This window comes from Kitasatospora sp. NPDC094015 (genome assembly GCF_040304075.1).
Taxonomy (GTDB): Bacteria; Actinomycetota; Actinomycetes; order Streptomycetales; family Streptomycetaceae; genus Kitasatospora.
This window is the reverse complement of sequence record NZ_JBEOUL010000003.1, coordinates 227311-438802: the sequence shown is the minus strand read 5'-3', so window position 1 is coordinate 438802 and position 211492 is coordinate 227311. Positions and strand designations below refer to the sequence as shown.

The 211492-nt window shown below is 73.6% G+C and carries 195 protein-coding genes, 2 rRNA genes and 1 riboswitch (1 of these 198 cut by a window edge); of the genes, 129 read left to right on the top strand and 68 right to left on the bottom strand.

Annotated elements, in window-relative coordinates; genetic code table 11:
* The 10 genes from ABT014_RS06295 to pstB form a co-directional block, all read left to right on the top strand.
* Nucleotides 1–93 (top strand): 23S ribosomal RNA (locus ABT014_RS06295); the annotation flags it as partial.
* An 87-nt stretch (nucleotides 94–180) separates the two neighbouring features.
* Nucleotides 181–297: ribosomal RNA gene (gene rrf / locus ABT014_RS06290) — 5S ribosomal RNA — on the top strand.
* Nucleotides 298–446: 149 nt separating this feature from the next.
* Nucleotides 447–1421 (top strand): mycothiol synthase, encoded by a 975-nt coding sequence (gene mshD, locus ABT014_RS06285; protein WP_350637468.1) that lies wholly within the window; start codon nucleotides 447–449, stop codon nucleotides 1419–1421.
* 171 nt (nucleotides 1422–1592) lie between these two features.
* On the top strand, nucleotides 1593–4169 hold the full coding sequence (locus ABT014_RS06280) for an RNA degradosome polyphosphate kinase (RefSeq protein WP_350637467.1): 2577 nt from the start codon (nucleotides 1593–1595) through the stop codon (nucleotides 4167–4169).
* 94 nt (nucleotides 4170–4263) lie between these two features.
* Nucleotides 4264–5325, top strand: a complete 1062-nt coding sequence (locus tag ABT014_RS06275; RefSeq protein WP_350637466.1) for a CHAD domain-containing protein — start codon at nucleotides 4264–4266, stop codon at nucleotides 5323–5325.
* A complete protein-coding gene (locus tag ABT014_RS06270) occupies nucleotides 5326–5859 on the top strand; it encodes an NUDIX hydrolase (protein WP_350637465.1) in 534 nt (177 codons plus the stop codon).
* Between the two features lie 282 nt (nucleotides 5860–6141).
* Entirely contained in the window at nucleotides 6142–7275 is a 1134-nt protein-coding gene (gene pstS / locus ABT014_RS06265; protein WP_350637464.1) for a phosphate ABC transporter substrate-binding protein PstS, read from the top strand.
* 159 nt (nucleotides 7276–7434) lie between these two features.
* The gene (gene pstC / locus ABT014_RS06260) at nucleotides 7435–8418 is read left to right on the top strand and encodes a phosphate ABC transporter permease subunit PstC (protein ID WP_350637463.1); all 984 of its coding nucleotides are present in this window, start codon (nucleotides 7435–7437) and stop codon (nucleotides 8416–8418) included.
* Nucleotides 8415–9485, top strand: a complete 1071-nt coding sequence (pstA, locus tag ABT014_RS06255) for a phosphate ABC transporter permease PstA (RefSeq protein ID WP_350637462.1) — start codon at nucleotides 8415–8417, stop codon at nucleotides 9483–9485. The genes pstC and pstA overlap by 4 nt, the downstream gene beginning before the upstream one ends.
* A gap of 41 nt (nucleotides 9486–9526) precedes the next feature.
* Nucleotides 9527–10303: a phosphate ABC transporter ATP-binding protein PstB gene (gene pstB, locus ABT014_RS06250; protein ID WP_350637461.1), complete on the top strand. Its 777-nt coding sequence runs from the start codon at nucleotides 9527–9529 to the stop codon at nucleotides 10301–10303.
* Nucleotides 10304–10486: 183 nt separating this feature from the next.
* Here pstB and ABT014_RS06245 read toward each other — a convergent pair whose 3' ends face one another.
* Together ABT014_RS06245 and ABT014_RS06240 are read right to left on the bottom strand one after the other, a co-directional pair.
* A complete protein-coding gene (locus ABT014_RS06245; RefSeq protein WP_350637460.1) occupies nucleotides 10487–11482 on the bottom strand; it encodes an inorganic phosphate transporter in 996 nt (331 codons plus the stop codon).
* 5 nt (nucleotides 11483–11487) lie between these two features.
* Nucleotides 11488–12108: a DUF47 domain-containing protein gene (locus ABT014_RS06240; protein ID WP_350637459.1), complete on the bottom strand. Its 621-nt coding sequence runs from the start codon at nucleotides 12106–12108 to the stop codon at nucleotides 11488–11490.
* A gap of 235 nt (nucleotides 12109–12343) precedes the next feature.
* Here ABT014_RS06240 and ABT014_RS06235 point away from each other — a divergent pair, with 235 nt between their 5' ends.
* Nucleotides 12344–12769, top strand: a complete 426-nt coding sequence (locus tag ABT014_RS06235) for a metal-sensitive transcriptional regulator (RefSeq protein WP_350637458.1) — start codon at nucleotides 12344–12346, stop codon at nucleotides 12767–12769.
* Nucleotides 12770–12815: 46 nt separating this feature from the next.
* Here the strand turns inward: ABT014_RS06235 and ABT014_RS06230 are convergent, their stop codons facing one another.
* Entirely contained in the window at nucleotides 12816–13073 is a 258-nt protein-coding gene (locus ABT014_RS06230) for a hypothetical protein (protein ID WP_502894858.1), read from the bottom strand.
* 120 nt (nucleotides 13074–13193) lie between these two features.
* Nucleotides 13194–14060, bottom strand: coding sequence for an SCO4651 family lipoprotein (locus ABT014_RS06225; protein WP_350637457.1), 867 nt, complete (start codon nucleotides 14058–14060; stop codon nucleotides 13194–13196).
* Between the two features lie 158 nt (nucleotides 14061–14218).
* On the opposite strand from ABT014_RS06225, the gene ABT014_RS06220 reads away from it, so the two are divergent.
* Nucleotides 14219–14413: a hypothetical protein gene (locus ABT014_RS06220; RefSeq protein WP_350637456.1), complete on the top strand. Its 195-nt coding sequence runs from the start codon at nucleotides 14219–14221 to the stop codon at nucleotides 14411–14413.
* A 37-nt stretch (nucleotides 14414–14450) separates the two neighbouring features.
* Here ABT014_RS06220 and ABT014_RS06215 read toward each other — a convergent pair whose 3' ends face one another.
* Both ABT014_RS06215 and ABT014_RS06210 read right to left on the bottom strand, forming a co-directional pair.
* Nucleotides 14451–15179, bottom strand: coding sequence for a phosphatase PAP2 family protein (locus ABT014_RS06215; RefSeq protein ID WP_350637455.1), 729 nt, complete (start codon nucleotides 15177–15179; stop codon nucleotides 14451–14453).
* A 146-nt stretch (nucleotides 15180–15325) separates the two neighbouring features.
* The gene (locus ABT014_RS06210; protein ID WP_350637491.1) at nucleotides 15326–16513 is read right to left on the bottom strand and encodes an NlpC/P60 family protein; all 1188 of its coding nucleotides are present in this window, start codon (nucleotides 16511–16513) and stop codon (nucleotides 15326–15328) included.
* Nucleotides 16514–16762: 249 nt separating this feature from the next.
* Here ABT014_RS06210 and ABT014_RS06205 point away from each other — a divergent pair, with 249 nt between their 5' ends.
* The 6 genes from ABT014_RS06205 to ABT014_RS06180 all read left to right on the top strand — a co-directional run bounded on the left by ABT014_RS06205 (nucleotide 16763) and on the right by ABT014_RS06180 (nucleotide 24323).
* Nucleotides 16763–17113 (top strand): DUF8827 family protein, encoded by a 351-nt coding sequence (locus ABT014_RS06205; protein ID WP_350637454.1) that lies wholly within the window; start codon nucleotides 16763–16765, stop codon nucleotides 17111–17113.
* 104 nt (nucleotides 17114–17217) lie between these two features.
* The gene (locus tag ABT014_RS06200; RefSeq protein ID WP_350637453.1) at nucleotides 17218–18057 is read left to right on the top strand and encodes a hypothetical protein; all 840 of its coding nucleotides are present in this window, start codon (nucleotides 17218–17220) and stop codon (nucleotides 18055–18057) included.
* Complete coding sequence (locus tag ABT014_RS06195; RefSeq protein ID WP_350637452.1) at nucleotides 18047–19327, top strand: hypothetical protein; 1281 nt, start codon at nucleotides 18047–18049, stop codon at nucleotides 19325–19327. The genes ABT014_RS06200 and ABT014_RS06195 overlap by 11 nt, the downstream gene beginning before the upstream one ends.
* Before the next feature lie 7 nt (nucleotides 19328–19334).
* Nucleotides 19335–20909, top strand: coding sequence for an SCO6880 family protein (locus ABT014_RS06190; protein ID WP_350637451.1), 1575 nt, complete (start codon nucleotides 19335–19337; stop codon nucleotides 20907–20909).
* A 19-nt stretch (nucleotides 20910–20928) separates the two neighbouring features.
* On the top strand, nucleotides 20929–22278 hold the full coding sequence (locus ABT014_RS06185; RefSeq protein WP_350637450.1) for an ATP-binding protein: 1350 nt from the start codon (nucleotides 20929–20931) through the stop codon (nucleotides 22276–22278).
* Nucleotides 22279–22517: 239 nt separating this feature from the next.
* Nucleotides 22518–24323 carry a bifunctional metallophosphatase/5'-nucleotidase gene (locus ABT014_RS06180; protein WP_350637449.1) on the top strand — a complete coding sequence of 602 codons (1806 nt, stop codon included), beginning with the start codon at nucleotides 22518–22520 and terminating at the stop codon, nucleotides 24321–24323.
* 69 nt (nucleotides 24324–24392) lie between these two features.
* Here the strand turns inward: ABT014_RS06180 and ABT014_RS06175 are convergent, their stop codons facing one another.
* From ABT014_RS06175 to ABT014_RS06155, 5 genes are all read right to left on the bottom strand, one after another.
* Nucleotides 24393–25925, bottom strand: coding sequence for a sensor histidine kinase (locus ABT014_RS06175; RefSeq protein WP_350637448.1), 1533 nt, complete (start codon nucleotides 25923–25925; stop codon nucleotides 24393–24395).
* On the bottom strand, nucleotides 25922–26695 hold the full coding sequence (locus ABT014_RS06170) for a response regulator transcription factor (RefSeq protein ID WP_350637447.1): 774 nt from the start codon (nucleotides 26693–26695) through the stop codon (nucleotides 25922–25924). The genes ABT014_RS06175 and ABT014_RS06170 overlap by 4 nt, the downstream gene beginning before the upstream one ends.
* A gap of 59 nt (nucleotides 26696–26754) precedes the next feature.
* Nucleotides 26755–27972 carry a S1C family serine protease gene (locus ABT014_RS06165; protein ID WP_350637446.1) on the bottom strand — a complete coding sequence of 406 codons (1218 nt, stop codon included), beginning with the start codon at nucleotides 27970–27972 and terminating at the stop codon, nucleotides 26755–26757.
* A gap of 126 nt (nucleotides 27973–28098) precedes the next feature.
* Nucleotides 28099–29142, bottom strand: coding sequence for a LacI family DNA-binding transcriptional regulator (locus ABT014_RS06160; RefSeq protein WP_350637445.1), 1044 nt, complete (start codon nucleotides 29140–29142; stop codon nucleotides 28099–28101).
* A 156-nt stretch (nucleotides 29143–29298) separates the two neighbouring features.
* Nucleotides 29299–30075: a response regulator transcription factor gene (locus ABT014_RS06155; RefSeq protein ID WP_350637444.1), complete on the bottom strand. Its 777-nt coding sequence runs from the start codon at nucleotides 30073–30075 to the stop codon at nucleotides 29299–29301.
* 658 nt (nucleotides 30076–30733) lie between these two features.
* Between ABT014_RS06155 and ABT014_RS06150 the strand changes: the two genes are divergently transcribed.
* From ABT014_RS06150 to ABT014_RS06125, 6 genes are all read left to right on the top strand, one after another.
* A complete protein-coding gene (locus ABT014_RS06150; protein ID WP_350637443.1) occupies nucleotides 30734–31039 on the top strand; it encodes a MoaD/ThiS family protein in 306 nt (101 codons plus the stop codon).
* Nucleotides 31040–31229: 190 nt separating this feature from the next.
* A complete protein-coding gene (locus ABT014_RS06145; RefSeq protein WP_350637442.1) occupies nucleotides 31230–31901 on the top strand; it encodes an LmeA family phospholipid-binding protein in 672 nt (223 codons plus the stop codon).
* 220 nt (nucleotides 31902–32121) lie between these two features.
* Nucleotides 32122–32202 carry a putative leader peptide gene (locus ABT014_RS06140; RefSeq protein WP_350637490.1) on the top strand — a complete coding sequence of 27 codons (81 nt, stop codon included), beginning with the start codon at nucleotides 32122–32124 and terminating at the stop codon, nucleotides 32200–32202.
* 217 nt (nucleotides 32203–32419) lie between these two features.
* Entirely contained in the window at nucleotides 32420–33256 is an 837-nt protein-coding gene (locus ABT014_RS06135) for a sulfurtransferase (protein ID WP_350637441.1), read from the top strand.
* 35 nt (nucleotides 33257–33291) lie between these two features.
* Nucleotides 33292–33582 carry a DUF1416 domain-containing protein gene (locus ABT014_RS06130; protein WP_350637440.1) on the top strand — a complete coding sequence of 97 codons (291 nt, stop codon included), beginning with the start codon at nucleotides 33292–33294 and terminating at the stop codon, nucleotides 33580–33582.
* 62 nt (nucleotides 33583–33644) lie between these two features.
* Nucleotides 33645–33914, top strand: a complete 270-nt coding sequence (locus tag ABT014_RS06125; protein ID WP_350637439.1) for a DUF3099 domain-containing protein — start codon at nucleotides 33645–33647, stop codon at nucleotides 33912–33914.
* Nucleotides 33915–33930: 16 nt separating this feature from the next.
* Here the strand turns inward: ABT014_RS06125 and ABT014_RS06120 are convergent, their stop codons facing one another.
* Nucleotides 33931–34293 carry a DsrE family protein gene (locus tag ABT014_RS06120; RefSeq protein ID WP_350637438.1) on the bottom strand — a complete coding sequence of 121 codons (363 nt, stop codon included), beginning with the start codon at nucleotides 34291–34293 and terminating at the stop codon, nucleotides 33931–33933.
* Between the two features lie 273 nt (nucleotides 34294–34566).
* On the opposite strand from ABT014_RS06120, the gene ABT014_RS06115 reads away from it, so the two are divergent.
* From ABT014_RS06115 to ygfZ, 3 genes are all read left to right on the top strand, one after another.
* Nucleotides 34567–35151, top strand: a complete 585-nt coding sequence (locus ABT014_RS06115) for a heme-binding beta-barrel domain-containing protein (RefSeq protein WP_350637437.1) — start codon at nucleotides 34567–34569, stop codon at nucleotides 35149–35151.
* A 98-nt stretch (nucleotides 35152–35249) separates the two neighbouring features.
* Nucleotides 35250–35720: a Fur family transcriptional regulator gene (locus tag ABT014_RS06110; RefSeq protein WP_350637436.1), complete on the top strand. Its 471-nt coding sequence runs from the start codon at nucleotides 35250–35252 to the stop codon at nucleotides 35718–35720.
* 23 nt (nucleotides 35721–35743) lie between these two features.
* Nucleotides 35744–36709, top strand: a complete 966-nt coding sequence (gene ygfZ, locus ABT014_RS06105; protein WP_350637435.1) for a CAF17-like 4Fe-4S cluster assembly/insertion protein YgfZ — start codon at nucleotides 35744–35746, stop codon at nucleotides 36707–36709.
* Nucleotides 36710–36721: 12 nt separating this feature from the next.
* Here ygfZ and dtd read toward each other — a convergent pair whose 3' ends face one another.
* Nucleotides 36722–37159, bottom strand: coding sequence for a D-aminoacyl-tRNA deacylase (gene dtd, locus ABT014_RS06100; protein WP_350637434.1), 438 nt, complete (start codon nucleotides 37157–37159; stop codon nucleotides 36722–36724).
* Nucleotides 37160–37517: 358 nt separating this feature from the next.
* On the opposite strand from dtd, the gene ABT014_RS06095 reads away from it, so the two are divergent.
* From ABT014_RS06095 to ABT014_RS06085, 3 genes are all read left to right on the top strand, one after another.
* Nucleotides 37518–38063, top strand: a complete 546-nt coding sequence (locus ABT014_RS06095) for an RsiG family protein (protein WP_350637433.1) — start codon at nucleotides 37518–37520, stop codon at nucleotides 38061–38063.
* A 79-nt stretch (nucleotides 38064–38142) separates the two neighbouring features.
* The gene (locus ABT014_RS06090) at nucleotides 38143–39096 is read left to right on the top strand and encodes an asparaginase (RefSeq protein WP_350637432.1); all 954 of its coding nucleotides are present in this window, start codon (nucleotides 38143–38145) and stop codon (nucleotides 39094–39096) included.
* Between the two features lie 140 nt (nucleotides 39097–39236).
* The gene (locus ABT014_RS06085) at nucleotides 39237–39452 is read left to right on the top strand and encodes a dodecin (protein WP_350637431.1); all 216 of its coding nucleotides are present in this window, start codon (nucleotides 39237–39239) and stop codon (nucleotides 39450–39452) included.
* On the opposite strand, the gene ABT014_RS06080 is transcribed toward ABT014_RS06085, so the two are convergent.
* From ABT014_RS06080 to ABT014_RS06070, 3 genes are read right to left on the bottom strand one after another with little or no spacing between them, the layout of a single operon-like run.
* Nucleotides 39407–40282, bottom strand: a complete 876-nt coding sequence (locus ABT014_RS06080; protein ID WP_350637430.1) for a heme ABC transporter ATP-binding protein — start codon at nucleotides 40280–40282, stop codon at nucleotides 39407–39409. The genes ABT014_RS06085 and ABT014_RS06080 overlap by 46 nt on opposite strands.
* Complete coding sequence (locus ABT014_RS06075; RefSeq protein WP_350637429.1) at nucleotides 40279–41337, bottom strand: FecCD family ABC transporter permease; 1059 nt, start codon at nucleotides 41335–41337, stop codon at nucleotides 40279–40281. The genes ABT014_RS06080 and ABT014_RS06075 overlap by 4 nt, the downstream gene beginning before the upstream one ends.
* Nucleotides 41334–42341 carry a heme/hemin ABC transporter substrate-binding protein gene (locus ABT014_RS06070; protein WP_502894856.1) on the bottom strand — a complete coding sequence of 336 codons (1008 nt, stop codon included), beginning with the start codon at nucleotides 42339–42341 and terminating at the stop codon, nucleotides 41334–41336. Before ABT014_RS06070 ends, ABT014_RS06075 begins: the two co-directional genes overlap by 4 nt.
* Nucleotides 42342–42510: 169 nt before the next feature.
* On the opposite strand from ABT014_RS06070, the gene ABT014_RS06065 reads away from it, so the two are divergent.
* Both ABT014_RS06065 and ABT014_RS06060 read left to right on the top strand, forming a co-directional pair.
* Nucleotides 42511–43986 carry an HtaA domain-containing protein gene (locus ABT014_RS06065; protein WP_350637428.1) on the top strand — a complete coding sequence of 492 codons (1476 nt, stop codon included), beginning with the start codon at nucleotides 42511–42513 and terminating at the stop codon, nucleotides 43984–43986.
* A gap of 34 nt (nucleotides 43987–44020) precedes the next feature.
* Nucleotides 44021–45574, top strand: coding sequence for an HtaA domain-containing protein (locus tag ABT014_RS06060; protein WP_350637427.1), 1554 nt, complete (start codon nucleotides 44021–44023; stop codon nucleotides 45572–45574).
* 136 nt (nucleotides 45575–45710) lie between these two features.
* Here ABT014_RS06060 and ABT014_RS06055 read toward each other — a convergent pair whose 3' ends face one another.
* On the bottom strand, nucleotides 45711–46382 hold the full coding sequence (locus ABT014_RS06055; protein WP_350637426.1) for a biliverdin-producing heme oxygenase: 672 nt from the start codon (nucleotides 46380–46382) through the stop codon (nucleotides 45711–45713).
* 186 nt (nucleotides 46383–46568) lie between these two features.
* Nucleotides 46569–47060: an inorganic diphosphatase gene (locus tag ABT014_RS06050; RefSeq protein WP_350637425.1), complete on the bottom strand. Its 492-nt coding sequence runs from the start codon at nucleotides 47058–47060 to the stop codon at nucleotides 46569–46571.
* 76 nt (nucleotides 47061–47136) lie between these two features.
* Between ABT014_RS06050 and dacB the strand changes: the two genes are divergently transcribed.
* From dacB to folE, 6 genes are all read left to right on the top strand, one after another.
* Nucleotides 47137–48570 (top strand): D-alanyl-D-alanine carboxypeptidase/D-alanyl-D-alanine endopeptidase, encoded by a 1434-nt coding sequence (gene dacB / locus ABT014_RS06045; RefSeq protein ID WP_350637424.1) that lies wholly within the window; start codon nucleotides 47137–47139, stop codon nucleotides 48568–48570.
* Nucleotides 48571–48640: 70 nt separating this feature from the next.
* A complete protein-coding gene (locus ABT014_RS06040; protein WP_350637423.1) occupies nucleotides 48641–49801 on the top strand; it encodes an Rv3626c family coenzyme F420 biosynthesis-associated protein in 1161 nt (386 codons plus the stop codon).
* 276 nt (nucleotides 49802–50077) lie between these two features.
* The gene (gene tilS / locus ABT014_RS06035; RefSeq protein WP_350637422.1) at nucleotides 50078–51214 is read left to right on the top strand and encodes a tRNA lysidine(34) synthetase TilS; all 1137 of its coding nucleotides are present in this window, start codon (nucleotides 50078–50080) and stop codon (nucleotides 51212–51214) included.
* Nucleotides 51215–51280: 66 nt separating this feature from the next.
* Nucleotides 51281–51835, top strand: coding sequence for a hypoxanthine phosphoribosyltransferase (hpt, locus tag ABT014_RS06030; RefSeq protein WP_350637421.1), 555 nt, complete (start codon nucleotides 51281–51283; stop codon nucleotides 51833–51835).
* 220 nt (nucleotides 51836–52055) lie between these two features.
* Entirely contained in the window at nucleotides 52056–54095 is a 2040-nt protein-coding gene (gene ftsH / locus ABT014_RS06025) for an ATP-dependent zinc metalloprotease FtsH (RefSeq protein WP_350637420.1), read from the top strand.
* Between the two features lie 122 nt (nucleotides 54096–54217).
* Nucleotides 54218–54823 carry a GTP cyclohydrolase I FolE gene (gene folE, locus ABT014_RS06020; RefSeq protein WP_350637419.1) on the top strand — a complete coding sequence of 202 codons (606 nt, stop codon included), beginning with the start codon at nucleotides 54218–54220 and terminating at the stop codon, nucleotides 54821–54823.
* Between the two features lie 96 nt (nucleotides 54824–54919).
* On the opposite strand, the gene ABT014_RS06015 is transcribed toward folE, so the two are convergent.
* A complete protein-coding gene (locus ABT014_RS06015) occupies nucleotides 54920–56104 on the bottom strand; it encodes an alpha/beta hydrolase (protein ID WP_350637418.1) in 1185 nt (394 codons plus the stop codon).
* 657 nt (nucleotides 56105–56761) lie between these two features.
* Here ABT014_RS06015 and ABT014_RS06010 point away from each other — a divergent pair.
* The 7 genes from ABT014_RS06010 (at nucleotide 56762) to ABT014_RS05980 (ending at nucleotide 63356) form a co-directional block, all read left to right on the top strand.
* On the top strand, nucleotides 56762–58615 hold the full coding sequence (locus ABT014_RS06010) for a phosphatidylglycerol lysyltransferase domain-containing protein (protein ID WP_350637417.1): 1854 nt from the start codon (nucleotides 56762–56764) through the stop codon (nucleotides 58613–58615).
* Nucleotides 58616–58739: 124 nt separating this feature from the next.
* Nucleotides 58740–59597, top strand: coding sequence for a dihydropteroate synthase (gene folP, locus ABT014_RS06005; RefSeq protein WP_350637416.1), 858 nt, complete (start codon nucleotides 58740–58742; stop codon nucleotides 59595–59597).
* Between the two features lie 3 nt (nucleotides 59598–59600).
* Nucleotides 59601–60104, top strand: a complete 504-nt coding sequence (locus ABT014_RS06000) for a nuclear transport factor 2 family protein (RefSeq protein ID WP_350637415.1) — start codon at nucleotides 59601–59603, stop codon at nucleotides 60102–60104.
* 237 nt (nucleotides 60105–60341) lie between these two features.
* Nucleotides 60342–60701, top strand: a complete 360-nt coding sequence (gene folB, locus ABT014_RS05995; RefSeq protein ID WP_350637488.1) for a dihydroneopterin aldolase — start codon at nucleotides 60342–60344, stop codon at nucleotides 60699–60701.
* Nucleotides 60702–60762: 61 nt separating this feature from the next.
* Nucleotides 60763–61362 (top strand): 2-amino-4-hydroxy-6-hydroxymethyldihydropteridine diphosphokinase, encoded by a 600-nt coding sequence (gene folK, locus ABT014_RS05990; RefSeq protein WP_350637414.1) that lies wholly within the window; start codon nucleotides 60763–60765, stop codon nucleotides 61360–61362.
* 232 nt (nucleotides 61363–61594) lie between these two features.
* Nucleotides 61595–62086, top strand: coding sequence for a DUF3180 domain-containing protein (locus ABT014_RS05985; RefSeq protein ID WP_350637413.1), 492 nt, complete (start codon nucleotides 61595–61597; stop codon nucleotides 62084–62086).
* Between the two features lie 181 nt (nucleotides 62087–62267).
* Nucleotides 62268–63356 (top strand): hypothetical protein, encoded by a 1089-nt coding sequence (locus tag ABT014_RS05980; protein WP_350637412.1) that lies wholly within the window; start codon nucleotides 62268–62270, stop codon nucleotides 63354–63356.
* 98 nt (nucleotides 63357–63454) lie between these two features.
* Here ABT014_RS05980 and ABT014_RS05975 read toward each other — a convergent pair whose 3' ends face one another.
* Nucleotides 63455–64030 (bottom strand): TerD family protein, encoded by a 576-nt coding sequence (locus tag ABT014_RS05975; RefSeq protein ID WP_033819606.1) that lies wholly within the window; start codon nucleotides 64028–64030, stop codon nucleotides 63455–63457.
* Between the two features lie 131 nt (nucleotides 64031–64161).
* Nucleotides 64162–64650, bottom strand: a complete 489-nt coding sequence (locus tag ABT014_RS05970) for a hypothetical protein (RefSeq protein ID WP_350637411.1) — start codon at nucleotides 64648–64650, stop codon at nucleotides 64162–64164.
* Between the two features lie 220 nt (nucleotides 64651–64870).
* Between ABT014_RS05970 and arfB the strand changes: the two genes are divergently transcribed.
* Nucleotides 64871–65302: an alternative ribosome rescue aminoacyl-tRNA hydrolase ArfB gene (gene arfB / locus ABT014_RS05965; RefSeq protein ID WP_350637410.1), complete on the top strand. Its 432-nt coding sequence runs from the start codon at nucleotides 64871–64873 to the stop codon at nucleotides 65300–65302.
* A 40-nt stretch (nucleotides 65303–65342) separates the two neighbouring features.
* Here the strand turns inward: arfB and ABT014_RS05960 are convergent, their stop codons facing one another.
* Nucleotides 65343–65807, bottom strand: coding sequence for a flavin reductase family protein (locus ABT014_RS05960; RefSeq protein ID WP_350637487.1), 465 nt, complete (start codon nucleotides 65805–65807; stop codon nucleotides 65343–65345).
* Nucleotides 65808–66250: 443 nt separating this feature from the next.
* Between ABT014_RS05960 and ABT014_RS05955 the strand changes: the two genes are divergently transcribed.
* Nucleotides 66251–68161 carry a GGDEF domain-containing protein gene (locus ABT014_RS05955; protein ID WP_350637409.1) on the top strand — a complete coding sequence of 637 codons (1911 nt, stop codon included), beginning with the start codon at nucleotides 66251–66253 and terminating at the stop codon, nucleotides 68159–68161.
* 125 nt (nucleotides 68162–68286) lie between these two features.
* Complete coding sequence (locus ABT014_RS05950) at nucleotides 68287–69192, top strand: carbohydrate-binding protein (RefSeq protein WP_350637408.1); 906 nt, start codon at nucleotides 68287–68289, stop codon at nucleotides 69190–69192.
* Here ABT014_RS05950 and ABT014_RS05945 read toward each other — a convergent pair.
* The 4 genes from ABT014_RS05945 to ABT014_RS05930 all read right to left on the bottom strand — a co-directional run bounded on the left by ABT014_RS05945 (nucleotide 69155) and on the right by ABT014_RS05930 (nucleotide 73396).
* The gene (locus ABT014_RS05945; protein ID WP_350637407.1) at nucleotides 69155–70033 is read right to left on the bottom strand and encodes a class II fructose-bisphosphate aldolase; all 879 of its coding nucleotides are present in this window, start codon (nucleotides 70031–70033) and stop codon (nucleotides 69155–69157) included. The two genes, ABT014_RS05950 and ABT014_RS05945, sit on opposite strands and share 38 nt — an antisense overlap.
* 95 nt (nucleotides 70034–70128) lie before the next feature.
* On the bottom strand, nucleotides 70129–71298 hold the full coding sequence (gene nagA / locus ABT014_RS05940) for an N-acetylglucosamine-6-phosphate deacetylase (protein ID WP_350637406.1): 1170 nt from the start codon (nucleotides 71296–71298) through the stop codon (nucleotides 70129–70131).
* Nucleotides 71295–72227 carry an ROK family protein gene (locus tag ABT014_RS05935; RefSeq protein WP_350637405.1) on the bottom strand — a complete coding sequence of 311 codons (933 nt, stop codon included), beginning with the start codon at nucleotides 72225–72227 and terminating at the stop codon, nucleotides 71295–71297. Before ABT014_RS05935 ends, nagA begins: the two co-directional genes overlap by 4 nt.
* 248 nt (nucleotides 72228–72475) lie before the next feature.
* Entirely contained in the window at nucleotides 72476–73396 is a 921-nt protein-coding gene (locus tag ABT014_RS05930) for an SIS domain-containing protein (protein WP_350637404.1), read from the bottom strand.
* Between the two features lie 219 nt (nucleotides 73397–73615).
* On the opposite strand from ABT014_RS05930, the gene ABT014_RS05925 reads away from it, so the two are divergent.
* Both ABT014_RS05925 and ABT014_RS05920 read left to right on the top strand, forming a co-directional pair.
* Nucleotides 73616–74410 carry a DeoR/GlpR family DNA-binding transcription regulator gene (locus ABT014_RS05925; RefSeq protein ID WP_350637403.1) on the top strand — a complete coding sequence of 265 codons (795 nt, stop codon included), beginning with the start codon at nucleotides 73616–73618 and terminating at the stop codon, nucleotides 74408–74410.
* A gap of 178 nt (nucleotides 74411–74588) precedes the next feature.
* Entirely contained in the window at nucleotides 74589–75899 is a 1311-nt protein-coding gene (locus ABT014_RS05920) for an extracellular solute-binding protein (RefSeq protein ID WP_350637402.1), read from the top strand.
* Nucleotides 75900–75953: 54 nt separating this feature from the next.
* Here ABT014_RS05920 and ABT014_RS05915 read toward each other — a convergent pair whose 3' ends face one another.
* Complete coding sequence (locus ABT014_RS05915) at nucleotides 75954–76298, bottom strand: cupin domain-containing protein (RefSeq protein WP_350637401.1); 345 nt, start codon at nucleotides 76296–76298, stop codon at nucleotides 75954–75956.
* Nucleotides 76299–76392: 94 nt separating this feature from the next.
* Here ABT014_RS05915 and ABT014_RS05910 point away from each other — a divergent pair, with 94 nt between their 5' ends.
* Both ABT014_RS05910 and otsB read left to right on the top strand, forming a co-directional pair.
* Nucleotides 76393–76620, top strand: a complete 228-nt coding sequence (locus ABT014_RS05910; RefSeq protein ID WP_350637400.1) for a DUF3263 domain-containing protein — start codon at nucleotides 76393–76395, stop codon at nucleotides 76618–76620.
* Between the two features lie 73 nt (nucleotides 76621–76693).
* The gene (gene otsB, locus ABT014_RS05905) at nucleotides 76694–77554 is read left to right on the top strand and encodes a trehalose-phosphatase (protein ID WP_350637399.1); all 861 of its coding nucleotides are present in this window, start codon (nucleotides 76694–76696) and stop codon (nucleotides 77552–77554) included.
* A gap of 42 nt (nucleotides 77555–77596) precedes the next feature.
* Here otsB and ABT014_RS05900 read toward each other — a convergent pair whose 3' ends face one another.
* A complete protein-coding gene (locus tag ABT014_RS05900; RefSeq protein WP_350637398.1) occupies nucleotides 77597–79066 on the bottom strand; it encodes an alpha,alpha-trehalose-phosphate synthase (UDP-forming) in 1470 nt (489 codons plus the stop codon).
* Nucleotides 79067–79142: 76 nt separating this feature from the next.
* Complete coding sequence (locus tag ABT014_RS05895) at nucleotides 79143–80123, bottom strand: glucosyl-3-phosphoglycerate synthase (RefSeq protein ID WP_350637486.1); 981 nt, start codon at nucleotides 80121–80123, stop codon at nucleotides 79143–79145.
* Between the two features lie 191 nt (nucleotides 80124–80314).
* A riboswitch (SAM riboswitch) is annotated at nucleotides 80315–80458 on the top strand.
* Nucleotides 80459–80475: 17 nt separating this feature from the next.
* Between ABT014_RS05895 and thrC the strand changes: the two genes are divergently transcribed.
* The 5 genes from thrC (at nucleotide 80476) to ABT014_RS05870 (ending at nucleotide 85258) form a co-directional block, all read left to right on the top strand.
* Nucleotides 80476–81753 carry a threonine synthase gene (thrC, locus tag ABT014_RS05890; RefSeq protein ID WP_350637397.1) on the top strand — a complete coding sequence of 426 codons (1278 nt, stop codon included), beginning with the start codon at nucleotides 80476–80478 and terminating at the stop codon, nucleotides 81751–81753.
* Between the two features lie 54 nt (nucleotides 81754–81807).
* Entirely contained in the window at nucleotides 81808–82086 is a 279-nt protein-coding gene (locus tag ABT014_RS05885; RefSeq protein ID WP_350637396.1) for a ubiquitin-like small modifier protein 1, read from the top strand.
* A gap of 568 nt (nucleotides 82087–82654) precedes the next feature.
* On the top strand, nucleotides 82655–82861 hold the full coding sequence (locus ABT014_RS05880) for a cold-shock protein (RefSeq protein WP_033819590.1): 207 nt from the start codon (nucleotides 82655–82657) through the stop codon (nucleotides 82859–82861).
* Nucleotides 82862–83167: 306 nt separating this feature from the next.
* Nucleotides 83168–84790 (top strand): chaperonin GroEL, encoded by a 1623-nt coding sequence (gene groL / locus ABT014_RS05875; RefSeq protein WP_350637395.1) that lies wholly within the window; start codon nucleotides 83168–83170, stop codon nucleotides 84788–84790.
* Between the two features lie 111 nt (nucleotides 84791–84901).
* Nucleotides 84902–85258: a DUF8819 family protein gene (locus ABT014_RS05870; protein ID WP_350637394.1), complete on the top strand. Its 357-nt coding sequence runs from the start codon at nucleotides 84902–84904 to the stop codon at nucleotides 85256–85258.
* Nucleotides 85259–85300: 42 nt separating this feature from the next.
* On the opposite strand, the gene ABT014_RS05865 is transcribed toward ABT014_RS05870, so the two are convergent.
* Nucleotides 85301–85930: an HD domain-containing protein gene (locus ABT014_RS05865; RefSeq protein ID WP_350637393.1), complete on the bottom strand. Its 630-nt coding sequence runs from the start codon at nucleotides 85928–85930 to the stop codon at nucleotides 85301–85303.
* Between the two features lie 100 nt (nucleotides 85931–86030).
* Between ABT014_RS05865 and ABT014_RS05860 the strand changes: the two genes are divergently transcribed.
* Genes ABT014_RS05860 through ABT014_RS05850 form a run of 3 tightly spaced genes read left to right on the top strand, consistent with a single transcriptional unit; the run spans nucleotide 86031 to nucleotide 88063 of the window.
* Nucleotides 86031–86381 (top strand): PadR family transcriptional regulator, encoded by a 351-nt coding sequence (locus ABT014_RS05860; protein ID WP_350637392.1) that lies wholly within the window; start codon nucleotides 86031–86033, stop codon nucleotides 86379–86381.
* Nucleotides 86378–87322 (top strand): hypothetical protein, encoded by a 945-nt coding sequence (locus ABT014_RS05855; RefSeq protein ID WP_350637391.1) that lies wholly within the window; start codon nucleotides 86378–86380, stop codon nucleotides 87320–87322. Before ABT014_RS05860 ends, ABT014_RS05855 begins: the two co-directional genes overlap by 4 nt.
* A gap of 54 nt (nucleotides 87323–87376) precedes the next feature.
* Nucleotides 87377–88063 carry a copper homeostasis protein CutC gene (locus ABT014_RS05850; protein WP_350637390.1) on the top strand — a complete coding sequence of 229 codons (687 nt, stop codon included), beginning with the start codon at nucleotides 87377–87379 and terminating at the stop codon, nucleotides 88061–88063.
* A gap of 40 nt (nucleotides 88064–88103) precedes the next feature.
* On the opposite strand, the gene ABT014_RS05845 is transcribed toward ABT014_RS05850, so the two are convergent.
* Nucleotides 88104–90155, bottom strand: a complete 2052-nt coding sequence (locus ABT014_RS05845; RefSeq protein WP_350637389.1) for a HelD family protein — start codon at nucleotides 90153–90155, stop codon at nucleotides 88104–88106.
* Nucleotides 90156–90549: 394 nt separating this feature from the next.
* On the opposite strand from ABT014_RS05845, the gene ABT014_RS05840 reads away from it, so the two are divergent.
* Nucleotides 90550–90771, top strand: a complete 222-nt coding sequence (locus ABT014_RS05840) for a hypothetical protein (protein WP_350637388.1) — start codon at nucleotides 90550–90552, stop codon at nucleotides 90769–90771.
* Between the two features lie 52 nt (nucleotides 90772–90823).
* Here ABT014_RS05840 and ABT014_RS05835 read toward each other — a convergent pair whose 3' ends face one another.
* Nucleotides 90824–92458, bottom strand: a complete 1635-nt coding sequence (locus tag ABT014_RS05835; RefSeq protein WP_350637387.1) for a DNA repair helicase XPB — start codon at nucleotides 92456–92458, stop codon at nucleotides 90824–90826.
* Nucleotides 92459–92553: 95 nt separating this feature from the next.
* On the opposite strand from ABT014_RS05835, the gene ABT014_RS05830 reads away from it, so the two are divergent.
* A complete protein-coding gene (locus ABT014_RS05830; RefSeq protein ID WP_350637386.1) occupies nucleotides 92554–92832 on the top strand; it encodes a hypothetical protein in 279 nt (92 codons plus the stop codon).
* A 17-nt stretch (nucleotides 92833–92849) separates the two neighbouring features.
* Here ABT014_RS05830 and pgeF read toward each other — a convergent pair whose 3' ends face one another.
* Both pgeF and ABT014_RS05820 read right to left on the bottom strand, forming a co-directional pair.
* Nucleotides 92850–93566: a peptidoglycan editing factor PgeF gene (gene pgeF, locus ABT014_RS05825; RefSeq protein ID WP_350637385.1), complete on the bottom strand. Its 717-nt coding sequence runs from the start codon at nucleotides 93564–93566 to the stop codon at nucleotides 92850–92852.
* A gap of 41 nt (nucleotides 93567–93607) precedes the next feature.
* Nucleotides 93608–96139: a helicase-associated domain-containing protein gene (locus ABT014_RS05820; RefSeq protein ID WP_350637384.1), complete on the bottom strand. Its 2532-nt coding sequence runs from the start codon at nucleotides 96137–96139 to the stop codon at nucleotides 93608–93610.
* A gap of 192 nt (nucleotides 96140–96331) precedes the next feature.
* Between ABT014_RS05820 and ABT014_RS05815 the strand changes: the two genes are divergently transcribed.
* The gene (locus ABT014_RS05815; RefSeq protein ID WP_350637383.1) at nucleotides 96332–97129 is read left to right on the top strand and encodes a hypothetical protein; all 798 of its coding nucleotides are present in this window, start codon (nucleotides 96332–96334) and stop codon (nucleotides 97127–97129) included.
* Between the two features lie 26 nt (nucleotides 97130–97155).
* On the opposite strand, the gene ABT014_RS05810 is transcribed toward ABT014_RS05815, so the two are convergent.
* Both ABT014_RS05810 and ABT014_RS05805 read right to left on the bottom strand, forming a co-directional pair.
* Entirely contained in the window at nucleotides 97156–98013 is an 858-nt protein-coding gene (locus ABT014_RS05810) for a class I SAM-dependent methyltransferase (RefSeq protein ID WP_350637382.1), read from the bottom strand.
* Between the two features lie 24 nt (nucleotides 98014–98037).
* On the bottom strand, nucleotides 98038–99024 hold the full coding sequence (locus ABT014_RS05805; protein WP_350637381.1) for an ABC transporter substrate-binding protein: 987 nt from the start codon (nucleotides 99022–99024) through the stop codon (nucleotides 98038–98040).
* Between the two features lie 136 nt (nucleotides 99025–99160).
* On the opposite strand from ABT014_RS05805, the gene ABT014_RS05800 reads away from it, so the two are divergent.
* Nucleotides 99161–99766 carry an HAD family hydrolase gene (locus tag ABT014_RS05800; RefSeq protein WP_350637380.1) on the top strand — a complete coding sequence of 202 codons (606 nt, stop codon included), beginning with the start codon at nucleotides 99161–99163 and terminating at the stop codon, nucleotides 99764–99766.
* A 24-nt stretch (nucleotides 99767–99790) separates the two neighbouring features.
* Here ABT014_RS05800 and ABT014_RS05795 read toward each other — a convergent pair whose 3' ends face one another.
* Nucleotides 99791–100036 (bottom strand): hypothetical protein, encoded by a 246-nt coding sequence (locus ABT014_RS05795; protein WP_350637379.1) that lies wholly within the window; start codon nucleotides 100034–100036, stop codon nucleotides 99791–99793.
* Nucleotides 100037–100249: 213 nt separating this feature from the next.
* Here ABT014_RS05795 and ABT014_RS05790 point away from each other — a divergent pair, with 213 nt between their 5' ends.
* Together ABT014_RS05790 and ABT014_RS05785 are read left to right on the top strand one after the other, a co-directional pair.
* A complete protein-coding gene (locus tag ABT014_RS05790) occupies nucleotides 100250–101389 on the top strand; it encodes an alpha/beta hydrolase (RefSeq protein ID WP_350637378.1) in 1140 nt (379 codons plus the stop codon).
* A gap of 485 nt (nucleotides 101390–101874) precedes the next feature.
* Nucleotides 101875–102258, top strand: a complete 384-nt coding sequence (locus ABT014_RS05785) for a cold-shock protein (protein ID WP_350637377.1) — start codon at nucleotides 101875–101877, stop codon at nucleotides 102256–102258.
* Between the two features lie 111 nt (nucleotides 102259–102369).
* Here ABT014_RS05785 and ABT014_RS05780 read toward each other — a convergent pair whose 3' ends face one another.
* The 4 genes from ABT014_RS05780 to ABT014_RS05765 form a co-directional block, all read right to left on the bottom strand.
* The gene (locus tag ABT014_RS05780) at nucleotides 102370–103218 is read right to left on the bottom strand and encodes a 1,4-dihydroxy-6-naphtoate synthase (protein WP_350637376.1); all 849 of its coding nucleotides are present in this window, start codon (nucleotides 103216–103218) and stop codon (nucleotides 102370–102372) included.
* Complete coding sequence (locus ABT014_RS05775) at nucleotides 103211–103957, bottom strand: futalosine hydrolase (protein ID WP_350637375.1); 747 nt, start codon at nucleotides 103955–103957, stop codon at nucleotides 103211–103213. The genes ABT014_RS05780 and ABT014_RS05775 overlap by 8 nt, the downstream gene beginning before the upstream one ends.
* Nucleotides 103958–103970: 13 nt before the next feature.
* Nucleotides 103971–104489, bottom strand: coding sequence for a hypothetical protein (locus ABT014_RS05770; protein WP_350637374.1), 519 nt, complete (start codon nucleotides 104487–104489; stop codon nucleotides 103971–103973).
* 102 nt (nucleotides 104490–104591) lie between these two features.
* Nucleotides 104592–105920, bottom strand: a complete 1329-nt coding sequence (locus ABT014_RS05765; protein WP_350637373.1) for an MFS transporter — start codon at nucleotides 105918–105920, stop codon at nucleotides 104592–104594.
* Nucleotides 105921–106436: 516 nt separating this feature from the next.
* Between ABT014_RS05765 and ABT014_RS05760 the strand changes: the two genes are divergently transcribed.
* The gene (locus ABT014_RS05760; protein ID WP_350637485.1) at nucleotides 106437–107327 is read left to right on the top strand and encodes a DUF3027 domain-containing protein; all 891 of its coding nucleotides are present in this window, start codon (nucleotides 106437–106439) and stop codon (nucleotides 107325–107327) included.
* 51 nt (nucleotides 107328–107378) lie between these two features.
* On the opposite strand, the gene ABT014_RS05755 is transcribed toward ABT014_RS05760, so the two are convergent.
* Nucleotides 107379–107681, bottom strand: coding sequence for a hypothetical protein (locus ABT014_RS05755; protein WP_350637372.1), 303 nt, complete (start codon nucleotides 107679–107681; stop codon nucleotides 107379–107381).
* A gap of 170 nt (nucleotides 107682–107851) precedes the next feature.
* Between ABT014_RS05755 and ABT014_RS05750 the strand changes: the two genes are divergently transcribed.
* The gene (locus ABT014_RS05750) at nucleotides 107852–111142 is read left to right on the top strand and encodes a sacsin N-terminal ATP-binding-like domain-containing protein (RefSeq protein ID WP_350637371.1); all 3291 of its coding nucleotides are present in this window, start codon (nucleotides 107852–107854) and stop codon (nucleotides 111140–111142) included.
* Here ABT014_RS05750 and ABT014_RS05745 read toward each other — a convergent pair.
* From ABT014_RS05745 to ABT014_RS05735, 3 genes are all read right to left on the bottom strand, one after another.
* A complete protein-coding gene (locus ABT014_RS05745) occupies nucleotides 111106–111393 on the bottom strand; it encodes a hypothetical protein (RefSeq protein ID WP_350637370.1) in 288 nt (95 codons plus the stop codon). The genes ABT014_RS05750 and ABT014_RS05745 overlap by 37 nt on opposite strands.
* A gap of 13 nt (nucleotides 111394–111406) precedes the next feature.
* Nucleotides 111407–113995, bottom strand: coding sequence for an HAD-IC family P-type ATPase (locus ABT014_RS05740; RefSeq protein ID WP_350637369.1), 2589 nt, complete (start codon nucleotides 113993–113995; stop codon nucleotides 111407–111409).
* A 100-nt stretch (nucleotides 113996–114095) separates the two neighbouring features.
* Complete coding sequence (locus tag ABT014_RS05735; protein ID WP_350637368.1) at nucleotides 114096–114407, bottom strand: DUF2530 domain-containing protein; 312 nt, start codon at nucleotides 114405–114407, stop codon at nucleotides 114096–114098.
* Nucleotides 114408–114704: 297 nt separating this feature from the next.
* Here ABT014_RS05735 and ABT014_RS05730 point away from each other — a divergent pair, with 297 nt between their 5' ends.
* Nucleotides 114705–116132 carry an NCS2 family permease gene (locus ABT014_RS05730; RefSeq protein WP_350637484.1) on the top strand — a complete coding sequence of 476 codons (1428 nt, stop codon included), beginning with the start codon at nucleotides 114705–114707 and terminating at the stop codon, nucleotides 116130–116132.
* A 203-nt stretch (nucleotides 116133–116335) separates the two neighbouring features.
* Here ABT014_RS05730 and ABT014_RS05725 read toward each other — a convergent pair whose 3' ends face one another.
* Together ABT014_RS05725 and ABT014_RS05720 are read right to left on the bottom strand one after the other, a co-directional pair.
* A complete protein-coding gene (locus tag ABT014_RS05725; RefSeq protein WP_350637367.1) occupies nucleotides 116336–116809 on the bottom strand; it encodes an NUDIX domain-containing protein in 474 nt (157 codons plus the stop codon).
* Between the two features lie 27 nt (nucleotides 116810–116836).
* Nucleotides 116837–118054 (bottom strand): helix-turn-helix domain-containing protein, encoded by a 1218-nt coding sequence (locus ABT014_RS05720; protein ID WP_350637366.1) that lies wholly within the window; start codon nucleotides 118052–118054, stop codon nucleotides 116837–116839.
* A gap of 150 nt (nucleotides 118055–118204) precedes the next feature.
* Here ABT014_RS05720 and ABT014_RS05715 point away from each other — a divergent pair, with 150 nt between their 5' ends.
* The 3 genes from ABT014_RS05715 to ABT014_RS05705 all read left to right on the top strand — a co-directional run bounded on the left by ABT014_RS05715 (nucleotide 118205) and on the right by ABT014_RS05705 (nucleotide 119879).
* Nucleotides 118205–118657: an ATP-binding protein gene (locus tag ABT014_RS05715; protein ID WP_350637365.1), complete on the top strand. Its 453-nt coding sequence runs from the start codon at nucleotides 118205–118207 to the stop codon at nucleotides 118655–118657.
* A 157-nt stretch (nucleotides 118658–118814) separates the two neighbouring features.
* On the top strand, nucleotides 118815–119186 hold the full coding sequence (locus ABT014_RS05710; protein WP_350637364.1) for a hypothetical protein: 372 nt from the start codon (nucleotides 118815–118817) through the stop codon (nucleotides 119184–119186).
* A gap of 147 nt (nucleotides 119187–119333) precedes the next feature.
* A complete protein-coding gene (locus ABT014_RS05705; RefSeq protein ID WP_350637363.1) occupies nucleotides 119334–119879 on the top strand; it encodes an FHA domain-containing protein in 546 nt (181 codons plus the stop codon).
* Between the two features lie 44 nt (nucleotides 119880–119923).
* On the opposite strand, the gene ABT014_RS05700 is transcribed toward ABT014_RS05705, so the two are convergent.
* Nucleotides 119924–120295, bottom strand: a complete 372-nt coding sequence (locus tag ABT014_RS05700; protein WP_350637362.1) for a VOC family protein — start codon at nucleotides 120293–120295, stop codon at nucleotides 119924–119926.
* 184 nt (nucleotides 120296–120479) lie between these two features.
* Here ABT014_RS05700 and ABT014_RS05695 point away from each other — a divergent pair, with 184 nt between their 5' ends.
* From ABT014_RS05695 to ABT014_RS05685, 3 genes are all read left to right on the top strand, one after another.
* Nucleotides 120480–121040: an SUKH-4 family immunity protein gene (locus ABT014_RS05695; RefSeq protein ID WP_350637361.1), complete on the top strand. Its 561-nt coding sequence runs from the start codon at nucleotides 120480–120482 to the stop codon at nucleotides 121038–121040.
* A 67-nt stretch (nucleotides 121041–121107) separates the two neighbouring features.
* Nucleotides 121108–121542 (top strand): MarR family winged helix-turn-helix transcriptional regulator, encoded by a 435-nt coding sequence (locus tag ABT014_RS05690; protein ID WP_350637360.1) that lies wholly within the window; start codon nucleotides 121108–121110, stop codon nucleotides 121540–121542.
* Between the two features lie 173 nt (nucleotides 121543–121715).
* Entirely contained in the window at nucleotides 121716–123242 is a 1527-nt protein-coding gene (locus ABT014_RS05685) for an MFS transporter (protein ID WP_502894853.1), read from the top strand.
* Nucleotides 123243–123272: 30 nt separating this feature from the next.
* Here the strand turns inward: ABT014_RS05685 and ABT014_RS05680 are convergent, their stop codons facing one another.
* The gene (locus tag ABT014_RS05680; RefSeq protein WP_350637482.1) at nucleotides 123273–123782 is read right to left on the bottom strand and encodes a GNAT family N-acetyltransferase; all 510 of its coding nucleotides are present in this window, start codon (nucleotides 123780–123782) and stop codon (nucleotides 123273–123275) included.
* Between the two features lie 87 nt (nucleotides 123783–123869).
* Here ABT014_RS05680 and thpR point away from each other — a divergent pair, with 87 nt between their 5' ends.
* Nucleotides 123870–124463, top strand: coding sequence for an RNA 2',3'-cyclic phosphodiesterase (thpR, locus tag ABT014_RS05675; protein WP_350637359.1), 594 nt, complete (start codon nucleotides 123870–123872; stop codon nucleotides 124461–124463).
* Between the two features lie 31 nt (nucleotides 124464–124494).
* Here the strand turns inward: thpR and ABT014_RS05670 are convergent, their stop codons facing one another.
* Nucleotides 124495–126258, bottom strand: coding sequence for a glycoside hydrolase family 35 protein (locus ABT014_RS05670; RefSeq protein WP_350637358.1), 1764 nt, complete (start codon nucleotides 126256–126258; stop codon nucleotides 124495–124497).
* 131 nt (nucleotides 126259–126389) lie between these two features.
* Here ABT014_RS05670 and ABT014_RS05665 point away from each other — a divergent pair, with 131 nt between their 5' ends.
* Nucleotides 126390–127301 (top strand): helix-turn-helix transcriptional regulator, encoded by a 912-nt coding sequence (locus ABT014_RS05665; RefSeq protein WP_350637357.1) that lies wholly within the window; start codon nucleotides 126390–126392, stop codon nucleotides 127299–127301.
* Nucleotides 127302–127495: 194 nt separating this feature from the next.
* Here the strand turns inward: ABT014_RS05665 and serC are convergent, their stop codons facing one another.
* Nucleotides 127496–128614, bottom strand: a complete 1119-nt coding sequence (gene serC / locus ABT014_RS05660) for a phosphoserine transaminase (RefSeq protein ID WP_350637356.1) — start codon at nucleotides 128612–128614, stop codon at nucleotides 127496–127498.
* A gap of 123 nt (nucleotides 128615–128737) precedes the next feature.
* A complete protein-coding gene (locus ABT014_RS05655; RefSeq protein WP_350637355.1) occupies nucleotides 128738–129838 on the bottom strand; it encodes a citrate synthase 2 in 1101 nt (366 codons plus the stop codon).
* A gap of 397 nt (nucleotides 129839–130235) precedes the next feature.
* On the opposite strand from ABT014_RS05655, the gene pdxH reads away from it, so the two are divergent.
* The 7 genes from pdxH to ABT014_RS05620 all read left to right on the top strand — a co-directional run bounded on the left by pdxH (nucleotide 130236) and on the right by ABT014_RS05620 (nucleotide 141492).
* Nucleotides 130236–130859: a pyridoxamine 5'-phosphate oxidase gene (pdxH, locus tag ABT014_RS05650; RefSeq protein ID WP_350637481.1), complete on the top strand. Its 624-nt coding sequence runs from the start codon at nucleotides 130236–130238 to the stop codon at nucleotides 130857–130859.
* A 408-nt stretch (nucleotides 130860–131267) separates the two neighbouring features.
* Nucleotides 131268–131453 carry an FxSxx-COOH cyclophane-containing RiPP peptide gene (gene fxsA / locus ABT014_RS05645; RefSeq protein WP_350637354.1) on the top strand — a complete coding sequence of 62 codons (186 nt, stop codon included), beginning with the start codon at nucleotides 131268–131270 and terminating at the stop codon, nucleotides 131451–131453.
* Between the two features lie 59 nt (nucleotides 131454–131512).
* On the top strand, nucleotides 131513–133969 hold the full coding sequence (locus tag ABT014_RS05640; protein ID WP_350637353.1) for an FxsB family cyclophane-forming radical SAM/SPASM peptide maturase: 2457 nt from the start codon (nucleotides 131513–131515) through the stop codon (nucleotides 133967–133969).
* A 75-nt stretch (nucleotides 133970–134044) separates the two neighbouring features.
* The gene (locus ABT014_RS05635; RefSeq protein ID WP_350637352.1) at nucleotides 134045–134833 is read left to right on the top strand and encodes an AAC(3) family N-acetyltransferase; all 789 of its coding nucleotides are present in this window, start codon (nucleotides 134045–134047) and stop codon (nucleotides 134831–134833) included.
* Nucleotides 134834–135036: 203 nt separating this feature from the next.
* The gene (locus tag ABT014_RS05630) at nucleotides 135037–136374 is read left to right on the top strand and encodes a TIR-like protein FxsC (RefSeq protein ID WP_350637351.1); all 1338 of its coding nucleotides are present in this window, start codon (nucleotides 135037–135039) and stop codon (nucleotides 136372–136374) included.
* Entirely contained in the window at nucleotides 136371–140420 is a 4050-nt protein-coding gene (fxsT, locus tag ABT014_RS05625; RefSeq protein WP_350637350.1) for an FxSxx-COOH system tetratricopeptide repeat protein, read from the top strand. The genes ABT014_RS05630 and fxsT overlap by 4 nt, the downstream gene beginning before the upstream one ends.
* A gap of 106 nt (nucleotides 140421–140526) precedes the next feature.
* Nucleotides 140527–141492, top strand: a complete 966-nt coding sequence (locus ABT014_RS05620; RefSeq protein ID WP_350637349.1) for a 2-hydroxyacid dehydrogenase — start codon at nucleotides 140527–140529, stop codon at nucleotides 141490–141492.
* 18 nt (nucleotides 141493–141510) lie between these two features.
* Here ABT014_RS05620 and ABT014_RS05615 read toward each other — a convergent pair whose 3' ends face one another.
* The 3 genes from ABT014_RS05615 to ABT014_RS05605 form a co-directional block, all read right to left on the bottom strand.
* Nucleotides 141511–142374, bottom strand: a complete 864-nt coding sequence (locus ABT014_RS05615; RefSeq protein ID WP_350637348.1) for an alpha/beta fold hydrolase — start codon at nucleotides 142372–142374, stop codon at nucleotides 141511–141513.
* A gap of 50 nt (nucleotides 142375–142424) precedes the next feature.
* On the bottom strand, nucleotides 142425–143396 hold the full coding sequence (locus ABT014_RS05610; RefSeq protein WP_350637347.1) for a DUF4231 domain-containing protein: 972 nt from the start codon (nucleotides 143394–143396) through the stop codon (nucleotides 142425–142427).
* A gap of 127 nt (nucleotides 143397–143523) precedes the next feature.
* Nucleotides 143524–144273 (bottom strand): sugar isomerase domain-containing protein, encoded by a 750-nt coding sequence (locus ABT014_RS05605; RefSeq protein ID WP_350637346.1) that lies wholly within the window; start codon nucleotides 144271–144273, stop codon nucleotides 143524–143526.
* 198 nt (nucleotides 144274–144471) lie between these two features.
* Between ABT014_RS05605 and ABT014_RS05600 the strand changes: the two genes are divergently transcribed.
* Nucleotides 144472–145164, top strand: a complete 693-nt coding sequence (locus ABT014_RS05600; protein ID WP_350637345.1) for an iron-dependent transcriptional repressor DtxR — start codon at nucleotides 144472–144474, stop codon at nucleotides 145162–145164.
* Nucleotides 145165–145794: 630 nt separating this feature from the next.
* Here the strand turns inward: ABT014_RS05600 and ABT014_RS05595 are convergent.
* Nucleotides 145795–146484 carry a bifunctional DNA primase/polymerase gene (locus ABT014_RS05595; RefSeq protein WP_350637344.1) on the bottom strand — a complete coding sequence of 230 codons (690 nt, stop codon included), beginning with the start codon at nucleotides 146482–146484 and terminating at the stop codon, nucleotides 145795–145797.
* Between the two features lie 319 nt (nucleotides 146485–146803).
* Here ABT014_RS05595 and ABT014_RS05590 point away from each other — a divergent pair, with 319 nt between their 5' ends.
* Nucleotides 146804–148183 carry an NsdA family TPR-like regulatory protein gene (locus tag ABT014_RS05590; RefSeq protein ID WP_350637343.1) on the top strand — a complete coding sequence of 460 codons (1380 nt, stop codon included), beginning with the start codon at nucleotides 146804–146806 and terminating at the stop codon, nucleotides 148181–148183.
* Between the two features lie 169 nt (nucleotides 148184–148352).
* The gene (locus ABT014_RS05585) at nucleotides 148353–149543 is read left to right on the top strand and encodes a hypothetical protein (protein ID WP_350637342.1); all 1191 of its coding nucleotides are present in this window, start codon (nucleotides 148353–148355) and stop codon (nucleotides 149541–149543) included.
* A gap of 97 nt (nucleotides 149544–149640) precedes the next feature.
* Here the strand turns inward: ABT014_RS05585 and ABT014_RS05580 are convergent, their stop codons facing one another.
* The gene (locus ABT014_RS05580; RefSeq protein WP_350637341.1) at nucleotides 149641–150969 is read right to left on the bottom strand and encodes an ABC transporter substrate-binding protein; all 1329 of its coding nucleotides are present in this window, start codon (nucleotides 150967–150969) and stop codon (nucleotides 149641–149643) included.
* A gap of 195 nt (nucleotides 150970–151164) precedes the next feature.
* Between ABT014_RS05580 and ABT014_RS05575 the strand changes: the two genes are divergently transcribed.
* The 3 genes from ABT014_RS05575 to lysA all read left to right on the top strand — a co-directional run bounded on the left by ABT014_RS05575 (nucleotide 151165) and on the right by lysA (nucleotide 154394).
* A complete protein-coding gene (locus ABT014_RS05575) occupies nucleotides 151165–151671 on the top strand; it encodes an SCO4402 family protein (protein ID WP_350637480.1) in 507 nt (168 codons plus the stop codon).
* Between the two features lie 163 nt (nucleotides 151672–151834).
* Nucleotides 151835–152701: a formyltetrahydrofolate deformylase gene (purU, locus tag ABT014_RS05570; protein WP_350637340.1), complete on the top strand. Its 867-nt coding sequence runs from the start codon at nucleotides 151835–151837 to the stop codon at nucleotides 152699–152701.
* A gap of 418 nt (nucleotides 152702–153119) precedes the next feature.
* On the top strand, nucleotides 153120–154394 hold the full coding sequence (gene lysA / locus ABT014_RS05565; protein WP_350637339.1) for a diaminopimelate decarboxylase: 1275 nt from the start codon (nucleotides 153120–153122) through the stop codon (nucleotides 154392–154394).
* A 47-nt stretch (nucleotides 154395–154441) separates the two neighbouring features.
* On the opposite strand, the gene ABT014_RS05560 is transcribed toward lysA, so the two are convergent.
* A complete protein-coding gene (locus tag ABT014_RS05560) occupies nucleotides 154442–155722 on the bottom strand; it encodes a hypothetical protein (protein WP_350637338.1) in 1281 nt (426 codons plus the stop codon).
* A 578-nt stretch (nucleotides 155723–156300) separates the two neighbouring features.
* Between ABT014_RS05560 and ABT014_RS05555 the strand changes: the two genes are divergently transcribed.
* The 6 genes from ABT014_RS05555 to ABT014_RS05530 all read left to right on the top strand — a co-directional run bounded on the left by ABT014_RS05555 (nucleotide 156301) and on the right by ABT014_RS05530 (nucleotide 162199).
* Entirely contained in the window at nucleotides 156301–156789 is a 489-nt protein-coding gene (locus ABT014_RS05555; RefSeq protein WP_350637337.1) for an ATP-binding protein, read from the top strand.
* Between the two features lie 598 nt (nucleotides 156790–157387).
* A complete protein-coding gene (locus ABT014_RS05550; protein ID WP_350637336.1) occupies nucleotides 157388–158656 on the top strand; it encodes an MFS transporter in 1269 nt (422 codons plus the stop codon).
* Nucleotides 158657–158723: 67 nt separating this feature from the next.
* Entirely contained in the window at nucleotides 158724–160175 is a 1452-nt protein-coding gene (locus tag ABT014_RS05545) for an MFS transporter (RefSeq protein ID WP_502894861.1), read from the top strand.
* Nucleotides 160176–160185: 10 nt separating this feature from the next.
* A complete protein-coding gene (locus tag ABT014_RS05540) occupies nucleotides 160186–160713 on the top strand; it encodes a GNAT family N-acetyltransferase (RefSeq protein WP_350637335.1) in 528 nt (175 codons plus the stop codon).
* 136 nt (nucleotides 160714–160849) lie between these two features.
* Nucleotides 160850–161164 carry a DUF4229 domain-containing protein gene (locus tag ABT014_RS05535; protein ID WP_350637334.1) on the top strand — a complete coding sequence of 105 codons (315 nt, stop codon included), beginning with the start codon at nucleotides 160850–160852 and terminating at the stop codon, nucleotides 161162–161164.
* Between the two features lie 6 nt (nucleotides 161165–161170).
* Nucleotides 161171–162199, top strand: a complete 1029-nt coding sequence (locus tag ABT014_RS05530) for a LacI family DNA-binding transcriptional regulator (protein ID WP_350637333.1) — start codon at nucleotides 161171–161173, stop codon at nucleotides 162197–162199.
* Nucleotides 162200–162256: 57 nt separating this feature from the next.
* Here the strand turns inward: ABT014_RS05530 and ABT014_RS05525 are convergent, their stop codons facing one another.
* Nucleotides 162257–163471 (bottom strand): MFS transporter, encoded by a 1215-nt coding sequence (locus ABT014_RS05525; protein WP_350637332.1) that lies wholly within the window; start codon nucleotides 163469–163471, stop codon nucleotides 162257–162259.
* A 384-nt stretch (nucleotides 163472–163855) separates the two neighbouring features.
* Between ABT014_RS05525 and ABT014_RS05520 the strand changes: the two genes are divergently transcribed.
* Nucleotides 163856–165169, top strand: a complete 1314-nt coding sequence (locus ABT014_RS05520; RefSeq protein ID WP_350637331.1) for a dicarboxylate/amino acid:cation symporter — start codon at nucleotides 163856–163858, stop codon at nucleotides 165167–165169.
* 96 nt (nucleotides 165170–165265) lie between these two features.
* Here the strand turns inward: ABT014_RS05520 and ABT014_RS05515 are convergent, their stop codons facing one another.
* Nucleotides 165266–166909 carry an MFS transporter gene (locus ABT014_RS05515; RefSeq protein ID WP_350637330.1) on the bottom strand — a complete coding sequence of 548 codons (1644 nt, stop codon included), beginning with the start codon at nucleotides 166907–166909 and terminating at the stop codon, nucleotides 165266–165268.
* A 239-nt stretch (nucleotides 166910–167148) separates the two neighbouring features.
* Nucleotides 167149–167352: a cold-shock protein gene (locus ABT014_RS05510; protein ID WP_003998944.1), complete on the bottom strand. Its 204-nt coding sequence runs from the start codon at nucleotides 167350–167352 to the stop codon at nucleotides 167149–167151.
* Nucleotides 167353–167699: 347 nt separating this feature from the next.
* Here ABT014_RS05510 and ABT014_RS05505 point away from each other — a divergent pair, with 347 nt between their 5' ends.
* From ABT014_RS05505 to ABT014_RS05470, 8 genes are all read left to right on the top strand, one after another.
* Nucleotides 167700–168581 (top strand): menaquinone biosynthetic enzyme MqnA/MqnD family protein, encoded by an 882-nt coding sequence (locus tag ABT014_RS05505; RefSeq protein WP_350637329.1) that lies wholly within the window; start codon nucleotides 167700–167702, stop codon nucleotides 168579–168581.
* 132 nt (nucleotides 168582–168713) lie between these two features.
* The gene (locus tag ABT014_RS05500; protein ID WP_350637328.1) at nucleotides 168714–170336 is read left to right on the top strand and encodes a serine/threonine-protein kinase; all 1623 of its coding nucleotides are present in this window, start codon (nucleotides 168714–168716) and stop codon (nucleotides 170334–170336) included.
* 146 nt (nucleotides 170337–170482) lie between these two features.
* Nucleotides 170483–171715 carry a cyclic dehypoxanthinyl futalosine synthase gene (gene mqnC / locus ABT014_RS05495; protein WP_350637327.1) on the top strand — a complete coding sequence of 411 codons (1233 nt, stop codon included), beginning with the start codon at nucleotides 170483–170485 and terminating at the stop codon, nucleotides 171713–171715.
* On the top strand, nucleotides 171715–172362 hold the full coding sequence (locus tag ABT014_RS05490) for a hypothetical protein (protein ID WP_350637326.1): 648 nt from the start codon (nucleotides 171715–171717) through the stop codon (nucleotides 172360–172362). The genes mqnC and ABT014_RS05490 overlap by 1 nt, the downstream gene beginning before the upstream one ends.
* A 154-nt stretch (nucleotides 172363–172516) precedes the next feature.
* Complete coding sequence (locus ABT014_RS05485) at nucleotides 172517–173122, top strand: hypothetical protein (RefSeq protein ID WP_350637325.1); 606 nt, start codon at nucleotides 172517–172519, stop codon at nucleotides 173120–173122.
* Nucleotides 173123–173265: 143 nt separating this feature from the next.
* The gene (locus ABT014_RS05480; RefSeq protein ID WP_350637324.1) at nucleotides 173266–173958 is read left to right on the top strand and encodes a demethylmenaquinone methyltransferase; all 693 of its coding nucleotides are present in this window, start codon (nucleotides 173266–173268) and stop codon (nucleotides 173956–173958) included.
* A 76-nt stretch (nucleotides 173959–174034) separates the two neighbouring features.
* Nucleotides 174035–175345, top strand: a complete 1311-nt coding sequence (locus tag ABT014_RS05475) for a geranylgeranyl reductase family protein (RefSeq protein WP_350637323.1) — start codon at nucleotides 174035–174037, stop codon at nucleotides 175343–175345.
* Nucleotides 175346–175415: 70 nt separating this feature from the next.
* On the top strand, nucleotides 175416–175847 hold the full coding sequence (locus tag ABT014_RS05470; RefSeq protein WP_350637322.1) for a GNAT family N-acetyltransferase: 432 nt from the start codon (nucleotides 175416–175418) through the stop codon (nucleotides 175845–175847).
* Nucleotides 175848–175891: 44 nt separating this feature from the next.
* Here ABT014_RS05470 and ABT014_RS05465 read toward each other — a convergent pair whose 3' ends face one another.
* Together ABT014_RS05465 and ABT014_RS05460 are read right to left on the bottom strand one after the other, a co-directional pair.
* On the bottom strand, nucleotides 175892–176395 hold the full coding sequence (locus tag ABT014_RS05465) for a GNAT family N-acetyltransferase (protein WP_350637478.1): 504 nt from the start codon (nucleotides 176393–176395) through the stop codon (nucleotides 175892–175894).
* Nucleotides 176396–176737: 342 nt separating this feature from the next.
* Complete coding sequence (locus tag ABT014_RS05460) at nucleotides 176738–177397, bottom strand: peptidylprolyl isomerase (RefSeq protein ID WP_350637321.1); 660 nt, start codon at nucleotides 177395–177397, stop codon at nucleotides 176738–176740.
* A gap of 540 nt (nucleotides 177398–177937) precedes the next feature.
* On the opposite strand from ABT014_RS05460, the gene ABT014_RS05455 reads away from it, so the two are divergent.
* The 20 genes from ABT014_RS05455 to ABT014_RS05360 all read left to right on the top strand — a co-directional run bounded on the left by ABT014_RS05455 (nucleotide 177938) and on the right by ABT014_RS05360 (nucleotide 201629).
* Nucleotides 177938–178297: an NADH-quinone oxidoreductase subunit A gene (locus tag ABT014_RS05455; RefSeq protein WP_033822576.1), complete on the top strand. Its 360-nt coding sequence runs from the start codon at nucleotides 177938–177940 to the stop codon at nucleotides 178295–178297.
* A gap of 80 nt (nucleotides 178298–178377) precedes the next feature.
* The gene (locus tag ABT014_RS05450) at nucleotides 178378–178932 is read left to right on the top strand and encodes a NuoB/complex I 20 kDa subunit family protein (protein WP_350637320.1); all 555 of its coding nucleotides are present in this window, start codon (nucleotides 178378–178380) and stop codon (nucleotides 178930–178932) included.
* The gene (locus ABT014_RS05445; RefSeq protein WP_350637319.1) at nucleotides 178929–179648 is read left to right on the top strand and encodes an NADH-quinone oxidoreductase subunit C; all 720 of its coding nucleotides are present in this window, start codon (nucleotides 178929–178931) and stop codon (nucleotides 179646–179648) included. The genes ABT014_RS05450 and ABT014_RS05445 overlap by 4 nt, the downstream gene beginning before the upstream one ends.
* Nucleotides 179648–180973 (top strand): NADH-quinone oxidoreductase subunit D, encoded by a 1326-nt coding sequence (locus ABT014_RS05440; RefSeq protein WP_350637318.1) that lies wholly within the window; start codon nucleotides 179648–179650, stop codon nucleotides 180971–180973. Before ABT014_RS05445 ends, ABT014_RS05440 begins: the two co-directional genes overlap by 1 nt.
* Complete coding sequence (nuoE, locus tag ABT014_RS05435; protein ID WP_350637317.1) at nucleotides 180970–181710, top strand: NADH-quinone oxidoreductase subunit NuoE; 741 nt, start codon at nucleotides 180970–180972, stop codon at nucleotides 181708–181710. Before ABT014_RS05440 ends, nuoE begins: the two co-directional genes overlap by 4 nt.
* On the top strand, nucleotides 181710–183068 hold the full coding sequence (gene nuoF, locus ABT014_RS05430) for an NADH-quinone oxidoreductase subunit NuoF (protein ID WP_350637316.1): 1359 nt from the start codon (nucleotides 181710–181712) through the stop codon (nucleotides 183066–183068). The genes nuoE and nuoF overlap by 1 nt, the downstream gene beginning before the upstream one ends.
* Nucleotides 183065–185506 (top strand): NADH-quinone oxidoreductase subunit G, encoded by a 2442-nt coding sequence (locus ABT014_RS05425; RefSeq protein WP_350637315.1) that lies wholly within the window; start codon nucleotides 183065–183067, stop codon nucleotides 185504–185506. Before nuoF ends, ABT014_RS05425 begins: the two co-directional genes overlap by 4 nt.
* A complete protein-coding gene (gene nuoH, locus ABT014_RS05420) occupies nucleotides 185506–186840 on the top strand; it encodes an NADH-quinone oxidoreductase subunit NuoH (RefSeq protein ID WP_350637314.1) in 1335 nt (444 codons plus the stop codon). Before ABT014_RS05425 ends, nuoH begins: the two co-directional genes overlap by 1 nt.
* Before the next feature lie 6 nt (nucleotides 186841–186846).
* A complete protein-coding gene (gene nuoI, locus ABT014_RS05415) occupies nucleotides 186847–187440 on the top strand; it encodes an NADH-quinone oxidoreductase subunit NuoI (RefSeq protein ID WP_350637313.1) in 594 nt (197 codons plus the stop codon).
* A complete protein-coding gene (locus ABT014_RS05410; RefSeq protein ID WP_350637312.1) occupies nucleotides 187437–188303 on the top strand; it encodes an NADH-quinone oxidoreductase subunit J in 867 nt (288 codons plus the stop codon). The genes nuoI and ABT014_RS05410 overlap by 4 nt, the downstream gene beginning before the upstream one ends.
* Nucleotides 188300–188599 (top strand): NADH-quinone oxidoreductase subunit NuoK, encoded by a 300-nt coding sequence (gene nuoK / locus ABT014_RS05405; protein ID WP_035798594.1) that lies wholly within the window; start codon nucleotides 188300–188302, stop codon nucleotides 188597–188599. The genes ABT014_RS05410 and nuoK overlap by 4 nt, the downstream gene beginning before the upstream one ends.
* A gap of 14 nt (nucleotides 188600–188613) precedes the next feature.
* On the top strand, nucleotides 188614–190509 hold the full coding sequence (nuoL, locus tag ABT014_RS05400) for an NADH-quinone oxidoreductase subunit L (RefSeq protein WP_350637311.1): 1896 nt from the start codon (nucleotides 188614–188616) through the stop codon (nucleotides 190507–190509).
* Nucleotides 190510–190595: 86 nt separating this feature from the next.
* On the top strand, nucleotides 190596–192260 hold the full coding sequence (locus ABT014_RS05395; RefSeq protein ID WP_350637310.1) for an NADH-quinone oxidoreductase subunit M: 1665 nt from the start codon (nucleotides 190596–190598) through the stop codon (nucleotides 192258–192260).
* Nucleotides 192257–193894, top strand: a complete 1638-nt coding sequence (gene nuoN / locus ABT014_RS05390; RefSeq protein WP_350637309.1) for an NADH-quinone oxidoreductase subunit NuoN — start codon at nucleotides 192257–192259, stop codon at nucleotides 193892–193894. Before ABT014_RS05395 ends, nuoN begins: the two co-directional genes overlap by 4 nt.
* A gap of 155 nt (nucleotides 193895–194049) precedes the next feature.
* Nucleotides 194050–195063 (top strand): polyprenyl synthetase family protein, encoded by a 1014-nt coding sequence (locus tag ABT014_RS05385; protein ID WP_350637308.1) that lies wholly within the window; start codon nucleotides 194050–194052, stop codon nucleotides 195061–195063.
* A gap of 105 nt (nucleotides 195064–195168) precedes the next feature.
* Complete coding sequence (locus ABT014_RS05380; RefSeq protein ID WP_502894860.1) at nucleotides 195169–195828, top strand: LuxR C-terminal-related transcriptional regulator; 660 nt, start codon at nucleotides 195169–195171, stop codon at nucleotides 195826–195828.
* Between the two features lie 201 nt (nucleotides 195829–196029).
* Nucleotides 196030–197994: a 2-oxoacid:acceptor oxidoreductase subunit alpha gene (locus ABT014_RS05375; protein WP_350637306.1), complete on the top strand. Its 1965-nt coding sequence runs from the start codon at nucleotides 196030–196032 to the stop codon at nucleotides 197992–197994.
* The gene (locus ABT014_RS05370) at nucleotides 197991–199034 is read left to right on the top strand and encodes a 2-oxoacid:ferredoxin oxidoreductase subunit beta (RefSeq protein ID WP_350637305.1); all 1044 of its coding nucleotides are present in this window, start codon (nucleotides 197991–197993) and stop codon (nucleotides 199032–199034) included. Before ABT014_RS05375 ends, ABT014_RS05370 begins: the two co-directional genes overlap by 4 nt.
* A gap of 206 nt (nucleotides 199035–199240) precedes the next feature.
* Nucleotides 199241–200791, top strand: coding sequence for an MFS transporter (locus tag ABT014_RS05365; RefSeq protein WP_350637304.1), 1551 nt, complete (start codon nucleotides 199241–199243; stop codon nucleotides 200789–200791).
* A 133-nt stretch (nucleotides 200792–200924) separates the two neighbouring features.
* Entirely contained in the window at nucleotides 200925–201629 is a 705-nt protein-coding gene (locus ABT014_RS05360; RefSeq protein WP_350637303.1) for a hypothetical protein, read from the top strand.
* Between the two features lie 13 nt (nucleotides 201630–201642).
* Here the strand turns inward: ABT014_RS05360 and ABT014_RS05355 are convergent, their stop codons facing one another.
* Nucleotides 201643–202044 (bottom strand): winged helix-turn-helix transcriptional regulator, encoded by a 402-nt coding sequence (locus ABT014_RS05355; protein WP_350637302.1) that lies wholly within the window; start codon nucleotides 202042–202044, stop codon nucleotides 201643–201645.
* 95 nt (nucleotides 202045–202139) lie between these two features.
* Here ABT014_RS05355 and ABT014_RS05350 point away from each other — a divergent pair, with 95 nt between their 5' ends.
* Together ABT014_RS05350 and rarD are read left to right on the top strand one after the other, a co-directional pair.
* Complete coding sequence (locus tag ABT014_RS05350; RefSeq protein WP_350637301.1) at nucleotides 202140–202994, top strand: SDR family oxidoreductase; 855 nt, start codon at nucleotides 202140–202142, stop codon at nucleotides 202992–202994.
* A gap of 181 nt (nucleotides 202995–203175) precedes the next feature.
* Nucleotides 203176–204144, top strand: coding sequence for an EamA family transporter RarD (gene rarD / locus ABT014_RS05345; RefSeq protein WP_350637300.1), 969 nt, complete (start codon nucleotides 203176–203178; stop codon nucleotides 204142–204144).
* Between the two features lie 42 nt (nucleotides 204145–204186).
* Here the strand turns inward: rarD and ABT014_RS05340 are convergent, their stop codons facing one another.
* Nucleotides 204187–205479: an ABC transporter substrate-binding protein gene (locus ABT014_RS05340; RefSeq protein WP_350637299.1), complete on the bottom strand. Its 1293-nt coding sequence runs from the start codon at nucleotides 205477–205479 to the stop codon at nucleotides 204187–204189.
* A 285-nt stretch (nucleotides 205480–205764) separates the two neighbouring features.
* Here ABT014_RS05340 and ABT014_RS05335 point away from each other — a divergent pair, with 285 nt between their 5' ends.
* The gene (locus ABT014_RS05335) at nucleotides 205765–206166 is read left to right on the top strand and encodes a hypothetical protein (RefSeq protein ID WP_350637298.1); all 402 of its coding nucleotides are present in this window, start codon (nucleotides 205765–205767) and stop codon (nucleotides 206164–206166) included.
* A gap of 34 nt (nucleotides 206167–206200) precedes the next feature.
* Here the strand turns inward: ABT014_RS05335 and ABT014_RS05330 are convergent, their stop codons facing one another.
* From ABT014_RS05330 to ABT014_RS05320, 3 genes are read right to left on the bottom strand one after another with little or no spacing between them, the layout of a single operon-like run.
* Nucleotides 206201–207070, bottom strand: a complete 870-nt coding sequence (locus ABT014_RS05330) for an ABC transporter permease (protein ID WP_350637297.1) — start codon at nucleotides 207068–207070, stop codon at nucleotides 206201–206203.
* Nucleotides 207057–208055 (bottom strand): ABC transporter ATP-binding protein, encoded by a 999-nt coding sequence (locus ABT014_RS05325; protein ID WP_350637296.1) that lies wholly within the window; start codon nucleotides 208053–208055, stop codon nucleotides 207057–207059. Before ABT014_RS05325 ends, ABT014_RS05330 begins: the two co-directional genes overlap by 14 nt.
* A gap of 11 nt (nucleotides 208056–208066) precedes the next feature.
* Nucleotides 208067–209233, bottom strand: a complete 1167-nt coding sequence (locus ABT014_RS05320; RefSeq protein WP_350637295.1) for a LolA family protein — start codon at nucleotides 209231–209233, stop codon at nucleotides 208067–208069.
* A gap of 170 nt (nucleotides 209234–209403) precedes the next feature.
* Between ABT014_RS05320 and ABT014_RS05315 the strand changes: the two genes are divergently transcribed.
* On the top strand, nucleotides 209404–211492 hold the 5' portion of the coding sequence (locus ABT014_RS05315) for a bifunctional FO biosynthesis protein CofGH (RefSeq protein ID WP_350637294.1). 488 nt of this gene lie beyond the right edge of the window; 2089 of the gene's 2577 nt are visible here — the first part of the coding sequence; the start codon lies at nucleotides 209404–209406; the stop codon falls past the right edge of the window.

The window sequence follows — 211492 nt, the reverse complement described above, 5'->3', positions numbered from 1 at the left end:
GGCTCCCAGTAGACGACTGGGTTGATAGGCCGGATATGGAAGCCCTGTGAGGGGTGGAGTTGACCGGTACTAATAGGCCGAGGGCTTGTCCTCAGTTGCTCGCGTCCACTGTGTTGTTCTGAAACAACGACCCCAGCCTGTCTGGTCACAGGGCTGGTGCGGTTGACAGTTTCATAGTGTTTCGGTGGTCATAGCGTGAGGGAAACGCCCGGTTACATTCCGAACCCGGAAGCTAAGCCTCATAGCGCCGATGGTACTGCAGGGGGGACCCTGTGGGAGAGTAGGACGCCGCCGAACAATCTTTCAGAGAAGCCCCTCCGGGTCACCCGGAGGGGCTTTTCGCATTCCCGGACACATTCCGAGCGGCGAAGCGCGCGTCCAGGAGCCCGACCGCAACCCGCCCGGCCGCTCGCCGGGCGCGATCTGATGCGGCGTAAGGTCACCGCATGGAGACCGCTGAGAACAGCTCACTCGCAGACGACCAGGGCCGGATCCTGGCGACGGACTCGCTCACCCCGGAACAGCTCGACGTGGCCCGGGCCGTGCTCACGGCCGCCGCCAGGGAGGACGGCCGGGAGGCCGTGTCGGAGGCCGGCCGGCTCCGGATCAGGGCCGACAGCCCCCGCCCGGGCGTGCGCCACCTGGTCCAGACGTACGCCGGCGACGCCGCGGGTTACGGCCAGCTGGAGACCACGGGCGAGGACGCGGCGGCCGCCGAGCTGGCAGTGGTGCCGGCGCTGCGCGGCCGGGGGCTCGGCCACCGGCTGGTGGACCAGGTGCTGGCGACCGCGGGCCCGGGTGCCTCGGTGGACTTCTGGGCGCACGGCGGCCACCCGGCCGCCGGCCGGCTCGCCGAGGTGTACGGGGCGGAGCTGGTGCGCGAGCTCCGCCAGCTGCGGCGGACCGGCGAGGTGCCCGAGGAGGTCCCGCTGCCGGCCGGGATCGGGCTGCGGACCTTCCGGCCGGGCGAGGACGACGAGGCCTGGCTGCGGCTGAACGCGCTGGCCTTCGCCCACCACCCCGAGCAGGGCGCCTGGACCGCCGCCGACCTGGCCGACCGGGTGGCGGAGCCGTGGTTCGACCAGGCCGGGTTCTTCCTGGCGACCCGGGACGGCGAGCCGGTGGGCTTCCACTGGACGAAGGTCCACCCGGACGGCCTCGGCGAGGTGTACGTCGTCGGGGTGGCCCCGAGCGAGCAGGGCAGCGGGCTCGGCCGTGCCCTGACGGCCGCCGGACTGCGGTACCTGCTGCAGGTGCGCAAGGTGCCCGCGGTGCTGCTGTACGTCGACGCTGACAATCCGGCCGCGCTGCGGGTATACGAGAGGTTGGGGTTCACGGTGCACGAGGTGGACCTGATGTACCGCGTGCGGGCGGCGGCGATCGGGACCGGCCAGCATCTCCGGAGGGAGGTACAGGGGTGACCGACTCAGCTTTCCTCCCGGCCATGCGGTGTTTACCGTGGATTCAATTGACACCGCGAAGATCACAGGATGACGCCCGAAGTGCCTCGTCCACGTACCGCTCCCCGATCGGCGGGTAATCCGCCGGCCGCCGCGGTCGGGTGGACGCCGGTGCGGCTGGACGGGGGCCGCGTGGACGCCATCGGCGCGCCGCACGGCCAGGACTTCGCCCTGCAGGAGGAGCTGGAAACCATGAGCATCCCTCGGCCTGTCCCCGCCTCGTTGCCGCCCTCGGCCCGTGCCCAGGGCTCCGGCACGGGTTCGGGCACCGGTGCGGTCCCGGCTTCCCCGGTGACCGACGGCGCCTCCCCCGCCGCCGCGGCGACCGCCGGACCGGACCAGGCGGGTGCCCCGGTGGCCCCGGCCCGTACGGTCAAGCGCGCCCAGGCGGCGAAGAAGGCGGCGCCGGCCAAGCGGGCCACGGGCAAGCGGACGGCGGCCGCGCCGGCCAAGCGGACGGTGACCAGCAAGCGGACCGGCACCGCCGCCAAGCCCGCCCCGGCCCCGGCCGAGCCGGTGGTCGAGCAGGCCGCCGCCCCGGCCGCCTCCTCGGTGCTGACCCGCGGGCTGGCGGCCGAGGTCGCCGAGCAGCGGGCGAACGCCGCCGCCGCGAAGGCCGCCGCGCACGGGCCCGAGGAGCTGCCGGAAGGCCGCTTCCTGGACCGCGAGCGCAGCTGGCTGGCGTTCAACGAGCGGGTGCTGGAGCTGGCGGAGGACCCGAACATCCCGCTGCTGGAGCGGGCCAAGTTCCTGGCGATCTTCGCGTCCAACCTGGACGAGTTCTTCATGGTCCGGGTGGCCGGGCTGAAGCGCCGGATCGCCACCGGTGTGGCCCAGCGGTCGGCCTCCGGTCTGCAGCCGCGCGAGGTGCTGGACCTGATCTGGCGGCGCTCGCGCGAACTCATGGCGCGGCACGCGGCCACCTTCCAGCAGGAGGTGCTGCCGGACCTGGCGGGCGAGGGCATCGAGCTGGTCCGCTGGTCGGAGCTGGCCGACAAGGACCAGTCCCGGCTGCACACGCTGTTCCGGCAGCAGGTCTTCCCGGTGCTCACCCCGCTGGCGGTGGACCCGGCGCACCCGTTCCCGTACATATCGGGCCTGAGCCTGAACCTGGCCGTGGTGGTGCGCAACCCGGTCTCCGGGCACAAGCACTTCGCCCGGGTGAAGGTGCCGCAGTCGCTGCCGCGCTTCCTGGAGGCCTCCCCGCAGCGGTACGTCCCGCTGGAGGACGTCATGGGGGCGCACCTGGAGGAGCTGTTCCCGGGGATGGAGGTGCTCGCCCACCACGCGTTCAGGGTCACCCGCAACGAGGACCTCGAGGTGGAGGAGGACGACACCGAGAACATCCTCAAGGCGCTGGAGAAGGAGCTGATGCGGCGCCGGTTCGGGCCGCCGGTGCGCCTGGAGGTCGAGGAGTCGATCGACCCGTACATCCTGGACCTGCTGATCCGGGAGCTGAACATCACCGAGGCGGAGGTCTTCCCGCTGCCCGGTCCGCTGGACCTGACGGGCCTGTTCGGCATCGCGGACCTGGACCGGCCGGAGCTGAAGTACCCGAAGTTCGTGGCGGGCACCGCCCGTGGTCTAACCGACGTGGAGTCGGCCTCGCAGCCGGACATCTTCGCGGCGATGCGCGAGCGGGACGTGCTGCTGCACCACCCGTACGACAGCTTCTCCACCTCGGTGCAGGCCTTCCTGGAGCAGGCCGCGGCCGACCCGCACGTGCTGGCGATCAAGCAGACGCTGTACCGGACCTCCGGTGACTCGCCGATCGTCGACGCGCTGACCGACGCGGCGGAGTCCGGCAAGCAGGTGCTGGTGCTGGTCGAGATCAAGGCGCGCTTCGACGAGCAGGCCAACATCAAGTGGGCCCGCAAGCTGGAGGAGGCCGGCTGCCACGTGGTCTACGGGCTGATCGGCCTCAAGACCCACTGCAAACTGTCGCTGGTGGTCCGCCAGGAGGGCGACACGCTCCGCCGGTACTCGCACGTCGGCACCGGCAACTACCACCCCAAGACCGCCCGGCTCTACGAGGACCTGGGGCTGCTGACCGCCGACCAGCAGGTCGGCGCCGACCTCTCCGACCTGTTCAACCGGCTGTCCGGGTACTCGCGCCGCGAGTCCTACCGCCGGCTGCTGACCGCGCCGCGCGGGCTGCGGGACGGGCTGGTCTCGCGGATCAACGCGGAGATCACGCACCACCGGGCCGGGCGCGCGGCGTACGTGAAGCTCAAGGTCAACTCGATCGTCGACGAGCAGCTGATCGACGCGCTGTACCGGGCCTCGCAGGCCGGTGTGCCGGTGGACGTCTGGGTGCGCGGTATCTGCGCGATCCGGCCGGGCGTGCCGGGGTTGAGCGAGAACGTCCGGGTGCGCAGCATCCTGGGACGGTTCCTGGAGCACTCGCGGGTGTTCGTCTTCGGCAACGGGGGTGACCAGGAGGTGTGGTTCGGCAGCGCCGACATGATGCACCGCAACCTGGACCGCCGGATCGAGGCGCTGGTCCGGGTGGCCGATCCGGCGCACCGCGCGGAGCTGTCCGGTCTGCTGGACCTGGGGATGTCGGACGAGACGCAGTCCTGGCACCTGGGCGCGGACGGCAGCTGGGCCAGGCACTCGCAGGACGCGGACGGACGGCCGCTGCGGCACGTCCAGGACCTGCTGATCGAATCGCGCCGCCGCCATCGCAGTTCGGCGGGTTCGCGCTGATCCGGCCTCGGCCGGGTCGGCGGATACGCCGGACACCAGCCCCGGGCCCGCCGCCACGGCGTGGGCCCGGGACCACATCGGGGAGAGCAGTGCCATGACCGAAGCGCCGACCACGGCCACCGCGTACGCCGCGGCGACCGTCGGGGAGGTCCTTGCCGGCTACCTCACCGGGCAGGCGGGCGTGTTCCTGCGCGCCCTGCCGGCCACGGTGGGGGAGGCCGGTTCGAGACCCGGCGCGCTGCCGGCCTCGGCCGCGGCGGCGGACGACCTGCTGCGGGCGGTCCGCCGGATCGGCGGGGTGCTGCACACCTTCGGTGCCGCCTTCGAGCCGGGCTGGGCGCAGGAGGCCAGGACGGAGCTGCGCTGGCTGCTGAACCTGCTCGGCCAGGAGCCCGCGTTCCAGCGCAGGTCGGTGCGGTTGCTGGCGGCGGTGGACTCGCTGGGCGGGACCTCCGGCGACGGGCCGGGGATGCTGGCCGGGCACGCGGGGGCGCCGAAGGCGCGGGCGCTGCTGGAGCGGCAGCTGACGTTGGCCAGGACCAGGGCGCACACGGCGGTGCTGCAGGAGTTGCGCTCGGCCCGGCTGCACGCGTTGGCGGACCGGATGACGCTGCTGGTGGGGGACGTCCCGCTGGCCGGTCCGGCGGCCGTCCGGCCGGCGGTGGAGCTGCCGGTGCAGGCGTCGGGGGCGCTGTCCGCGCTGGTGGCGGACGTGGAGCTGCTGCCGCTGAGCCGGGCGGCCACCCCGTACGGCGGGGACGGCCTGCACCGGCTGGCCGCGGTGCCGCAGGCGCGCGGTCCGGTGCTGGACGCGGACGCGGCGATGGCGGCCGACGACGAGCCGTGGCACCGGGTGCGGATCCTGGTGAAGCGGGCCAGGTACGCGCTGGAGGTGTGCGGACGGCCGGTGGCGACGCTGGACGAGCTGGACGGGGTGCTGGACCGTCACCAGGAGGCGGCGGACGCCGCGGTGACGGTCTCGACGGCGGCGCGCACGCCGCGGATCACCCCGGCGACGGCCTACGTGCTCGGTGTGGTGCATGCTGATCAACGACTGGAGGTGGAGGCGGCCCGGTACGCCTTCGGCCACCGGTGGCCGAACCTCTCGCCGGGCCTGACCGGCTGGGAGGGTGTTCCCGCACCACGGATGGCATGAATGGGCGATCGTCTGACCCCCGCGCGCAGCGCGGCCCCCTCGTACCGCTACGACCCGCGGGCCGGTGCCGGCACGCCCCGGCGGCGTGGTCCGGCGGGGTCGACGATCCTGGCCGCGGGCGCGGTGCTGTGGGTGCCGGGTCCGGTGGCGAAGGACGGCCGCCGGCGCAAGAAGCCGCGGATCGCGCTGGTGCACCGGCCGAAGTACGACGACTGGAGCCTGCCGAAGGGCAAGCTGGAGCCCGGTGAGGGCTGGCGGGCGGCGGTGCTGCGCGAGGTGCGCGAGGAGACCGGGTACGACTGCGCGCTGGGGGCGGAGCTGCCGGCGCAGCACTACCGGGCGAGCGGCCGGCCGAAGGAGGTCCGGTACTGGGCGGCGGTGCCGACCGGCGGGGTGTTCGCCCCCAACCGTGAGGTGGACCGGTTGGAGTGGCTGCCGCCGCGCAAGGCGCGGGAGCGGTTGACGCACGCGCGGGACCGGGCGCTGGTGGACGCGTTGCTGGAGTGTCTGGGGAAGGCCGTCCGGAGGCTGTGAGCGCGGGCCGGGGAGCGGTTCCGCGGTCCCGGCTTCCTACTTGCCGGTAACGGTGATCTCGCTGCGTTCTTCCCGTGACGCAACCGTTACTACCGGCCGCAGTTTCCTGCCATCCCTCCGAGGTTCACTTCTCGTTCACTTGCGACCGCCTGATGCGTCACCTGCCCGGCCTAACTTCGGGACTACCGGAGGGCCGAACAGGCCCCGGACCACAGCAAAGCCTGTGCGCCTTCCCCTGACGGGTCGGCCGGACGCGGGCGATGCCTCAGAAAGGGACACCCTGTGAAGCTCCAGCGGAACGGCCGCACCAAGGCCCTCGCGATCGGTGCCATGGCGCTCGTCAGCTCGCTGTCGCTCGCCGCGTGCGGTACCGACGACAACACCGCGCCCACCGGCGGCTCCTCCTCCGGCGCGGCCACCTCCGCCGCCGCGATCGCCTGCGCCAAGGGCGGCCAGCTGCTCGGCGCCGGCTCCACCGCGCAGGGCAACGCCGTCGACGTGTGGAAGGCCGCCTACGGCTCCGCGTGCTCCGGCACGACCATCACCTACGGTGGCGGCGGCTCCGGCGCCGGCATCACCCAGTTCAACCAGGGCAAGGTCGCCTTCGCGGGCTCCGACTCGGCCCTGAAGCCGGCCGAGGTCGACGCCTCCAAGGCGGTCTGCACCGGTGGCCAGGGTGTCAACCTGCCGATGGTCGGCGGCCTGATCTCGGTCGTCTTCAACGTCGAGGGTGTCGACAAGCTCGTCCTGGACGGCCCGACCCTCGCGAAGATCTTCGACTCGCAGATCACCAAGTGGAACGACCCGGCCATCGTCGCGCTGAACCCGGGCGTGACCCTGCCGGCCGCCGACATCCAGGCGATCCACCGCTCGGACGACTCGGGCACCACCGAGAACCTGACCAAGTACCTGGCCAAGGCCGGCGGCGGCAACTGGAAGTACCCGGCCGCCAAGACCTGGGCGGCCCAGGGCGGCCAGTCCGCCAGCGGCAGCGCCGGCGTCTCGGCCCAGGTCAAGCAGGTCAAGAACTCGATCAGCTACGTCGAGCTCTCCTTCGCCCAGACCAACAAGCTGAACAGCGCCGCCATCAACACCGGCGCCAGCAAGCCGGTCGAGGCCACCGCCGCCAACGGCGCCACCACCTTCGCGAAGGCCCAGATCGCGGGCACCGGCAGCGACCTGCCGCTGACCCTCGACTACGCGACCAAGGACGAGGGTGCCTACCCGATCGTCCTGGTCACCTACGAGATCGTCTGCGACAAGGGCAACAAGGCCGACACCCTCGACCTGCTGAAGTCCTTCCTGACCTACACCATCAGCGACAACGGCCAGCAGGCCATCGGCCAGGCCGGTTACGTGCCGCTGCCGAAGGAGCTGTCCGCCAAGGTCCAGGCCGTCATCCCGACCCTGGCCTGATCCGATCCCGGTACCACCGGTGGGGCGGCCCTCGTAGGAGGGGGCGGGGCCGCCCCACCGGGTACCGGGTACCTGCACCACCGACACACAAGTCCGGGGCACCGCCGCCATTGGTGCCGTCCCTCTCGGGGCAGCGCCGCCAGACCGGAGTAAAAGATCATGACTTCATCAGCCCCTGCCGACACCACGGGCAGGGCCGGCCGGAGCAGGCGAGACAGCCGCTTCGGCGACAAGGTTTTCTTCAACCTGTCCCGCGGTTCGGGCATCCTGCTGCTGGTCATCATGGCCGCCATCGCAGGGTTCCTGGCCTACCGCTCCGCTCTTGCCCTGGGCAAGAACGACGGCAACTTCTTCACCACCTTCGAGTGGGCCCCGGACGGGGTGAAGCCGGTCTTCGGCATCGCCGTCCTGACCTTCGGCACCCTGGTCAGCGCGTTCATCGCGATGCTGATCGCGGTCCCGGTCGCGGTGGGCATCGCGCTCTTCATCTCGCACTACGCGCCGCGCCGCATCGCCCAGCCGTTCGCCTACCTGGTGGACCTGCTGGCCGCCGTCCCCAGCATCGTGTACGGCCTGTGGGGCGTGCTCTTCCTGGTCCCCCACATGGAGGGCCTGACCAGCTGGCTGAACCAGTACCTGGGCTGGACGTACCTCTTCGACCAGACCAAGAACGGCGCCCCCGCGCGCAACCTGTTCACCGTCGGCATCCTGCTGGCGATCATGGTTCTGCCGATCATCACCGCGGTCACCCGCGAGGTCTTCCGCCAGGTCCCGCGGATGCACGAGGAGGCGGCCCTCGCCCTCGGTGCCACCCGCTGGGAGATGATCCGCACCGCGGTGCTGCCGTTCGGCCGCCCGGGCATCATCTCCGCGTCGATGCTCGGCCTCGGCCGCGCGCTCGGCGAGACCATCGCGGTCGCCATCGTCCTCTCCAGCAGCCCGACCCTGTCGCTGCACCTGCTGGACCCGGGCGGCGGCACCTTCGCGCAGAACATCGCCCTGAAGTTCAACGAGGCCCAGCCCTTCGGGCGTGACGCCCTGATGGCCTCCGGCCTCGTCCTGTTCGTGATCACCCTGCTGGTGAACGGCGCCGCCCGGATGATCATCGCGCGCCGCAAGGAGTACTCGGGGGCCAACGCATGAGCACCACGACCACTGCACCGACGGTCCCGCTGCTGCGCGGCGACCTGACCAGCGGCCGGCTCCCCCGGTGGGCGCCGATCGGCGTGGCGGTGCTCTCGATCGCCCTCGGCTGCGCCATCGGCGCCGGCGCCGGTCTCGCCAGCCACATCCAGTGGGGCCTTATCGCGGCCATCCTGTTCCTCGTCATCAGCTACGGCCTCGCCGTCAAGGTCGAGGGCCGCCGCCAGGCCAAGGACCGGTTCGCCACCTCGGTGATCTGGGTCGCCTTCATCCTGGCGGTCGTGCCGCTCGGCGCGCTGACCTTCTACACCGTCCAGCAGGGCATCGGCGCCGTCAACGGCGACTTCCTGTCCCACTCGATGAAGGGCGTGGTGGCCTCCACCAGCCCCGGCGGCGGTATCTACCACGCCATCATCGGCACCCTGGAGCAGGTCGCCCTGGCCACCCTGATGGCCGCCCCGATCGGTCTGCTGACCGCCGTCTACCTGGTGGAGTACGGCCGTGGCCGGCTCTCCCAGGCGGTCACCTTCTTCGTCGACGTGATGACGGGTGTCCCGTCCATCGTCGCCGGTCTGTTCGTCTTCTCGCTCTGGACCATGCTCAAGCAGGGCTACTCCGGCTTCTCCGGCAGCCTCGCCCTCGCGATCCTGATGATCCCCGTCGTCGTCCGCTCCGCCGAGGAGATGCTCAAGCTCGTCCCGAACGAGCTGCGCGAGGCCTCGTACGCACTCGGTGTGCCGAAGTGGAAGACCATCGTCCGGATCGTGATCCCGACTGCCATCGGCGGTATCACCACCGGTGTGATGCTGGCCGTCGCCCGTATCACGGGTGAGACGGCACCGGTGCTGATGCTGGTGTTCGGTAGCGACGTCATCAACAACGACCCGTTCAAGGACCCGCAGCAGTCACTGCCGCTGTACATCTGGCAGCAGTACACCGTGGTCAACAACGAGTACGGCTACGCCCGCGCCTGGGGTGCCGCGCTGGTGCTGATCGCCTTCGTGATGGGGCTCAACCTCCTCGCGCGGGGCATCGCACGCTGGCGCTCGCCCAAGGCCGGACACTGACACCGACTGACGTTCAAGAAGACGAGAGAAGACGAAAGATCATGGCGAAGCGCATCGACGTCAGCGGACTGTCCGCGTTCTACGGCGGTACCAAGGCCATCGAGGACATCTCGATGACCGTCGAGCCCCGCTCGGTGACGGCCTTCATCGGCCCGTCCGGCTGCGGCAAGTCGACCTTCCTGCGGACCCTCAACCGGATGCACGAGGTCATCCCCGGCGCCCGGGTCGAGGGCAAGGTGCTGCTCGACGACGAGAACCTGTACGGCTCCAACGTCGACCCGGTCGCCGTCCGGCGCTCGGTCGGCATGGTGTTCCAGCGGCCCAACCCGTTCCCGACCATGTCCATCTACGACAACGTGGTGGCCGGTCTGAAGCTGGCGGGCGTCAAGAAGAAGTCCGTGCTGGACGGCGTGGTGGAGAAGTCGCTCAAGGGCGCCAACCTGTGGAACGAGGTCAAGGACCGGCTGAACAAGCCCGGCGCCGGCCTCTCCGGTGGTCAGCAGCAGCGGCTGTGCATCGCCCGTGCCATCGCGGTCGAGCCCCAGGTGCTGCTGATGGACGAGCCCTGCTCGGCCCTCGACCCGATCTCCACGCTGGCGATCGAGGACCTGATCGGTGAGCTCAAGGAGCAGTTCACGATCGTGATCGTGACCCACAACATGCAGCAGGCGGCCCGCGTCAGCGACCGGACGGCCTTCTTCAACCTGGCCGGCGTCGGCCAGCCCGGGAAGCTGATCGAGCTGGACGACACCCAGCGGATCTTCTCCAACCCCTCGGTCCAGGCCACCGAGGACTACATCTCCGGCCGCTTCGGCTAGACCGACCCGCTGCCGCGAGCGCACAGGCTGCTCCGCGGTGCTGCATGGCGGTGCCACCGCGGAGTATGAAGTGAAGGGCCCGCCCCCGAGAGATGGGGGCGGGCCCTTCCGCGTGTCCCGCCGCGGTGCAGCGCAGTGCCGGGCGGTGCGGACCGGGCCTGCCGGTCCGCACCGCCGGTGCCGTCAGCCGAGGACCAGGTCGATGACCCAGTAGATCGCCGCGGCCACCAGCGCGGCGGCCGGCATGGTGATGAACCAGCCCAGCACGATGTTCTTGGCCACGCCCCAGCGCACCGCGCGGATCCGCTTGGTGGCGCCCACGCCCATGATCGCCGAGGTGATCACGTGCGTGGTGGAGATCGGCGCCTTGAAGACGAACGAGGTGATGTACATGATCGTCGAGGCGGTGGCCTCGGCCGCGAACCCCTGCGGCGGGTCCAGCTCGATGATCTTGCGGCCGAGCGTCCGCATGATCCGCCAGCCGCCCGCGTAGGTGCCCAGCGAGAGCGCCGTCGCACAGGAGATCTTGACCCAGATCGGGATGTCGCTCCCGCTCTGGTGGCCGGAGATGGTCAGCGCCATCACCACCACACCCATGGTCTTCTGGGCGTCCTGCAGACCGTGGGCCAGCGCCATGGCGGCGGCCGAGGCGGTCTGCGCGACCCGGAAGTTGCGCTTGGCCCGGTGCGGGTTGGCCCGCCGGAAGATCCACAGGATCGCCAGCATCACCAGGAAGCCGAAGATCAGGCCGACCACCGGGGAGACGAACATCGGAATGATGATCTTGTCCACCACGCCGGACCAGATCACCTCGGTGCCGCCGGCCAGGGCCGCGCCGACCATCCCGCCGAACAGCGCGTGCGAGGAGGAGGACGGCAGGCCGTAGTACCAGGTGACCAGGTTCCAGGCGATCGCGCCGAACAGCGCGGAGAACAGGATGACCATGCCCTGGCGGCCGGTCGGGGTCGCGATGATCCCCTCGGAGACCGTCTTGGCGACCCCGCTGCCGAGGAAGGCGCCGGCCAGGTTCATCAGCGCGGCCATGGCCAGCGCGACCCGGGGGGTCAGCGCCCGGGTGGAGACCGAGGTCGCGATCGCGTTGGCGGAGTCGTGGAAGCCGTTGGTGTACGTGAAGAAGAAGGCAACGCCGAGGACGGCGATGAGTGCTGCGGTGTCCACGCCGGTCAGGACTCCTTGACCGCGATGGTCTCCACCGTGTTGGCGACGTGCTCGAAGGCGTCGGCGGCCTCCTCGAGGACGTCCACCACCTGCTTCAGCTTGAGCACCTCGATCGCGTCGTACTGTCCGCTGAAGAGGTGGGCGAGCAGCTTGCGGTGGATCTGGTCCGCCTGGTTCTCCAGCCGGTTGACCTCGATCCAGTACTCGGTGAGGTTCTCCATCGAGCGCAGGTGCGGCATCGCCTCCGCGGTCAGCTCGGCCGCCCGCGCCAGCACCTCGATCTGCTGCTCGACGCCCTTGGGGAGGGTCTCGATGTCGTACAGCACGACCAGGTCGACCGCCTCCTCCATGAAGTCCATGATGTCGTCCAGCGACGACGCCAGGCTGTAGATGTCCTCACGGTCGAAGGGCGTGATGAAGGAGGAGTTCAGCTGGTGGAACACCGCGTGGGTGGTGTCGTCACCGGCGTGCTCGGCGGCGCGCATGCGCTCGACGATGTCCGCGCGGGCCGACACGTCTGCTCCCAACAGTTCCAGCAGGAGCTTCGATCCGACGACGAGGTTCTCCGCGGCAGCGGCGAACATGTCGTAGAAGCTCGTCTCCTTCGGGGTCAGGCTAAAACGCACGGATATCTCCGATGTGCGGGGGCGGGACTGAACGATGCTAGGCGCAAGCCGTCGGAACTGTGCAAACGGGGGTTGACGTGACCCCTCAGTCTGGCCCAAACTCGGCCGGTTTGCTCCGGGTCCGTACGACCGACCGCCGGGCGCCCGTCCGTCCGGTGGAACACCGCCCGGGCCCCGGGTGTTGGACACTGGAGGTCCAGGCAGGGGCCAGCAGCGAGGACGGAAGGCGAGCCGGATGACCACGATCCCGACGCGCACCGAGGACGTACCGGCGCACGGCGACGCGGCCGCCGCCGAGGCCACGGGCGGGGAACAGCCCGGTGGCGGGGAGGCCGGGGCGCGAGCGGCCGAGCAGCAGGAGACCGGGGGCGGGCACGGCCCGCACGGCTACAGCTCCCGCAAGAGCGAGCACCTCAAGCGGCTGCGCCGGATCGAGGGCCAGGTCCGGGGCCTGCAGCGGATGGTGGACGAGGACGTCTACTGCATCGACATCCTGACCCAGGTCTCGGCCGGGACGAAGGCGCTGCAGGCCTTCGCGCTGGCCCTGCTCGAGGAGCACCTGCGGCACTGCGTGGCCGCCGCGGCCGAGGAGGGCGGGGCCGAGCTGGACGCCAAGGTGGCCGAGGCCACGGCCGCGATCGCCCGGCTGCTGCGCTCCTGAGCGGCCGCCCGTAGGGCCCCGCCGGCACCGGGCGGCCGGGCGCCGGTCAGTCGCCGGGCGCCTGGGACCGCTGATCCGGCACCTGGTCGGGCGCCTGGTCCGGTCGGTCGGGCACGTGGTCAGGCACGTGGTCGGGTTGGTCGGGCCGGTCGAGCAGCACCTCGTCGATCTGCTCGGTACCCAGCCGCTCCGCCGCGCTGGTCGACGCGGCGATCATCAGTTCACCGGTGAGCTCGATCTCGTCGAGCGCCGTCTTGTCGTGACCGCCTGCCCGGCCCTCCGCGGACGACACCTGCACCACCACCCCTTCAGCGCCACCTGCCGGTCCGGACGGCAGCCCCGGCTGTCCAGCGTAGGCAGGACGGCGCCCGGCCACATGGCACGGACGGGTCATCTCTGCCGCCGAAACGGGTGGGCCCGCCCGTTACTTCGCGGACGGCGACTCGGAGGACTGCATCGCGTAGATCTCCGCCGGGCCGGGCTCGGCCGCCTCCACCGGCGTCCCGAACTCGCCGAGCGACACCGTGGAGACCACCTTGACCTGGTCCTTCGGCGCCTTGGACCCGGCCACCCCGGTGAAGTTGAAGGTCTCGACCACCTTGTGCAGCCGCCCCTGGGCGTCCAGCCAGGCCTCGTACGGGACGTCCTTGCTGGTGAAGGTCTGGGCGCCCATCCGCAGCGAGTCCGCCCCGCGGCCGCCGGTGGCCTCGGCCGCCTTCGCCAGGTCGAGGGAGCCCTTGTAGTGCTTGAGCTCGACCCCGCCGACCGTCTCGGTGCCGACCAGCTCGGCGCTCTGCGCGCCGCGCAGCGCGCCGGCGGCGCCGGCCGGGTCGGTGGCCCCGCTGCTGACCAGGTTGCCGTCCGGGAGCTGGCGCACGTCCAGCTTGACCCACTTGCCCGCGGGGATCTTGGCGCCGGTGTTCTGGAGGTAGACCGTCCCGGGCAGGACGACCTCCTTGATGGTGCCGGTGGTCGCCGCCCCCGGCGGCACGGTGATCTCCAGCCGGCCGATCCGCTTCACGTAGTCGTACCCGCCGGTGCCGGAGAAGACGGCCTTCTTGTCCGCCGACTCGGTGGAGAGCTCGGTGGTCGCGTGCACGGATCCGGTGCGGCCGGTGATGTCGGCGGCGCTGCGGACGGCGGTCAGCGGGTCGGCGGAGAGCTGGTCCGCGGAGCTGCTCGGCGGGTGGGTGGCACCGCCGCAGGCGCTCAGCGCGGCGGCCAGCGCCACCACCGCGGCGGCGGACCGGACGGGCCGCACGGTCCGGCGGCCCTTGATCGGCTTCTTCACTGTCGACACAACCCCCTCGGGCGCGGATGCCCGGCAAGCCACCACCCCGGGTGGGCAGAGCTCTTCACCGTCAAACGAGCTGACGGCCCGATGGTTACGCCATCGGGGGCGCGGACGCCTCGTCGCGCGCCGGGCGGGGCAGCGGATACCGTGGCCGGGTGCACAGCGAGCGGCCGGTCGAACCCGGTGCGGAGCCCACGTCGGACCATCAGGTGACGGTGGAGGAGCGCGGCTCGTTCGCGTTCGCGGGCTGCAGCTGCGGCTGGTTCGCCCCGGCCCGCAGATCCAGGGACCGCGCCCGGCGGGACGCCGCGGAACACCGCAGCGAGCACGAGGGGGAGAACCCGGGGTAGCCCGCCTGCGGCAGGACGTCAGGGGTTCCGGGCCCGCTCAGGCCGCGAGGTCGCGCTCCTGGGCACCGGGCTCGGCCTCGACGGCCGGACGTGCCCGGCGGCGGTCGGTGCCGCGGCGACGGCGGCGGCCCGCGGAGGCCGGACGGCTCGGCCGGGCCATGATCAGCGGCGCGGCGGCCGTCCTGGTCAGCGCGTGGCAGAGCGGGACCAGCACCGCCATCGCGATCGGCGCCAGCAGCAGCACCACGGCCGTCGCGAGCGCGTACCCGCCGAGCACGTCGGTCGGGTAGTGCACGCCCAGGTACATCCGGCAGAAGCCCTGGAGCAGCGCCAGCACACCGGCCACCAGCCCGAGCCTGCGGTTGACCAGCAGCAGGGCCACCGCGATGCCCATGGACATCGCGGAGTGGTCGCTGACGAAGGAGAGCGTGCCCTCCTTGCCCTCGACCAGCACGTTGAGCTCGGGATGGTCGACGAACGGTCGGGGCCGGTCCACGATCCGGGAGATCGGCAGGTTGGCCAGCTCGGCGAGGGCGACCGCGAGCGGGGCCCAGAGCAGGCCGGCGACGGCCACCGGCGCGTCCGGCGCCTTCCGGGCCCGCAGCCAGGCGACCAGGCAGACGGCGGCGAGGCCGAGCAGGATCCCGTACTCGCCGACCCAGGAGACCAGGCTGTCCAGCCAGCCGGGGGCGGACCAGGACAGCCCGTTGATCACGCGCAGCAGATCGAGGTCGGGGTTGCCCGTGTCGGCGAGCAGCGTCGACACGCCGCACCTCCCTCTCTCGTCACGGTGGACCTTCGGCCCACCGTGCAAGAACGCCGGAGGCGGCCGTCAGGTTTCCGGTCGGACCCGCTGTTATGGAAACTTGACTGACCGTCCACTTGACGTGCACACAAGCCGGTTCCGCCGGCTCAGGTCCCGGCGGGGCGCCCGGAGGTGGCCGGTGCGGGGCCCGCCGGGGTGGCGGGTGCCCGGCCGGCCGGGGTTGCCGGGGCTGCCGGGGCGGCGGCTGCGGCCGCCGCGGCGGGGCTCGGGGAGGCGGGGGCCTGGTTGCCGCCGCTGGGGCCGCCACCGCCGCTGATGCTGCCGTCCGCGCCGCGCACCGGCAGCGCCTCGGCCCCGTCCTGGGTGATCCGGGTGGCGCCGATGTAGTCGCGCTGGTCGATGGTGTCGTAGCGGATCACCGCGCCGGTGTGCGGCGCGTCGATCATGAATCCGCCGCCGACGTAGATGCCGACGTGGTGGATCGAGCGCGGGTCGTTCAGGTCGTTGGCGAAGAACACCAGGTCGCCGGGGCGCAGTTCGCTCCGGGAGGGGTGCTCGCCGGCGTACCACTGGTCGTTGGCCACCCGGGGGAGCTTGATGCCGACGCTCTCGAACGCGGCCTGGGTGAGGCCGGAGCAGTCGAAGCGGCCGTTCTGCGAGGGCAGGCCCTCGCCGCCCCACAGGTAGGGGGTGCCGAGCTTGGTCTGGGCGTAGTAGATCGCCCCGGCCGCCTGCCGGGAGAGGCCGACCGACCCGCCGGTCACGGGCGCGGTGAAGCTGCGGGCCAGCGACTGGATGTTGCGGACGTAGCCCTGGGTCTCCTTGTACCCGGGGACGCCGCCCGCCCTTATCACCGCGTACGGGCCGGCGTTGTAGGCGGCGAGCATGTTGGCCTGCCGGTCGCCGGGCACGGTGGAGACGTCCTTGGCCAGCGCGCAGTCGTAGGTGGCGGCCGAGGCGATGGCGTCGGAGGCGTCCCAGATGTCCCGCTTGCCGTCGTTGTTCCCGTCCGTCCCGTAGGAGGCCCAGGTGCCCTCCAGGAACTGGGCCATCCCGTACGCCTTGGCGGGGCTGCGGGCCGAGGGGTCGAAACCGCTCTCCTGGTAGAGCTGGGCGGCCAGCATCGGGGGGGAGATCTCGGGGCACAGGGTGCCCCATTTCTGGATGAGCGGCTGGTAGGCGGCGGGAACCGTGCCGGCGGAGAGCGCGAGGTTGTTTCCGGCCGGCTGGGCGGCGCCGCTCGCGGCGAACGTCCCGACACTGACCAGGCCGACGAATCCGACCGTCACAACTGCCGCAGCGGCGGCGGCAGCGCCTGCCTTGCGGAGTACCATCAGCACCATCCCGACGAAGCGTCAGTCAGTAGTGTCCCGGAAGGCGTTGCTCAGCGCAATCATCGCGAACACATAGAGTGAGCCGTATCCTTCGTACGGTGGACATCCTGTCGTACGTGACCCGTGCCGCACGACCAATCCGCGAGAAGTAGCCAAGTCGACATCAGATCTGGCCAAGAATAGGACCGGCCCCTTCGCTCGACCATGGTTCGGGGCCTTGAATTTGCCTGATCGGGCGGTGAGATGGAAATGAACCTGAGCAGCGTGGACAGCAAGGTGATCGGGTACCTGGCGGAGGATCCGCCGAAGAAAGCCAATATCGACACCATCATCGGTGGGATCGCGCCCGACTGGGGCCCGTTCGCCAGCCTGGGCTCGGAGGCCCGGGTGATGGTGGAGGTCGTCATGGCCGTCGCCATCCTGGCCTGTCTGGGCCTGGCGGTGTGGGGTGCGGCCAAGCAGCGGATCGGCGCCACCGCGATGAGGGACACCTTCAGCGCCGAACAGGGCAAGGGGCTGATCATCGCGGGTCTGACCGGCGTGTTCATCATCGGTTCGCTGGGCACCCTGTTCACCATTGTCTACGGCATGGCCATCTGACGGTCAGATAGTCGTCCCGGCGGGCCGGTCCTACCGCGTCTGCTGGGTCCGTCGTGTTTCACCACCGGAGCCCCGCCAGGGCTCCCCGCACCTGGAGGGCCGCCGTGCCGTTGTCCGACGACCAGCCGCACACCCGTACGCGGCTCCCGGTCGCCGAACAGGCCTCCTACCAGGTGAGCGGGCGTCAGCCCCGCCCGCTGCGAACCCTGCTGGCCGTCCTGGTGGTGGTCACCCTGCTGGTGCTGGCGATCTCCATCGCCAACCGCGGCAAGCCCGACCCGGGCAGCGGCTCGTCCTCCACCGACCGGGCCGCCGGCTCCGGTGGGGCCGGCGGGACCGGCGGTACGCCCGCCCCGGCGCAGACCGCGGCCACCGGGCAGCAGCCCGTCACCACCAGCGCGGGCGGCGTGGCCAACGGCTTCCCGCACACCGACCAGGGCGCCCAGTCCGCGGCCGCGAACTACGCGGTGGCCCTCGGCTCGGCCGAGATGTTCCGCGCCGAGACCCGGCACCCGCTGGTGGCCACCGTCGCCGACCCGAGCGTGACCCCGCAGCTCCAGGAGCGGCTGGACAAGGCGTTCGGCCCGGAGACGGTCACCGGCTTCGGCCTGGACGCCCAGGGCAAGGCGCCCAAGGGCCTGACGTTCGTCAGCCGCAGCGTCCCGGTCGGCACCCGGACCACCAACTCCGCGGACACCGCGACCAAGGTCGAGGTGTGGTGCACAGGCCTGGTCGGCCTCGCCGGGGCCAACTCGACCAACCCGGTCTCCGAGAACTGGTACACGCTGACCGTCACCATGCGCTGGAGCGGCAGCGACTGGAAGCTCACCGACTTCTCCCGCGTCGCCGGCCCGGCACCCGTTCCCGGGGACCAGCAGGCGGCCACCGCCGAGGACATCACCAATGCCGTCCAGCAGTTCGGAGGCTTCCGCTATGCCCGCTGACGGTCCGATCCCCGCGTTCGCCCGACGGGCCGGCGCGCTCGGCGGTGCGATGGCGACGCTCCAGCTGATGGCCCTGGCGGTCGCGCAGCGGGCCTTCGCCGACCCGACGCCGTCGCCGACGCCCTCGCCGAGCCGCTCCTGCTCGGTCGATCTGCCGGTGGCCGGCGCGGACCAGCTCTGCGCCCCGCCGGGGGCGGTGACGGTGCCGGGGACCGGAGCCGTCACCGGGGCCACCGACCCGCTCGGTTCGCTCGCCAAGGGCTGCGCCCAGGCCGCCGCGTGGGTGGTCCGCAAGCTGTCCGGCGCGATCGACGGCACCACCCAGGTCGACTTCACCAACGCCGCCTTCCTCCAGCAGTACGCGGTGGTCTTCGCCGGCTCGACCATCATCACGCTGGTGCTGTGGCTGCTCGCCGTCACCAAGCGGGCGGTCCGCGGCGCCCCGCTCGGCCAGGCCTTCGCCGAGGCGATCGGCTTCCTGTGGCTGACCGTGGTGGCCTCCGCCTTCACCCCGCTGATCCTGTTCACCCTGGTCAGCGTGACCGACGGGCTGACCGCCGCGATCGCGGCCGGCACCAAGTCGGACACCGGCACCTACCTGGGCGGCTTCGCCGACACGCTGGAGAAGGGGACGATCGGCGGCGGCCCGCTGATCCTGATCATCGTCTCGCTGGTGGCGGTGCTGGCCGCGGCCGTGCTCTGGATCGAGCTGCTGATCCGGGCCGCGATGCTCTACGTCGGCGCGCTGCTGGGCACCGCCGTGTACGCCGGCCTGGTCGACAAGCAGCTCTGGAAGCACGTCCGCCGCTGGGCCGGGCTGATGCTGGCGGTCGACCTGGCCAAGCCGATCATCGTGATCATCCTCGGCCTGGCCGGCGCGGTCGCCACCGGAGCCGGGGCCGACGACGACTTCGCCAGGGTGCTGTCCGGCCTGGCCATCCTGTTCCTGTCGATCTTCGCCAGCGCCGCCGTCTACCGCTTCGTGCCGGGTCTCGGCGACGAGATGCTCCACCTGCGCAACGCCCGCGCCGGCGCGGTCTCGGCCGGCTCCGCGATGATCAGCGGCCCGGCCAACCTGGTGAAGCAGGGGATCTCCACCCACGGCTCGCGCGGCGGCCCGCAGGCCGCCAACGCCTCGTCGGGCAGCGGCAGCGGCGGCGGCTCGGTCGCCCCCGGCATCGCCGCGCACGCCGGCCGCACCCCCGCGGCCGCACCCCCGCCGCAGGGCCCGTCCCTGAACCGTGACAGCAACTCAGCGAAGGGAGGGTGACGGGTCGGTGAGCAGCGAACCGCTCGGCCAGTACGGAGCCCAGTACGCCCAGCCGTACGTCCACCAGCGCCGCACGTACCTGATCGGCAAGTCCCGGCCCAATGCGCCGATCGGGCGCAACCGGGAGACCGGGGAGATCGTGCTGATCATCTTCGGCGCCTTCCTCGGCATGATGTGGGGCCTGCTGACGCCGATCCTGCCGTTGCGGATCGCCGGGCTGGTCGGCTTCCCGCTGCTCGCCATCATGGCGGTCTACGTGCCCTACCGGCGGCGCACCTTCTACAAGTGGGCGGAGATCAACCGGACCTACCGCCGGACGCTGCGCAGCGGCCGGGCGCTCTGGAAGTCCGAGGTGATCGACGCCGGCACCCGGCTGGACGGGCGGGAGATCGAGATCGGTCCGCCGCCCGGGGTGGGCCGGCTGCGCTGGCTGAGCGCGCCGTTCGGGCCGGACGAGGTCGCGGTGCTGATGCACCTGGAGCGCCGGACCGTCACCGCCGCGATCGAGATCGAGGGCCCGGGCGTCGGGCTGCGCGACTCGGAGGACCAGGAGACCCTGGTCGACCGGTTCGGCACGCTGCTCAAGCACGTGGCCAACGGCGACGGCTTCGTGACCCGGCTGCAGATCCTGGCCCGGACCCTGCCCGCCGACCCGGACGCGCACGCCAAGGACGTCGAGCGGCGCGGCGCCCAGGACGCCCCGCGCTGGCTGCAGGACTCCTACGACCAGCTGCAGTCGATGGTGTCGACCTCCTCCGAGCAGCACCGGGCCTACCTGGTGGCCTGCATGCACTACACCCGGGACCTGGCCGCCGAGGCGCACGCGATGGGCCGGGACGCCACCGGGCGCCGGACCAAGGACGACGACGGGCTGGCCGCGGTGATGGCCCGCGAGCTGACCGACATCTGCGCCCGGCTGGCCGAGGCCGACATCCGGGTCCGCCAGCCGCTCGGCCAGGCCCGGCTGGCCTCGCTGGTGCACTCGATGTACGACCCGGACCACCCGATCGACCACCTGCAGGCGATGAGCCGGCGCAACGCCTGGCCGGCCGAGCTGGACGCGACCCACCCGCAGCTGCTCCAGGCGAAGACCCGGGAGTCGGCGACCCGGGAGCCGTGGTGCCACGCCACCGCCTGGATCAAGGAGTGGCCGCTCACCCCGGTGGGCGTCAACTTCCTGGCCCCGCTGCTGGTGCACACCCCGGACGTGATCCGCACGGTGGCCGTCACCATGGACCTGGAGCCGACCGACGTCGCCATCGAGCGGATGCTGACCGAGAAGACCAACGACGAGGCGGAGGCCAACCGCGCGGCCAAGATGAACCGCACGGTCGACCCGCGGGACCTGGCCCACACCGGCCGGGTCGACCAGCGCGGCGACGACCTCGCCTCCGGCGCGGCCGGCGTCAACCTGGTCGGCTACCTGACCGTCTCGGCCCGCAGCCCCGAGGCGCTGGCCCGGGACAAGCGGACCATCCGGGCCTCGGCCGGCAAGAGCTACCTCAAGCTGGAGTGGTGCGACCGCGAGCACCACCGGGCGTTCGTCAACACGCTCCCGTTCGCCACCGGCATCCGCCGCTGACCCCTCCGGAGGCACCGTCATGGCGATCGGCAACCTCACCGATGCCTTCACCAGCCTGATGTTCGGCAAGGTGGAGACCACCCGGCTCCCCGTCCGCACCTCCACCGGCCAGGCCCAGGCCGTCTACCTGCCCACCGCCGCCCCTGGCCTGGGCGACTCGGGCGTGATCATCGGCCGCGAGGTGTACAGCGGGAAGGGCTACGTCTACGACCCGTTCCAGCTGTACGGCCAGCAGCTGCCCGCGCCGCACTGGCTGGTGCTCGGCGAGTCCGGCAACGGCAAGTCGGCGCTCGAGAAGACGTACGTGCTGCGCCAGCTGCGCTTCCGGGACCGCCAGGTGGTGGTGCTGGACGCGCAGGGCGAGGACGGGGTCGGCGAGTGGAACCTGATCGCCAACGCGCTCGGCATAAAGTCGATCCGGCTCGACCCGATGTCGGCCCGGGACGGCGGGGTGCGGCTCAACCCGCTGGACCCGTCGATCACCACCACCGGCCAGCTGTCGCTGCTGCGCACCATCATCGAGGTGGCGATGGGGCACGGTCTGGACGAGCGGGCGGGCTTCGCGCTGAAGGCCGCGCACGCCCACGTGGTGGCCTCCGTGACGGACCGCCAGCCGGTGCTGGACGACATCATCACCACGCTGCGCAGCCCGGAGCTGGCCTCGCTGGAGTCGCTCGGGGTCGCGGTGGACGACGTGCAGTCCTGGGGCCTGGACGTGGCGCTGGTGCTGGACCGGCTGGTCGACGGCGACCTGCGCGGCATGTTCGACGGGCCGACCACGGACGGCATCGACCTGGACGCGCCGCTGATCGTCTTCGACCTCTCGCACATCGACCGCAACTCGATCGCGATGCCGATCCTGATGGCGATCGTCGGCGTCTGGCTGGAGCACACCTGGCTGCGGCCGGACCGGGTGAAGCGGATCTTCCTGGTCGAGGAGGCCTGGCACATCATCAACAGCCCGTTCGTGGCGCAGCTGTTCCAGCGGCTGCTGAAGTTCGGGCGCCGGCTCGGCCTGTCCTTCGTCGCGGTGGTGCACCACCTGTCCGACGTGGTGGACGGGGCGGCGGCCAAGGAGGCCTCGGCGATCCTCAAGATGGCGTCCACCCGGACCATCTACATGCAGAAGGCCGAGGAGGCGCGGTCGACCGGGCGGGTGCTGGGGCTGCCGCGCTGGGCGGTGGAGATCATCCCGACCCTCTCGCCGGGCATCGCGGTCTGGGACGTCAACGGCAACGTCCAGGTGGTGAAGCACATCATCACCGAGGCCGAGCGTCCGCTGGTCTACACCGACCGGGCGATGACCGAGGACGCGGTGGAGGAACGCCAGCGTGCCGAGCGGCAGTTGGCGGCCGAGCCGCGGCGCTGACCGCGCCGCACCGGACGGCACCACCTGCGAGCGCCCCGCCGGGACGGATCCGGCGGGGCGTCAGTTCGTCCGCGCCGTCGTCGGATCCTCGGTTTCACGTCGTGTCCAGGAAACCCTCCCGTTACGCCCAGGGTCCTGACAGCTACGCGCGTTGACCCTAGGCTTCTCTGGTTCGATCGGCACACCCGCCAGCCCGGCCCCGTCCCACAGCGGGGCCCCGACTGTCCAGGGGATCCCTCATGCCCAACACCGGTCTCTCCGGTCGCTACCGCAGGGCGACGTACGCCGTCGCCGCCGCCGCGGGCCTGCTCGGCACGGTGCTCGTGCCCGGCGTCGCCCAGGCGCACGGCCACCACCAGCCCAAGGTCGTCGACCTCCAGCTGCTGGCGATCAACGACTTCCACGGCAACCTGGAGCCCCCGGCGGGCTCCTCGGGCACCATCAAGGAGATCGACCCGGTCACCAAGCAGACCGTGTCGACCCCGGCCGGCGGCATCGAGTACCTGGCCACCGCGCTGCGCCAGGCCCGCAAGGGCCACGACAACTCGCTGACGGTGGCGGCCGGTGACATCGTCGGCGCCAGCCCGCTGATGTCCGGCCTGTTCCACGACGAGCCGACCGTCGAGGCGATGAACAAGCTCGGCCTGGACGTCACCAGTGTCGGCAACCACGAGTTCGACGAGGGTGCCAAGGAGCTGCTGCGGCTCCAGAACGGCGGCTGCCACCCGACCGACGGCTGCTACACCAAGGGTCGCAAGTTCAAGGGCGCCGACTTCGAGTACCTGGCCGCCAACGTCACCGACGAGAAGACCGGCAAGCCGATCCTGGACCCGTACTGGGTGACCAAGGTCGACGGCGTCAAGGTCGGCTTCATCGGGGTGACGCTGGAGGGCACGCCCAACATCGTGACCGCCGAGGGCGTCAAGGGCCTCAAGTTCGGCAACGAGGTCACCACGATCAACAAGTACGCCGCGGAGCTCAAGCGCAAGGGCGTCGACTCGATCGTGGCCCTGATCCACGAGGGCGGCTACCCGGCCAGCCCGGTCTACGACTTCGACTGCGGCGCGGGCGGCTCCGGCGTCTCCGGCCCGATCGTGGACATCGCCAAGAAGATCGACCCGGCCGTCGGCGCGATCGTCACCGGCCACACCCACAACGCCTACGCGTGCAGCATCCCGGACCCGAACGGCGTGCCGCGCTCGGTGACCAGCGCCGCCTCCTTCGGCCGGCTCTACACCGAGATCGACCTGAAGCTGGACAAGCGCTCCGGCGAGATCATCCGCCCCTCGGTCACCGCCGCCAACCACGTGGTGCGGCAGAGCCTGCCCAAGGCCGAGGACATGACCAAGCTGATCGCGTACTACAACAAGCTGGCCGCCCCGATCGCCAACCGCCCGCTCGGCTTCATCGGCGCGGACATCAACGGCCGCGGCTCCCTCGACTTCGAGAAGCCGCTCGGTGACGTGATCGCCGACGCCCAGCTGGCCGGCCTGGCGCCCAAGGACAAGGGCGGCGCGCAGATCGCCTTCATGAACCCCGGCGGCATCCGCTCCGACCTGGTCTACAAGGCCTCCGGGGCCGAGGGCGACGGCGTGGTGACCTACGGCGAGGCGTTCACCGTCCAGCCGTTCACCAACATGATGCAGGTCAAGACGCTCACCGGGGCCCAGCTGGTGCAGCTGCTCCAGCAGCAGGTCAGCGGCCTGAACGAGGCCTCGCCGAAGATCCTGCAGAACTCGGCCGGCTTCAGCTACACGCTGGACCTGACCAAGGCCGGCGCCGCCCGGATCGTGGTCGACTCGGTCAAGCTGAACGGCGCCCCGATCGACCCGGCCGCCTCGTACCGGGTCGCGGCCAACGAGTTCCTGGCCGGTGGCGGCGACGGCTTCCCGGCCTTCGCGGCCGGCACCGACAAGCTGGTCGGCGTCTCCGACCTCGACCTGTTCGCCGCCTACCTGGGCGCCAACAGCAAGGCCGGCGCCCCGCTGCCGGTCCCGGCGCAGGACCGGATCAAGATCATCGGTAACGGTCAGGACCAGGACTGACCGGTCGCGGCACAGCGGGGCGGGGCACCTCCGGGTGCCCCGCCCTCGGCGTTCCCGGCCCGGGGCCGGTCAGTCCTGCCCCTGGGCACCGTCGGTGTCCGGGCGGTCCGGCTGGCCGGGCAGGCGCAGGGTGGCCAGCGCGCCCGGGGCGCCGTCCGCCGCCGGGCCGAGCGCGACCTCGCCGCCGCTGTCCCGGACGGCCTGCGCCACGATCGACAGCCCCAGCCCGGAGCCCGGCAGCTGCCGGGAGGACGGCGAGCGCCAGAACCGGTCGAAGACGTACGGCAGTTCCTCCGCCGGGATGCCCGGACCGTGGTCGCGGACGGTCAGCCGGCCGGCCCGCAGCGCCACCTCGACCGTGCCGCCGCTCGGGCTGTACTTGACCGCGTTGTCCAGCAGGTTGATCACCGCCCGCTCCAGCGCCGGCCCGTCGCCGTGCACGTACCAGGGCTCGACGGCGAGCTCGAAGGTCAGCCCCGGGCCGCGCAGCCGGGCCCGGTCGACCGCCCGGTGGGTGATCTCGTGCAGGGCGAGCACGCTCAGGTTCTGGCCCGGCTTGGGCGAGTCCGGGCGGGAGAGCTGCAGCAGGTCGCCGATCAGCAGGGTGAGTTCCTGCATCTGCGCCTTCATGTTGGCCAGCATCTTCGCCCGGGTCGCGGGTGGCAGCGCGCGGCCGGTGTCGTCGCTGCGGATCAGCAGGTCGACGTTGGTGCGCAGCGAGGTGAGCGGGGTGCGCAGTTCGTGGCCGGCGTCGGCGATCAGCCGGGTCTGGCGCTCGCGGGAGTTGGCGAGCGCGGTGGACATGGAGTTGAACGAGGTGGCCAGCCGGGCGATCTCGTCGCTGCCGTGCACCGGGATGGTGGTGCCGACCTCCTCGGTGCGGGCGATGTGCTCGACCACCCCGGTCAGGTCGTCCACCGGCTTCAACGCCGACCGGGCCACCAGCCGGCCGATGAACCCGGCGCCGACGGTGCCGACACCGACCACGCCGAGCAGGATCAGCGCGAGGTTGTTGAGCGAGTTCTGGACGTTCTCGATCGGAAGGGCGACCAGGGCGACGTACTGCTTGATGGTCTGGTTGGGCAGTCGGACGTCGATCGGAACGACCCGGACCACGGCGGCCGTCCCGTCGGCGTACTCGCCGTCCCGGAAGCCGGCGGTGTGGCCGCCGATGGCGGCGAGGTCGCCCGGTTCGGTGCGGATGGCGTGCGCGTCCCCGTCCTGGAAGCAGGCGGAGCCGTCAGGGGCGATCAGTTCGATGTCCCACTTGAGCGGGCGCAGCGGGATGCCGTCCGGGGAGCGCCGGGCCGCGGCCAGGGCGGCGGCCGGGGTGGAGTCGCAGGTGAAGGAGTTCTCGCGCCGAGAGGGGCCGACGAACAGCGAGTCCGCCTCCGTCAGGTTGCTGTGGACCTGCTCGTACAGCCGGTCGCGGACCAGGAACCAGCAGGCCAGGGCGGACAGGGCGATGGCGATCGCCACCGCGGCGGCGGTCAGCATGGAGAGCCGGCTGCGCAGCGAGCGGCCCCGGTACCACCCGACCGGGCGCAGGCGCCGGGGTCGCTTCGGCGGGTGGGTGGGCCTCGGCGGGACGGCGTCGCTCACGCCGCTGCGCCGTTGGCGCTGCGCAGGGCGTAGCCGACGCCGCGGACGGTCTGGATGACCCGGGACATGCCGCCCTGCTCGGTCTTGCGCCGCAGGTACATCACGTACACGTCCAGGGAGTTGGAGGAGGGCTCGAAGTCGAAGCCCCAGACCGCCTTGAGGATCTGTTCGCGGGTCAGCACCTGCCGCGGGTGCGAGAGGAACATCTCCAGCAGCATGAACTCGGTGCGGGTGAGCTCGATCGGGCGGCCCTCGCGGGTGACCTCGCGGGTGGCCAGGTTCATCCGCAGGTCGGCGAAGGCGAGCACCTCGCTGTCGTCGGTCTCCACCGAGGCCCGGGCCGCGGCCTCGGCGGCCAGGGCGTTGCGGCGCAGCAGGGCCCGGACCCGGGCGAGCAGTTCGTCCAGTTCGAAGGGCTTGGCCAGGTAGTCGTCGGCGCCGACGTCCAGGCCGGTGACCCGGTCGCCGACCGCGTCCCGGGCGGTGAGCATCAGGACCGGCACGGCGTCCCCGCGCGAGCGCATCCGGCGGACGGTGGTGAGCCCGTCCATCCGCGGCATCATGATGTCGAGCAGGACCAGGTCGGGCCGCTGGCGCTCGACCGCCTCCAGGGCCTCGTAGCCGTCGGTGGCGGTGGCCACCTCGTAGCCCTCGAAGGCGAGGCTGCTCTCCAGGGCGTCCCGCAGCGCGGGTTCGTCGTCGACCACCAGGACGCGGGCGGTGGGGCCCGCGGCCTCGGCAGGGGTGCGGTCGTCGGCGGGGGGATTCATGGGCTCGGGCCCTTTCTGAGTCCGTACGGTGTGGCCATTGTCCTGCGGGGAGGGCCGTTTCAGAGGTTCTGACCGGCCTGCATCTTGCTGAGCACCTGCTTGACGTCGTCGATCGGGATGGCGAAGCCGAGGCCGACGCTGCCCGCGCTGCTGGAGCCCGCGGTGGAGCTGGAGCCGCCGGCCGAGTACATCGCGGAGTTGATCCCGATCACCTGGCCGTTGGCGTTGAGCAGCGGGCCGCCGGAGTTGCCGGGGTTGAGCGCGGCGTCGGTCTGCAGGGCCTGGTAGGTGGCGGTGTCGCCGGTCGCGGCGGAGCGGTTGCCGGTCAGGCCGGGCAGGTTGGGGAAGCCGAAGCCGCCGTTGCCCTGGGTGGCGCCCTCGTCGACCTGGACGGAGACCTTGCGGTCCTTGGCACTGATGATGCCGGAGGTGACGGTGCCGGTCAGGCCTTCGGGGTTGCCGATGGCGACCACCGAGTCGCCGACCTGGACGTTCGAGGAGTCGCCGAGGACGGCGGGGGTCAGGCCGCTCACCCCGGTGGCGTCGATGACCGCGACGTCCAGCGACTTGTCGGTGCCGGTGACGGTGGCGGCCGCCGTCCTGCCGTCGCTGAAGGTGACGGTGGTCTGCCCGCCCTCGGAGACGGCGCCGGAGATCACGTGGTAGTTGGTGAGGATCTGGCCGCCGGAGGTGAGCACCACGCCGGTGCCGGTGGCGGTGCCGCCGGCGGTCTTCACGGTGATCTGGACGACGCTGGGGGAGACGGCGGCGGCGACCGCGGCGACGTTCGCGGTGCCGTCGGACTTCGCCGAGACCGGGCTGACGATGGTGGCGGCGGCGGAGTGGCCGTCGCGGGCCTCGGCGAGCACGCCGCCGGAGACACCGCCGATCAGCGCTGCGACGCTCGCGACCGCGGCGACCAGCAGCAGCCGGCCCTTGAGCAGGCCGCGGCGGGCGTGGCTGCCGCGGGCGGCGTGCGCCCCCGGTTGGGCGTGGCCCTGGGGGTCGGTGTGCTCGGGCGGGGTGGGCGGCTCGGGGGCGTCGCTCCAGGCCTGCTGGTGCGGGCCGTCCTCGGCCCGGAACACCGTGCCCTCCAGGACGTGTGCGGTCGGTGCCTCGGCGGGCTGCGGCGGCGCCCAGCCGGGCCGGCCGTACGGGTCGTGGCTGCCGTGGCCACCGGGGGCGCCGTGGGCGTCCTGGGTGCCGTACGGGCCGGTGACGCCGTGGGCGTCGTCAGGGTGCTGCTGGCCGGGGTTGCTGCGCTGCTGCTCGCTCATGGAGCAAAGGTCCGCCCGGATCATGAGGATCCGATGAGAGTCGGGTCAGAGCCTTCCGAGAAGCCCGTTCGGTTCTCATAAAGCCTGGTCAGCGTACGGATCGCGGCCGGGCCCCCGCGGCGGGGATCACCGCTGGTCGGGGGACCCGCAGCCGCAGGAACGCCGGACCACCAGGTGCGAGGGGAACTTGCGGACCCGCTCGGTGCCGGAGCCGGGAACCATCAGCGAGTCGTCCAGCACCAGGTCGACGGCGGCCCGGGCCATCGCGTCCCGGTCCGAGGCGACGGTGGTCAGCGGCGGGTCGGCGAGCGCGGCCTCGGGGATGTCGTCGAAGCCGGCCACCGCGAGGTCCTCGGGCACCCGCAGGCCGACCTCGCGGGCGGCCCGCAGCACGCCGATCGCCTGGTCGTCGGTGGAGCAGAAGATGGCCGGCGGGCGCTGCGGGGAGCGCAGCAGCTTCACCGCGACCTCGTAGGCGCCGTAGCGGTGGAAGGGGGCGTCCACCAGGTTGGGCTCCACCGGCAGCCCGTGCGACTCCATGGCGCGCTGCCAGCCCTCGACGTGGTCGATGACCGGGTCGCCGGGCGCGGGGGACTCCACCGGGCCGCCGAAGCAGACCACGTACGGGTGGCCGTGCTCCTCCAGCAGGTGGCGGACGGCGACCTCGGCGCCGACCACGTCCTCGGTGACCACCGCGACGTCGTCGATCGCCTCGGGGCGGCGGTGCAGCAGCACCACCTTGGCGCCCTCCATGGCGGCGAACTCCTCGGCGGCGCGCTGCGAGGGGCCCTGGCTGACCAGGATCAGGCCGGACACCCGCATGCCGAGGAAGGCGCGGACGTAGTGCACCTCGCGGTCGTCGACGTAGTCGGAGTTGCCGATCAGGACGAGCTTGCCGCGCTCGGAGGCGGCCCGTTCCACGGCGTGCGCCATCTCGGCGAAGAACGGCTGCCGGGCGTCCGGCACCACCATGCCGATCAGGTTGGTGCGGCGGGAGGCCATCGCCTGGGCGACGCTGTTCGGCCGGTAGCCGAGCTGCTCGATCGCCGCGAGGACCTTCTCCCGGGTAGCGGGCGCGACCGGGCGCGGCCCATTGTTGATCACGTAGCTGACGACCGCGGTCGAGGTCCCAGCCAGTCGGGCTACATCGTCGCGCGTCACCTTGGCCACGCAGGGAGTCTACGCGGGTCGCACGGTCGCGCCATGAGCGGAGTCACGGTGCTTTCGGCGGGGCCGCGCCGGATCCGGGCATACCGGGGCAAGGCGGTGCGGCCTGCGGGCCGAGCCGATGCGGCCGGCGGGGTGCGGCCCGCCGGCCCGGCCGGTTCAGAGCTGTCGCGACGCCGCGCCGGAGCGCTCCTGGGCGCCGCCGGAGCGGTCGGCGCCGGAGCGGTCGCCGCCCGAGCCGGCGGCCCGGTCGCCCTTGTCCGCCTTGTCGGGCACCACGAAGCGGTAGCCGACGTTGCGCACGGTGCCGATCAGCTGCTCGTGCTCGACCCCGAGCTTGGCCCGCAGCCGCCGGACGTGGACGTCCACGGTGCGGGTGCCGCCGAAGTAGTCGTAGCCCCAGACCTCCTGCAGCAGCTGGGCCCGGGTGAAGACCCGGCCGGGGTGCTGGGCGAGGTACTTCAGCAGCTCGAACTCCTTGAAGGTGAGGTCGAGCACCCGGCCCTTGAGCTTGGCCGAGTAGGTGGCCTCGTCGACCGAGAGGTCGCCGTTGCGGATCTCCATCGGGCTGTCGTCGACCGAGACCTGGAGCCGGCCGGTGGCCAGCCGCAGCCGGGCCTCGACCTCGGCCGGGCCGGCGGTGTCCAGCAGGACGTCGTCGATGCCCCACTCGGCGGTGACGGCGGCCAGGCCGCCCTCGGTGACCACCAGGATCAGCGGGCACCCGATGCCGGTGGACCGCAGCAGCTGGCACAGGCTGCGGATCTGCGGCAGGTCCCGCCGGCCGTCGACCAGGATGACGTCCGCACTGGGGGTGTCGACCAGGGCCGACCCCTCGGCGGGCGCCACCCGGACGTTGTGCAGCAGCAGCCCGAGGGCCGGCAGCACCTCGGCGGACGGCTGCAGGGCGTTGGTGAGCAGGAGGAGAGAACTCATACCCGGTAGTCCCCTTTCCGGGTCGTCGCGTACGCGGGGCGTCGGGGGCGGTGGCGGCCCGGCGCCGCGTGGCGGGGTGGGGGAACGTCCGCAGGGTGAGATCCGGCCGGCCCGGCGGGACGCACGGCGGCGCGGAGCCGGTGCCCGGGGTCCCGCAACCCCTGGCGCTCCGCCGCTGCCCTGCCCATCCGTGAACCTTCCGGTCTGTGCCCGCGCCGGGCGGGGGCCCGGCGCCGATTGCTTCACCCCGGCGCGGCGGCGGCACACCGTTGTACCGCGTGCGCGGGGTGGCCCTCGCGTACGGCGCGGGTGGGGCGCCGTTCGCAAGGACGTCCGTACTGGCGTCCTGAAAGCACAAAAGGACCCGGGGGCGACTCTGCCCGGATCCCTTACGCCCTGAGCTTAGCCGACCACACCGCGCTGCGGGAGGGCGGAACGGGCGCCGGCGGGCCGTTGCGGGCCCCGCGGGCCGTGACCTCCGCCACCAGGTCGAGCTCTCCGCCGGCCCCGGGGCGACCTGGGGTGTTGTCACCCGGCCGGGTGATGGGGTCATCATGGGAGCCGCACCGGCCGCACCGTACGTGTACACCTTTGGCGTGGGCGGCCCGGCGCAGGAGCCGGCCGCCGCACCGGGCGAGGATCACTGGAAGGGGTTGCCATGACTGCGACCACCGATGTGCTGCCCGCGTCCGGCTCACCCGCACGGGTGAGCGGCACCGTCCGCTACTGGGCCGCGGCCAAGTCCGAGGCCGGGATCGCCGAGGAGCCCTACCTGGCCGCCACACTGGCCGAGGCGCTGGCCGGGGTGCGCGCCCGGCACGCGGACCGGCCCGGACTGCTGCGGGTGCTCGGGGTCTGCTCGTACCTGGTGGACGGCGATCCGGTCGGCACCCGGGACCACGCCGGGGTGCCGCTGCGGGCCGGGGGCACCGTCGAGGTGCTGCCGCCCTTCGCCGGCGGCTGAGCGGGCGGCTCCGGGTGGGCAGCTCTGGGTGGGCGGCTCTCGGTGGGCGGCTCCGGGTGGGCGGGCCGCCCGCGGCAGGAGCGGGTGGCTCAGGAACCATCGCCCCCGGCGAGATCGTCGTATCTCCGTACTGCTGTGAGGATGGACCATTGCGGCGCCGTACGGCGGTGACGACCCCTGGGGGAGTGAGATGCGCGGCTGGCTGAAGCTGACGATCGGTCTCGGTGTGCTGGCCGGCCTGCTGGTCGGGGCGGACCGGGTCGCGGTCGGGGTGGCCGAGGACGAGGCCGCCGACCGGCTGGTGAGCAGCGGGCGGCTGAGCACCCGGCCCAGCGTCTCGATCGACGGGTTCCCCTTCCTCACCCAGGCGGTCTCCGGCGAGTTCGACGGCGTCCGGCTGTCGGCCGCCGACGTGCAGGTGAGCGACGGGCGCCAGCAGGTCGCGGTGCACGGGTTCACCGCGCGGCTGTCCGGGGTGACGGTGGGCGGCTCGTACCGCAGCGCGACCGTGCGCAGCGCCACCGGCAGCGGGAAGATCTCCTACCCGGACGCCGCGAAGCTGGTGCAGGGGGCGGACCGGTTGGCGTTCTCGTACGGGGGGCCGGGCAAGGTGAAGGCCTCGCTGGCCGGGATCTCGATCGGCGAGGGCAACGTGCACAGCGAGGGCAACACCGTGGTCGCCGACGGCTTCCAACTCACCGTCCTGGCCTCGGCGTTGAACGGGAAGGTGAAGGACCTGCTGGCGCCCCGCAGCTTCACCCTGACCAACCTGCCGGCCGGTCTGAGCCTCGCCGGGGTGACCCCGGAGCAGGACGGTCTGCTGCTGGACTTCCGCGGCAGCGACGTCCGGCTGATCGGCTGACCCGCCGGGCCCGGCCCGCTCCGCCGTCCCGCTCCGCGAGACGGCCTGTCCAGCATCGGTGTGCGCGGTGGCCCACCGGGCCCGTTCGGGCCGCCCCTCGACCGCGCCGCTCGGGTGTCCCGGCGGCCGCGGTGGGTGAAATCCCGGCATTCGGTCGTTCTGATCTCACTATTCGACACACTGATGACAGCGGCCCCGGACTGTCCCTAGCATCGTCGTCATGAAGCGACAGGCGGATCTCACGAAGCGGCGGGCGGTAGACCTGTGCCGCGTGTCCACCTGCCTGTGTCGAATGCGCTGACCGGGCAGTTCTGACCGGTATCTCCGGCCCGCCCGACCCGCTGCGACATCCCGACCCGCGATAGTGGTCGGCGTTCGCACCCCCAGCTCCCGCGCCACCGGCCCAGGCCTCCCGCACTCCGCCCTGTCCCAGTATTCGGACAGAAGTCCGGACGGGTGCGTCCCGGTGCCCCCTGAACAGCCTCTTCCGCCAACCGCCCCCGGATGGAGAAACCACCATGAGCCGCAGCGACGTCCTGGTAGACGCCGACTGGGTCCAGGCCCGCCTGGACGACCCGAAGGTCGTCGTCGTCGAGGTCGACGAGGACACCTCCGCGTACGACAAGAACCACATCCGCAACGCCGTCCGGATCGACTGGAAGAAGGACCTCCAGGACCCGGTCCGCCGCGACTTCATCGACCAGGCCGGCTTCGAGGCGCTGCTCAGCGCCAAGGGCATCGCCAACGACGACACCGTGGTGCTCTACGGCGGCAACAACAACTGGTTCGCCTCGTACGCCTACTGGTACTTCAAGCTGTACGGCCACGGCGACGTGCGCCTGCTGGACGGCGGCCGCAAGAAGTGGGAGCTGGACTCCCGCGAGCTGGTCGTCGAGCAGCCCGAGCGCGCCCGCACCGAGTACCGCGCCCAGGCCGTGGACTCCTCGATCCGCGCCTTCCGCGACGACGTGGTGAACGCGATCGGCAGCCTCAACCTGGTCGACGTCCGCTCGCCCGACGAGTTCTCCGGCCGCCTGCTCGCCCCGGCCCACCTGCCGCAGGAGCAGTCGCAGCGCCCCGGCCACGTGCCGAGCGCCCGGAACATCCCGTGGGCGAAGAACGCCAACGACGACGGCACCTTCAAGAGCGACGACGAGCTGCGCGCGCTCTACTCCGCCGAGGGCGTCGACCTGGCGAAGGACACCATCGCCTACTGCCGGATCGGCGAGCGCTCCGCGCTCACCTGGTTCGTGCTGCACGAGCTGCTCGAGCAGCCGAACGTGAAGAACTACGACGGCTCCTGGACCGAGTACGGCAGCCTGGTGGGCGTGCCGATCGCGCTCGGCGACAACTGAGCTGCGGCTCCACCGTAAGGAAGGGAAGACACGACATGTGCGGTGCGAAGGCCGGCGGCCCGGACCTGGCAGGAGTTGACGTGGCCAGCGAGACGATCATTCAGGGTTCGGTGACCCGGGACGAGGAGCCGGTGCACGGCTACGTGCGCCTGCTCGACCAGAACGGCGATTTCACGGCGGAGGTGCCCACCTCGGCCACCGGACAGTTCCGGTTCTTCGCCCGCCCGGGGACCTGGACGCTGCGCGCCCTGGTCCCCGGCGCGAGCGTCGACCGGGTGGTGGTCGCCGCCCAGGGCGAGCTGACCGAGATCGCGATCGCGGTCTGAGTCCACCGGTGCACGATCGAGGGCCCCTGCCGAGCGGGGGCCCTCGGTCATACCCTGGAAGGGTGCGGGCTCACCGGCGCCACGTGCGCTACTTCGTGATGATGGGGGTGTGCCTGGGCCTGTTCGTGCTGGCCTGGGGCGCGGTGCGGTTCTGGTCGGTGCCGGCCGCGATCGGGATGTGCGTGGTCGCGATGGTGATCCCGCCGCTGGCGGCGGTGTTCGCCAACCGGCGCGACCCCGAGGACGACTGGTGGAACGACCCGCGCTGGGACGACCCGAAGTGGGACGAGCCCGGCCACGACCGGGACCACCCCGACCACGAGCAGCACTAGCGGACCCGGACCCGGGTCAGTAGACCAGCGCCTGCACGCCGTCCGCCATGATCTCGCTGACGAAGACCTGCGCGCCCGCGATCCGGACGCCCTCGACGGTGTCCTTCTCCCCGATCCCGCGCCGGGTCGCGCACTGGGTGCACAGCGTCACCGTGCCGGCCGCCAGGACGGAGTCCAGCAGGTCCGGCAGCGGGGCGGCGTGCGGCAGCTCGAACTCGGCCGCCCGGCCGGGCAGCGCGAACCAGGAGGACTCCCCGGTCAGCCAGAGCGAGACCTCGACACCGCTGGCGACCGCGACCGCGGCCACCGTGAAGGCCTGCGAGCAGCGCTCCGGCGCGTCCGCCCCGGCGGTGACCTTGATGACCAGCTTCTTCGACATGGGCGACACCCTAGCCCGACGTGGTGGGGCTCACCGTGAGCGCGGGATCACCGCCGGATAGACTCGGCCGCGTCCGCCCCGTATGCCTACGCCGTCAATGGGAGCACCCCGTGTCCGGTCTCGAAATCTTCTTCGACAGCCTGCTGGCTCTGATGGCCGTGCTGATCACCTGGTTCGCGATCTTCTCGGTGATGAAGCTGTACCAGGGCCAGCGCTGACCCCGACTGCCGTACGGTTGATGGCGAACCCGTCCCGACGACAGTGACCAGGAACATGATCGAGATCCCTTCCGACCTCCACAAGGACGTCGTCCCGCTGGCCTTCCTCCTGGGTACCTGGGAGGGCGCCGGGGTGCACGACTTCCCCGGCAGCGAGAAGTGCAATTTCGGCCAGGAGGTCGTCTTCCGGCACGACGGCCGCCCCTTCCTGGAGTTCCGCTCCCGCACCTGGGTGCTGAACGAGCAGGGTGAGAAGGTCCGGCCGCTGGAGAACGAGCACGCCTTCTGGCGCGTCACCAGCAATCAGCACGGCAGCAGCGGTGAGCGCGAGGTCGAGGTCTCCTCGCTGCGCGACGACGGCACCGTGGAGATCTGGTACGGCCGGCTGCACGACGGCAAGCCGCAGATCGACCTGGCCACCGACGCGGTCGCGCGGATCGAGGGCTCGGCCCCGTACAGCGGCGGCAAGCGGCTGTTCGGCCTGGTCGGCGAGGAGCTGCTCTGGGTCGGAGAGAAGACCGCGCCCGAGGTGCCGCTGCGGCCGTACATGTCGGCCCAGCTGAAGAAGGTGCTCAACCCGGCCAAGCTGATCCAGGACATCGCGGACCTTCCGGACGACGGCATCGCCTTCTTCCGCTGATCCCGCCGGTCCGCTCCCGCGGTGCCGCAAGCTGAGGGACCGACCGCCCGGTCGGTCCCTACACTTGTCTCACGACCTCGACCGGCAGGGACGACACCGTGGCCAACACCGACACCCCCGCAGAGCTCCAGCCACTCGCCGACTGGAAGACCGACCTGCGCGAGCGCGGCTACCGGCTCACCCCGCAGCGCCAGCTGGTCCTGGAGGCGGTGGACGCCCTCGACCACGCGACGCCGGACGAGATCCTCTCGCACGTCCGCAGGACCGCGAGCGGGGTGAACATCTCCACCGTGTACCGCACGCTGGAGCTGCTCGAGGAGCTCGGCCTGGTCTCGCACGCGCACCTCGGGCACGGCGCCCCGACCTACCACCTGGCCGGTCGCCACACCCACCTGCACCTGGTCTGCCGGGACTGCGACCGGATCACCGAGACCGACACCTCGATCGCGGCCCCGCTGATCGACAGCCTGCGCACCCAGCACGGCTTCGACACCGACCTCAAGCACTTCGCGATCTTCGGTCGCTGCGCCGACTGCACCGCGAAGCGGGAGCAGTCCCAGGCCGGTTGACCGCGCGACGTAAGCTGGCCGGTATGAAGAGCCCGCTGCTTGCCCTGCCCGGTGCCGTCCCCGCGGAGGGGGCCGACGAGGGCGTCGCCGCCCACTACGGCAACATCTTCCGCGAGCAGCGCGAGCTCGCCGAGGGCCGCGGCTTCGTCGACCTCTCGCACCGCGAGGTGCTCACCGTGACCGGGGACGACCGGCTGGCCTGGCTGCACCTGCTGCTCACCCAGCACGTCAGCGAGCTGCCCGCGCAGCAGGCCACCGAGGCGCTGGTGCTCTCCCCGAACGGCCACGTGGAGCACGCGCTCTACCTGGTCGACGACGGGGCCACCACCTGGGCGCACGTCGAGCCGGGCACCGGGCAGGCGCTGATCGCCTACCTGGAGAGCATGAAGTTCTTCTACCGGGTCGAGGTCACCGACGCGACCGCCGACTTCGCGGTGGTGCACCTGCCGGCCGGCTCCACCGCCTCCGCCGAGGGCGCCGCCGCGGTGCGCGAACTCCCCTACGGGCGGGACCTCTTCGTACCGCGCGCGGAGCTGTCCGCGCTCACCGCCGGTTACGGCCCGGCCGCCGGCGTCTGGGCGTACGAGGCCCTGCGGGTGGAGGCGCACCGGCCCCGGCTCGGCTTCGAGACCGACCACCGCACCATCCCGCACGAGGTGGACTGGCTGGGCAGCGCCGTCCACCTGCAGAAGGGCTGCTACCGCGGCCAGGAGACGGTCGCCCGGGTGCACAACCTGGGCCGGCCGCCGCGCCGCCTGGTCTTCCTGCACCTGGACGGCACCGAGGAGAAGCTGCCCGCGCACGGCGCCGAGGTGCGGCTGGCCGCGGACGGCGGCGAGGGCCGCCCGGTCGGCTTCGTGACCTCCTCGGCCCGCCACCACGAGCTCGGGCCGATCGCCCTGGCGCTGGTGAAGCGGAACGTCCCGGTGGACGCCGTCCTGCTGGCCGGTACCGTGCCGGCCTCCCAGGACGTGGTGGTCCCGCAGTAGGGCCGGGCCGGCTCAGACCTCCAGCAGCACGGTGAACGGACCGTCGTTCACCAGCGACACCTTCATGTCGGCGCCGAACCGCCCGGTCGCCACCTCGGCGCCCAGCGCCCGCAGTTCGGTCACCACCGCGTCCACCAGCGGTTCGGCGACCGGGCCGGGCGCCGCCGCGTTCCAGGTCGGGCGGCGGCCCTTGCGGGCGTCCCCGTAGAGCGTGAACTGGCTGATCACCAGCAGCGGCGCGGCCAGGTCGGAACAGGACCGCTCCACCCCGTCCTCGGCCGCGAAGAGCCGCACCGTCCAGAGCTTGCGGGCCAGTTGGGCCGCCTGCGCCGGGGTGTCCTGGTGGGTCACCCCGACCAGGACGCACAGCCCCGGACCCTCGATCGCGCCGACGCGCTCGCCGTCCACCGTCACGGCCGCCTGGGCCACCCGCTGCACCACTGCTCGCATGCGGCCATTCTGCCGGAGGCGCGAAGACCTCCCGCGCGCGCCGGGGTGGTGTGCCGTGCGCCCCAACGGGCGCGGGCCTGCCGGGGGATTGCCCCGGTCGTATCAGCCACCCCCGTTCGCCACGGGGCCGTTCGGGTGCTCAGGCGTGCACATGCCCGGCCGGGGTGGCACGCTGTCGGACGGCGCCGCACGGTGGACCGGCCCGCCGGGCGCGGGCGGCTCGTACACCCGTACCGGGCGGTATCGCCCGAGTGGGTGGAAGCGGGAGACCGGGGGAACCCTCGGGGCGGACCGGGCGTGCTCCCGTACGGACCCCGTACGGGAGTCAGGGCGGGATCGGATCACGGCAGGTGGCTGGATGATGGACGCGAGCGGGACGGCCCGGGAGCAGGCCGGGTGGATCGGCCGGTTGGGTCTGGATGAGCTGCGCGCCCTCCGGCGGGACGCCCAGGAGCAGGAGGCCGACCTCTCGTACCTGCGCCGGCTGCTGCACGGCCGGATGGACATCCTGCGGGCCGAGCTCGACCGCCGGCAGGTGCCGCTGGACGAGGCCGCGCTCGGCCGTCCGGCCGTCGGCCCGCTGCTGGACCGGCTGCCGGCCATCCTGGCCGACGCGCCGTCCTCGGTGCGCCGCCCGGCCCGGCACGTCACGCTCGGCCCGCCGCGCAGCCAGCAGGCCAGGACGGAGGCCGACGAACTGATGGGCGACGTGCAGCTGGCCGACCTCGGCGCGCACCCCACCGCCGAGCTGCTGGCCGCCGTGGAGCGGCTGGCCGAGCACGAGCGCGGGGTCTCCGGCCGCCGCCAGCTGCTCCAGCGGACGGCCGACGACTGCAGCGCCGAGATCACCCGCAGGTACCGTGAGGGGGAAGCACGGGTCGACGACCTGCTCACCGGGGGCTGACGGCGTCCGTCGGGGGCCGGGGCGGGGCGGCGGCCGGGCCACCCTCACCCTGTGCCCCTGGAACCCTGGAGTCACCCTCATGCCGCAGTCCGCCGCCCTGCCCGCCCTCGCCGAGGTCGTCCGGTCCGGATTCACCGAGGGCCGCCACCGCGGCTCGCTGGTCCTGCTGGCCGCCGACGGCACGGTCGACCTCGCGGTCGGCGACCCGGACGCACCGGTCTTCCCGCGCTCCACGGCCAAGCCCTTCCAGGCCGTGGCCACCCTGCGGGCCGGTCTGCCGATCGAGGGTGAGCTGCTCGCCCTGGCCGCCTCCAGCCACTCGGCAGAAACGTTTCACCTGGACGCCGTACGGCGGATACTCGCCGAGGCCGGCCTGACCGAGGCCGACCTGCAGACCCCCGCCGACCTGCCGCTGGACGAGGCCGAGGCCGAACTCCTGCTGCGCCGAGACGGTGCCCGCAGCCCGATCCTGATGGACTGCTCCGGCAAGCACGCCGGCTGGCTGGCCGCCTGCGTCGCCAACGGCTGGGACACCGCGGGCTACCTCGACCCGGCCCACCCGATCCAGCTGCTGGCCCGCGAGGCGCTCGCCGAGGCCACCGGCGAAGCCCCCGCCCACCTCGGCACCGACGGCTGCGGCGCACCGCTGCTCGCCGTCTCGCTCACCGGCCTGGCCCGCGGCTACCGCGCGCTGGTGCTGGCCGAGCCCGGCAGCGCGCCGCGCCGGGTGGCCGACGCGATGCGCAGCCACCCCGAGTACGTGGCGGGCACCCGCCGCGCCGACACCTGGCTGATGCGGGCGGTGCCGGGCGCGCTGTCCAAGATGGGCGCCGAGGCCGTCCAGGTGGTCGCGCTGGCCGACGGGCGGGCGCTCGCCTTCAAGATCGAGGACGGCGCGGAGCGGGCCCGCGGCCCGGTGCTGGCCGAGGCGCTGCGCCGGCTCGGCGTGGAGCACGAGGTGCTGGCGCGGATCGGCGCGCAGCCGCTGCACGGGGGCGGCGCGGTGGTCGGCGAGGTCCGGGCCGCCTTCTGACCGTCCGCGGCGACCGGCCTGGTGGGTGCCGACCGGCGCTCCCCGGCCGGACCGCTCCGGCGCGCGGGGCGGAGCGGGGTACGGCACGGTGGACCGGGGGGCCGTCGCCCACGCCGTACCGGACCGCTCAGGAGAGTGCCATGTCGGACCACATCTACCGCGTCACCGAGATCGTCGGCTCCTCCAGCGAGGGCGTCGACCAGGCGATCAGGAACGGCGTCGACCGGGCCTCCCGGACGCTGCGCAACCTGGACTGGTTCGAGGTGGTCCAGGTGCGCGGGCACATCGCGGACGGCCGGATCGAGCACTTTCAGGTCGGGCTGAAGGTCGGTTTCCGGCTCGACGACGAGGGCTGAGCGGGAAGCGGTTCCCCGGCCGTCGCCCGGTCGGGGAGCACCAGCGGCGCCCCCGTGCGCGGGTGGTCCAGCACCTCGACGGGATGGCCGTAGACCTCGCTCAGCAGCGGCCCGGTGAGCACCTCGCGCACCGGGCCGTCGGCCACCGCCCGGCCGGCGGCCAGCAGCACCACCCGGTCGGCGTAGGCCGCCGCCAGCGACAGGTCGTGCAGCACCACCACCACGGCGTCCCCGGCGGCGGCCCGCTGCCGGGCCAGACGCAGCACCAGCTCCTGGTGGCGCAGGTCGAGCGCGGCGGTCGGCTCGTCGAGCAGCAGCAGACCGGCCCGCTGGGCCAGCACCCGGGCCAGCGCCACCCGGGCCCGCTCGCCGCCGGAGAGCGCGGTGAACGGGCGCTCGGCGAAGGCCGCCGTCCCGGTCAGCGCCAGGGCCTCGGTGACCACCTCCTCGTCCTGGGCGGCGGCGGGGGTGCCGGCCCAGGGCGCGCGGCCCATCCGGACCACCTCGCCGACGGTGAACGGGAAGGACAGCTCGGCGGCCTGCGGCAGCAGGGCGCGGTGCAGGGCCAGTTCGGCGACCTTCAGCTCCGCCGCCGGCCGGCCGGCCAGCAGCAGCTCCCCGGCGGTGGGGGCGAGGTCGCCGGCCACCACCCCGAGCAGGGTGGACTTGCCGGCGCCGTTGGGCCCGAGCAGGGCGAGCAGCTCGCCCGCGCGGACCGTCAGGTCCACCCCGGCCAGCAGTTCCCGGCCGCCGAGCGCGAGCCGCAGCCCGCGCCCCTCGACCACCACGGCGCCGGGCTCGGCCCGGTCCGGTACGCGGCGTCGCCTCATGCCCAGCCTCCCTGGCGGCTCCGGGTGCGGCGCAGCAGCCAGAAGAAGAACGGGCTGCCGATCAGTGCGGTGAGCACGCCGAGCGGGAGTTCGGCGGGCTGCGCGACGGTGCGGGCGGCGAGGTCGCCGGTCACCAGGACCAGCGCGCCGCCGAGCATGCCGGCGGGCAGCAGGAAGCGGTGGCCCGGCCCGGCGGCCATCCGCAGCAGGTGCGGGACGATCAGGCCGACGAAGCCGATCACGCCGCTGACCGAGACGGCGGCCGCGGTGAGCAGCGCGACCACGGTGATCAGGGTGAGTCGCATCCGTTCGACGTCCACCCCGAGGTGGCGGGCCGGGCGTTCGCCGAGCGCCAGCAGGTCGAGCTTGCGCGCGTACAGCGGGGCGACCACCAGGCCGACCAGGGCGAACGGCAGGATGCCGAGCACCTTGCCCCAGGTGGCCTGGGCGAGCGAGCCGAGCTGCCAGAAGGTGACCTGGTTGATCGCGGCGCTGTCGGCGGTGAAGAGGAAGATGCCGATCAGGGCGCCGCAGAAGGCGTTCACCGCGACGCCGGTGAGCACCAGGGTGACCACTTCCGTCCGGCCGCCGGAGCGGGCCAGCGCGTAGACCGCGAAGACGGTGACCAGGCCGGCGGCGAAGGCGCAGACGGTGACCGTCCAGCTGCCGAGGGCGTCCAGGCCGAGCACGATGCAGGCGACCGCGCCGACCGCGCCGCCGGAGGAGACGCCGATCACGCCGGGCTCGGCCAGCGGGTTGCCGAAGACGCCTTGCATCAGCGCGCCGGCGCAGCCCAGCGAGCCGCCGACCAGCAGGGCGAGGACCACCCGGGGCAGTCGGACGTTCCACAGCACCGATTCGGGGACCCGGTCCAGGGCGTGGCCGCCGACTCCGATCCGGTGGGCGAGCGAGGCGAGGATGTCGCCGAGCGGGATGCCGTAGGCGCCGACCCCGGCGGCGAGCAGGGCGGCGGCCGGGACGGCGACGGCCAGGCCGGCGGTGAGCAGGGTGGTCCGGGCCGGGCGGCGGGCCGCGGTGGCTGCGACGGCGGTCATCCGGCGGCCCCGCGGGCGAGCTGGTCGGCGATCGAGCGCAGCACCTGCGGGGTGCGCGGGCCGTAGCTGAGCAGCATGCCGTCCTCGACGGACACGATCCGGCGGTCCAGGCCGGCCGGGGTCTGGGCGACGCCGGGCAGTTTCAGCAGCCCGTCGACGCCGCCGACCGACTCCAGCCCCTTGCTCATCACCAGGATCGCGTCGGGGGCGGCCTTCACCAGGGCTTCGCTGGTGAGCGGGGTGAAGTCGCGGGTGAGGCCGGCCGCGGTGCCGGCGTCGACGGCGCCGACCGCCTCCAGCAGCGAGCCGGCGCCGGACTGCGCGCCGCCGATCAGGTAGACCGAGGCGGAGCCGCGCAGGTAGAGGAAGGCGACCTTGGGCCTGCTGCTGGTGGGGGCGATGGAGGCCTGCACCTCCTTGGTACGGGCGTCGGTGCGGGCGGTGAGCTCCTGCCCGGCGGCCGGGACCCCGAGCGCGGCGGCGACCTTGGCGATCCGGCCGTCCACGTCGGCGAGTTGCTTGGCGTCGTCCAGGACGATCAGCGGGACGCCGGCGGCGCGGATCTGGTCGACCGCCTCGGCGGGGCCGGTGGAGCGGTCGGCCAGCACCACGGTGGGGTGCAGGGACAGCACGCCCTCGGCGGAGACGTCGTGGGCCTGGGTGATCACCGGTAGCGCGGCGGCCTGTTCGAAGGTGGTGGAGACGTCGCGGGCGACCACCCGGGAGCCGAGGCCGAGGCTGAAGACGATCTCGGAGAGGCTGCCGCTGAGCGGGATGATCCGGTCGGCGCTGACCACGGTGACCTGGCGGCCGTCGGCCGAGGCGGTGGTGGCCGGCAGGGCCGGGGCGGGGGTGGTGGCGATCGGCTCCACCCGGTCGGCGGTCGCGGTGGTGGCGGGGGCTGCACCGGGGTGCCCGGCGCCGCCGGCGGTGGTGCAGGAGACGGCCGCCAGCAGCAGGGCGGCGGCCGCGATCCGGGCCCGGAGTCTGGTGGTGCCGATCAAGTGCCGTCCCTTCGTTGGCCCTTGGGCCGGTGGTGGTCCTTGGCGAACTGTTGACCGGCCATGACCTCGAATGCATATATTAGGTTAGCCTTACCTTGGATGCGCAAGGGGTGGGTCGCCGCCGCCCCTGCCGCCCGCATGCCCTCCCCCTGCCGAGAAGAGTTCCGTCATGCCCCTCTCCCGACGGCTGCGCCGCTTCGTCGCCGCCCTGGTGGCCGCGCTGGCCGCGCTGCTGCCCGCCGCGACCTCCGCCGGGGCGGCCGACGGCAAGGTGGCGGGCGGGCGGCTCGACTGGGGGATCAAGCAGTCCTTCCTCAGCTACGTCACCGGCCCCATCGCGCACGGCAGTTGGAGCCTGACCCAGGGCGCGGCCACGGTCGGCGGCGCCACCTTCCGGTTCCACTCGGCGACCGGCTCCTACGACCCGGCGACCGGCGCGCTGTCCGCCTCGTTCTCCGGCGGGGTGCGGTTCCTCGGCCATCAGAACGCCGACGGCAGCCACCAACTCGACCTTCAGCTCAGCCGGTTCGCGGTGAAGGCGGACGGCAGCGGCGGCGCCGGCCTGTACGCGGACGTGACCGGCAAGGACAAGGACACCGGCGTGGTGTCCAGCACCTCGCAGACCCGGCTGGCCGACCTCGCGTTCGGCGGCGTCAACCTGCGCGGCGCCACCGGCACGCTGACCGTCAGCAACGTGCCGGCGACCCTGACCGCCGCCGGTGCCAAGGCCTTCGGCGGCTTCTACACCGCCGGGACGGCGCTCGACCCGGTCACCCTCTCGGTCAACCTGCCCGCCGAGCAGGCGCCGCGGCCGGACCCGGCCGGCCCGAAGCCGCCGGCCGGCCAGGCCCCGCAGAGCGCGACACCGACCGTCACCGCGGCCCCGGCCGACCCGTCCTCCGCGCCGCCCGGCCGGACCGAGTTCGCCAACGGCGCGCTCGACTGGGGCGTGCGCCGCACCTTCCGGGACTACGTCACCGGCGCGATCGCCAAGGGCGGCTGGCAGCTCGCCGACGGCGCCGCGGACGGCGGCGCGTTCTTCCGCTGGACGCCCGGCAAGGGCAGCTACGACCCGGCGAGCGGGGCGCTCGGCGCCGCGTTCACCGGCCGGGTGCAGTTCCGCGGCATGCAGGCCGGCGACACCTGGGGTCTGGACCTGACCCTGGCCTCCCCGAGCGTGACCGTCGCCGACGGCCGGGGAACGCTCAGCGCCGACGTGACCGGGCGCACCCCGGACGGCGCCGACCACCGGCTCACCGGCGTGCCGCTCGGCAGCTTCGACCCGGCCGCGCTCAAGGTCGAGGGCGGCCTGCTGAAGGCGGTCGAACTGCCGCTCCAGCTCACCGCGGAGGGCGCCGCCGCGCTCGGCTCGCTCTACCCGGCGGGCACCGCCATGGACCCGCTCAGCTTCGCGGTGGCGCTCGACCCGGCCGCCGCGCTCCCGCCGCTGCCGGACATCGGCAGCGCCCCACCGGCCTCCCCGGCCGCCTCCACCCCGGCCACGCCCGCGGCCTCCCCGGTGGCCTCGGCCACCGCCTCGGGCCCCTCGGCCGCAGCCGTCGCCGCCGTCGTCGGCGGGCTGCTCGCCGTGGCCCTCGCGGTGGCCGGCGGCCTCCTCCTGCGGCGCCGTCGCCGCGCCGCCTGATCCCCCGATCCCCCTCCCAAGGAGCCCGCGTTCCATGAACTCCCGTACCACGCAGCCCGCCCGGCGCAACCGCACCCCGCTCGCCGCGGTCGCCGCCGCCGCCCTCGGTCTCGGACTGACCGCCTTCGGCGCCCCGAGCCTGGCCTTCGGCGCCGGCCCGACCGAGGTGGTCTACGACCAGGGCGGCCTGGACTGGGGGGTCAAGCAGAGCTTCCGCAGCTACCTGGAGGGCCCCGCCTCCGACGGCGGGAAGATCGAGCTGACCGGCGGCGCCACCCGGACGGCGTCGGGCGCGGTGCACTTCGGCCTCGGCGCCGGCCGCTACGACCTGGGCACCCACGTGCTGTCCGCGAACTTCACCGGCGGGGTGCACTTCACCGCGCACCAGGGCGCGCTGGACATCACCCTGGCCGACTTCAAGCTCACCACCAGCGGCGCCACCGGCACCCTGACCGCCGACACCGCCACCCGGGAGACCCCGGCGGGCGCCGGCTCCTCGGAGATCGTCAACCGCCAGGACGTCCCGCTGGTGACCTTCGCGGTCGGCCGCGACACCACCGCCGGCGGCGACACCGCGACCGCGCTGACCGCCGACGGTGCCAAGGTGTTCGCGCCGTTCTACCCGGCCGGCACCGTGATGGACCCGCTGAACCTGGTGCTCACCGCGACCCCGCCGGCGAGCCCGTCCCCGTCGGCCTCCGCCTCCGCCTCCGCATCGGCCTCGGCCTCGGCGTCCGCGTCCGCCTCGGCGTCCGTGTCGCCCTCCACCCCGGCGTCCTCCTCCGCCTCGCCGAGCGCGCCGCCGGCCGGCACCACCCTGCCGATCTACGACGGCGTCCTGAACTGGGGCTTCAAGGAGAGCTTCCGCAGCTACCTGGCCGGGCCGGCGGCCAACGGCAAGGTGGAGTTCGGCGGCGGCGCGGCGGACTACCGCTTCGCGGGCGGCAGCGGGCAGTACGACACCGCCACCCACGGCGTCACCACCCGATTCGGTGGCTCGGTGCGCTTCCTGGGTCACCCGTCCGGCTCGACCTACCAGTTGGACCTGAGCTTCTCCGAGCTCGGTCTCAGGATCGACAAGGCCGGCGCCTTCCTGGTCGCGGACGTCTCCGCCAAGGGCATGGACGGGAAGACCACCGAACTGACCGCGGTGCCGGTGGCCGCGCTCGACCTCGCCGGCGCGAACTTCACCCCGGTCGACGGCGTGGTCACGCTGACCGCCCTGCCCGCCACCCTCACCGAGCAGGGCGCCCCGGCGTTCGGCGGCTTCTACCAGGCCGGCGCCAAGCTGGACCCGGTCACCGTCGCGCTGGCCTTCGACAAGGGCGCGGCGCTGCCCACCGGCACCCCGAGCTCCCCGGCCACCGGCACCCCGAGCGCGCCCGTCACCGGCGGGGCCGGGACCGGCGGGAGCGGCCCGGTGCTCACCGTCACCGGCTCGACCACCGGCTCGACCGACGGCGTGCTGGCCTCCACCGGCACCGACACCCCGTTCGTCCCGCTGGTGGCCACCGCGGCCGGCCTGCTCCTGCTCGGCGGCGGCACCACCGTCCTGCTGCGCCGCCGCCGCACCACCGGCGACAGCTGACCGGCGCACCCCGATCCCCCCGGCGGCCCGCCCGCCGGGGGGATCGCCGTGCCCGCGGCCGCACCGGAGGCGGACATGCGGGAGCCGTGCGCTGCCCGGCCGGTGAGGAACGGGCGGCGCACGGCCGGGTGCGTGCTCAGGCGCTCAGCGGGTACCGCGTGTCCAGGTCGGCGAAGACGGCGCCGTTCATGGTGAACGCCCGCTTGCACTCCTCGACCACCCGGCGCCGTTCGACCTCGTCCATCGCGAGGCCGGCCGCGTCCAGCTTCTCCCGGTACTCGCGCTTGTACGCGGCCGGGTTGGCGATCTCGGCGAAGACGTAGAACTCCACGCCGGGGCCCTTGCGTTCGAAGCCCCAGGTGCGCTCGGCGGTGCCGCGGATGATCTGACCGCCCGACAGGTCGCCCAGGTAGCGGGTGTAGTGGTGCGCGAGGTAGCCCTGCGGCCAGGTCTCGGCCAGCTCCTCCAGCCGGGCCGCGTAGGCGGCGGTGGCGGGCAGCGGGTGCAGCTGCGCGCGCCAGTCGGCGCCCAGCAGGTGCGTCAGGTCGCGCTCCAGCGCGGCGGTGCGCAGCAGCGCCGGGTCGATCAGCGGGCCGACCACCGGGTGGGCGGCGAGTTCGGTGGCCCGGCTCTCCAGGGCGCGGTAGACGAACCAGAGCTGGCCGGAGAGCTGCGCGTAGGCGTCGACCCCCAGCCGGCCGTTCAGCAGGTGCCCCATGAACGAGGAGTGCTCGGCGGCCGCGTGCTCCTCGCTGCTGGCCGTGCGCAGCACGGTGGAGAAGGCGGTGGGGGGCACGGATTCGGACATGCGGAGGCCTCCGTGGTCGGGTCGACTGTGCTCCGATTCTTATGGTTAGGCTTACCTAAGTCAATGTGTTGCCGACATCCTGTCGGCAAAACCGGCGGATGCCGTCCGGACACGGGAAAGGCCGGGGCGGGCGCAGTGCCCGACCCCGGCCTTCCGGTCACCTCGGGGGCCGAGGGGACCGGCGGTTCAGTGACCGCCCTGGTCCTTCAGCCGCTTGATCGAGGCCACGATCTCGGCCTCGGCCTCGACCCGGCCGACCCAGTTGGCGCCCTCGACGGACTTGCCGGGCTCGAGGTCCTTGTAGACCTCGAAGAAGTGCTGGATCTCCAGACGGTCGAACTCCGACACGTGGTGGATGTCCCGCAGGTGCTCCCAGCGCGGGTCGGTCGCCGGGACGCAGAGCAGCTTGTCGTCGCCGCCGGCCTCGTCGGTCATGTGGAACATGCCGATCGCGCGGCACTTGATCAGGCAGCCGGGGAAGGTCGGCTCGTCCAGGATGACCAGCGCGTCCAGCGGGTCGCCGTCCTCGCCCAGGGTGCCCTCGACGTAGCCGTAGTCGGCCGGGTAGCGGGTCGAGGTGAAGAGCATCCGGTCCAGACGGAGGCGGCCGGTCTCATGGTCGACCTCGTACTTGTTCCGCGAGCCCTTCGGGATCTCGATCAGGACGTCGAACTCCAACGGTTCCTCCAAGGTAGGGACTGACAGAATCCAAGTGTCTCCTACGGCAAGGTGTGCTCTGGAAAGGGGCCGGTCGGTGAACGGTGCAGGGGTGGGACGGCTGCGCAGGTGCGCGGTCGCGGGCGTGCTGGGGGCGGCCCTCGCGACCTCGGGTCCGGCGGCGGGGGTGGGCCGGGCGTTCGCGGCTCCCTCGCCGGCCCCGGGACAGAGCAGTGCCAAGGCCGCCGAGCCGCTGCCGGGCGCCGTGGTGCTGGCCCCGGTGACGGACTCCGCCGACACCCTGCCCACCACCCAGGGGGTGCAGCAGGCGCTCGGCCCGCTGCTCCAGGACAAGGCCCTGGGCACCCTGAACTTCGCGGTCACGGACGCCGCCACCGGCCGGCTGCTGCTCGGCTCCGGCGAGAACACCCCGGCCACCCCGGCCTCCACCACCAAGCTCGCCACCTCCGTCGCGGCGCTGGAGCTGATACCGGCCGACCGCCGGATCGAGACCCGGGTGGTGGCGGGCGCCGCTCCCGGCGAGATCGTCCTGGTCGGCGGCGGCGACCCGACCCTCACCGCGCTCCCCGCCGACCAGGTGCAGGTCGGCGGCCTGCCGGTGGACCCGGACAACGCCCCCGCCTCGATGACCGACCTGGCCGCGCAGACCGCCGCTGCGCTGAAGGCGGCGGGCGTCACCACCGTGAAGCTGGGCTACGACGCCTCGCTCTACACCGGCCCCGTCCGGCACATGGAGAACGACGACTACAACGTCGCCCCGGTCACCCCGCTGATGGTGGACGAGGGCAAGGTGGAGCCGCGCTCGCAGGCCGAGGCGCCGGCCCGGGTGCTCGACCCGGCCGGCCAGGCCGCCGACGCGTTCACGGCGCTGCTCAAGGCGCAGGGGATCACCGTCCAGGGGCGGCCGGCCGCCGCCACCGCGGCCGCCGACGCCCGCACCCTGGGCACCGTCCGCTCGCCCACCCTGACCCGGCTGGTCGAGCGGCTGCTCACCCACTCGGACAACACCATCGCCGAGGCGGTGGCCCGCCTGGTGGCGATCGCCGCGCACCGCAGCCCGAGCTTCGAGGGCGCCGGCGCGGCCGTCACCGAGACGGTCGCCAAGCTCGGCGTGCCGACCACCGGCGTGCTGCTCAACGACGGCAGCGGGCTGAGCACCGCCAACCTGATCCCGCCGGCCACCCTGGTCGGCCTGCTCTCGGTGGCGGCCGCCGCCGACCACCCCGAGCTGCGTCCGGTGCTCACCGGCCTGCCGATCGCCGGCTTCACCGGCACCCTGCTCGGCCGGTTCGGTGCCCGGTCGGGCGCGGGCGAGGCCTCCGGGATCGTCCGGGCCAAGACCGGCACCCTGTCCGGCGTCAACACGCTGGCCGGCACCGTCGTGGACGCGGACGGGCGGGTGCTGGTCTTCGCGCTGATGACCAGGACCGCCGCCGGCGCCGACCCGACCCCGTCCCGCATCGCGGTCGACCGGATCGTGGCCAGGCTCGCCGCCTGCGGCTGCCACTGACCGCGCGGGCCCGGCGCCACCTGGTGCGGACTCCCTCCCCCCGAAGGGTCGCAGCACGTACCGTGAGGGCATGACGAGCGCGAGCGGCAGGGCAGACATGGTCGACTGGGATCTCGCGGTCGCGACCGCGACCCGGCTGGTCCGGCCGGGCCCGGAGGTCTCCCGCGAGGAGGCCCGCACGGTCGTCGCCGAGCTGCGCCGGCACGCGCTGGAGGCCGAGGAGCACGTCCGCGCCTTCACCGGGATGCGCTCCAGCAGCCTGGCCGACGCGGTGGCCACCCCCGTCCTGGTGGTCGACCGGCCGGGCTGGGTGCGGGCCAACGTGGCGGGCTTCCGCACCATCGTGCAGCCGCTGGTGGACAAGCTCCAGGCCCGGCGCGGCGACGGTTCGGCGGTGCTCGGCGCGCTCGGCGAGAAGGCCACCGGGGTCGAGGTCGGCGCGGTGCTGGCGTTCCTGTCCAGCAAGGTGCTCGGCCAGTACGAGACCTTCGCGCCGGCCGAGCTGCCCGCCCCGCCGGACAGCCCGGCCGGCCTGTTCGACAAGCCGCGCCGCGGCCCCGACCTGCCCGGCCCGGGCCGGCTGCTGCTGGTGGCGCCCAACATCGTCCAGGTCGAGCGCGAACTCGACGTCCACCCGCACGACTTCCGGCTCTGGGTCTGCCTGCACGAGGAGACCCACCGCACCCAGTTCACCGCCGTGCCCTGGCTGCGCGACCACATCCAGTCCGAGGTGCAGGCCTTCCTGGTGCAGGCCGACGTCGACCCGGGCGCGCTGCTGGAGCGGGCCAGGGAGGCGTTCGGGGGGAGCGTGCCCGGCCTCGGCGGCCGGGGCGACGGTTCCGGGCCCAGCACCCTGCTGGAGGCCGTCCAGTCGCCCGCGCAGCGCGAGATCCTGGCCCGGCTGACCGCGGTGATGTCCCTGCTGGAGGGTCACGCCGACGTGGTGATGGACGGGGTCGGCCCGGCCGTGGTGCCCTCGGTGGCGGAGATCCGGGAGAAGTTCCAGCAGCGCCGCGACCGCGGCGCCGGCCGGCTGGACCTGGTGCTGCGCCGGCTGCTCGGGATGGACGCCAAGCTCCGCCAGTACCAGGACGGCGCGGTCTTCGTCCGCGGCGTGGTCGACCGGGTCGGGATCACGGGCTTCAACCGGGTGTGGACCTCGCCCAACACGCTGCCGACCAAGGACGAGATCCACGACCCCGCCGCCTGGGTGGCCCGGGTGGTGGGCTGACCCGCCCGCCGCTCCGCCGTTCCGCCGCCCTCCCGCCGGCCCGGGGTTCTCGCACGGGTGGGCGCAGCCGCACGGATGGAGCCCGAATGAACGTTTTTCCATTCACCCGTACGTGGGACGGTGGTCGTACCGGTGGCGCGGGTGGCGTAGCCGGTGGCCGGATTCTGCGACCATCTGTGAGCGCATGGTGACAGAGAGCCGTCCGGGTGTCTCCCCGCACCCGGTGGCGCTGCCTCCGGCCTGCCCGTTCCCCCCTCCGCCAAGGAGTGCATCCCCGTGGGCCCACATCCTGCTGTCGCGGCGATACGCCTCGCCGTCCGCCGTACCCTCGCCGAACTCGCCGCCGAGGCCGGGGTGGTGCCCGGCTCCCCGGTCCGTGCCCCGCGGCTGCGGCCGGCCACCGCGCCCGAGGCCGCCCTGGCCGGCGCCACCACCCTGATCGGCAACGCCCGCCGCCACCCCTCCGGCCTGCCCCGCACCCCGGCCGCCCCGGGCTCCCCGCTGGTGCTGGTCGCGGTCAGCGGCGGCGCGGACTCGATGGCGCTGGCCACCGCCACCGCCTTCGAGGCGCCCAAGCTCGGCCTGCGGGTCGGCGCCGTCACCGTCGACCACGGGCTGCAGGCCGGCTCGGCCGAGCGTGCCCGGCAGGTGGCCGAGCGGCTCGGCGAGCTCGGGCTCGACCCGGTGGAGGCGATCGGCGTGCGGGTCGGCCGGGACGGCGGCCCGGAGAACGCCGCCCGGGACGCCCGCTACGCCGCCCTGGACGCGGCCGCCGACCGGCTCGGCGCGCTCGCCGTGCTGCTCGGCCACACCCGCGACGACCAGGCCGAGACGGTGCTGCTGGGGCTGGCCCGCGGCTCCGGCTCGCGCTCGCTGGCCGGGATGCCCGCGCAGAAGGGCCGCTACCGGCGCCCGCTGCTGGAACTGGACCGCGCCGCCACCCGGCAGGCCTGCACCGCCCAGTCCATCCCGGTCTGGGACGACCCGCACAACACCGACCCCGCCTACACCCGCTCCCGGGTCCGCCACGAGGTGCTGCCGGTGCTGGAGAAGCACCTGGGCGGCGGCGTCGTCGAGGCGCTGGCCCGGACGGCCCGGCTGTTCCGCGACGACGCGGACGCGCTCGACCAGTGGGCCGCGCTGGCCGAGCCCGATCTGCGGACCGCCGAGGGCGCCCTGGACGTCGCCAAACTCACCGGTCTGCCGCCCGCCGTGCGGCGCCGGGTGCTGCGCCGGGCGGCGCTGCGGGCGGGCTGTCCGGCGGGCGATCTGTTCGCCCGGCACCTGGAGACCGTCGACCTGCTGGTCACCGGGTGGCGCGGTCAGGGGCCGCTGCACCTACCCGGGGGAGTGGAAGCCGTCCGCCGGTGTGGCACGCTGGTCTTTCGGCGACAGGGCGATCAGCGGGCGTGAGCCCGTCCGCCGGTCCCCAGGGCCGCCGCCGAACCCAGACCCCGAACGTTTGAGGACGTATCCCCGGTGGATCAGAACGACATGGGCGCCGACCTGGCGAAGGTGCTCATCAGCAAGGACGAGATCGACGCCAAGCTGGCCGAGCTGGCCCAGCGGATCGACCAGGACTACGCCGGTCGGGACCTGCTGATCGTCGGCGTGCTCAAGGGCGCCGTGATGGTGATGGCCGACCTCGCCCGGGCCCTGCACTCCCGGGTCACCATGGACTGGATGGCGGTCTCCTCGTACGGGATGGGCACCAAGTCCTCCGGTGTGGTGCGGATCCTCAAGGACCTCGACACCGACATCGCGGGCCGGGACGTGCTGATCGTCGAGGACATCATCGACTCCGGTCTGACGCTGTCCTGGCTGCTGGGCAACCTGGGCTCGCGCGGCCCGGCCTCGCTGGAGGTCTGCACCCTGCTGCGCAAGCCGGATGCGGCGAAGGTCACCATCGACGTCAAGTACGTCGGTTTCGACATCCCCAACGAGTTCGTGGTCGGCTACGGCCTGGACTACGCCGAGAAACTGCGCAACCTGCCGTTCATCGGCACCCTGGCACCCCACGTCTACGGGGGCTGAACCGTTCGGGCTACGGGTGGGAACGGTGCGCCGTTCCCACCCGTTGAGCCGGGGTAGGAAAATACGTCGTGCCGTCGTGCTCCCGTCGTGGGCGGGTGGGACTGCGGTACGGTCCAATAAACCGCTCTTCTCATGAGCACATACCCGGTATGCGCCCGCGGCCCCAGTCGCGCAGCGCCGTTGAGTGGCAGGAGGGACGGGGCGGCAACGCCCCGCATGGATGGACGTCAAGCGATACTTCCGTGCGCCGATCATGTGGATCGTGCTGGCCGCTCTCGCCGTCGTTGTGCTGATGCAGGTCGTCTCCGACTCCGGCGGCTACAAGACGGTGGACACCGGCCAGGTCGTGGCCGCGATCGACAAGACCCAGGTGAAGTCGGCCGAGATCACCACGGGTGACTCGAACCTGATCAAGATCCAGCTGAAGGACGGGCAGAAGCTCCCGGCCAACGGCTCCGGCAAGCAGCCCTCGGGCAGCAAGTTCCAGGCGTCCTACGTCTCGGACTCGCAGGCCAAGGACGTCGCGGACACGCTGCAGAAGCAGTTCGCCGACGGTCAGCTGCCCGACAACTACACGATCAGCCCCGAGAAGCAGTCGACCTTCATGAGTCTGCTGCTCTCGATGCTGCCGATCGTGATCATCGTTCTGGTCTTCCTGTTCCTGATGAACCAGATGCAGGGCGGCGGCTCCCGCGTCATGCAGTTCGGCAAGTCCAAGGCCAAGCTGCTGACCAAGGACACCCCCAAGACCACGTTCTCGGACGTGGCCGGCGCGGACGAGGCGGTGGAGGAGCTCCAGGAGATCAAGGAGTTCCTGCAGGAGCCGTCCAAGTTCCAGGCCGTCGGCGCCAAGATCCCCAAGGGTGTGCTGCTCTACGGCCCGCCCGGTACCGGCAAGACCCTGCTGGCGCGTGCCGTCGCGGGCGAGGCCGGGGTGCCGTTCTACTCGATCTCCGGTTCCGACTTCGTCGAGATGTTCGTCGGTGTCGGTGCCTCCCGGGTCCGCGACCTGTTCGAGCAGGCCAAGGCGAACGCGCCGGCGATCATCTTCGTCGACGAGATCGACGCCGTCGGCCGGCACCGCGGTGCGGGCCTCGGCGGCGGCCACGACGAGCGCGAGCAGACCCTCAACCAGCTGCTGGTCGAGATGGACGGCTTCGACGTCAAGGGCGGCGTGATCCTGATCGCGGCCACCAACCGTCCGGACATCCTCGACCCGGCGCTGCTGCGCCCGGGCCGCTTCGACCGGCAGATCGCGGTCGACCGCCCGGACCTGCAGGGCCGTCTGGACATCCTCAAGGTGCACCAGAAGGGCAAGCCGATCGCGCCGGACGTCGACCTGTCGGCCGTCGCCAAGCGCACCCCCGGCTTCACCGGCGCCGACCTCAGCAACGTCCTCAACGAGGCCGCCCTGCTGACCGCCCGCTCCGACAAGAAGCTGATCGACAACTTCATCCTGGACGAGGCCATCGACCGCGTGGTGGCCGGCCCGCAGAAGCGCAGCCGGATCATGTCCGACAAGGAGAAGAAGATCACCGCGTACCACGAGGGCGGCCACGCCCTGGTGGCGGCGGCGTGCAACAACTCCGACCCGGTGCACAAGATCACCATCCTGTCCCGGGGCCGGGCGCTCGGCTACACCATGGTGCTGCCGGAGGAGGACAAGTACTCCACCACCCGCAACGAGATGCTCGACCAGCTGGCCTACATGCTGGGCGGCCGCGCGGCGGAGGAGCTGGTCTTCCACGACCCGACCACCGGCGCCTCGAACGACATCGAGAAGGCCACCGCCACCGCGCGGGCCATGGTCACCCAGTACGGCATGAGCGAGCGCCTGGGTGCGATCAAGTTCGGGTCCAGCGAGTCGGAGCCCTTCCTCGGCCGTGAGATGGGTCACCAGCGCGACTACTCGGAAGAGGTCGCCGGGCTGGTGGACGAGGAGGTCAAGAAGCTGATCGAGACCGCGCACAACGAGGCCTGGGAGATCCTGGTCGAGAACCGCGACGTGCTCGACAACCTCGTCCTGGAGCTGCTGGAGAAGGAGACGCTGAACAAGGAGCAGATCGCGGAGGTCTTCGCCCACGTGATCAAGCGTCCGCACCGTCCGGCCTGGACGGGCTCCTCCCGGCGCACCCCCTCCACCCGGCCGCCCGTGCAGTCCCCGAAGGAGCTCGCGCTCAGCAACGGCATCGCCGTGCCGTCCGCGGACGCCCCCGTGGTGGACGTGCACAAGCTGCCGGAGGGCCCCACCGAGAGCTGATCCGGCCGGCCCGTCCGATCGGAATGGATGCCGCGTCACCAGGGTTTGTACCCTGGAGGCGCGGCATCCGTGCTGCTCGGTCCCGTTCCACCGTCCCATCCCCTCAGCCAAGCGAGGCACGCATGATCGACCCGGTGACCCTCGAGGGCGAAGCCGCCGTCGGGCCCTTCGACCAGAAGCGTGCCGAGAACGCGATCCGCGAGCTGCTGATCGCGGTCGGCGAGGACCCCGACCGCGAGGGCCTGCTGGAGACCCCGGCCCGGGTCGCCCGTGCCTACCAGGAGATATTCGCGGGGCTCCGGCAGCGCCCGGAGGACGTCCTGACCACCACCTTCGACCTCGGCCACGACGAGATGGTGCTGGTCAAGGACATCGAGGTGTTCTCCACCTGCGAGCATCACCTGGTGCCGTTCCGCGGTGTCGCGCACGTCGGGTACATCCCGTCCACCAGCGGCAAGATCACCGGGCTGTCCAAGCTCGCCCGGCTGGTCGACGTCTACGCCCGCCGCCCCCAGGTGCAGGAGCGCCTGACCAGCCAGGTCGCCGACGCGCTGATGCGGATCCTGGAGCCGCGCGGCGCCATCGTGGTGATCGAGTGCGAGCACATGTGCATGTCGATGCGCGGGATCCGCAAGCCCGGCGCGAAGACCATCACCTCCGCGGTGCGCGGCCAGCTGCGCGACCCGGCCACCCGGGCCGAGGCGATGAGCCTGATCATCGGGCGCTGAACCCCCGACGCACGCACGGTGACCGGCCACCCTCGGGTGGCCGGTCACCGTGCGTGCGGGGGCCTGTGCGGACCCGCCCGGGTCGGGGCGGCGGACTCAGGACCGGTCGTTGACCCACTCGAAGGTGCCGAGCCGGTCGCCCAGCCACTTCAGCGCCGCCGGCAGCTCGCGCTGCCAGGAGTCGAAGTTGTGGCCGCCGTCGTCCAGGAAGGTGGAGTCCACCTTGAACTCCGGGTGCGCCTCGGCCACCTGCTGCGCGACGGCCAGGAAGTCCTCGGTGGCCTTGAAGTTCTCCTCCGTCCTGGTGCTCACCACCAGCAGCGAGGACCTCGGCGCCGGCAGGTTGCGCAGCCGCCACAGCAGGTCGGACTGGTTGGCCAGCGCGGTGTCCCCGTGGAAGAGGTCGCCGCCGGTGAAGCTGTCGTTCGGCACCTGGTAGTCGGCGTGCAGCGCCGCCGCGGCGGTGAAGCGGTCGGGGAAGCGCAGCGCCAGGCGCAGCGCGCAGCTGCCGCCGGTGGAGTAGCCGAGCAGGCCCCAGGACGTCTCCGAGTCGCGCACCCGGTAGGCGGAGCGGACGGCGTTCGGCAGGTCCTTGGCGAACCAGGTCTCGGTGAGCGGGCCGCCCGGTACGTCCACGCACTCGGTGTTGCGCGGCGGGGCGACGGTCGGCCGGGCCATCACCACCACGGTCGGGGTGACCTGGTTGGCCTTGTGCAGCTCCGTGACGGTCTGCGGCAGCCGCAGCCCGTCCAGCAGGTGCAGCGAGGTGCCGGGGAAGCCGCCGATCGCCAGCACGGCCGGGAAGCGCATCTTCGCGTACTCGGGGGCGAAGTACTCCGGGGGCAGGTAGACGAAGACCTGGTCGGACAGGCCCGAGGCGGGGCCGTTCACCCGGATCGACTCCACCTTGCCCACCTCCTGCGGGGTGCCGGGCGGGAGCAGGTCCTTGACGGTCTCCATGCCGCCCTCGGAGGTCGGCTGGACCAGCTTGGTCAGGTCGGGGGCGGCGCCGCGCGGGGAGGCGGCCGCGGCCAGCGCCAGCGGGGCGCCGCCGGGGCGCAGCAGGTCGTCCCACGAGGTGTAGAAGCCGAAGGAGTTGTTCACCATCAGGCCGAGCACCGAGAGCACCGAGACCTGGACCACCGCCAGCAGTCCGAGCCGGCCGAGCATCGGCAGCGGGCGCTGGCGGGCCAGTTTCGGCCAGAGCCAGAAGGTGGCGAGCAGACCGGCGACGGCCAGCACGATCAGCGAGTACACCAGCGCGCTGCTGGTCAGTTTCATCCGGGGTCGCCCTCCCTGGGGAAGTTGTCGGGCCAGGGATCATCGTGTGTCGGTCCGTCAGGTCCGGCCAGTGGAACTAGCCTGACCGGGCGTCGGGGCCTTGGGGCGGGTGGGCCCGGCGGGCGGTCCGGGAGGCGTCCGGAGCCTGGTGGCCGGGGTCCGCAGGGGTGCCCCCGGAGATGACGGGGAGATGGCCGGGAGGTGGCCGTGAGGGTGACCGGTGCGACGGGTGGTGCGGTGGTTGGTGCGGAGGCAGGAGCACTACCTGGGGGTTGGCTGGGGGATGGCTGGGGACGGGTGCAACCGAGGCCCTAGAATGCGGCGTCCACCGTGTGTGTCGCGTCGGCGGGGGTTCTGGAACGCCGGTGCGGCGATGTCGGACCCGTGCCGCTCGCTCCGCCTGTGGCACCAGTCTCCCTGTACTCCCGCTGCCGCGGCCCGTCCGGCAGGCCGTCCCGCCGGACGGACGGGCCGTGGTCGGTACCCGTCCCCAGGCTCCGACGGCCCAGGGAACCCCTGTCCCCGGACGGCTTTGGCCGCCCGTTGGGGCTTTCTTGACGTGCCGATTGCCAGACCAAGGAATAGCCATGAAGGTCCATCACAGTTCCTCCTCCGGAGTGACAGGACAGTCCCGGACAGCCTCTAGGCTGAGCTTCCATGAGCGTTCCCGTGTCCGTTGAGCCGTCGCCCGAGCAGCCCCGCCGCCGGGGTCTGCAGACGCTCCGTACCCAAGCCGCCGCCGTGCCCAGGGCCTGGCTGCCCGGAGCGGTGGGCTACGCCTGCCTGCTGATCGGGCTGCTGGACATCTGCAGCGCCGTCTTCCCGAAGCTGCGGCACACCAAGGTGCACACCTTCGCCGGGCAGCTGCCCGGCGCCACCACCACGCTGGCGGCGGTCGGCACCCTGATGATCGGCATGCTGCTGGTGCTGCTGGCGCACGCGCTGCGCCGCCGCAAGCGCCGGGCCTGGCGGGCGGTCTGCGTGCTGCTGCCGCTGGGCGCCGCGCTGCAGGCGCTGCGCTGGCACCAGCCGGGGCCCTGCGTGGTGTCGCTGGTGCTGTTCGTGGTGGTGCTGATCCACCGCCGCGAGTTCTACGCCAAGGCCGACCCGCGCACCCGCTGGCGGGCGGTGGCCAACCTGGTCGCGATGTCGCTGGTCAGCCTCGGGCTCGGCCTGCTGATCGTCTCGGTGCACCCGAAGTCGGAGCTGGGCGACCCCAGCCTGACCGAGCGGTTGCAGGAGACGGTGTACGGCCTGTTCGGCTTCGACGGTCCGATCCGCTACGGCAGCGACCGGATCACCGACCTGGTGGCGTACTCGCTCGGCGCCCTCGGGCTGCTGACCGCGTTCACCACCGGCTACCTGGCGCTGCGTCCGGAGAAGCCCGAGCCCGAGCTGACCCCCGAGGACGAGGTCCGGGTGCGGGAACTGCTGGCCCGGCACGGGCAGCGGGACTCGCTCGGCTACTTCGCGCTGCGGCGGGACAAGAGCGTGCTGTTCTCGCCCACGGGCAAGGCGGCGATCTCCTACCGGGTGGTGTCCGGCGTGATGCTGGCCTCCGGCGATCCGGTCGGTGACGTGGAGGCCTGGCCCGGCGCGATCAAGGTGTTCATGGCCGAGGCCAGGGAACACGCCTGGGTGCCGGCCGTGATGGGCTGCAGCGAGGTCGGCGGCGAGGTCTGGACCCGGGAGGCCGGGCTGGACGCGCTGGAGCTCGGCGACGAGGCGATCGTGGACACCGCGGCCTTCTCGCTGTCCGGGCGGGCGATGCGCAACGTCCGGCAGATGGTCAAGCGGATCGAGCGCAACGGCTACTCCTGCAAGGTCCGCCGGGTCGGCGAGCTGAGCCCCGCCGAGAAGCGGCAGATCGCGGACGCGGCGGCGCGCTGGCGCGGCACCGACACCGAGCGCGGGTTCTCGATGGCGCTCGGGCGCTTCGGCGACGTCGGTGACGACGACTGCGTCGTGGTCACCGCGCACAAGGCGGCCGAGGACGCCGCGACGGGCGAGGAGGCGGCCGGCGACGACCTCAAGGCGGTGCTGCACTTCGTGCCGTGGGGGCCGGACGGGATCTCGCTGGAGCTGATGCGGCGTGACCGGGAGGCCGACCCGGGCCTGAACGAGCTGCTGATCGTGGCGGCGCTCCAGGAGGTGCCGGCGCTCGGCGTGCGGCGGGTGTCGCTGAACTTCGCGATGTTCCGCTCGGCGCTGGCGCGCGGCGAGCGGATCGGGGCGGGGCCGGTGCTGCGGGCCTGGCGCGGGCTGCTGGTGTTCCTGTCGCGGTGGTTCCAGATCGAGTCGCTGTACAAGTTCAACGCCAAGTTCCAGCCGGACTGGGAGCCGCGGTTCCTGGTCTACCCGGCGACCCGGGACCTGCCGCGGATCGGCTTCGCGGCGATGCAGGCGGAGGCCTTCATCACGCTGGGCATGCCGCGGATCGGGCGCAAGCGGCAGCGGCAGGGGCTGATGCCGGAGCAGGTGAAGGTCGGCGCGGTGACCGAGGCGGCCTGAGGGCAGCTGGCCGGCGGCGCGGCCGACCGGTAGCGGATGAGCGATGACGGCTGACAGATTTCACTATCTGTCAGCCGTCATTGCATCTCCGCCGACGCACCGCCCACCGCTCGATAATGACCTTATGAACAGCGCTCTCCCCGGACTCCCCAGCCTCGGCCGCTGCGCCGTGATGGGGGTCGTCAACGTGACCCCCGACTCCTTCTCCGACGGCGGCCTGTGGCTCGATCCCGCCGCCGCGGTGGCGCACGGTCTGGCGCTGGCAGCCCGCGGGGCGGACCTGGTGGACGTCGGCGGCGAGTCCACCCGCCCCGGCGCGCAGCGGGTCACCGAGGAGGAGGAGCTGCGCCGGGTGATCCCGGTGGTCCGGGAGCTGGCGGCGGCCGGCGTGGTGGTCTCGGTGGACACCATGCGGGCGGCGGTGGCCGAACAGGCCGTCGCGGCCGGGGCCCGCCTGATCAACGACGTCTCCGGCGGCCTCGCCGACCCGGCCATGCCCGCGGTGGTGGCCCGCACCGGAGTCCCGTTCGTGGTGATGCACTGGCGGGGCCAGTCCGCCGACATGGACCGTCTCGCGGTCTACCGGGACGTGGTGGCCGAGGTGGCGTCCGAACTCGCCGGGCAGCTGGCCGCGCTGCTGGCCGCCGGCGTCAAGGAGGAGCAGCTGATCCTGGACCCGGGCCTCGGCTTCGCCAAGACCAGCGAGCACAACTGGGCCCTGCTCGGCCGCCTGGACGCGCTGACCGCCTTGGGCCGCCCGGTCCTCGTGGCCGCATCCCGCAAGCGCTTCCTGGGTACGCTGCTCGCCAACCCGGAAACCGGGGAGCCGCGCCCGGCCCGGCAGCGCGACGACGCCACGGCGGCCGTCTCGGTGCTCTCGGCCCGGGCGGGCGCCTGGGCCGTCCGGGTGCACGACGTGGCCGGCACGGCCGACGCCGTCCGAGTGGTCGCGGCCTGGGAGCAGGCCGCACAGAGGGGGTAAGGCGTGGCAGAAGCGGTGAGCGGCAACGACCGGAGCAACAACCCGGCGGCCTCTCCGGAGCTGGACCGCGAGGCGGTGCTGGCCGCCAACCAGGCCCTCTACGAGGCGCTGGAGAACGCGGACCTGGAGGCCGTCGAGGCGATCTGGCTGGGCGCGGCCGACGCGGACGACAAGAACGGCGTGGTGTGTGTCCACCCTGGCTGGCCGGTGCTGCGGGGCCGCGCCCAGGTCACCCGTTCGTACATGTTGATCATGATGAACACCGAGTACATCCAGTTCTTCCTGACCGATGTCGAGGTCGAGGTGCAGGGTGATGTGGCGCTGGTCACCTGCACCGAGAACATCCTCTCCGGCGGCGAGGCCGAGGAGGAGGGCGAGCTCGGGCCGCTGGTCGGCGGCAAGGTCGTCTCGACCAACCTGTTCCGCCGGACGGCGGACGGCTGGCGGCTCTGGTCGCACCATGGCTCACCCGTCCTGACCAGCGGAGACGACGAGGACGAGGACTGAACCGGCCGCTCGGCGCGCGGCCGGCCCCGGGCGGGCCCCGGTGGACGCCCGGATGTCCGCACAACGGCACCCAACGTTCACGTCAATCGCCGATCCGGCGTGCGTGGCGCGCTCCCGTGCCGGGTAGACGGTCAGGCGGTGTCCGCGTCCGCGGGTAGATTCGGGGGCAGCGGGCGACGGGGCCCGTTACCACCCTGCCCGGCGCAGGGGTCGAATCTGGGAGCAGTGATTCGTTTGCTGGACCGCGTCACCGTGCGGGGCCTGCGTGCCCGCGGCCACCACGGCGTCTTCGAGCGCGAGCGGATCGAGGGGCAGACCTTCGTCGTCGACCTCGTGCTCCACCTGGACACCCGGCCGGCCGCCGCGGGCGACGACCTCACCCGCACGGCCCACTACGGGATCATCGCCGAGGAGGTCACCGCGGTCATCGCGGGTGACCCGGTCGACCTGATCGAGACCCTGGCCCAGCGGATCGCCGACCAGTGCCTGAGCCACGAGGTCGTCGAGGAGGTCGAGGTCACCGTGCACAAGCCGGACGCCCCGATCACCGTTCCGTTCGACGACGTCACCATCACCATTCACCGGGGCCGCGCGTGACCTGCGCCGCCCCCATGTCCAGCGGCCGCAGCCTCCCGCCGCCCCGAGCAGAGGGATCTTGATGAGCACCAGCGACCCGACCGCCTCGCCGACCACGTTCGACCTGGAGCGCCGGGTGGACTGCGCCGAATCCACCCTGCACACCACCCGCTCCGCCGTGGTCGCCCTCGGCAGCAACCTCGGCAACCGGCTGGACACCCTGCAGGGCGCGGTCGACGCGCTCGCGGACACCCCCGGCATCCGGATCACCTCCGTCTCGGCCGTGTTCGAGACCGAGGCGCTCGGCGGCCCCGGTGAGCAGCCGAACTACTTCAACGCCGTCGCCGTGCTGCGCACCAGCCTCCCGCCGCGCGACCTGCTGGACCGCGCCAACGCGGTCGAGGACGCCTTCGGACGGGTCCGCGAGGTGCGCTGGGGCGCCCGCACCCTGGACGTCGACATCCTCGCCTACGAGGGCGTGACCAGCGACGACCCGGTGCTGCTGCTGCCGCACCCGCGGGCGCACGAGCGGGCCTTCGTGCTCGCCCCCTGGCAGGACGCCGACCCCGAGGCCGAGGTCCCGGGCCAGGGCCCGGTCGGCGAGCTGCTGGACGGTCTGGCCGGGCAGCCCGGCCAGGTGGTCCGGCGCCGCGAGGACCTGCAGCTGCGGCTGCCCGAGTAAGCACCCGATCCGGCACCGGGCACCCGGCCCTCGGCACCAGGCGCCGGCATCCGTCCGGACCGGGGCCGGACGGGTGCCGGGGCCGGACGGGCGGCGGACGGGCGCCGGGGCGGGAACCTTCCACCGGTCACGGCCGTACGAGTAGGTACCGCGGCGCCCCCGCCCGGTACGGTGTGCTGGCCGCCGTCCGCCCAGCCAGCCGCCGCGACAGTCGGGAAGGGACCTCCTGCGCGTGAAGCCGCTCCGTCTACGTCTGCTGCTCGGCATCGCCGCGGTGGCCGCGCTGCTCTCCTGGGCCGGTGCCAAGGTGTGGGACTCGCGCGGCTCGCTGCCCGGGGTGCCGGTCTTCGCGCCCATCGTGCTCGCCGGGATCGCGGTCGTGCTGCTGGCCACCGCGCTCTCGCTGCGGTCCAGGCTGAAGGCGGTCCGCGAGCGGCGCCCGGACGCCAAGGGGGTGGACCCGCTGGGTGCGGCGCGGGCCCTGGTGCTCGGTCAGGCCAGCGCGCTGGTCTCGGCGGTGGTGTCCGGGGTGTACGCGGGCGTGGGGATCGTGCTGCTCGGCCAGCTCGACATCGCGGTCCGCCGGTCGCAGGCGATCACGGCCGGGTTCGCCGTGCTGGCCGGTGCCGCGGTGATCGCCGTGGCGCTCTGGCTCCAGCACATCTGCCGGCTGCCCGAGGACCACGACGGCGCCCCGCCCGGCCGGCCCGCCGCCCACCGCTGAGCCCGCCGCTGAGCCCGCCGCTGAGTCCGGCCCACCGCTGAGCCCTGGCGGACCGTTGGGCCCGGCGGACCGGTGGCCGAGGGTGATCGCGGCGAAGCTCGCCGTGGTACCTGGTAAATGTCAAGGGCCGAATGAGTGGCGAGGCTGACAGGGCCCCAATTCGCACGCTAGTTTCTTTGGCATGTCTCGTGGTCGCCACCGTCATTCCTCCTTCCTCGGCCGGTCCTTGCCACCGGTCGCCATCGGTGTTCTCGTCGTCGCGGCGCTGGCCGCACTGGTGGCCAGTCCGGACCAGGTGGCGGCCCGATCGGTGGGCGTCGCGGCGGTGTTCGCCGCCGTCGGCCTCGGGGTGGTGCTCCGTCAGCGCGACAAGGCGGCCCGGGCCGCGGCCCAACTCGCCGTCACCCAGCGGATGCGCGCCGAGGAGCGGTACGAGGAGCAGCTCGCCGAGGCCGAGTACGCGGCCGAGGTGGCGGAGGAGCGCGCGACCCGGTTCGGACGGCGGCTGACGGCCGAGAAGTCGCGGCTGGCGAAGGCCGAGACCGAGGTCGCCCGGCTGCTGCGCGAGCGCGCCGTGGCGGTGGCCGCACAGGCCCTCAAGGACGCCGAGGCGGCCCGGCGCGCGCTGGCCGAGGCCGGTCCCAAGCACCCCGCCACCCCCGCCGCGTACGTCCGTGCGGCCTCGGTGCTGCGCCAGTTGGAGCGGCAGGCCGAGCTGGCCGAGGCGCGCCGGACGAGCGAGACCCGCGCGCAGCTGGCGGCCCGGCGCACCGTGCCGGAGCTGGTCGCGGCGGGCAGCACCGCGCAGCCCGGCCCGCTGCGGCAGGCGGTGGCCGCCGCCCCCGAGCGCCCGGTGCTGGCCGCCCCGGCGGCCGAGACCGGTGGCAAGGCGCTGGCGCCCGCGCCGGCCGCCGTGGTGGCCCCGGCCGTGCGGCAGCGGCCGCGGCCGGCCCAGGCGGGCGGGCGCGGCTCCGGGTTCAGCTTCTTCGGCGGCCGCCAGGGCGCGGCCCGGGCGGCCGTCCGGGCCGCCGCTCCGGCCCCGTCGGTGGGCGACCTGGCCGACGTGGTCGGCGACGAGGCGGTGGCCGCCAGCGCCCGCTACGCGGTGCCGCAGGCGCGCGCGGTGGAGGCGCCGGTCGAGGAGCCGGTGGTCGAGCGGGCCGGGGAGGCGGAGCCGGACCACGGCCGCCCCGCGGTGGTCGACCTCACTCCGGACGACGAGACCGAGCTGCTGGAGCTGCCGGAGCTGCGGGCCGGCCGCTCCTCCTGACCGCACCTCGGGCCGCCGGCCCGAACAGCAACGGGCGGCGCCCGGACCCCGCTGGGTCCGGGCGCCGCCCGTTCGCGTGGCCGCGGTGCGGCCGGGGATCAGACGTTGACGCCGAAGTCCTGCGCGATGCCGACCAGGCCCGAGGCGTAGCCCTGGCCCACGGCGCGGAACTTCCACTCGGCGCCGTTGCGGTAGAGCTCGCCGAAGATCATGGCGGTCTCGGTGGCCGCGTCCTCGGAGAGGTCGTAGCGGGCGATCTCGGCGCCGCCGTTGGCGTTCAGCACCCGGATGTAGGCGTTGCGGACCTGGCCGAAGCTCTGGCCGCGGGTGACCGCGTCGTAGATCGAGACCGGGAAGGTGATCTTGGTGACGTCGGCCGGCAGGGCCGCCAGGTTGACGTTGATCGCCTCGTCGTCGCCCGCGCCCTCGCCGGTCCGGTTGTCACCGGTGTGGACGACGCTGTTGTCCGGGGTGCTGGTGTTGTTGAAGAAGACGAAGTGCCGGTCGGAGTACACCTTGCCGCCCTCGTTCAGCACGATCGCGCTGGCGTCCAGGTCGAACTCGGCACCCGTGGTGGTGCGGACGTCCCAGCCGAGGCCGACGGTGACCGCGGTCAGGCCCGGGGCCTCCTTGGTCAGCGAGACGTTGCCACCCTTGGAGAGGCTCACTGGCATGGTTTTTCGGTGTCCCTTCGGTCGCTTTTGCCGGAAGAACGCGGACCGGCCCGTCCATGGTTCCATCCGGGCCCCGAGTTCTCTCACGAACCATCGGCCGACACTGTCCCACCCGACCGGCCGGGCGGCGGTCAGACCCGCGGGAAGCGGCCCTGCACCGTCCAGATCGCCGGGTTGTCGGCCAGCCCGTCGTGCAGGTCGGTGAGGTCGGCCAGCACGTCCTGGAGGAAGTCCCGGGCCTCGCGGCGAAGCTCGGCGTGGCGGACCACCAGCGGCTCGGCGTCCCGGATCCAGGTGGCGCCGATCTCCACCCAGCCGAACCGGCGGGCGAACCGCAGCAGTTCGGTGTTCTGGGTGAAGTCGAGGTCGGCGGTGCGCACGACGGCGGCCCGGCTGCCGCGCGGGTCCTCGTCCAGCTGCTCGACGATGTCGCACAGCGCCCAGGCGAAGTCCAGCACCGGCACCCACCCCCAGCGGGTGGACAGCTCCTCGCCGTCGAGGTCGAGGTAGACGTCGCCGCAGAACAGGTCGTACCGCAGGCTGCGCACCGAGGCGCTGCGGTAGTCGGTCTGCGGGGGGTCGGGGAACCGGTTGGACAGGGCGTAGCCGAGCTCGATCACACCCGCCATTGTCCGGCACCGCCGGAGCGCGCCGACCCCGGGACGGCCGAGCGGGGATCCGGCGCGGGGGACCGGGCGGGGATCCGGCCCGGCACGACGGGGTGACCGGCACGACGGGATGACCGGCGACGGGGTGACCGGCACGACGGGGTGACGCGCTCGACAGGATGACCGGGATAACCGGGTGACCGGCGCCCGTCCGGCGCGGGATGATGGGCGCATGCCCGAGCCCATCCGCGTACGGGGATCGGTGGTCGTCCCCGACGCCGAGCTCGTCTGGCGCTTCTCGCGTTCCTCCGGCCCCGGTGGCCAGCACGTCAACACCTCCGACACCCAGGTCGAGCTGCGCTACGACCTGGTGGCCAGCGCCGCGCTGCCCGAGGTCTGGAAGGCCCGCGCCCTGGAGCGGCTGGCCGGCCGGCTGGTGGACGGCCGGGTGCTGGTGGTCCGCGCCTCCGAGCACCGCTCGCAGTGGCGCAACCGCGAGGTGGCCGCCGCCCGGCTGGCCTCGCTGCTCGGCGAGGCGACCGCGCCGCCGCCCAAGGCCCGGCGGGCCACCAAGCCGAGCCGGGGGATGGTGGAGCGTCGGCTGGACAACAAGCGCCGGCGGGCCGAGCTGAAGCAGGGCCGCAGCCGGCCGCGCCCGGAGTGAGCCGTCCGGCCCGGTCCGCGGGCCCGGCGGCCCCGGCCGGTCAGCCGATCCTGCGGTAGCCGCCGCGGAAGTACAGCAGCGGTCGCTCGGCGGGGCCGGCCAGCCCGGCCTCCAGCACCCGGCCGATCACCAGGACGTGGTCCCCGGCGGCGACCCGCTGCTCGGTGCGGCACTCGACGGTGGCCAGCGCCCCGTCGATCAGCGGCGCGCCCGAGTGCGGCCCGGTCCGGTGCGGGGTGTCGGCGAACAGCAGCCGGTCGCTGAGCCGGCCCTTCATGGCGAACCGCGAGGCGAGCGCCCGCTGGTCCTCGCCGAGCAGCGAGACCGCCCAGGTCTCGGCCCGGGTGAGCACCTCGTCCATCCGGGAGTCCGTGCGCACCGAGACCAGCACCAGCGGCGGATCCAGCGAGACGGACAGGAACGACGTGGCGGTCATGCCCACGTCCTCGCCGTCCTCGGGATCGTTGGCGGTCACCAGGCTGACGCCGGAGGCGAGCTGGGCCATGGCGGCCCGGAACTCGTCGGCGGTGGCGACGGGGGCGGCGGGAGGTTGTGGGGAGGTGTGCACGTACGGCACGGTAGTCGCCCCGCCACACGGCCGGTATCGGGCCCTGGTCGTAGGACCGCCGGGCCCCGGGGCGGGGCCCCGCTGGTCCGCGAGGCGGGCGCCGTTCACTCCCGAGGGTGAGGGCGCAGGCGGCGCAGCGGGTCGCCGGGCCCCTGCCGGCGGGGTCGTGCGCGGGCCGACGGTCGCCCCGGCGCCGGAGAATGTCCCGGTATCGGATGACTCAAAGCGCCCGAACCGGTCCATCCTTGTGTGATTTGGGTCACAGTGGCCACCTATTGCTGACCGAGCGTGCCTATCGCAGTGCTCCCTGTGATTCAGTTCTTCTGGCAATCGGACGATAACCAGTCACGAACAATCCGAAGCAGCCGGGGAGCCCCCGCATGGAAGCCGAGTCGGAGCCCTACGTCCGCCTCGCGACCCTCCGCACCTTGCACCGGGTCGTGGCGGACCTCAACGCTGCCCGGAGCCTGGCCGGCACCCTCCAGGCCGTGGTCGAGGGCGCCGTGCACGGGCTGGGATTCGACGCCGCCGCCGTGAGCCTGGTCCGGCCGGACGGCGACCTGGTGGTCGCCGCGGTCTGGGAGATCGAGGAGAGCGCCCTCGGCGGGCCCGCCGTGCTGCTCGGCCAGGTCGGCTCCCGGGAGTCCTGGGAGCGGCTGCTCGGCGTCTGCGACCACTGGGGCACCCTGCGCTTCCTGCCGCACGACCGCGGCTGGGCGGTCGCCTCCGACATACCCACCTGGACCGGCGACGGCCCGCTGCCGGTCTACGCCAACGACTGGCACCCCAACGACGGCCTGCTCGCACCGATGTACAGCGCCGGCGGCGACCTGCTCGGCGTGCTCTCGGTGGACCGCCCGCGCAGCGGCAAGCGCCCGGGCGCCTGGACCCGCGAGGCGCTGGAGATGTTCTCGCTGCAGGCGTCGATCGCCATCGGCAACGCCAGGCTACGCGCGGAGATGCAGCGGGCGCTGGCCCGGCTGGAGAAGGAGCAGCAGGCGCTGCGGGCCAGCGAGGAGAGCTTCCGGCAGGCCTTCGAGTACGCGCCCAGCGGGATGGCCATCACCGAGCTGCACGGCGACGCGATGGGGCAGCTGACCCGGGTCAACGACGCGCTCTGCCGGCTGCTCGGACGGCCCCGGGCCACCCTGCGCCAGCAGCGGTTCGCCGACCTGGTGCACCCCGAGGACCTGGCGCTGCTCCAGCGCACCAGCGCCGAGGGCGGCCGGGCCGAGCTGAGACTCTCCCGCCGGGACGGCGGCTACCAGTGGGTCTGCCTGCGCAACTCGGTGGTGGCGGACGCCGCGGAGGGCCCGAGCTTCCTGCTGACCCACGTCGAGGACATCGAGGACCGCAAGAAGCACGAGCTCCAGCTCGCCCACCGGGCCAGCCACGACGCGCTGACCGGGCTGCCCAACGGGTCCGAGCTGCGCGCCCGGCTGGGTCGCCGGCTGTGTGCCGCGCCCCAGGGGCCGGGCGGCTCGGCCGCGCACGGGGCGGCGTACGGGGCGGGCTACGGCGCGGTCACCGCCGGGCACGCCGCCCTGACGGAGAGCGCGCCGCACAGCGCCCAGGACGTGGCGTACAGCACCTCCTACGAGCCGGCGTACGAGCCCTCGTACGCCGGCTCCTCGTACGGCGGCTCCTACGGCGCGCACGGGGGCTTCGAGGGGCTGGACGCCGGCGTGCCGGTGCACGGCTACGGTCACCCCGAGGAGTCGCTCCACCACGACATCGAGGTCTTCGACGGCGGGTACCCGGCGCAGCTGCGCGAGCCCGCCCCCGACCACGTGCACGCCGTGGTCCCGGTCGACCAGCCGGGCGGCGAGGTGTGGGCGGGCAGCCGGCGGGTGCCGGTGCCGGGGGAGAAGGGGCTGGCGGTGCTCTTCTGCGACCTGGACGGCTTCAAGTCGGTGAACGACCGGTTCGGGCACAACGCCGGCGACGCGGTGCTGATCGAGGTCGCCCGCCGGCTCCAGCAGGTGGTCCGCGAGGGCGACACGGTGGCCCGGATGGGCGGCGACGAGTTCGTCGTGCTGGCCGACGGCATCGGCCGCGAGGAGGCCAAGGACCTGGCCGGACGGCTGCGCAACGCGATCATCCCGCCGATGCGGATCGACAACCGCGCGATGCGGGTCGGCGTCAGCCTGGGGATCGGCTGGGCGGGCTGCGGGATGAGCATCGAGGAGGTGCTGCAGGCGGCCGACGAGCGGATGTACGACGAGAAGCGGGCCCGGGGCAGCGCGGTCCGGGGGGCGCGCGGGGAGCGCTCGCACCGCCGGGCGGGCTAGGCGCAGATCAGACCGCCTTTTCCTGCTGGACGGGGGCGCCAGGTAGGGTGCCCTGGGTACGAGCGTCCACCACTGACCGTACGGCAAGCTCCGTGCGGCCCGCCGCGATGGGGAGTTGAACCACCGTGACCACGGCCGGCAGCAACGGCACACCCGAGAGCGCGGGCGACGACGACCCGTTCGCCTACCTCTACCGCCCCGCCGCGGGCGAACCGGCTGCGCAGCCGCAGCCGCGCAGCGGCTACAGCAGGCCCATGGAGGTCGGCCGGGCGCAGTACGGCGCACCGGCGGCGGCGCCCACGCAGCAGTTCCCCGGGCCGCAGTCGGCGCCGACCGCCGCGGTGCCGCAGCAGGCCAGGTACGCGGAGCGCTCGCGCCCGCAGCCGGGCGAGGAGCGGCCGAGCGGCGGTCGCGGCAAGGCCGCCGTGATCGGCGCGGTCGCGGTGATCGCCGCGGTCGCGGTCGGCGCCGGCATCGCGCTGTCCGGCGGCGGTGAGGACAAGGCGGACGCGAAGAGCACGCAGAGCGGCGCTCCGGCCGCCGCCTCCACCCAGCCGTCCACGGCGCCCTCCTCGGCCGCTCCGGCCAGCCCCACGGCGGACGGGCAGCCGATCGTCGACGCCTCCAAGATCCAGGGGCAGAACGCGGCGACGGGCAACTCGGTCAAGGGCGCGGTCTCCGCCGACGGCGGGTACCTGACGATGCAGGCCGGTTCCACGGCGACCTTCGCGGTCTCGGCGCCCTCGGCCGGCCAGTACAAGCTCTGGCTGCACTTCAACAACTCGGTGGCCGACCTGCCCGCCACGGTCAGCGTCAACGGCGCGGACCACCCGGGCGGTGTCACCTTCAAGAACTACGGCAAGGGCAGCGCCGACCCCGAGCGCTCCTGGTTCAGCACCAACATATGGCCGCAGCTGCAGGCCGGGACGAACACCGTGACGGTGTCCATCCCGGCCGGGAGCAGCGGTTCGATCCTGCTGGACCAGGTGGCACTCACCCCGATGTCGGTCGGCGACTACCCGAAGCGCTGACCAGCGCGGCGAGGTGGGCGACCACCTCGGTCATCGCGTCGCGGGCCGGCGCGAGGTACTTCCTCGGGTCGCTGACCCGGTCGTCCTCGGCCAGCCGGCGCCGGACGGCCGGGGTGAACGCGGTGTTCAGCGCCGTGCCGATGTTGACCTTCACCAGGCCGGCCGCGAGGCCGTCGGCCAGCTCCTGGTCCGGGACGCCGGAACTGCCGTGCAGGACCAGCGGGACGCTCACGGCGGCGGCGAGCCGGCCGATCAGCGCGTGGTCGAGGGCGGCGGACCGGGTGGTCATCGCGTGCGAGCTGCCGACCGCGACCGCCAGCGCGTCCACGCCGGTGTCGGCGACGTAGGCCGCCGCCTCGGCGGGGTCGGTCCGGGCGCCGGGGGCGTGCGGGGAGAGCGGCGGCTCGCCGTCCTTGCCGCCGACCCGGCCGAGTTCGGCCTCCAGGTGCAGCCCGTGCCGGTGGGCCCAGGCGGCGGCCTCGGTGGTGGCCTTGACGTTCTCGGCGTGCGGCAGCGCGGAGGCGTCGTACATCGCGGAGGAGAAGCCCGCGGCGGGGGCGGCCCGCAGCAGGTCCACGTCCTCGACGTGGTCCAGGTGCAGCGACAGCGGGACCCGGGCGGCGGCGGCCACCTCGGCGCAGGCGCGGGCCAGCGGGAGCAGCCGGCCGCCGTGGAAGGTGACCGCGTTCTGACTGATCTGCAGGACGGCGGCGGAGCCGGCGCGTTCGGCGCCGGCGGCGATCGCCTCGGCGTGCTCCAGCGTGATCACGTTGAAGGCGGGCAGGCCGCGCCGCTCGGCGACGGCGGTGGCGAGCAGGTCGGCGGTACGGGCGAGAGGCATGGGTGTCCCAAGGGAGGTGAGTAGCGGGACGCAGTACCGCTGCTCACCCCCCGCGGGACGGGAGCCGGGGCCCGGGTGCCGGGACCTCGGGCCGTTCAGCCGGACTTGGTGAGGCGGTCCGCGCCGACGATCCACTCGCCGCGGCGCATCACCGCGACGAGTTCGTAGCTGTCGGAGTCGAGGACGACGAGGTCGGCGTTCTTGCCGGCCTCCAGGGAACCGATCGAGTCGCTCAGCCCGAGCAGCCGGGCCGGGACGGTGGACAGGGACTGCACGGCCTGTTCCAGGCTCAGGCCGTTGACCGTGACGGAGCGTCGGAAGGCGACGTCCAGGGTGAGCGTGGAGCCCGCGATGGAGCCGCCCTCGACCAGCCGGGCGACGCCGTTCTCGACCCGGACCTGGAGCGGGCCGAGCGGGTAGAGCCCGTCGCCCATCCCGGCCGCGCCCATCGCGTCCGTGATCAGTGCCACCCGCCCGGCGCCGGCCGTGCCGTACGCCAGGTCCAGCACCGAGGGGTGCAGGTGGATGCCGTCGTTGATCAGCTCGACGGTGACCCGCTCGTCCTCCAGCAGGGCGACGATCGGGCCGGGCGCGCGGTGCTGGATGCCCGGCATCGCGTTGAACAGGTGGGTGGCGACGGTGGCGCCGGCGTCGATCGCCTCCAGCGTCTTGGCGTAGTCGGAGTCGGTGTGCCCGACCGCGGCGATGATGCCGAGGTCGGTCAGCATCCGGACGGACTCCAGGCCGCCGGGCAGTTCCGGGGCGAGGGTGAACATCCGGGCGTGGCCGCGGGCCGCGTCCGCCAGCTTGCGCACCAGCGCCGGGTCCGGGTCGCGCAGCAGGTCGGGGCGGTGGGCGCCGCACCGGTTGTGCGAGATGAACGGGCCCTCGAAGTGGATCCCGGCCAGCACCCCGTCCTCCACCAACTCGGAGAGGACGGCGGCCTGGTGGCACAGCTCGTCGATCTCGCCGGTGACGGTGGAGGCGATCGTGGTGGTGGTGCCGTGCTCCAGGTGGGTCCGGGCCGCCCGCAGGGCCTCCTCGGCCACCCCGGAGGCGTACGAGGCGCCGCCGCCGCCGTGCACGTGGAGGTCGACGAAGCCGGGCACCACGGTGCGGCCGGTCAGGTCGGTGTCGCCGGGCTCCGCCGGGCCGCCGAGACCCGCGATGCGCGGACCCTCGACGACGAGCCGGCCGTTCTCGACCACACCGCCGGGAAGGACGAGTCGGGCGCCGGCGAGGGCAGTACGGTCCGCGGTTGTCACGCGGTCACCTCCATGGAGAGCAGATCCCAGGCGAGCAGGCCGGCGCCCAGGGACGCGGCGGTGTCTTTGAGCATGGCCGGTACGACCTTCGGGGGCATCTGGAAGGTCAGCCGCTCCGTCACCGCCTGGCGCAGGGGCGTGAAGAGGGTGTCACCGGCCTCGGCCAGCCCGCCGCCGACGATCACCGTCGACGGGTCGAGCAGGCTCTGCGCCAGCACGATCCCGTCGGCGAGGGCGTCGACGGCGCTCTGCCAGACCTCGGCCGCGCGCTTGTCCCCGGCCTCGACGGCCAGCGCGCAGGCGGCGGCGTCGGCGGCGGGGTCGCCGTTGGCGAGGGCCCAGGCCCGGGAGACCGCGGAGGCCGAGGCCAGCGTCTCCAGGCAGCCGAAGGCGCCGCAGCCGCAGGCCGGTCCGCCGGGGCGGACGACCACGTGGCCGATCTCGCCGCCGTAGCCGTGCGCACCGGACTCGATCCGGCCGCCGATCCCGATGGCGCCGGCGATGCCGGTGCCGAGCGCGATGAACAGGAAGCGGTCGACCCCGCGGCCGGCGCCGATCCGCCCCTCGGCCAGCCCGCCGGAGCGGACGTCGTGGCCGAGGGCGACCGGCAGGCCGCCGAGCCGCTCGCCGAGCAGTTCCCGCATCGGGAGGTCCCGCCAGCCGAGGTTGGCGGAGAACACCGCGATCCCGTTCTTCTCGTCGATCGTCCCCGGCACCGCGACGCCGGCCGCGAGCGGGGCTCGGCCGAAGCGGCTGCGGCCCTCGTCCGCGAGGTCGGCGGCGAAGTCGAGGATGGTGGCGACGACGGCCTCGGTGCCGTGCTCCCGCCCGGTCGGTCGGCGTGCTTCGAACAGCACGGAGCCGTCCTGGGCGAGCAGCGCGGCCTTCATGCCGGTGCCGCCTACATCGAGTGCGATGACGTGCTTCACGGGGGACAGTTTCCCTTGCCCATGTCGAAGAGGTCTAGTCCAGTTGCCCGATTGGTCTGGTCCATGAGAGGTGAGGTTTGTCGCGCTTGGGTGCCTGCCGGGTGATTTGTGGAGCCTCGGTCAGCTTTCCTTCCGGTCGGATTCCCCTGCGGTCGGGCCGGCGTGGCCCATCGGCGGCGTGCTGCCGGGTGCTCGGGTGATCGGGTGATCGGGTGCTCAGGCGCTCGGGTGCTCGGGCGCTCGGGTGCTCAGGCCAGGATGACGGACCTGGTCAGGTTGCGGGGGCGGTCCGGGTCGAGTCCGCGCGCGGCGGCCAGTGCGAGGGCCAGCCGGTGCACCCCGACCAGGTCGGCCAGCGGGTCCACGCCGCCCGGTCCGGAGCCGGCGACCAGGTGCCCGCCGACGCCCGCGACCTGCTCGGCCAGGCCCTCGGGCAGGGCGCCGAAGCACCACACCGCGCGGCCGGGGGCGGTGATGCTGATCGGGCCGTGCCGGTACTCCATCGCCGGGTAGGCCTCGGTCCAGGCCAGCGCCGCCTCGCGCATCTTCAGCCCGGCCTCCTGGGCCAGGCCGATGGTCCAGCCGGTGCCGAGGAAGCTGAACTGCTCGCAGGCGACCAGCTCGGCCGGGACCTCGCGGGCCAGCACCGCCTCGGCGTCGTCGGCCGCGGCGGCCACCGTGCCGACCCCGGCCGGCCGGGCGTCCGCCAGCTCCAGGTGGGCCCGCAGCAGGGCGAGCGTGGTGGTGGCGAACCGGGTCTGCACCACCGAACGCTCGTCCGCGAAGCCCAGGTCCACCAGCTGCCCGGCCGCCGCGGCGATCGGCTGCGTGACGTCACCGGTGATCGCGGTGTTCGGGGTGTCGATCCGGCCGAGCAGGTCGAGCACCTCGGTGGTGGTGCCGGACCGGCTGATCACCAGGACGCGGTCGTAGCTGCGGCCGTACGGGAACTCGGAGGCCGCGAAGGCGTCCGTCTCGCCGTGACCGCCCGCCTCGCGCAGCGCCGCGTACGACTGCGCGATGAACCACGGGGTGCCGCAGCCGACCACGGCCACCCGCTCGCCGCGCTGCGGCAGGGCGGGCGCCACCTCGGCCGCCAGGCCGATCGCGGTGCGCCAGTCGGCGGGCTGGGTGGCGAGCTCCTCGCCGGTCAGGGATGGAACGGGCATCGGGCGGGCTCCTCGGGTCGGCACTCCGGTCCACGGCATCGGGTGGTGCGTGAAGCTGTTTGATTTATAGCTTTTTCGAGCAGCATTGCGCAATGGTGCGCTCCGGATGGGCGAGAAGATCCCGCATCGACGCGCGGAGATGTGACAAGCTGTCCCCGCTTCGCGCGCGGCCTCGCGCGGGCCCGGAGCGGTCGAGCAGGCGAGGAGGGGCGGCACAGCATGTCCAGGTACGAGCGATGGAACTCACTGCTGGAACTGCTCGCCGAGCACGGGAAGCTGGAGGTCGAGGAGGCCGCCGAGGCGCTCGGGGTGTCCGCCGCCACCATCCGGCGCGACCTCGACCAGCTCGCCCGCCAGCAGATGGTGACCCGCACCCGGGGTGGCGCGGTGGCCCACAACGTCTCCTACGACCTGCCGCTGCGCTACAAGTCGGCCCGCCACGCGGACGCCAAGCAGCGGATCGGCGCGGCGGTGGCCGCGCTGCTGGCGCCGGGCGAGGTGGTCGGCCTGAACGGCGGCACCACCACCACCGAGGTGGCCCGCGCGCTCGCCGTCCGGCCGGAACTCACCGAGCGGGCCGAGAACGGCCCCGGGCAGACCCTCACGGTGGTCACCAACGCGCTGAACATCGCCAACGAGCTGACCGTCCGCCCGCAGGTGAAGATCGTGGTCACCGGCGGCGTCGCGCGCCCGCAGTCGTACGAGCTGATCGGCCCGCTGGCCGGGCTGGTGCTCGCCGAACTCACCCTGGACATAGCGGTGCTGGGCGTGGACGCGGTGGACGTCGAGCACGGCGCGACGGCCCACCACGAGGGCGAGGCCAGTGTGAACCGGCTGCTCGCCGAGCGCGCCCGGCGGGTGGTGGTGGCCGCCGACTCCTCCAAGCTCGGGCACCGCGCCTTCGCCCGGATCTGCGGGCTCGACGCGGTCGACGCACTGGTCACCGACAGCGCGGTGGACCCCGCGCTGGCCGCCGCCTTCACCGAGGCCGGCGTCGAGGTGATCACCGCCTGAACGCGGTGCGGGCCCGGGGTGACACAAGCCCGGGTTGTCCGAAAATGCCGGGCTCCGGTTGCGCCTGATGCAACGTCAGCAGACAACTCGGTAACTAACACCGCAAGAGGTATGGACCACCTGGCCGGGATGCTGCCAGGGTGGCGCCGCTCTCCATCCCTCGAAGGCGGTAACCGAGTTGAACAGTGCGTCCCGGCCGAGACCGACCCGGAAGTCCGGCAGCCCGACCCTCGCCGCGGCCCTCACGGGCACCCTCCTGCTCACCGGCTGCGGCGCCGTCACCAGCGCCGGCGGCGGCTCCGTCACCCTCAAACTGGTCGCCGCCGACTACGGCGACACCGAGGCCACCAGCACCACCCACTACTGGGACGACCTGGTGAGCCGCTTCGAGGCCACCAACCCGGGCTTCAAGGTCTCGGTCGAGGTGGTCCCGTGGACCGACATCGACAAGCGGGTCGCCGAGCTGATCAGCAGCGGCAAGGTGCCCGACGTGGTGCAGACCGGCGGCTACGCCGACCAGGTCGCCGCCGACCGGCTCTACCCGGCCGGCGACGTGCTCTCGATCGACACCCAGGCCGACATGATCGACGCCTTCGCCAAGGCCGGCCAGGTGCTCGGCAGCCAGTACGGCATCCCGTTCGTCGCCTCCACCCGGGTGTTCGTCTACAACCGGACGATGTTCCAGAAGGCCGGCATCAGCGGCCCGCCCGCCACCTGGGAGGAGCTGCGCAAGGACGCCGAGCTGATCAAGTCCAAGATGCCCGGGACCATCCCGTACGCGCTGCCGCTCGGGCCCGAGGAGGCCCAGGGCGAGTCGATGATCTGGACCATGAGCGGCGGCGGCACCCTCGCCGACAACGCCGGGAACTACACCGTCGACAGCCAGCCCAACCGGGACACCTTCAAGTGGCTGCGCACCAACCTGGTGGACCGTCACCTCACCTACCCGGACCCGTCCACGGTCGACCGCAAGACCGCCTTCACGGACTTCGCCGCCGGCAAGGTCGCGATGCTCAACGGGCACCCGGGCCTGGTCGCCAAGGCGATCGAGGCGAAGGTCGACTACGGCACCGCGGCCATCCCGCGCAAGGACGCCGGCGCCAAGCCGTCCACGCTGGGCGTGGCCGACTGGATGATGGCCTTCAAGGCCAACGGCCACAAGACCGAGATCAAGAAGTTCCTCAACTTCGTGTACCTGAAGGAGAACACGCTCAAGTTCGACGAGCAGTACAACCTGCTGCCGGTCACCCAGGACACCAAGGACGAGATGACCGGCAGCGGCAAGCACCAGGACCTCACCGAGTTCCTGAACGCGCTGCCGAGCGCCAACTTCTACCCGCTGGGCGACCCGTCCTGGGACAAGGTCAGCGTGCAGCTGAAGGAGCGGATCGGCGGCGCGGTGAAGCCCGGCGGGGACGAGGTGCTCACCCAGCTCCAGGCCGCGGCCGCCCAGGAGGCGAGCCGGGCCCGGGCCGCCGCGGGTCACTAGGGCCCGGCCCGGCCCGGTCGGTCGGGCCGGTCGGTCGGGCCGGTCGGGTCGGGCTCAGAGGTTGATGGCGTAGGCCTTGCGCAGGGTCTCGTGCACCGTCCATGTGGTGCGGTCACCCTCGCGCAGGACGGCCAGGTCGCCCGGTCCGACCTCCAGGGTCGGGCCGCCCTCGAACGCGATGGTGGCCCGGCCGCTGACCACGACGAACAGTTCGTCCGCCTCGGTGTCGGTCACCACGCCGGGGGTGATCTGCCAGATCCCGCGGATCTGCCGGCCGTCCGGGGACTCCCAGAGCACCTTGCCGGAGACCTCGGGCGTGCCCGAGACGATCTGGGCCGGGTCGAGCGGATCGGGTTCGAGCTCGGCGTCGGGGATGTGCACGGCGAAAGGGTTGGTCATGATCCCGACGCTAGCCGGACCGGCCCGCGGGTGGCGACGGCAGAGTGTGTCGGGGCGGCCGGGCAGAATGACACCTCGTAAGCGGAGGTGACCGATGGCTGGGCTGAGTGAGCGCGATCTCGCGGTGCTGGCGCTGGAGGCGCGGGCCTGGCGGACGTCCGGCGCCAAGGAGCGGGCGATCCGGGAGGAGCTGGGGATCTCCGGCACCCGGTACTACCAGCTGCTCAACGCGCTGCTGGACCGGCCGGAGGCGCTGGCCCACGCGCCGGTGCTGGTGAACCGGCTGCGCCGGGTCCGCCAGGCCCGCCGCGACGCGCGGTAGCCGGCGGCGGTGCCGTGGGCCCCGGCGGCGCTGCGCAGGCATCGCGGCGGGCGGCGTGGGTACGGTCGGGGGCATGGGAAGCCTTGAGTTCGAGACGCCCCGCACCGCCGCCGGCCGCGAGGGGTTGGCGGCGCTGCTGTCCGCCCCCGCCGAGAGCGTGGTGGGACTGGACTTCGACGGGACGCTGGCGCCGATCGTGGCCGACCCCGAGCAGGCCCGCGCGCACCCCGGGGTGGCACCGGCGCTCTCCGCGCTGGCGCCCCGGCTCGGCGCCGTGGTGGTGGTCACCGGCCGGCCGGCCGGGACGGCGGTGGCGTACGGCGGCTTCGCGGGCGTGCCGGGGCTGGAGCACCTCACCGTGCTCGGGCACTACGGCGCCGAGCGCTGGGAGGCCCGGACCGAGGAGGTGACCGCGGCCGAGCCGCCCGCCGGGGTGGCCGCCGTACGCGCCGCGCTGCCCGGCGTGCTGGAGCGGGCGGGTGCCCGGCCGGGCACCTGGACCGAGGACAAGGGGCGGGCGCTCGCCGTGCACACCCGCCGGGCCGAGCAGCCGCAGGAGGCGCTGGAGCTGCTGCGCGCCCCGCTCGCCGAGCTCGCCGCCGCGCACGGCCTGATGGTCGAGCCCGGCCGGATGGTGCTGGAGCTGCGGCCGCCCGGGGTGGACAAGGGCGCCGCGCTGGCCGGCTTCCTCGCCGGGCGCCCGCTGCGCACGGTGCTGTACGTCGGCGACGACCTCGGCGACCTGCCCGCCTTCGACGAGGTCGAGCGCCGCCGCGCGGCCGGGGCGCCGGGCCTGCTGGTCTGCAGCGCGGCCGTCGACGGCGAGGCACCGGTGAGCGCCCTCGCCGACCGGGCGGACCTGGTGGTGCCGGGCCCGGCCGGCGTGGTCGAGCTGCTGGCGGCGCTGGGGGCCGCGCTCGGCGACGCGCGCTGAGCGGCCCGCCGGGCGGCCTTCGCGGGCCGCCCGGCGCCGGTCTCAGCCCAGGGCCTCCAGCTGGTCCAGGAACCACTGCTGCGGCGGCAGCGCGGTGGCCGCGGCCGCCAGCCGCTTGGTGCGGTCGGCCCGCTCGCCCGGGGCCATGGTGAGGGCCTGGTGCAGCGCCTCGGCGGTGGCGATCACGTCGTACGGGTTGACCGTGATCGAGTCCTCGGCGAGTTCGGCGAAGGCGCCGGCCTCCCGGGACAGGACCAGTGCGCAGCCCTGGTCGGAGACCACCGGGATCTCCTTGGCGACCAGGTTCATGCCGTCCCGGATCGGGTTGACCAGGGCCACGTCGGCCAGCCGGTAGGCGGCCAGCGAGCGCGGGAAGTCGTCGTTGACGTGCAGGATCAGCGGCTGCCAGGCGGGGGTGCCGAACTCGTCGTTGATCTCGTGCGCGGTGCGCTGCACCGCCGCCGTGTACTCGCGGTACTCGGGCAGGTCGTGCCGGGAGGGGTAGGCGAACGCGATGTGCACCACCCGGCCCTGCCACTCGGGCCTGGTGCGCAGCAGGTGCCGGTAGGCGAGCAGGCCGCGGACGATGTTCTTGCTGAGCTCGGTGCGGTCCACCCGGACGATGGTCCGGCGGTCGCCGACCGCCTCCCGCAGCGTGGCGAGGCGGGCGTCCACGTCCGGCCGGTGCGCCCGCTCCCGCAGGAAGTCGGCGTCGGCGCCGAGGCCGTGCACCCCGAGCCGGGTGGTGCGGCCGGCGTGGGTGACGGTGAGCTGCTCGCGGTCGACGGTGGCACCGAGCAGGTCGGCGCAGCACTCGGCGAAGGCGAGGGCCCAGCGGCGGGTCAGGAAGCCGGCCCGGTCGGCGCCCAGGATCCCGGTGAGCACGGCCGCGCCGACGTCGTCGGGCAGCATCCGGTAGTACTCCGGCGGGGCCCAGGGGGTGTGCGAGAAGTGGCCGATCCGCAGGTCGGGGCGGAGCGCCCGGAGCAGCGCCGGGGCGAGCGAGAGGTGGTAGTCCTGGATCATCACGGCGGCGCCCGGGGCGGCCTCGGCGGCCAGCGCCTCGGCGAAGGCGGTGTTGTACGTGGTGTAGGACTCCCACTCGCGGCGGAAGCGGTCGTCGAAGTTGGGGGAGACCGGGGTGTCGTAGAGCAGGTGGTGGACGAACCAGAGGGTGGAGTTGGCCACGCCGTTGTAGGCGCGGGCGAAGGTGCCGGGATCGATGTCCAGCATCCGGACGGCCTGGCCGCCGACCTCGAAGCCGGCCAGGTCGAGCCGGCCGTCGGGGGACTGCCGGGCCGCCGTCCGGTCGGCCTCGCCGAGGGCCGCGCAGACCCAGACGGCGCTCGGGTCCTCGATCGCGGACAGGCCCGATACCAGGCCGCCACCTCCTCTGCGCAGGGTCAGCGAGCCGTCGTCCTCACTGGTGAAGGACACCGGGCCGCGGTTGGAGGCCACCAGGATCGGGGCGGCGCCGGGCTGATTCGAACGTGCGGACGCGTGATCGGCCATACTGCCAAGCTTGCCGCGACATCGGGTGTGCAAACCACTCAGCGCGCGGCGCGCCGCGCTCCCCGCCCCGGGACGGCTACCGGCCCGGGTACTCGGGGAGGGTGCGCACCGGCGGGCGCTCCACGGCCGGCACCGGGTGGGTGTGGGCGGTGAAGCCGCGGGTCTCGGGGTCGCGGGAGAACTGGGTGAGCAGCGGGTGCAGCAGCCCGTCCCCGGCCTTCAGCCGGTGGGTGCGGTCCAGGCGCTCCAGCGCGGTGCGGTAGATGGTCGCGGCCATCCGGCCGAGGGCCTGGCCGTCCTGGTGGCGGTGGTGGCGCACGCCGACGTCGACCTGGGCCAGCGCGTCCAGCCCGACCGCGTCCAGGGCGTCCACCAGCAGGCCGAGCTCGACGCCGTACCCGGTCGGGAAGGGCAGCCGCTCCAGCAGCGTCCGGCGGGCCGCGTACTCGCCGCCGAGCGGCTGGACGAAGCCGGCCAGCTGCGGCCAGTGCAGGTTCAGCAGCGGGCGGGCGACCAGCTCGGTGACCCGGCCGCCGCCGGCCGGGACGACCGCGCCGGCGGTCTCCAGCGGCCGGTCGTACATCGCCTTGACCAGCTGGATCCCCGGGTCGGTGAGCAGCGGACCGATGATCCCGGTGACGAAGGCGGGGTCGAACTCGCGCAGGTCGGCGTCGATGAAGCAGACGATCTCGCCGCGGGTGACCAGCAGCGACCGCCAGAGCACCTCGCCCTTGCCGGGCTCGGCCGGCAGCCGGGGCAGGATGTCGTCCCGGTGCACCACCCGGGCGCCGGCCGCCGCGGCCCGCTCGGCGGTGCGGTCCACCGAGCCGGAGTCGACCACCACCAGCTCGTCGACCAGCGGCATCCGCTCCATCAGCTCGGTGCGGATCGCGCCCACGATCTCGCCGACGGTCGGCTCCTCGTCCAGCGCGGGCAGCACCACGCTGACCGAACCGGCCGCCCCCGCCGCCCGCTTGGCGGCCAGCAGCGTCTCGACCGGACGGTCGGCGGCCGCCCAGGAGCGGCGGCGCAGCCAGGACGCCACCTCGGGCAGCACGTCGGGCCGGGGCTGGTCGGGCAAGATCTCGCTCCTCGGTCGGGCGGCGCCGTCTCGGGTGTCGGACGCCATGAGGTGGTACCGGGGCCTTCGGATACAGTCTTGGTAATGCGATCCGACCTTCGCACGTCGGGGTGGGTCGCTGTGCACGACCACAAACGCGCTGCCGGTTCCAACACCGCGCGCCACATTGCTCATCCAGAGGGACTGAGGGAACGGCCCGTTGAAGTCCCGGCAACCTTCCCGTCCGGCGAAGCGACCGTCAGGTCGAGGCCCCGGCGGGACAGGTGCCAATTCCGGCCTGTGGCGCGCCCGCGCCACGGGGAAGATGAGGAGAGAGGCCTCCGCCATCATGGCTACCGCTACCCCTGTCGCAGCCCCTGCCGTCGACCTCGGCCCCGCCGCCGCGCTGTCCTGTCGCGAGTGCGGCGCCCGCACCCCGCTCGGCCCGAGCTTCGCCTGCGTCGAGTGCTTCGGCCCGCTGGAGATCGCCTACGACTTCGGCTCGTACCGGGCCGAGGAGCTGCGCGCGCGGATCGAGGCCGGTCCGGCCTCGATCTGGCGTTACGCCCCGCTGCTGCCGGTCCCCGCCGACGTGGCCACCAAGCCGAACCTGAACCCGGGCTGGACCCCGCTGGTGAAGGCCGACAACCTGGGCCGCGAGCTGGGCTTCACCGCGCAGCTGCACGTCAAGGACGACTCCGGCAACCCGACCCACTCCTTCAAGGACCGGGTGGTCGCCTGCGCCATCGAGGCGGCGCGCGCCTTCGACTTCACCACCCTGTCCTGCTCCTCGACCGGCAACCTGGCCGGTGCGGTCGGTGCGGCGGCGGCCCGGGCCGGCTTCAAGTCCTGCGTCTTCATCCCGCACGACCTGGAGCAGGGCAAGGTCGTGATGGCCGGTGTCTACGGCGGCGAACTGGTCGGCATCGAGGGCAACTACGACGACGTGAACCGGTTCTGCTCCGAGCTGATCGGCGACCCGGCCGGCGAGGGCTGGGGCTTCGTCAACGTCAACCTGCGCCCGTACTACGGCGAGGGCTCCAAGACGCTGGCGTACGAGATCTGCGAGCAGCTCGGCTGGCGGCTGCCGGAGCAGATCGTCATCCCGATCGCCTCCGGTTCGCAGCTCACGAAGATCGACAAGGGCCTGCAGGAGCTGATCAAGCTCGGTCTGGTCGAGGACCGCCCGTACCGGATCTTCGGCGCCCAGGCCGAGGGCTGCTCCCCGGTGTCGGCCGCCTTCAAGGCCGGGCACGACGTGATCCGGCCGGTGAAGCCCGACACCATCGCCAAGTCGCTGGCGATCGGCAACCCGGCCGACGGCCCGTACGTGCTGGACATCGCCCGGCGCACCGGCGGCGCGGTCGAGGACGTCACCGACGCCGAGGTGGTCGAGGCGATCCGGCTGCTGGCCCGCACCGAGGGCATCTTCGCCGAGACCGCGGGCGGCGTCACCGTCGGCGTGCTCAAGAAGCTGGTCGAGACCGGGCAGCTGGACCCGGCCAAGGAGACCGTGGCGATCAACACCGGTGACGGCCTGAAGACCCTGGAGGCCGTCTCCGACGCCGGTCTGACCGCCACCATCCGGCCGACCCTGGAGTCCTTCCGGGCCGCCGGCCTGGCCTGAGCCCGCGCCCGCCCCGAGCCACCTCCCCCACCCCGCAGCAAGGAGTAGACGCCCATGAGCGCCACCGTCCGCATCCCCACCATCCTGCGCACCTACACCGGCGGCTCGGCCGAGGTGACCGCCGAGGGCGGCACCCTGGCCGAGGTGATCACGGACCTGGAGCAGAACCACCCCGGCATCTCGGCCCGGATCCTGGACGACGCCGGGCAGCTGCGCCGGTTCGTCAACGTGTACGTGAACGACGACGACGTGCGTTTCGCCGAGGGCCTGCAGACCGGCATCAAGGACGGCGCCGCCGTCTCGATCATCCCGGCGGTGGCCGGCGGCTGCTGATCCGGCCGCGCCATAGCAGTGACGGGCCGCCGCCCGGACCGGAATGCCGAAATTCCGGTCCGGGCGGCGGCCTTCGGCGTTCGGCCCGGACATTTGCCCATGTGGCTGGGTATAGAGTGCGGGACGAAGGGGTATTCGGGGCCGTTTCCAGCCGGCCCGCCCCCGCGCTCCGGTCGGGCACGCAGTGTCTGTCCGCTCGCTGAGACCGGCGATCCGGAGCGGTGCGCCGAACTGTCAGGCCGCCGTCAGAATTATTCCGGCGATTTGTTCCGTTGGTCCGCGATGTCCGGCGTCAATTGCTCACAAGTGCCGCTTTCATCCCGTCATATCCCCTGGGGCTCATAGCATTTGCCCAAAAGTTGGGCCTGTTGCAGAGGGCGCATGTCCGGATACATTCAGCCGCGGTCGACGCATTCACCCGCGTTCCGAAGGCCCTTTCGGGCCCCGGTGCGGTGGTCTGCGGCGTGCACGGCTGCGCCCAGGGGGGTTCCCGGGCCGGCCTTCCAGACCTCTGGACCCGCACCCTGCGGATCCGTGAAGGGCCAGCACAGCACAAGGGGAGTTCGGAATGGCTCAGGGCACCGTCAAGTGGTTCAACGCCGAGAAGGGCTACGGCTTCATCGCGGTCGACGGTGGTGCGGACGTGTTCGTCCACTACAGCGCGATCCAGATGGACGGCTACCGCACCCTCGAGGAGGGCCAGCGGGTCGAGTTCGAGATCTCCCAGGGGCAGAAGGGTCCGCAGGCGGACATGGTCCGCGCGCTCGTTGCGTGACCTCTTCGACCTGCGGAGCCTCGGCTCGGTCATGAGCTGGCGGCCACAGATCAACGGCAGCAGGCCCGTACGGGAACCCCGTGCGGGCCTGCCGCCATGTTCGGGACACCCCGCGATCGGGCTTGCACTCGCCACCCGAGAGTGCTAATCATTGGCGTTAGCACTCTCGGTACGAGAGTGACAAACGGATCGGGTCGGTGAGGCCTCCCGGGAGCGGTTGGGGACAGGACCCCCGCTCGCAGGGCCGTCCGTCGCGGGCACCCTTCGGTCCGATGCAGTCGATCGCGTCCCGGAGGACCACTTCACATGGCAAAGATCATCGCGTTTGACGAGGAAGCTCGCCGCGGCCTTGAGCGCGGGATGAACCAGCTTGCCGACGCCGTCAAGGTGACGCTTGGCCCCAAGGGCCGCAACGTCGTCCTTGAGAAGAAGTGGGGCGCCCCCACGATCACCAACGACGGTGTCTCCATCGCCAAGGAGATCGAGCTCGAGGACCCCTACGAGAAGATCGGCGCGGAGCTCGTCAAGGAGGTCGCCAAGAAGACCGACGACGTCGCGGGTGACGGCACCACCACCGCCACCGTGCTCGCCCAGGCCCTGGTCAAGGAAGGCCTGCGCAACGTCGCCGCCGGCGCCAACCCGATGGCCCTGAAGCGCGGCATCGAGAAGGCCGTCGCGGCCGTCTCCGACCAGCTGCTCGCCCAGGCCAAGGACGTGGAGACCAAGGAGCAGATCGCCTCCACCGCCTCCATCTCCGCCGCCGACACCCAGATCGGCGAGCTCATCGCCGAGGCGATGGACAAGGTCGGCAAGGAAGGCGTCATCACCGTCGAGGAGAGCAACACCTTCGGTCTGGAGCTCGAGCTCACCGAGGGCATGCGCTTCGACAAGGGCTACATCTCCGCCTACTTCGCCACCGACCTGGAGCGGATGGAGGCGTCCTTCGAGGACCCGTACATCCTGATCGCCAACTCCAAGATCTCCTCGGTCAAGGACCTGCTCCCGCTGCTGGAGAAGGTCATGCAGAGCGGCAAGCCGCTCGTCATCATCGCCGAGGACGTCGAGGGCGAGGCCCTGTCGACCCTGGTCGTGAACAAGATCCGTGGCACCTTCAAGTCGGTCGCCGTCAAGGCCCCCGGCTTCGGTGACCGCCGCAAGGCCATGCTCGGCGACATCGCCATCCTCACCGGTGGCACCGTCATCTCCGAGGAGGTCGGCCTCAAGCTGGAGAACGCCGGCGTCGACCTGCTGGGCACCGCCCGCAAGGTGGTCATCACCAAGGACGAGACCACCATCGTCGACGGTGGCGGCGACAGCGACCAGGTCGCCGGTCGCGTCAACCAGATCCGTGCCGAGATCGAGAACAGCGACTCGGACTACGACCGCGAGAAGCTCCAGGAGCGCCTCGCCAAGCTGGCCGGCGGCGTGGCCGTCATCAAGGCCGGCGCGGCCACCGAGGTGGAGCTCAAGGAGCGCAAGCACCGCATCGAGGACGCCGTCCGCAACGCGAAGGCCGCCGTCGAGGAGGGCATCGTCGCCGGTGGTGGCGTCGCGCTGCTGCAGGCCGGTGTCGCGTTCGACAAGCTGGAGCTCGAGGGCGACGAGGCCACCGGTGCCAACATCGTCCGCGTGGCGCTGGAGGCCCCGATCAAGCAGATCGCGACCAACGCCGGCCTCGAGGGCGGTGTCGTGGTGGAGAAGGTGCGCAACCTCCCCGCCGGTCACGGCCTGAACGCCGCCAGCAACGAGTACGTCGACCTGATCGCCGCGGGCATCATCGACCCGGCCAAGGTGACCCGCTCCGCGCTGCAGAACGCCGCCTCCATCGCGGCGCTCTTCCTCACCACCGAGGCCGTCATCGCCGACAAGCCCGAGAAGGGCGGCGCCCCGGCCGGTGGCGGCATGCCGGGCGGTGACATGGACTTCTGATCCTCCCGCGAGGATCGGCGAGTTCGGATCGTCCGCGAGGGCGGTCTCCCCACACCGGGGAGGCCGCCCTCGCGGCGTTCGCGCCCCGGCCGGATTTGGGACAATGGGCGGATGGCCACCCCTGAGATCGAAGCCGCACTGCACAGCGCCCGGGCGCTGATCCTCGCCGACCTGACCGCCCGGGACGTGGCGGACGCCGCCGTGGTCTCGCTGGTGGAGGACGCCGTGACGCATCGCCGCTGGTGGCTGGAGCAGTGGCCGGACGGCACCGGCTTCGTGCTCGGGCTGGTCGCCCAGGACGTCCAGGACGCGCTGCTGGAGGCGTACGGGCGCTGGCCGCTGTGCGAGGAGTGCGCCGCCGAGGGCGACCCGCACGCGCTGGGCGTGGAGCCCGAACTGGGGCCGGACCCGCACTGGGTGTGCGGCAAGGAGGGCCGGGTCGTCGCGCCGGTGGGCAAGCTCTCCTGATCCTGCTCGACCTGACCGCCGCCGGGCCGCGGCGGCGCGAGGCTAGCCTTCGAGCGTCCTGAGCTCGGCCGCGAGGTTGGCCCGGGCGGCGGCGTCGAAGCGCTCGCGGGCGGCGTCGGTGCGGTAGAGCGCGGGCAGGCCGAGCAGTTGGCGCAGGACCGCCGCCCGACCGGCCCGGAAGGCGTCCTCGGGCACGAAGCCGTACTCGGCGCGGACGGCCGCCGCGTACGCCGCGTACTGCTCGGCGGAGCCGCCGAGGACGGCCAGGTCCGCGTCGCAGAGCACCTCGCCGTTGCGGTCGCCGGCCTCGGGGTGGTGGGTGACGGTGAGCCGCACCAGCCGGGCCACCTCCGCCACCAACGGCTCGGCCAGCCCCGCCTCGCGCAGCGCGCGGACGGCCAGGGCGGCGCTGCGCTTTTCGTTCTCCGAGCGCTCCGGCCGGTAGACGGCGTCGTGGAACCAGGCCGCCAGCCGGACCGCGTCCGGGTCGTCGGCCAGCCCGGCGAGGGCGTCCGCGTGGTCGAGCACCGCCCGCAGGTGGTCGGTGGTGTGGTAACGGCGCTGCGGCTCGGCCCAGCGCCGCAGCAACTCCTCGCCGTACGGCTGCGGGTCGGCGGACGCGCCGCACCGGCGCAGCAGGTCGTTCCAGCGGTCGAGCAGATCGGCGGTCATGGCGCCCATTGTGGCCCCGCGGGGCGACAGGCCGTCAGGACGGTGGCCGATTCCCGGATTCGCCTGACGGTATATATCGGCGACCGGTATATCTGAGGGCATGACAGAACGCTCGATGCAGGAGCCGACGCTGCTCCTGCTCACCGCTCTCGCCGATGCCCCGCGGCACGGCTACGCCCTGATCCAGGAGATCGCCGCGATCTCCGGCGGCCGGGTCCGGATGCGGGCCGGCACCCTGTACGGCGCGCTCGACCGGCTGCTCGGCCAAGGCCTGATCCACGTCGAGCGCGAGGAGGTGGTGGACGGCCGGGCCCGGCGCACCTACGCGCTCAGCGACAGCGGCCGGTCCGTGCTGGCCGCCGAGGCCGAGCGGCTGCGCGCGGTCGCCGCCGAGGCCGAACGCCGGCTCGCCGCGCCCGGCCGCCTGCGACCGAACGGAGCCCTCGCATGAGCAACCGGATGATGGACGCGGTGCTGCGGATCTACCCGGCGCGCTACCGGGCCGAGCGCGGCGGCGAACTCGCCGACGTCTACGAGGCGCTGGCCGCCGACACCGGTCGGCTCGGCCGGGCCCGCGAGCTGGTCGGCCTGGCCGGCCACGGCCTGCGGCTGCGGGTCGGGACGACCTCCCGGGGGGTGCCCGGCCAACTGCTCGCGGCGGCGGTCCCGTTCGTGGTCGGCGCCGGGCTCGGCCAGAAGGCCGGCGCGCTGTGGCAGGGGTCGCCGTACGACCACGCCTGGCACGGGCCGCTGCGCTGGTGGTGGGCGGCGCTGGCCGGCCTGTGGGCGGTCGCCCTGCTGGTGGGGCTGGCCGGGCGCTGGACGGCGGCGCGCTGGATCGCGGTGGCGTCGTGCGTCGGCGGGGTGGTGCTGGCGGCCGCCTGGTGCGTGCGGAGCCCGCTGTACCAGCACCTGCCGCTGGACTACTACCTCGCGACCACGGCGCGGGCGAGCTTCGGCCTGCTGGCCTGGCTGGTGCTGCTGCTGCCCGCTCCGGCGGACCTGCTCGGCGGGCGGCCGCGCCGGGCTGCGGTGATGGCCTTCGCGGGTGTGCTGGCGGCGCTGGTGGTCGGTTCGGGCGGGGCGGTCGTCCACACCCCGCTGCTGTGGGACCCGGGCTGGTACCCGTACCGGGTCGCCCTGGTGGCGCTGCCGCTGCTGGGACTGGCCCGCGGCCGGGTGCCAGGGGCCGCGGCGGCGCTCGGCGCGCTGCCGCTGCTGCTCGACGCCGACTTCTGGTACTGGGTCGACTTCGGGTTCGGCGGTGCCCGGCGGGCGGCGGGATTCCTGGCCTTCGTCGTCCTGGTGGTGGTCGCGGCCCGGTGGCTGCGGCGGCGCGGCGACGCCGAGCTGCCGACCGGGCCGCCGACCGGGCCGCCGACGGCGGGCTGAGCGCGGCCGGCGGGGGGCTCGCCGGGGCGGCGGGCGGTGTGGCAAGGTAGCGACATGTCTAGACCAGTCTTCGAAGTCATCGCGCTGACCGCGCAGGATGCCCAGGCCGCCGCTGCCGGCGGCGCCGACCGCCTCGAACTGGTCACCGACATGGCCGCCGACGGCCTCACCCCCGCCGTCGCCGCCTTCGCCGAGATCCGCGCCGCCGTCGACCTCCCGCTGCGGGTCATGCTGCGGTTGCGCGACGGCTTCACCCCCGGGGACCTGGACGGGCTGCTCGCCCGCGCCGCCGCCCTGCGGGCCGAGGGCGCCGAGGAGTTCGTGCTCGGCTTCCTCACCGCCGACGGCGCCCTCGACCTGCCCGCCACCCTCGCCGTCGCCGAGGCCGTGGCCGGCTGCCGCTGGACCTTCCACCGGGCCATCGACCACAGCGCCGACCGGGCCGCCCTGCGCGACGCCCTCGACGGGCTGCCCGGCCTCGACACCTACCTCACCTCCGGCTCCGCCGCCGGCGTCGACCGGGGCCTGACCGTCCTGGAGGGCGAACTCGCCAAGGCCGGCGACCCCGGCTACCGCCAGCAGATCCTGGTCGGCGGCGGCCTGCGGGCCGACCACGTCCCCGGGCTGCTGGCCGCCGGCTTCGACGCCTTCCACATCGGCGGCGCGGTCCGGCCGGACGGCTGGCGCGGCCCCGTCGACGCGGCCGCGGTCGCCGGGTGGCGGACCCTGCTGGACGCCTGAGGCGCCCTGCGCGGCGTCCCGGGCCGGGCCCGCCCGCCGGTCAGCGCAACTGCTCGGGCAGCGGCTCGCCGTGCAGCACGGTCAGCCCGGACACCGCCCGGGTCAGCGCCACGTACAGCCGGCGCAGCCCGGTCCGCTCGTCCGGCTCCCCGGCCACCACGGCGGCCGGCTCGTCCAGCACCACGTAGTCGTACTCCAGGCCCTTGGCCAGCGAGGCCGGCACCAGCGTCAGCCGCGCCTGCGCCGTGGTCTCGGTGCCCGGGTCGAGGAACGGCAGGCCGGCCCCGGCCAGCGCCTCGGCGAACAGCGGGATCCGCGCGTCCGCCGCGATCAGACCGGTCGAGCCCTCGAAGGCCAGCGCCGCCTGGCAGGCCGCCACCACCGCGTCGACCAGCCGGTCCGGGACGTGGCGCACCACCAGCGACCCCGGCAGCTCGCGCACCGACCCGGCCGGCGCCAGCCCCGGCGCGATCGAGGGCAGCAGCCGGGAGGCGTACACGATGACCTCCTCGGGCACCCGGAAGCCCTGGGTGAGCTCCTCGACGTGCGCGCCCGCCTTGCCCAGGTGGTGCAGCGCCTCCGGCCAACTCCCGGTCGCCCACGGGGTGGTGCCCTGCGCCAGGTCGCCGAGGACGGTCGCCGAGCCGGTCGAGCAGCGCCGGCCCACCGCCCGGTACTGCATCGGCGAGAGGTCCTGCGCCTCGTCCAGCACCACGTGCCCCAGCGACGGCGTGCGCTGCACCAGGTCCGAGGCCTCGTCCACCAGCACGGCGTCCGCGGCCGACCAGCGGGCCGACTTCACCGACCGGGGTGCCTTCGCCCAGCGCACCGCCTGCTGCTCCTGCTCGGTGAGGATCCCGTCCGCGCACGCGGCCAGGAAGTCGGCGTCGGCGAGCAGCCGGTGCACCAGCTTGACCGGGTCGACCGCCGGCCAGCAGGCCCGGACCACGGCCTTCACCTCGGCGTTGCGGGCCACCGCGTCCTGCACCCGGTCGTCCGGGGCCTCGCCGCCGTGCTCCATCTTCACCAGCACGGCGTGCGCGATCCGCTGCGGCAGCGCCTCCCGGGCCGCGCCGTAGCGGATCTCCCGGGCCATCAACTCCTCGATGATCTCGATCAGTTCGTAGGCCGGCACGCGCCACCGGCGGGAGCCGCGGACCACCACGCAGGGTTCGGTCGGCAGGGTGATCCCGGCCCGCACCGCCCGCCGCAGCACCTCGGCCATCCGGGCGTCGCCCTTGACCGTCGCGGCCTCGGCCGAGTCCTCGCCCCGCACCTCGACCCGGCCGACCAGCTCCTGCACGGTCGCCTGCGCCACGTCCACCTCGCCGAGCGCGGGCAGCACCTGCTCGATGTAGTGCAGGAACGAGCGGTTCGGGCCGATCACCAGCGTCCCGGTGCGGGCCAGCCGCTCCCGGTGCGCGTACAGCAGGTAGGCCACCCGGTGCAGGCCGACGGCGGTCTTCCCGGTGCCGGGGGCGCCCTGCACGCACACCGTGCCGGTCACGTCGGCGCGCACGATCTCGTCCTGCTCGGGCTGGATCGTGGCCACGATGTCGCGCATCGGGCCGACGCGGGGCTTCTCGATCTCGGCCGCCAGCAGCGCGGAGCGGGTCTCCGTCTCCGCCGGGTCGGTCAGGTGCTCGTCCTCGTACGCGGTCAGCTCGCCGCCCGTGTAGCCGAACCGGCGGCGCCGCTCGACGTCCATCGGCTCCTTGCGGCTGGCCCGGTAGAACGGCTGCGAGACCGGGGCGCGCCAGTCGATCACCATCGGGTCGCCGTCGGCGTCGTGCACGTGCCGGCGGCCGATGTAGAACCGCTCGCCGCTGCCGCCCTCGGCCTGCTCCTCGCCGATCGCGTGCAGGTAGTCGAGCCGGCCGAAGAACAGCGGGGTGTGCGCCAGGTCGGCCAGCGCGGCGATCCGCAGCTCGATCTGGTGGTGCAGGACGGCGGCGGACACCCAGGTGCCGGTGACGTCCCGCAGGTCCAGCGATTCGACGTCCTCGCGCATCGTGCGCAGCGCCGCCCGGGAGGCGGCCAGGTGGTCCCGCTCGCGGCGCAGCGGATCGTCGGTGGGGGTGGGAGATGGCACAGCGAACCTTCCCGGCTGCCGGATCGGGGCACGGCAGCGGACTCGTCGTAGCTCACGGTGAAAGGGGTACCGCCGGTTGCCGACCGGTCGGGACCTCCCACGGCTGCCGACGACGGGCACCACGGTTCGGGAGGGGGCAGACCGGCGATCATAGACCCGCGCCACCGGCGGCGCGAATCCTTATCCGGCGCTCCCGGGCCCGCACCCGGCCCGCCTACGGCCCGCGTACGGCCCGCTCGACCGCTCCCGCCTGGGCGCCGCCCGGCCCGTGACCCCGAGCCGCACCCCTGAGCGGCCCCGGGATCGCCGTACGCCGGAAGGACGAGGCGGCTCCCCCGGAGTGAGGCCTTTCGACCGATGCCGTTCGGATGGCCGAAAACCTACTGTTGAAGACATGAGCTCCGCACACCTCACGGCGCCCCGGGCCGCGGTCTCCACCCCCCGGGCGCTCTCACCCAAGCCCTCGATCCCCGCCCCCCGGATCGCGGCCGGCGCCACCTCGGCGACCGGCCCCCGGCACCGCGGCCCGCTGGTCGTCGCGGTCCGCAACGTCGGCATCGCGCTCGACACCGCCGCCCGGGTGGTCTTCCTCGGACGGGACGGCGTCCGGCTCTGAGCCGGCCCCCCGGGCGGCGGGGCCCCGGCCGCCCGCTGTCCTCCCCGTCGGGCTACACGTCGTCGGCGTCGATGATCCGGTAGGCGTAGCCCTGCTCGGCCAGGAAGCGCTGGCGGTGCGCCGCGAAGTCCTGGTCGACGGTGTCCCGGGCGACCACCGAGTAGAAGTGCGCCGAGTGCCCGTCCGCCTTCGGGCGCAGCACCCGGCCCAGCCGCTGCGCCTCCTCCTGGCGGGAGCCGAACGTCCCGGAGACCTGGATGGCGACGGTCGCCTCCGGCAGGTCGATCGAGAAGTTGGCCACCTTGGAGACCACCAGCACGCTGATCTCCTTGGTGCGGAACGCCTCGAACAGCTTCTCGCGCTGCGCGTTGCTGGTCTCGCCCTTGATCACGGGGGCGTCCAGGGCCTCGCCGAGCTCGTCCAGCTGGTCGATGTACTGCCCGATGACCAGGGTCTGGTCGCCGGCGTGCTTGCGCACCAGCGCCTCCACCACCCGGCGCTTGGTCGCCGTGGTGGAGCAGTAGCGGTACTTCTCCTCCGGCTCGGCGGTCGCGTAGGTCAGCCGCTCCGAGTCGGACAGCGTGACCCGCACCTCGCAGCAGTCCGCCGGGGCGATGTAGCCCTGTGCCTCGATCTCCTTCCACGGGGCGTCGAAGCGCTTCGGCCCGATCAGCGAGAACACGTCGCCCTCCCGGCCGTCCTCGCGGACCAGGGTGGCGGTCAGCCCGAGCCGGCGCCGGGCCTGCAGGTCGGCGGTGAACTTGAAGACCGGCGCGGGCAGCAGGTGCACCTCGTCGTAGACCACCAGGCCCCAGTTGCGGGCGTCGAACAGCTCCAGGTGGGCGTACACGCCCTTCCGCTTGGTCGTCATCACCTGGTACGTGGCGATGGTGACCGGGCGGATCTCCTTGCGGGTGCCGCTGTACTCGCCGATCTCGTCCTCGGTCAGCGAGGTCCGCTTGACCAGCTCGTGCTTCCACTGCCGGGCCGAGACGGTGTTGGTGACCAGGATCAGCGTGGTGGACTTGGCCTCCGCCATCGCCGCCGCGCCGACCAGCGTCTTGCCGGCGCCGCAGGGCAGCACCACGACGCCGCTGCCGCCGTGCCAGAAGCCCTCCACCGCCTGCTGCTGGTACGGGCGTAGGTGCCAGCCGGTCTGGTCCAGCTCGATCGGGTGCGCCTCGCCGTCCACGTACCCGGCGTGGTCCTCGGCCGGCCAGCCGAGCTTGAGCAGGACCTGCTTGATCTGGCCGCGCTCGGAGGGGTGCACCAGCACGGTGTCCGGGTCGACCCGGGTGCCGACCAGCGGGGCGATCTTCTTGGAGCGCAGCACCTCCTCCAGCACCGGCCGGTCGGTGGTGGCCAGCACCAGCCCGTGCACCGGGTGCTTCAGCAGCTGGAGCCGCCCGTAGCGGGCCATCGTGTCGGCCACGTCGACCAGCAGCGCGTGCGGCACCGGGTACCGGGAGTACTTCACCAGCGCGTCCACCACCTGCTCGGCGTCGTGGCCCGCCGCCCGCGCGTTCCACAGCCCGAGCGGGGTCACCCGGTAGGTGTGGATGTGCTCGGGGGCCCGCTCCAGCTCGGCGAACGGCGCGATCGCGCGGCGGCAGTCGGCGGCCTGGGGGTGGTCGATCTCCAGCAGCAGCGTCTTGTCGCTCTGGACGATCAGCGGTCCGTCGTTCACGCGGGGCCCTCCGGTGGTGGTGTCGCAGACTTTCCAGTGTCCCGCACTCGGGTGGAACCGGGTGACCGGACGGCTCCGGGCTCGTTGAGCAGCCCATGAACAAGCGCAACCGCTTCCTGGCCGGCCTCGCCCTCTCCGGCGCCGCCGTCGCCACCGCCGTCGGCGCGACCCCGGCGCAGGCCGCCCCGACCCCCGGCCTCGACCAGGTCGCGGACATCGGCCAGCCCGGTGGGCTGTTCGGCACCGCGGCCTTCACCGTGACCGGGCTGCTGACCGGGGTCGAGCCCAAGATGCCCGACCCGCAGTCGATCGTCGACGAGGCGAAGAAGCAGAAGCAGGAGCAGGACGCCCAGCAGTCCCAGCAGCAGCACTGAGGCACCGGGACGCGGACTCAGCCGGCCAGCCAGACGTACGCCGCGAAGCGGCCGGTGGTCTGCTCGCGCCGGTGCGAGAAGAAGTCCGGGTCCTCCATGGTGCACCGGTCGTCGTGCCGGATTCCGGTCACCCCGGCGCGGGTGAGCTGGGCGGTGATCCCCGCCCGGACGTCCAGCGCCGGGGTGTCGCGGCGGGTGGTCGACCACAGCTCCGGCAGCGATGCGCAGGCCTCCTCGCGCATCGCGGCCGGCACCTCGTAGCACCGGCCGCAGGCCAGCGGGCCGACCAGGGCGACCAGGTCGGCCGGGTCGCTGCCGCGCGCCACCATGGCCGCGACCAGCGCGGGGACCACCCCCGAGACGGTGCCCACCCGCCCCGAGTGCGCCGCGCCGACCAGCCGGCCGACCGGATCGGCCAGCAGCACCGGCGCGCAGTCGGCCGCCAGCGCGGCCAGCGCCAGCCCCGGGCGGTCCGTCAGCACCGCGTCCAGCGGCGGCGCGTCCACCCCGAACGGCTCGGTCACGTAGCGCACGTCGGCGCTGTGCACCTGCCGCATGAACACCACCCGGCCCGGGTCCAGGCCGAGTCCACGGGCCGTCAGCTCGCGGTTGCGCCGTACGGCGGCCGGGTCGTCGGCCGTCGTCCCGCCCAGGTTGCGGCTGTCGAACGGCGGCGCGCTGACGCCGCCGTGGCGGTCGGCGACGGCGTACCGGATGCCGGGTGCGAGTTCCATCTGGTCTCCCCCTCGTGGGTGGTGGTCCGGCCGCGCCGGGGTCAGCTCTCGTCGACCTCGGCGACGCCGGTGATCCGGTGCAGGGCGAAGGTGCGCACCTCGTCCGTGAGGTGGTCGTACGCGGTGACGAAGCCGCCCTCGACCTTGACCGGGTCGACCACCCGCTGCGAGGACAGCCCCTCGGCGTTGATGTACCCGATCCACATCCGTTCACCGAGCAGCACCGCGGTCTGCAGCGCGGCCAGGGTGTCGGCGGCGGCCGTGCGCGGCAGCCGGTGCGGGTCGCCCTGGGCCGGGCCGGCGCCGCGGTGCACGGCGGCGGCCGGTCCGGCCACCGTCTCCCGGCGGACGGCGGTGGCCGCCCGGTCGCCGGCCCGGATCGCCTTGAGCGCGGCGGCCAGCAGCGTCGTGTCCGGGCGCGGCGGCCCGTCCGGGACGGGGGTGGGCGCCGTGCGCGGCTGGGTGCGGTGGCTGTCCGGGCGGCTGATCACCACATCACCCTCGGCGGACTCGGCGACCGGCGCGTAGCCCATCTGCCGGACCACCCCGAGCAGGGTCTCCGGACCCGCCTGGGCGGCCAGCACGGTCGGAGCCAGCTGCCGCAGCCGCAGCTCGGCCGCCCGCCGGTCGGCCAGCACCTCGGCGAGCAGCCCCGGGTCGTCGCAGCGCAGGTACGAGGAGGCCGCCCCGACCCGCAGCACGCCGTGCCGGCGGGCCACGTCGTCGATCAGGTAGCTGAGCGGCTGCGGGACCGGGGTGCGGGAGTGCTGGGCGAGGAAGGAGTGCAGGTCCGAGGCGCTGCGCCCGGCGTCCAGCGCGCGGCGCACCGACTGCGGCGAGAAGCGGTAGACGGTGGCGCCACCCTTGGACTCGATGTCCGCGCACAGCGCCAGCGCCTGGGCCAGCGGGGTGAGCAGCGGGCCGGGCGCGATCGCGGTGAGGTCCGGCTGCAGGATCACGTGGTCGAGCGGCCGGGGGAGCAGCGGGTCGAGCAGCGGAACCGGATCGTCGCCGGCCAGCAGGGCGCGGGCCGGGCCGGCCAGCGCGCCGCGCCCGGTGACGCCGAGCAGTTCGGCCTCGGCCAGGGTCCAGCCGGCCAGCTGTTCGCGCAGCTCGCGGCCGTCCGCGCCGGTGGGGCCGCCGCGCAGCGGCCGCTGCCAGCGCAGCACGGGCAGCAGCGCCTCGGCGCCGGCGACCGAGCCGGGCGGCAGCCCGGCCAGCAGGCCGAGCGCGGCGCGGCGCACCACCGGGGCCAGGGTGCGGTCGAGTTCGGGGCCGAGCGGGGCCCTGGTCCGGCCCTTGCCGTCGGGGCTGCCGGCCAGGCCGGGCACCCTGGTGGCGGCCAGCCAGCTGGCGGCGAGCGCGGCCCAGCGCTGCGCGACGTCCTGCTGCAGCCAGCTGTCGTAGCCGGGGGTGGGCGCCCAGCGCTCGTCCGCCTCGCCGTCGGGGGCCAGCAGGCCGGTGGTGTAGGCGAGTTCCAGCCAGAACGCGGCGTCCTGCTCGGAGCAGTCCAGGATCAGTGCGGCGCGCTTGAGGTCCCGGACGCCGAGGCCGCCGGCCCGCAGCGTGGCGGGCGGCGTCAGTCCCCAGGCGTCGAGCAGCTCCTCGACGGTGCGCACGGCGGTGTGGGCCTGGCCCGCCGCCGCGCTGTCCACAGCCTGTGGATCGCGGACGGCGTCGGGGGCGAGTGCGGGCGGGGCCGGTTCGACCGCGCGGTGGCTGCGGCCGCCGCGCAGGTGCAGGGCCAGCTCGCGCGGCAGCACCACCGAGCCGGCGCTGGAGGGCAGCAGCAGGCCGCGGGCCAGCAGCCACTCGACCGGGCTGCGCACCTCCTCGGCGGTGACCGGGCGGGCCGCGTCGGGGACGGTGCCGGTGGGCGGGCCCCAGACCAGCCGCTCCAGCAGGGCCAGCGCCGGGGCGGGGGCCTCGGCGAGCAGGGCGGCGCACCGCTTGCGGTCGGCGAGCAGGCCGCCGAGGGCGGCCACGGCGGTCACCGGGTCCGGGGTGGGCGGCAGGCCGGCCCCGGCCAGCAGCTGCTGGATGCGGGCCGGGGACATGCCGACGGTGGCCTCGGCGAGGGTCGGGCCGAGGCCGGTGCGGCCGGGGTTGGCGGCGCTCGGGGCCAGCGCCTCGCGGACCGCGATGACCAGGCGCAGCGCGGAGTCCGGGCCCCAGAGCAGGGCCTGCTCGCGCAGTTCGGCGAGCGCGCCGGGCAGCGCCGCGGCGACCGCCTCGCGGTCCACCGGTTCGGCGCCGGGGTGCGGCTTGACCCGGGCCGGGCCGCTCAGCAGCTGGCGGACGGCGGTGTCCGGGCCGCCGTCCGGGAGGGCGGCGAGCGCCTCGGCGACCTGGAGGGTGAACCGGTCCAGGCGCTCCAGCGCCCGCAGCGCGGAGGCGCGGCTGGAGAGCCGGGCGGCCAGCTGGGTGAGGTCGCCGGGGACGGGGTTGAGCAGATCGGGCCGCGCGCGCAGCAGGCCGGTGAGCGCCTGGTCGCTCCGGGCGCGGAGCTCCTCGGCGAGCGTGCGGGGGGCGGCGGCCCGGCCGGGGCGCGACCCGCTCTGCGTCGTGGTCATCCGACCCAGGTTAGTCGGACCGGGCCAAGAGAAGGTAAGGGCCGGACGGCGGGCGTCCGCGCGACCGCCCGCGCGCGCCCACCGGTCCGCGCCCCGCGTTCGGGGTGCGGCGGTGGACCGCTCGCTTCGGCCCCGCACCAGTGGGTACCGTCAGCGCAGGTGGGCCGGCGGGTGCGATGGGGTGGCGGGGCGATGGCTGACAGTCCTACGGGCGGCGAGTGGTGGCGGGTCGGCGGGCGGGTGCTCGGCGCCGGCCGGGGCGGTGCCGGTGGCACCGGCGGTGACGGCGCCGCGGGCGGTCCCGCGGGGGCGGCCGGGGGCGCGGCGGGGGCCGAGGAGAGCGTGTACACGGCCGAGGTTCCGGCGCCGCTGCAGTGGGTGAAGCGCCCGGCGGCGGAGCCCGAGCGGCCGGCCGACCGGCCGGTGTCCCGGCCGCCCGGCGGGGAGGACGTGACCGCGCGGTTCCCCGGCTGGGACACCGTCAAGTTCTACCCGTTCGAGGAGCCCGCACCGGCGGCCGTCCCCGAGCCGCGCGAGCCCGTGGCGCCGGCGGCCGGCCCGGAGCCAGCGGTGGTGGTGGAGCCGGCCGGGGCGGCGGGTGTGGCGGGCGCGGCGGCGGCCGGGGCCGGGCTGCTGGCCGGGCGCAGGCCCGCCCCGCTGCTGCTGGTGGCCTCGGCGGCGCTGCTGGCCGGCGCGTACACCGGGGTGCTGCTGGCGATGCTGGGCGGCTGGGGCGCCGCGTACCTGTCCCGGGGCCTCGGGGACTTCACCAAGAAGTTCGCGGTGCTCGGCATCCCGCTGATCTGCATGACCGGGGCGTCGGTGTGGTTCTGGGGCCGGGCGCAGGGGCGGTGGGGCACGCCGGACACCTCCGGGGCGCCGATGGGCGAGGTCACCTGGGCCGCCGCGCCGGGCGTGCTGCGGGTGGCCGCGGTGCTGACGGCGGTGTTCCTGCTGGCCCTGACGCTGCGGCGGCGCCGGGAGCCGTAGGCCGGAGCCCCGGGCCCTGGCCGGTCTCAGGCCGGACGGGTGGCGGTGGTGCAGCGGATCGTGGTGCGCCGGGTCAGCCCGTCCGGCCCGGCCAGCGGGGCGAGCGCGGCGAACGCGGCGCGCCGGGCCTCGGGCAGCCGGTCGGCCGGGATGGCGTCCAGCATCGACCGGCGCCCGCTCGCCCGCAGCGCGGCCCACCAGGCCTCGGCGTCCGGGTAGTGCGAGACGGCCTCGACCTCGACGCTCGCGACCCCGGTGAAACCCGCGGCGGTCAGCAGCGCGGCGGCGGCCACCGGGTCGCCGGCCAGCGGGTTGAGGTCACGGGCCCGGCTGCGGACGCGCTGCGCCCCGGCCCCGGTCACGAAGGCCCCGAGCCGGGCGGTGGGTTCGGACCAGCGCGGGTCCAGGTCGGGACCGAAGGTGGTGTAGCCGAACCGGCCGCCCGGGGCCAGCAGGCGGTGGGCGGCGGCCACCGCGGCCGCCGGGTCGGGGGTGTGGATCACCGCGAACGAGGACAGCACCAGGTCGAACGAGCCGTCCGGGAACGGCGGCCGCTCGGCGTCGCCGACCTCGACCCGGACCTGCCGCAGGCCGCGGGCGGCGGCGTCCGCCGCGGTGTGCCGGACCATCCCCGGCGCCAGGTCCAGGCCGACCGCCGTACCGCCGGGGCCGACCGCCTCGGCGGCCGGGAAGAGCACCGCGCCGCGCCCGCAGCCGAGGTCGAGCACCCGCTGCCCGGGGCGCGGGGCGGCCAGCGCGACCAGCCGCGCGCCGACCGGGTTGAAGAACCCGCCGTTGCGGTCGTCGTACTCCGCGGCTACGAGGGAGAAGGTGCGGGCGAGGGCGGCCTTGCGGTCGCGGGCGTGCTCCTGGGCGTCCGGCATGCCGCCATTGTCCCGGCGGCGGGCTCAGCCGCCCAGGGCCCGCTGGAGGTCGGCGATGACCAGGTTGGCGCCGGTGTAGCCGATGCCGGCGAACCAGAGCTGGTCCTCGACCGGGAAGGCCCGGTGCGCCTTGACCGCGCCGAGCGCCTGCCAGGCCGGGCTGGCCAGGACCGCGGCCGCGCCGGAGCGTTCGGGGTCGCCGTAGGTCGCGTGGAAGAGGAAGTCGCCGTCGACCTGGGCGAGCTGGTCGGGCGTCACCTCGATCTCCCCGCGGTCCACGTTCTGCGCGTCCGGGCGGCCGAGCTGCAGGTCGGTGAGGACGCTGCCGATGAAGGTCTGCCGCCCGTACGTCCGGATGCCGGTGGCGCCCTCGACGAAGCGGACCACGCTGATCCGCCGGCCGCCCGATCCGGCCGCGCCGATCGCCTGCACCGCCTGGGCCACGTGCCGGCCGTACGCGCCGACCACGGCGGCGGCCTGCTCGTGCCGGTCCAGGGCGGCCGCGTGGAGCTGGAAGTTGTCCTTCCACGGGGCGCCGGGGCCCTGGCCGAGGACGGTCGGCGCGATCCGGGTGAGCGCGTCGAGCCGCGCGCCGTCCCGGGGCTGGTTGCCGAGGATCAGCTGGGGCTTCAGCGCGGCGATCCGGGCCGGGTCGGCGGCGCCGACGTCGCCCACCGGCGCGACCTGGGCGAGCCGGGAGGCCGGCCAGTAGTCCGGGAGGCCGGCGTCCAGCGGGGCCTTGGCGGCGCCGACCGGGGTGATGCCGAGGGTCATCGCCGAGTCCAGCTCGGCGGTGTCCAGCGCCACCACCCGCACCGGGCGCATCGGGACCACCACCGGCCCGGTGGCCGCCGTGACGGTGGTGCTCGGGGTGGGCTGCGGGCTCGGACTCCCGGTGCCGGTGGCCGGTGGCAGCAGGTGGGGCCGGCCGGTGCCCGGGACGGCGCAGCCGGTCAGCAGCGCGGCGCCCAGCCCGGCCAGGACGGCGCGGCGGGGAAGCTGGTGCGGCACGCTCGGGCCTTTCGGATCACGGTCTGTTGACAGTGATTATGTCTGATATGACCGGCTGTGCGGGTGCTTGCCGGGGCCCCGGGCGCTGCGGTGCCCGCTGCCCGGGTGCTCGATCGGCTCCGCCTAGGCTGGCGGCATGGCGCTCACCGTTGGTTTCGACCTCGACATGACCCTGCTCGACACCCGCCCCGGCATCAAGGCCACCTACGACGTGCTGTCCGCCGAGACCGGCGTGCGGATCGACAGCGACCTGGCGGTCAGCCGGCTCGGGCCGCCGCTGCTCCGGGAGATCGCCGAGTGGTTCCCGACGGACCGGGTCGAGGCCGTCGCCGACCGCTACCGGGAGCTGTACCCGGTGCACGCGGTGCCCCGCACGCTGGTCCTGCCGGGGGCACTGGAGGCCCTGCGGGCGGTGCGCGAGCGGGGCGGCCGGGTGGCGGTGATCACCGGCAAGTACGAGCCCAACGCCCGCCTGCACCTGGAACAGGCCGCGCTGCCGGTGGACGTCCTGGTGGGCGACCTGTGGGCGGAGACCAAGGGCGACGCACTGCGCGAGCACGGGGCGAGCATCTACGTCGGCGACCACCTCGGCGACATCGTGGGCGCCCGGGCCGCGGGCGCGGTCGCGGTCGGGGTGGCCACCGGGCCGTACGGCGCGGCCGAGCTGGCCGAGGCCGGCGCGGACGTGGTGCTGGCCGACCTCACCGGTTTCCCGGCCTGGCTGGCCGGCCACTGCGGCTGAGCCGGGTCCGGCGGGCCGGTGGCGCTACGCCCCGGCCTGCTGGGCGGTGGCGCGGCGGCGCTGGGCCCGGGCCGAGAGCAGCAGCCCGGTGAGCGAGAGCAGGAAGCCCAGCGGCATCAGCATGCACAGCCAGTAGGCGAGGCTGGGGAAGCGCGGGAGGTCGAAGAAGAGCGGCACGAAGGTCACCAGGGTCGCCACCGCCCCGCTGCCGAAGACGATCGCCCCGGCCCGGACCAGAAGCTCTCCCCGGTCTGCGCTCTGCGTGCTCACAACTGACTCCTCCACGGCTCGTGACTCCTTCACGGCTCGGCCGCCCAGTCTGGCAGAACCTCCCCACCCCCGCCGATCGGCGGGGTCGGGCTCCGTCTGGACGCTCAGGTTTCCCAGCAAACTCTCAGGCACTCTGGAGATTGTCGTACTGCGGCCACTGTGGGGGGATTCCCGGGAGGCCGGCCCGTCGGGGATTACAGGGGCTTCACACGCATGGGTCTGACCAGTCACAAGGTGCTGGCGCTGTCCGCGCTGGTCTCGCTGCTGCTGGTGGCGGGCACGGTCTGGCTCTGGCCGAAGCTGGCCCGCAGCGGCTGGGCGGCCGTCTGCGGCCGGATCGCCACCATCCTCGCCACCCAGCTCGCGGTGATGTGCACGCTGGGCCTGCTGGCCAACAACTCGTTCGCGTTCTACAGCAGTTGGGACGACCTGCTGGGCACCGCCGACAACGGCCCGGTGACCATCCAGAACCAGTTCGCGGACGGCCGCCGCACCGCCGGCATCCAGCAGATCGCCCACGAGAACGTGCGCGGCACCAACACCGTCGGCCGTGACCCGGCGCTGGTCGGGAAGTTGGAGCGGATCCGGATCCCCGGCGCGGCCACCGGCCTGTCCACCGACGGCTACGTGTACCTGCCGCCGCAGTACTTCCAGCCCGGGTACGAGGACAAGAAGTTCCCGGCCGTGATCGCCATCACCGGCTTCCCCGGCGACGCCAAGAACCTGGTCAGCAAGCTGAACTACCCCGCCACCGAGCTCCAGCAGCTGCGCGAGGGGAAGATGAAGCCGACCGTGCTGGTGCTGATGCGCCCCTCGCCGGCGATGCCGCGGGACACCGAGTGCGAGGACGTGCCCGGCGGTCCGCGCGCCGAGACCTACTTCGCCGAGGACGTGCCCGCCGCCGTCCGCGGCTCCTACCGGGTCACCGCGGCGCCCGGCGGCCTGGGCCTGGTGGGCAACTCCACCGGGGGCTACTGCGCGCTCAAGCTGGCGATGAAGCACCCCGACGTGTACTCCGCCGCGGTCTCGCTCTCCGGCTACTACCGGGCCGCCGAGGACCCGACCACCGGTGACCTGTTCGGCGGCCAGCAGCAGCGCCGCAACGAGGCCGACCTGTCCTGGCGGCTGGCCAACCTGCCGCACCCGGGCGTCGCCCTGCTGGTCGGCGGCAGCCGCGAGGGCGACGGCGACTACTTCGCCAGCACGGAGCAGTTCATCGCCGCCGCCAAGGGCGGCCCGACCAAGGTCTCCTCGATCACCCTGGAGACCGGCGGACACAACTTCAACACCTGGAACCGGATGCTGCCGGCCTCGCTGGGCTGGCTGGCCGGCCACCTCACCGACCCGGCCTGACCCGCCCGACCCGGCCTGACCCGCCCGACCGGCCTGACCCGCCCGACCGGCCTGACCCGCCCGACCCGGCGCCCGCCGCGGGGCCCCTCGCGCGGCCCGGGCCCGTCCGGCTCCGGCCTCTGTGCCCGTCCTCGCCAACTTCCGCCCCGCCGCCGCCCCGTGTGACCTGGCACGGTCACTGCGTGCAGTTTCCTGGCAGCGGGGAGTTTCGACCTCGCCCCGGCCGGGGTATGCAGCCATCGCGCGGGGTCCAGCGGATGCCCCGCCCTACCGAGCGGGGGTGTGAGCCAGTGGACAGCGCCATGCCGCACCCTGGCCCGGCCAGGCCCCGGTACGCCTCCGCTGCCGCCCATGAGTGAGCAGCTGAGAGATCATTGATCCGCTGTTCGGGCCGGCCCGCCGTCGTGTGGCCGGTCCGGCATCCACCCGGCGAGCCCCGGGCCGTTACCGGGACCGCCCCACACCCACACCGAGGACTTTTCGAGATGCCCACCGGCCAGGTCAAGTGGTTCAACGAGACGAAGGGTTACGGCTTCCTGTCGCGCGACGACGGCGGTGAGGTCTTCGTCCACACCAAGGCGCTGCCCACCGGCGTCACCGTGCTGCGGCCGGGGCAGCGGGTCGAGTTCGGCGTCGTCGCCGGTCACCGCGGTGAGCAGGCGATGAGCGTGACGCTGCTGGACGCGCTGCCCTCGGTGGCCGCCGCCCAGCGCAAGAGCGCCGACGACATGGCGCCGATCGTGCAGGACCTGATCACCATGCTGGACGCGGTGCTGCCCGGCCTGCAGCGCGGCCGGTACCCGGCGAAGCCGACCGGCCAGCAGCTGGCCGGGGTGCTGCGCGCGGTCGCGGAGCAGTTCGACGTCTGACGCCGCACGGGCCCGGGCACCGCTCGGGCCCGCCGGCCGGCCGCCGGGCCCCGGTCGTGCCGCCGACGCGCGACGCACGACGCGGGCCGCGGGGCCGGTCGGCCCGCAGGCTCAGAACGCCAGCGCGCCCGGGTCGATCGCGGGGGCCAGCCCCTCCGCGGCGGCCCGGGTGAGCAGCGCGCGGACGGCCGCGTAGCCCTCCTCGCCGAGCTCCGCGGTGAACTCGTTCACGTACAGGCCGATGTGTCGGTCCGCCACCTCGGGGTCCATCTCCTGGGCGTGCGCCAGCACGTACGCGCGGGAGGCGGCCGGGTCGTCCCAGGCCAGCACCACCGAGCTGCGGATGGTCGCCGCCAGCTCGCGCAGCCGCTCGGCGCCCAGCGAGCGGCGGGCCACGATCGCGCCGAGCGGGATCGGCAGGCCGGTCTCCAGCTCCCAGGCCTCGCCCATGTCGGCCAGGCTGTGCAGCCCGTACCGCTGGTAGGTGAACCGGGCCTCGTGGATGACCAGGCCGGCGTCCACCCGGCCGTCCCGCACGGCCGGCATGATCTCGTGGAACGGCAGCACCACGATCTTCCCGAAGCCGCCCGGCACGGCCTTGGCCGCCCAGAGCCGGAACAGCAGGTACGCGGTGGAGCGCTCGCTCGGCACCGCCACCGTGCGCCCGGCCAGCGCGGCCGGATCGCGCTCGCCGGCGGTCAGCACCAGCGGCCCGCAGCCCCGGCCGAGCGCGCCGCCGCAGGGCAGCAGCGCGTAGTCCCGCAGCACCCAGGGCAGCTGGCCGTAGGAGATCTTGAGCAGGTCCAGCTCGCCGCGCTCGGCCATCCCGTTGGTCAGGTCGATGTCGGCGAAGGTCACCTCCGGCGCGTCCGCGCCCGGGACCAGGCCGTGCGCCCAGGCGTGGAAGACGAAGGTGTCGTTCGGGCAGGGCGAGTAGGCGACCTTGAGCGGCTCAGCCACGGGGAACCTCCTGGAGCAGGGCTCGGTGGGGCAGCGCGTGGAAGGCCCGCTCCAGTGCCCCCAGCGCCTCGCCGATCCGCCAGGCCGAGCGGTCGCGCGGCCCGACGGCGTTGGACACGGCCCGGATCTCGAACGCCGGCACCCCGAACCGGGCGGCCGCCTCGGCCACCCCGAAACCCTCCATCGCCTCGGCCAGCGCGTCCGGGTGGCGGGCGGCCAGTGCGGCGGCCCGTCCGGCGCTGCCGGTGACGGTGGAGACGGTCAGGACCTCGCCCGCGGCGGCGCCCAGCGCCTCGGCGACCAGCCGGACGGCGCCCTGCGGCGGGGTGTGCCGGACGGTGCCGAAACCGAGCTCGGTGACGTCCTGGAAGCCGTCGGGGGTCTCCGCGCCCAGGTCGGCCGCCACCAGCGCGGCGGCCACCACCAGCGAGCCGATCGGCGCCCGGGGCGCGAACCCGCCGGCGATACCGGCCGACACCACCAGCGCGTACGGGTGCGAGGCCAGCGCCGTGGCCGTGGCGGCCGCCGCGGCGGCCGGACCGACCCCGCCGGCCAGCACGTCCACCGGGACGCCGTCCCGCTCCCCGCGGCGCAGCTCGCCGCCGCCCGGCAGCGGCACCGCGCGGGTGCCGTCCGGCAGCGCCCGCAGCACCGCCTGCGCCTCGGCGTCGACCGCGACCACGACGAGCAGCCCGGCCTGCGGGAGGCCGGGCTGCTCGTCGGTGGTCCGCACGCTCATCGCGGTGGCGCGGTCAGCTCTTGGTGTTGAGCGTGAAGTACCAGACGCCGTAGATGTCGTTGGTCTTCTGGTCGGCCTCGACCACGGTGACCGTGGTGGTGCCGGTGGTGTTCAGCAGGGTGGAGGCGAGCACCGAGCCGGAGTACGTCGAGCCCTTGACCTCCTGGGCGATCGGCGCCTGGCCCTGCTGGCCGCCGTCGGTGAACGCGAACCAGCCGCGCTCGCCGGTGTCCTTGTCCACGCCGATGCCGATCCGGTCGCTGGACTCCACGTCGGAGGAGGCCAGCTTGTGGCCCTGGGAGGCCTGCTTGGCGTCCAGCTGGCACTTCTCGATCTGCGCCTGGTCCAGCGGCTTGCCGTCGTTGTAGCAGAGCGGCGCGGTCTGGATCGACGAGGTGCCGACGACCAGCGTCGCCTGACGCTCGGCGGGCTTGCCCTTGTCGTTGGCGTAGGCGATCGAACCGCCCACCGTGCCGGCGCCGATCACGACGACGGCGCCGATGGCGGCGATTGCACGGGTGCTGAGGCTCATGGGCAAGAGGCTACCGGGCTTTCGCGATCACGGTGCGCCCGGGTGGCCGAGTCGCCCGGACCTTGCGCACGGGCGGCCCACCCTGGCCCGCCGCGGCGCCGCTCAGGCCACCCGCGGGCGCGCCGTCGAGCGGCGCGGCCCGATCCGGAAGAGTGACCACAGCGCCCACACCAGTGACACCGCCATCAGCGCGGCCGCCAGCGACAGACCGAGCACCGCGTTCAGCGGCAGCGAGATGCCGACCACGCCGCCCGCCACCCAGGACAGCTGCAGCAGCGTCTCGGAGCGGGCGAACGCCGAGGTCCGGACCGCCTCCGGGACGTCCCGCTGGATCAGCGCGTCCAGCGCCAGCTTGCCCAGCGAGGCCGACATCCCGGCCGTCGCCGCGACCAGCGCCACCGTCAACAGGCTGTACCAGAGCGCCGCCGCGCCCGCGGCCAGGAAGGCGAGCAGCAGCACGGTGGTGATGATCACCTCCGAGCCCCTGGTCCGCAGCCAGGAGCCGAACACCGAACCGAGCGCGTTCCCGACGCCCGCCGACGCCGCCAGCACGCCCAGCGCCGCCGTCTCGGGCAGCCCGCCGACCGGGTCGTTGCGGATCAGGAACGCCAGGAACATCACCAGGAAGCCCACCAGGCAGCGCAGCGAGGCCACCCCGCGCAGCGCCAGCACCACCGACGGTCCGACCGCCCGCAGCACGCCCTTCGCGGGGGCCGTGCCGTGCTCCTCCGAGTGCAGCACCGCGCGCTGCTCGCCCTTGGCCGAGTCCACCTTGTGCGGCAGGTGGAAGGCCATCAGGGTGCCGATCACGAAGACCAGGAACGCCCCGCGCAGCGGCCAGCCCGGCCCGATCAGGTGCAGCACCCCGCCCACCCCCGCCGCCACCATGGTCGCCAGCAGACCCGCCAGGGTGACCCGGGAGTTGGCCTTCACCAGGGACAGCTGCGGCGGCAGCAGCCGCGGCACCACCACGCTGCGCACCACCCCGTACGCCTTGGAGGCGACCAGCACCCCCAGCGCCTCCGGGTACAGCGCCAGCCCGCCGCTGCTGATCGTGCCGGCCATGGTCCACGCCAGCACCGCCCGGGCCAGCATCGACATCGCCATCGCGGAGCGGCGGCCGTGCGGCAGCCGGTCCAGCAGCGGGCCGATCACCGGGGCGAGCAGCGCGAACGGCGCCATCGTGATCAGCAGGTAGAGCGCGACCCGGCCGCGGGCCTCGCCGGTCGGCACCGAGAAGAAGATGGTGGAGGCCAGCGCGATGGTGATCAGCATGTCGCCGAACGAGTTCAGCGCGTGCAGCTCGATCAGCTTGGCCAGCCCGGACTCGCCGGCGCCCTCCGCCGCGGTCGCCCGCCGGATCCGCCGGCCGGTGCCGTGCACCACCTTGCCGGTCCGCGCGCCGGCCGCCGACGCACCCCTGGTCAGCACGTTGCCGGACCGTACGGGAGCGGGCTGCGACGAATCGTCCTCCGGCGGCTGCCCAGCGCCGTCCGGGGGGACCGTCGGCTGCCGCGGCACAGCGTCCGCCTCCGCCTCCGCGTGGCCCTCGCCCTGCGGGGAGTGCGGTCCGTGCGGCGACGGGGTCTCGTCCGTCACACCGTCATCCTGCCCGAGATCGGCGCCGCGTACGACTGATTGGGGCTTGCGTACGGATGGCGAGTCGTGGTCGCGGCGGTGTCGGCTCAGCCCGGCGCGGGCCCCGGACTGTGCTCCCCGGCCGACTGGCGGGTAGCCTGCACTACGGCGTGCGCCGGGACGTACGGGGGAGGGGCCGGGGCGGCGCGGCCCGTCCCGGAGGTCTCCCCGGTTCGAGCAGAATGGAACCGTACCCGGCGGGCCGCATGCCCGCCGGCAGCACTGCGGAGCAGTTCCGGCGGGCGCTGGGGCGGATATCGACCGCAGGAACGACAGGACTGGGAGAGAATCGACGCCGTGAGCGCTGCGATGCGAAGCCGTACCCCGGACCGGCTCTGTGCCGAAGCCGTCGAGATCGCCCGCCAGGCCGCCGAGGAGGCGGTCGGCCCCGAGAGCGTCGGCGCGCACCGCGGCGTGCAGGCGGACGGCGACCGTGTCGTCACCCACACCTTCGAGTGCCTGGACGCCGCCTACCGCGGCTGGCACTGGGCGGTCACCGTGGCGCGGGCACCGCGGGCCAAGAACGTCACCCTCGACGAGGTCGTGCTGCTGCCCGGCCAGGACGCCGTGCTGGCCCCCCAGTGGGTGCCGTGGAGCGAGCGCCTGCGCCCGGGCGACCTCGGCCCCGGCGACCTGCTGCCGACCGGCGCCGACGACCTGCGCCTGGAGCCCGGCTGGACCGGCGAGGACGAGCCCGCCCCCAACTCCGCGGTGGCGCTGGCCGCCACCGAGGAGGAGGTCGTGGTCGGCGACGAGGCCGACGAGGTCCAGCCCGCCCCGGCCCGCGCCCGGATCGGCGCGGTCGCCGAGGAGCTCGGCCTCGGTCGTCCCCGGGTGCTGTCCCGGCTCGGCCTGCACCTGGCCGCCGACCGCTGGGAGACCGCGTTCGGACCGCAGACGCCGATGGCCCAGTCGGCCCCGGCCTCCTGCACCAGCTGCGGCTTCCTGGTCCCGATCGGCGGCTCGCTCGGCCAGGCGTTCGGCGTCTGCGGCAACGAGTTCGGCCCGGCCGACGGCCAGGTCGTCTCGCTCGGCTACGGCTGCGGCGCGCACTCCGAGGCCGCCGTGCTGCCCGCCCCGCCCGTCCCGTCCGAGCTGATCCTGGACGAGACCGTGGTCGAGCCGCTCCAGCTGCGCCCCGACCGCACCGGCGGTTCGGTCGAGCCGGACGCCCCGGCCGAGGAGCTCGGCCACTCCTGACGGCCCGCCGGCAGGCCCCGCCGCCCAGGACCGGACCGGCCCTGGGCGGGGTCAGCCGCCGAACAGGCCCCGCCGGGGCTGCCGGTGCACCAGCTCGCCCAGCCGCACCTGGAAGTGGAAGCGCCCCACCGAGACCAGCCAGCTGTCACCGGCCATCCGGTACACCGCGCGCTCCCCGCGCCACCGGCCCCAGGTCCTGGTGACCTCCTCGACCAACGCCAGCGCCTCCTCGCGGGTGCGCCCCGCCGGCCGCGCCTCCGCCAGCTCCCAGCCCTCGGCGAGCTCGCGTTCGATCAGCAGGTGCCAGCCGAGCCCCTCGCCCGGCCCGTCACCGTGCTCCACCGGATCCGTCACGGCTCCTCCTCCCGGCGCCCGCCCCCGCGGCGGCCCCCCCACACCCGTGGACAGCCGGCCCGCCCCGGCGGTTCCCGCTCCCCGCACCGCACCCGTGGTCGGCGATGACGGCCCGGCAGGGAAGAATGCCCCCGTACGCACGACAGCTCGGCGGAAGGCGGCAGGTCGCGGTGGAGCCTCGGATCATCGGCAGTGGCACGGACGGAGGGGCCGCGGACGTCTTCGACACCGCCGGCCTGCGGCGGCGGGTGCTGGACGCCTGGACGGCCGCCCCCGCACGGTTCCGCGAGGACGCCAACGCGGAGGAGGAACTCGCCCTCGGCGGCTACCGGGACCGGCTGGTCGTCGAACTCGCCCAGAACGCCGCCGACGCCGCCGCCCGCGCCGGCGGCGGCCCCGGCCGGTTCCGGCTCACCCTGCGCGACGGCGTGCTCGCCGCCGCCAACACCGGCGCCCCGCCGGACGCCACCGCCGTCGAATCGCTCTCCACCCTGCGCGCCTCCGCCAAGCGCACCGACGGCGACGGCGCCGTCGGCCGGTTCGGCGTGGGCTTCTCCGCGGTGCTCGCCGTCAGCGACGAGCCGGCCGTGCTCGGCGCCCACGGCGGCGTCCGCTGGTCGCTCGCCGAGGCGCACGCCCTGGTCGCCGACCGCCCCGAACTCGCCGAGGAACTGCGCCGCCGCGAGGGCCACGTACCGCTGCTGCGCCTGCCGCTGCCCGCCGAGGGCACCGCCCCCGAGGGCTACGACACCGTCGTGGTGCTCCCGCTGCGCGACGCGGCCGCCGAGGACCTCACCCGGCGCCTGCTCGCCGAGATCGACGACGCCCTGCTGCTCACCCTGCCGGGCCTCGCCGAGGTCACCGTGGAGACCCCGGACGGCGTGCGCACCCTCACCCGGTCCGCCGAACTGCGCCGCCCCGACGGCCTGACCGAGATCACCATCGGCGACGGCGACCGGCAGGCGAGCTGGCAGCTCGTCAGCCGCTCCGGCACCCTCACCCCCGACCTGCTCGCCGACCGCACCACCGAGGAACGCGCCCGCCCGTACTGGTCGGTGACCTGGGCCGTCCCGGTCACCGCCGACGGCACGCCGCAGCCGCCCCGCACCACCCCCGTGGTGCACGCGCCCACGCCCAGCGACGAGCCGCTCGGCGTCCCCGCGCTGCTGATCGCCGGGTACCCGCTGGACTCCACCCGCCGGCACGTCGCACCGGGCCCGCTCACCGACTTCCTCACCGAGCAGGCCGCCGAGGCCTACGCCGACCTGCTCCGCGGACGCGGCGCCGACCTCGGCTCGCTCGGCCTGGTGCCGTCCCGGCTCGGCTCGGGCGCGCTGGACAACGCGCTGCGCGCGGCGATCCTGGAGCGGCTGCCCGCCACCCCCTTCCTCCCGCATCCCGGCACCGTCGAGGAGGGCACCCCGGCGCTGCGCCCGCGCGACGCGACCCTGCTGGAGGGCGCCGACCAGCTGGTCGTCGAAGCACTCGCGCCGATCTTCCCCGGCCTGCTGCCGGCCGGCCTGGAGCGCCGCAGCGAGCTGCGCGCCCTCGCCGTGCGCCGGGTGCCGCTGGCCGAGGTGGTCGACCAGCTCGGCGGCCTGGACCGCGAGCCCGCCTGGTGGCGCAACCTCTACGCGGCGCTCGGCGGCGCCGACCCGGAGTCGCTCGGCGCGCTCCCGGTGCCGCTCGCCGACGGCCGGACCGTCACCGGCCCGCGCCGGGTGCTGCTGCCCTCCGACGCCGCCGACTGGGCGCTCTACGAGGGCTACCCCGAGACCCTCGCCGAGGCCCTGGAGCTGCTGGACCTGCGGCTGGCCCACCCGGAGGCCGCGCACCCGCTGCTGGCCAAGCTGGGCGCCGCCACCGCCACCCCGGCCGGGGTGCTCGACACGCCCGAGGTACGGGCCGCCGTGGCCCGTTCGCTGGAGGTCGGCGAGGACGACTTCGACGCTGCCGTCGACCTGGCCGACGCCGTCCTCGCGCTGGTCAAGGCGGCCGGCGCGACCCCCGGCGAGCACCCGTGGCTGGCCCGCCTGGCCCTGCCGGACGACGAGGGCGAGCTGACCCGGGCCGGCGAGCTGATCCTGCCGGACAGCCCGCTCGCCGCCCTCGCCCGCGAGGACGACGCCGGCTACGTGGACGAGGACCTGCTGGAGCGCTGGGGCACCGAGGTCCTCGCCGCCACCGGCGTGCTGGGCACCTTCGCGCTGGTCCGCGCCGAGGACGTGGTGCTCGACCCGGACGACCTGGAGCGGCTCGACCCGACCGCCCCCGCCGACCGCGCGGCCGGCGGCCGGCCCACCGGCCTGCTGGACGAGGCCCCCGACGGCCTCGCCGACTGGTGCGAGGACGTGCTGGAGGCGCTGCACGCCGACGACGCCGACCTCGGCGTGCCGCCGGTCGCCGCCGAACTGCTCGCCGTCCGCGACCTGGACCTGATCGACGACGCGGCCTGGCCCGAGGCGCTCGCGCTGCTCGCCCGCCCGCCGTACCGGGACGCCGTGGTCACCCCGGTCCGCACCCTGCTGCCCGACGGCAGCTACACCGACCTGCCGCCGTACACCGCCTGGTGGCTGCGCGACCACCCGGTGCTGGACGGCCGCGAGCCGGCCGGCCTGCGGGCGGCCGGCGCCGACCCGCTGCTGCGCGGCCTCTACGACGAGGCCCGCACCACCCTGGACGAGCAGTTCCTGCACGCCCTCGGGGTGCGCACCACGCTGGCGGCGCTGCTCGCCGAGCCGCACGGGCCCGAGGAGCTGCTGGACCGGCTCACCGACCCCGACTGCGAGGTGACCCACCGCCAGCTGCACGGCATCTACACCGCCCTGGCCCAGCTGCCGGCCGAGCGGGTCGAGGCGCTCGACGTGGTCCGCTCGCTCACCGCGCTGGACGAGGCCACCGGGCGGCGCGGCGAGCACACGGTGATCGTGGACGCGGCCGAGGCGGTCGTCGCCGACGCCCCCGACCTGGTCGAACTGCTGCACGGCCACCCGGTGCTGCCGGTCGCGCCCGCGCTCGCGGCCGACCTGGCCGAGCGCCTGCACGTCTCGCTCGCCAGCGAGGTGGCCGGCGGCCGGGTGCTCTCCGAGGGCATCCTGCACCGGGTCCCCGCGGTCGTCCGGGAGCTGCTCCCCGGCTGCCCCGCCGCGTACGAGGAGCACGAGGAACTGCTCGTGGTCGGCCCGGACGGCGAGGACGCCGCCGTGCACTGGCGCTGGGACACCGCGGCGCCCGCCCCCGAGCTGCCGTACGACCCGCAGGACGCCGAGCAGGCGGACGAGGACGACGAGTTCGAGGTCCCGCCGGTGCCCGGCCTGCTGCACGCCGCCACCCCCGAGGGCCTGGCGGCCGGGCTCGCCTGGTCGGTCGGCCAGTGGCACCGCCGGTTCGAGGTCCTCACCGCGCTCACCGAGCCCGACCGGGCCTACGAGCTGCTGGCCGCCCGCGACTTCGAGTCCTGACGGTCCTTCAGATCGCGCAGCACGGCGAGCTCCTGAGCCTGTCGGGCCGCCTCCGGGGCCCGGAGCGCGCGGTACACCAGTACCGCGCATCCGGCCCCGGCGGCCGCCAGCGCCAGCAGCACGCCGTCGCGCGGCGCGCCGTACCCGGTCAGTCGGACCAGCCCGCGCACCGCCAGCCAGCCGAGCAGGGCCGTCGCCCCGCCGGCCGCGTAGGCGATGAACGCCTCCAACTCCCCGCCCCTGCGCGCCATCACGCACCCCCCGTCATGCGTCCCCCCGGCGGACGATCACCCGCCAGACCACCTCCAGTGCAAGACCCGCCACCACAGCGATACCCACTCCCACCCAGGGATCACGTGTCCCGGCCAGCGACAGCTGGAAGAAGTCCGAGAGCCACGGCACCACCAGCACCAGCGCGAACGCCCCGCCCATGACGCCGATCAGCAGCAACCGCCACCAGGTGTACGGGCGCGCCACGATCGCCAGCACCCAGATCGCGACCAGGAACAGCGTCAGCGTCGCCACGCTGGTGTCCGCCTTCAGATCCGTCACGTCGTCGGACCGCGCGAGCATGTACGAGGTGAAGGTCGCGGTGCCCGCGATCACCCCGCCCGGCACCGCCAGCCGCAGCACCCGGCGCACGAACCCGGTCCTGGCCCGCTCGTTGTTCGGCGCCAGCGCCAGGAAGAACGCCGGCACCCCGATGGTCAGCGTGGACAGCACGGTGGAGTGCCGCGGCAGGAACGGGTACGGCACCTGGGTGATCACCACCAGCAGCGCCAGCAGCACCGAGTACACCGTCTTCACCAGGAAGAGGTTGGCCACCCGCTCGATGTTGCCGATCACCCGGCGGCCCTCCGCCACCACCGAGGGCAGCGTGGCGAACCGGTCGTCCAGCAGCACGATCTGCGCCACCGCCCGGGTCGCGTCGCTGCCGGTGCCCATCGCCACCCCGATGTCGGCGTCCTTCAGCGCCAGCACGTCGTTGACACCGTCGCCGGTCATCGCCACGGTGTGCCCGCGCGACTGCAGCGCGGCCACCAGCTCCCGCTTCTGCTGCGGGGTGACCCGCCCGAACACCGAGGTCCGGTCGGCCACCTCGGCCAGCTGCTCGCCGCCGCCGGGTAGCGTCCGGGCGTCCACCGGCTGCTCGCCGCCCGGCAGCCCCAGGTGCGCGGCCACCGCACCGACCGAGATCGCGCTGTCGCCCGAGATCACCTTCGCCCGGACCTGCTGGCTCTCGAAGTAGCGCAGGGTGTCCGCCGCGTCCGAGCGCAGCCGCTGCTGGAGCACCAGCAGCGCCAGCGGCTCCAGCCGGGCGGTCACCTCCGGGGAGTCCAGCGCCACCGGGGTGCGGCCCAGCAGCAGCACCCGCAGGCCCTGGGCGCCCAGCTCGTCCACCTCGGCCAGCGCCGGGTCGCCGGCCGCCAGCAGCACGTCCGGCGCGCCGAGCAGCCAGCCCGCCTCGCCGCCCTGCGGCTCCAGCAGCTGCACGCCGCTCCACTTGCGGGCCGAGGAGAACGGCATCGCCTCCAGCACCCGCCAGCGGCCGTCCGCGGGCGGGCCGAAGGCGTCGATCACCGCCTGCATGCTCGGGTTGGGGCGGGAGTCCGCCCCGCCCATCGCCGCCAGGGCCTGCTCCAGCGCGGCCCGGTCGGCGTAGCCGCGCTCGGGCGCGGCGGTGTCCGCGGCGGTGCCCGGGTCGGTGCCCGCAGCGGCTCCCGGGTCGGCCGGCCGGGCCGCCGGGCGGTCGTCGGCGTCGGCGCGACGCAGCGGCCGCAGCTCGATCAGGTCCATCCCGCCCTCGGTCAACGTGCCGGTCTTGTCCAGGCACACGGTGTCCACCCGGGCCAGCCCCTCGATCGCGGGCAGCTCCTGCACCAGGCACTGCTTGCGGCCGAGCCGGATCACCCCGATCGCGAACGCCACCGAGGTCAGCAGCACCAGCCCCTCCGGCACCATCGGGACGATCCCGGCCACCATCCGGCGCACCGCCTCCCGCCAGTCGCTGCCCTCCACCGCCAGCTGGCTGATGATCAGACCGATCGCGGTCGGGATCAGCAGGTAGGTGATGAAACGCAGGATCTGGTCGATGCCGGTGCGCAGCTCCGAGCGGACCAGGGTGAACCGGCTCGCCTCCTCGGCCAGCTGCGCCGCGTACGCCTGGCGCCCGACCCTGGTGGCGGTGAAGGCGCCGGCGCCGGCCACCACGAAGCTGCCGGACATCACCTCGGCGCCGGGGTGCTTGAGCACCGGGTCCGGCTCGCCGGTGAGCAGCGACTCGTCGATCTCCAGCCCGTCCGCCTCGGTCACCAGGCCGTCCACCACCACCTTGTCACCGATGCCCAGCAGCACGGTGTCGTCCAGCACGATCTGCCCGGTCGGGACGGTCTGCGCGGCCCCGTCGCGGCGTACCTGCGGCTTCGCCTCGCCGATCAGCGCCAGGCTGTCCAGGGTCTTCTTGGCGCGCAGCTCCTGGATGATGCCGATCGCGGTGTTGGCCACGATGACCAGCCCGAACAGGCCGTCCTGGATCGGGCCGACGACCAGGATGATGGCGAACATCACGCCGATGATCGCGTTGAACCGGGTGAACACGTTGGCCCGGACGATCTCGCGGGCGGAGCGGCTGGACCGCACCGGCACGTCGTTCAGCTGGCCGCGGGCGACCCGCTCGGCCACCTCCGCCGAGGTCAGCCCCGGTGTCCTGGCCGGGCGCGGGCCGGAGGCGTGCGCGCCGGGGGTGGCCGTCGCGGCGGGCGCAGCTGCGGGTGCTGCGGCCTGCGCTGCGTGCGGCGCCGCGTGCGGGTGCGCACCCGCGACCTCCGGGGGTTCTTCCGCGGGGTGCGTCATGGCACGACTCTATGGGGGTGATTTGTCCGGTGCGCCCTGCTGTGCACCGATTCGGGCCAACCGGGTGGGGCCCGGACGGTCGGGCCCCGGGCGGCGGGCGTCAGCCGTGGTTGTTCTCGGGCTCCGCGTCGCCCGCCGTCGCCGAACCGTCCGCGGCGGCCCGCTCGGCGGCCTCCCGGCCGCGCCGGATCGCGGACCGCCGGGAGACGCAGTACCAGAGCCCGATCAGCCCGAGCAGGCCGCCGGACAGGCAGATCCACGGCCAGGTGCCGTGGCCGTGCTCGGAGAGCGAGCTCTGGAACGGCACCAGCGCCACGAAGGCGAGGAACCACAGCACCGTGCCACCGCCGACGATCGCGACGTCGTTGGCCTCCAGGGGCGGCGGGGAGGGGTGCAGCGGGGTCTTCGGCATGCGCCCTAGCGTACGGGTGGGGCGGGCGGGCCCGGCAGTGCCGGGGGTGGCCGGCGTGATCGGGAGTGACCGTAAGGGGTTTCTTCTACGCGCGAAGATGGCGCGTGCACGACCCAGGAACTCATACTTGGGGTTCCGGATCGGCTCCGGCATGTCGGCTCTCCCCCCGGAGCCCGAGCGCCACGCCGCCGGCGGACCCGGTCACCGTCGCTCGGGTGCCCACCTCCTCCTTCGCCCCCACCCGACGAGGACACCCGAATGCCTCCGCTGGCCAACTCGACCGACGCGTCGGACGCCATGCCCGCCCCGAAGGCCCCGCGCCCCGCGACCGGCGCCCTCGACCGCTACTTCCGGATCTCCGAGCGCGACTCCACCCTGTCGCGCGAGATCCGCGGCGGCATCGCCACCTTCTTCACCATGGCCTACATCCTGGTGCTGAACCCGATCATCCTGGCCAACGCCGTGGACATGAACGGGACCCACCTGGACAGCGCCCAGCTGGTCACCGCCACCGCCCTCACCGCCGGGCTCACCACCCTGCTGATGGGCGTCATCGGCAACGTCCCGATCGGACTGGCCGCCGGCCTCGGCGTCAACACCATCGTGGCGCTCCAGCTCGCACCCCGGATGACCTGGCCGGAGGCCATGGGCATGGTGGTGCTCGCCGGCTTCGCGATCATGATCCTGGTGGCCACCGGCCTGCGCGAGCGGGTGATGAACGCGGTGCCGCTCGGCCTGCGCAAGGCGATCGCCATCGGCATCGGCCTGTTCATCTGCCTGGTCGGCCTGGTCGACGCCGGCTTCGTCAGCCGGATCCCGGACGCCGCCCACACCACCGTCCCGCTCCAGCTCGGCGGCAACGGGCACCTGCTCGGCTGGCCGGTGCTGGTCTTCGTGCTCGGCCTGCTGCTCACCCTGGTGCTGCTGATCCGCAAGGTGCCCGGCGCGATCCTGATCAGCATCGTGGTGATGACCCTGATCGCGGTCCTCATCCAGCAGCTCGCCGACCTCCCCGGCACCGCGTGGGGCCTGACCGTCCCGGCCTGGCCCGGCAACCCGGTCGCCGCCCCCGACTTCGGGCTGGTCGGCCAGGTCGACCTGTTCGGCGGCTTCTCCCAGGTGGGCGCGCTCACCGGGCTGCTGTTCGTGTTCACCGTGCTGATGTCGTGCTTCTTCGACGCGATGGGGACCATCCTCGGCGTCGCCGACGAGGCCCACCTGCTGGACGAGAAGGGCGACCTGCCCGGCATCAACCGCATCCTCATGGTGGACGGCATCGCGACCGCGGCCGGCGGCGCCACCTCCTCGTCCGCCAACACCTGCTTCGTCGAGTCCACCGCCGGCGTCGGTGAGGGCGCCCGCACCGGCTTCGCCTCGATCGTCACCGGCGCGCTCTTCCTGGTGGCGCTCTTCCTCACCCCGCTCGCCACCATGGTCCCGGCCCAGGCGGCCACCCCGGCCCTGGTCACCGTGGGCTTCCTGATCCTGGCGAACTCGATCACCGAGATCGACTGGACCGACTACACGATCGCCGTGCCGGCCTTCCTGACCATGGTGATGATGCCCTTCACCTACTCCATCACCAACGGAATCGGCATCGGCTTCATCACCTTCTGCATCCTGCGCGCGGCCGCCGGCCGCTGGCGCAGCGTCCCGGTCGCGATGTACGCGGTCGCGGCGGTCTTCGCCTTCTACTACATGCTCCCGGCCCTCGGCCTGGACTGACCGGGTCCTCCCGGCAGACATCGAGCCCTTCCCCCGTTCGAGGGGAGGGGCTCGACGTGTTGACGGCAGTGCGCTTGCTCACCCCCGTCGTGCCTCACTGACCCGGAAGGGCGCTCGACGGCTTCTCGGGACTTGGTCGGCAACGATGCCGGACCCTTGCTTCGCAGCGCGCACCCCGGGAGCGCTATCAGTTCCTTGCGCAGTCAGGCGAGCGGAGCGCCGTTCTCGAGGTAGGTGGTTGCGGCGGTCGCGCGTGCAGAGCAGGCAGCGTGAACGCGCCGGGCCAGGCGTGGAATGAGGTGGGTGTCCAACTGGTCGCGCTCGTGGAACGCGAACTCGCCGATCTCCACGCCGTCGAGATCGATCTTGGCGATCCACTCGGGCGGGAGCAGGCCCCCGTCGAACACGAAGAGCAACTTGTCACCCTCGGTCGGGTGAGGCGCCCAGTCGGCGACGAGAAGCCGGCCGATCGGCGGCGTGATGCCGAGTTCCTCTTCGACCTCTCGGGCGGCGCCTTCGCTGGGGGTCTCGCCCGGGTGCAGATAGCCTCCGGGGATCTCCCAACCGGGCTTGTAGGTCGGTTTGACCAGGAGCACCCGACCGGTCTCGTCAAAGAACAGTGCACCGGCAGCGGTTCGGGGCTGCGCTACGGCTTCGCCGACTTCGGAGTCACTCATGCGCCCGACCCTAACCGCCGGGCACGGTCATCCCACGAGGTGGAGGCGTTGGGCGATCCCTGCAAGCTGGTGGCTCGGCTTCCCGCGCTGCTGGCGGACCCATGCCGTCACGAGTCGTCGTGAGATGTGGTGGTGGCGCACCTGCTCGGGCGCCAGCTCCTCGGCGTCCAGAACGAGTGCGAGGGCCTCATCCGTACGGTTCTGCGCACTGTAGGCGCGGGCGACTTCAAGCGTGTGCCGCACCCGGCGTTCCAGCGGCAGCATCGACGGGTCGACGCGCGGCCCCAGGTCGGCGGCGACCTGGACGTCTCCCAGTTCCATAGCTGTCGATACCCGGTGGATGGCAACGTTCGTCGGTCCGAACGCCGTCCACAGGTGGTTGGCATCGCAACCGAGCCGCTGGGCCACCTGGTCCGCCTCCTTGAGGAACTCGCGTACCGCACTGCGGTCGTCGAGCCGCGCGGCGGCCATGGAGCCGACGAGGAGCAGCGTGCCGTAGATCGAAAGATGGGTCGGTGAGGCGGTGTCGAGACCGCTTTCCAGGTAGCTGGTCGAGCCAGCGACGAGTTCCTTGGAAGCGGCCGGACGACCGTTGGCCAGCAGGCAGTGGGAGACCGATCGGAAGAGAGACCCGACCACGACAACGTCGCCCGACTCCTGGGCCGCCGCGAGTCCCCGGTCTGCGGCCATCCAGGCAAGATCGGCCTCTCCGATCTTCGTCAGAACCATGGCCGCGCCCTGGTAGGCCATGGCAAGCAGTGCTTTGGCAAGGAGTCGCTTGTCGCCCTCGTAGGTGCGTGCCGCGCGCTGGGCTTCTTCCAGGATGCCGGGGATCAGGCGGGTGGCACGGGCATACCGGGCGTCCTGGTACGCGGACCACGCCGAGCCGACATCTGCGCGCAGGATGTCCAGGTCGGGCGGTTCCTCGTCCGATGCAGGTGCCAGCAGCGAGGACATCTGCTTGTAGTCCATCAGTGCTTCGCGCAGCTTCGGCACGGTGCCGCCTCGGACATCGGCCGTCCAGTCCAGGAGAGACGGCTCGGCAAGGAGATCGCCAGGCTGGATGTCCAGGGCATCCGCCAACGCCTTGATGACCGACAGCCGGTCCAGTTCGATGCGGCCGTTCTCCACCTTGCTCAGCCAGTCCGCGGTCCGACCGACGAGGCCGGCCAGTACCTCCTGCGGCATCCCTCGGCGTCGGCGGTACCAGGCAACGCGCTCGCCGAAGCTCAGCATCTCAGTCATCCCACGCATGGCTTCACCCTTGCGCTCCCCGCCTCCCCATCCCCGGAAGATTTTTCCGGGTTCCCCGCTCCCCATGCTCCTAACGTTCTGACCGGCCATCAAGCACGTGCGCCGAGTGGCTTTGCGACCGGCGTCAGAGGGCGGTGCGACGTGATCAGTTTCGACCCAGCAGCTCGTAGGAGCGGCAGTGCTCAGGCCGGAGCGGACTTCATCTGGCTGCCCCGCCGGAGGAGGTCCGTGGGTGCGGCCCGTGGCCTGCTCCGGACGTTTCTCGGTGGTGTCCCTGGCGGTGACGGACTCCTCGCTGCTGGCGAGTTGGTGCTCTCGGAGCTTGCTACCAACGCGATCGAGCACGCATCCGTCCCGCCCGGACGGTTGATCGCGGTGCGCTTCGAGATGGTGTCCGCTCAGCTGCGCCTCGAAGTGCACGACGCGAGCAGAGCGTGGCCGACGGTGCGACCGCTGGCCGGTGGCTACGAGGAGTCGGGGCGCGGGCTGTTGCTGGTGGAGTCGATGGCGGCCGGATGGGGCTGCTGCCTGCGGCCTGGTGGCGTCGGCAAGTTCGTGTGGGCCGTGGTCGGCCCGGTGGAAGGGGAGTCATGAGGTGGGGTAGGAGGGCGGCCCGGGTCGGCGCGGAGAGGGGCCGCTGGCACTACTGCGGGGCTGGGGATCGAAGGGGTGCGGCGCGACTGATCGTGGTGGGCGGTGCGGTGGTTGCAGTTCACCAGCGGCATCCACGGCGGCAGCGTGAGGCGGCTGCATGACCGGCGTGCCGGTGGCAGCCACGCGGCCGGCTGATGCCGCGGCCTCCGAGGCTGTACCCGCACTGGAAGCCGGGTGGGTGGTGGCCGGGATCGAGGGTGTGATGTCGCCTCGTACGTTCGACGGTGTACGACCGGCGGTACAGGGCCTGCTGGATGCTCTACGGGGGCTGCCGCTGGACGTTCAACATCGGCAGTTCCTGGAGGGCTGCCTGGCGGGCCGAGGGGCGTTCGAGTACATCTCGTGGCGACTGCAGCGCACCGGACGATTCTTGCTGGACGTGCGCCTGGTGCACACGGACGCCGGTGTTGCCCGATGGGTGGAGCACCCCCTCACACTCACGGCGGGGAAGCCGGAGCCGAGCCGGTGAGCGGGCGGCCGCGAGCCAGGTGGCACTCGTCGGCGCGCGGGATCTCACGGTCGCTCAGCGGGACCGCACCGTGCTGCTGCCGGTGGTAGTGGGCCGGGCCCGGCGGGATTCTGGACAGGGCCTGGTCGGGGCGCCGAGAATTGCCGTATGACCTCTCTTGAGTTCCGCACCCAGGTGGCCCGGCCGTCGCAGGCCGAGCGTGACCGGGCGCTGGATGTGCTGCGGGAGGGGGTGGGCAGCGGGCAGCTGTCCCACGACACCTTCATCCGGCGGATGGAGCTGGTGCTCACCGCCAAGAGCCGGGCCGAACTGGCCACCGTCGTCGCCGATCTGCAGACGTACGGGCGGGTCGCGCGGGCGGTGCTCCGCGGGGTGGCCAGGGTGTCGGCGTTCAAGGTCCGGGTGCGGCGCACCTGGGAGACCGAGCAGCTCCCCGGGTTGCGGCTGCCCGGCCCCGGCTCGGCCCGGTTGGTGATCGGCCGGCAGACCGGTTCGGACCTGCGGCTCGGCGACGCCTCGGTGTCGCGGCTGCACGCCGAGCTGCGGGTGGAGCCGGAGGGCTGGGTGCTGCAGGACCTCGGGTCCAGCAACGGCACGTTCGTGAACGGGCAGCGCGTCGTCGGTGCGGTGCTGGTCCGGCCGGGCGACCAGGTGCGGTTCGGGCGGCTCGCCTTCCACCTGATCGCCCAGTGATCCGCTGACGCCCGTTCACCGGAGCGCCCGGCCGGGGCGTCCGGTCAGCGCGGGCAGAGGCAGAACGGGTGGCCCGCCGGGTCGATCATGACGGTCCACCCCTCGCCGCCGGGCTGGTGCTCGGGCCGGGTGGCGCCGAGTTCCTGGGCGCGGGCGACGGCCACCTCCACGTCGTCCACGTGGAAGTCCAGGTGGAACTGCTTGCTGCCGTCCGGGTTCGGCCACGGCGCGGGCCGGTACCCGTCGACCTGGCCGAACCCGATCGGCGCGGCCCCCTCGACCGGCGCGGCCAGCATCGCGTACTCGGCCTGGCTGTGGGCGATCTCCCAGCCGAGCAGGGCGCTGTAGAACTCGGCGAGTTCGACCGGGTCGGCGCAGTCGATGTTGACCATGGCGAGGTCGGCGAATCCGGGCATGGCGGTGCTCTCCCTGATGAATCGATCAGATGTTCGAAGCAGTGCGCCACCAGCATGCCGTACGAGGGGCGCGCACGGGTGGAGATCCGCCGTGGCGAATCCGTGTCGATGCGGGAGCCGGGTCGTGCCTGCGGGGCCCGGTAGCGTCGGCTCGGGGTAGGTGGGGATCCGGAGGGGTGGCAACGTGCAGGTGCGGGTCGACTGGAAGGCAGTCGTGCGGGAGACGCCGGCGGGCGGTCTGCTCAGGCTGCGATCGGATGCCGCAGCACGGATCTGGCCCGAGGGGGAGGTCAGGGCCTTCGCCGCGGAGATCGGAGTCCCGCACTCCGACGGGCTGTTCAGGCTGTCGTCCGAGCTGGCCGACCGTGACCCGGCCACCCCGGGGTGGGCGTTCGTCGAGCCGATGGAGCCGCTCCCGTTCGACACTGCGCACGGGCGCTTCCAGCAGCTCGGCATGCTCCGCCAGGCGTCCGTCCACGTCCGGCTCGAGGACGGCACGATCTGGGTCGATGATCCGGACGCGGAGGTCGGCCATGAGCTGATCCACCGGGATCTGTCGTCGCTGAGCTACCTGGTGTACAAGGTCGCGGCCGAGAAGCCGCTGCCCGAGGAGGATCCGACCCCCTACGACTGGGCCGATGTCGAGGAGATCATCCGCGCGGACACGACCGCCTGGGACCGGTTGCCGTTCGAGAGTGGCGCGCGCTTCTGGGAGGGGTACCTCGAGGACTACCCCCTGCTGTGATCGAAGCGACGTTCCCCGAGGGGAAATCTGATTTTATTTAGCGAGAGTAATGACGTAACCTAAGGACATGCCCGAGATGTCCGAGGACGACCTGGCGGCGATCAGCCAGCTGCGTTCGTCCGCGATGCGCCTTGCCCGCCGGTTGCGCAACCAGCGGGTCGAGGAGTCGTTGAGTCCCACCGAGATCGGGGTGCTGGGCACCCTCGGCCGGTGCGGGAGTGCCACGCCTGGCGAGTTGGCCAGGAAGGAGCACGTGCAGCCCCCTTCGATGACCAGGATCATCGCGATGCTGGAGGAGAAGGGGCTGGTGCGGCGCGAGCCGCATCCCGAGGACCGCCGTCAGGTGGTGGTCAGTGCCACCGAGGAGGCCGAGGCGATGCTCGCCGAGAGCCGTCGGCGGCGCAACGCCTGGCTGGCGGAGCTCGCCGCGGGGCTGAGCGAGGAGGAGTGGGCGCAGCTGCGCGCGGCGGCGCCCGTGCTCTACAAGCTGGCCCACCTGTGAGGCCCGCCGCCGGCTGACGCCGGCCACCCGGAACCCGGCCGCCTGGGGCCGGGCGCCTCGACGACATCAGGCACGGCAACACGAAGGAGTACCGCATCACCGCAGGACCGACCAGAGATTTCAGTCGCGCGACGGCAACCCTGCCCGCCGCCGCGCACCGAGGGGAGCACCACGTGACACCGCCGGCCGCAGCCAGCGCCGCCATCCGTACCGACCACTCCAGCACCGACCTCGCCGCGGCCACCGCCGCCACCGTCGAGAGCCAGGCGCCCGCCCCCGTGGGCCTGCCGGGCACCGGCGACGACGACCCCTGCGAACGCACCGCGGCGGCTCCCACCGCCGCGTCCGCCCCCGCCGGGGACAGCTCCACCCGCAGTTCCGCCGCCGGCCCCACGGGGGCCCGCTTCACCCGCCCCGGAGGGATGTTCTCCTCCCTGCGGGTGCGTAACTACCGCTACTTCTTCGCCGGCCAGATCGTCTCCAACTCGGGGACCTGGATGCAGCGGATCGCCCAGGACTGGCTGGTGCTGAGCCTGACCGGCAGCCCGTTCGCGGTCGGTGTGACCACCGCGATGCAGTTCCTCCCGATGCTGCTGCTCGGCCTGTGGGGCGGCGTGCTCGCCGACCGGCTGCCCAAGCGACGCCTGCTGGTGCTGACCCAGGCCGTGATGGGCCTGCTGGCCGCCGCGCTCGCGGTGCTGACCCTGACCGGTGGCGTCACCGCGTACTGGGTCTACCTGTTCGCCCTGCTGCTGGGCCTGGTGACGGTGGTCGACAACCCCACCCGGCAGGCCTTCGTGAGCGAGATGGTCGGCCCGAAGGACCTGGCCAACGCGGTCAGCCTGAACGCCGCCAACTTCCAGTGCGCGCGGCTGGTCGGCCCGGCGGTCGCCGGTCTGCTGATCGCCGCCGTCGGCAGCGGCTGGGCCTTCGCGGTGAACGCGCTGTCCTTCGCGGCCGTGATCGTCGGGCTGCTGGCGATGCGGACGAGCGAGCTGCGGCCGACCGCGCCGATCGCCCGTGAGCGCGGTCAGCTGCGCGAGGGCCTGCGCTACGTGCGGGAGCGGCCCGAGCTGATGTGGCCGATGGTGCTGGCCGGGTTCATCGGGACCTTCGGGTTCAACTTCCCGACCCTGCTCTCCGGTTTCGCGTACGGGACCTTCAAGGTCGGCCCGGGCGAGTACGGCCTGCTGAACACCGCGATGGCGGTCGGTTCGCTGGCCGGCGCGCTGCTCGCGGCCCGGCGCGGGACGACGCGGCTGCGCCGGCTGGTGGGCGCCGCGCTGGCCTTCGGGGCGCTGGAGGTGCTGGCCGCCTTCGCCCCCGGGTACTGGACCTTCGCGATCCTGCTGACCCTGATCGGGGTGTTCGGGCTGACCTTCAACACCTCGGTGAACTCCGCGCTCCAGCTGGCCACCGATCCCGCGATGCGGGGCCGGGTGATGGGGCTGCTGGTGCTGGTGTTCACCGGTGGTACGCCGATCGGCGCCCCGCTGGTCGGCTGGGTCACCGCCGAGTACGGCCCCCGGGTCGGACTGCTGGCCTGCGGCGCGGTGTCCGCGCTGGCCGCCGGCGTGGTCGGCCTGGTGCTGGCCCGCGCCGCGGACCTCAAGGTGCGGGTCGACCTGCACCGCGGCAGCCGGGTGGTCGCGTTCGTGCCCCGCTCGGTCTCCAAGGAGCAGCTGGCCACGGCGAGCTGAGGCACCACGGATCGGCCCGGCCCGGCCCGGTCAGACCCTGATCTCCAGGATCCGGCCGGGCCAGGGCCCACCGGGCTGCTCGACCTCGAAGGCGTCCGTCGCCGTGAAGCCGAGCCGCTCGTACTGGCCCACCAGCCGCCGGTCGTCCCCGGCGTAGCAGTCCACCCGGAGCAGGCCGAAACCGCGGCCGCGGGTCTGCTGGATCGCGTCGGCGATCAGCGCGGCGCCCACCCCGGTGCCCTTGCGCGCGCGGTCGGTGACCAGCAGCCGCACGTACAGCTCGGGTTCCCCGGCCGCCGGGGCGTACTCCGGCTTCTCCTCGGCCAGCACGCAGATCCCGACCGGGTGGCCGTCCCCGTCCTCGGCCACCCGCAGCAGGTGGTCACGGGCGTAGCTCTCGGTGCGCTCGACCGCCTTCGGGTTGCTGGTCCAGGGCCGCTCGCCCCACTGGCCGGTGCGGCCGAGCGAGACCAGCCAGGCGACGGCGGCGTCGAGCAGGGCGAGGGTGGCGGGGGCGTCGGCGGGCCCTCCGGTTCTGATGTTCACAGCACAGTTCTAGCCGCCACGGCCGGTCGTACACCGGGAAATCGGCGGGAGACCGCCGCGCCCGGACGGCAGGATGGCGCCATGAGACTCTTCGTGGCGGTCAACCCGCCGGTGGCGGCACTCCAGGAACTGGTGGACGCGGCCGCACCCCTGCACGAGCTGCCGGGCGCCGACCGGCTGCGCTGGAGCGAGGTGGCCGGCTGGCACCTCACGCTCGCCTTCCTGGGCGAGGTGCCGGCCGCCGAGGTGTCCCGGCTGGAGCCGCTGCTCGCCCGGGTCGCGCAGGAGCACGGCGCGCACCGGCTCCGGCTGGCCGGCGGCGGCACCTTCGGCGACCGGGTGCTGTGGGCCGGGGTGGCGGGGGAGGTGTGGGCACTGCGGCGGCTGGCCGAGGGCGTGCGCGCCGTGCTGCCCGAGCTCGGGATCGAGTCGGACCAGCACGGCTTCCACCCGCACCTCACGCTGGCCCGGGCCGGCTCCGCGCACGGGCAGCGGCGGGCCGAACGGCGCTCGGCGGTGGGGGACCTGCACGCGATGGCCGGGGCGCTGGAGGAGTTCCGGGGCGCCGAGTGGGAGGCTGCCGAGCTGCACCTGATGCTCAGCGAGACCGGCTTCGGACCCTCCCGCTACCGGAGCCTGTCCAGCTGGCCGCTGGCCCGCTGGGAGGCCGACTGACCCGCACGACAAGGCTGCAGCCCAGGGCACGTCACCCCAGCTCGGGCGCCGCGCGCAGCTCCACCGCCGCCGGGGCGGCGTCGCCGAGCTCCAGCACCACCAGCTCGTTCGCCCCCTCGCGCAGCAGCGGCTGCGGGCAGAACAGCGTCACCTGCGGCCCGCCGGCGTCGTAGCGGCCGAGCAGGAACCCGTTCACCCACAGGTAGCCGTGCTGCCCGCCGGGCACGGTGAGGAAGGCGTCACCGGTGGCCGCCAGGTTCAGCGTGCCCCGGGCCAGCACCTCCGAGGCGGGCTCGCCCGGCCCGAACTCCGCTGCGGGCAGCGGCTCCAGGGCCAGCGGCTCGGCCGTGCAGCCGTGCAGGTACTGGCGTTCGTGCCGCAGGCCGTCCAGGCCCTTGGTCTCGCCCACCTGGGGGCCGTAGTTGACCCGGCCCAGCGACTCCACCAGCAGCTCGACCACGGCGCCGCCGGTCGCCGGGAGCTCGGGCCCGTCGACGCCGCGGTACAGCTCCGCCACCCGCTTGCCGTCCAGCCGCAGGCCCGCGCGGTCGCGCAGGCCCTCGACGGTGAGCGGGAGTTCGGGGCTGCCGTCCGGGATCCGGAAGGTGTAGCGGACCAGGCCCTGTTCCAGCCCGAGCTCCTCCAGGGTCGGCGGCACCGGCGACCCTACGGCGGGGCCGAACGGCGGCGCGGCGAACTCGGTCAGCGGGACCCGGCCCGCCGCCAGCACCGGCGGCAGCTCCGGGAAGGCGGGCGTCCGCCCGTCCAGGAAGCGCGCCTGCTCCGGGTGGTCGGCGGCGAACTCGGCCAGCACGGCCTGGAACAGCCGGTACTTCTCGGTCGGCGCGCCGCGCTCGTCCAGCGGGGCGTCGTAGTCGTACGAGGTGGTCACCGGCTGGTACGGCGAGCGGGTCCACTCGGTCGAGTTGTGCGGCGCGTCCTCGTGGTTGGCGCCCGCGGTGGTGCCGAAGTTGGTGCCGCCGTGCGCCATGTAGAGGTTGACCGAGCCGCCGGCGGCCAGGATCCGGCGCAGCGTGTCGGCGGCGTCGGCGGCGTCCCGGGTGTGGTGCGGCTTGTCCCAGTGGTCGAACCAGCCGTTCCAGAACTCCATGCAGAACAGCGGGTCGCCGGGCCGGTGGCGGCGCAGCTCGGCGAAGCCGGCCTCCGGGTCGGAGCCGAAGTTGACGGTGGCCAGCACCCCGGGCACGGTGCCGGCCGCGAGCATGTGGCCGAGCGGGCCGTCCGAGGTGAACAGCGGCACGCTCACCCCGCGCCGGCGCAGCCCGTCGGCGAGGTGGCGCAGGTAGGCCTGGTCACTGCCGAAGGAGCCGTACTCGTTCTCCACCTGGACCAGCAGCACGTTGCCGCCCCGGTCGAGCTGGCGGGCCACCACCCCGGGCAGCAGCGCGTCGAAGAACGCGTCGACGGCGGTCAGGTACTGCGGGTCGGAGGTCCGGGCCCGGTGGCCGACCCGGGCGGTCAGCCAGGCCGGCAGCCCGCCGTTGTCCCACTCCGCGCAGATGTACGGGCCGGGGCGGACGATCGCCCACAGCCCCTGGCGGGCCGCCTCGTCCAGGAAGTCGCCGAGCTCGGCCAGCCGCTCGAAGCGGCCCTCGGCCGGCTCGTGCAGGTTCCACGGGACGTAGGTCTCGACGGTGTTGAGGCCCATCGCGCGCAGCGCGGCCAGCCGCTGCGGCCACTGCTCGGGGCGGGTGCGGAAGTAGTGCACGGCCCCGGAGAGGATCCGCAGCGGGCGCCCGTCGAGCGTGAAGCCGGTGGAGTCGTAGGTGAGCATGCCTCCAGCCTGCGCCAACGCCTGGTCCGCAGCCATGGACAAAGCCCGGCGGCGTGTTGGATTGTTCGAGGTCGGGGCAGCGGGAGCGGGAGCGGGGCGTCGGGGAACCGGGGCGCCCGGAGAGGACGGCTGTGGAGCGCTGGTGGCAGTACCTCACGCCCGGCCCGGCCCAGCTGCGGACGGGCCTGGCCTGCCTGGGCGTCGGCATGCAGCGCGGCCGGCTGCCCACGGTCGGCCCCCGCACCCTGGACCACTGGGTGGCGGTGCTGGTGACCAGCGGCCGGGGTTGGTTCGCGGAGCCGGACGGCACCCGGCGGCCGGTGACCGGGCCCGCGGTGCTGTGGCTGCGGCCCGGCGTCGAGCACCACTACGCACCGGACGAGCACGGCTGGGCCGAGTACTTCGTGGACTTCACCGGCCCCGCCACCGCCGCCTACGCCGAGCTCGGCCTGCTGCCCGAGACCCCGGTGGTGCCGCTGACCGGCTCGGAGTCGGCCCAGCGGGTGGTGGCCCGGATCGCCGGGGCCTGCCGCCGGGGCGGGCCGCTGGTCGGCGTGGACGCGGCGGCCGGGGTGCACGAGCTGCTGGTGGAGCTGCGCCGGCACCGGGCCGACCTGGACCCGGAGGGGGCGCCGGTGCTGGAGGTGCTGCGCCGGGACGCCTGCCTGCCGCTCACGGTGGGCGACCACGCCCGGCGGGCCGGCATGACCGTCGCGGAGCTGCGGCGGGCGGTGCGCTCGGTGGGCGCGGTCGGCCCGAAGGAGTACCTGCTGGCGGTCCGGCTGAACGAGGCCAAGGAGCTGCTGGCGGCGAGCGAGCTGCCGGTGGCGGCGGTGGCCCGCCGGGTCGGCTACGAGGACCCGGCGTACTTCACCCGGATCTTCACCCGCCGGGTCGGGGTGGCGCCCACGGTGTTCCGCGCCCAGCAGTACCGGGGGGAGGGCCAGCTGCGCACCGTCCGCCGCGAGGAGCTGGCGGCCGAGCTGACCGGCCTGTACGGGCCGGAACGGGGGCGGGCGGAGGCGGGCCGGGCCACCGGGTAACCTCGATGACCGTGGACCCCAAGACTCGGATGCGGATCGTGACCGGTGCCCTGTTGCTGCTGCTGGCCGTGGTGGTGATCAGCTCGCTGGTCGGGAAGTGATCCCGGACGCCCGGCTTCGCGCCGCCGCGGCGCCCCGACGGACGACAGAGGGCCACCGGTCTCCCGGTGGCCCTCTGTCGCGCGTTCAGCCGGTCAGAGCTGTCCGACCACGTGGTCGATGCAGGCGGTGAGCGCCTGGACGTCCGCCGGGTCGACGGCCGGGAACATCGCGATCCGCAGCTGGTTGCGGCCGAGCTTGCGGTACGGCTCGGTGTCCACGATGCCGTTGGCGCGCAGCACCTTGGCGATCGCGGCCGCGTCGATCGAGTCGTCGAAGTCGATGGTGCCGACCACCTGCGAGCGCTCCTCGGCCTTGGCCACGAACGGCTGCGCGAAGGAGGACTTCTCGGCCCAGGTGTAGAGGATCGAGGAGGACTCCGCGGTGCGGGCCACCGCCCAGTCCAGGCCGCCGTTGCCGTTCAGCCAGTCCAGCTGCTCGGCGAGCAGGAAGAGCGTGGAGATCGACGGGGTGTTGTAGGTCTGGTCCTTGGAGGAGTTGTCGATCGCCGTCGGCAGGTCGAAGAACGGCGGGATGTACCGGCCGGAGGCGGCGATCTCGGCGGCGCGCTCCAGGGCGGCCGGGGAGAAGGTCGCCAGCCACAGCCCGCCCTCGGAGGCGAAGGACTTCTGCGGGGCGAAGTAGTAGACGTCGGTCTCGGTGATGTCGACCGGGAGGCCGCCGGCGCCGGAGGTGGCGTCGACCAGGACCAGCGAGCCCTCGTCGGCGCCGGCCGGGCGGCGGATCGGCATGGCCACGCCGGTGGAGGTCTCGTTGTGGGTGAGCGCGTAGACGTCCACCCCGGCCTCGGCGACCGGCAGCGGGTGGGTGCCCGGCTCGGTCTTGATCACCGAGGGGTCGCCCAGCCAGGGGGCGGCCTTCACCGAGGAGGCGAACTTGGAGGAGAACTCGCCGAAGTTGAGGTGCTGGGACTTCGCACGGACCAGCCCGAAGGCCGCGATGTCCCAGAACGCGGTGGAGCCACCGTTGCCCAGTACCACCTGGTAACCCTCGGGCAGCGAGAACAGGTCGGCGACGCCCTCACGGACGCGCTTGACCACGTTCTTGACCGGGGCCTGCCGGTGCGAAGTACCCAGCAGCGAGGTGCCGGTGGCCGCGAGCGCGCTCAGCGCTTCGGGACGCACCTTGGAGGGGCCACAGCCGAAACGGCCGTCGGCGGGCTTGATGTCAGCGGGGATCTGGATCTGAGCCACGGTCGCAGCCTACTGCTCCCGGGGCCGCGATTGTGGCCCTCGTCCGCACGCTGAGATGCCGTCCTGGCAGTTCGAGCGGGCCCGGAGGGGTATTCCAGGCCCGCTCGATCGGGTGACGAGGGATCAGCCCGACAGGGCGTCCCAGCCCTCGATCTCCTGCGGGCCGCGGGAGGCCGGGCCGATGTAGCGGGCGGCCGGGCGGACCAGCCGGCCGGTGCGCTTCTGCTCCAGGATGTGGGCGGACCAGCCGGCCGTCCGGGCGCAGGTGAACATCGAGGTGAACATGTGCGCCGGGACCTCGGCGAAGTCGAGCATGATCGCGGCCCAGAACTCCACGTTGGTGGCGAGCACGCGGTCGGGGCGGCGGTTGTGCAGCTCCTCCAGCGCGGCCTTCTCCAGCGCCTCGGCGATCTCGAAGCGCGGGGCGCCGAGCTCCTTGGCGGTGCGGCGCAGCACCCGGGCGCGCGGGTCCTCGGCGCGGTAGACGCGGTGGCCGAAGCCCATCAGGCGCTCGCCCTTGTCCAGCGCCTTGCGGACGTAGCCGGCCGCGTCCCCGGTGCGCTCGATCTCCTCGATCATGCCGAGCACGCGGGACGGCGCGCCGCCGTGCAGCGGGCCGGACATCGCACCGACCGCGCCGGAGAGCGCGGCCGCCACGTCGGCGCCGGTGGAGGCGATGACGCGGGCGGTGAAGGTGGAGGCGTTCATGCCGTGCTCGGCGGCCGAGGTCCAGTAGGCGTCGACGGCCTTGACGTGCTTCGGGTCGGGCTCGCCGCGCCAGCGGATCATGAACCGCTCGACGATGGTCCCGGCCTTGTCGATCTCGCTCTGCGGGACCATCGGACGGCCCTGCCCGCGGGCCGACTGGGCCACGTAGGACAGCGCCATCACGGCGGCCCGGGCGAGGTCGTCGCGGGCCTGCTCGGCGGAGATGTCGAGCAGCGGCTTGAGACCCCAGACCGGGGCGAGCATCGCGAGGGCGGACTGCACGTCGACCCGGATGTCACCGGAGTGGACCGGGATCGGGAACGGCTCGGCCGCGGGCAGGCCGGGGGCGAACTTCCCGTCGACCAGCAGGCCCCACACGTGCCCGAAGGAGACGTGACCGACGAGGTCCTCGATGTCCACACCGCGGTAGCGCAGTGCGCCGCCTTCGCGGTCGGGTTCGGCGATCTCGCTCTCGAAGGCGACTACCCCTTCGAGCCCGGGTACGAAATCGGACATCAGACGGCTCCTTCAGTGATCCGATACGACACGGCGCCATGGTGGTGCGCCGCGCCGGTGACCGTTGGTGGTTGGCACTCGGTGTCAGACTCTCAGGCACCGAGTGCATTGCGCCATACACCACCACGGTGATGTTTCCCCCAGGGGACGCTCCGGCCGGGGTGCCTGTCCGGCGTCATCGGCGGACATTCCGGGCGAATCCGGAGGTATCCGGACGATTCTCCCGTGCGCTGGGCGGTGGAGCGGTGGCGTGACACCTTATCTCCCACCCGGGTTTGCGCAGACGTAGCGGTGCCCGACGCTTGTCGTACGGGATGATGTTGGGGTGCCTACCGCGGAACGCCACCCGACAGCCCTGACCACGCGCACCGACCGGTCCGGTCCGGACCTGGCCGCCATGCGCAAGCAGTACCAGCACGACGGCCTGTCCGAGGACAAGATCGCCGCCGATCCGGTGGCCCAGTTCGCCGACTGGTTCCACGAGGCGGTCCAGGCCGGGGTGGAGGAGCCCAACGCGATGGTGCTGTCCACCGCGGACGCCGCCGGGCGGCCCGGGTCGCGCACGGTGCTGTTGAAGGGCTTCGACCGGCGGGGCTTCGTGTTCTACACCAACTACGGCTCCCGCAAGGGCACCGACCTGGCCGCCAACCCGCAGGCCTCGGTGCTCTTCCCGTGGATCGCGCTGGCCCGCCAGGTGATCATCGGCGGCCGGGTGGAGAAGGTCGGCCGGGACGAGACCGCCGCCTACTTCCGGACCCGCCCGCACGGCTCCCAGCTCGGCGCCTGGGCCAGCGAGCAGTCCAGCCCGATCGCGGACCGCGGCGTGCTGGAGCAGCGGTACGCCGACCTGGAGGCCCGCTACCCGGAGGGGGAGGGGGTCCCGGTGCCGCCGTTCTGGGGCGGCTACCGGGTGGTGCCGGAGACGGTGGAGTTCTGGCAGGGCCGGGCCAACCGGCTGCACGACCGGTTGCGCTACGTGGCCGACGGCGAGGGCTGGCAGCTCGAGCGGCTCTGTCCCTGAGGGTCGGCGAACGGCCCAGGTTCACCCGTTGGGACCAACCGGGGCGAGGGCTCCCGGCAGGGGCGACCCGGACCGCCGAAGGTGCGCCTGCGGACGATCTGACGAACTCTCAACTCCCTTGCGGGTGAAGCCCGGAGGCCCGCACGGCCGGGGGCTGCGGGGGAGCGTCCGGCGGCCCGCCCACCGGGTGGGCGTCGGCCGAAGGGGTGGTCTACAAAACTGGGGGCCGCGATCTGTGGTGTGCGTTGACGGCTGCGCGCGCTCGGGGGGTCGGCGGTGTCCTAGCATGGGCCTTCTTGGACTCGTGTCGCAGTGGCCCCAGCCACCGTCGACGGCTCCGCCGTCGGCAGCTGAGTGCAAGTCACCCAATTGGTCCCCAACGCGCAAGCCTAAAAGAGGGGCATCGCCATGACCATCACACTTGCCGCCAAGCCCGCCGACAGCCTGACGGACGATCATTTCGACGTGAGCCGGCTCTCGCTCTCCGATCTGGCCGCGCTCGGCGCCGAGGAGCTCGCGGCCCAGCTGTCCCGCGCCCTGCCGGGCGGCACCCCGGGCCAGGTCGGGGTCGCCGCGTTCCAGTCGTCCATCTGACAAAGGAAGAATCGGTTCCCCGGACCCCCGTGCCCACGTCCTGACGACGGCCACCCCCGATGACCCTCACCCCGGTCCCCTTCCGCCAGTTCGTGCTGAAGGTGCACAGCCGCTGTGACCTGGCCTGCGACCACTGCTACGTCTACGAGCACGCGGACACCAGCTGGCGCGGGCGCCCCAGGCACGCGAGTGACGAGGTGCTGGCCGCGGCCGCCGGGCGGATCGGGGAACACGCCCGCACGCACCGGCTGCCGGCCGTCCATGTCGTGCTGCACGGCGGGGAGCCCCTGCTCGCCGGCCCGGCGCGCCTGCGCCGGGCCGCCGACCTGCTGCGCGCCGCGCTGCCCGAGGAGTGCGCGCTCGACCTGCGGATCCACACCAACGGGGTGCTGCTGAGCCGCGAGTTCTGCCGGGTGTTCGACCAGGCGGGAATCAAGGTCGGAGTGTCGCTGGACGGCGACAGGTTCGCAAACGATCGACACCGGCGCTTCGCCGACGGCCGCAGCAGCCACGCCAAGGTGCTCGCCGCGGTGGCACTGCTGCGCGAGGACGAGTTCCGCCACCTGTACGCCGGACTGCTCTGCACCGTCGACGTCGAGAACGACCCGGCCGCGGTGCTGGACGCGCTGGTCGAGCTGGAACCGCCCCGGATCGACTTCCTGCTGCCGCACGCGACCTGGGACGCTCCGCCGAAGCGCCCCCCGGGCATGGGCCGAACGCCCTACGCCGACTGGCTGACCGCCGTCTACGACCGCTGGACGGCGGCCGGCCGCCCCGTACCGGTGCGGATCTTCGAGTCGATCCACCGCACGCTGCGCGGAAGGTCCAGCCTGACCGAGTCGCTCGGGCTCGACCCGGCGGACCTGGTGGTGATCGAGACCGACGGCGAGCTGGAGCAGGCGGACAGTCTGAAGACCGCCTACGACGGCGCCCCGGCCACCGGATTCGACATCTTCGCGCACTCGCTGGACGAAGTCGCCCGCCACCCGGGCATGATGGAACGGCAGTCCGGCCTGGCCGGGCTGAGCACCGAGTGCCGGGCCTGCCCCGTCGTCCGCTCCTGCGGCGGCGGTCTGTACGCGCACCGCTACCGGAGTGACGGCAGCGGCTTCGCCAATCCTTCTGTCTTCTGCGGGGATCTGATGAAGCTGATCACCACCATCCGTGACCGGGGCCCCGCGGCCACCGGAGTCCCGGAGCAGTCCGGGCCGGTCGAACCGGTCCTGACCGACGGTCAACTCGACGAGCTGGCCGCCGGCTACGGCAGCACGGAGACCGTACGGGCCCTGGCGGCCGCCCAACTCGGGCTGACCAGAAGGCTGGTGGCCGCGGTCGCGGCGGGCCGCCCGGCCGGCGCCGAGGCCTGGCGGCTGCTGACCCGGCTGGACGCCGAGGCGCCCCGGGCACTGGACGCGGTGCTCGCCCACCCGTACGTGCGGGCCTGGGCCGCCCGCTGCCTGCAGGGCGCCGAGCACCCCGGTGCGGACCTCGGCGGCCTCGCCGAGACCGCCGCGGCGGCCGGGCTGCGGGCCGGCGCGGAGTTCGAGCTGGCCCTGCCGGTGCGCGGCGGCGCGGTGCACCTGCCCGGCCTCGGCCTGGTCCGGATGGCCGGCACGGGAGCGGGTGCGGGTGCGGGCACGGCGAGGCTCACCGGCGACGCGGAGGGCTTCACCGTCCGGGCCGGCGGCGAGCCGGTCCGGATCGGCTGGGACACCCCGGACGCCGGTCCCTGGCAGCCCGTCCGGCGGATCGGCCTGGCCGGCGGCTGGACGGTCGCCCTGGAGGACACCGACCCGCAGCGCGACAGCCACCAGTGGCCGGTCACCGGGCGGCTGGCCCAGGACGACCTGCTCGGCTGGGGCGGCGCGCTCCAGGAGGCCTGGGAGCTGATCCGGCGTGACCTGCCCGGGTACGCGCCGGGGATCCGGGCGGGGCTGTCCACGATCACCCCGCTCGCGCCGGGCACGGCCGGGGGCGACGTCAGCGCGGCCGGCCGGCAGGCCTTCGGGGCGGTCGGCATCGCCCGCCCGGCCACCGCGCCGATCCTCGCCCTGCTGGTCGCGCACGAGTTCCAGCACGTGAAGCTGGGCGCCGTGCTGGACTTCCACGACCTGCACGACCGCGCCGACGACCGGCTCTTCCACGCCCCCTGGCGCCCGGACCCGCGCCCGCTGGAGGGCCTGCTCCAGGGCACCTACGCGCACCTCGCGGTCACCGAGTTCTGGGCCGGCCGGGTCCGGGCGTACGACGGGCTGCGCAGCGAGGCGGCCGAGGCGGCCCGGCGGCAGCTGGCCACCTGGCGCGGGCACACCGTGGACTCGGTGGCGGTCCTGGTCGGGTCGGGCTCGCTCACCCTGCTCGGCGAGCGGTTCGCGGCCGGGATGCGGGCCACCGTCGAACCCTGGCTGGACCTGCCGGTGGGTGCGGACGCCGAGCGGTGGGCCCGGGAGGCGGCCGCGGAGAACCGGGCCGCCTGGCAGGCCCGCAGCGCCCGGCCGGCCCCGACCGGTTCCTGAGCCGGGCTCGCCCGGTTCCTGAGCCGGGCGAGCCCGGACCCCACCCCCCCACCCAGACGGCAGCCGGGAGGCCCGTTGTACTCCGTCGAGACGCTGGCCGCCGACCTCCGCCGGCTGGGCGTGCAGCCGGGCGAGACCCTGCTGGTGCAGTCCTCCACCCGGGCGATCGGGGCGGTGGCCGGCGGCTCGGCCGCGGTCGTGGCCGCGGTCCGCGAGGTGCTCGGCCCGCACGGCACCCTGGTGGTGTACACCGCGACGCCGGAGAACTCGGACACCTCCCCGCTGGACGCCGCCCGCACCGCGGGCCTCGACCCGGCCGGGCTGCGGGCGTTCCGGGCCTCGATGCCGGCCTTCGACCGGGCGAGGACCCCCGCCTCGCCCAGCATGGGCCGGATCGCCGAGGAGGTCCGTACCACCGCGGGGGCGGTGCGCAGCGCCCATCCGCAGACCTCGTTCACCGCGCTCGGCCCGAAGGCGGAGCGGCTGATGGCCGGGCACCGGCTGACCTGCCACCTGGGCGAGCAGTCGCCGACCCACCGGCTCTACCAGGACGGCGCCCGGGCGCTGCTGATCGGCGTCCCGCTGTGGTGCTGCACGCCGTTCCACCTCGCCGAGTACTGGCAGCCCGAGCAGGTGACCCAGCGCTACGGCTGCGTGGTGCGCGACGAGCGGCAGCGGCGGCAGTGGGTGCACTTCGACGCGCTGCGCCTGGAGGTCCGGCATTTCGAGGCGCTGGGGCAGGTGCTGGGCGCCGAACTGCCGAGCGTGCGGGAGGGCGTCTTCGGCGCGGCGCCGAGCTTTCTGCTGCCGGTCGCGGAGGCCGTCGACCACGTCAACAAATGGCTGCGCAACCGCTGGAGTTGACCGCGGTCGGTCGATGTCGGGGCACGGCCCTATTCCATTCGGGAACCTGACCTTTCTACACTGAAGTCCCTTTGCGGGACGGCGATGCGGCCCGGGGGATTCCGGGAGCGGGGGTGTGCGCGGGTCGTCGGCCGGTACGGTGGCGGGGTCGCGGGTGCGCGGCCGGGGGTTCAGCAGGCCGGATGTCTCGGGGGAGGCGCGTCGTGAACAGCCAGGGGGACGGAGGCCGGGACCAGCGGCCCTATTTCTTCCTCAGTTACGCGCACATTCCGCGCGCCGGGAACAGGGGTTCGGGCGACCCGAACATCTGGGTGGCGCAGCTGTACAACGACCTCTGCGAGGCCATCTTCCAGCTCACCGACGCGCCCTCGGGGCACCCGGTGGGCTTCATGGACCGCTCCATGCACCAGGGCCAGAAGTGGGCCGAGCGGCTCTCCGCGGAGCTCGCCAACTGCCGGGTGTTCGTCCCGCTCTACTCGCCCCGCTACTTCGCCAGTCAGGCGTGCGGCAAGGAGTGGCACCTGTTCAGCCAGCGGCCGGTCTACCAGCGCCGGCAGAGCGGCGAGCGGCACACCGGGATCGTGCCGGTGCTCTGGGTGGCGATGAACCACTACCCGCTGCCCCGGGTCGCCGGTGAACTCCAGTTCAGCCACGAGAGCTTCGGCGGGGACTACGCGGCCGAGGGCCTGTACGCGCTGATGAAGATCGCCTCCTACCGGGCGCAGTACCAGAACGCGGTCTACCGGCTCGCCGAGCGGATCGTCCACGTGGCCAAGCAGACCGTGATCCCGCTCGGCCAGCAGGCGGACTTCGAGTCCCAGCCGAGCGCCTTCGAGCCCCCGCTGCCCACCGACCGGGTGCGGATCTCGGTGTACTCGCTGCGCCGCCGCGAACTGCCGGCCGGCCGCGGCCCGGACTGCTACGGCGCCCGCCGGCTCGACTGGCAGCCCTACCAGCCCCACTCCGCCCGCCCGTTGGCCGAGGACGCGGCCGAGGTGGCGCGGCGGATGGGCTTCGAGCCGACGGTGGCGGAGTTCGAGGAGGACGCGGACCGGCTGCTGGCCGAGGAGCCCACCGGGCCGAGCGTGCTCCTGGTCGACCGATGGGCCCTGACCGATCGTCAACGAAGCGGTAAAGTAAGACAGTTGGATCGTAAGAATCTCCCTTGGGTGAGCGTCCTGGAGCCGTGGAACCCGGAGGACCCGGAGTGCCGGAGGGACGAGGAGCTGCTCAACGGGCTGAGCGAGGAGGTCCTCAGGCTCAGCCGCGGGACCCACCGGCCCACCCTGCGCCACCAGAGCGCCGGCACCCCCGGCACGCTGGAGGAGTTCCGCGGCGAGCTGGAACGGGCCGTGATGCAGGCCACCAACGGATTCGAGCAGCGCGGCGAGGCAAGGCCCGGCGGGAGCGGGCCGCGCAAGCCGAGTCTGCGGCAGGGCTTACGCGGCGCCGAGCCGCCGCCCGGGCCGCCCACCGACGGGTACGGCAGCGACGATGACGGCGGCCTCGGGCGGGCTGCCCGTGGGGGAGGAGAGTCATGACCGAGACACCGACCTGGGGGCACCGGCCGGCCGGGCGGCCGGGCGAGGGCCCGCGGGGCGCCGCCGGCCGGCACGCCGAGCGCGACTTCGAGGCCAGGACGGTGGACGATCGCGAGGGGCGGATCGTCACCTTCTACTCCTACAAGGGCGGCACCGGGCGCACCATGGCGCTGGCCAACACCGCCTGGATCCTGGCCTCCAACGGCGCCCGGGTGCTCACCGTGGACTGGGACCTGGAGGCGCCCGGCCTCGACCAGTTCTTCCGGCCCTTCCTCGACCCGGACGTGGTGGCCGGCACCACCGGCATCATGGACCTCTTCGCGGACTACCTGGAGGAGGCCCGCCGCCCGCTGGACCGCGACCCCAACTGGCACGAGGACTTCGCCCGGATCCACCCGCACGCCGTCTCGCTGGCCTGGCCGCACTTCCCCGGCGACGGCGGCCTCGACTTCGTCCCCGCCGGCCAGCTCAACCGGGACTACTCCGGCACCGGCAACCGGATCGACTGGGACCTGCTCTACGAGAGCCACAACGGCTCCGCCTTCATCGAGGCGCTACGCCGGGACATGAAGCGGCGCTACGACTACGTCCTGATCGACAGCCGCACCGGCCTGACCGACACCGCCGACATCTGCACCGTCGAGATGCCCGACGACCTGGTGGTCTGCTTCACCCTCAGCGACCAGTCGATCGACGGCGCCTCCCGGGTCGCCCACACCATCGACAGCCTCTACGAGTCGCGCGGGATCCGGATCCTGCCGGTGCCGATGCGGATCGACGAGGGCGAGAAGGAGAAGGCGGACGCCGGCCGGGCGCTGGCCCGGATCAAGTTCGGCGGACTGCCGGCCGGCCTGTCCGAGGCCGAACTGCTGCGCTACTGGGCGTCGGTGGAAATTCCGTACCGCCCGTTCTACGCCTACGAGGAGATCCTCGCCCCGTTCGGCGACCTGCCGCAGCAGCCCGCCTCGATCCTGGCCGCCTGCGAGCGGCTGACCGCCGAACTCACCGCCGGGCAGATCACCGGCCTGCCGCCGATGGACGAGGACCTGCGGCTGCGCAACCTGGCCGCCTTCGTGCGCCGCCGCCCGACCGCCCCGGCCGACCTCTACCTCAGCTACGTGCCGCAGGACCGGGCCTGGGCGGACTGGATCGCGGCGGTGCTCACCCAGGCCGGCTTCCGGGTGGTCTCGATCGACCTCGGCGTGGGTACCAACCCGCGCACCTCCACCGAGCGCGGCATCGACTCGGCCTACCGGACGGTCGCGGTGCTGTCCTCGGCCTACCTCTCCTCCCCGCAGGCCCAGGCGCTCTGGGGCCGGACGGTCAACGCCGACCCGGCCGGCGCCCGGCGGCAGATGATCCCGGTCCGGGTCGGCGACGTCCGGATCACCGCCCCGTACAACAACCGCAACCCGGTCGACCTGGTCGGCCGCGACGAGGGCGAGGCCGTCCAGGCCCTGCTGCGGGCGCTCGGCCGGGGCGAGGCCGACCTCGCCGAACGCGGCTCCGACACCCCGCGCTTCCCGGGCGCCAAGCCCGCGCACTGGTCCGTCCCGCAGCGCAACCACTCCTTCACCGGCCGCACCAAGGTCCTCGACGACCTGCGCGAGCAGCTGGTCGGCGGCCCCACCGCGGTCCTGCCCACCCCGCAGACGCTGTACGGCCTCGGCGGCATCGGCAAGACCCAGGTCGCACTGGAGTACGCGCACCGGTACATGTCGCACTACGACCTGGTCTGGTGGATCAACGCCGAGCAGACCGAGTCCGCCGCCCAGTCCTTCGCCGAGCTGGCCGGCCGGCTCGGCCTGCGCACCAGCGACAGCGTCACCGAGGCCGCCGAGGCCGCCCGGGACGCGCTGCGCCGCGGCTCGCCGACCTCGCGCTGGCTGCTGGTCTTCGACAACGCCGACGAGCCCTCCCGGATCCGCCCGTACTTCCCCGACGGCCCCGGCCACATCCTGGTCACCTCCCGCAACCAGGGCTGGTCCGGCCAGGCCGGCGTCCTGGGCGTGGACGTCTTCACCCGGGCCGAGAGCGTGGACCACATCACCCGCCGGGTCCGCGGCCTGACCAGGCAGGAGGCCGACCGGGTGGCCGAGGCGCTCGGCGACCTGCCGCTCGCCGTCGAGGTGGCCGCCGCCTGGCTGGAGACCACCCGCACCCCGGTCGACACCTACGTCTCGCAGCTCCAGGCCGAGGCCACCAAGGTGCTCGCCGCCGGCGAGACCCCGGTCGACTACCCGACCCCGGTCGGCCTGACCTGGAACGTCTCGATCGCCCGGCTGCGCGAGCAGTCCCCGGCCGCCGTGCGGCTGCTGGAGCTGTCCGCGTTCTTCGCCCCCGAGCCGATCTCGCTCAAGCACTTCTTCTACAGCGAGCAGATGCGCCGCGCCCTGGAGCCGTACGACGCCGAGCTGACCGACAGCTTCATGCTCGGCAAGGTGATCCGCTCGGTCAGCCGCTACGCCCTGGCCAAGACCGACGCCTCCAGCTTCCAGGTGCACCGGCTGGTCCAGGCCGTGGTCCGCAGCGGGATGAGCCAGGCCGACCAGAACAGCGCGATGCACGAGGTGCACCGGATCCTGGCCAGCGCCCGCCCGCCGCTCGGCGACACCGACAACCCGGACAACTGGCCCACCCTGGAGAAGATCTGGCCGCACCTCGGCCCCTCCCGGGCCCAGGACTGCGACGAGCGCGAGGTCCGCGAGCTGCTGATCGACCGGGTCCGCTACCTGTGGAAGACCGTCGACCTGGACCAGGCGCTGCTGCTGGCCCGGCAGCTGGACGCCGCCTGGGCGGAGCGGTACGAGAGCGAGCCCGACGCGGCGGAGCGGCGGTTCCTGCGACGCCAGATCCTGAGCCTGCGGTTCAACCTGGCCAACGTGCTGCGCTCGCAGGGCTCGTACAACGAGTCGCTGGAGCTGGACCAGGCCACCCTGGCCGGCCAGCGCGAACTGCTCGGCGAGCACAACGCGTTCACCCTGATGACGGCCAACTCGATGGGCGCCGACCTGCGGTTCCTCAACCGCTTCCAGGAAGCTCTGACCATGGACCTCGAGACCTACAACCAGTTCGTCGAGCTGTTCGGCGAGGACGACGCGCGCACCCTGTCCGTCGCCAACAACCTGGCCATCGACCACCGCCTGGTCGGCAACAGCGTGGCCGCCCGCGACCTCGACCAGGACACCTTCGAGCGCCGCTCCGCCGTGCTCGGCCAGAACCACCCCTACACCCTCACCAGCAAGTCCAACCTGGCCCGCGACCTGCGCGAGATGGGCGACTACAAGGGCTCCGTGGAGCTGCTGCGCGAGGTCACCGAGGCACTGGCCGGCATCCTCGGCCCGGACCTCCCGGAGACCCTGCGCAACGCCAAATCGCTGGCCGTCTCGCTGCGCCGGGCCGGCGAACTCGGCCCGGCCCGCGAACTCACCGAGCAGACCTACCAGCGCTACGTCGACCGGTACGGCATCGAGAACCCGGAGGCGCTGGCCTGCCAGCTCAACCTGGCCGCCGACCACAGCGCCGCCGGCGACAAGGAGACCGCCCGGGACATCGCGGGCGCCGCCTACGACGGCCACCGCCGGCTGCTCGGCGACGACCACCCGTTCACCCTGGCCTGCCAGAACAACCTGGCGATCTACCTGCGCGGCAGCGGCGACGTGGCCGGTGCGATCCGGCACGGCGAGCAGGCCGTCGAAGGCCTGTCCCGGGTGCTCGACCCGGACCACCCGTACACCCTGAACGCGATGATCAACCTGGCCAACGCCTACGCCGACAGCGGCCAGCTGGCCCGCGCCGAGGAACGCGGCCGGGTCGCCCTCGCCGGCCTCGACAACCGCTACGGGCCCACCCACCCGGACGCCGTGGTCTGCCAGCTCAACCTGGCGGTCACGCTCCGCTCCGCCGGCCGCGCCCGGGAGGCCGAGGCGCTGCGCAAGCAGTCCCTGGTGGTCCTGCTGGAGCTCTTCGACGAGGGCCACCCGAACGTGGTCTCGGCCCACAACTGGCACCGGATCAACCGCGACCTGGAGCCGCAGCCCCTCTAGCCGCACCCGGCTCCGGCCGCACCCGCCGTGAGCCTCCCCGCCCCGGCCCCGGTCCGCCCCGACCGGGCCCGGGGCGGGGCCGTCCGCGGTGCTAGCCTGCGCCGTGATGACCGAGACCCCGCAGCCCCCCGTCCTCGTCACCCGCCGCCTCGCGGACGGCGTGCTCGACCGGCTCACCCCGGTCGCCGCCGCGACCGTGCACGACAGCGAGCAGCCGATGACCCGGGCCGACCTGCTGGCCGCGCTGCCCGGCCGGGCCGCCGTGATCACCACCCTGGACGACCGGGTGGACGAGGAGTTCCTCGCCGCCGCCGGCCCTTCCCTGCGGATCGTCGCCAACCACGCGGTCGGCACCCACAACATCGACCGGGCGGCCTGCGCCGCCCACGGCGTCCTGGTCAGCAACACCCCCGGGGTGCTCACCGACGCCACCGCCGACCTGGCCTGGGCGCTGCTGCTGGCCGCCGGCCGCCGGATCGGCGAGGGCGAACGGCTGCTCCGCTCCGGCCGCCCCTGGGCCTGGGCCCCCACCTTCATGCTCGGCCTGGAGCTGACCGGCACCCCGCTCGGCATCCTCGGCATGGGCCGGATCGGGCAGGCGGTGGCCCGCCGCGCGGCCGGCTTCGGCATGCCGGTCGCCTACCACAACCGCACCCCGCTGCCCGCCGACACCGCCGCCGGGGCGCGCTGGCTCCCGCTGGACGACCTGCTCGCCGCCTCCCCGGTGCTGGTCGTCACCTGCCCGCTCACCGCCGACACCCGGCACCTGGTGAACGCCGAGCGCCTCGCCCGGCTGCCGGCCGGCGCCGTCCTGGTCAGCATGACCGCCGGCGTGGTGGACGAAGCCGCGCTGGCCGCAGCCCTCGGGTCGGGCCACCTGTTCGCCGCCGCGGTGGACAACTTCGAGCACGAGCCGGCCGTCGACCCCGCACTGCTCGCCCAGGAGCGCGCCGTGCTCGTCCCGCACCTCGGCAGCGCCACGGTACGGACCCGGCAGGCCATGGGCGGGCTCGCCGTCGACAACGTGCTCGCGGTGCTGGCGGGCGGCGCCCCGCTCACCCCGGTGCGCTGACCGCGGGCCGCCCGGCGCTCAGCCGGCCAGCCACTTCAGCGTCGAGGTGATCTCCTCGAACGCCCCGAAGTGCGCGGCCCCGGGCTCCAGGTACAGCTCCGCACCCGGGATGTTGTCGGCCAGCCAGCGCGAGTGGTCCACCGGCGAGAACTGGTCGTCCGCACCGTGCCACAGCCGGACCGGCACCCGGATGTCCTGCACCCGGAAACCCCAGTCCAGGGTGAACGCCAGCACGTCGTCGATCCAGCCGAAGGCGCCGTACCGGAACGCCTGCCGGTAGGTGCTCAGCAGCATCCGGCGGATCCCCGGATCGGTCACCACCGTCCGGTCGGTGGGCGGGAGTTCGGGCACCAGGTCCTTGATCAGCCGGGCCGGGTCCCGCTTGATCACCCGGGACCGCAGCTGGAACGCGTCCTCGATCCGCAGCAGCCCCCGCTCGGCCTGCTGGTACGCCCGCTCGTTCGACGGGGTCATCTGGCCGTACCAGTCCAGCCCCTCGGCGTTCCGCGGCGCCAGGCTGACCAGCGCCGCCATCCGGGACACCCGCCCCGGCAGCAGCGCCGCGCAGGCCAGCGCGTGCGGCCCGCCGCCCGAGCGCCCCGCCACCGCGAACTCCGCCAGCCCCAGCACGTCGGCGATCACCCGCACGTCCGCGGCGGCCGCCGCCACCCGGCGCCCCGGCAGCCGGTCCGAGTCCCCGTACCCCGGCCGGTCGAACGAGATCAGCCGGATCCCCATCCGGGACAGCACGCTGCTGCGCGGGGCCGGCCCCACCCGGCTGCCCGGCGTGCCGTGCAGCAGGAACACCGGGTACCCCTGCTGGTCCCCGGAGAGCTCCACCGCCAGCGCACGCCCGCCCGGTGCCTCCACCGTCCGTGCCACCACCGGTCACCCTCCAGATCGCTCGCCGAACAGGTCACTCCCCGCGCCGATCAGCCGGGGACGTCCAGACCGCGCACCTCGCGCCGGGCCTGCCAGGTGGTGTGCTCCCGCGAGATGGCGTCCTCGGCGTCCCGGGCCAGCCGCGCCCAGTAGTCCTCGGCCTGCTCGGAGTCCAGCTTCAACTGGGTCAGCTGCGCCTCCACCTTCGCCAGCTCGTCCGCCGCCAGCCCGTACGCCGCCGCCTGCGGCCGGTACTGCCGCAGCTGCGCCCAGGCCGACACCGAGGCCGCCACCGCCGAGACCGTGCCCAGCGCGTCGTAGGTGAACCAGCCCAGCGCCCGCAGCACCGCCAGCGCCAGCCCCAGCAGCGGCAGCACGATCGCCAGCCGCCCGGCCCGGCGGGCCGCGTTGCGGCAGCGCTGCGCCTTGCTGCGGTACCACTCCCGCTGGGCGTGCACCCGCTCGCGCAGGTACACCTCGCGGCGCACCTCCAGCGGCTGGTCCCGCAGCCTGGTCATCATCTCGGTGATCTGCGGGTGGTGGGCCGGCTCCCGCCAGGACTGCAGCTCGGCCTCCATCCGGGACATCTCGGGGATCACCTGGTCGGTCTCGAACTCGCCGAGGATCCCCTTGAGCTGGACGTCGTACAGCCGCTCGGCGTCCGGCAGCTTCTTGGGCGGCGGCTGGTAGGCGTCCGCCTGCACGGCGTACTTCCAGCAGAGCGTCTTCACCGACTCGGCGATCGCCCGGCCGTCGTACCAGAGCCGCTGCGGGTTCTGCCGGGCCGCCACCGTGGCCATCGCCAGGGTCAGCAGGTAGGCGAAGGCGGCCGCCCAGGCCCACAGATCGCCGTCGGCCGAGCCCGCCGCGGCGGCCACCACCAGCAGCACCAGCTCCCAGCGGGACAGCGCCACCGAGCGCCGCTGACCCTGGAGCGAGGCCGAGTCGGAGGCCCAGAACAGCTCCGGCAACAGCTCGTCCTCGCGCACCCAGCCGATCGATCGCGCTGCCCCCGCCGCCATGCTGCCCCCCGGCCGCCCCGTCGCCCCTGGACCCGAAACAGCTCCATCCTTCCCGGGGCCGGGCCCGGATACGCCTCGCCCGGCCCACCCGTGTGGCCAACGAGGTTGCCCCGGACGGATGGTGAGGTCAGTACGCGTACAGGATGCGGTCCGCGTTGTCCGCCATGACCTTGGCGTTCCACTCCGTGCCGCCGTCCACGTTGCCCGAGCGGAACAGCGGCGGGGTGATCCCGCGCGCGGCCAGCCGGCCCACCGCCGAGGCGACCACCGCCTGCATCAGCGCACTGGTGACGATGGTGGACACCGAACCGAACGGCACCCCGGCCGCCGGGTGCGACAGCTCGCCGTCACCCACCGCGATCTTGCTGTCCAGCACCACGTCGCAGTTGTCCTTGAGGAAGGTGCCGGACGGGTGGTTGGAGGAGACCTCGGCCGGATAGGCCAGCGAGGTGACCCCGACCACCCGCATGCCCAGGCCCCGGGCGTGCCGGGCCAGCTCGACCGGCATCATCTGGCGGCCCGAGAGCGAGATCAGGAAGAGCAGGTCCCCGCTGCCCGCCGGGGTCAGGTCCAGCGTCGTGGTCGCCAGCCCGGAGACCCGCTCCAGCGCGCTGCCCAGCGGCGCCGGCATCACGTTCACCCCGGTCATCCCCGGCACGTTCAGCAGATTGATCACCACCAGGCCGCCGGCCCGGTAGACCACGTCCTGGGCGGCCAGCGAGGAGTGGCCGGCGCCGAAGGTGAAGATTCGGCGACCGTCCGCCACCGCGTCCGCCAGCAGCTCGGCGGCGGCCTCGATGTGCTCGGCCTCCTCGGTGCGCACCCGCTCCAGGTGCGCCACGGCGGCGTCGAGGTACTGCCCGACCAGGTCGGTCATCGCAACTCCAGCAGGGTACGGGGGCGGCCCGTGGTCCAGACCGCGGTTGGAGAAAGATCTGGCGAGCACCGTGCTGCCTGGGGCCCTCCGCTGTCAACAGCCACCAAAAGCCGGGGGCATAGCAGCCCGGCGACATCGGTTGTCACTTCGGTACGTCAGAATTGGGTGGAGGACACCGAGGATTGGGAGCCAGGGGCGATGTCTGGTCTGATCGACACCACTGAGATGTACCTCCGCACCATTCTGGAGCTGGAGGAAGAGGGCATCACCCCGATGCGCGCCCGGATCGCCGAGCGGCTGGAGCAGAGCGGCCCCACCGTGAGCCAGACCGTGGGGCGGATGGAGCGCGACGGCCTGCTCCAGGTCGCCGGTGACCGGCACCTCGAGCTGACCGACGAGGGCCGCAGACTGGCCGTGCGGGTGATGCGCAAGCACCGGATCGCCGAGTGCCTGCTGGTCGACGTGATCGGCCTGGAGTGGGAGCAGGTGCACGAGGAGGCCTGCCGCTGGGAGCACGTGATGAGCGAGACGGTCGAGCGCAAGGTGCTCGCGATGCTCGGCCACCCGACCCAGTCGCCGTACGGCAACCCGATCCCGGGCCTGGACGAGCTGGGCGACACCAAGGCCGAGGGCGAGGGCTTCGACGCCGGCCTGACCACGCTGGAGGCGCTGACGGTCGGCGAGCAGGCCACCCCCGTGGTGGTCCGCCGGATCGGCGAGCCGATCCAGACCGACGGCGAGCTGATGCTCACGCTGCGCCGGGCCGGGGTGCGCCCCGGGGCGACCGTCCAGGTGACGGCCGGGATCGGTGGCGTGCTGGTCGGCAGCGGCGACACCTCGGTCGAGCTGCCGAAGGAGATCGCCGGCCACGTGTTCGTCGCCGAGCTCTGAGCCCCGGGCCGCGTGGCGGCCGACGGCACGGAGCACCGGTAGGACGCAGCGGCAGGACGCAGCAGTAGGACGGACAGGACGAAGCGGCACGGATGCGCCGGGCGGCCCGCAGGCCCGGCGCATCCCCGTGCACCGGGCCTGGGGCTCCCCGCCCCGTCCCTCCCTGATCCCGCGGTGCCCGACCACCCCGAGCGCGGTGGGCACCGCGACCTCCCCGACCCCCGGTGCCGCATCCGGCTTCCCCGTCCGAACGCCCCTCGGCACCTCCCCCCCGGGCCCTGCACCCCCCGGTCATGCACCCCCCGTTCCCAGCTCCCCGCCCGTACCCCCGGCCCCGTGCCCCCTCGGGCCCTGCGCCCCCTCGTCGCGGTGTCTCTCCTCTCCGGCTCGTCCGCTCCCCTCTCGCTGCAATTCCTCCCACTCGGCAGATCACGGCAATCCTTGAGCGCTGTCACTCGTCCGAGCGGCTTGTGCGGACGATCACCGGGTACACCGGTCTCTTATCCCGGCATGCGTCTGACGGACCCTGCCTCCGGTGGGAGGCAAGGCCCGTCAGATGCGCGCGGGGTGTCGCGCGGAGCACGCCCTCACCCGATAGGCGCAGGGCGGCCGTACAGGGGGGGCGGCCGGTCAGCGCACCGCCGCGGGCTGCTGGGCCGGCCGGGCGGCCGGGGCCTCCCGGCCGCAGGCGTACGCCAGCGGGTTGATCAGCTCGGCGGCGTCCGGCAGCCAGCGGTTGAGCGCGGACGGCGGCCGGGCCCACTGGGCGAAGCTGTACGGGCCGATCCGGGACGGCGGGGCCACGATCCAGTCCCCCTCGCCGCGGGCCGAGAGGTCGAGCCGGCCGGACCCCCAGCCGAGCGTGCGCAGCATCTCCGGCAGCTTGGCCTGCACCCCGGGCAGCACCAGGAAGTGCAGCCGCCGCCCGACCTGGCCGGCCGAGGCCGGCACGGCCACCACCGGTCCGAGCTGCAGCCCCATCCGCTCCATCCGGGCCAGCGCCAGGCAGCCCGCCACCTCCGGCACGTCCAGCACGTCGAAGGAGCGGCCGGTCGGCAGCAGGATCGAGGCCTGCGGGTGCTCGGTCCACCAGCGGCGCACCACCCCGGGGCCCGCGCTGGCCCGCCGGGGCCAGTCCTCACCGACCGGGTGCGCCCCGGGCAGCTCGCACCGCTCGCCGCACGAGCAGCGGGCCGGCCCGTCGCCGTCGATCAGCCAGGTGCCCGGGACGACCTCCCAGTGGCGGTCCTCGGCGTAACTGACGGCTTCGATGAGGAGCGGGGGCAGACCCTGCTCGGGGGCTCCTGGGATGTCTTCCACGTGCTGCTCAACTACCGTCGTTGGGCGGGGTTACGGGCGGGCGCGGGGCGGTCCGCGCCGTACGGGAGATGTCACCCGTACCGGTGAGACGGATGATTTCCGGCCGCATCGTCCGGTACTCGTAACGGGCGCAGGAGGGGCGCACTGGGGCATTCATCAGGGCGCAAGGGGAGTGGACCCGTCACCGTGGGTATTGCGCTGGTGTCGCCGTACCCCGGTGGTGGCCCATGCCGCCTGCCGGTCGGCGCATCGGCAAGCTAGCACCAGAGTCGTACGCCCGCCGGCCGCGGCCGGGGTGGCGTAGGGGAGGCGAAGCCCAATGGCCGCGAGACCACTCGTCGCACGAGAGCCCAACGAGCGGCTGCAGCAGCTCATCCAGGAGGCGGGCTGCTCCAACGCGGGCCTCGCCCGCCGGGTGAACCTGTGCGGCGCCGAGCACGGGCTGGACCTGCGCTACGACAAGACCTCGGTCGCCCGCTGGCTGCGCGGGCAGCAGCCGCGCGGCCAGGCGCCCGCCGTGATCGCCGAGGCACTGGGGCGCAAACTCGGCCGTGGTGTCACGGTCGAGGAGATCGGCATGGCCGACGGCAAGAACCTCAGCTCGGCGGTGGGCCTGCAGTTCGCCGCCAACCTGCCCGCCGCCCTGGAGCAGGTCTGCGAGCTGTGGCGCAGCGACGTCGGCCGGCGCGACTTCCTGGCCGGGGCCGCGGTCGCCGCCTCGGCGCTGGTGGAGCCGAGCCGGGACTGGCTGATCACCCCGCCCGACCCGGTGGTCGCCCGCACCGGCGGCACCCGGGTGGGGCTGGCCGACGTGGCGGCGATCCGGGCCACCACCCAGATGCTGGTCGACCTGGACCACCGCTTCGGCAGCGGGCACGTGCGGCCGGTGGTGGTGCACTACCTGAACAGCGTGGTCTCCGGCTTCCTGGGCGGCGCCTACCGGGAGGAGACCGGCCGTCAGCTGTTCGGCGCGGTAGCCCGGCTGACCGAGCTGGCCGGCTACATGGCGGTGGACACCGCCCAGCCGGGCCTGGCCCAGCGGTACTACATCCAGGCGCTGCGGCTCGCCCAGGCCGCCGACGACCGCGGCTACGGCGGTTACGTGCTGGCCGCCTCGATGAGCCACCTCGCCGCCACCCTCGGCAACCCGCGGGAGATCGCCCAACTCGCCCGCGCCGCCCAGGAGGGCGCCCGCGCGGTGGCCACCCCCACCGCGATGGCGATGTTCTACGCGGCCGAGGCGCGCGGGCACGCGCTGCTCGGTGACGCCGCGGCCTGCGAGGCGGTGGCGGCCAAGGCGCTCGCGGCGATGGAGCGCCGGCGTCCGGAGGACGACCCGGACTGGATCGCGCACTTCGACGAGGCCTACCTGGCCGACGAGCTGGCGCACTGTCACCGCGACCTCCAGCAAGGTGAGAAGGCCGAACAGTACGCCCGCACCGCGCTCGAACTGCACCCCGCCCACCGGGTCCGCCGCCGGGCGGTGGACCTGGTGCTGCTGGCCACCGCCCAGCTCCAGCAGCGCGACCTGGAACGCGCCTGCCAGACCGGCGCGGAGGCGGTGCGGCTGCTCAGCGGCCTGCGCTCGAACCGGGGCGTGGAGTACCTGGACGACTTCCGCAGCCGGCTGGAGCCGTACCGGGCGCACCGCGCGGTGCGGGAGTTCCACGCCAGGACGGAGGGCGAGGCGGCGGCCTGACCCGGCCGGGGGCGGAGCGCGGGCGGGCCGTACGAAGGCCTGCCCGCGTAGTCACCGCTCGGGGTGAACCGGTAGCGTGGCCCAGCAGTTGTGGTCCGCCGTCAGCGAGCGCGCGGAGGAACCGAGAAACCCGGGCCAGACCGGGGCCGTGCACAGGTGAGGAACCGCGTTGAGCCAACGCCGCTCGTACTCCAGCTCGAACGATTTCAACATGGACGACCTGTTCCGGCCCGAGCCGGCCGGAACGCCGGGCGACCAGCAGGGCGGCCAGCCCCAGTCGGGCGTGCCCCAGCAGCAGCCCCAGGCGCCCCAGCAGCAGGCTCCCGGCGGCGGCCCCGAGTACTGGGGCCCGCCGCCGCAGGCAGCGCCGCCCGGGGCCCCGCAGGGCGTCCAGCCGGAGCCGGCCCCCGAGACCCAGCACCTGCCGCCCTACCCGAGCGGGGAGCCCAGCATCGGCGGTGGCCTGCCGCACCAGTCGATGGGCGGCCAGCAGGGGTACGGGGCCGCGCAGCCCTCGTACGGCGGCCAGGGCGGCTACGGCGCGCAGCCCTCGTACGGCGGGCAGCAGCAGTCCTACGGTGCCCAGCCCTCGTACGGCGGGCAGCAGTCCTACGGCGGCCAGCAGGCCTTCGGCGGGGTGGAGCCCGGTGCCCAGACCTTCGGCGGGCAGCAGTTCGGCGGGCCGCCGCAGGCGCCGGGCCAGCAGGCCGGGGAGCCGGGCCGCGGTCCGGCGGGCGGCCGGCCCTCGCAGAAGCTGATCATCGGTGGCGTGGTGGCCGGCTGCGTGGCGGCGGGCATCCTGGTCGCGGTGCTGATGAGCGGCGGCAAGGACGACAAGGACGGCCAGCAGCCGGTCGCCAAGCCGGCCAGCAGCGCCCCCGCCACCGGCGGGTCCGGGGCGGTCAGCCCCGAGATGCAGGCCCAGGCCAAGGCGATGTCGGAGCTGCTGGGCAAGGCCAGCGCCAGCCGCCAGGCCGTGATCGGCGCGGTGGCCTCGGTGCAGAAGTGCGACAAGCTGCCGGAGTCCCAGGCCGGTCTGAGCGCGGCGGCGGCGCAGCGCGACCAGCTGGTGACCGAGCTGGCGGCGCTCAAGGTGGACAAGCTGCCGACCGGCCCGCAGCTGGTCGACCAGCTGAAGAGCGCCTGGCAGGCCTCGTCCACGGCGGACAAGGAGTACGCGGCCTGGGCGGCCGACTCGATCGCCGCCTGCGACCCGGCCAAGCAGTCCGAGAACCCGCACGCCAAGGGCGGCAACGCGGCCAGCGGCACGGCGACCACCGCCAAGGCCTCGGCGGCGGACCTGTGGAACGCGATCGCGGCGCAGACCGGCCTGCCGACCAAGGCCAAGGGCGACCTCTAGGGCTTCAGGGCTGTCGACGCCAAGTCGACGCCAAGGGGCGGGCGCGACCGACACCGGTCGCGCCCGCCCCTTGGCATCCGCGGGCCGCGGTACCGGGTCAGGCCGGGGGCTTCTCGCCCGCCAGCACCCAGCGCACGTCCACGAACCCCTTGCGCTGCTCGACCAACCGGCCGCCCTGCACCTGCTGGAAGGTGACCGAGGTGTTCACCAGCCGCGGCGTGTCGGCGCTCGGCAGCATGCTGGTCAGGCCCCAGTTGAGCGGCGGGGTGGCGCCGCCGGTCTCGATCGGGTCGCCGCTGTCGAGCACCTTGGCCAGCGTCCGGGCGCTCAGCGGCTTGCTCTTGTCGGCGCGCGCGGCGGCCTGCCGGAACACCTCGTAGGCGACCCAGGTGGTCTGCACCCCGGGGTCGGAGGGGTCGATCATGGCCTCACCGGTGCCGAAGCCGCGGGCGGTCTTGCGCAGCGCGTCCCAGACCGGCGAGGACTCGACCGGGTACCAGCCGGTGGCGTACGCGCCGCGCAGCGGGCCGGCGTCGCCGCCGGTGGCGTCCACCACGGACTGCTGGAAGCTGCCGATCACCGAGGCCAGCTGGGTGTGCTTGGGGGCGAGCCGCCGGTACGGGTCGAGCAGGTTGGAGGTCGGCTCGGAGCCGAGCGCGCTGATCACGCAGTTGCCGGTGCGGTCGTCGCCGATCGCCCGGCGCGCGTAGTCGGTGTAGTTGTTGGACTTCTCCGGCGCCGGGACGTCGGTCAGCTTGACCCCGGCCGGCTTGAGCGCGCCGCTGAGGTAGTTCACCAGGGTGTCGCCCGCCCGGGTGTCGGGGCGGATCAGCGCGACGCTCTTGCAGCCGGCCTCGACCAGCTGCCGGCCGCTGCCCGCGATCAGCGCGGGGCTGCCGCCGGCCACCGGGTAGGAGAGCGGGCTGCTGAACTCCGGCGAGGAGAGCCCGTACCCGCCCAGGTACGGGATGCCCGCGCGCTCCAGCGCCGGCATGAAGTCGCTCCCGTACTGGCTGTACGAGCCGATCACCGCGACCACGTGGGCGTCGATGGCCTGCTGGGCGCAGGCGGCCACGCCGTCGGCGGTGTTCTGCTCGTTGCAGGTGAGCACCCGCAGCTTGTGGCCGTCGAGTCCGCCGGTGCTGTTGAGCTCGCGGCCGATCGCCTCGGCCAGCGCGGTCATCCCGGGCCGGTCGGTGGCGCCGGTGCCGGACGGGGCCCAGGTCATCACGGTCAGCTCGCCGTGGCCGGCCGCGGCCGCGTCGGCGGGGCCGCCGCAGGCCGAGGTGGCGAGCAGGGCGGGCAGCAGCGCGGCGGTCGCGGCCAGGGCGCCGACGGTACGGCGGGTGCGCCGGGCGCCGTGCGCCGGTGCGGACTCCGGCCGGTCGGCCGGAGTGGTGCGGTCGGCTGATCCGGTCCGTGTCATGTGGGTGTGCCCTCCCGGGTTCCTTGCCATCCGTGCGCCGCGCGCCGGTCCGGCGCGGACCAGCCTCGACCCGGACGGGCAAGCGGAGAGGGCCGCGAAAAGAACGTCGGGTTTACGCCGGAGGAACACCGAGAGATGACGCGTGTAGATCAAGTGCGACGAGGGAACGTACGATCGATTCTTATGTCCGACAGCATGGATTCTCGGTATCGGTCCGCCAGACCCTCTTCTCGAACTGGGCACCGGTCCAGCACGATGGGCGGCATGCCCCTGAACGACCTGCCCTGGTGGCGCTGGCGAGCCCGGCTCCGGTCGGCGCTGCACATGCTGTCCGACCCCGGCTTCCAGCAGGAGACCTGGCTGGCCGGCCGCGCCGGGTACGGCGACGTCACCGACGCCGTCTACCGGCTGGTCGAGGACACCTGGCTGGACCGCTGGCCGGCGGAGAAGTACCTCGGCACCGTGGTGCGGGACACCACCGAGGCCGCGCTGGTGGACGCCGCGGTGCTGCGGGTGCTGCGGATCATGCACGAGGTGGGTGCCGACGCCCCCGCCGCCGCCTACCTCGGGCACCCGGGGTGGCCGGAGGCGGTCGGTGCGGCCCGGGCGGCCCACGTCCACCTGGCGGTCGCGGACGGGGAGGACCCCGACGCCCCGCCGCGCTCGCTCGAGGTGCTGCGGATCCTGACCCGCAGCGCGTAGCTGCGGCGCTGCCGCGCTGCGGGCGCCCCCGCGGTTCGGGTGGCGGCGGGCGGTGGTGGGTGGTCTCGCGGTGCGGGCGGTGGCCGCGCCGGTCCGGCGATCTGTGACACGCTGGTCCGTCGAAGCCCCAGCACCAGACCCGAGAACCAGGGGAACCGCAGCCGTGGAAGAGCAGTCCGCCCCCGTCCAGTACGTCCTCACGCTGTCCTGCCCGGACAAGCAGGGGATCGTCCACGCGGTCTCCAGCTACCTCTTCATGACCGGCTGCAACATCATCGACAGCCAGCAGTTCGGCGACGGCGACAGCGGGCTGTTCTTCATGCGGGTGCACTTCGTGGCCGAGCAGCCGGTCACCGCCGAGAAGCTGCGGGCCAGCTTCGCCGCGATCGGCGCCTCGTTCCGGATGGACTGGCAGATCCACCCGAGCGCCGAGCGGATGCGGGTGCTGCTGATGGTGTCCAGGTTCGGCCACTGCCTGAACGACCTGCTGTTCCGCACCCGGATCGGCGCTCTGCCGGTGGAGATCGCCGGCGTGGTCTCCAACCACACCGACTTCCGCGCGCTGACCGAGTCCTACGACATCCCGTTCCACCACATCCCGGTCACCCGGGACACCAAGGCGCAGGCCGAGCAGCAGCTGCTCGACCTGGTCGCCGAGGAGAAGGTCGACCTGGTGGTGCTGGCCCGGTACATGCAGGTGCTCTCCGACCGGCTGTGCAAGGAGCTCTCCGGCCGGGTGATCAACATCCACCACTCCTTCCTGCCGAGCTTCAAGGGCGCCAAGCCGTACCACCAGGCGCACGCCCGGGGCGTGAAGCTGATCGGCGCCACCGCGCACTACGTCACCGCCGACCTGGACGAGGGCCCGATCATCGAGCAGGAAGTGGCCCGGGTCACCCACGACGTGACCCCGGACCAGCTGGTCGCGCTCGGCCGGGACGTCGAGTGCCAGGCGCTGGCCCGGGCGGTCAAGTGGCACAGCGAGCACCGGGTGCTGCTGAACGGCGCCCGCACGGTGGTCTTCGCCTGAGTCGCCGGCCCGGCCGTCGGGCTCGGCCGTCGGGCTCGGCCGTCGGGCTCGGCCGTCGGACCCGGCCGTCGGACCGGGTCCTCGGCCGGGTCCGGTCCCGCCGCAGGATTTCTTTTTCCCGGGTGCCGGCCGGCCGGTTCGTACGTGCGGTCGCGCGGTGTTCCGGAAGTACTCCGCCGGAGTGCGGGAAAGGCCGCAGAATCCCCTTTCCGGGCCCGCTCCCGGCGTCAACTCCGGTTTCTCCGGGGCCCGTCCGCGAGGGTAACGTGGCGCCGTCGAACGGGGCCGTGGACCCGACCGCCCCCACCCGCCGGGCCGCCCCGGCCCGTACCGGGGAAACGGAATTCGGCGATTTCGCGTGCCCGATTTCCGGTGCCGGTGCGCCCGGTCCGCCGACGACCCGTGCGAAGGAATGCCCATGACGACCGCCACCGGTGCCGAGGAATTCCCCGGAGCCGTCGACGGCCCCCGGATCGCCCGGATCGCCGAGGAGTTCGGTACCCCGCTCTGGCTCTACGACGCCGGCACGATCCGCGCCCAGATCGACCGGCTGCGGCAGTTCGACGTGATCCGCTTCGCCCAGAAGGCCTGCTCCAACCTGCACATCCTGCGGCTGATGCGCGAGCAGGGCGTCCTGGTGGACTCGGTGTCGGCGGGGGAGGTGGAACGCGCGCTGGCCGCCGGCTACCTCCCCGGCGGTGCGGACGACCCGATCGTGTTCACCGCCGACCTGCTCGACCGTCCCACCCTGCGCCGGGTGGTCGAGCTGGGCATCCCGGTCAACGCCGGGTCGCCGCAGATGCTGGAGCAGCTCGGACGCGCCGCCCCGGGCCACCCGGTGTGGCTGCGGATCAACCCGGGCTTCGGCCACGGCCACAGCCGCAAGACCAACACCGGCGGTGAGCAGAGCAAGCACGGCATCTGGCACGAGCACCTGGCCGAGGCGCTCGACCTGGCCGAGCGCCACCGGCTCGACCTGGTCGGCTTCCACATGCACATCGGCTCCGGCGTCGACTACGGCCACCTGGAGGCGGTCTGCGAGACCATGGTCAAGCAGGTCAGGATGGCCGGCCGGGACATCCGGGCGATCTCCGCCGGCGGCGGCCTGTCGGTGCCGTACGCGGCCGGGCAGCCGGAGGTCGACACCGACCGCTACTTCCGGCTCTGGGACTCGGCGCGGGCCGAGATCGCCGCCGAACTCGGCCACCCGGTGCGCCTGGAGATCGAGCCGGGCCGGTTCCTGGTGGCGGGCGCCGGACTGCTGGCGGCCGAGGTGCGCGCGGACAAGGCGGTCGGCAGCAACCACTTCGTGCTGATCGACGCCGGCTTCAACGACCTGATGCGCCCCGCCATGTACGGCAGCAGCCACCGGGCCACGGTGCTGGCGCCCGACGGCGAGGTCCGCCGCGCCGGCCTGCGGGACACCGTGCTGGCGGGGCCGCTGTGCGAGTCGGGCGACGTCTTCACCCAGGCCGCCGGCGGCGACGTGGAGCCGGTGCCACTGCCCCGCACGGACGTCGGAGACCTGGTGGTCCTCCACGACACCGGCGCCTACGGGGCGAGCATGTCCTCGCTCTACAACTCCCGGCCGCTGATACCGGAGGTGCTGGTCGACGGCGGGCGGACCAGGCTGATCCGCCGCCGGCAGTCGGTGGCCGAGCTGCTGGCGCTGGAGACCGGCCTGCCGCAGTAGCCGGCCGCCGGGGCCGGCCCGGTGGTCAACCGGATGGTGCCGGGCGGTCAGGGACGGGAGAGCAGCGGCACGGCGTGCAGCACCTCGCGGATCGCCGCGCGGTCGCCCTGCCGGCCCACCGGGAGCCGGTCCGGGTCGCGGTGGGCGGCCGCCAGGTAGCAGAACTCCAGTCCGTCCAGCACCATTTCGGCGGTCGGCGGCCCGCCGTCGTCCGACCCGTCGAGCGGGATCCGCCACTCGCCGCAGGCCGGTCCGTCGATCACCAGCCGGAGCAGCCGGCCGGTGCCGCGCGAGCCGCCGGGCAGCGCGGCCAGCAGGTGCGGCAGCATCCGGGCGGCCAGGTCGACCAGCTGGCGCAGGTGCTGCGGGGCGGGCGGCGCGTACGGGTAGTGGACCGCGCGGGCGAGGTCGTCGCCGTGGATCCAGCACTCGAACGCCCGGTCCAGGAAGGCGTCGGCCAGCGGCAGCAGGGCGAAGCCGTAGTCCACCGGGGTGCCGCCGTCGCTGCCCAGGCCGGCCGCCCGCAGCAGGTCGAGCCCCTGCCGGCGCCACAGTTCGCGCACCTCGGCCGGGGCGCTGTGGCGGCGGTCCTCGATCAGGCTGCGGGTGCGGCCGAGCACGTCGTCCGGCCGGCGCTGCTCCGGCACCCGCGGGGCGGGGACCGGGGTCAGGTCCGGCGGCGGGGCGGCGGCCGGTACCGGGTCGGGCAGGCCGAGCGCGGGAGCCAGGTAGCCGTCGACGGCCGCGAGGTGGCAGAGCACCTGGGCCGGGCGCCAGTGCTGGGTGCCGCCGTGCCACGGCAGTTCGGCGACCTCCTGCCACTCGCCGGGGCCGAGGTCGCGCAGCAGCGCGTCGAGTTTCGCGGTCTCGGCCGCGAACGGCGCGGCCCACGGGGGCAGCGGGCGCGCGGCGGGGCGCCGGGCCAGGCAGCCCTCCAGGACCTGGCGGCGCAGGCCGTCGTCCGGGCCCAGCGAGTCCTCGGGGTCGAGCCGGTCCTCCGGGTCCCCCGGGCCGGGATGCCCGGTGGCGGGGTGCCCGGGGTGCCCGGGGTGCCCGGGGTGCCCGGGCGGGAGGATGCCGGCGGCCAGGCGCCGGGTGAGCCCGACCAGCCGGCCGCGCAGCGGGTCCCGGATGCCGGGGTACTGCCAGAGCGTGCCGAAGACCTCGCGGGTGAGCTGCTCGGCGGTGTCCTGGTCGTCGGTCGTCCGCCAGGCCAGACCGTGCACCAGCGGCGCGTAGCGGTCGTAGAGCTCGCCGAGGGCGCTCTCCTCGCCGTCCAGCAAGCGCTGCCGCACCTGCTCGTCCCAGCTCGGGGCGCGGTCGGACATGGTCCTGCCCCCTCCGTGTCCCGGGCGGCCTACTCAACGGTAGCCCTTCGGCCGGGGGCCGGGGAGGGTTCCTCCGAAGAGGCGGCCGCGGGCGTCCGGTGGCGGCCACGGTGTTCGAGCCGGGCCGGACATATGTAGGAAGGGTGGTTCGCTCGTGGCTGGCGAGGGCTACCGGCCGGGCGGGAGTACCGTCGTACCTCTCGCGCCGCGGGGCGCCGGGAGGGCGCACCGGCGTGCACCGGGCGCCCCCGGGTGCCTCCGCACGCGGGAGGGCAAGATCCGAAGGCGATGGTCCGGGCCCGGACGGACGTTCACCGGTGCGAGGCTCGCCAGGGTGAGCGGGACAGTATGCACCGAGCTGTCCCCCGATCGCTGGAATATGCCTGAAGCGCTTGCTGCGGCCGAGCTGCGGAATCATCCTGAGGCGTATTCGTGCCGAAGCCATGGGCAGCCCGGCAGGCGTTTCCCACGGTGCGCGGCCGGCCGTACCGGTGTGGCCGGCCCCCGGCCCGCCCGGTCCGGGCAGCAGGGAGAACGGCCGACTACCGGGCCGAAGACCGAGTGCGGGTGGTGAAGCGGTGCAGGTACTTCAGGTTCAACTGGCCGTCCAGGCGGACCCGTCGGAGGTCGGCCGGGCCCGGCGGTGGGTGCGGGCCCGGTTGAAGGGCCACGGCCTGGACCCGGACGCGCCGGTGGCCGAGACGCTGGTGCTGGTGGTCTCGGAGCTGGTCACCAACGCGGTGGTGCACACCGGCTGTCCGGCCGTGCTGCGGCTGTCGATGCCGGTGCCCGGGGCCCGTCCGGCCGGTGACGGCGCCGCGGATCCGCCCGGGGGAGTGCCGGTACGGGTCGAGGTGGCGGACGCCAGCCTGGTCGCCCCGGCGCCCCGGCACGCCGGCGGGGACGCCACCAACGGGCGCGGCCTGGAACTGGTCGAGCTGCTCTGCGCCCGGTGGGGCTGGTACCCGGACGGCTCGGGCAAGCGGGTCTGGTGCGAGATCGACCCGCAGGACCAGGGCCGCCCGCAGGAGTGTCCGGTCGAGCCCAACGCCGTCTTCGCCCTCTGACCGGCCCGCGCGGACCGCACGGCCCGCCCCCGTCGGCCCCGCCCGCCCCGGCCGTCGCACCCGCAGCGGGCCTCCCTGACGCCCCGTCCCGCCCCTGGGGCGCATCCGGCGCACCGCCGACCGCGGCCGTGCGCCATCCCCTCACAAGTGCGCCGCAACCATTCCGAATTTCGGACAACCCATTGACGTGACGTATCCGACTGATCACTCTTGGGTGCAGCTCTCCGTTGCGAGGGGACGTCGAGGCGACATCCGGCCGGTGCGGGCACAGGGGGACAGTCGCTGCCTGCCGCCCGGGTCCTGCCACCTCGACGAGTGCGGAGCGCAGGCGCGCGGCTTCAGGGCGCGGGCGCCAGGTCGGACGGCGGTCCGCCGCGCGGTGCTCGGGGCGCGCACGGCGGCCGCCGTCCGGACCGGCGCGATCCGACCCGCCGCCGCCTGCACCGGGCCCGACCGGCCGCCACCGGGCCCCCACCGGCTGCCACCACCCGCCGCCCGCGCGGCACCGCACGCCCCCGCCCACCCGCGCCGCATCGTGATCCCCCGGTGACCCGGAAACCACTGGATATTCGCAGTGGTCTACACCAAAACTTCTCCTGTGACCGCTCCCGAACTGCAGGACGCCCACCCCCGCACGGCCGCCCCCGCCGCCCCGGGACCCGCCATCTGGTCCGCCGGGTTCCGGCTCTACTTCACCGCCCGCAGCTCCGGCCTGCTCGGCGACGCCATGCTCCCGGTCGCCGTCTCGGCGGGCCTGCTCGCCGCCGGGTACCCGCTCGGCACGGTCGGCTACGCGATGGCCTTCCTGATGGCCCCGTTCGCCGGACTGGTGCTGGTCGGCGGCGTCCTGGCGGACCGCTTCACCGCCCGCCGGCTGATGATCGCCGCCGACCTGCTCAACCTGACCGCGCGGGCGCTGCTCGCGGTGGTCTTCTTCCGCGGCGTCGACCAACTCTGGCAGCTCTACGCGCTGCTGGCGCTGGCCGGCACCGCCGCCGCGATGTTCCAGCCCGGCGCCGCCTCCACCGTCCCGCTGGTCGCCCGCGACGTGCAGGGCGCCAACGGCGTCCTGCGGATCTCCGAGGCCGTCACCACCCTGCTCGGCCCGGCGCTCGCGGGCCTGCTGGCCGGCGCCGCCGCCACCGGCTGGGTGATGGTGATCGCCGCCGCCACCTACGGCGTCAGCGCGCTGTGCCTGCTCTCGCTGCGGCTCGGCCGGGTGCCGGCCCCGCCGGCCGGCGACAGCCTGCTGCGCAACCTGGTGGTCGGCTGGCACGAGTTCAGGTCCCGCGGCTGGATGTGGGGCGTCATCGTGATCTGGATGTTCTTCACCGTGCTCTCCTGGGGCCCGATGCTGCCGCTGGCCGCCGGGGTGGTGGTCCCGCAGTACGGCTCCACCGCCTACGGGTTGCTGAACTGCGCGTTCGGCGCCGGCACCGTGCTGGGCGGGGTGCTGGCGATCCGGTTCAAGCCCGCCCGCCCGCTGGCCGGCGGCGCGCTCGCGCTGATCGCCTTCCCCGCCTACCAGTTCGCGCTCGCGCTGGACCTCCCGGTGCCGCTGCTGGTGCCCGCCCAGCTGCTCTCCGGCGCCGGGGTCACCTTCTGGGGCGTGATGTGGGCGACCAGCGTGCAGACCCAGGTGCCCGGCGAGGTGCTCAACCGGATCCACGCGTACGAGGTGGCCGGCTCGGTCTGCATGTTCCCGCTCGGCGCCGCGCTGGCGGGCCCCGCCGCCGACGCCTTCGGCGCGCGCGGGGTGCTCGCGGCCGGCGGCGCGGTCGCCCTGCTGGTGGTCGCCGCGCTGCTGCTCACCCCGCCGATCCGGGGCCTGCGCCGGGCGGGTGCGGCGACGGTGGCCCGATCCTGACGAAACCTGGCAGCCACACCCCTCGTTCACCCCGCCCCCGGGGCCGGAGACTCGGTCCGTGACCGACCTGAACACCCCGCCGCGCCCGCCCGGCGCCGCACCCGCCGCACCCCCGCCCTCCGACGCACCCGACCTACCCGGCGCACCCGACGCCCCGGCCACGCCCGCCTCGCCCGCCTCGCCCGCCGCCGTCCGGGCCCCGCGCCTGCACTACGCCTGGGTGGTGGCCGGCGTGGCGCTGGTCGTGCTGGTCGGCTCGGCCGGCTTCCGGTCCACCCCGGGCCTGATGATGGACGCGCTGAACAGCGAGTTCGGCTGGTCGCACGCCACCGTCTCCAGCGCCGTCTCGGTAAACCTCACCCTGTACGGGCTGACCGCGCCGTTCGCCGCCGCGCTGATGGACCGCTTCGGGGTCCGGCTGGTGACGGTCTGCGCGCTGCTGCTGATCGCCACCGGCTCCGGGCTGACGGTGCTGATGACCGAGCCCTGGCAACTGGTGCTCTGCTGGGGCGTGCTGGTCGGGCTCGGCAGCGGCTCGATGGCGGGGGCCTTCGCCACCACCATCACCGGCCGCTGGTTCCAGGCCCACCAGGGCCTGGTCACCGGCGTGCTCACGGCCGCCGGCGCCGCCGGCAACCTGGTCTTCATGCCGGTGCTGGCCGCCCTGGTGACCGGACACGGCTGGCGCACCGCCGTGGTGGTGGTCTCGCTGGCGGCCACCGCGGTCGCGGTCCCGGTGCTGCTGCTGATGCGCGAGCGGCCGGCCGACCTCGGGCTGCTGCCGCTCGGCGCGCAGGAGCAGCCCGCCCCGCCCGCGGTCACCGGCAGCGCGCTGGCGCGTTCGCTGCGGGTGCTGAAGGAGGCCGCCGGGACCAGGGCCTTCTGGCTGCTGGCCGGCTCGTTCGCGATCTGCGGCGCGACCACCGCGGGCCTGGTCGGCACGCACTTCATCCCGGCGGCGCACGACCACGGCATGCCGGTCACCACCGCGGCCGGACTGCTCGCCCTGGTCGGCATCTTCGACGTGCTCGGCACCGTGGCCAGCGGCTGGTTCACCGACCGGTTCGACTCCCGGGCGCTGCTGATCGTCTACTACGCGCTGCGCGGCGTCTCGCTGCTGTTCCTGCCGCAACTGTTCGCCGACTCGCTGCGGCCGCCGATCCTGGCCTTCGTGATCTTCTACGGTCTGGACTGGGTCGCCACCGTCCCGCCCACCATCGCGCTCTGCCGCCGGCACTTCGGGGCGGACGCCCCGGTGGTGTTCGGCTGGGTGCTGGCCGCGCACCAGATCGGGGCGGCGCTGGTCGCCTCGCTGGCGGGCCTGGCCCGCGACCGCTTCGGCGACTACGACCTGGCCTGGTACGTCGCGGGCGGCCTGTGCGCGCTCGCCGTCCTGCTCTGCCTGGGACTCGCCCGCCGAGGCCCGGCGGCCCCGGCCGACCTCGCCGCTCCGACCGCCCCGGCGGCACCGGCCGGCCCGACCGGCCCGGCCGTCCTGGGGGTCGTGGCCGACGGGTAGCCTGCGGATCATGAACCTCCGCTTCCGGCTCGATCCCGACCTCACCCCCGAACTGCGGGCCGCCGTCGTCGAGCTGTGGGTGCGGGCCAGCAACGCGGGCGGCGCCGTCGGCTTCGTCCCGCCGGTCGACGCGCGGCAGGTCCGCCCGGTGGCCGAGCGGCAGTTCGCCGAGGTCGGCCCCGGGCAGCCGGACCGGCTGCTGGTCGCGTACGAGGAGGACGGCGGGCGGCTGGCCGGGCTGCTGTTCTTCGCCTCGATGCGGTTCGAGCTGATGGAGCACTGGCGGCTGCTCAAGCGGGTCATGGTCGACCCGGACCTCCAGGGCCGCGGCCACGGCGCCGCGCTGCTCGCCGAGGCCGAGCGGGTCGGCCGCGCGTGGGGCCTGGCCGGGCTGAAGCTGACGCTGCGCGGCGGGATGGGGCTGGAGCGGTTCTACGCCCGGTGCGGCTACCGGGAGGTGGGCCGGGTACCGGGTGCGATCCGGGTCGCCGACGGGGACGACCGGGACGACGTGACGATGTGGCGGGAGCTGCGCTGAGCCAGCCGCCGAGGGGTCCTGGGCGGGCGGGCGGAGCCTGTCGGCCGGCGCCGCCGTTCGGCATGCTTCACTGGAGGCCGCGCCCTGTGGGTGCCCGCGCCGCCCGCCGTACCCCTTGCAGTTAGGACCCCCACCCGTGAGCAGCAAGACGCACGCCACGCTCCGCTACACCTCCCTGCGGGTCAGCATCTTCCTCGGCTGCCTGCTGATCTCGCTGCTGCTGGGCCACTTCGGCGTGATCCCGGTGACCGGGAGCACCGGTGTGGTCTTCCTGGTGCTGCTCGCCGGGCTGGTGTCCGCGCCGATCAGCTACGTGGTGCTGAGCAAGCAGCGGGACGAGATGTCCGCGCAGATCAGCGCGAAGGTGGAGACCATCCGGGCCCGCACCGCCGCGCAGAGCGCGCAGGAGGACGAGGCCGACGAGGCCGCCCGCGCCGTCGCCGGGAACTGACCGCTGGTGCCAGCGCCCGAGGCCGGCCCGGCCGCCGTCCCGACCCCGCCCAAGCGGCCGACCGGCCGTGATGTGGCGCGGCTGGCCGGTGTCTCGCAGGCCACCGTCTCCCTGGTGTTCTCCGGCTCGGACGCCGGTCACCGGGTCTCCGAGGCGACCCGGGAACGGATCCGGGAGGCCGCCCGCAGCCTCGGCTACCGCCCGCAGGCGGCCGGCCGCCAGCTCCGGCTCGGCCGCAGCGGGATGATCCTGCTGGCGGTGCCCAACCTGCTCGGCCCGTTCTTCGGCCGGGTGCTGACCGGGGTGCACGAGGAGGCCGGCCGGCGCGGCCTGGCCGTCGTGGTCAGCAGCGGCTGGGGCAGCGCCACCCTCGCCGACGCGGCCGCCACCAGCCGCTTCGACGGCCTGCTGGTCTGCTCGCCGGACGACAGCCAGCTCGGCGAGCTGCCCCCCGACACCCCCGCGGTCTTCCTGGACGCCGACCCGGCGGTCAACCGCGGCCGGCCGACCGTGGAGCTCGACGTCGCGGGCGGCATGCGCGGCGCGGTCGAGCACCTGGTGGCGCTCGGGCACCGGCGGATCGGCCACCTGCGCTCGACCCACTCCGCCTACACCTTCCGGGTCCGGCAGGCCGCCTTCGAGCGGGCCACCGCTGGACTCGACGTGGTGGAGGCGGGGGTCAGCCTGAACGACGGCCGGCAGGCCGCCTTCGAGGCGGCGCACCGGCTGCTCGGCGGCCCGGACCGGCCGCGGGCCGTGGTCTGCGACGACGACGTGGTCGCCTCCGGGCTCTACCAGGCCGCCGCCGAACTCGGGCTGCGGATCCCCGCGGACGTGTCCGTGGTCGGCCTCGACAACATCCCGGTGGCCGAGCTGCTGGCGCCGCCGCTGACCACCGTCGACCTGCCCGGCGAGGAACTCGGCCGGGCCGGGGTCACCGCGCTCGCCGCGCTGCTGCGCGGGGAGGCGGTGGCGCCGGTGGCGCCGCTGGCGACCTCGCTGGTGCTGCGCAGCTCGACCGGCCGGGCCGGCTGAGGGCCGACCGCGCAGGCCGACCGGCCCGCACTGCTCGGCCCGCGCTGCTCGGCCCGATCAGGCCGCGCGCACGTGCTCCGGTGCGCCGGCGGCGGTGGCCGCGAGCGGCTGCAGGCGGCCGCGGCAGCCGAACAGCAGCAGGCCGCCGAGGCCGATCCCGGCGGTCGCGCAGAGCGCCACCTCGGACAGCGCACCGCTCGCCAGCAGACCGGACACCGCGTAGCCGGCCGCGTTGCCGGTGGCGAACAGGGTGACCAGCCAGGCGAAGGCCTCGGTCACGGTGCCGGTCGGGGCCAGCTCGGCCACCAGCACGAAGGCGGCCGCCAGCAGCGGGGCGAGCCCGATCCCGGAGAGCAGCGCCAGACCGGCCATCGCCGCCGGGCCGGGGAGCAGCAGCAGCGGCAGGTAGCTGACGGCCATCGCCAGCGCGATCGCCCAGGTCCGGGTGGCGGTCGAGATCCGCCAGGGGATCGCGCCGTACACCAGCGCGCCGACCAGGCCGCCGAGCGCGGCGAGCGCCAGCAGGCTGCCCGCGCCGCCGGGCAGGCCGCCGGGGTGGTCCTCGGCGTAGGCGATGAACAGCACGTTCTGCGCGCCCACCGTCCAGCCGGCGCCGGCCAGGCCGAGCAGCAGCAGGACCAGGCCGGGGGAGCGCAGCGGGCCGAGCAGCCCGGCCGAGGCCGCCCGGGGCGGTGCCTGCCAGGCGCGCGCCGGGGCGGTGGTGGCGACCACCAGCGCGCCGAGCAGTCCGAGCGCCGCCGCCGTCCACAGGGCGGTGGACGGCCCGAAGGCGGCGGCCAACCCGGCGACGGCGAGTGGCCCGGCCACGTACAGCACCTGCTGCGAGGCGGAGTCGAAGGCGTACGCGGTGTCCAGCTGCTCCTCGTCGACCACGGCGGGCCACAGCGAGCGCAGGCAGGGTTCGAGCGGGGGCATCGCCAGTCCGGCGATCGCGGCCCCGACCGGCGCGGCGATCGGCGAGCCGGGGGCGAGGGCGAGCAGCGCGTAGCCGCAGCCGGCGACCACCGCGGAGGCGATCAGCACCCGGGGCTGCCCGGTGCGGTCCACGATCCGGCCGAGCACCGGCCCGCCGACCGCGGCGGCGATCGCGTACGCGGCGGTGGCCAGGCCGATCCTGCTGTACGGGGCACCGGCCTCGCGCAGGGCCAGGGCGATGACCAGCGCGGTCATGCCCGCGGGCAGCCGGCCCAGCAGGGTGCCCAGCAGCAGTCGGGTGACGTGCGGGGCGCGGAGCAGGGCGACATAGCCCATGGTGTTCGGTCTCCTGGGCAGGCGGGGGCGAGGGGGCACCAGTCAAGTTATACGTATAACTGCCCAGGGTCAATCCGGCTCGTGCGGGTGGTTCGTCAGTGCAGTTCAAACTAGTACTTTGAACATCTCAAAGATTTATTGCTAATCTACCGGCCATGACCACCGCAGGCACCGCACCCCGGCCCGGGACGAGCACTCCGCTCGCCGCCCGCCGCGCGTGCCTGCCCGGTGCCGTGGTCGGCCCCGGCCGCTGCCGCTCCCGCTGCTGTACCGAGGCGGCACGCCCTTCCTGAGGCCCCGGACCCCCGTCCGACCCCTCCCGCCGTGCCGCCGGAGCAGTGCCCTTCCCCCGTCTGACCTCCCGTTCCCCGGAGCCGCACGCCCATGTCCACACCCACCGCACCCTCGTTCCTGGCGAAGGTCCGCGCCACCCCGTTCTGGGTCCAGATCGTCGGCGGCCTCGTCCTCGGCGGCCTGCTCGGCTGGCTCGCCCGCTCGCAGGACATCTCCTGGCTGACCACCACCCTCGACACCATCGGCAAGACCTTCGTCCAGCTGCTCAAGCTGGCCGTGCCGCCGCTGGTCTTCACCGCGATCGTGGTGAGCGTCGCCAACCTGCGCAACGTCACCAACGCCGCCCGGCTGGCCGTCCGCACCCTGCTCTGGTTCCTGATCACCTCGCTGATCGCCGTCGCCATCGGCCTCACCCTCGGCCTGCTCACCGACCCGGGCAAGGGCGCGGGGCTGTCCACCGAGGGCGTCAAGGGCGTCGAGGACTCCGGCACCTGGGTCGACTTCCTGACCGGCATCATCCCGACCAACATCGTCGACGCCTTCCTCAAGGTGAACGTCCTTCAGATCGTCTTCCTCGCCGTGGTCCTCGGCGTCGCGATCCTGAAGACCGGCGAGAAGGCCGCCCCCGTCCTCAAGCTCAGCGAGTCGGTCCTCGACCTGGTGCAGACCGCGCTGTGGTGGGTCATCCGGCTGGCGCCGCTCGGCACCCTCGGCCTGATCGGCAAGTCCGTCGCCAAGTACGGCTGGGACCTGCTGGAGCCGTTCGCCACGCTGACCATCGACGTGTACGTCGGCTGCGCCCTGGTGCTCTTCGGGGTCTACTCGCTGCTGCTGCGCTTCGTCGGCGGCCTCAACCCGCTCAACTTCTTCAAGGGCGCCTGGCCCGCGATCCAGCTGGCCTTCGTCTCCCGCTCCTCGGTCGGCACCCTGCCGGTCACCCGCCGCGTCACCGAGCGGCTCGGCGTGCCGACCGAGTACGCCTCCTTCGCCGTGCCGTTCGGCGCCACCACCAAGATGGACGGCTGCGCCGCGATCTACCCGTCGCTGGCCGCGATCTTCGTCGCCCAGGTGTACGGCATCGACCTCGGCATCGGTGACTACCTGCTGATCGCCTTCGTCTCGGTGGTCGGCTCCGCGGCCACCGCCGGTCTGACCGGCGCGATCGTGATGCTCACCCTCACCCTGTCCACCCTGGGCCTGCCGCTGGAGGGCGTCGGCCTGCTGCTGGCCATCGACCCGATCCTCGACATGGTCCGCACCGCCACCAACGTGGCCGGCCAGTCGGTGGTGCCGATCCTGGTCGCCGCCCGCGAGAAGACCCTCGACCTGACCGCCTACAACAACCCGACCGGCGACCTGCTCGACGAGCCGGTCACCCCGGCCAAGGTCACCGTCGCGGCCTGATCCCCGCCGTCCCGAGCCCTTCCCCGCAGCGCGGGGGAGGGCTCGGTGCGTTCCGGAAGCAACCGGGTGGGAGCGCGGCGCTGCGGTGCGGGTTCCTCAACCGGCCGGGGAGCGGGGCGGGGTGGTCGGGATCCGCTGGGTGCAGAACAGCGCGAGGACCGCGGCGAGGGCGAGCACGGCGAGCGCCGCGCGCAGCCCGTCGAGGCGGGCGGCGGCATTGGCGTCGAGGGCCGCGGCGGTCACCTCAGGACCGGTGCCGGCCCGTTCGAGGGCCTCGGTGAGCTGGGCGTCCGACAGGAACGGCACGCCGCTCTCCAGTTGGACGGTGGCCCGGCTGGTCACCTCGGGCGGCACCGCCGGGTTCTGCGCGATGCCGCTGAGGAAGGAGCTGGTCAGCGCCGCGATCATGATGGAGCCGGCCAGCGCGGTGCCGATCGAGGCGCCGAGGTTGGTGACGGCGTTCTGCACCCCGCCCACCTCGGCGCTCTGCTCGTCCGGCACCGCCGACACGGTGACCGCGCCGAGCTGGGAGGCCAGTGCGCCCATGCCGAGCCCGATCAGCAGCAGCGGCACGGTGACCACCTCGGCGCCCGCGTCCGCGTCGAGCAGGGCCAGCAGCACCACCGCGCCCGCCAGCAGCGCGAGCACCCCAAGGCGCACCACCCGGCGCGGCGAGGCGTCCGGCAGCAGGCGCGGGATCAGCACCGCGGCGGCCAGCAGGGTGAGCGAGAGCGGCAGGATGCGTGCCCCGGTGGCCAGCGCGGACAGGCCGAGCGCCACCGACAGGTACAGCGGGACGACGAAGAACACGCCCATCTGCACCAGGTACTGGAAGAAGAACATCGTCAGACCGCCGGTGAGCTGCCGGTTCGCCAGCAGCGCCGGGTCCACCAGTGGCTGCGCCCCGCGCGCCGTCAGCCGGGCCTCCCAGCGCAGGAACAGCCAGAGCAGCAGCAGCCCCGCCAGCACCAGCCACACCACCAACGAGATCCCCAGCCAGGCGGGCGCGTCGGGCTTCGGACGGAACCAGCCCCATTCGCCCGAACGGAGGATGCCGAGCACCAGGACGCCCAGCCCGAGGGCGGAGAGCAGCGTGCCGACCAGGTCGAGCCGCGGCCGTTCACCGGCGGGCGCGTCGGCGATCCGGCGGGCCAGCAGCAGGATGCCGAGCACCAGCACCACCTCGCCGGCGAACACCCAGCGCCAGGAGAAGTAGGTGGTCGCCAGGCCGCCGATCAGCGGTCCCAGCGCGATCGCCACCGCCCCCGCGGCGGCGACCAGCCCGTACGCGGCCGGCCGGCGCTCCGGTGCGAAGTTGCCGGCCACCAGGGCCACGATCGCGGGCAGGATCAGCGCCGCCCCGATGCCCTCCAGGAAGGCCCAGCCCACCAGCAGCACCGGGAGGTTCGGGGCGAGTGCGGTGGTGGCCGAACCGCAGCCGTAGATCACCGAACCGATCATGAAGGCGCGCCGGCGGCCGATGATCGCGCCGACCTTGCCGCCGGGGATCATGAACATCGCCATCACCAGCGTGTAGGCGGTGATGGCGCCCTGGATCCCCGTCACGGTGGTGCCCACGTCGTCGGCGACGGTCGCGATCGAGACGTTCATGACCGAGCTGTCCAGGGCCATCAGGAACTGACCGGACGCCAGGGCCAGCAGGACCACCCGTCCTGCCGCCGTGCCCGCCGCACCCGCCGTGCCCGCCGTGCCCGCCGCACCGCCCGTACCGCTCGCCATGGCGCCATGGTCCCCGCATTCGAGCGGGTCCGCGCGTCGACCTGCCGCCGGCACGACGGCCGGATCCCGACCCCGGGCGGCGGGCTCCCGGGACAACAGGCAGGGGGCCCGCCAGGTCCGGAAGAACCGGACCGGGGCGGGCCCCCTTGGTACTGCTCGTCATGCTCTTACCAGCGGCTGATCAGGGCCGCCGACAGACCCACACGGGGTCCAGAGCGATCAGATCATCAGAGGATGGATCAGACAGGGGTGACGTTCTCCGCCTGCGGGCCCTTCGGACCCTGGGTGACGTCGAAGCTGACCGCCTGGTTCTCCTCCAGCGAGCGGAAGCCGCTCGCGTTGATGGCGGAGTAGTGGACGAAGACGTCGGGGCCGCCGCCCTCCTGGGCGATGAAGCCGAAGCCCTTCTCGGCGTTGAACCACTTGACGGTTCCGGTCGCCATACCGTTCTCCTTGCGAGCGACGTAGCGGGCACCACACCTTGTGGCACCCGGTCCGCTGCGCTGATCGCCCCGCCTCCGGAGTGGGTCCGGAGTTTTTCGCACAGTGCTCAATCAGTGCTCAATTGATGCTGGTGAAAAATTACAAAAAGCCTGCGGTTACATGCTCCGCAGGCTCCAAGTACTGCAAGGGGAATCAAACTGCAACTGTGTGGAACCGTAGCACGCGGGGGCTGCCCCGACCAGGGGTCTCCGAAAGCCGTACGCGGTGTGTCGGCCACCGGGTGCGAGGCCTTCCGTAAGGCGGGCATACCCTGCCAGCAGAGTACGAACAGCAGAGGGAGCACGCGGTGACCGGTACGGACGCAGGCGGCCCGGCGGCGGTAAGGCCGCGGGTCGGACACATTCAGTTCCTCAACTGCCTCCCCCTCTACTGGGGCCTGGCCCGGACCGGAAACCTGCTCGATCTCGACCTGACCAAGGACACCCCGGAGAAGCTCAGCGACCAGCTGGTGAACGGCGCCCTGGACATCGGCCCGATCACCTGCGTGGAGTACCTGCGCAACGCCGACCGGCTGGTGGTGCTGCCGGACATCGCGGTCGGCAGCGACGGCCCGGTGATGTCCTGCGTCATCGTCAGCAAGGTGCCGCTGGCCGAGCTGGACGGCCGGCCGGTCGCCCTCGGCTCCACCAGCCGGACCTCGGTGCGGCTGGCCCGGCTGCTGCTGGAGGAGCGCGAAGGGGTCCGCCCCGAGTACTTCGGCTGCCCGCCCGACCTGGACGCGATGCTGGCCCGGGCGGACGCCGCCGTGCTGATCGGCGACCCGGCGCTGCGCGCCTCGCTGGAGCAGGCGCCCACCCAGGGGCTGGCCGTGCACGACCTCGGCGCGATGTGGAAGGAGTGGACCGGGCTGCCGTTCGTCTTCGCCGTCTGGGCCGCCCGCCGCGAGTACGCCGACCGGCACCCGGAGACGGTGGCCGCCGTGCACCGCGCCTTCCTGGAGTCCCGGGACCTCTCGCTGGCCGAGGCCGGCAAGGTGGCTGCCCAGGCCGCCCGCTGGGAGTCCTTCGACGCCCCGTTGCTGGAGAGGTACTTCAGCGAGGCGCTGGACTTCTCGCTGGGCGGGCGCCAGCTGGCCGGGATCGCCGAGTTCGCCCGCCGGGTGGCCGCCGACAGCGGCTTCGCGCCGGACGTGGCGATCGGCCTGCTGGAGCCCGCGCCGGTCGGCTGAGCCTCTGACCGGGCCGCCGCCGGCCGGCCGAGCCCCTGACCGGGCCCCCGCCGGCCGGTAGGGTCTGGGCTGCTGCGGCAGCAGCCTGACGGGCCGCCGGATGCCGCGCGGACCGACACGAGGGGACGGGCCATGGAGCCGCTGGCGGCGGACGATCCGCGACAGATCGGCGCGTACCGGCTGCTGCGCCGGCTCGGGGCCGGCGGCATGGGCCGGGTCTACCTCGGCCGCACCGCGGGCGGCCGGACGGTCGCGGTCAAGGTGGTGCGCCCCGAGCTGGCCGACGACCCGGAGTTCCGCGCCCGGTTCCGTCAGGAGGTGTCGGCCGCCCGGCTGGTGGGCGGCGCCCGCACGGCGCCGGTGCTGGACGCCGACACCGAGGGGCCGCAGCCCTGGGTGGCCACCGGTTACGTGGCCGGGCCCGCGCTGGGCGTCGCGGTCCGCCGCTTCGGGCCGCTGCCCGGCCCCGCCGTGCACCTGCTCGGCGCCGACCTGGCCGGGGCGCTGGCCCACGTGCACACGCTCGGCCTGGTGCACCGGGACGTCAAACCCTCCAACGTGCTGCTCGCCCTGGACGGGCCGCGCCTGATCGACTTCGGCATCTCCCGGGCGCTGGACGGCGCCGCGGAGCTGACCCGGTCCGGATTCGTGGTCGGCTCGCCCGGCTTCATGTCGCCGGAGCAGGCGGCGGGCGCCCGCAGCGGCCCGGCCTCGGACGTCTTCTCGCTCGGCGCGGTGCTCGCCTACGCGGCCACCGGGACGGCCCCGTTCGGCGAGGGCGTCAGCGCGGCCGTCCTGCTCTACCGGGTGCTGCACGAGGAGCCCGACCTCGACGGCGTGCCGGACGGGCTGCGCGCGGTGGTCGGCGAGTGCCTGGCCAAGCGGCCCGAGGACCGGCCGGCCCCCGGCGCCCTGCGGGAGCGGCTGCTGGCCGCCGGGGTGCCCGACCCGGCGGACGGCGGCTGGCTGCCGCCCGCGCTCTCGGCGGCGGTCGGCCGCAGCGCGGTCGAACTCCTCGACCTGGAGGGCGAAGCGGCCGGGCAGGCCGCCGCCCCCGGGGACCGGCACCCCACCGAACTGGACGGCCCGCGGACCACCGGCCGCCCGCCCGGCGGCACCCCGGCCACCGGAACCGGCGGGAGCGGCAGGCGCCGCCGGCCCCTGGTGGCGGCGGCCGCCGTCCTGGTCGCCGCGGTGATCGGGGCGGCGCTGTGGATCCAGAGCCTGCCGGACGGCGGCGCGCACCGGAGCCAGGACGGCGCTGCGGCCTCGGCGGCCTCCTCGGGCGGGCCGGCCACCGCCGCCACCCCCGCCGGCACGGCCGGCACCCCGGCCGCCCGGACCTCCTCCGACGGTCCGGCCTCCCCCGCGGCGAGCGGCGGCGCCGCGTTGCCGGCCGGCTACCTCGGCACCTGGAAGGGGCCGATCACCACCCAGATCGTGCCGCTCGCCAGCGACTTCGAGGTCGAGCTGACGGCCGGACGGGTCGGCGAGAAGGTCGGCCGCACCAGCAACGCGTCCCGGCTGAGCAGCACCGTCTGCCACGGCGAGCTGACCCTGCTCTCGGCGGCGGCCGACCGGATCGTGGTGCAGGAGCGCCCGGCACCGGGGGACGGGGCGGGGTGCACCGGCACGCCGGAGAAGCAGACCTACACGCTCACCGACGCCCGCACCCTGCACCTTCAGGTCAGCGAGGCACCGCTGGGCTCCGACCCGTCCGGTGACCTGACCGCGCAGGGCGCGCCCCGCCCGTAGCCCACCCTCGGCAGAGCGCCTCCGGCGCGCGGCGCAAGCCCGGACGGCGGTGCGGGCGAGGGCTCGGCGGGGGGCGCGGAGGGCTGGCGTAGGCTGGTTCGGTCATGTCGGCCGGCGCCCCCGCACCGGCGGAGGCGACCCGATGGATGGACAGAAAGAAGGCCCGCCAGGTGTCCGAGCAGACCCTTTCCGCGACCGACCTGCAGGCCGTTCTGGACCGCGCGGCGGGCGGTGGCCGGATCACCCCGGAGGAGGCGCTGGAGCTCTACCGCTCGGCGCCGCTGCACGCGCTCGGCTCGGCCGCGGACGCGGTGCGCCGCCGCCGCTACGCGGGCGTCGAGCACATCGCGACGTACATCATCGAGCGCAACATCAACTACACCAACGTCTGCGTGACGGCCTGCAAGTTCTGCGCCTTCTACGTACCGCCGAAGAGCGACAAGGGCTGGTCCCGCGACCTCGACGAGATCCTGCGCCGGTGCGCCGAGACGGTCGAACTGGGCGGCACCCAGATCATGTTCCAGGGCGGCCACCACCCGGACTACGGCGTCGAGTACTACGAGCGCGCCTTCTCCGCGATCAAGGCGGACTTCCCGCAGCTGGTGATCCACTCGCTGGGCGCCTCCGAGGTCGAGCACATGGCCCGGCTCTCCGGGGTCTCCGTCGAGGAGGCGATCACCCGGATCAACCGGGCCGGCCTGGACTCCTTCGCCGGTGCCGGCGCCGAGCTGCTGCCGGCCCGGCCGCGGAAGGCGATCGCCCCGCTCAAGGAGTCCGGCGAGCGCTGGCTGGAGATCATGGAGACGGCGCACGGGCTGGGCGTCGAGTCCACCTCGACCATGCTGATGGGCACCGGCGAGACCAACGCCGAGCGGATCGAGCACCTGCGCATGATCCGCGACGTGCAGGACCGCACCGGCGGCTTCCGCGCCTTCATCCCGTACACCTACCAGCCGCAGAACAACCACCTCAAGGGCTCCACCCAGGCGACCGTCTTCGAGTACCTGCGGATGATCGCCATCGCCCGGCTGTTCCTCGACAACATCGCCCACATCCAGGGCTCCTGGCTGACCACCGGCAAGGAGGCCGGCCAGCTGTCGCTGCACTACGGCGCCGACGACCTGGGCTCGGTCATGCTGGAGGAGAACGTGGTCTCGATGGCCGGCGCCAAGCACCGGTCGAACCTGACCGAGCTGATCCACCTGATCCGGGCGGCCGACCGGGTGCCGGCCCAGCGCTCCACCACCTACCAGCACCTGCGGGTGCTGGACGACCCGGCGAACGACCCGGTCGACCCGCGGGTGGCCTCGCACATCGCCTCCACCGCGCTGGACGGCGGCACCGCCCACCCCGAGCTGAAGATCCTCTCCGCCAGCTGATGCTGACCCTGCACCGGGCCGCCCTGCTGGTGCCCGACCCGGCCGATCCCGCCGCCCCGCCGATCCCCGACGGGGCGGTGCTGGTGGACGGCGCCGTGGTGGCGGCCCTCGGGCCGTACCAGGACCTGGCCGGCTCCGGTGCGCGGGTCCGGGACTGGGGCGGCCTGCTGCTGCCCGGCCTGCGCAACCCGTCGGGGCGCCGGCTGCTGGAACGCGCCTACCACCCGGACCCGCGGGAGGACCTCGGCGAGGAACCGCTGCTGATCGAGGTCGACCCGGAGCGCCGCGGCGGCAGTGCCCGGCGCGGGCTGCAGCGGATGCTGGCCTTCGGGACCACCGCGGTGGCCGGCCCGTTCGAACTGCCGGCGGTCCGCACCGCCGTCGCCCGCTCCGGGCTGACCGTGCTGCCCGGGGCGGCGGGACCGGGCGACGACGTGGACGGCGACGTGGACGGCAGCAGTCCGGGCGGCCTCGACCCGCTGGCCTCCGGGAGCCCCGCCGACCTGGTGCACCGTGCACTGACGGTCGGTGCGGCGGCGGACTTCGCGGTCTTCGACGCGCCCTCGGTGGCGGCGCTGGCCGAGCGTGGCGCAGGCTGCTGCGTGGCCACCGTGCTGGGCGGACGGCTGCTGTACCGCCGGCGGTGACGGGCCGTGAATTTCCCGCCATGGGGTGGCCGGAAACCATCTCGGACGTGGTGATCCTCATATCGAATGATCAGGCGTCACCGTGACCTGAGGGCCCGCCAGCGGTTACGATCCCGGTCAGCCACTCAGGTGACGGCAGCCAGGACAGGGAACCATGCAATCCGCGACCGCCCCCCGACCGAACGGGTCGTTCGGCCCAGCGGCTCGGCCACGGCTCGGCCGGGGCTGGTACCTCGTCGCCGTCCTGAGCGCGGTGCTCGCCCTCGGGCTCTGCCTGCTCGGCTGGCGCCAGGCCGACCAGGCCGACCGGATCGCCGCCCACCCCGTCCGGGTCGACGGCACCGTCACCCAGCTGCCCGGCGGCAGCGGCACCTACAGCCAGGTCCGCTACCAGGCCGGCGGCCGCCAACTGCTCGCCGCCGACCTCTGGCTCCCCGAGGACGCCCGGGTCGGCGAGACCATCTGCCTGGAGCACGCTGCCGACGACCCCGGCGCGGTCCGGGTCTGCGGCGAGCGCTACCCGCAGCCGGTCGGCGTCGGACTGGCCCGTACCAGCGTGCCGATCGCCCTGCTGCTGTGCGCGGGCTGCGTGGTCCGGATCTGGCGCCACCGGCGGGCCAACCCGGCGCGCCGCGGCGATTCCCGGGTGCGCGCCACGGTCGCGCTGGCGGCCGAGGCGCTCGGCGACGGGATGCCCGCCATCACGCACGGCAAGCGCTCCCGCCGGCGCCGCAAGGGCGGCCGACGCGCCGCCCGCTGACCGGCGCACACCGGCGCCCGGAGGGATCGGCCCGCGCCCGCCGGTTGCGTCGGTGTGCGGAGCGCCTGCCCGGGCCACCGCGCGCCGCACCCGGGGACACCCCGTCTGCCGTCCCACCCGGAGCAAGGTGAACAATGGGTGCCGTGACCCGAGCCTCCCTGGACAAGCAGCCGCACGAAGTCGCCGCGATGTTCGACGACGTCGCGGCCAAGTACGACCGGACCAACGACGTCCTCTCCCTCGGCCAGACCCGCCTGTGGCGCCGCGCCGTGGCCGAGGCGATCGGTGCCGGACCGGGGCAGCGGATCCTCGACCTGGGTGCCGGCACCGGCACCTCCTCGCTGCCCTTCGCCGAGTCCGGCGCCGAGGTGGTCCCCTGCGACTTCTCGCTCGGGATGCTCACCGAGGGCAAGCGCCGCCACCCCGAGCTGGCGCTGACGGCCGGCGACGCCACCAGGCTGCCGTTCGCCGACGGGGTCTTCGACGCCGTCACCATCTCCTTCGCGCTGCGCAACGTGCAGGACACCGACGAGGCGCTGAGCGAGCTGTACCGGGTCACCAAGCCCGGCGGCAAGCTGGTGATCTGCGAGTTCTCCACCCCGACCTGGACGCCGCTGCGCACGGTCTACACCGAGTACCTGATGCGGGCGCTGCCGCCGGTCGCCACCGCGGTCAGCAGCAACCCGGACGCCTACGTCTACCTGGCCGAGTCGATCCGCTCCTGGCCCGACCAGCCCGCGCTGGCCGGCAAGATCCAGCAGGCCGGCTGGTCGAAGGTCGCCTGGCGCAACCTGACCGGTGGCATCGTCGCCCTGCACCGGGGCTTCAAGGTCTGACAACTAGACTGCTGCGGGCGTCCGCAGCCCAGCCGGACCGAGCCCCCACACCGCCGTTCGCAGGAGAGTGCCAGTCGTGACCACCGACACCGCGACCGATCTGACGAAGCCGGACAGCCCCGTGGAGAGCACCGCGGACGTCATCGTGGTCGGCGCCGGCCCGGCGGGCGCCACCACCGCGTACTACCTGGCCCAGGCCGGGCTGGACGTGCTGCTGCTGGAGAAGACCGAGTTCCCGCGCGACAAGGTCTGCGGCGACGGCCTGACCCCGCGCGCCACCAAGCAGCTGGTGGACATGGGCATCGACGTCTCCACCGGCAACGGCTGGCTGCACAACAAGGGCCTGCGGATCATCGGCGGCGGGGTCCGGCTGGAGCTGGACTGGCCCGAGCTGGCCTCCTTCCCGGACTACGGCCTGGTCCGCAAGCGGGCCGACTTCGACGAGCTGCTGGCCCGTCAGGCGCAGAAGGCCGGCGCCCGGCTGGTCGAGCGGTGCAACGTCACCGGCCCGGTGCTGGACGAGCGGACCGGCCGGATCACCGGGGTCACCGCCAAGCTGGGCGAGGAGAAGCGGGCGGTGGTCTACCGGGCCCCGCTGGTGGTCGCCGCGGACGGCAACTCCACCCGGCTCTCGGTCGCGATGGGGCTGCACCGCAAGGAGGACCGTCCGATGGGCGTCGCCTACCGGACGTACTTCACCTCGCCCCGGCACGACGACGACTTCCTGGAGTCCTGGCTGGAGCTGCGGGACCCGCGCAAGAAGGACGAGCTGCTGCCCGGCTACGGGTGGATCTTCGGGATGGGCGACGGCACCTCCAACGTCGGCCTCGGCATCCTCAACTCCTCGCCGGCCTTCGGCAACCTCAACTGGCCCGAGGTGCTCACCACCTGGTGCTCCGGGATGCCCGAGGAGTGGGGCTACACGCCGGAGAACATGACCGAGAAGATCCGCGGCGCGGCGCTGCCGATGGCCTTCAACCGGCAGCCGCACTACACCCGCGGCCTGCTGCTGGTCGGCGACGCGGGTGGCATGGTCAACCCGTTCAACGGCGAGGGCATCGCCTATGCGATGGAATCCGGCCAGATCGCGGCGGGCGTCATCGTCCAGGCCGCGGCCCGGATCACCGACGCCGGGCGCGAGCGGGTGCTGCACAGCTACCCGCAGGTGCTCAAGGACACCTACGGCGGCTACTACACGCTCGGCCGGGCGTTCGTGAAGCTGCTGGGCAGCCCGAAGGTGATGAAGCTCGCCACCGAGCGCGGCCTGACCCACCCGCTGCTGATGAAGTTCACCCTCAAGCTGCTGGCGAACCTGACCGACCCGCAGGGCGGCGACGCGATGGACCGCCTGATCAACGGCCTCACCAAGGTCGCGCCGAACGCCTGACCCGCACCGGCCCCGGGCCGGGCCAGGATTTCGCTGGCCCGGCCCGGGGCCGCGGTGCTTGGATCCGGGCATGGACACCAACCTGCCGGACGGCTACGAGATCTCCACCGACCCGGACCGCCTGGACGCCGCACTCATCCACCGCTGGCTCTCCGAGGACGCCTACTGGGCCCTCGGCCGCCCCCGGGAGAAGCAGGACCGGGCGATCGCCAACTCGCTCAACTTCGGCGTCTACGAGCGCAGCTCGGGGGCCCAGCTCGGCTACGCCCGGGTGGTCACCGACCTGGCCACCTTCGGCTGGCTGTGCGACGTCTACGTCGCGCCCGGCGCGCGCGGCCGGGGCCTCGGGACAGCGCTGGCCGGCGCGGTCCGCGACCACCTCGCCGAGTACGGGCTGCGGCGCCTCATGCTGGCCACCGCCGACGCCCACGAGGTCTACGCGAAGGCCGGGTTCGAGCCGCTGGCCAAGCCGGACAAGTGGATGCTGCTCGGCGAGCAGTAGCGACCGGTGGCGAGCACCGGCGGGCCGAGGCGCGGGCGCGGCGGTCAGGACTCCCAGCGGCGCTCGCCGTCGTACCAGCGGTCGGTCGGGCTCAGCCCGAGGGCGGTGGCGACCGCCGCCGAGGCGTGGTGGTCGGGGTGGATGTGCGCGACCAGGGTGTCGACCTGGCCGGCCGTCAGCTCGACGGCGACCGCGCGGGCCGCCTCGACCGCGATGCCGCGGCCCTGCCACGGGGTGCCGACCACCCAGGCCAGCTCGGCGGTGCGGCCGGTGACGGTGGCCTGCACGTAGCCGGTCAGGCGGTGGTCGGCGCGTAGCCGTACCACCCAGTTGTGCCAGCTGGTGCCGGGCTCGGGGGAGCCGGCGGCCAACCGGCGGTAGCGGGCCCGCAGTTCCTCGGCCGTCGAGGGGGCGCCCCCGGTGAAGGCGTGCAGCGCGGGGTCGGCGAGCACGGCGGCCATCTCCTGGGCGTGGTCCTCGCGCAGCGGGACGAGGTCGAGCCGGTCGGTCGTGGTGATGCCGAGCGAGCGCCGCTCGACGTACGCCATCCGCTCCTCGAAGACCTGCCGGGCGTCCGGGGTGAGGGTGCGCAGCGCGACCAGGGCGGCGAAGACCACGTCGCACAGTTCGTGCTGGACGTCCTGCCAGCTGTGGGTGACCCCCTTGCGCGGGTTCTGGCCGGTGGCGCCGATGACGGCCTGGCCGACCTCGCCGACCTCCTCGGTGAGCTTGAGGATCCGCAGCAGCTTCTCGTCGCCGGCCGGCAGCCGGCTCTCCCGGTCCAGCCAGGTGACCAGTTCGTCGACGGTCTGCCAGGTGGCGCGGTCCATGGGCTCGGCTCCCGTACGGCGAGGGGGTGGGCCCCCACCGTACGGGATGCCGTGCCGCGGTCAGCCCTTGGTGATCTTGACGTTGCGGATGTCGGTGCGCAGCGCCGGGTAGCCGTCGCCGGGGCCGTTCTGGTCGTCCTCGCCCGCCGCGGCGATCTTCTGCAGCACGTCCAGGCCGCCGGTGACCTGGCCGAACGGGGTGTAGGCGGGGGAGAGCTTGGTGTCCTTCCAGACGAAGAAGAACTGGCTGCCGTTGGTGTCGGGGCCGGCGTTGGCCATCGCCACGGTGCCGGCCGGGTAGGTCGCGCCGGTGAGGTTCTCGTCCGGGAACGAGTAGCCCGGGCCGCCGCTGCCGGTGCCGGTGGGGTCGCCGCACTGCAGCACGAAGATCCGCTGGGTGGTGAGCCGGTGGCAGTGGGTCCGGTCGAAGTAGTCGTGCTCGGCGAGGAAGCGGAACGAGAAGGTGGTGCACGGGGCCTGGGCGGTCAGCGCCTTGAAGGTGATGTCGCCCTGCTTGGTCCGCAGCGTCGCCCGGTAGGGCTTGGCCGCCTTGACCGCGTCGAAGACCGGGATGCCCTTGAAGTTGTCGGCGGGGACGGCCGGTGTGTACGTGCAGCCGACCTGGAGCGCGGGGGCCGCCGAGGCGGCCTGCACGGTGGTCGCCAGGGTGAGCGGGACGGTGGCGGCGGCCAGCAGCAGGGCCCAGTGCTTGCGCTTCACGTGCGGAACCTCCGGAGGGGGAGCGGATCTGGTGGCATGGACGTGTCACTCGTGGGACGAGTCATCCATGCCCGCTCCGGCGGGCGCTACTCCCGCCGATCGGGGCCGGTTCGTGCGCTTGTGAACGAAGGGTCAAGCGGACGCACCGGGCCGGCCACTCTCGCGGGTGAGGACCTATAACACGTCAACCTGAGGTGACCGAAATTTGCCTCGGGCGATGGTGGATTGATATAGGCGGAGGCCGCTGACCTGTCGGTTCACCGTTGAATGCGACTGATTGTGCCCATTTGCCTCCGCTGTGTTGATAGTTCGCGACTTGATCGTCTACGGGTGCCTTTGCGAGGTGTCGCAGATCACAAAGATCGTCTGGAACTGCGTGTCGCAGATCACAAGCCGACGGGCATAGGATGCGCTCGATCCAGGCTTTGTGAACTGCCTCACATGAGTTGGATCTCAGGAAGTGGATCACGGGTTCACCTGGGGTGATCCCGCGGTTCCGATCTGCAGTCAAGGACGACTGGACGGAGGGAGCGGGGGCTTATGAATGCCTACGCGCCGATCCTCGTACTCGGTGCCATCGCGGCGGCGTTCGCGGTCGGCTCCGTCACGATGGCCTCACTGACCGGCCCCAAGCGGTACAACCGGGCCAAGTTGGAGGCGTACGAGTGCGGCATCGAGCCGACCCCGCAGCCCGTGGGCGGCGGTCGGTTCCCGATCAAGTACTACCTGACGGCGATGCTCTTCATCGTCTTCGACATCGAGATCGTCTTCCTCTACCCGTGGGCGGTCAGCTTCGACGCCCTGGGGATCTTCGGGCTGGTCGAGATGCTGCTCTTCATCGCCACCGTCTTCGTCGCGTACGCCTACGTGTGGCGCCGCGGCGGTCTGGAGTGGGACTGACCGGGCCGGCCTTGTGAACCGGCGCGCAAGGTGAACGGGCGTCATCGCCACCGGACTTGGATCGCATTGAGAGGGAACTGATGGGAATCGAGGAGAAGCTGCCGAGCGGCTTTCTGCTCACCAGCGTGGAGGCCGCCGCCGGGTGGGTGCGGAAGGCGTCTGTCTTCCCCGCCACCTTCGGGCTCGCCTGCTGCGCGATCGAGATGATGACCACCGGCGCGGGCCGCTACGACCTGGCCCGGTTCGGCATGGAGGTGTTCCGCGGCTCACCGCGGCAGGCCGATCTGATGATCGTGGCGGGCCGGGTGAGCCAGAAGATGGCGCCGGTGCTGCGCCAGGTGTACGACCAGATGCCCAACCCGAAGTGGGTCATCTCGATGGGCGTCTGCGCCTCCTCGGGCGGCATGTTCAACAACTACGCCATCGTCCAGGGCGTCGACCACATCGTGCCGGTGGACATCTACCTGCCGGGCTGCCCGCCGCGCCCCGAGATGTTGCTGGACGCGATCATCAAGCTGCACGAGAAGATCCAGCACGAGAAGCTCGGCGTGAACAAGGTCCGTGCGCAGGAGGAGGCGGAGCAGCTCGCCCTGCACGCCACCCCCACCAGCGAGATGGGTGGGCTGCTGCGATGAGCGACGACAGCACCGTCCCCGCCTCCCGCACGGAGCCGCACCGCACCGAGCTGCCGGTCGAGGTGGTCGGCCGCCGGCAGGGCATGTTCGGCGCCCACGGCACCGGCGACACCTCCGGCTTCGGCGGCCTGAACGCGCCGATCGTGCTGCCCCCGCCGAGCAGCCGCCCGTACGGGCACGGCTTCGACGAGGTGGCCGACGAGCTGGAGGGGGCCCTGGAGGAGCAGGGGCTCGACCCGGCCGACGTGATCGAGAAGACCGTGGTGGACCGGGGTGAACTCACCTTCCACATCAGCCGCGAGCACCTGCTGCGCACCGTGCGCACGCTGCGCGACGACCCGGCGCTGCGCTACGAGCTCTGCCTCGGCGTGAGCGGCGTGCACTACCCGAGCGACCAGGGCCGCGAACTGCACGCGGTGTACCAGCTGCGCTCGATCACCCACGGCCGGCTGCTGCGGCTGGAGGTCACCGCGCCCGACGCCGATCCGCGGATCCCCTCCGTGGTCAGCGTCTACCCGACCAACGACTGGCACGAGCGGGAGACCTACGACTTCTTCGGCCTGGTCTTCGAGGGCCACCCCGCACTCACCCGGATCATGATGCCGGACGACTGGCTGGGCCACCCGCAGCGCAAGGACTACCCGCTCGGCGGCATCCCCGTCGAGTACAAGGGCGCCCAGATCCCGGCGCCCGACCAGCGGAGGTCGTACAGCTGATGACCACTCACTACGAAGCAGGAGCGCGCGAGACCACCGAGGGGCGCGTGTTCACCGTCACCGGTGGCGACTGGGGCGAGGTGGTCGAGGCCGTCGGTCGGGCCGACGACGAGCGGATCATCGTCAACATGGGCCCCCAGCACCCGTCCACCCACGGCGTGCTGCGGCTGATCCTGGAGATCGACGGCGAGACGGTGACCGAGGCCCGCTGCGGCATCGGCTACCTGCACACCGGCATCGAGAAGAACATGGAGTTCCGCAACTGGGTCCAGGGCACCACCTTCGTGACCCGGATGGACTACCTGACGCCGCTGTACAACGAGACCGCCTACTGCCTGGCGGTCGAGAAGCTGCTCGGGATCACCGACCAGGTGCCGGACCGGGCGACCGTGATCCGGGTCCTGATGATGGAGCTCAACCGGATCTCCTCGCACCTGGTGGCGCTGGCCACCGGCGGCATGGAGATCGGCTCCACCACCCTGATGATCTACGGCTTCCGGGACCGCGAGGTCATCCTCGACCTGTTCGAACTCGTCACCGGCCTGCGGATGAACCACGCCTACGTCCGCCCCGGCGGCCTCGCCCAGGACCTCCCGCCCGGCGCCGTCGACCAGGTCCGCGAGGCCATCAAGCTGCTCCGCTCCCGGATGCACGAGTACGACAAACTGGCCACCGACAACCCGGTGTTCAAGGCCCGGCTGGTCGACGTCGGCCACCTGGACCTGGCCGGCTGCCTGGCGCTCGGCGCCACCGGCCCGATCCTGCGGGCCACCGGCCTGCCGCACGACCTGCGCAAGTCCGACCCGTACTGCGGGTACGAGAACTACGACTTCGAGGTGGCGGTCGCCGACACCGCGGACTCCTACGGGCGGTTCCTGATCCGCCTGGAGGAGATGCGGCAGTCCCTGCGGATCGCCGAGCAGTGCCTGGACCGGCTGAAGCCCGGCCCGGTGATGGTGGCCGACAAGAAGATCGCCTGGCCGTCCCAACTGGCCGTCGGCCCGGACGGGATGGGCAACTCGCTCGACCACATCCGCAAGATCATGGGCACCTCGATGGAGGCCCTGATCCACCACTTCAAGCTGGTCACCGAGGGCTTCCGGGTCCCGGTCGGCCAGGCGTACACGGCGGTCGAGTCGCCCAAGGGGGAGCTCGGGGTGCACGTGGTCAGCGACGGCGGCACCCGGCCCTACCGGGTCCACTTCCGCGACCCGTCGTTCACCAACCTGCAGACGATGGCGGCGATGTGCGAGGGCGGCCAGGTCGCCGACGTGATCGTCGCGGTGGCCGGGATCGACCCGGTGATGGGAGGCGTGGACCGGTGACCAACGTAGAACTCGGTCTGCCGGCGATGCCGGCCGTGCCGTACCCGGCCGAGGTGCGCGAGCGCCTCGCCACGGACGCCCGCGAGCTGATCGACCGCTACCCGGTCGCCCGCTCCGCACTGCTCCCGCTGCTGCACCTGGTGCAGGCCGAGGAGGGCTACGTCAGCCCGACCGGCATCCGCTTCTGCGCCGAACAGCTCGACCTGACCACCGCCGAGGTGACCGCGGTCGCGACCTTCTACACCATGTACCGCCGCCGGCCCGCCGGTAAGTACCACGTCGGGGTCTGCACCAACACGCTCTGCGCGGTGCTCGGCGGCGACCAGATCTTCGCCGAGCTCCAGGACCACCTCGGGGTCGAGAACAACGAGACCACCGCCGACGGCGAGATCTCGATCGAGCACATCGAGTGCAACGCGGCCTGCGACTACGCCCCCGTGGTGATGGTCAACTGGGAGTTCTTCGACAACCAGACCCCGGAGAGCGCCCGGCAGCTGGTCGACGACCTGCGTGCGGGCCAGGACCCCAAGCCCACCCGCGGCGCCCGTCTCTGCTCCTTCCGGGAGACCTCCCGGATCCTGGCCGGCTTCCCCGACGAGCGCCCCGGCGCGGTGGACGAGTCCGGCGCCGGTGGCACCCCCTCGCTGGCCGGCCTGCGGCTGGCCAAGGGCGAGGCGCTGCCCGGCGCCCCCGGCACCAAGGTGGTCTCCCCGCGGCACGAAGGGACGGAAGCGTGATGACCTCCGCAGAGCCGGCCGAGAAGCTCCTCTCACCGGTCCTCTCCGCCTCCTGGGACGACGACCGCCCCTGGACCCTGGAAACCTACCGCCGGCACGAGGGGTACGAGGGCCTGCGGGCCGCCCTCGCCATGTCGCCGGACGACGTGATCGCGCTGGTCAAGGACGCCGGCCTGCGCGGCCGCGGCGGCGCCGGCTTCCCGACCGGGATGAAGTGGCAGTTCATCCCGCAGAACGACGGCAAGCCGCACTACCTGGTGGTCAACGCCGACGAGTCCGAGCCGGGCACCTGCAAGGACATCCCGCTGCTCTTCGCCAACCCGCACAGCCTGATCGAAGGCATGATCATCGCGTCCTACGCGATCCGCTGCGACCACGCCTTCATCTACCTGCGCGGCGAGGTCGTCCCGGTGCTGCGCCGGCTGCACGCCGCGGTTGCCGAGGCGTACGAGGCCGGGTACCTCGGCAAGGACGTCCTCGGCTCCGGGATCGACCTCGACATCACCGTGCACGCGGGCGCCGGGGCGTACATCTGCGGCGAGGAGACGGCGCTGCTGGACTCGCTGGAGGGCCGCCGCGGCCAACCCCGGCTGCGCCCCCCGTTCCCGGCCATCGCCGGTCTCTACGCCTGCCCGACCGTGGTCAACAACGTCGAGTCGATCGCCTCGGTGCCGCCGATCCTGGCCCGCGGCAAGGACTGGTTCAAGTCGCTGGGCACCGAGAAGTCCCCGGGCTTCACGCTCTACTCGCTCTCCGGCCACGTCACCAACCCGGGCCAGTACGAGGCCCCGCTCGGCGTCACGCTGCGCCAGCTGCTGGACATCAGCGGCGGGGTCAGGTCCGGCCACCGGCTGAAGTTCTGGACCCCGGGCGGCTCCTCCACCCCGATGTTCACCGACCAGCACCTCGACGTCCCGCTCGACTACGAGGGGGTCGGCGCGGCCGGTTCGATGCTCGGCACCAAGGCGCTGCAGGTCTTCGACGAGACCACCTGCGTGGTGCGGGCGGTGACCCGGTGGACGGAGTTCTACGCCCACGAGTCCTGCGGCAAGTGCACCCCCTGCCGGGAGGGCACCTACTGGCTGGTCCAGCTGCTCAAGCGGATCGAGGCGGGCCAGGGCGTCGAGGGCGACCTGGAGAAGCTGCTGGACATCGCCGACAACATCAACGGCAAGTCCTTCTGCGCCCTCGGCGACGGCGCCGCCAGCCCGATCGTCTCCTCGCTCGAGCACTTCCGCGCCGAGTACGAGCAGCACCTCGCCGAGCGCCGCTGCCCCTTCGACCCGGCCGCCGCCACGGTGTGGGCCGGCCGGTCGTCCGCCCACGAGTCCGCCACCGAGAGGGAGGTGCACGCGTGACGATCACTGAGCCCTCCACCCAGGTGGAGCTGGTCACGCTCACCATCGACGGCGTCGAGGTCCAGGTCCCCAAGGGCACCCTGGTGATCCGCGCCGCCGAACAGATCGGCACCCAGATCCCGCGCTTCTGCGACCACCCGCTGCTCGCCCCGGCCGGGGCCTGCCGGCAGTGCATCGTCGAGGTCGAGGGCCAGCGCAAGCCGGTCGCCTCGTGCACCATCCCGGTGGCCGAGGGCATGGTGGTGCGCACCCAGATCAGCTCGCCGGTGGCCGAGAAGGCCCAGCGCGGCGTGATGGAGCTGCTGCTGATCAACCACCCGCTGGACTGCCCGGTCTGCGACAAGGGCGGCGAGTGCCCGCTGCAGAACCAGGCGATGTCCACCGGCGGCGCGGACTCCCGGTTCGAGGGGATGAAGCGGACCTACGAGAAGCCGGTGCCGGTCTCCACCCAGGTGCTGCTGGACCGCGAGCGCTGCGTGCTGTGCGCCCGCTGCACCCGGTTCTCCCAGGAGATCGCCGGCGACCCGTTCATCGACCTGGTGGAGCGCGGGGCGCTGCAGCAGGTCGGCACCGGCGAGGGCGACGAGTTCCGCTCGTACTTCTCCGGCAACACCATCCAGATCTGCCCGGTCGGCGCGCTCACCTCGGCCGCCTACCGGTTCCGCTCCCGTCCGTTCGACCTGGTCTCCTCGCCGAGCGTGTGCGAGCACTGCTCGGCCGGCTGCGGCCAGCGCACCGACCACCGGCGCGGCAAGGTGCTGCGCCGGCTGGCCGGCAACGAGCCGGAGATCAACGAGGAGTGGAACTGCGACAAGGGCCGGTTCGCCTTCCGCTACGCGCAGCAGCGCGACCGGCTCGCCACCCCGCTGGTCCGCGACGAGAGCGGTGAACTCGTCCCCGCCTCCTGGTCGGAGGCGCTCGCCGCGGCCGCCGAGGGCCTGCGCGGCGCCCGCGCCGGGGTGCTCACCGGCGGCCGGGTGACGGTCGAGGACGCGTACGGCTACGCCAAGTTCGCCCGTGTGGTGCTGGGCACCAACGACGTGGACTTCCGCTCCCGCCCGCACAGCGGCGAGGAGGCGGACTTCCTGGCCGCCGCGGTCGCCGGCCGCGGGGTGGACCTGGGCGGCGAGGGCGTCTCGTACGCGGCGCTGGAGGCCGCGCCCGCAGTGCTGCTGGCCGGCCTGGAGCCCGAGGAGGAGGCGCCGATCGTCTTCCTGCGGCTGCGCAAGGCCAACCGGGCCGCCGGCCTCAAGGTGTACGCGATCGCCTCGCACTCCTCCCGGGGCCTGGGCAAGCTGCACGGCGCGCTGCTGCCGGCCGCCCCCGGCACCGAGGCGGAGTGGCTGACCGCGCTGGCCGGGGACGAGGTGCTGGCGGACGACGCCGGCCGCGCCGCCGATCAGCTGCGCGCCGAGGGCGCCGTGATCCTGGTGGGCGAGCGGCTGGCCGGGGTGCCCGGCGGGCTGAGCGCCGCGCTGCGGCTGGCCGCGGTGACCGGGGCCCGGCTGGCCTGGGTGCCGCGCCGGGCCGGCGAGCGGGGCGCGGTCGAGGCCGGCGCGCTGCCGGGCCTGCTGCCCGGCGGCCGGGCGGTCTCGGTGCCCGCCGCGCGGGCCGAGGCGGCCGAGCTGTGGGGCGCCACCGACCTGCCGGCGCGCCTCGGCCGGGACACCGACCAGATGCTGGCCGCGACCGTGCAGGGCGACCTGACCGCGCTGGTGCTCGGCGGGGTCGGCCTGGACGACCTGCCGGACCCGGCGCTCGCCGAGGAGGCGCTCACCCGGGCGTCCTTCGTGCTCTCGCTGGAGCTGCGCCCGTCGGCGGTCACCGAGCACGCCGACGTGGTGCTGCCGGTGGCCGCGGTGGCCGAGAAGGCCGGCACCTTCCTGGACTGGGAGGGCCGGGTACGGATGTTCGAGCCGGCGCTCAAGCCCGACCAGATGATGGGGCGCCAGCTGCACTCGGACGTGCGGGTGCTGAACATGCTCGCCGAGGCGATCGGCCGCCCGCTCGGCCTGCCGGACGTCCGGGCGGCCCGGTTCGAGCTGGACCGTTTCGCCCCCTGGGAGGGCGACCGCCCGACCGCGCCGGCCGTCCACCCGGCCCCGCTGCCCCGCCCGGCCGGTGGCCAGGCCGTGCTGGCGGGCCACCGGCTGCTGCTCGACAACGGCTCGCTCCAGCAGGGCGACCCGCACCTCGCGGGCACCCGGCACCCCGCGGTGGCCCGGCTCTCGCCGGTCACCGCCGCCGAGATCGGCGCCGGGCGCGCCGTGCGGATCACCGGCCCGGCCGGCTCGCTGGAGCTGCCGCTGGAGCTCACCGACGAACTGCCGGACCGCACGGTCTGGCTGCCGCTCAACTCCACCCCGGGCGGCGCCCACCGCGCGCTCGGCACCACCCCCGGCCACCTGGTCACCATCACCGCGGCCGAGGAGGCGTGATGCTTGCTGCCTACGAGACCCTGGGATTCTTCGGCCGTGACCCCTGGTGGCTGGTGCTGCTGAAGGCGGTCTTCGTCTTCGCGTTCCTGGTCCTGACGGTGCTGATCGCGATCGTCTGGGAGCGCAAGGTCGTCGCCTGGATGCAGCTGCGGATCGGCCCCAACCGGCACGGTCCGTGGGGTCTGCTCCAGTCGCTGGCCGACGGCGTCAAGCTGGCGCTGAAGGAGGACCTGGTGGTGAAGGGCGCCGACAAGGCGGTCTACATCCTGGCCCCGATCGTCAGCGCCATCCCCGCCTTCATGGCCTTCGCGGTGATCCCCTTCGGCCCGGCCGGCGACGAGATCTCGATCTTCGGCACCCGGACCCCGATGCAGCTCACCGACCTGCCGATCGCGCTGCTCTACATCCTGGCCACCGCCTCGGTGGGGATCTACGGCATCGTGCTGGCCGGCTGGTCCTCCGGCTCGACCTACCCGCTGCTCGGCGGCATCCGTTCCTCCGCGCAGATGATCTCGTACGAGATCGCGATGGGCCTGTCCTTCGCGGCGGTGTTCATCTACTCCGGCTCGATGTCGACCTCGGAGATCGTCGCCTCGCAGCAGCCGACCTGGTTCGGGGTGCTGCTGCCGGTGTCGTTCATCGTCTACATCATCGCCATGGTCGGCGAGACCAACCGGGCGCCGTTCGACCTCCCGGAGGCCGAGGGCGAGCTGGTCGGCGGGTTCAACACCGAGTACAGCTCGCTGAAGTTCGCGATGTTCATGCTGGCGGAGTACGTCAACATGGTCACCGTCTCGGCGGTCGCCTCCACCCTGTTCCTGGGCGGCTGGCGGGCCCCGTGGCCGATCTCCACCTTCTGGGAGGGGGCCAACCACGGCTGGTGGCCGCTGCTCTGGATCACCATCAAGATCCAGCTGCTGCTGTTCTTCTTCATCTGGCTCCGCGGCACGCTGCCCCGGCTGCGCTACGACCAGTTCATGAAGCTGGGCTGGAAGGTCCTGATCCCGGTCTCGCTGGTCTGGCTGGTGATGGTGGCCAGCGTCCGGGCGCTGCGAAACGAGGGCTACGACTTCGGCAAGGTCGTGCTGTACGTCGGCGCGCCGATCGCGGTGCTGCTGCTGCTCGCCCTGGTGCGGGACGTGATCCGGCGCAAGCCCGAGCCCGAGTCCGCGGCCGGGGCCGAACCGGGCCCGGCGGCCTTCGACCCGATGGCGGGCGGCTACCCGGTGCCCCCGCTGCCCGGCCAGGAACTCCCGCCGGTGCCGCGCCGGCGCAGCCGGACCCCGCAACTGCAGGACGCCCTCAACGGGGCCGACCATTCCGAAGGGAGCTGAACCGAGATGTCGGACAAGAGCGCTGACAAGCCGTCGATCCTTGGCCCGGCCGCCGGCTTCGGCGTGACCTTCCAGGCCATGTTCAAGAAGCGGCTGACCGAGCAGTACCCGGAGCAGAAGAAGCCCACCGCACCGCGCTTCCACGGCCGCCACCAGCTGAACCGGCACCCGGACGGCCTGGAGAAGTGCGTCGGCTGCGAGCTGTGCGCCTGGGCCTGCCCCGCCGACGCCATCTACGTCGAGGGCGCGGACAACACCGAGGAGGAGCGCTACTCGCCCGGTGAGCGCTACGGCGCGGTCTACCAGATCAACTACGCCCGCTGCATCCTGTGCGGGCTGTGCATCGAGGCCTGCCCGACCCGCGCGCTGACCATGACCAACGAGTACGAGCTGGCCGACTCCAGCCGGGCCGACCTGATCTTCACCAAGGAGCAGCTGCTGGTCGGGCTGACCGAGGGCATGGTCGACTCGCCGCACGCGATCTTCCCGGGCACCGACGAGGGCGCGTACTACCGCGGCGAGATCACCGCGGCCGCCCCCGGCACCGTCCAGCAGGAGCGCACCGACCGCGAGAGCCGCGAGAAGGAGGTGCAGTCATGACCTCCACCGGAGAGGCCGTCCAGTTCTGGGTCCTCGCCGTGATCGCCGTCGGCGGCGCGCTGGGCATGCTGCTGATGAAGAAGGCGGTGCACAGCGCGCTCTGCCTGGCCGCCACCATGCTGGCGCTGGCGGTCTGCTACCTGGCACAGGGCGCGGTGTTCCTGGGCGTGGTGCAGATCGTCGTCTACACCGGCGCGATCATGATGCTCTTCCTGTTCGTGGTGATGCTGGTCGGCGTCACCTCGGCGGACTCCCTGAAGGAGCAGCTCAAGGGCCAGCGGATCGCCGCGGTGGTCTGCGGCCTCGGCTTCGGGGTGCTGCTGATCGCGGGGATCGCCAACGCGAAGCTCGACCACTTCACCGGCCTGACCGAGGCGAACGCCGAGGGCAACGTCCAGGGCCTGGCCCGGCTGATCTTCACCAAGTACGTCTGGGCCTTCGAGGTCACCGGCGCGCTGCTGATCACGGCCGCGATCGGCGCCATGGTGCTGACCCACCGCGAGCGGGTCCGGGCCGCGGCCACCCAGCGCGAGCTGGCGGCCCAGCGGGTCAGGGACAACATCCAGGTGCCGCCGATGCCCGCCCCCGGCGTGTACGCGCGGCACAACGCGGTGGACATCCCCGCCCTGCTGCCGGACGGCACCATCGCCGAGGACTCGGTGATGGCCACCCTGCGCGAGCGCGGCCAGATCCGCGACGTCAGCCGGCCGATGCTGGAGCGGATGGCCGAGTTGGAGGAGAGCACCGCCGACTGGCTGGGCCGCCCGTCCTCCGCGCGGCCGCCGGTCGCCGGCCCGCGCCGGGAGCTGGAGACCGTGCCCACCAAGCCCGTGCCGGCCAAGGACAAGGAGGAGGCGGAGTGAACCCCGTCAACTACCTCTACCTCGCTGCCCTGTTGTTCACCATCGGCGCCTCCGGGGTGCTGATCCGGCGGAACGCGATCGTGCTGTTCATGTGCGTGGAGCTGATGCTCAACGCCTCGAACCTGGCGCTGGTCACCTTCTCCCGGCTGCACGGCAACCTGGACGGCCAGATCATCGCGTTCTTCACCATGGTGGTCGCCGCGGCCGAGGTCGTGGTCGGACTGGCGATCATCGTGTCCATCTTCCGGACCAGGCACTCGGCTTCGGTCGATGACAGCAACCTGATGAAGCTGTAGGCGGAGGGCCTTCGGTGAACTCTCTCATTCCGCTGCTCGTGGCGGCCCCGCTGGCCGGTGCTGCCCTGCTGCTGCTCGGCGGGCGCCGGCTGGACCGCTTCGGCCACTGGCTGGCCACGCTGCTGGCCGCCGTCTCCTTCGGCATCGGCCTCACGCTCTTCTCCGATCTGCTCGGCCGCGCCGGCGACGACCGGACGCTGCACGAGACGCTGTTCAGCTGGATCCCGGTGAACGGCTTCCAGGCCGACGTCGCCTTCCAGCTCGACCAGCTGTCCATCGTGTTCGTGCTGCTGATCTCCGGCGTCGGCACGCTGATCCACCTCTACTCGGTGGGTTACATGGCGCACGACGAGCGCCGCCGCCGGTTCTTCGGCTACCTCAACCTGTTCCTGGCGGCCATGCTGCTGCTGGTGCTGGCCGACAACTACCTGCTGCTGTACGTCGGTTGGGAGGGCGTGGGCCTGGCCTCGTACCTGCTGATCGGCTTCTGGCAGCACAAGCCCAGCGCGGCGACCGCGGCCAAGAAGGCCTTCCTGGTCAACCGGGTCGGCGACCTCGGCCTGTCGATCGCGATCATGCTGATGTTCACCACCTTCGGCAGCTTCACCTTCGGCCCGGTCTTCGGCGCCGCGGGCGAGGCGAACGAGGGCCGGCTCACCGCGATCGGCCTGATGCTGCTGCTCGCGGCCTGCGGCAAGTCGGCGCAGGTGCCGCTGCAGTCCTGGCTCGGGGACGCGATGGAGGGCCCGACCCCGGTCTCGGCCCTGATCCACGCCGCCACCATGGTGACCGCAGGCGTCTACCTGATCACCCGCTCCTCGGCGATCTTCAACCTGGCGCCGGACGCCCAGCTGGTCGTGGTGGTGGTCGGCACGGTCACCCTGCTCTACGGTGCGATCGTCGGTTGCGCCAAGGACGACATCAAGAAGGCGCTGGCCGGCTCGACCATGTCGCAGATCGGCTACATGATCCTGGCGGCCGGGCTCGGCCCGATCGGCTACGCCTTCGCGATCATGCACCTGGTGACCCACGGCTTCTTCAAGGCCGGGCTCTTCCTCGGCGCCGGCTCGGTCATGCACGGCATGAACGACGAGGTGAACATGCGTCACTTCGGCGGGCTGCGGAAGTTCATGCCGATCACCTTCGTCACCTTCGGCCTGGGCTACCTGGCGATCATCGGCTTCCCGGGTCTGTCCGGCTTCTTCTCCAAGGACAAGATCATCGAGGCCGCCTTCGCCAAGGGCGGCACCGAGGGCTGGATCATCGGCACCTGCGCGCTGGTCGGCGCCGCCGTCACCGCCTTCTACATGACCCGGGTGATGCTGCTGACCTTCTTCGGCGAGCGCCGCTGGCAGCCCGACGCCGAGGGCCACGACCCGCACCCGCACGAGTCGCCGTCCACCATGACGCTGCCGATGATCGTCCTGGCCTTCGGCTCGGTCTTCGCCGGCGGCCTGTTCGTCTACGGCAACTCCTTCGTCAACTGGCTGGAGCCGGTCACCGGCCACTCGGAGGGCGACTCCCCGCTCACCCCGCTGACCGTCACGCTGATCACCACCGTGCTGATGCTGGTCGGCGTGGGCGTCTCGTACCTGATGTACGGCCGCGCGCCCGTCCCGGTCACCCCGCCGATCGGCTCGCTGCTCACCCGGGCCGCCCGGCGCGACCTGATGCAGGACGAGATCAACCACGCGGTGCTGGTCCGCCCGGGCACCGGTGTGGTCGCCTCGCTGGTCTTCTTCGACAGCAAGGCGGTGGACGGCTTCGTCAACGGCCTGGCCGCCGCCATCGGCGGGATCTCCGGACGGCTGCGCCGGACGCAGACCGGGTTCGTGCGCTCGTACGCGCTCTCCATGTTCGGCGGCACGCTGGTGCTGGTCGCCACCACTCTCCTGATGAGGTCGGTCTAGATGACTGCTACTCGCGCGCTCGCCGCCGAGCGCTCAGGCCCGCGCGTGTGCCCGCTGCACGGGCGTGTTCCGGTGGGAGGACGGCCATGAGCTACCTGCTGACCGCCACCTGCGCGGTCCCCGCCGCCGGCGCGGTGCTCACCGCGGCCCTGCCGGCCGGCACCAGCGACGGCCGCCGCCGGACCACCAAGACCGTCGCGATCGCCGTCTCGGTCGCCACCCTGGCGCTCGCCGCCCTGGTGGCCGCCCGGTTCGAGCCCGGCGGCGCGCGCTACCAGCTGACCGAGTCGCACAGCTGGATCCGCTCGTTCGGGATCAGCTTCTCGCTCGGCGTGGACGGCATCGGCGCGGTGCTGACCCTGCTCACCGCGGTCCTGGTGCCGCTGGTGATGCTGGCCTCCTGGCACGACGCCGACCCGGCCCCCGGCCGGGAGGCCCCCGCGGCCGGCGCCGAGCGGGCGGGCGCCGCCCCGGCGCCCGCCGGCGGCTTCGAGAACCGCCGCCGGACCCAGGGCTTCTTCGCCCTGATCCTGGCGGTGGAGGCGATGGTGATCGTCTCCTTCCTGGCCACCGACGTCTTCCTGTTCTACGTCTTCTTCGAAGCCATGCTGATCCCGATGTACTTCCTGATCGGCGGCTTCGGCGACCGGGCGGGCGGCCCCGACTCGGCGGCCCAGCGCTCGTACGCGGCCGTCAAGTTCCTGCTCTACAACCTGCTCGGCGGCCTGGTCATGCTGGCCGCGGTGATCGGGCTGTACGTGGTCGCGCAGGACCAGGGCTTCGCCACCTTCGACCTGCAGACCCTCACCGGGGCGATCGCGGACGGCAAGCTGGTCATCGACCCGGTCGCGCAGAAGGCGCTGTTCCTGGGCTTCTTCTTCGCCTTCGCGGTGAAGGCCCCGCTCTGGCCGCTGCACACCTGGCTGCCGAACGCGATGGGCGAGGCCACCGCCGGCACCGCCGTCCTGATCACCGCGGTGGTCGACAAGGTCGGCACCTTCGCGATGCTGCGGTTCTGCCTCGGGCTGTTCCCGGACGCCTCGAAGACCTTCGCCCCGGCGATCATGGTGCTGTCGCTGGTCGGCATCGTCTACGGCGCGCTGCTCGCGGTCGGCCAGAAGGACATCAAGCGGCTGGTCGCCTACGCTTCGATCTCGCACTTCGGCTTCATCATCATGGGCATCTTCGCGATGACCAGCCAGGGCCAGACCGGCGCCACCCTCTACATGGTCAACCACGGCATCTCCACCGCCGCGTGGATGCTGGTGGCCGGCTTCCTGATCTCCCGCCGCGGCTCGCGCCTGATCGCGGACTACGGCGGCGTCCAGAAGGTCGCGCCGGTGCTCGCCGGCACCTTCCTGATCGGCGGCCTGGCCACCCTGTCGCTGCCCGGACTCGCCCCGTTCGTCAGCGAGTTCCTGGTCCTGGTCGGCACCTTCACCCGCTACCCGGTGATCGGCATCATCGCCACCTTCGGCATCGTGCTGGCCGCGCTCTACGCCCTGGTGCTCTACCAGCGCACCATGACCGGCCCGGTCAAGGAGGGCGTGCGCCACCTGCCCGACCTCAAGCTGCGCGAACTCGCGGTGGTCACCCCGCTGGTGGCGCTGACCATCCTGCTCGGCGTGTACCCCAAGCCGCTCACCGACATCGTCAACCCGGCGGTGGACGCCACGCTGTCCCAGGTCCACCGGACCGACCCGGCACCGGCCCACCCGGTCGCCGCCACCAACGGAGGTGAGCACGAGTGAGCGCCACCCACTGGCTGGCCGCCGCGGGCGGCAACAGCCCCAGCATCCCGGCCCCGCACATCGAGTACGGCCAGCTCTCACCGATGCTGGTGGTGTTCGGCGCGGCCCTGGTCGGCATCCTCGCGGAGGCCTTCCTGCCCCGCCGGCAGCGGCACGGCGCGCAGCTGGTGATCGCCCTGCTCGGCCTCGCCGGCGCCTTCGCCGCCGTGGTCGTGCTCGCCGCCCAGGGCCACGGCACCACCAAGGCGGGCCTGCTGGCGATGGGTGCGGTGGCCATCGACGGCCCGGCGCTGTTCCTCCAGGGCGTCATCCTGCTCACCGCGATCCTGGCGGTGCTCACCTTCGCCGAGGGCCGGCTGGAGCCGCGCCTGAACGGCAACCGGGTGGACGCCTTCGCCGCCCAGGGCGCCGCCGTCCCCGGCGGCGAGCAGGAGCGCGAGGCCACCCGGGCGGGCCTGCGCACCAGCGAGGTCTTCCCGCTCACCCTGTTCGCGGTCGGCGGCATGCTGCTCTTCCCGGCCGCCAACGACCTGCTGACCATGTTCGTGGCGCTGGAGGTCTTCTCCCTCCCGCTCTACCTGCTCTGCGCGCTGGCCCGCCGGCGCCGGCTGCTCTCCCAGGAGGCGGCGGTCAAGTACTTCCTGCTCGGCGCCTTCGCCTCGGCCTTCTTCCTGTTCGGCACCGCCCTGCTGTACGGCTACGCGGGCAGCGTCCAGCTCGGCGACATCGCGGACGTGGTCTCCGGGGTCGCCCCGGTCACCCCGGCACTGGCCACCACCACCCAGAACGACGCGCTGCTGCTGATCGGCCTGGCGATGGTCTCGGTCGGCCTGCTGTTCAAGGTCGGCGCGGTGCCGTTCCACTCCTGGACCCCGGACGTGTACCAGGGCGCACCCACCCCGGTCACCGGCTTCATGGCCGCGGCCACCAAGACCGCGGCCTTCGGCGCCTTCCTGCGGCTGTTCTACGTGGCCTTCCCGGGCCTGCGCTGGGACTGGCGGCCGGTCATGTGGGGTGTGGCCATTCTCACCATGGTGGTCGGCGCGATCCTCGCGGTCACCCAGCAGGACGTGAAGCGGCTGCTGGCGTACTCCTCGATCGCGCACGCCGGCTTCATCCTGACCGGGCTGATCGCCACCAGCCGGCAGGGCCTGGGCGCGGTGCTCTTCTACCTGCTGGCCTACTCCTTCGTCACCCTCGGCGCCTTCGCCGTGGTGACCCTGGTGCGGGACTCCAAGGGGGAGGCCACCCACCTCTCCAGCTGGGCCGGGCTCGGCCGCCGCTCGCCCCTGGTGGCGGCGGTCTTCGCGCTCTTCCTGCTGGCCTTCGCCGGCATCCCGCTCACCAGCGGCTTCACCGGCAAGTTCGCGGTCTTCCAGGCCGCGGCGGCCGGCGGCGCCACCCCGCTGGTGATCGTCGGTGTGCTCAGCTCGGCGGTCGCGGCCTTCTTCTACATCCGGGTCATCGTGCTGATGTTCTTCTCCGACCCGCAGCCCGACGGCCCGGCCGTCACCGTGCCCAGCCCGCTGACCGCCACCGCGATCGGCGTCGGCGTCCTGGTCACGCTCGGCCTCGGCCTGCTTCCGCAGTACTTCCTCGACCTGGCCTCGAAGGCCTCGGTCTTCGTCCGCTGACGCGCCGCACCCGCCGTGCACGGGCGGGGCCCACGACCGACCGTCGTGGGCCCCGCCCGTGCAGTGATCCACTCCCGACCGGATACGCTGCCTGTAGGTGCAACGGCGGGGCGCAGGGACCAGCCCGCTTGATCGACCAGGGACAGGAGTGGTCAGTGACCGTCGTGGGGCCCTTCGGGCTGAGCGTGCAGGACCGCGATCTGACCCGCGACGTCCGGGCCGGGATGGACGCCGTGGAGGCCTCGCTGGTCGAGGCCGTCAAGAGCGAGGTCCCGTTCATCACGATCACCGCCAGCCACCTGATCGAGGCCGGCGGCAAGCGCTTCCGCCCGCTGCTCGTCATGCTCGCCGCCCAGTTCGGCGACCCCAACGCCCCCGGGGTGGTGCCGGCCGCCGTGGTGGTCGAGCTGACCCACCTCGCCACGCTGTACCACGACGACGTGATGGACGAGGCGCCGGTGCGCCGCGGCGCCCCGAGCGCCAACTCCCGCTGGGACAACTCGGTCGCCATCCTCACCGGCGACTTCCTCTTCTCCCGCGCCTCCCAGGTGCTCGCCGACCTCGGCCCGGAGGCCGTCCGGATCCAGTCCGACGCCTTCGAACGGCTGGTCACCGGCCAGATCCTGGAGACCGCCGGCCCCCGCCCCGGCGACGACGAGCTCCAGCACTACCTGGACGTGATCGCCGGCAAGACCGGCTCGCTGGTCGCCGTCTCCTGCCGCTTCGGCGCGCTGATGGCCGGCGCCGAGCGCTGGATGGTGGACAGCCTCACCCAGTACGGCGAGCGGATCGGCACCGCGTTCCAGCTGGCCGACGACGTGCTGGACATCGCCAGCGACGGCCACGAGTCCGGCAAGACCCCCGGCACCGACCTGCGCGAAGGCGTCCCCACCCTGCCGGTCCTGCTGCTGCGTCAGCTCCCGGCCGACCCGACGGACCCCGAGGACCTGCGGCTGCGCGAGCTGCTCGACACCGACCTCGCCGCCGACGACGCCGCCCACGCCGAGGCGCTGCGGCTGCTGCGCCGTCACCCGGCGCTGGAGCGGGCCCGCCGCGAGACGCTGCGCTACGCCGAGGAGGCCCGCGCCCTGCTGGACCCGCTGCCGGACTGCCCGGCCAAGGCCGCCCTGCAGGAGCTCTGCGACACGGTCGCCATCCGCACCATGTAGGACGGGCCCCGCACCGGTGGGGCCGTTCCGGGACGGCGCCGGCCGGGGATGCGCCAGACTGTTCGGGTCGACCATGATCCGGCTGTCTGGAAGGGCCTCCCCATGCTGCGCGTCGTCATCGCCGAGGACTCCGTACTCCTGCGGGAGGGCCTGACCCGGCTGCTCACCGACCGCGGCCTCGAGGTGGTCGCCGGCGTCGGCGACGGCGAGGCGCTGCTGAAGACCGTCCACGACCTGGCCACCGCCGGCGAGCTCCCGGACGTCGTGGTGGCGGACGTCCGGATGCCGCCGACCCACACCGACGAGGGCGTGCGCGCCTGCGTCACGCTGCGCGGCCTGTACCCGGCCCTGGGCGTGCTGGTGCTCTCCCAGTACGTGGAGGAGCGCTACGCGGGCGAGCTGCTGGCCGGCTCCACCCGCGGCGTCGGGTACCTGCTGAAGGACCGGGTCGCCGAGGTCCGGGAGTTCGTGGACGCGGTGGTCCGGGTGGCCGAGGGCGGCACGGCGCTCGACCCCGAGGTGGTGCAGCAGCTCCTCAGCCGCAGCCGAAAGGGTGATGTGCTGGCCGGCCTCACCCCGCGCGAGCGGGAGGTGATGGGCCTGATGGCGGAGGGCCGGACCAACACCGCGATCGCCCGCCGCCTGGTGGTCTCGGACGGCGCGGTGGAGAAGCACGTCTCCAACATCTTCCTGAAGCTGGGCCTGGCCCAGAGCCCGGCCGACCACCGCCGGGTGCTGGCCGTGCTGACCTATCTGAACTCCTGACCTGCGGCCCTCCCCGGCGCGCCGCGGCCACCCCCGGCGCGGGCGCAACCGGAGCCGGGGCATCCGGCTCCCCGGGGGCGGTCCATGCGCTCGAGTTCCCCTCCCGCCGGCCCCGGCCCGCTTAGGATGCGATTCGGTGCACCAGGCGGACGGGGCACACGGCTCACGCCCGCGGCTGGCGCCACGAGGAGGTCCGCGGCAGTGACCAGTCAGGTCGATCAGTCAGCAGCAGTGGACGGATCGGACGGCGAGGACGGACCGGAGTCCGCCGCCCCGTCCGGTGTCGGTGGAAGATCCGCCAAGCCGATCCGGCGTCTGGATCGGGTGATCATCCGCTTCGCGGGTGACTCCGGCGACGGTATGCAGCTCACGGGTGACCGCTTCACCTCGGAGACGGCGTCCTTCGGGAACGACCTCTCCACCCTGCCGAACTTCCCGGCCGAGATCCGGGCGCCCGCCGGGACGCTTCCCGGTGTGTCGAGTTTCCAGTTGCACTTCGCCGATCACGACATCCTGACCCCGGGCGACGCGCCGAACGTGCTGGTGGCGATGAACCCGGCCGCTCTCAAGGCCAATATTGCCGATCTCCCGCGCGGCGCGGAGATCATTGTGAATACCGACGAGTTCACCAAGCGGGCCCTGGCGAAGGTCGGCTACGCCGCCGATCCGCTGGCCGACGGCTCGCTCGACGCCTACCACCTGCACCGGGTGCCGCTGACCACGCTCACCCTGGAAGCGCTCAAGGACAGCGGCCTGGCCCGCAAGGACGCCGAGCGGGCGAAGAACATGTTCGCCCTCGGCCTGCTGTCCTGGATGTACCACCGCCCCACCCACGGCACCGAGGCCTTCCTGCGGCAGAAGTTCGCCAAGAAGCCGGCCATCGCCGAGGCGAACATCACCGCGTTCAAGGCCGGCTGGAACTTCGGGGAGACCACCGAGGACTTCGCCGTCTCCTACGAGATCCCGCCCGCCCGGCTACCGGCCGGCACCTACCGCAACATCTCCGGCAACCTCGCGCTGTCCTACGGCCTGATCGCGGCCGGCGAGCGCTCCGGGCTGCCGCTGTTCCTCGGCTCGTACCCGATCACCCCGGCCTCGGACATCCTGCACGAGCTGAGCCGGCACAAGAACTTCGGGGTGCGGACCTTCCAGGCGGAGGACGAGATCGCCGGGATCGGCGCCGCGCTCGGGGCGGCGTTCGGCGGGGCGCTCGGCGTCACCACCACCTCCGGGCCCGGGGTGGCGTTGAAGTCGGAGACGATCGGCCTCGCCGTCTCGCTCGAACTGCCCCTGCTGGTGGTCGACATCCAGCGCGGCGGCCCCTCCACCGGGCTGCCCACCAAGACCGAGCAGGCCGACCTGCTGCAGGCGATGTTCGGCCGCAACGGCGAGGCGCCGGTGCCGATCGTGGCCCCGGCGACGCCGGCCGAGTGCTTCGACGCCGCCCTGGAGGCGGCCCGGATCGCGCTCACCTACCGCACCCCGGTCTTCCTGCTCTCCGACGGCTACCTGGCCAACGGCTCGGAGCCCTGGCGGATCCCGGAGGTCGACGAACTCCCCGACCTCACCGTGGAGTTCGCCACCGACCCGAACCACGAGCTGGCGGACGGCTCGACCGCGTTCTGGCCCTACAAGCGCGACCCGCAGACCCTGGCCCGCCCGTGGGCGGTGCCCGGCACCCCGGGCCTGGAACACCGGATCGGCGGCATCGAGAAGCAGGACGGCACCGGCAACATCTCCTACGACCCGGCCAACCACGACTTCATGGTCCGCACCCGGCAGGCCAAGGTCGACGGCATCACCGTCCCCGACCTTCAGGTCGACGACCTCACCGGCGACGCCCGGGTCCTGGTGCTGGGCTGGGGCTCCACCTACGGCCCGATCACCGCCGCCGTGCGCCGCCTGCGCGCCGACGGCCTGCGCATCGCCCAGGCCCACCTGCGCCACCTCAACCCCTTCCCGGCCAACCTCGGCCAGGTGCTCGCCTCCTACGAGCGGGTCGTCGTCCCCGAGATGAACCTCGGCCAGCTCGCCCTGCTGCTACGCGCCCGCTACCTGGTCGACGCGCAGTCCTACAACCAGGTCCGCGGACTGCCGTTCAAGGCGGCCCAGCTCGCGGACGTGCTGTCGGCGGCGATCGGAACGCTCGAAGGAGACCAGCAGTGACCGCCCCCTACCGCTCCCTCCACCTGGTCCCCAAGGCCGACGGCCCGCAGAGCGCCAAGGACTTCAAGACCGACCAGGAGGTCCGCTGGTGCCCGGGCTGCGGCGACTACGCGATCCTCGCCGCCGTCCAGGCCTTCATGCCCGAACTCGGCATCCGCCGGGAGAACACCGTCTTCGTCTCCGGGATCGGCTGCTCCTCGCGGTTCCCGTACTACATGAACACCTACGGGATGCACTCGATCCACGGGCGGGCGCCGGCGATCGCCACCGGGCTCGCCGCCTCCCGGCCCGACCTGTCGGTGTGGGTGGTCACCGGTGACGGCGACGCGCTCTCGATCGGCGGGAACCACCTGATCCACGCGCTGCGGCGGAACGTCAACCTGAAGATCCTGCTGTTCAACAACCGGATCTACGGCCTCACCAAGGGCCAGTACTCGCCGACCAGCGAGCTGGGGAAGATCACCAAGTCCACCCCGATGGGTTCGCTGGACGCGCCGTTCAACCCGCTGTCGCTGGCGATCGGGGCCGAGGCGACGTTCGTCGCGCGCACCATCGACTCCGACCGCCAGCACCTGCAGTCGGTGCTGCGGGCGGCGGCCGAGCACGAGGGCACGGCGCTGGTGGAGATCTACCAGAACTGCAACATCTTCAACGACGGCGCCTTCGAGGTGCTCAAGGAGGCCGGCACCCGGGACGAGGCGCTGATCCGCCTCGAGCACGGCCGGCCGATCACCTTCGCCGGCAAGGGCGTGGTGCGCGGCGCCGACGGCGAGCTGGCGGTCGTCGACCTCGACCCGGCGACCGAGGACCGGGTGCTGGTGCACGACGCCCACGCCGCCGGCCCGGCCACCGCGTTCGCGCTCACCCGGCTCGCCGACGCGGACACCCTGCACCACACGCCGATCGGCGTCCTGCGCGACGTCTCCCGCCCGGTCTACGACACCCTGATGGCCGAGCAGCTCACCCGCGCCACCACCGACCGGGGCCCCGGCAACCTCGCCGGCCTGCTCAACGGCACCGACACCTGGACGGTCGGCTGACCGCACCCCGACGCACCAGGCGAGCGCCCGGCCGGGCTCCGTGGCCGGGCGCTCGCCGCTGCCGTCCGCCGCTGCCGTCGGCCGGGGCCATCCGGCGGAGCCGTCCGGGCGTCCGAGCATGTCGCCGGGCGGCCCGGCCGGGCGCGTGCCGATAGTGGTCTCACCGTCCCGGCGATCGGCCGGCCAGAGTGTGGGGAGCCGGGTCCATGGCCGAGTCGACCGGTCGTCCGCCGGAGGGCTACTCCGAGCACCGGTGGAAGGCGCTGGCGGGGATGTGCGTCGCGGCCGGCATGGTCTGGCTGACCTTCGCCGACTTCGGCGTGGCGGTGCCGACCATCTCCCGGGAGCTGGCCGTCTCGCTGCCCGACCTCCAGTGGGCGAACAACGCCTTCAGCCTGTCCACCGGCGCGCTGGTGCTGGCGGCCGGCCGGCTCGGTGACGTGTTCGGCCGCAAGCGGATGCTGGAGATCGGCCTGCTGGTGATGGGCGCGGTCTCGCTGGTGGCCGCGTTCGCCCCGGGGGTGACCGGGCTGATCGTCGGCCGCGCGGCGATGGGGGTGGGCGCCGCGCTGATCCTGCCCGCCACCCTGGCGCTGATCCCGCCGATGTTCCCGCCGCAGGAGCAGCCCCGGGCGTTCGGCGCCTGGATGGCCGTCGCCTGGGTCGGCCAGGCCGCCGGCCCGGCGGTCGGCGGCGTTTTGACCGGCGTGCTCGGCTGGCGGTCGACCTTCTGGATCAACGCCCCGCTGGCCGTGGTGGGCCTGTGGCTGGTGCGCCGCGCGGCCGTCGAGTCCACCGACCCGAACGCCTCCCGGCACATCGACCTGCCGGGCCTGCTGACCAGCGCGGCGGCCGCGTTCTGCCTGCTGTACGGCTGCACGGCCGGCCAGGAGCTGGGCTTCTCCGACCCGCTGATCATCGCCCTGCTGGTCGGCTCGGTGGTGCTGGCGGCGCTGTTCGTCCTGCTGGAGAAGCGGGTGCGGGACCCGCTGGTGGACCTCCGGCTGTTCTCCTCGCGCCCGTTCTGCGGGGCCCTGGTGGCCAACTCCGTGATGAACATCGTCTTCGCCGGGGTCAGCTTCCTGCTCACCCTCTACCTCCAGGAGGTGCGCGGGTACGGTGCCGTGGCGGCCGGACTGCTGCTGCTCCCGTCGACCGTGACGATCCTGCTGCTCAACCCGGTCGGCGGCCGGGTCTCGGCACGGCGCGGTGCCCGGCTGCCGGTGGTGGCCGGCGTGCTGCTGCTCGGGATCGGCACCCTGGTGACCGCGATCATCGGGAAGCACTACCACTACGCGATCCTGGCGGCCGGCCTGCTGGTGCTCGGCGCCGGTCTCGGGCTGATGTCCATCCCGCTCTCCGACACCGCCGTGGCCGGCCCGCCCGAGGAGCTGGCCGGGACGGCCTCGGGCATGTTCAAGGTGACCAGCATGCTCGGCGGGGCCTTCGGGGTCGCGGTGACCGTCGCCGTCCAGCAGGCGGTGGAGACCAATCAGGCGGAGGACCGCGCCAAGGCGGCGGGCCTGTCCTCGGCCGACGTCCAGGAGCTCGGCAACGCGGTGACCGACTCCAAGCTGGCCGATCAGATCCTCTCCTCGGTCGACCAGGCCACCAGCGAGGCGATCACGGCGGCCTTCCGTCAGGTCCAGGAGGTCGCCGCCGGGCGGGCGATCGCGCTGGCCGGCCTGCTCGCGGTGGTGGCGGCCGCGGCGCTCCCGCTGGTCTGGCGCCGCCCGAAGGCCGCCCGGGGCCGCTGACGCGGCCGCCCGAAGGCCGTCCGGGACAACCGGCGCGGCCGCCCGGCCGAGGCGCCCTACCGCGCCGGGCCCGGCCTCCCTAGAGTCGTTCGCAGCCGGCCGCACCGTGGCGGCGCGGGGGCCGGGGGGCACGGTGGACCATCAGTACCAGCAGCGCGTCGTGCGGCGGAACGCCCTGCTGTCCAGGCTGCTGACGGCGGTGGTGGTGCTCTCCGTCCTGCTGCTGGTGCACAGCGTGGTGCGGAGCAACCTCTCGGCGGGCACGCTGACCCACTGGCCCTGGCGGCTGCAACTGCTGGACACCCAGAGCGCGGCCACCGCGGCGGTGGCCTCCGCCGGTGCGGCGCTGGCCCGGGCGCAGTACGCGCGGGCGGTACGGCCGGCGCTCGGGCACACCGGCCGGGCGAAGGCGGGGCTGGCGCCGGACGGGCGGCTGGTCTGGGTGTCGGAGCTGCTGAACGCGGGCCAGGACATCGCGGTGGTCCGGCAGGTCCGCTACCTGGTGGAGACGGCCCCGGGCGTCGACGGGCCGGCACCCGGGCTGCCGGCCCGGCCGATGGCGGTGGAGGCGGTCCGGGTCGAGCTGGCGGCGTACGGGCTGGTCCACGGCAGCGACTACTTCCTGCCGACCGTCGGGCCAGGGTGGCCGATGGCCGGTCAGAGCCGGCTGCTGCTCGGCTGGTTCACCGAACGGGCGATGGCCGTGGTCGAGGAGGTGTCGGTGAGCGTCCGGGTGGTCGACCGGGTGGGGGACACCCACGAGCGGACGGTGCGCTGCCTGCTGGCGGCCGACCGGGCGCCGCGCAGCGCGACCCCCGAGCACCCGCAGGCGCCCTGAGCCGGCCGGGCCGTCAGGTGCCGCTCTGGCGGGTGTCGTAGCTGGCGCGGGCCTCGGTGACGGCGGGCATCCGGGCCTCCACCCAGTGGGCCAGGCCGGAGACCCGCTCCGCGGCCTCGGCGCCGAGCGGGGTCAGGCTGTAGTCCACCCGGGGCGGGATCACCGGGTGTGCCACCCGCAGCACGAAGCCGTCGCGCTCCAGGTTCTGCAGGGTTTGGGCGAGCATCTTCTCGCTCACCCCGGCGACCCGGCGGCGCAGCTCGCTGAACCGGTAGCCGCGCTCCAGCAGGGCCACCAGCACCAGCACACCCCAGCGGCTGGTGACGTGCTCCAGGACACCGCGCGAGGGGCACATCCGGTCGTAGACGTCCGGCAGCCGCTCCAGCAGTGAGCTCTCGCTCTCGATTACCTCCATGTCAGTACCCTACTTCGAAGTGCGTACTTACGGAAGGTTAGTGCCCTCCATAAAGTGAGTGGTGAAGCAGAAATCAACCTTTCGAGGAGTACGCGATGATCGTCGTCACCGGAGCCACCGGACAGCTCGGCCGGCTCGTGGTCGAGGGCCTGCTGGCCAAGGTCCCCGCCGGGGAACTGGCCGTGGCCGTCCGCTCGGCCGAGAAGGCGGCCGACTGGGCCGCGCTCGGCGTGGACGTCCGGGTGGTCGACTACGACCGGCCCGAGACGCTGGCCGGGGCCTTCGCCGCCGGTGACCGGGTGCTGCTGATCTCCGGCAGCGAGATCGGCCGGCGCACCCCGCAGCACCGGGCCGTGGTGGCGGCCGCGCAGGCCGCCGGGGTCGCCCTGCTGGCCTACACCGGTGTGCTCGGCGGTGACGAGGCGAGCTTCGGTCTGGCCGACGAGCACAAGGAGACCGAGGCGGTGATCCGGGCCTCCGGCCTGCCCTTCGTCCTCCTGCGCAACGGCTGGTACACCGAGAACTACACCGCCCAGGCGGCCGGCGCGGTCGAGCGCGGGGTGGTGGTGGGCAGCAGCGGCGACGGCCGGGTGGCCACCGCGACCCGTCGCGACTACGCCGACGCGGCGGTCGCCGTGCTCACCGGCGAGGGCCACGAGAACGCGGTCTACGAGCTGAGCGGCGACGTCGCCTGGGCCTTCTCCGAGTACGCGGCCGAGCTGGCCGCCGCCTCCGGGAAGCCGGTGGCCTACCGGGACGTGTCGCCCGCCGAGCACCACGAGGTGCTGGTCGGCGCGGGCCTGCCGGCGGCCTACGCGGCGGTCTTCGTCGACGTCGACCAGGCGATCGGGCGCGGCGACCTGGCCCGCGCCAACGGCGATCTGGCCCGGCTGATCGGCCGGCCGACCACGCCGATGGCCGAGACCGTGAAGGCCGCGCTGGGCGCCTGATCCGACCGCGCCCCGGGGCCCGGGCCGAAGCCGGACCCTGGCCGGACCGGAGTCGAACCGCAGTCGGACCTCGGATGCCCCCCCGGGTGTCATGACCAAAAACTGATAACGGAGATGACATCCTGCCCTTCCGCCCGCTACCGTCGGTCCGACACCAGTGCGCGCGGAGGGCAGGCCCGGGATGGCAGAGGGACGCAGAGGACTCTGGTACGGCTTCGCCGCCTACGCGATGTGGGGCCTGTTCCCGCTCTTCTGGCCGCTGCTGGAGCCGGCCGGGGCGGCCGACATCCTCGCCAACCGGATGGTCTGGTCGCTGGTCGCGGTCGCCCTGATGCTGCTCGTCCAGCGCCGCTGGGCGTGGATCCGGCCGCTGCTCGCCCAGCCCCGCCGGCTCGCGCTCTCCGCGCTGGCCGCCGCCGTCATCTCGGTCAACTGGGGCGTCTACATCTGGAGCGTCAACGCCGGCCACGTGGTGGAGACCAGCCTCGGGTACTTCATCAACCCGCTGGTCACCATCGGCTTCGGCGTCCTGGTGCTGCGCGAACGGCTGCGCCGCGCCCAGTGGGTGGCGGTCGGCACCGGTGCGGCCGCGGTCGTGGTGCTGGCCGTCGGCTACGGCCGGCTGCCGTGGATCGCACTCACCCTGGCGCTCAGCTTCGCCACCTACGGGCTGCTCAAGAAGCGGGTCGCGCTGGGCGGCCCGGAGAGCCTGGCGCTGGAGAGCGCCGCGATGTTCCCGTTCGCGCTGGCCTTCCTCGGCTACCTCGCCGTGCGCGGCGAGGGCAGCTTCGGCCGGGTGGTGCCGGGGGAGTACGGCTGGGGGCACTCCTGGCTGCTGATCCTCAGCGGGGTGATCACCGCCGTCCCGCTGATCTGCTTCGGCGCCGCGGCCGTCCGGGTCCCGCTGACCACGCTGGGGCTGCTGCAGTACCTGGCGCCGGTGTTCCAGTTCCTGATCGGCGTCGTGGTGATGCACGAGGAGATGCCGCCCGCCCGCTGGGCCGGCTTCGGGCTGGTCTGGGTGGCGCTGCTGGTGCTCACCGTCGACGCGCTGGTGCGGGTCCGGACCGACCGGGCGGCCACCGCGGCCGCCCGCGCCCGGGCCGCCGCCGGACTGCCGGCCGCCGAACCGACCGCCGTCACGAGCTGACCGCCCTTCACAGGCTGACCGCCCTTCACGGGCCGGCTGCCGTCACGCCCGGGTGGCCGGCGCCGCCGCCGCGACCAGTGCCGCCTGGAACCGGCCCGGGTCGCGGTGGCCCAGGAAGTCCGCCAGCGCCGTGTCGATCCGGGCGTTCCAGGCCGTCGGGGCCACCGCCCCGTGGGTCAGCGAGCCGACGATCCGGCCGCCGCGCCACTCGTCCAGCGACCACCGCGCGTACGGGCCGAACAGCGCCCTGGTCTGCTCCGGCAGGTCGAGCCGGGCCGGGATCGCGCCCTTGGCACCGTTGAAGGCGACCTGGCCGTCCAGGCTGCCGCACTCCGCCAGCCAGGCCAGCGCGGCCTCCCGGTGCCGGGCGCCGACCGGCAGGGTGAAGGCGTCCGAGAGGTACTGGAAGATCCCGGCGGTGCCCGGTGCCGCCGCCCAGGCGTACCCCGCCCCGGGCCGCAGCCCCAGCGAACCGCGCAGGTAGCCCTCGGCCCAGTCACCCATCACCTGGTAGCCGGCCCGGCCGCCGCCCACCAGCTCGGTGGCGTCCTCCCAGCCCAGCATGGCCGGGTCGGCCAGGTTGCTCAGCTCCAGCAGGTCGCGGAAGTCCCGCAGCGCCGCCGCCACCCGCGGACCGCCCCACCCCTGGCCGCTCCACAGCGCCGACCAGCCCTCCGGACCCAGCGCCGCCAGCAGCACCGTCTCCAGCAGGTGCTTGCGGCTCCACGAGCCGCCCACCGCCAGCGGCACCACCCCGGTGCGGGCCACCCGGCGCAGGTTCTCCAGCAGCGCAGCGACCGAACCCGGCGCCGGCTCGGCCCCGGCCCGCTCCAGCACCGCCGGGTTGGACCAGAGCAGATTCGCCCGGTGGATGTCGACCGGCACGCAGTAGTAGCTGTCCCCGCTGCGCAGTTGCGGCAGCAGGGCGGTCGGGAACAGGTCGGCCCAGCCCTGCCGGTGGTAGAGCTCGTCGAGCCCCGCCAGCCGTCCGGCCGCCACCAGTTCGGTGAGTTCGGCGCCGGCGTGGCACTGGAAGGTGTCGGGCGGGTCGCCCGCGGCGAGCCGGCGCTCCAGCTCGGCCTGCGGCCGGGTGGCCGCCCGGCTGCTGCGGGCGCCGTTGTAGCAGGTCAGCAGCGGGGCCCGGCCCTTGAACGCGGTGAGCAGCGCGAGCAGGCCGTTCTGCTCGGGGCCGTCGGTCCACCAGGAGTACAGCTCCAGCTGCCCGGTCGGCCCCGGTCCGGGGGCCCGTGCGCCCGCGCTCCCGTACCCGGCGAGCAGGGTCGCGGCCCCGGCCGCGGGCACGCCCAGCAGGAGCTCCCTGCGCCTGATCGTCATGCTTGCCGAGCTCCCCCGATGGTGCGGACGACGTCGGCCGCAGGTGGTTCGAGACTCCGAGCGAGCGGTCGTTGCACGTTCGGTGACGGTGCCCCATCCCACCCGCCCGGGCGGCGGCCGTCAAGGGAGGTGGTCCGTGCCGAGGAGGGTGAACATCTCGTTTCCGGATCTCCTCAAGCGGAGCACTGTGCTGCTAACGTCCGGGGTGCCGCCGGTGGTTCACCCGCGGCTGTCGCCGGGCACCCAGCTCGGCACCGTGCCCAGGGGCCCGCAGGAGGGCTTGCGATGGTCGAACTCACGGGGCGGTTCGCCCGCCCGCTGCGCCGGGTCGCCCGGCCGGCCGCTCTCACGGACACCTTCCGGGTGCCCGCCGTCCGCCGGGAGCCGGCCAGTGCGGAGGCGGGGGAGCTGGTGCTCACCCAGGGCCCGCCCGGTGGCCCGATGACCATCCAGTGGCAGCGGCCCGGCTGCCCGGCGATCACCCTGGCGCCGCCGTACCGGCTGGACCGGGTCGACCTCAAGAGTTCCTACCGGGCCCGGTTGCACGGGCTGACCGCCGGCGTCCGGCTGGTCTGCCCGGACTGGTCGCCGCTGTTCCTGATCGCGCCCGCCCAGTTGGCCGTGCTGGCCTGCGCCGCCGCGACCTCCCGGGGTGCCGCCGCCCGCCTGAGCGCCCCGGCCGGGTAGCTCGGAGCCCAAGGCGGCGGCTCGGGGCGGCGGCTCATGCGGTGATGTCCCGGGAGCTGAACCGGGCCCAGGCGGCCGATCCGAACACCGCCACGTACAGCGCCTGCAGCCCGAGGTTCTCCAGCACGTTGTCCCAGTACATCCGGCTGCGCAGCAGATCGCCGAAGCTCAGCCAGTGGTGGGTGAACAGGTACGGCTGGATCGTGTGCAACTGCGGGAAGGAGTCCAGGATCTGCACCGTGATCACCAGCACGACGGTGGTCGCCATCGCGGCGATCCCACTGCCCGTCAGGGTGGAGACGAACAGCCCGATCGCCACCAGCCCGGCCAGCGAGGCCGCCACCACCAGGGCCACCAGCAGGGCCCGCAGCAGCGCCGCACCCGGCCCGATCGCGTCCCCAGAGAGCAGGGTGACCTCGCCCATCGGGAACAGCGCGGCGCCGGTGGCCAGCGCGGCCAGCGCGATCACGCCGGTCGCCACCAGGCAGTACACCAGCGCCGCCGTGAACTTGGCCGCGAGCAGCCTGGTCCGCCCGGCGGGGGCGACCAGCAGGTAGCGCAGCGTCCCGCCGGCCGCCTCGCCGGCGATCGCGTCGCCCGCCACCACGCCGACCGACATCGGCAGGAAGACCGGCAGCGTCAGCGCGAGCGCGGTGAACACCAGGAACAGGCCGTTCTGGGTGACCTGGGCGACGAACGCGGGGCCGCCGCCGCCCTCGTTGCCGTCCGTCTCGATCCGCACCACCACGCCGATCAGCACCGGCAGCGCCGCCAGGATGCCCAGCAGCGCGATCGTCCGGGCCCGGCGGAAGGTCAGGCCCACCTCGCTGCGGAACAGCGCCAGGAACCCCGGGACCGTCTGCGGGCGGACGCCGACCGCGACCGCCACCTCAGCCTGCGACATCGAAACCCTCTCCGGTCAGCGCCACGAAGGCGTCCTCCAGCGTGCCGCGCTCGACCCCGAAGCCGTGCACCCGCACCCCCTCGCCCACCAGGGCGGCGCACAGCTCGGCGAGCACCTCCTCGCCGAACTCGGCGGTGGCCTCCACCCGGCCCTCACCGGCCCGGACCTCGGTCACCCGGTGCTTCGCCAGCACCGCCGCGGCCTGCTCGACGTCCTGGGTGCGGACCACCAACCGGCCCTGCGCCCGCGCCGCCAGCTCGGCCACCGTGCCCTGCACCAGCAGCCGGCCGCGGGACATCACGGCCGCGTGCGTGCAGACCTGCTCGATCTCGTCGAGCAGGTGGGAGGAGAGGAACACCGTGGTGCCCTCGGCCGCCACCTCCCGGACCAGCGCCCGGATCTCCCGCATGCCCTGCGGGTCGAGCCCGTTGGTCGGCTCGTCCAGCACCAGCAGCTCGCGCGGCTGCAGCAGGGCCGCGGCCAGGCCGAGCCGCTGCTTCATGCCCAGCGAGTACGCCTTCGCCTTCTTGCCCGCCGCGGCCGTCAGACCGACCCGGTCCAGGGCCTCGCCGACCCGGCGCTCCCGGGTGCGCGGATCGGCGGTCGGATCCGCCGCGTCGAACCGCTTGAGGTTGTCCCGCCCGGACAGGAAGCCGTAGAGGGCCGGGCCCTCGATCAGCGCGCCCACCCGGGGCAGCACCCGGCCGACCGACTGCGGCATCGGCTCGCCGAGGACCGAGGCCACCCCGTCGGTCGGGGCGATCAGGCCCATCAGCATCCGGATGGTGGTGGTCTTCCCGGAGCCGTTGGGCCCGAGGAAGCCGAACACGCTGCCCCGGGGCACCGACAGGTCCAGCCCGTCCACGGCGAGCTGGCCGCCGCGGAAGCGCTTGGACAGCCCGCGGGTGCGGATCACGTCGTCGTCGGTCGCGGCGGCAGGGGCCGGGCCGCCGTCGGCAGCCCGGCCCGCCGGCCGCTCCGTCACCGGAGAGGCCACTACTTCACCCCGGCCGCGCTCTGCAGCACCGGCAGCGTCACCGCGCCGGCGAACACCCGGCCGTCGTCCGTGATCAGCACGTTCAGCACCTTGGTGCTGATCAGCGAACCGCCGCCGACCGGCTTGCCCAGCGCCTTGGCGAAGGACTGCAGGTTCTGCGGGACGCCGCCCGGCCGCCCGCCGTGCCCGTCCGTCGCGGCCGGGGCCCCGGCGTCGGGCAGCCGGGTGGAGAGCACCGCCGTCCAGCCCCCGCCGACCACGTCGACGCCGGGCCCGGCCTGCTCCGCACCGTTCCTGAGATCGGCCGGCCCGTGCCCGGCCGCCCCCTTCGCCGCGTCCCGGCCGTCCGTCACCTTGGCGCCCTTGGGGGCGGTGAACTCGAAGGTCTTGGCTGCCGGCCGGGCGAAGGACACCGAGCTGAAGTGTGCGTCCAGCACCTGGCTGCCGTCCGAGCCCTGCACCAGCACCGCCAGCGGCACGCCGTGCTCGGCGTCGACCGAGATCCGCACCTCGCGGATGGTCGACCCGGACTGCGTGGGCTTGACGCTCAGCCGGTACGCCGCGCGCCCGGCCACCTCGGCGGTGCCGTCCACCGTCACGGAGGTGGTGCCGGCGCCGGCCGTCAGGAACTGCTTCGCCAGCTCCTGCGGGGTCGCCGGGCCGGGGCCCGGCAGCGGCTTCGCGGCCTGCCGGTGCTCGCCGCCCTGCGGGGCCGTCAGGTGGTAGGCCTCGTTCGCGGTGCTGTCCCAGGCCCAGAGCTGGTCGCCGTTGTGCACCACCTCGTAGCCGCTCAGCCCGCCGACCAGGCCGAGCCGCTGCCGCTGCGGGCCGTCCACCGCGACCTGGAGGGTGTGCTCGCCGCCGAGCAGCTCGACCGCCTTGGCCTGCGGCGATCCGCCGCCGCCACCCGCCATGCCGAGCAGCTGGGCCGGCACGCCCAGGTCGGCCTTGACCTGCACGGTGCCGCTGAACGCGTCGGTGTCGCTGCCCAGCACCTTGGCCACCAACTGCTCGGCGGTGACCGCCGGCAGGCTCGGCGGCGCGTCGCTGGCCAGCGCCGGCACCAGGCCGATGCCGGTCGCCGCGACCGCCGCGACCGCCACCGGCACCAGCACCCGTACGGTCGTCCGGCGACGCGCCCGGTACGGCGTGTCCTGTCCCACCATGGTCTCCCACCCTCCGTCGCTGCGGTTGCCCTACCCATTAGAGGCGCGCCGCCGCCGGCGGGCATCGCCCCACAGGGCCAGATCGGTGTACGCCAGATGGATAACGTAACCCTGAGTCCGGGTCAGGGTCGTGTCCTCCTGCGGTCCGACCACTCGCGTATCGTCACCCCATGGACGCAACGGACGCCCCCCGCCCCACCGCCAACTCGATGCGCCGGGCGCTGCGCCGGGCCAGGGACGGTGTCGCGCTGGACCGGGCCGAGGCCGCCGTGCTGCTCCAGGCGCGCGGCGCCGACCTGCGGGAGCTGTCCGCCGCCGCCGCCCGGGTCCGGGACGCGGGCCTGGCCGAGGCCGGCCGGCCCGGGGTGATCACGTACTCCCGGAAGGTCTTCGTGCCGCTCACCCGGCTGTGCCGGGACCGCTGCCACTACTGCACCTTCGTCACCGTCCCGGGCAAGCTCAAGCGGGCCGGCCACGGCATGTTCCTCTCCCCGGACGAGGTGCTGGAGATCGCCCGTCAGGGCGCCGCGCTGGGCTGCAAGGAGGCCCTGTTCACCCTGGGCGACCGGCCGGAGGACCGCTGGCCCGAGGCCCGCGAGTGGCTGGACGCGCACGGCTACGACGACACGCTCGCGTACGTCCGGGCGATGGCGGTCCGGGTGCTGGAGGAGACCGGACTGCTGCCGCACCTCAACCCCGGGGTGCTGAGCTGGACCGACTTCCAGCGGCTGAAGCCGGTCGCGCCGTCGATGGGCATGATGCTGGAGACCACCGCCACCCGGCTCTGGTCCGAGCCCGGCGGCCCGCACCACGGCTCGCCGGACAAGGAGCCCGCGGTGCGGCTGCGGGTGCTCCAGGACGCCGGGCGCAGCTCGGTGCCGTTCACCACCGGGGTGCTGATCGGGATCGGTGAGAGCTACGAGGAGCGCGCCGACGCGCTGTTCGAGATCCGCCGGGTCGCCCGGCAGTACCACGGGATCCAGGAAGTCATCGTGCAGAACTTCCGGGCCAAGCCGGACACCGCGATGCGGGCGATGCCGGACGCCGAGCTGTCCGAGCTGGCCGCCGCGATCGCGGTCACCCGGCTGGTGCTCGGGCCGTCCGCCCGGATCCAGGCGCCGCCGAACCTGGTGGACGAGGAGTACCCGCTGATCATCGGGGCGGGCATCGACGACTGGGGCGGCGTCTCGCCGCTCACCCCGGACCACGTCAACCCGGAGCGGCCCTGGCCGCACATCGAGCAGCTGGCGGCCCGGACCGCCGCCGAAGGCTTCGAGCTGCGCGAGCGGCTCACCGTGCACCCCGAGTACCTGCTGCGCGGCGAGCCGTGGCTGGACCCGCGGATCCTGCCGCACGTCCGGGCGCTGGCCGACCCGGTCACCGGGCTGGCCCGGGAGGGCGTGCTCCCGGTCGGCCTGCCCTGGCAGGAGCCGGAGCACCCGCAGACCTCCACCGGCCGCACCGACCTGCACCGCACCATCGACACCGAGGGGCGCACCGGCGACCGCCGGGCCGATTTCGAGGACGTCTACGGCGACTGGGAGGCGCTGCGCGAGCAGGTCGCCGCGAGCGCGCCGGAGCGGCTGCCCGGTGACCTGCGGACGGCGCTGGCGGTCGCCGCGGACGACCCGACCCGGCTGACCGACGACCAGGCGCTCGCCCTGCTGCACGCCGACGGCCCGGCCCTGGACGCGCTCTGCCGGATCGCCGACGACCTGCGCCGCTCGGTGGTCGGCGAGGAGGTCACCTACTGCGTCACCCGGAACATCAACTTCACCAACGTCTGCTACACCGGCTGCCGGTTCTGCGCCTTCGCGCAGCGCCGCACCGACGCCGACGCGTACACCCTCTCGCTCGAACAGGTCGCCGAACGCGCCGCGCAGGCCTGGGAGGTGGGGGCCACCGAGGTCTGCATGCAGGGCGGCATCCACACCGACCTGCCCGGCACGGCGTACTTCGACATCGCCCGCGCGGTGAAGGCCAGGGTGCCGGGCATCCACGTGCACGCCTTCTCGCCGATGGAGGTGGTCAACGGCGCGACCAGGACCGGCCTGTCGATCCGGGACTGGCTCCAGCAGGCCAAGGAGGCCGGCCTGGACAGCATCCCGGGCACCGCCGCCGAGATCCTGGACGACGAGGTCCGCTGGGTGCTGACCAAGGGCAAGCTGCCGGCCGCGACCTGGGTGGAGGTCGTCTCCACCGCGCACGAGCTGGGCATCCGCTCCTCGTCCACGATGATGTACGGCCACGTGGACACCC

Excerpts from the sequence above, each read along its gene's own strand:
- ABT014_RS06140 (WP_350637490.1), top strand. The coding sequence starts at position 32,122 with ATGAAGCGACAGGCGGATCTCACGAAGCGGCGGGCGGTAGACCTGTGC.
- ABT014_RS05865 (WP_350637393.1), bottom strand. The coding sequence starts at position 85,930 with ATGACCGCCGATCTGCTCGACCGCTGGAACGACCTGCTGCGCCGGTGC.
- ABT014_RS05910 (WP_350637400.1), top strand. The coding sequence starts at position 76,393 with ATGGCTGGGCTGAGTGAGCGCGATCTCGCGGTGCTGGCGCTGGAGGCG.
- ABT014_RS05395 (WP_350637310.1), top strand. The coding sequence starts at position 190,596 with ATGAGCTACCTGCTGACCGCCACCTGCGCGGTCCCCGCCGCCGGCGCG.
- ABT014_RS05620 (WP_350637349.1), top strand. The coding sequence starts at position 140,527 with ATGACCGAGACCCCGCAGCCCCCCGTCCTCGTCACCCGCCGCCTCGCG.
- ABT014_RS05330 (WP_350637297.1), bottom strand. The coding sequence starts at position 207,070 with ATGTCGCAGGCTGAGGTGGCGGTCGCGGTCGGCGTCCGCCCGCAGACG.
- ABT014_RS05470 (WP_350637322.1), top strand. The coding sequence starts at position 175,416 with ATGGACACCAACCTGCCGGACGGCTACGAGATCTCCACCGACCCGGAC.
- pdxH (WP_350637481.1), top strand. The coding sequence starts at position 130,236 with ATGCGCAAGCAGTACCAGCACGACGGCCTGTCCGAGGACAAGATCGCC.
- lysA (WP_350637339.1), top strand. The coding sequence starts at position 153,120 with ATGACGACCGCCACCGGTGCCGAGGAATTCCCCGGAGCCGTCGACGGC.
- ABT014_RS05485 (WP_350637325.1), top strand. The coding sequence starts at position 172,517 with ATGCAATCCGCGACCGCCCCCCGACCGAACGGGTCGTTCGGCCCAGCG.
- ABT014_RS06135 (WP_350637441.1), top strand. The coding sequence starts at position 32,420 with ATGAGCCGCAGCGACGTCCTGGTAGACGCCGACTGGGTCCAGGCCCGC.
- ABT014_RS05700 (WP_350637362.1), bottom strand. The coding sequence starts at position 120,295 with ATGCCCGGATTCGCCGACCTCGCCATGGTCAACATCGACTGCGCCGAC.
- ABT014_RS05880 (WP_033819590.1), top strand. The coding sequence starts at position 82,655 with ATGGCTCAGGGCACCGTCAAGTGGTTCAACGCCGAGAAGGGCTACGGC.
- ABT014_RS06085 (WP_350637431.1), top strand. The coding sequence starts at position 39,237 with ATGTCGGACCACATCTACCGCGTCACCGAGATCGTCGGCTCCTCCAGC.
- ABT014_RS06065 (WP_350637428.1), top strand. The coding sequence starts at position 42,511 with ATGCCCCTCTCCCGACGGCTGCGCCGCTTCGTCGCCGCCCTGGTGGCC.
- ABT014_RS06090 (WP_350637432.1), top strand. The coding sequence starts at position 38,143 with ATGCCGCAGTCCGCCGCCCTGCCCGCCCTCGCCGAGGTCGTCCGGTCC.
- ABT014_RS06205 (WP_350637454.1), top strand. The coding sequence starts at position 16,763 with ATGAACCTGAGCAGCGTGGACAGCAAGGTGATCGGGTACCTGGCGGAG.
- ABT014_RS05500 (WP_350637328.1), top strand. The coding sequence starts at position 168,714 with ATGGAGCCGCTGGCGGCGGACGATCCGCGACAGATCGGCGCGTACCGG.
- ABT014_RS05540 (WP_350637335.1), top strand. The coding sequence starts at position 160,186 with ATGAACCTCCGCTTCCGGCTCGATCCCGACCTCACCCCCGAACTGCGG.
- ABT014_RS05980 (WP_350637412.1), top strand. The coding sequence starts at position 62,268 with ATGTCTCGTGGTCGCCACCGTCATTCCTCCTTCCTCGGCCGGTCCTTG.
- mqnC (WP_350637327.1), top strand. The coding sequence starts at position 170,483 with ATGGACAGAAAGAAGGCCCGCCAGGTGTCCGAGCAGACCCTTTCCGCG.
- pgeF (WP_350637385.1), bottom strand. The coding sequence starts at position 93,566 with ATGGAACTCGCACCCGGCATCCGGTACGCCGTCGCCGACCGCCACGGC.
- ygfZ (WP_350637435.1), top strand. The coding sequence starts at position 35,744 with ATGAAGAGCCCGCTGCTTGCCCTGCCCGGTGCCGTCCCCGCGGAGGGG.
- ABT014_RS05520 (WP_350637331.1), top strand. The coding sequence starts at position 163,856 with ATGTCCACACCCACCGCACCCTCGTTCCTGGCGAAGGTCCGCGCCACC.
- ABT014_RS05800 (WP_350637380.1), top strand. The coding sequence starts at position 99,161 with ATGGCGCTCACCGTTGGTTTCGACCTCGACATGACCCTGCTCGACACC.
- ABT014_RS05655 (WP_350637355.1), bottom strand. The coding sequence starts at position 129,838 with ATGTCCGATTTCGTACCCGGGCTCGAAGGGGTAGTCGCCTTCGAGAGC.
- ABT014_RS05350 (WP_350637301.1), top strand. The coding sequence starts at position 202,140 with ATGATCGTCGTCACCGGAGCCACCGGACAGCTCGGCCGGCTCGTGGTC.
- ABT014_RS06120 (WP_350637438.1), bottom strand. The coding sequence starts at position 34,293 with ATGTCGAAGAAGCTGGTCATCAAGGTCACCGCCGGGGCGGACGCGCCG.
- ABT014_RS05510 (WP_003998944.1), bottom strand. The coding sequence starts at position 167,352 with ATGGCGACCGGAACCGTCAAGTGGTTCAACGCCGAGAAGGGCTTCGGC.
- ABT014_RS05735 (WP_350637368.1), bottom strand. The coding sequence starts at position 114,407 with ATGCCGAAGACCCCGCTGCACCCCTCCCCGCCGCCCCTGGAGGCCAAC.
- ABT014_RS05710 (WP_350637364.1), top strand. The coding sequence starts at position 118,815 with ATGACCGGCGTGCCGGTGGCAGCCACGCGGCCGGCTGATGCCGCGGCC.
- ABT014_RS06010 (WP_350637417.1), top strand. The coding sequence starts at position 56,762 with ATGAGCGTTCCCGTGTCCGTTGAGCCGTCGCCCGAGCAGCCCCGCCGC.
- folE (WP_350637419.1), top strand. The coding sequence starts at position 54,218 with ATGATCGACCCGGTGACCCTCGAGGGCGAAGCCGCCGTCGGGCCCTTC.
- ABT014_RS05850 (WP_350637390.1), top strand. The coding sequence starts at position 87,377 with ATGTCTAGACCAGTCTTCGAAGTCATCGCGCTGACCGCGCAGGATGCC.
- ABT014_RS05490 (WP_350637326.1), top strand. The coding sequence starts at position 171,715 with ATGCTGACCCTGCACCGGGCCGCCCTGCTGGTGCCCGACCCGGCCGAT.
- ftsH (WP_350637420.1), top strand. The coding sequence starts at position 52,056 with ATGGACGTCAAGCGATACTTCCGTGCGCCGATCATGTGGATCGTGCTG.
- ABT014_RS05450 (WP_350637320.1), top strand. The coding sequence starts at position 178,378 with ATGGGAATCGAGGAGAAGCTGCCGAGCGGCTTTCTGCTCACCAGCGTG.
- ABT014_RS06170 (WP_350637447.1), bottom strand. The coding sequence starts at position 26,695 with ATGAATCCCCCCGCCGACGACCGCACCCCTGCCGAGGCCGCGGGCCCC.
- ABT014_RS05580 (WP_350637341.1), bottom strand. The coding sequence starts at position 150,969 with ATGACACGGACCGGATCAGCCGACCGCACCACTCCGGCCGACCGGCCG.
- ABT014_RS05445 (WP_350637319.1), top strand. The coding sequence starts at position 178,929 with ATGAGCGACGACAGCACCGTCCCCGCCTCCCGCACGGAGCCGCACCGC.
- ABT014_RS06040 (WP_350637423.1), top strand. The coding sequence starts at position 48,641 with ATGACGAGCGCGAGCGGCAGGGCAGACATGGTCGACTGGGATCTCGCG.
- arfB (WP_350637410.1), top strand. The coding sequence starts at position 64,871 with ATGCCCGAGCCCATCCGCGTACGGGGATCGGTGGTCGTCCCCGACGCC.
- ABT014_RS05575 (WP_350637480.1), top strand. The coding sequence starts at position 151,165 with ATGGATTCTCGGTATCGGTCCGCCAGACCCTCTTCTCGAACTGGGCAC.
- folK (WP_350637414.1), top strand. The coding sequence starts at position 60,763 with ATGAGCACCAGCGACCCGACCGCCTCGCCGACCACGTTCGACCTGGAG.
- thpR (WP_350637359.1), top strand. The coding sequence starts at position 123,870 with ATGAGACTCTTCGTGGCGGTCAACCCGCCGGTGGCGGCACTCCAGGAA.
- ABT014_RS06095 (WP_350637433.1), top strand. The coding sequence starts at position 37,518 with ATGATGGACGCGAGCGGGACGGCCCGGGAGCAGGCCGGGTGGATCGGC.
- ABT014_RS05785 (WP_350637377.1), top strand. The coding sequence starts at position 101,875 with ATGCCCACCGGCCAGGTCAAGTGGTTCAACGAGACGAAGGGTTACGGC.
- folP (WP_350637416.1), top strand. The coding sequence starts at position 58,740 with ATGAACAGCGCTCTCCCCGGACTCCCCAGCCTCGGCCGCTGCGCCGTG.
- ABT014_RS05915 (WP_350637401.1), bottom strand. The coding sequence starts at position 76,298 with ATGACCAACCCTTTCGCCGTGCACATCCCCGACGCCGAGCTCGAACCC.
- dtd (WP_350637434.1), bottom strand. The coding sequence starts at position 37,159 with ATGCGAGCAGTGGTGCAGCGGGTGGCCCAGGCGGCCGTGACGGTGGAC.
- ABT014_RS06155 (WP_350637444.1), bottom strand. The coding sequence starts at position 30,075 with ATGAGTTCTCTCCTCCTGCTCACCAACGCCCTGCAGCCGTCCGCCGAG.
- nuoF (WP_350637316.1), top strand. The coding sequence starts at position 181,710 with ATGACCTCCGCAGAGCCGGCCGAGAAGCTCCTCTCACCGGTCCTCTCC.
- ABT014_RS05740 (WP_350637369.1), bottom strand. The coding sequence starts at position 113,995 with ATGACGCACCCCGCGGAAGAACCCCCGGAGGTCGCGGGTGCGCACCCG.
- ABT014_RS05365 (WP_350637304.1), top strand. The coding sequence starts at position 199,241 with ATGGCCGAGTCGACCGGTCGTCCGCCGGAGGGCTACTCCGAGCACCGG.
- ABT014_RS05515 (WP_350637330.1), bottom strand. The coding sequence starts at position 166,909 with ATGGCGAGCGGTACGGGCGGTGCGGCGGGCACGGCGGGCACGGCGGGT.
- ABT014_RS05810 (WP_350637382.1), bottom strand. The coding sequence starts at position 98,013 with ATGCCGGACGCCCAGGAGCACGCCCGCGACCGCAAGGCCGCCCTCGCC.
- ABT014_RS06055 (WP_350637426.1), bottom strand. The coding sequence starts at position 46,382 with ATGTCCGAATCCGTGCCCCCCACCGCCTTCTCCACCGTGCTGCGCACG.
- ABT014_RS05885 (WP_350637396.1), top strand. The coding sequence starts at position 81,808 with ATGAGCGCCACCGTCCGCATCCCCACCATCCTGCGCACCTACACCGGC.
- ABT014_RS05690 (WP_350637360.1), top strand. The coding sequence starts at position 121,108 with ATGCCCGAGATGTCCGAGGACGACCTGGCGGCGATCAGCCAGCTGCGT.
- ABT014_RS05960 (WP_350637487.1), bottom strand. The coding sequence starts at position 65,807 with ATGGCCCAGCTCGCCTCCGGCGTCAGCCTGGTGACCGCCAACGATCCC.
- ABT014_RS06165 (WP_350637446.1), bottom strand. The coding sequence starts at position 27,972 with ATGAGCGAGCAGCAGCGCAGCAACCCCGGCCAGCAGCACCCTGACGAC.
- ABT014_RS06115 (WP_350637437.1), top strand. The coding sequence starts at position 34,567 with ATGATCGAGATCCCTTCCGACCTCCACAAGGACGTCGTCCCGCTGGCC.
- ABT014_RS05725 (WP_350637367.1), bottom strand. The coding sequence starts at position 116,809 with ATGAGTGACTCCGAAGTCGGCGAAGCCGTAGCGCAGCCCCGAACCGCT.
- ABT014_RS06015 (WP_350637418.1), bottom strand. The coding sequence starts at position 56,104 with ATGAAACTGACCAGCAGCGCGCTGGTGTACTCGCTGATCGTGCTGGCC.
- nuoH (WP_350637314.1), top strand. The coding sequence starts at position 185,506 with ATGCTTGCTGCCTACGAGACCCTGGGATTCTTCGGCCGTGACCCCTGG.
- ABT014_RS05840 (WP_350637388.1), top strand. The coding sequence starts at position 90,550 with ATGAGCTCCGCACACCTCACGGCGCCCCGGGCCGCGGTCTCCACCCCC.
- pstB (WP_350637461.1), top strand. The coding sequence starts at position 9,527 with ATGGCGAAGCGCATCGACGTCAGCGGACTGTCCGCGTTCTACGGCGGT.
- ABT014_RS05820 (WP_350637384.1), bottom strand. The coding sequence starts at position 96,139 with ATGACCACGACGCAGAGCGGGTCGCGCCCCGGCCGGGCCGCCGCCCCC.
- ABT014_RS05770 (WP_350637374.1), bottom strand. The coding sequence starts at position 104,489 with ATGAGCCTCAGCACCCGTGCAATCGCCGCCATCGGCGCCGTCGTCGTG.
- ABT014_RS05605 (WP_350637346.1), bottom strand. The coding sequence starts at position 144,273 with ATGACCGACCTGGTCGGGCAGTACCTCGACGCCGCCGTGGCGCACCTG.
- ABT014_RS06145 (WP_350637442.1), top strand. The coding sequence starts at position 31,230 with ATGCGCGGCTGGCTGAAGCTGACGATCGGTCTCGGTGTGCTGGCCGGC.
- ABT014_RS05720 (WP_350637366.1), bottom strand. The coding sequence starts at position 118,054 with ATGACTGAGATGCTGAGCTTCGGCGAGCGCGTTGCCTGGTACCGCCGA.
- ABT014_RS05600 (WP_350637345.1), top strand. The coding sequence starts at position 144,472 with ATGTCTGGTCTGATCGACACCACTGAGATGTACCTCCGCACCATTCTG.
- ABT014_RS06180 (WP_350637449.1), top strand. The coding sequence starts at position 22,518 with ATGCCCAACACCGGTCTCTCCGGTCGCTACCGCAGGGCGACGTACGCC.
- ABT014_RS06080 (WP_350637430.1), bottom strand. The coding sequence starts at position 40,282 with ATGAGGCGACGCCGCGTACCGGACCGGGCCGAGCCCGGCGCCGTGGTG.
- fxsA (WP_350637354.1), top strand. The coding sequence starts at position 131,268 with ATGACCATCACACTTGCCGCCAAGCCCGCCGACAGCCTGACGGACGAT.
- ABT014_RS05335 (WP_350637298.1), top strand. The coding sequence starts at position 205,765 with ATGGTCGAACTCACGGGGCGGTTCGCCCGCCCGCTGCGCCGGGTCGCC.
- ABT014_RS06185 (WP_350637450.1), top strand. The coding sequence starts at position 20,929 with ATGGCGATCGGCAACCTCACCGATGCCTTCACCAGCCTGATGTTCGGC.
- ABT014_RS05900 (WP_350637398.1), bottom strand. The coding sequence starts at position 79,066 with ATGGCCGATCACGCGTCCGCACGTTCGAATCAGCCCGGCGCCGCCCCG.
- ABT014_RS05410 (WP_350637312.1), top strand. The coding sequence starts at position 187,437 with ATGACCTCCACCGGAGAGGCCGTCCAGTTCTGGGTCCTCGCCGTGATC.
- ABT014_RS05860 (WP_350637392.1), top strand. The coding sequence starts at position 86,031 with ATGACAGAACGCTCGATGCAGGAGCCGACGCTGCTCCTGCTCACCGCT.
- thrC (WP_350637397.1), top strand. The coding sequence starts at position 80,476 with ATGGCTACCGCTACCCCTGTCGCAGCCCCTGCCGTCGACCTCGGCCCC.
- mshD (WP_350637468.1), top strand. The coding sequence starts at position 447 with ATGGAGACCGCTGAGAACAGCTCACTCGCAGACGACCAGGGCCGGATC.
- ABT014_RS05670 (WP_350637358.1), bottom strand. The coding sequence starts at position 126,258 with ATGCTCACCTACGACTCCACCGGCTTCACGCTCGACGGGCGCCCGCTG.
- ABT014_RS05455 (WP_033822576.1), top strand. The coding sequence starts at position 177,938 with ATGAATGCCTACGCGCCGATCCTCGTACTCGGTGCCATCGCGGCGGCG.
- ABT014_RS05705 (WP_350637363.1), top strand. The coding sequence starts at position 119,334 with ATGACCTCTCTTGAGTTCCGCACCCAGGTGGCCCGGCCGTCGCAGGCC.
- ABT014_RS05355 (WP_350637302.1), bottom strand. The coding sequence starts at position 202,044 with ATGGAGGTAATCGAGAGCGAGAGCTCACTGCTGGAGCGGCTGCCGGAC.
- ABT014_RS05640 (WP_350637353.1), top strand. The coding sequence starts at position 131,513 with ATGACCCTCACCCCGGTCCCCTTCCGCCAGTTCGTGCTGAAGGTGCAC.
- ABT014_RS05745 (WP_350637370.1), bottom strand. The coding sequence starts at position 111,393 with ATGGCGCGCAGGGGCGGGGAGTTGGAGGCGTTCATCGCCTACGCGGCC.
- ABT014_RS06235 (WP_350637458.1), top strand. The coding sequence starts at position 12,344 with ATGACCACGATCCCGACGCGCACCGAGGACGTACCGGCGCACGGCGAC.
- pstC (WP_350637463.1), top strand. The coding sequence starts at position 7,435 with ATGACTTCATCAGCCCCTGCCGACACCACGGGCAGGGCCGGCCGGAGC.
- ABT014_RS06150 (WP_350637443.1), top strand. The coding sequence starts at position 30,734 with ATGACTGCGACCACCGATGTGCTGCCCGCGTCCGGCTCACCCGCACGG.
- ABT014_RS05930 (WP_350637404.1), bottom strand. The coding sequence starts at position 73,396 with ATGCCCGTTCCATCCCTGACCGGCGAGGAGCTCGCCACCCAGCCCGCC.
- ABT014_RS05525 (WP_350637332.1), bottom strand. The coding sequence starts at position 163,471 with ATGGGCTATGTCGCCCTGCTCCGCGCCCCGCACGTCACCCGACTGCTG.
- ABT014_RS05440 (WP_350637318.1), top strand. The coding sequence starts at position 179,648 with ATGACCACTCACTACGAAGCAGGAGCGCGCGAGACCACCGAGGGGCGC.
- ABT014_RS05830 (WP_350637386.1), top strand. The coding sequence starts at position 92,554 with ATGAACAAGCGCAACCGCTTCCTGGCCGGCCTCGCCCTCTCCGGCGCC.
- ABT014_RS05870 (WP_350637394.1), top strand. The coding sequence starts at position 84,902 with ATGGCCACCCCTGAGATCGAAGCCGCACTGCACAGCGCCCGGGCGCTG.
- ABT014_RS06210 (WP_350637491.1), bottom strand. The coding sequence starts at position 16,513 with ATGGTACTCCGCAAGGCAGGCGCTGCCGCCGCCGCTGCGGCAGTTGTG.
- ABT014_RS05975 (WP_033819606.1), bottom strand. The coding sequence starts at position 64,030 with ATGCCAGTGAGCCTCTCCAAGGGTGGCAACGTCTCGCTGACCAAGGAG.
- ABT014_RS05855 (WP_350637391.1), top strand. The coding sequence starts at position 86,378 with ATGAGCAACCGGATGATGGACGCGGTGCTGCGGATCTACCCGGCGCGC.
- ABT014_RS06275 (WP_350637466.1), top strand. The coding sequence starts at position 4,264 with ATGACCGAAGCGCCGACCACGGCCACCGCGTACGCCGCGGCGACCGTC.
- ABT014_RS05925 (WP_350637403.1), top strand. The coding sequence starts at position 73,616 with ATGTCCAGGTACGAGCGATGGAACTCACTGCTGGAACTGCTCGCCGAG.
- ABT014_RS05560 (WP_350637338.1), bottom strand. The coding sequence starts at position 155,722 with ATGTCCGACCGCGCCCCGAGCTGGGACGAGCAGGTGCGGCAGCGCTTG.
- otsB (WP_350637399.1), top strand. The coding sequence starts at position 76,694 with ATGGGAAGCCTTGAGTTCGAGACGCCCCGCACCGCCGCCGGCCGCGAG.
- ABT014_RS06270 (WP_350637465.1), top strand. The coding sequence starts at position 5,326 with ATGGGCGATCGTCTGACCCCCGCGCGCAGCGCGGCCCCCTCGTACCGC.
- ABT014_RS05730 (WP_350637484.1), top strand. The coding sequence starts at position 114,705 with ATGCCCGCCCCGAAGGCCCCGCGCCCCGCGACCGGCGCCCTCGACCGC.
- pstA (WP_350637462.1), top strand. The coding sequence starts at position 8,415 with ATGAGCACCACGACCACTGCACCGACGGTCCCGCTGCTGCGCGGCGAC.
- ABT014_RS05945 (WP_350637407.1), bottom strand. The coding sequence starts at position 70,033 with ATGCCTCTCGCCCGTACCGCCGACCTGCTCGCCACCGCCGTCGCCGAG.
- ABT014_RS05320 (WP_350637295.1), bottom strand. The coding sequence starts at position 209,233 with ATGGTGGGACAGGACACGCCGTACCGGGCGCGTCGCCGGACGACCGTA.
- ABT014_RS05590 (WP_350637343.1), top strand. The coding sequence starts at position 146,804 with ATGGCCGCGAGACCACTCGTCGCACGAGAGCCCAACGAGCGGCTGCAG.
- rarD (WP_350637300.1), top strand. The coding sequence starts at position 203,176 with ATGGCAGAGGGACGCAGAGGACTCTGGTACGGCTTCGCCGCCTACGCG.
- ABT014_RS05760 (WP_350637485.1), top strand. The coding sequence starts at position 106,437 with ATGCGAAGCCGTACCCCGGACCGGCTCTGTGCCGAAGCCGTCGAGATC.
- ABT014_RS06195 (WP_350637452.1), top strand. The coding sequence starts at position 18,047 with ATGCCCGCTGACGGTCCGATCCCCGCGTTCGCCCGACGGGCCGGCGCG.
- groL (WP_350637395.1), top strand. The coding sequence starts at position 83,168 with ATGGCAAAGATCATCGCGTTTGACGAGGAAGCTCGCCGCGGCCTTGAG.
- ABT014_RS05775 (WP_350637375.1), bottom strand. The coding sequence starts at position 103,957 with ATGAGCGTGCGGACCACCGACGAGCAGCCCGGCCTCCCGCAGGCCGGG.
- ABT014_RS05610 (WP_350637347.1), bottom strand. The coding sequence starts at position 143,396 with ATGGCGGCGGGGGCAGCGCGATCGATCGGCTGGGTGCGCGAGGACGAG.
- ABT014_RS06060 (WP_350637427.1), top strand. The coding sequence starts at position 44,021 with ATGAACTCCCGTACCACGCAGCCCGCCCGGCGCAACCGCACCCCGCTC.
- ABT014_RS05815 (WP_350637383.1), top strand. The coding sequence starts at position 96,332 with ATGGCTGACAGTCCTACGGGCGGCGAGTGGTGGCGGGTCGGCGGGCGG.
- ABT014_RS05340 (WP_350637299.1), bottom strand. The coding sequence starts at position 205,479 with ATGACGATCAGGCGCAGGGAGCTCCTGCTGGGCGTGCCCGCGGCCGGG.
- nuoI (WP_350637313.1), top strand. The coding sequence starts at position 186,847 with ATGTCGGACAAGAGCGCTGACAAGCCGTCGATCCTTGGCCCGGCCGCC.
- ABT014_RS05465 (WP_350637478.1), bottom strand. The coding sequence starts at position 176,395 with ATGGCGTACGTCGAGCGGCGCTCGCTCGGCATCACCACGACCGACCGG.
- fxsT (WP_350637350.1), top strand. The coding sequence starts at position 136,371 with ATGACCGAGACACCGACCTGGGGGCACCGGCCGGCCGGGCGGCCGGGC.
- ABT014_RS05955 (WP_350637409.1), top strand. The coding sequence starts at position 66,251 with ATGGAAGCCGAGTCGGAGCCCTACGTCCGCCTCGCGACCCTCCGCACC.
- ABT014_RS06130 (WP_350637440.1), top strand. The coding sequence starts at position 33,292 with ATGTGCGGTGCGAAGGCCGGCGGCCCGGACCTGGCAGGAGTTGACGTG.
- ABT014_RS06075 (WP_350637429.1), bottom strand. The coding sequence starts at position 41,337 with ATGACCGCCGTCGCAGCCACCGCGGCCCGCCGCCCGGCCCGGACCACC.
- ABT014_RS05790 (WP_350637378.1), top strand. The coding sequence starts at position 100,250 with ATGGGTCTGACCAGTCACAAGGTGCTGGCGCTGTCCGCGCTGGTCTCG.